The organism is Halobellus inordinatus, assembly GCF_024498335.1.
Taxonomy (GTDB): domain Archaea; phylum Halobacteriota; class Halobacteria; order Halobacteriales; family Haloferacaceae; genus Haloquadratum; species Haloquadratum inordinatus.
The window spans coordinates 448,277-671,005 of sequence record NZ_CP101825.1 but is presented as its reverse complement, the minus strand read 5'-3'; the positions used below and the strand labels follow the sequence as shown (position 1 = coordinate 671,005).

The 222,729-nt window shown below is 66.3% G+C and carries 232 protein-coding genes and 1 tRNA gene (1 of these 233 running past the window's edge); 111 read left to right on the top strand and 122 right to left on the bottom strand.

What is annotated here, in order from left to right; all coding sequences use genetic code 11:
- Positions 1-227: the 3' portion of a hypothetical protein gene (locus NO362_RS03455; RefSeq protein WP_256546132.1), read on the top strand. 382 nt of this gene lie to the left of the window's left edge; the window shows 227 of its 609 coding nt (coding positions 383-609); its start codon lies off the left edge, out of view; its stop codon occupies positions 225-227.
- Between the two features lie 20 nt (positions 228-247).
- Here the strand turns inward: NO362_RS03455 and NO362_RS03450 are convergent, their stop codons facing one another.
- Entirely contained in the window at positions 248-457 is a 210-nt protein-coding gene (locus tag NO362_RS03450) for a DUF7554 family protein (protein WP_256546131.1), read from the bottom strand.
- Between the two features lie 143 nt (positions 458-600).
- Here NO362_RS03450 and NO362_RS03445 point away from each other — a divergent pair, with 143 nt between their 5' ends.
- Together NO362_RS03445 and NO362_RS03440 are read left to right on the top strand one after the other, a co-directional pair.
- Positions 601-1,776, top strand: coding sequence for an SPFH domain-containing protein (locus NO362_RS03445; protein WP_256546130.1), 1,176 nt, complete (start codon positions 601-603; stop codon positions 1,774-1,776).
- Between the two features lie 325 nt (positions 1,777-2,101).
- Positions 2,102-2,254, top strand: a complete 153-nt coding sequence (locus tag NO362_RS03440; RefSeq protein ID WP_158547650.1) for a hypothetical protein — start codon at positions 2,102-2,104, stop codon at positions 2,252-2,254.
- A gap of 45 nt (positions 2,255-2,299) precedes the next feature.
- Here the strand turns inward: NO362_RS03440 and NO362_RS03435 are convergent, their stop codons facing one another.
- The 8 genes from NO362_RS03435 to NO362_RS03400 all read right to left on the bottom strand — a co-directional run bounded on the left by NO362_RS03435 (position 2,300) and on the right by NO362_RS03400 (position 11,222).
- The gene (locus tag NO362_RS03435; protein WP_256546129.1) at positions 2,300-2,743 is read right to left on the bottom strand and encodes a universal stress protein; all 444 of its coding nucleotides are present in this window, start codon (positions 2,741-2,743) and stop codon (positions 2,300-2,302) included.
- 1 nt (position 2,744) lies between these two features.
- Positions 2,745-3,857 (bottom strand): sulfite exporter TauE/SafE family protein, encoded by a 1,113-nt coding sequence (locus tag NO362_RS03430; protein ID WP_256546128.1) that lies wholly within the window; start codon positions 3,855-3,857, stop codon positions 2,745-2,747.
- Positions 3,858-4,203: 346 nt separating this feature from the next.
- Positions 4,204-6,378 (bottom strand): excinuclease ABC subunit UvrB, encoded by a 2,175-nt coding sequence (gene uvrB, locus NO362_RS03425; protein WP_256546127.1) that lies wholly within the window; start codon positions 6,376-6,378, stop codon positions 4,204-4,206.
- A gap of 101 nt (positions 6,379-6,479) precedes the next feature.
- A complete protein-coding gene (locus NO362_RS03420; protein WP_256546126.1) occupies positions 6,480-7,184 on the bottom strand; it encodes an ABC transporter ATP-binding protein in 705 nt (234 codons plus the stop codon).
- Complete coding sequence (locus NO362_RS03415; protein WP_256546125.1) at positions 7,177-7,941, bottom strand: ABC transporter ATP-binding protein; 765 nt, start codon at positions 7,939-7,941, stop codon at positions 7,177-7,179. Before NO362_RS03415 ends, NO362_RS03420 begins: the two co-directional genes overlap by 8 nt.
- A complete protein-coding gene (locus NO362_RS03410) occupies positions 7,934-8,962 on the bottom strand; it encodes a branched-chain amino acid ABC transporter permease (protein ID WP_256546124.1) in 1,029 nt (342 codons plus the stop codon). Before NO362_RS03410 ends, NO362_RS03415 begins: the two co-directional genes overlap by 8 nt.
- Before the next feature lies 1 nt (position 8,963).
- Entirely contained in the window at positions 8,964-9,860 is an 897-nt protein-coding gene (locus NO362_RS03405) for a branched-chain amino acid ABC transporter permease (protein ID WP_256546123.1), read from the bottom strand.
- Between the two features lie 24 nt (positions 9,861-9,884).
- Entirely contained in the window at positions 9,885-11,222 is a 1,338-nt protein-coding gene (locus NO362_RS03400) for a substrate-binding protein (RefSeq protein ID WP_256546122.1), read from the bottom strand.
- Between the two features lie 304 nt (positions 11,223-11,526).
- On the opposite strand from NO362_RS03400, the gene NO362_RS03395 reads away from it, so the two are divergent.
- The 3 genes from NO362_RS03395 (at position 11,527) to NO362_RS03385 (ending at position 14,137) form a co-directional block, all read left to right on the top strand.
- Entirely contained in the window at positions 11,527-12,573 is a 1,047-nt protein-coding gene (locus tag NO362_RS03395) for an aliphatic amidase (protein WP_256546121.1), read from the top strand.
- A gap of 492 nt (positions 12,574-13,065) precedes the next feature.
- Complete coding sequence (locus NO362_RS03390; protein WP_256546120.1) at positions 13,066-13,797, top strand: fumarylacetoacetate hydrolase family protein; 732 nt, start codon at positions 13,066-13,068, stop codon at positions 13,795-13,797.
- Between the two features lie 70 nt (positions 13,798-13,867).
- Positions 13,868-14,137: a DUF7553 family protein gene (locus NO362_RS03385; RefSeq protein WP_256546119.1), complete on the top strand. Its 270-nt coding sequence runs from the start codon at positions 13,868-13,870 to the stop codon at positions 14,135-14,137.
- A gap of 174 nt (positions 14,138-14,311) precedes the next feature.
- Here NO362_RS03385 and NO362_RS03380 read toward each other — a convergent pair whose 3' ends face one another.
- Entirely contained in the window at positions 14,312-14,932 is a 621-nt protein-coding gene (locus NO362_RS03380; protein ID WP_256546118.1) for a transcription antitermination protein, read from the bottom strand.
- Between the two features lie 116 nt (positions 14,933-15,048).
- Between NO362_RS03380 and NO362_RS03375 the strand changes: the two genes are divergently transcribed.
- A complete protein-coding gene (locus NO362_RS03375; RefSeq protein WP_256546117.1) occupies positions 15,049-16,656 on the top strand; it encodes a stage II sporulation protein M in 1,608 nt (535 codons plus the stop codon).
- 171 nt (positions 16,657-16,827) lie between these two features.
- Here NO362_RS03375 and NO362_RS03370 read toward each other — a convergent pair whose 3' ends face one another.
- Positions 16,828-17,694 (bottom strand): sulfurtransferase, encoded by an 867-nt coding sequence (locus NO362_RS03370; protein ID WP_256546116.1) that lies wholly within the window; start codon positions 17,692-17,694, stop codon positions 16,828-16,830.
- A 253-nt stretch (positions 17,695-17,947) separates the two neighbouring features.
- Here NO362_RS03370 and NO362_RS03365 point away from each other — a divergent pair, with 253 nt between their 5' ends.
- Positions 17,948-18,730 (top strand): sulfurtransferase, encoded by a 783-nt coding sequence (locus NO362_RS03365; RefSeq protein ID WP_256546115.1) that lies wholly within the window; start codon positions 17,948-17,950, stop codon positions 18,728-18,730.
- A 39-nt stretch (positions 18,731-18,769) separates the two neighbouring features.
- Positions 18,770-19,636, top strand: a complete 867-nt coding sequence (locus NO362_RS03360; protein WP_256546114.1) for a DUF8528 domain-containing protein — start codon at positions 18,770-18,772, stop codon at positions 19,634-19,636.
- A gap of 46 nt (positions 19,637-19,682) precedes the next feature.
- Here NO362_RS03360 and hisB read toward each other — a convergent pair whose 3' ends face one another.
- Positions 19,683-20,285, bottom strand: coding sequence for an imidazoleglycerol-phosphate dehydratase HisB (gene hisB / locus NO362_RS03355; protein ID WP_256546113.1), 603 nt, complete (start codon positions 20,283-20,285; stop codon positions 19,683-19,685).
- 128 nt (positions 20,286-20,413) lie between these two features.
- On the opposite strand from hisB, the gene hisG reads away from it, so the two are divergent.
- The gene (hisG, locus tag NO362_RS03350) at positions 20,414-21,259 is read left to right on the top strand and encodes an ATP phosphoribosyltransferase (RefSeq protein ID WP_256288554.1); all 846 of its coding nucleotides are present in this window, start codon (positions 20,414-20,416) and stop codon (positions 21,257-21,259) included.
- Between the two features lie 39 nt (positions 21,260-21,298).
- Here hisG and NO362_RS03345 read toward each other — a convergent pair whose 3' ends face one another.
- Positions 21,299-21,673 carry a DUF7473 family protein gene (locus NO362_RS03345; protein ID WP_256546112.1) on the bottom strand — a complete coding sequence of 125 codons (375 nt, stop codon included), beginning with the start codon at positions 21,671-21,673 and terminating at the stop codon, positions 21,299-21,301.
- A 33-nt stretch (positions 21,674-21,706) separates the two neighbouring features.
- Positions 21,707-22,270, bottom strand: a complete 564-nt coding sequence (locus tag NO362_RS03340; protein WP_121568755.1) for a TATA-box-binding protein — start codon at positions 22,268-22,270, stop codon at positions 21,707-21,709.
- Positions 22,271-22,446: 176 nt separating this feature from the next.
- Between NO362_RS03340 and NO362_RS03335 the strand changes: the two genes are divergently transcribed.
- Positions 22,447-23,436, top strand: coding sequence for a methyltransferase domain-containing protein (locus NO362_RS03335; protein WP_256546111.1), 990 nt, complete (start codon positions 22,447-22,449; stop codon positions 23,434-23,436).
- Between the two features lie 26 nt (positions 23,437-23,462).
- On the opposite strand, the gene NO362_RS03330 is transcribed toward NO362_RS03335, so the two are convergent.
- The 3 genes from NO362_RS03330 to NO362_RS03320 form a co-directional block, all read right to left on the bottom strand.
- On the bottom strand, positions 23,463-24,068 hold the full coding sequence (locus tag NO362_RS03330; RefSeq protein ID WP_256546110.1) for a protein sorting system archaetidylserine decarboxylase: 606 nt from the start codon (positions 24,066-24,068) through the stop codon (positions 23,463-23,465).
- A 3-nt stretch (positions 24,069-24,071) separates the two neighbouring features.
- The gene (locus NO362_RS03325; RefSeq protein ID WP_256546109.1) at positions 24,072-25,166 is read right to left on the bottom strand and encodes an AAA family ATPase; all 1,095 of its coding nucleotides are present in this window, start codon (positions 25,164-25,166) and stop codon (positions 24,072-24,074) included.
- 67 nt (positions 25,167-25,233) lie between these two features.
- On the bottom strand, positions 25,234-25,779 hold the full coding sequence (locus NO362_RS03320) for an SHOCT domain-containing protein (RefSeq protein WP_256546108.1): 546 nt from the start codon (positions 25,777-25,779) through the stop codon (positions 25,234-25,236).
- Between the two features lie 94 nt (positions 25,780-25,873).
- Here NO362_RS03320 and rnz point away from each other — a divergent pair, with 94 nt between their 5' ends.
- Positions 25,874-26,803: a ribonuclease Z gene (rnz, locus tag NO362_RS03315; protein ID WP_369335097.1), complete on the top strand. Its 930-nt coding sequence runs from the start codon at positions 25,874-25,876 to the stop codon at positions 26,801-26,803.
- 193 nt (positions 26,804-26,996) lie between these two features.
- The gene (locus tag NO362_RS03310) at positions 26,997-28,976 is read left to right on the top strand and encodes a DUF460 domain-containing protein (RefSeq protein WP_256546107.1); all 1,980 of its coding nucleotides are present in this window, start codon (positions 26,997-26,999) and stop codon (positions 28,974-28,976) included.
- Positions 28,977-28,990: 14 nt separating this feature from the next.
- Here the strand turns inward: NO362_RS03310 and NO362_RS03305 are convergent, their stop codons facing one another.
- Positions 28,991-29,308, bottom strand: coding sequence for a PLDc N-terminal domain-containing protein (locus NO362_RS03305; protein WP_256288561.1), 318 nt, complete (start codon positions 29,306-29,308; stop codon positions 28,991-28,993).
- Between the two features lie 128 nt (positions 29,309-29,436).
- Between NO362_RS03305 and NO362_RS03300 the strand changes: the two genes are divergently transcribed.
- The 3 genes from NO362_RS03300 (at position 29,437) to NO362_RS03290 (ending at position 31,692) form a co-directional block, all read left to right on the top strand.
- Positions 29,437-30,270, top strand: a complete 834-nt coding sequence (locus NO362_RS03300; protein WP_256546106.1) for an aldo/keto reductase — start codon at positions 29,437-29,439, stop codon at positions 30,268-30,270.
- Between the two features lie 84 nt (positions 30,271-30,354).
- Positions 30,355-31,350 (top strand): tyrosine--tRNA ligase, encoded by a 996-nt coding sequence (locus NO362_RS03295; protein WP_256546105.1) that lies wholly within the window; start codon positions 30,355-30,357, stop codon positions 31,348-31,350.
- Positions 31,351-31,539: 189 nt separating this feature from the next.
- Complete coding sequence (locus NO362_RS03290; RefSeq protein WP_158599317.1) at positions 31,540-31,692, top strand: hypothetical protein; 153 nt, start codon at positions 31,540-31,542, stop codon at positions 31,690-31,692.
- Between the two features lie 38 nt (positions 31,693-31,730).
- Here NO362_RS03290 and hisA read toward each other — a convergent pair whose 3' ends face one another.
- Complete coding sequence (gene hisA, locus NO362_RS03285) at positions 31,731-32,459, bottom strand: 1-(5-phosphoribosyl)-5-[(5-phosphoribosylamino)methylideneamino]imidazole-4-carboxamide isomerase (protein ID WP_121568746.1); 729 nt, start codon at positions 32,457-32,459, stop codon at positions 31,731-31,733.
- A gap of 167 nt (positions 32,460-32,626) precedes the next feature.
- Between hisA and NO362_RS03280 the strand changes: the two genes are divergently transcribed.
- Positions 32,627-32,887: a DUF8151 family protein gene (locus tag NO362_RS03280; protein WP_256546104.1), complete on the top strand. Its 261-nt coding sequence runs from the start codon at positions 32,627-32,629 to the stop codon at positions 32,885-32,887.
- Between the two features lie 126 nt (positions 32,888-33,013).
- Positions 33,014-34,375 carry a phosphoglucosamine mutase gene (gene glmM, locus NO362_RS03275; RefSeq protein WP_256546103.1) on the top strand — a complete coding sequence of 454 codons (1,362 nt, stop codon included), beginning with the start codon at positions 33,014-33,016 and terminating at the stop codon, positions 34,373-34,375.
- A gap of 73 nt (positions 34,376-34,448) precedes the next feature.
- Here glmM and NO362_RS03270 read toward each other — a convergent pair whose 3' ends face one another.
- Genes NO362_RS03270 through hisI form a run of 3 tightly spaced genes read right to left on the bottom strand, consistent with a single transcriptional unit; the run spans position 34,449 to position 36,325 of the window.
- Positions 34,449-34,766: a hypothetical protein gene (locus NO362_RS03270; RefSeq protein ID WP_256546102.1), complete on the bottom strand. Its 318-nt coding sequence runs from the start codon at positions 34,764-34,766 to the stop codon at positions 34,449-34,451.
- A complete protein-coding gene (locus NO362_RS03265) occupies positions 34,766-35,950 on the bottom strand; it encodes a DUF7118 family protein (protein ID WP_256546101.1) in 1,185 nt (394 codons plus the stop codon). The genes NO362_RS03270 and NO362_RS03265 overlap by 1 nt, the downstream gene beginning before the upstream one ends.
- 6 nt (positions 35,951-35,956) lie before the next feature.
- Positions 35,957-36,325, bottom strand: coding sequence for a phosphoribosyl-AMP cyclohydrolase (gene hisI, locus NO362_RS03260; RefSeq protein ID WP_256288570.1), 369 nt, complete (start codon positions 36,323-36,325; stop codon positions 35,957-35,959).
- Positions 36,326-36,459: 134 nt separating this feature from the next.
- Here hisI and NO362_RS03255 point away from each other — a divergent pair, with 134 nt between their 5' ends.
- A complete protein-coding gene (locus NO362_RS03255) occupies positions 36,460-36,729 on the top strand; it encodes a HalOD1 output domain-containing protein (protein ID WP_256288571.1) in 270 nt (89 codons plus the stop codon).
- Between the two features lie 12 nt (positions 36,730-36,741).
- On the opposite strand, the gene NO362_RS03250 is transcribed toward NO362_RS03255, so the two are convergent.
- From NO362_RS03250 to NO362_RS03230, 5 genes are all read right to left on the bottom strand, one after another.
- Positions 36,742-37,803, bottom strand: coding sequence for an A24 family peptidase (locus NO362_RS03250; RefSeq protein ID WP_256546100.1), 1,062 nt, complete (start codon positions 37,801-37,803; stop codon positions 36,742-36,744).
- A 122-nt stretch (positions 37,804-37,925) separates the two neighbouring features.
- Entirely contained in the window at positions 37,926-38,348 is a 423-nt protein-coding gene (locus NO362_RS03245; RefSeq protein ID WP_256546099.1) for an ester cyclase, read from the bottom strand.
- A 274-nt stretch (positions 38,349-38,622) separates the two neighbouring features.
- Positions 38,623-39,012, bottom strand: a complete 390-nt coding sequence (gene fer, locus NO362_RS03240) for a ferredoxin Fer (protein ID WP_256288574.1) — start codon at positions 39,010-39,012, stop codon at positions 38,623-38,625.
- 138 nt (positions 39,013-39,150) lie between these two features.
- Positions 39,151-40,308 (bottom strand): inorganic phosphate transporter, encoded by a 1,158-nt coding sequence (locus NO362_RS03235; protein WP_256546098.1) that lies wholly within the window; start codon positions 40,306-40,308, stop codon positions 39,151-39,153.
- 192 nt (positions 40,309-40,500) lie between these two features.
- Positions 40,501-41,802: an O-acetylhomoserine aminocarboxypropyltransferase/cysteine synthase family protein gene (locus tag NO362_RS03230; protein ID WP_256546097.1), complete on the bottom strand. Its 1,302-nt coding sequence runs from the start codon at positions 41,800-41,802 to the stop codon at positions 40,501-40,503.
- Between the two features lie 367 nt (positions 41,803-42,169).
- Between NO362_RS03230 and NO362_RS03225 the strand changes: the two genes are divergently transcribed.
- A complete protein-coding gene (locus tag NO362_RS03225) occupies positions 42,170-42,640 on the top strand; it encodes a carboxymuconolactone decarboxylase family protein (RefSeq protein WP_343218093.1) in 471 nt (156 codons plus the stop codon).
- A 28-nt stretch (positions 42,641-42,668) separates the two neighbouring features.
- Here NO362_RS03225 and NO362_RS03220 read toward each other — a convergent pair whose 3' ends face one another.
- The 3 genes from NO362_RS03220 to NO362_RS03210 form a co-directional block, all read right to left on the bottom strand.
- Complete coding sequence (locus NO362_RS03220) at positions 42,669-43,040, bottom strand: hypothetical protein (RefSeq protein WP_256546095.1); 372 nt, start codon at positions 43,038-43,040, stop codon at positions 42,669-42,671.
- A gap of 80 nt (positions 43,041-43,120) precedes the next feature.
- Complete coding sequence (metX, locus tag NO362_RS03215) at positions 43,121-44,326, bottom strand: homoserine O-acetyltransferase MetX (protein WP_256546094.1); 1,206 nt, start codon at positions 44,324-44,326, stop codon at positions 43,121-43,123.
- Positions 44,323-45,660, bottom strand: coding sequence for an O-acetylhomoserine aminocarboxypropyltransferase/cysteine synthase family protein (locus NO362_RS03210; RefSeq protein ID WP_256546093.1), 1,338 nt, complete (start codon positions 45,658-45,660; stop codon positions 44,323-44,325). Before NO362_RS03210 ends, metX begins: the two co-directional genes overlap by 4 nt.
- A gap of 121 nt (positions 45,661-45,781) precedes the next feature.
- Here NO362_RS03210 and ligA point away from each other — a divergent pair, with 121 nt between their 5' ends.
- Complete coding sequence (gene ligA / locus NO362_RS03205) at positions 45,782-47,914, top strand: NAD-dependent DNA ligase LigA (RefSeq protein ID WP_256546092.1); 2,133 nt, start codon at positions 45,782-45,784, stop codon at positions 47,912-47,914.
- A gap of 37 nt (positions 47,915-47,951) precedes the next feature.
- Here ligA and NO362_RS03200 read toward each other — a convergent pair whose 3' ends face one another.
- The 3 genes from NO362_RS03200 to NO362_RS03190 form a co-directional block, all read right to left on the bottom strand.
- Positions 47,952-48,869, bottom strand: coding sequence for an ABC transporter permease (locus NO362_RS03200; RefSeq protein WP_256546091.1), 918 nt, complete (start codon positions 48,867-48,869; stop codon positions 47,952-47,954).
- Positions 48,866-49,858: an ABC transporter ATP-binding protein gene (locus tag NO362_RS03195; RefSeq protein ID WP_256546090.1), complete on the bottom strand. Its 993-nt coding sequence runs from the start codon at positions 49,856-49,858 to the stop codon at positions 48,866-48,868. The genes NO362_RS03200 and NO362_RS03195 overlap by 4 nt, the downstream gene beginning before the upstream one ends.
- Positions 49,859-49,966: 108 nt before the next feature.
- Positions 49,967-50,257 carry a DUF7967 family protein gene (locus NO362_RS03190; RefSeq protein ID WP_256546089.1) on the bottom strand — a complete coding sequence of 97 codons (291 nt, stop codon included), beginning with the start codon at positions 50,255-50,257 and terminating at the stop codon, positions 49,967-49,969.
- Between the two features lie 98 nt (positions 50,258-50,355).
- Here NO362_RS03190 and NO362_RS03185 point away from each other — a divergent pair, with 98 nt between their 5' ends.
- From NO362_RS03185 to NO362_RS03170, 4 genes are all read left to right on the top strand, one after another.
- A complete protein-coding gene (locus NO362_RS03185) occupies positions 50,356-50,751 on the top strand; it encodes a hypothetical protein (protein WP_256546088.1) in 396 nt (131 codons plus the stop codon).
- 70 nt (positions 50,752-50,821) lie between these two features.
- Entirely contained in the window at positions 50,822-52,555 is a 1,734-nt protein-coding gene (locus NO362_RS03180) for an excinuclease ABC subunit C (protein WP_256546087.1), read from the top strand.
- A 262-nt stretch (positions 52,556-52,817) separates the two neighbouring features.
- Entirely contained in the window at positions 52,818-53,216 is a 399-nt protein-coding gene (locus NO362_RS03175) for a CBS domain-containing protein (RefSeq protein WP_121568726.1), read from the top strand.
- Between the two features lie 63 nt (positions 53,217-53,279).
- On the top strand, positions 53,280-54,548 hold the full coding sequence (locus NO362_RS03170) for a hypothetical protein (RefSeq protein WP_256546086.1): 1,269 nt from the start codon (positions 53,280-53,282) through the stop codon (positions 54,546-54,548).
- A 60-nt stretch (positions 54,549-54,608) separates the two neighbouring features.
- Here the strand turns inward: NO362_RS03170 and mdh are convergent, their stop codons facing one another.
- On the bottom strand, positions 54,609-55,523 hold the full coding sequence (gene mdh, locus NO362_RS03165; protein WP_256546085.1) for a malate dehydrogenase: 915 nt from the start codon (positions 55,521-55,523) through the stop codon (positions 54,609-54,611).
- A 312-nt stretch (positions 55,524-55,835) separates the two neighbouring features.
- Positions 55,836-55,909, bottom strand: a tRNA-Arg gene (locus tag NO362_RS03160).
- Between the two features lie 105 nt (positions 55,910-56,014).
- On the opposite strand from NO362_RS03160, the gene NO362_RS03155 reads away from it, so the two are divergent.
- The gene (locus NO362_RS03155; RefSeq protein WP_121568722.1) at positions 56,015-56,659 is read left to right on the top strand and encodes an AAA family ATPase; all 645 of its coding nucleotides are present in this window, start codon (positions 56,015-56,017) and stop codon (positions 56,657-56,659) included.
- Positions 56,656-57,075: an RNA-binding domain-containing protein gene (locus NO362_RS03150; protein ID WP_256546084.1), complete on the top strand. Its 420-nt coding sequence runs from the start codon at positions 56,656-56,658 to the stop codon at positions 57,073-57,075. Before NO362_RS03155 ends, NO362_RS03150 begins: the two co-directional genes overlap by 4 nt.
- Before the next feature lie 45 nt (positions 57,076-57,120).
- Here NO362_RS03150 and NO362_RS03145 read toward each other — a convergent pair whose 3' ends face one another.
- The 4 genes from NO362_RS03145 to NO362_RS03130 all read right to left on the bottom strand — a co-directional run bounded on the left by NO362_RS03145 (position 57,121) and on the right by NO362_RS03130 (position 60,891).
- Complete coding sequence (locus NO362_RS03145; RefSeq protein ID WP_256546083.1) at positions 57,121-58,164, bottom strand: nucleoside recognition protein; 1,044 nt, start codon at positions 58,162-58,164, stop codon at positions 57,121-57,123.
- Between the two features lie 94 nt (positions 58,165-58,258).
- A complete protein-coding gene (locus tag NO362_RS03140) occupies positions 58,259-58,816 on the bottom strand; it encodes a magnesium transporter (protein ID WP_256288592.1) in 558 nt (185 codons plus the stop codon).
- A complete protein-coding gene (locus NO362_RS03135; RefSeq protein ID WP_256546082.1) occupies positions 58,817-59,398 on the bottom strand; it encodes a magnesium transporter in 582 nt (193 codons plus the stop codon).
- A gap of 83 nt (positions 59,399-59,481) precedes the next feature.
- On the bottom strand, positions 59,482-60,891 hold the full coding sequence (locus tag NO362_RS03130) for a signal recognition particle protein Srp54 (protein WP_256288594.1): 1,410 nt from the start codon (positions 60,889-60,891) through the stop codon (positions 59,482-59,484).
- A 63-nt stretch (positions 60,892-60,954) separates the two neighbouring features.
- Here NO362_RS03130 and NO362_RS03125 point away from each other — a divergent pair, with 63 nt between their 5' ends.
- Positions 60,955-61,602, top strand: a complete 648-nt coding sequence (locus NO362_RS03125) for a LysE family translocator (protein WP_256546081.1) — start codon at positions 60,955-60,957, stop codon at positions 61,600-61,602.
- 125 nt (positions 61,603-61,727) lie between these two features.
- Positions 61,728-61,985 (top strand): DUF5789 family protein, encoded by a 258-nt coding sequence (locus NO362_RS03120; protein ID WP_256546080.1) that lies wholly within the window; start codon positions 61,728-61,730, stop codon positions 61,983-61,985.
- 50 nt (positions 61,986-62,035) lie between these two features.
- On the opposite strand, the gene ftsY is transcribed toward NO362_RS03120, so the two are convergent.
- The 6 genes from ftsY to NO362_RS03090 form a co-directional block, all read right to left on the bottom strand.
- Complete coding sequence (gene ftsY, locus NO362_RS03115) at positions 62,036-63,373, bottom strand: signal recognition particle-docking protein FtsY (protein ID WP_256546079.1); 1,338 nt, start codon at positions 63,371-63,373, stop codon at positions 62,036-62,038.
- Positions 63,374-63,458: 85 nt separating this feature from the next.
- Positions 63,459-63,923, bottom strand: coding sequence for a prefoldin subunit alpha (gene pfdA / locus NO362_RS03110; protein WP_256546078.1), 465 nt, complete (start codon positions 63,921-63,923; stop codon positions 63,459-63,461).
- Positions 63,920-64,105 carry a 50S ribosomal protein L18Ae gene (gene rpl18a / locus NO362_RS03105; RefSeq protein WP_256288599.1) on the bottom strand — a complete coding sequence of 62 codons (186 nt, stop codon included), beginning with the start codon at positions 64,103-64,105 and terminating at the stop codon, positions 63,920-63,922. Before rpl18a ends, pfdA begins: the two co-directional genes overlap by 4 nt.
- Positions 64,106-64,279: 174 nt before the next feature.
- Entirely contained in the window at positions 64,280-64,945 is a 666-nt protein-coding gene (locus NO362_RS03100; RefSeq protein WP_256546077.1) for a translation initiation factor IF-6, read from the bottom strand.
- 1 nt (position 64,946) lies between these two features.
- The gene (locus NO362_RS03095) at positions 64,947-65,225 is read right to left on the bottom strand and encodes a 50S ribosomal protein L31e (protein ID WP_121568711.1); all 279 of its coding nucleotides are present in this window, start codon (positions 65,223-65,225) and stop codon (positions 64,947-64,949) included.
- Positions 65,226-65,227: 2 nt separating this feature from the next.
- Positions 65,228-65,380, bottom strand: a complete 153-nt coding sequence (locus NO362_RS03090; RefSeq protein ID WP_049985609.1) for a 50S ribosomal protein L39e — start codon at positions 65,378-65,380, stop codon at positions 65,228-65,230.
- Between the two features lie 173 nt (positions 65,381-65,553).
- On the opposite strand from NO362_RS03090, the gene NO362_RS03085 reads away from it, so the two are divergent.
- Positions 65,554-66,489, top strand: a complete 936-nt coding sequence (locus NO362_RS03085; protein WP_256546076.1) for a DMT family transporter — start codon at positions 65,554-65,556, stop codon at positions 66,487-66,489.
- A 103-nt stretch (positions 66,490-66,592) separates the two neighbouring features.
- Here the strand turns inward: NO362_RS03085 and thpR are convergent, their stop codons facing one another.
- Positions 66,593-67,153, bottom strand: a complete 561-nt coding sequence (gene thpR, locus NO362_RS03080) for an RNA 2',3'-cyclic phosphodiesterase (protein ID WP_256288602.1) — start codon at positions 67,151-67,153, stop codon at positions 66,593-66,595.
- A gap of 162 nt (positions 67,154-67,315) precedes the next feature.
- On the opposite strand from thpR, the gene acs (NO362_RS03075) reads away from it, so the two are divergent.
- The 8 genes from acs (NO362_RS03075) to NO362_RS03040 all read left to right on the top strand — a co-directional run bounded on the left by acs (NO362_RS03075) (position 67,316) and on the right by NO362_RS03040 (position 76,950).
- A complete protein-coding gene (acs, locus tag NO362_RS03075; protein ID WP_256546075.1) occupies positions 67,316-69,244 on the top strand; it encodes an acetate--CoA ligase in 1,929 nt (642 codons plus the stop codon).
- A 150-nt stretch (positions 69,245-69,394) separates the two neighbouring features.
- Positions 69,395-71,062 carry a bacterio-opsin activator domain-containing protein gene (locus tag NO362_RS03070; RefSeq protein ID WP_256546074.1) on the top strand — a complete coding sequence of 556 codons (1,668 nt, stop codon included), beginning with the start codon at positions 69,395-69,397 and terminating at the stop codon, positions 71,060-71,062.
- A 99-nt stretch (positions 71,063-71,161) separates the two neighbouring features.
- Positions 71,162-73,156: an acetate--CoA ligase gene (acs, locus tag NO362_RS03065; RefSeq protein ID WP_256546073.1), complete on the top strand. Its 1,995-nt coding sequence runs from the start codon at positions 71,162-71,164 to the stop codon at positions 73,154-73,156.
- 34 nt (positions 73,157-73,190) lie between these two features.
- A complete protein-coding gene (locus tag NO362_RS03060; RefSeq protein WP_256546072.1) occupies positions 73,191-73,649 on the top strand; it encodes a DUF4212 domain-containing protein in 459 nt (152 codons plus the stop codon).
- The gene (locus NO362_RS03055) at positions 73,646-75,298 is read left to right on the top strand and encodes a VC_2705 family sodium/solute symporter (protein ID WP_121568704.1); all 1,653 of its coding nucleotides are present in this window, start codon (positions 73,646-73,648) and stop codon (positions 75,296-75,298) included. The genes NO362_RS03060 and NO362_RS03055 overlap by 4 nt, the downstream gene beginning before the upstream one ends.
- Positions 75,298-75,759: a universal stress protein gene (locus tag NO362_RS03050; protein ID WP_256288607.1), complete on the top strand. Its 462-nt coding sequence runs from the start codon at positions 75,298-75,300 to the stop codon at positions 75,757-75,759. The genes NO362_RS03055 and NO362_RS03050 overlap by 1 nt, the downstream gene beginning before the upstream one ends.
- Before the next feature lie 139 nt (positions 75,760-75,898).
- On the top strand, positions 75,899-76,651 hold the full coding sequence (locus NO362_RS03045; protein WP_256288608.1) for a tetratricopeptide repeat protein: 753 nt from the start codon (positions 75,899-75,901) through the stop codon (positions 76,649-76,651).
- Positions 76,651-76,950 carry a DUF424 domain-containing protein gene (locus tag NO362_RS03040; protein WP_256288609.1) on the top strand — a complete coding sequence of 100 codons (300 nt, stop codon included), beginning with the start codon at positions 76,651-76,653 and terminating at the stop codon, positions 76,948-76,950. Before NO362_RS03045 ends, NO362_RS03040 begins: the two co-directional genes overlap by 1 nt.
- A gap of 10 nt (positions 76,951-76,960) precedes the next feature.
- Here the strand turns inward: NO362_RS03040 and NO362_RS03035 are convergent, their stop codons facing one another.
- Positions 76,961-79,063 (bottom strand): PAS domain S-box protein, encoded by a 2,103-nt coding sequence (locus NO362_RS03035; protein WP_256546071.1) that lies wholly within the window; start codon positions 79,061-79,063, stop codon positions 76,961-76,963.
- A gap of 216 nt (positions 79,064-79,279) precedes the next feature.
- Between NO362_RS03035 and NO362_RS03030 the strand changes: the two genes are divergently transcribed.
- Positions 79,280-79,723 carry a universal stress protein gene (locus NO362_RS03030; protein ID WP_256546070.1) on the top strand — a complete coding sequence of 148 codons (444 nt, stop codon included), beginning with the start codon at positions 79,280-79,282 and terminating at the stop codon, positions 79,721-79,723.
- Between the two features lie 167 nt (positions 79,724-79,890).
- Here the strand turns inward: NO362_RS03030 and NO362_RS03025 are convergent, their stop codons facing one another.
- Positions 79,891-80,094 carry a hypothetical protein gene (locus NO362_RS03025; protein ID WP_256288612.1) on the bottom strand — a complete coding sequence of 68 codons (204 nt, stop codon included), beginning with the start codon at positions 80,092-80,094 and terminating at the stop codon, positions 79,891-79,893.
- A gap of 356 nt (positions 80,095-80,450) precedes the next feature.
- On the opposite strand from NO362_RS03025, the gene sufS reads away from it, so the two are divergent.
- The gene (sufS, locus tag NO362_RS03020) at positions 80,451-81,728 is read left to right on the top strand and encodes a bifunctional cysteine desulfurase/selenocysteine lyase SufS (RefSeq protein WP_256546069.1); all 1,278 of its coding nucleotides are present in this window, start codon (positions 80,451-80,453) and stop codon (positions 81,726-81,728) included.
- A 129-nt stretch (positions 81,729-81,857) separates the two neighbouring features.
- Positions 81,858-82,418 carry a mechanosensitive ion channel family protein gene (locus NO362_RS03015; RefSeq protein ID WP_256546068.1) on the top strand — a complete coding sequence of 187 codons (561 nt, stop codon included), beginning with the start codon at positions 81,858-81,860 and terminating at the stop codon, positions 82,416-82,418.
- A gap of 36 nt (positions 82,419-82,454) precedes the next feature.
- Here NO362_RS03015 and NO362_RS03010 read toward each other — a convergent pair whose 3' ends face one another.
- The 3 genes from NO362_RS03010 to NO362_RS03000 form a co-directional block, all read right to left on the bottom strand.
- Positions 82,455-82,760 (bottom strand): AzlD family protein, encoded by a 306-nt coding sequence (locus tag NO362_RS03010; protein WP_256546067.1) that lies wholly within the window; start codon positions 82,758-82,760, stop codon positions 82,455-82,457.
- Positions 82,753-83,478 carry an AzlC family ABC transporter permease gene (locus NO362_RS03005; protein WP_256546066.1) on the bottom strand — a complete coding sequence of 242 codons (726 nt, stop codon included), beginning with the start codon at positions 83,476-83,478 and terminating at the stop codon, positions 82,753-82,755. The genes NO362_RS03010 and NO362_RS03005 overlap by 8 nt, the downstream gene beginning before the upstream one ends.
- Positions 83,479-83,543: 65 nt before the next feature.
- Positions 83,544-83,873 (bottom strand): winged helix-turn-helix domain-containing protein, encoded by a 330-nt coding sequence (locus NO362_RS03000; RefSeq protein ID WP_256546065.1) that lies wholly within the window; start codon positions 83,871-83,873, stop codon positions 83,544-83,546.
- Between the two features lie 191 nt (positions 83,874-84,064).
- Here NO362_RS03000 and sufU point away from each other — a divergent pair, with 191 nt between their 5' ends.
- Complete coding sequence (sufU, locus tag NO362_RS02995) at positions 84,065-84,487, top strand: Fe-S cluster assembly sulfur transfer protein SufU (protein WP_256546666.1); 423 nt, start codon at positions 84,065-84,067, stop codon at positions 84,485-84,487.
- Between the two features lie 64 nt (positions 84,488-84,551).
- On the opposite strand, the gene radA is transcribed toward sufU, so the two are convergent.
- The 5 genes from radA to htpX all read right to left on the bottom strand — a co-directional run bounded on the left by radA (position 84,552) and on the right by htpX (position 89,350).
- Positions 84,552-85,583: a DNA repair and recombination protein RadA gene (gene radA / locus NO362_RS02990; RefSeq protein WP_256288619.1), complete on the bottom strand. Its 1,032-nt coding sequence runs from the start codon at positions 85,581-85,583 to the stop codon at positions 84,552-84,554.
- 174 nt (positions 85,584-85,757) lie between these two features.
- Complete coding sequence (locus tag NO362_RS02985) at positions 85,758-87,104, bottom strand: hypothetical protein (RefSeq protein WP_256546064.1); 1,347 nt, start codon at positions 87,102-87,104, stop codon at positions 85,758-85,760.
- Entirely contained in the window at positions 87,101-87,748 is a 648-nt protein-coding gene (locus tag NO362_RS02980; RefSeq protein ID WP_256546063.1) for a hypothetical protein, read from the bottom strand. Before NO362_RS02980 ends, NO362_RS02985 begins: the two co-directional genes overlap by 4 nt.
- A 63-nt stretch (positions 87,749-87,811) precedes the next feature.
- Positions 87,812-88,426: a PspA-associated protein PspAB gene (gene pspAB, locus NO362_RS02975; protein WP_256546062.1), complete on the bottom strand. Its 615-nt coding sequence runs from the start codon at positions 88,424-88,426 to the stop codon at positions 87,812-87,814.
- Between the two features lie 51 nt (positions 88,427-88,477).
- Positions 88,478-89,350: a zinc metalloprotease HtpX gene (gene htpX / locus NO362_RS02970; protein ID WP_256288623.1), complete on the bottom strand. Its 873-nt coding sequence runs from the start codon at positions 89,348-89,350 to the stop codon at positions 88,478-88,480.
- Positions 89,351-89,490: 140 nt separating this feature from the next.
- Between htpX and NO362_RS02965 the strand changes: the two genes are divergently transcribed.
- Positions 89,491-90,624, top strand: coding sequence for a 60S ribosomal export protein NMD3 (locus tag NO362_RS02965; protein ID WP_256546665.1), 1,134 nt, complete (start codon positions 89,491-89,493; stop codon positions 90,622-90,624).
- 291 nt (positions 90,625-90,915) lie between these two features.
- Here the strand turns inward: NO362_RS02965 and NO362_RS02960 are convergent, their stop codons facing one another.
- Both NO362_RS02960 and NO362_RS02955 read right to left on the bottom strand, forming a co-directional pair.
- On the bottom strand, positions 90,916-91,104 hold the full coding sequence (locus tag NO362_RS02960; RefSeq protein ID WP_121568688.1) for a DUF7317 family protein: 189 nt from the start codon (positions 91,102-91,104) through the stop codon (positions 90,916-90,918).
- 399 nt (positions 91,105-91,503) lie between these two features.
- A complete protein-coding gene (locus tag NO362_RS02955) occupies positions 91,504-93,354 on the bottom strand; it encodes an ATP-dependent DNA helicase (RefSeq protein ID WP_256546061.1) in 1,851 nt (616 codons plus the stop codon).
- A gap of 216 nt (positions 93,355-93,570) precedes the next feature.
- Here NO362_RS02955 and NO362_RS02950 point away from each other — a divergent pair, with 216 nt between their 5' ends.
- On the top strand, positions 93,571-93,993 hold the full coding sequence (locus tag NO362_RS02950; protein ID WP_256546060.1) for a CBS domain-containing protein: 423 nt from the start codon (positions 93,571-93,573) through the stop codon (positions 93,991-93,993).
- A gap of 129 nt (positions 93,994-94,122) precedes the next feature.
- On the opposite strand, the gene NO362_RS02945 is transcribed toward NO362_RS02950, so the two are convergent.
- The gene (locus tag NO362_RS02945) at positions 94,123-94,326 is read right to left on the bottom strand and encodes a DUF7561 family protein (RefSeq protein ID WP_121568685.1); all 204 of its coding nucleotides are present in this window, start codon (positions 94,324-94,326) and stop codon (positions 94,123-94,125) included.
- Positions 94,327-94,471: 145 nt separating this feature from the next.
- Between NO362_RS02945 and NO362_RS02940 the strand changes: the two genes are divergently transcribed.
- The 5 genes from NO362_RS02940 to NO362_RS02920 all read left to right on the top strand — a co-directional run bounded on the left by NO362_RS02940 (position 94,472) and on the right by NO362_RS02920 (position 99,495).
- Positions 94,472-95,908 carry an APC family permease gene (locus NO362_RS02940; protein WP_256546059.1) on the top strand — a complete coding sequence of 479 codons (1,437 nt, stop codon included), beginning with the start codon at positions 94,472-94,474 and terminating at the stop codon, positions 95,906-95,908.
- Positions 95,909-96,802, top strand: coding sequence for a universal stress protein (locus NO362_RS02935; protein WP_256546058.1), 894 nt, complete (start codon positions 95,909-95,911; stop codon positions 96,800-96,802).
- 6 nt (positions 96,803-96,808) lie between these two features.
- The gene (locus tag NO362_RS02930) at positions 96,809-97,690 is read left to right on the top strand and encodes a YkgJ family cysteine cluster protein (protein ID WP_256546057.1); all 882 of its coding nucleotides are present in this window, start codon (positions 96,809-96,811) and stop codon (positions 97,688-97,690) included.
- Positions 97,691-97,762: 72 nt separating this feature from the next.
- Positions 97,763-98,755 carry an NAD(P)H-binding protein gene (locus NO362_RS02925; RefSeq protein ID WP_256546056.1) on the top strand — a complete coding sequence of 331 codons (993 nt, stop codon included), beginning with the start codon at positions 97,763-97,765 and terminating at the stop codon, positions 98,753-98,755.
- Complete coding sequence (locus tag NO362_RS02920; RefSeq protein ID WP_256288630.1) at positions 98,755-99,495, top strand: DUF7530 family protein; 741 nt, start codon at positions 98,755-98,757, stop codon at positions 99,493-99,495. The genes NO362_RS02925 and NO362_RS02920 overlap by 1 nt, the downstream gene beginning before the upstream one ends.
- Before the next feature lie 64 nt (positions 99,496-99,559).
- Here NO362_RS02920 and NO362_RS02915 read toward each other — a convergent pair whose 3' ends face one another.
- Positions 99,560-99,733: a DUF5786 family protein gene (locus NO362_RS02915; protein ID WP_199723002.1), complete on the bottom strand. Its 174-nt coding sequence runs from the start codon at positions 99,731-99,733 to the stop codon at positions 99,560-99,562.
- Between the two features lie 137 nt (positions 99,734-99,870).
- Here NO362_RS02915 and NO362_RS02910 point away from each other — a divergent pair, with 137 nt between their 5' ends.
- The gene (locus NO362_RS02910; protein WP_256288632.1) at positions 99,871-100,860 is read left to right on the top strand and encodes a DUF5784 family protein; all 990 of its coding nucleotides are present in this window, start codon (positions 99,871-99,873) and stop codon (positions 100,858-100,860) included.
- A gap of 89 nt (positions 100,861-100,949) precedes the next feature.
- Here NO362_RS02910 and NO362_RS02905 read toward each other — a convergent pair whose 3' ends face one another.
- Positions 100,950-101,234: a DUF5789 family protein gene (locus tag NO362_RS02905; protein WP_121568678.1), complete on the bottom strand. Its 285-nt coding sequence runs from the start codon at positions 101,232-101,234 to the stop codon at positions 100,950-100,952.
- 186 nt (positions 101,235-101,420) lie between these two features.
- Here NO362_RS02905 and NO362_RS02900 point away from each other — a divergent pair, with 186 nt between their 5' ends.
- Complete coding sequence (locus NO362_RS02900; RefSeq protein WP_256546055.1) at positions 101,421-102,257, top strand: PHP domain-containing protein; 837 nt, start codon at positions 101,421-101,423, stop codon at positions 102,255-102,257.
- 65 nt (positions 102,258-102,322) lie between these two features.
- Complete coding sequence (locus NO362_RS02895; protein WP_175454563.1) at positions 102,323-102,487, top strand: DUF6757 family protein; 165 nt, start codon at positions 102,323-102,325, stop codon at positions 102,485-102,487.
- A gap of 295 nt (positions 102,488-102,782) precedes the next feature.
- On the opposite strand, the gene thsA is transcribed toward NO362_RS02895, so the two are convergent.
- Positions 102,783-104,432, bottom strand: a complete 1,650-nt coding sequence (gene thsA, locus NO362_RS02890; RefSeq protein WP_256546664.1) for a thermosome subunit alpha — start codon at positions 104,430-104,432, stop codon at positions 102,783-102,785.
- A gap of 204 nt (positions 104,433-104,636) precedes the next feature.
- On the opposite strand from thsA, the gene NO362_RS02885 reads away from it, so the two are divergent.
- Positions 104,637-105,410 carry a DICT sensory domain-containing protein gene (locus NO362_RS02885; protein ID WP_256546054.1) on the top strand — a complete coding sequence of 258 codons (774 nt, stop codon included), beginning with the start codon at positions 104,637-104,639 and terminating at the stop codon, positions 105,408-105,410.
- A gap of 144 nt (positions 105,411-105,554) precedes the next feature.
- Here the strand turns inward: NO362_RS02885 and NO362_RS02880 are convergent, their stop codons facing one another.
- The 3 genes from NO362_RS02880 to eif1A all read right to left on the bottom strand — a co-directional run bounded on the left by NO362_RS02880 (position 105,555) and on the right by eif1A (position 107,575).
- Positions 105,555-106,097 carry a KH domain-containing protein gene (locus tag NO362_RS02880; RefSeq protein WP_121568674.1) on the bottom strand — a complete coding sequence of 181 codons (543 nt, stop codon included), beginning with the start codon at positions 106,095-106,097 and terminating at the stop codon, positions 105,555-105,557.
- Between the two features lie 158 nt (positions 106,098-106,255).
- The gene (rio1, locus tag NO362_RS02875) at positions 106,256-107,164 is read right to left on the bottom strand and encodes a serine/threonine-protein kinase Rio1 (RefSeq protein ID WP_256546053.1); all 909 of its coding nucleotides are present in this window, start codon (positions 107,162-107,164) and stop codon (positions 106,256-106,258) included.
- A gap of 120 nt (positions 107,165-107,284) precedes the next feature.
- Positions 107,285-107,575 (bottom strand): translation initiation factor eIF-1A, encoded by a 291-nt coding sequence (gene eif1A, locus NO362_RS02870; protein WP_049985645.1) that lies wholly within the window; start codon positions 107,573-107,575, stop codon positions 107,285-107,287.
- 187 nt (positions 107,576-107,762) lie between these two features.
- On the opposite strand from eif1A, the gene NO362_RS02865 reads away from it, so the two are divergent.
- Complete coding sequence (locus NO362_RS02865) at positions 107,763-109,070, top strand: amidohydrolase (RefSeq protein ID WP_256546052.1); 1,308 nt, start codon at positions 107,763-107,765, stop codon at positions 109,068-109,070.
- Here the strand turns inward: NO362_RS02865 and NO362_RS02860 are convergent, their stop codons facing one another.
- Positions 109,071-109,406: a winged helix-turn-helix domain-containing protein gene (locus tag NO362_RS02860; protein ID WP_256288637.1), complete on the bottom strand. Its 336-nt coding sequence runs from the start codon at positions 109,404-109,406 to the stop codon at positions 109,071-109,073. It abuts the gene before it with no gap.
- A gap of 248 nt (positions 109,407-109,654) precedes the next feature.
- Here NO362_RS02860 and NO362_RS02855 point away from each other — a divergent pair, with 248 nt between their 5' ends.
- Positions 109,655-110,938: an adenosylhomocysteinase gene (locus tag NO362_RS02855; protein ID WP_256288638.1), complete on the top strand. Its 1,284-nt coding sequence runs from the start codon at positions 109,655-109,657 to the stop codon at positions 110,936-110,938.
- Between the two features lie 39 nt (positions 110,939-110,977).
- On the opposite strand, the gene NO362_RS02850 is transcribed toward NO362_RS02855, so the two are convergent.
- Both NO362_RS02850 and NO362_RS02845 read right to left on the bottom strand, forming a co-directional pair.
- A complete protein-coding gene (locus NO362_RS02850; protein WP_256288639.1) occupies positions 110,978-111,403 on the bottom strand; it encodes a GtrA family protein in 426 nt (141 codons plus the stop codon).
- A 1-nt stretch (position 111,404) separates the two neighbouring features.
- Complete coding sequence (locus NO362_RS02845; protein ID WP_256546051.1) at positions 111,405-112,877, bottom strand: sulfatase; 1,473 nt, start codon at positions 112,875-112,877, stop codon at positions 111,405-111,407.
- Positions 112,878-113,086: 209 nt separating this feature from the next.
- Between NO362_RS02845 and hjc the strand changes: the two genes are divergently transcribed.
- The gene (gene hjc, locus NO362_RS02840) at positions 113,087-113,560 is read left to right on the top strand and encodes a Holliday junction resolvase Hjc (protein ID WP_256546050.1); all 474 of its coding nucleotides are present in this window, start codon (positions 113,087-113,089) and stop codon (positions 113,558-113,560) included.
- A gap of 27 nt (positions 113,561-113,587) precedes the next feature.
- Here hjc and NO362_RS02835 read toward each other — a convergent pair whose 3' ends face one another.
- Positions 113,588-114,394: an SWIM zinc finger family protein gene (locus NO362_RS02835; RefSeq protein WP_256546049.1), complete on the bottom strand. Its 807-nt coding sequence runs from the start codon at positions 114,392-114,394 to the stop codon at positions 113,588-113,590.
- A 139-nt stretch (positions 114,395-114,533) separates the two neighbouring features.
- Between NO362_RS02835 and NO362_RS02830 the strand changes: the two genes are divergently transcribed.
- On the top strand, positions 114,534-114,728 hold the full coding sequence (locus NO362_RS02830) for a DUF7472 family protein (protein WP_121568666.1): 195 nt from the start codon (positions 114,534-114,536) through the stop codon (positions 114,726-114,728).
- A 155-nt stretch (positions 114,729-114,883) separates the two neighbouring features.
- On the opposite strand, the gene NO362_RS02825 is transcribed toward NO362_RS02830, so the two are convergent.
- Complete coding sequence (locus tag NO362_RS02825; RefSeq protein WP_256546663.1) at positions 114,884-116,038, bottom strand: DNA primase large subunit PriL; 1,155 nt, start codon at positions 116,036-116,038, stop codon at positions 114,884-114,886.
- A gap of 170 nt (positions 116,039-116,208) precedes the next feature.
- Here NO362_RS02825 and NO362_RS02820 point away from each other — a divergent pair, with 170 nt between their 5' ends.
- Entirely contained in the window at positions 116,209-116,799 is a 591-nt protein-coding gene (locus NO362_RS02820; protein ID WP_121568665.1) for a DUF7474 family protein, read from the top strand.
- Positions 116,800-116,844: 45 nt separating this feature from the next.
- Here NO362_RS02820 and NO362_RS02815 read toward each other — a convergent pair whose 3' ends face one another.
- The 4 genes from NO362_RS02815 to NO362_RS02800 all read right to left on the bottom strand — a co-directional run bounded on the left by NO362_RS02815 (position 116,845) and on the right by NO362_RS02800 (position 121,976).
- Positions 116,845-117,588 (bottom strand): DNA polymerase sliding clamp, encoded by a 744-nt coding sequence (locus NO362_RS02815; protein WP_121568664.1) that lies wholly within the window; start codon positions 117,586-117,588, stop codon positions 116,845-116,847.
- A 148-nt stretch (positions 117,589-117,736) separates the two neighbouring features.
- Complete coding sequence (locus NO362_RS02810; RefSeq protein WP_256546048.1) at positions 117,737-118,993, bottom strand: carboxypeptidase-like regulatory domain-containing protein; 1,257 nt, start codon at positions 118,991-118,993, stop codon at positions 117,737-117,739.
- Entirely contained in the window at positions 118,993-121,440 is a 2,448-nt protein-coding gene (gene ccsA / locus NO362_RS02805) for a cytochrome c biogenesis protein CcsA (RefSeq protein WP_256546047.1), read from the bottom strand. The genes NO362_RS02810 and ccsA (NO362_RS02805) overlap by 1 nt, the downstream gene beginning before the upstream one ends.
- Complete coding sequence (locus NO362_RS02800) at positions 121,437-121,976, bottom strand: thioredoxin family protein (RefSeq protein WP_256546046.1); 540 nt, start codon at positions 121,974-121,976, stop codon at positions 121,437-121,439. Before NO362_RS02800 ends, ccsA (NO362_RS02805) begins: the two co-directional genes overlap by 4 nt.
- Positions 121,977-122,217: 241 nt before the next feature.
- Between NO362_RS02800 and NO362_RS02795 the strand changes: the two genes are divergently transcribed.
- The 5 genes from NO362_RS02795 (at position 122,218) to NO362_RS02775 (ending at position 126,008) form a co-directional block, all read left to right on the top strand.
- Positions 122,218-123,582, top strand: coding sequence for a c-type cytochrome (locus NO362_RS02795; protein WP_256288648.1), 1,365 nt, complete (start codon positions 122,218-122,220; stop codon positions 123,580-123,582).
- Positions 123,583-123,606: 24 nt separating this feature from the next.
- Positions 123,607-124,299: a cytochrome c biogenesis CcdA family protein gene (locus NO362_RS02790; RefSeq protein WP_256546045.1), complete on the top strand. Its 693-nt coding sequence runs from the start codon at positions 123,607-123,609 to the stop codon at positions 124,297-124,299.
- A gap of 3 nt (positions 124,300-124,302) precedes the next feature.
- A complete protein-coding gene (ccsA, locus tag NO362_RS02785; protein ID WP_256546044.1) occupies positions 124,303-125,076 on the top strand; it encodes a cytochrome c biogenesis protein CcsA in 774 nt (257 codons plus the stop codon).
- Between the two features lie 2 nt (positions 125,077-125,078).
- A complete protein-coding gene (locus tag NO362_RS02780) occupies positions 125,079-125,198 on the top strand; it encodes a CcmD family protein (RefSeq protein WP_121568659.1) in 120 nt (39 codons plus the stop codon).
- A gap of 63 nt (positions 125,199-125,261) precedes the next feature.
- Positions 125,262-126,008 (top strand): halocyanin domain-containing protein, encoded by a 747-nt coding sequence (locus tag NO362_RS02775; protein ID WP_256546043.1) that lies wholly within the window; start codon positions 125,262-125,264, stop codon positions 126,006-126,008.
- 238 nt (positions 126,009-126,246) lie between these two features.
- On the opposite strand, the gene NO362_RS02770 is transcribed toward NO362_RS02775, so the two are convergent.
- Genes NO362_RS02770 through NO362_RS02760 form a run of 3 tightly spaced genes read right to left on the bottom strand, consistent with a single transcriptional unit; the run spans position 126,247 to position 128,062 of the window.
- Positions 126,247-126,921 (bottom strand): heme exporter protein CcmB, encoded by a 675-nt coding sequence (locus tag NO362_RS02770; RefSeq protein WP_256546042.1) that lies wholly within the window; start codon positions 126,919-126,921, stop codon positions 126,247-126,249.
- The gene (gene ccmA, locus NO362_RS02765; protein ID WP_256546041.1) at positions 126,918-127,685 is read right to left on the bottom strand and encodes a heme ABC exporter ATP-binding protein CcmA; all 768 of its coding nucleotides are present in this window, start codon (positions 127,683-127,685) and stop codon (positions 126,918-126,920) included. The genes NO362_RS02770 and ccmA overlap by 4 nt, the downstream gene beginning before the upstream one ends.
- Positions 127,682-128,062: a cytochrome c maturation protein CcmE domain-containing protein gene (locus NO362_RS02760; RefSeq protein WP_256546040.1), complete on the bottom strand. Its 381-nt coding sequence runs from the start codon at positions 128,060-128,062 to the stop codon at positions 127,682-127,684. Before NO362_RS02760 ends, ccmA begins: the two co-directional genes overlap by 4 nt.
- Before the next feature lie 309 nt (positions 128,063-128,371).
- On the opposite strand from NO362_RS02760, the gene NO362_RS02755 reads away from it, so the two are divergent.
- On the top strand, positions 128,372-129,145 hold the full coding sequence (locus NO362_RS02755) for a 23S rRNA (uridine(2552)-2'-O)-methyltransferase (protein ID WP_256546039.1): 774 nt from the start codon (positions 128,372-128,374) through the stop codon (positions 129,143-129,145).
- Between the two features lie 57 nt (positions 129,146-129,202).
- On the opposite strand, the gene NO362_RS02750 is transcribed toward NO362_RS02755, so the two are convergent.
- From NO362_RS02750 to tatC (NO362_RS02740), 3 genes are all read right to left on the bottom strand, one after another.
- Positions 129,203-129,916: a queuosine precursor transporter gene (locus NO362_RS02750; RefSeq protein ID WP_256546038.1), complete on the bottom strand. Its 714-nt coding sequence runs from the start codon at positions 129,914-129,916 to the stop codon at positions 129,203-129,205.
- Positions 129,909-130,082 (bottom strand): ribbon-helix-helix domain-containing protein, encoded by a 174-nt coding sequence (locus NO362_RS02745; RefSeq protein WP_121568652.1) that lies wholly within the window; start codon positions 130,080-130,082, stop codon positions 129,909-129,911. The genes NO362_RS02750 and NO362_RS02745 overlap by 8 nt, the downstream gene beginning before the upstream one ends.
- Before the next feature lie 103 nt (positions 130,083-130,185).
- Entirely contained in the window at positions 130,186-132,426 is a 2,241-nt protein-coding gene (tatC, locus tag NO362_RS02740; protein WP_256546037.1) for a twin-arginine translocase subunit TatC, read from the bottom strand.
- Between the two features lie 163 nt (positions 132,427-132,589).
- On the opposite strand from tatC (NO362_RS02740), the gene tatC (NO362_RS02735) reads away from it, so the two are divergent.
- Positions 132,590-134,599 (top strand): twin-arginine translocase subunit TatC, encoded by a 2,010-nt coding sequence (gene tatC / locus NO362_RS02735; protein ID WP_256546036.1) that lies wholly within the window; start codon positions 132,590-132,592, stop codon positions 134,597-134,599.
- A 74-nt stretch (positions 134,600-134,673) separates the two neighbouring features.
- Here tatC (NO362_RS02735) and larE read toward each other — a convergent pair whose 3' ends face one another.
- Complete coding sequence (larE, locus tag NO362_RS02730) at positions 134,674-135,648, bottom strand: ATP-dependent sacrificial sulfur transferase LarE (protein WP_256546035.1); 975 nt, start codon at positions 135,646-135,648, stop codon at positions 134,674-134,676.
- Between the two features lie 122 nt (positions 135,649-135,770).
- Here larE and NO362_RS02725 point away from each other — a divergent pair, with 122 nt between their 5' ends.
- From NO362_RS02725 to rpiA, 4 genes are all read left to right on the top strand, one after another.
- Complete coding sequence (locus NO362_RS02725; RefSeq protein ID WP_256546034.1) at positions 135,771-137,795, top strand: MutS-related protein; 2,025 nt, start codon at positions 135,771-135,773, stop codon at positions 137,793-137,795.
- 53 nt (positions 137,796-137,848) lie between these two features.
- Entirely contained in the window at positions 137,849-138,148 is a 300-nt protein-coding gene (locus NO362_RS02720; protein ID WP_256546033.1) for a hypothetical protein, read from the top strand.
- Between the two features lie 148 nt (positions 138,149-138,296).
- A complete protein-coding gene (locus NO362_RS02715) occupies positions 138,297-139,421 on the top strand; it encodes an ORC1-type DNA replication protein (RefSeq protein ID WP_256288662.1) in 1,125 nt (374 codons plus the stop codon).
- A 78-nt stretch (positions 139,422-139,499) separates the two neighbouring features.
- Positions 139,500-140,192 carry a ribose-5-phosphate isomerase RpiA gene (rpiA, locus tag NO362_RS02710; RefSeq protein WP_256546032.1) on the top strand — a complete coding sequence of 231 codons (693 nt, stop codon included), beginning with the start codon at positions 139,500-139,502 and terminating at the stop codon, positions 140,190-140,192.
- A gap of 144 nt (positions 140,193-140,336) precedes the next feature.
- On the opposite strand, the gene NO362_RS02705 is transcribed toward rpiA, so the two are convergent.
- A complete protein-coding gene (locus NO362_RS02705) occupies positions 140,337-140,504 on the bottom strand; it encodes a DUF1931 family protein (protein WP_121568646.1) in 168 nt (55 codons plus the stop codon).
- 341 nt (positions 140,505-140,845) lie between these two features.
- On the opposite strand from NO362_RS02705, the gene larB reads away from it, so the two are divergent.
- From larB to NO362_RS02690, 4 genes are all read left to right on the top strand, one after another.
- Positions 140,846-141,604 carry a nickel pincer cofactor biosynthesis protein LarB gene (larB, locus tag NO362_RS02700; protein WP_256546031.1) on the top strand — a complete coding sequence of 253 codons (759 nt, stop codon included), beginning with the start codon at positions 140,846-140,848 and terminating at the stop codon, positions 141,602-141,604.
- 185 nt (positions 141,605-141,789) lie between these two features.
- Positions 141,790-141,939, top strand: a complete 150-nt coding sequence (locus NO362_RS14635; protein WP_439331159.1) for a DUF7563 family protein — start codon at positions 141,790-141,792, stop codon at positions 141,937-141,939.
- A 160-nt stretch (positions 141,940-142,099) separates the two neighbouring features.
- Entirely contained in the window at positions 142,100-142,951 is an 852-nt protein-coding gene (gene surE, locus NO362_RS02695) for a 5'/3'-nucleotidase SurE (RefSeq protein ID WP_256288666.1), read from the top strand.
- A gap of 42 nt (positions 142,952-142,993) precedes the next feature.
- Positions 142,994-143,245: a GIY-YIG nuclease family protein gene (locus NO362_RS02690; RefSeq protein ID WP_256288667.1), complete on the top strand. Its 252-nt coding sequence runs from the start codon at positions 142,994-142,996 to the stop codon at positions 143,243-143,245.
- Between the two features lie 107 nt (positions 143,246-143,352).
- Here the strand turns inward: NO362_RS02690 and NO362_RS02685 are convergent, their stop codons facing one another.
- On the bottom strand, positions 143,353-143,919 hold the full coding sequence (locus NO362_RS02685; RefSeq protein ID WP_256546030.1) for an NADPH-dependent FMN reductase: 567 nt from the start codon (positions 143,917-143,919) through the stop codon (positions 143,353-143,355).
- A 132-nt stretch (positions 143,920-144,051) separates the two neighbouring features.
- Between NO362_RS02685 and NO362_RS02680 the strand changes: the two genes are divergently transcribed.
- Positions 144,052-145,425 carry a phosphoglucomutase/phosphomannomutase family protein gene (locus NO362_RS02680; RefSeq protein WP_256546029.1) on the top strand — a complete coding sequence of 458 codons (1,374 nt, stop codon included), beginning with the start codon at positions 144,052-144,054 and terminating at the stop codon, positions 145,423-145,425.
- Here the strand turns inward: NO362_RS02680 and NO362_RS02675 are convergent.
- Positions 145,418-146,074: a GNAT family N-acetyltransferase gene (locus NO362_RS02675; RefSeq protein WP_256546028.1), complete on the bottom strand. Its 657-nt coding sequence runs from the start codon at positions 146,072-146,074 to the stop codon at positions 145,418-145,420. The genes NO362_RS02680 and NO362_RS02675 overlap by 8 nt on opposite strands.
- A 66-nt stretch (positions 146,075-146,140) precedes the next feature.
- Entirely contained in the window at positions 146,141-146,341 is a 201-nt protein-coding gene (samp2, locus tag NO362_RS02670) for a ubiquitin-like small modifier protein SAMP2 (RefSeq protein WP_256546027.1), read from the bottom strand.
- A gap of 125 nt (positions 146,342-146,466) precedes the next feature.
- Here samp2 and NO362_RS02665 point away from each other — a divergent pair, with 125 nt between their 5' ends.
- The 5 genes from NO362_RS02665 to NO362_RS02645 all read left to right on the top strand — a co-directional run bounded on the left by NO362_RS02665 (position 146,467) and on the right by NO362_RS02645 (position 152,775).
- Positions 146,467-147,447 (top strand): replication factor C small subunit, encoded by a 981-nt coding sequence (locus NO362_RS02665; RefSeq protein WP_121568639.1) that lies wholly within the window; start codon positions 146,467-146,469, stop codon positions 147,445-147,447.
- Between the two features lie 103 nt (positions 147,448-147,550).
- A complete protein-coding gene (gene alaS, locus NO362_RS02660) occupies positions 147,551-150,319 on the top strand; it encodes an alanine--tRNA ligase (protein WP_256546026.1) in 2,769 nt (922 codons plus the stop codon).
- A gap of 102 nt (positions 150,320-150,421) precedes the next feature.
- A complete protein-coding gene (locus NO362_RS02655) occupies positions 150,422-151,009 on the top strand; it encodes a DUF7504 family protein (protein WP_256546025.1) in 588 nt (195 codons plus the stop codon).
- 89 nt (positions 151,010-151,098) lie between these two features.
- Positions 151,099-151,869, top strand: coding sequence for an alpha/beta fold hydrolase (locus tag NO362_RS02650; protein ID WP_256546024.1), 771 nt, complete (start codon positions 151,099-151,101; stop codon positions 151,867-151,869).
- A gap of 192 nt (positions 151,870-152,061) precedes the next feature.
- Positions 152,062-152,775: a type 1 glutamine amidotransferase gene (locus tag NO362_RS02645; RefSeq protein WP_256546023.1), complete on the top strand. Its 714-nt coding sequence runs from the start codon at positions 152,062-152,064 to the stop codon at positions 152,773-152,775.
- A gap of 5 nt (positions 152,776-152,780) precedes the next feature.
- Here the strand turns inward: NO362_RS02645 and NO362_RS02640 are convergent, their stop codons facing one another.
- Positions 152,781-153,266 carry a cupin domain-containing protein gene (locus NO362_RS02640; RefSeq protein WP_256546022.1) on the bottom strand — a complete coding sequence of 162 codons (486 nt, stop codon included), beginning with the start codon at positions 153,264-153,266 and terminating at the stop codon, positions 152,781-152,783.
- A gap of 96 nt (positions 153,267-153,362) precedes the next feature.
- On the opposite strand from NO362_RS02640, the gene NO362_RS02635 reads away from it, so the two are divergent.
- Positions 153,363-153,683, top strand: a complete 321-nt coding sequence (locus NO362_RS02635; protein WP_121568634.1) for a 4Fe-4S dicluster domain-containing protein — start codon at positions 153,363-153,365, stop codon at positions 153,681-153,683.
- 162 nt (positions 153,684-153,845) lie between these two features.
- Complete coding sequence (locus NO362_RS02630; RefSeq protein WP_121568633.1) at positions 153,846-154,298, top strand: ferritin-like domain-containing protein; 453 nt, start codon at positions 153,846-153,848, stop codon at positions 154,296-154,298.
- Positions 154,299-154,374: 76 nt separating this feature from the next.
- Here the strand turns inward: NO362_RS02630 and NO362_RS02625 are convergent, their stop codons facing one another.
- The 3 genes from NO362_RS02625 to NO362_RS02615 all read right to left on the bottom strand — a co-directional run bounded on the left by NO362_RS02625 (position 154,375) and on the right by NO362_RS02615 (position 156,508).
- Positions 154,375-155,091 carry an energy-coupling factor transporter transmembrane component T family protein gene (locus NO362_RS02625; RefSeq protein WP_256546021.1) on the bottom strand — a complete coding sequence of 239 codons (717 nt, stop codon included), beginning with the start codon at positions 155,089-155,091 and terminating at the stop codon, positions 154,375-154,377.
- On the bottom strand, positions 155,085-155,843 hold the full coding sequence (locus tag NO362_RS02620; RefSeq protein ID WP_256546020.1) for an energy-coupling factor ABC transporter ATP-binding protein: 759 nt from the start codon (positions 155,841-155,843) through the stop codon (positions 155,085-155,087). The genes NO362_RS02625 and NO362_RS02620 overlap by 7 nt, the downstream gene beginning before the upstream one ends.
- 83 nt (positions 155,844-155,926) lie before the next feature.
- Entirely contained in the window at positions 155,927-156,508 is a 582-nt protein-coding gene (locus tag NO362_RS02615; protein WP_256288681.1) for a biotin transporter BioY, read from the bottom strand.
- A gap of 85 nt (positions 156,509-156,593) precedes the next feature.
- Between NO362_RS02615 and NO362_RS02610 the strand changes: the two genes are divergently transcribed.
- From NO362_RS02610 to NO362_RS02580, 7 genes are all read left to right on the top strand, one after another.
- Positions 156,594-157,307, top strand: coding sequence for a conditioned medium-induced protein 4 (locus NO362_RS02610; protein WP_256546019.1), 714 nt, complete (start codon positions 156,594-156,596; stop codon positions 157,305-157,307).
- Positions 157,308-157,400: 93 nt separating this feature from the next.
- Positions 157,401-161,084 carry an LAGLIDADG family homing endonuclease gene (locus NO362_RS02605; RefSeq protein WP_256546018.1) on the top strand — a complete coding sequence of 1,228 codons (3,684 nt, stop codon included), beginning with the start codon at positions 157,401-157,403 and terminating at the stop codon, positions 161,082-161,084.
- Between the two features lies 1 nt (position 161,085).
- Positions 161,086-161,370, top strand: coding sequence for a DUF7854 family protein (locus NO362_RS02600; RefSeq protein ID WP_256546017.1), 285 nt, complete (start codon positions 161,086-161,088; stop codon positions 161,368-161,370).
- A 38-nt stretch (positions 161,371-161,408) separates the two neighbouring features.
- On the top strand, positions 161,409-161,747 hold the full coding sequence (locus tag NO362_RS02595) for a DUF7855 family protein (RefSeq protein ID WP_256288685.1): 339 nt from the start codon (positions 161,409-161,411) through the stop codon (positions 161,745-161,747).
- Positions 161,744-162,655, top strand: a complete 912-nt coding sequence (locus NO362_RS02590; RefSeq protein WP_256546016.1) for a DUF7856 family protein — start codon at positions 161,744-161,746, stop codon at positions 162,653-162,655. The genes NO362_RS02595 and NO362_RS02590 overlap by 4 nt, the downstream gene beginning before the upstream one ends.
- Before the next feature lie 57 nt (positions 162,656-162,712).
- Positions 162,713-163,588, top strand: a complete 876-nt coding sequence (locus NO362_RS02585; RefSeq protein ID WP_256546015.1) for a DUF7857 domain-containing protein — start codon at positions 162,713-162,715, stop codon at positions 163,586-163,588.
- Positions 163,585-164,253 (top strand): MinD/ParA family ATP-binding protein, encoded by a 669-nt coding sequence (locus tag NO362_RS02580; RefSeq protein WP_256546014.1) that lies wholly within the window; start codon positions 163,585-163,587, stop codon positions 164,251-164,253. Before NO362_RS02585 ends, NO362_RS02580 begins: the two co-directional genes overlap by 4 nt.
- A 92-nt stretch (positions 164,254-164,345) precedes the next feature.
- Here the strand turns inward: NO362_RS02580 and NO362_RS02575 are convergent, their stop codons facing one another.
- The gene (locus NO362_RS02575) at positions 164,346-165,236 is read right to left on the bottom strand and encodes a transcription initiation factor IIB (protein WP_121568623.1); all 891 of its coding nucleotides are present in this window, start codon (positions 165,234-165,236) and stop codon (positions 164,346-164,348) included.
- Between the two features lie 163 nt (positions 165,237-165,399).
- Here NO362_RS02575 and NO362_RS02570 point away from each other — a divergent pair, with 163 nt between their 5' ends.
- A complete protein-coding gene (locus NO362_RS02570; protein ID WP_121568622.1) occupies positions 165,400-165,921 on the top strand; it encodes a DUF7858 family protein in 522 nt (173 codons plus the stop codon).
- Positions 165,922-166,075: 154 nt separating this feature from the next.
- Here the strand turns inward: NO362_RS02570 and NO362_RS02565 are convergent, their stop codons facing one another.
- From NO362_RS02565 to NO362_RS02540, 6 genes are all read right to left on the bottom strand, one after another.
- A complete protein-coding gene (locus tag NO362_RS02565) occupies positions 166,076-166,837 on the bottom strand; it encodes an AAA family ATPase (protein WP_256546013.1) in 762 nt (253 codons plus the stop codon).
- A 78-nt stretch (positions 166,838-166,915) separates the two neighbouring features.
- On the bottom strand, positions 166,916-167,344 hold the full coding sequence (locus NO362_RS02560; protein ID WP_256546012.1) for an HIT family protein: 429 nt from the start codon (positions 167,342-167,344) through the stop codon (positions 166,916-166,918).
- A 49-nt stretch (positions 167,345-167,393) separates the two neighbouring features.
- Entirely contained in the window at positions 167,394-168,062 is a 669-nt protein-coding gene (locus tag NO362_RS02555; protein WP_256546011.1) for a uracil-DNA glycosylase, read from the bottom strand.
- A 6-nt stretch (positions 168,063-168,068) separates the two neighbouring features.
- Entirely contained in the window at positions 168,069-168,935 is an 867-nt protein-coding gene (locus NO362_RS02550) for a ribose-phosphate diphosphokinase (protein WP_256546010.1), read from the bottom strand.
- Positions 168,936-169,029: 94 nt separating this feature from the next.
- Positions 169,030-169,899, bottom strand: coding sequence for an HVO_0234 family beta-propeller protein (locus NO362_RS02545; RefSeq protein ID WP_256546009.1), 870 nt, complete (start codon positions 169,897-169,899; stop codon positions 169,030-169,032).
- Positions 169,900-169,954: 55 nt separating this feature from the next.
- Positions 169,955-170,320, bottom strand: coding sequence for a hypothetical protein (locus tag NO362_RS02540; RefSeq protein ID WP_369335107.1), 366 nt, complete (start codon positions 170,318-170,320; stop codon positions 169,955-169,957).
- A 317-nt stretch (positions 170,321-170,637) separates the two neighbouring features.
- Between NO362_RS02540 and NO362_RS02535 the strand changes: the two genes are divergently transcribed.
- The 3 genes from NO362_RS02535 (at position 170,638) to NO362_RS02525 (ending at position 174,332) form a co-directional block, all read left to right on the top strand.
- Positions 170,638-171,759 (top strand): tRNA (guanine(26)-N(2))-dimethyltransferase, encoded by a 1,122-nt coding sequence (locus tag NO362_RS02535; RefSeq protein WP_256546008.1) that lies wholly within the window; start codon positions 170,638-170,640, stop codon positions 171,757-171,759.
- Positions 171,760-171,876: 117 nt separating this feature from the next.
- Positions 171,877-173,256, top strand: coding sequence for a YihY/virulence factor BrkB family protein (locus NO362_RS02530; RefSeq protein WP_256546007.1), 1,380 nt, complete (start codon positions 171,877-171,879; stop codon positions 173,254-173,256).
- A 179-nt stretch (positions 173,257-173,435) separates the two neighbouring features.
- Positions 173,436-174,332, top strand: coding sequence for a phosphatase PAP2 family protein (locus NO362_RS02525; RefSeq protein WP_256546006.1), 897 nt, complete (start codon positions 173,436-173,438; stop codon positions 174,330-174,332).
- Positions 174,333-174,450: 118 nt separating this feature from the next.
- Here the strand turns inward: NO362_RS02525 and glnA are convergent, their stop codons facing one another.
- Positions 174,451-175,827, bottom strand: coding sequence for a type I glutamate--ammonia ligase (glnA, locus tag NO362_RS02520; RefSeq protein WP_121568614.1), 1,377 nt, complete (start codon positions 175,825-175,827; stop codon positions 174,451-174,453).
- Between the two features lie 126 nt (positions 175,828-175,953).
- Between glnA and lrp the strand changes: the two genes are divergently transcribed.
- A complete protein-coding gene (lrp, locus tag NO362_RS02515; protein WP_256288698.1) occupies positions 175,954-176,412 on the top strand; it encodes an HTH-type transcriptional regulator Lrp in 459 nt (152 codons plus the stop codon).
- A gap of 80 nt (positions 176,413-176,492) precedes the next feature.
- Here lrp and NO362_RS02510 read toward each other — a convergent pair whose 3' ends face one another.
- The 6 genes from NO362_RS02510 to NO362_RS02485 form a co-directional block, all read right to left on the bottom strand.
- On the bottom strand, positions 176,493-177,407 hold the full coding sequence (locus NO362_RS02510) for an HFX_2341 family transcriptional regulator (protein WP_121568612.1): 915 nt from the start codon (positions 177,405-177,407) through the stop codon (positions 176,493-176,495).
- Between the two features lie 37 nt (positions 177,408-177,444).
- Positions 177,445-177,846: a DUF7994 family protein gene (locus tag NO362_RS02505; RefSeq protein ID WP_256546005.1), complete on the bottom strand. Its 402-nt coding sequence runs from the start codon at positions 177,844-177,846 to the stop codon at positions 177,445-177,447.
- Between the two features lie 81 nt (positions 177,847-177,927).
- Complete coding sequence (locus NO362_RS02500) at positions 177,928-178,536, bottom strand: cysteine hydrolase family protein (protein WP_256546004.1); 609 nt, start codon at positions 178,534-178,536, stop codon at positions 177,928-177,930.
- A 9-nt stretch (positions 178,537-178,545) separates the two neighbouring features.
- Positions 178,546-179,358 (bottom strand): YqcI/YcgG family protein, encoded by an 813-nt coding sequence (locus NO362_RS02495; RefSeq protein WP_256546003.1) that lies wholly within the window; start codon positions 179,356-179,358, stop codon positions 178,546-178,548.
- 90 nt (positions 179,359-179,448) lie between these two features.
- A complete protein-coding gene (locus tag NO362_RS02490) occupies positions 179,449-180,951 on the bottom strand; it encodes a sodium:solute symporter family protein (protein WP_256546002.1) in 1,503 nt (500 codons plus the stop codon).
- The gene (locus NO362_RS02485; RefSeq protein WP_121568607.1) at positions 180,944-181,177 is read right to left on the bottom strand and encodes a DUF3311 domain-containing protein; all 234 of its coding nucleotides are present in this window, start codon (positions 181,175-181,177) and stop codon (positions 180,944-180,946) included. The genes NO362_RS02490 and NO362_RS02485 overlap by 8 nt, the downstream gene beginning before the upstream one ends.
- A 359-nt stretch (positions 181,178-181,536) precedes the next feature.
- Here NO362_RS02485 and dnaG point away from each other — a divergent pair, with 359 nt between their 5' ends.
- Positions 181,537-183,180, top strand: coding sequence for a DNA primase DnaG (gene dnaG / locus NO362_RS02480; protein WP_256546001.1), 1,644 nt, complete (start codon positions 181,537-181,539; stop codon positions 183,178-183,180).
- A 31-nt stretch (positions 183,181-183,211) separates the two neighbouring features.
- On the opposite strand, the gene NO362_RS02475 is transcribed toward dnaG, so the two are convergent.
- From NO362_RS02475 to NO362_RS02465, 3 genes are all read right to left on the bottom strand, one after another.
- A complete protein-coding gene (locus NO362_RS02475; protein WP_256546000.1) occupies positions 183,212-183,658 on the bottom strand; it encodes a GNAT family N-acetyltransferase in 447 nt (148 codons plus the stop codon).
- A gap of 3 nt (positions 183,659-183,661) precedes the next feature.
- Positions 183,662-184,918 carry a DUF92 domain-containing protein gene (locus NO362_RS02470; protein WP_256546661.1) on the bottom strand — a complete coding sequence of 419 codons (1,257 nt, stop codon included), beginning with the start codon at positions 184,916-184,918 and terminating at the stop codon, positions 183,662-183,664.
- 139 nt (positions 184,919-185,057) lie between these two features.
- Positions 185,058-185,801 (bottom strand): potassium channel family protein, encoded by a 744-nt coding sequence (locus tag NO362_RS02465; RefSeq protein WP_256288706.1) that lies wholly within the window; start codon positions 185,799-185,801, stop codon positions 185,058-185,060.
- Between the two features lie 208 nt (positions 185,802-186,009).
- Between NO362_RS02465 and NO362_RS02460 the strand changes: the two genes are divergently transcribed.
- Positions 186,010-186,618 carry an undecaprenyl diphosphate synthase family protein gene (locus NO362_RS02460; protein WP_256545999.1) on the top strand — a complete coding sequence of 203 codons (609 nt, stop codon included), beginning with the start codon at positions 186,010-186,012 and terminating at the stop codon, positions 186,616-186,618.
- Between the two features lie 37 nt (positions 186,619-186,655).
- Here NO362_RS02460 and uppS read toward each other — a convergent pair whose 3' ends face one another.
- Positions 186,656-187,597, bottom strand: a complete 942-nt coding sequence (gene uppS, locus NO362_RS02455; RefSeq protein WP_256545998.1) for a polyprenyl diphosphate synthase — start codon at positions 187,595-187,597, stop codon at positions 186,656-186,658.
- A 151-nt stretch (positions 187,598-187,748) separates the two neighbouring features.
- Between uppS and serS the strand changes: the two genes are divergently transcribed.
- The 3 genes from serS (at position 187,749) to NO362_RS02440 (ending at position 190,343) form a co-directional block, all read left to right on the top strand.
- Positions 187,749-189,131 (top strand): serine--tRNA ligase, encoded by a 1,383-nt coding sequence (gene serS, locus NO362_RS02450; protein ID WP_256545997.1) that lies wholly within the window; start codon positions 187,749-187,751, stop codon positions 189,129-189,131.
- Positions 189,132-189,355: 224 nt separating this feature from the next.
- The gene (locus NO362_RS02445; RefSeq protein ID WP_256545996.1) at positions 189,356-189,655 is read left to right on the top strand and encodes a HalOD1 output domain-containing protein; all 300 of its coding nucleotides are present in this window, start codon (positions 189,356-189,358) and stop codon (positions 189,653-189,655) included.
- Positions 189,656-189,842: 187 nt separating this feature from the next.
- Positions 189,843-190,343 carry a DUF367 family protein gene (locus NO362_RS02440; RefSeq protein ID WP_256546660.1) on the top strand — a complete coding sequence of 167 codons (501 nt, stop codon included), beginning with the start codon at positions 189,843-189,845 and terminating at the stop codon, positions 190,341-190,343.
- A 23-nt stretch (positions 190,344-190,366) separates the two neighbouring features.
- Here NO362_RS02440 and NO362_RS02435 read toward each other — a convergent pair whose 3' ends face one another.
- Complete coding sequence (locus NO362_RS02435; protein WP_256545995.1) at positions 190,367-190,729, bottom strand: DUF5518 domain-containing protein; 363 nt, start codon at positions 190,727-190,729, stop codon at positions 190,367-190,369.
- Positions 190,730-190,875: 146 nt separating this feature from the next.
- On the opposite strand from NO362_RS02435, the gene NO362_RS02430 reads away from it, so the two are divergent.
- Positions 190,876-191,850, top strand: a complete 975-nt coding sequence (locus NO362_RS02430; RefSeq protein WP_256545994.1) for an NOG1 family protein — start codon at positions 190,876-190,878, stop codon at positions 191,848-191,850.
- A 50-nt stretch (positions 191,851-191,900) separates the two neighbouring features.
- The gene (locus NO362_RS02425; protein WP_256545993.1) at positions 191,901-193,160 is read left to right on the top strand and encodes an MgtC/SapB family protein; all 1,260 of its coding nucleotides are present in this window, start codon (positions 191,901-191,903) and stop codon (positions 193,158-193,160) included.
- 12 nt (positions 193,161-193,172) lie between these two features.
- Here NO362_RS02425 and NO362_RS02420 read toward each other — a convergent pair whose 3' ends face one another.
- Both NO362_RS02420 and NO362_RS02415 read right to left on the bottom strand, forming a co-directional pair.
- A complete protein-coding gene (locus NO362_RS02420; protein WP_256545992.1) occupies positions 193,173-193,940 on the bottom strand; it encodes an SIMPL domain-containing protein in 768 nt (255 codons plus the stop codon).
- A 121-nt stretch (positions 193,941-194,061) separates the two neighbouring features.
- On the bottom strand, positions 194,062-195,381 hold the full coding sequence (locus tag NO362_RS02415; RefSeq protein WP_256545991.1) for a TIGR00341 family protein: 1,320 nt from the start codon (positions 195,379-195,381) through the stop codon (positions 194,062-194,064).
- Between the two features lie 291 nt (positions 195,382-195,672).
- Between NO362_RS02415 and NO362_RS02410 the strand changes: the two genes are divergently transcribed.
- The 3 genes from NO362_RS02410 (at position 195,673) to NO362_RS02400 (ending at position 198,834) form a co-directional block, all read left to right on the top strand.
- A complete protein-coding gene (locus NO362_RS02410) occupies positions 195,673-196,377 on the top strand; it encodes a rhomboid family intramembrane serine protease (protein ID WP_256545990.1) in 705 nt (234 codons plus the stop codon).
- Between the two features lie 40 nt (positions 196,378-196,417).
- Positions 196,418-198,484 carry an ATP-binding protein gene (locus NO362_RS02405; RefSeq protein ID WP_256545989.1) on the top strand — a complete coding sequence of 689 codons (2,067 nt, stop codon included), beginning with the start codon at positions 196,418-196,420 and terminating at the stop codon, positions 198,482-198,484.
- Between the two features lie 113 nt (positions 198,485-198,597).
- The gene (locus NO362_RS02400) at positions 198,598-198,834 is read left to right on the top strand and encodes a DUF7385 family protein (RefSeq protein WP_121568593.1); all 237 of its coding nucleotides are present in this window, start codon (positions 198,598-198,600) and stop codon (positions 198,832-198,834) included.
- 27 nt (positions 198,835-198,861) lie between these two features.
- Here the strand turns inward: NO362_RS02400 and NO362_RS02395 are convergent, their stop codons facing one another.
- Positions 198,862-200,199, bottom strand: coding sequence for a ribonuclease catalytic domain-containing protein (locus NO362_RS02395; RefSeq protein ID WP_256545988.1), 1,338 nt, complete (start codon positions 200,197-200,199; stop codon positions 198,862-198,864).
- Positions 200,200-200,360: 161 nt separating this feature from the next.
- Here NO362_RS02395 and NO362_RS02390 point away from each other — a divergent pair, with 161 nt between their 5' ends.
- The 4 genes from NO362_RS02390 (at position 200,361) to NO362_RS02375 (ending at position 205,540) form a co-directional block, all read left to right on the top strand.
- Complete coding sequence (locus NO362_RS02390; protein WP_256288906.1) at positions 200,361-201,071, top strand: AzlC family ABC transporter permease; 711 nt, start codon at positions 200,361-200,363, stop codon at positions 201,069-201,071.
- The gene (locus NO362_RS02385) at positions 201,071-201,406 is read left to right on the top strand and encodes an AzlD domain-containing protein (protein ID WP_256288719.1); all 336 of its coding nucleotides are present in this window, start codon (positions 201,071-201,073) and stop codon (positions 201,404-201,406) included. The genes NO362_RS02390 and NO362_RS02385 overlap by 1 nt, the downstream gene beginning before the upstream one ends.
- Positions 201,407-201,559: 153 nt before the next feature.
- The gene (locus tag NO362_RS02380; protein WP_256545987.1) at positions 201,560-203,542 is read left to right on the top strand and encodes an AMP-dependent synthetase/ligase; all 1,983 of its coding nucleotides are present in this window, start codon (positions 201,560-201,562) and stop codon (positions 203,540-203,542) included.
- A gap of 129 nt (positions 203,543-203,671) precedes the next feature.
- Positions 203,672-205,540, top strand: coding sequence for a cation:proton antiporter domain-containing protein (locus tag NO362_RS02375; RefSeq protein WP_256288722.1), 1,869 nt, complete (start codon positions 203,672-203,674; stop codon positions 205,538-205,540).
- Between the two features lie 33 nt (positions 205,541-205,573).
- Here the strand turns inward: NO362_RS02375 and NO362_RS02370 are convergent, their stop codons facing one another.
- Positions 205,574-206,707: a thiolase family protein gene (locus NO362_RS02370; protein ID WP_256545986.1), complete on the bottom strand. Its 1,134-nt coding sequence runs from the start codon at positions 206,705-206,707 to the stop codon at positions 205,574-205,576.
- A 202-nt stretch (positions 206,708-206,909) separates the two neighbouring features.
- Here NO362_RS02370 and NO362_RS02365 point away from each other — a divergent pair, with 202 nt between their 5' ends.
- The gene (locus NO362_RS02365; RefSeq protein ID WP_256288724.1) at positions 206,910-208,283 is read left to right on the top strand and encodes an ATP-binding protein; all 1,374 of its coding nucleotides are present in this window, start codon (positions 206,910-206,912) and stop codon (positions 208,281-208,283) included.
- Positions 208,284-208,314: 31 nt separating this feature from the next.
- Here NO362_RS02365 and NO362_RS02360 read toward each other — a convergent pair whose 3' ends face one another.
- Entirely contained in the window at positions 208,315-209,568 is a 1,254-nt protein-coding gene (locus tag NO362_RS02360; RefSeq protein ID WP_256545985.1) for an outer membrane protein assembly factor BamB family protein, read from the bottom strand.
- Positions 209,569-209,669: 101 nt separating this feature from the next.
- Between NO362_RS02360 and NO362_RS02355 the strand changes: the two genes are divergently transcribed.
- Positions 209,670-210,494: an MBL fold metallo-hydrolase gene (locus NO362_RS02355; RefSeq protein ID WP_256545984.1), complete on the top strand. Its 825-nt coding sequence runs from the start codon at positions 209,670-209,672 to the stop codon at positions 210,492-210,494.
- 49 nt (positions 210,495-210,543) lie between these two features.
- On the opposite strand, the gene NO362_RS02350 is transcribed toward NO362_RS02355, so the two are convergent.
- The 6 genes from NO362_RS02350 to NO362_RS02325 form a co-directional block, all read right to left on the bottom strand.
- Positions 210,544-211,068 (bottom strand): TQO small subunit DoxD, encoded by a 525-nt coding sequence (locus NO362_RS02350; protein WP_256545983.1) that lies wholly within the window; start codon positions 211,066-211,068, stop codon positions 210,544-210,546.
- Between the two features lie 98 nt (positions 211,069-211,166).
- The gene (locus NO362_RS02345; RefSeq protein WP_256545982.1) at positions 211,167-212,147 is read right to left on the bottom strand and encodes a DUF5787 family protein; all 981 of its coding nucleotides are present in this window, start codon (positions 212,145-212,147) and stop codon (positions 211,167-211,169) included.
- 179 nt (positions 212,148-212,326) lie between these two features.
- Complete coding sequence (locus tag NO362_RS02340; RefSeq protein WP_121568581.1) at positions 212,327-212,659, bottom strand: NifU family protein; 333 nt, start codon at positions 212,657-212,659, stop codon at positions 212,327-212,329.
- A 121-nt stretch (positions 212,660-212,780) separates the two neighbouring features.
- Positions 212,781-213,749: an ROK family protein gene (locus NO362_RS02335; RefSeq protein WP_256545981.1), complete on the bottom strand. Its 969-nt coding sequence runs from the start codon at positions 213,747-213,749 to the stop codon at positions 212,781-212,783.
- 120 nt (positions 213,750-213,869) lie between these two features.
- Positions 213,870-214,250, bottom strand: a complete 381-nt coding sequence (locus NO362_RS02330) for a DUF5611 family protein (protein WP_121568579.1) — start codon at positions 214,248-214,250, stop codon at positions 213,870-213,872.
- A 69-nt stretch (positions 214,251-214,319) separates the two neighbouring features.
- Entirely contained in the window at positions 214,320-215,546 is a 1,227-nt protein-coding gene (locus NO362_RS02325) for a DUF7093 family protein (protein ID WP_256545980.1), read from the bottom strand.
- 147 nt (positions 215,547-215,693) lie between these two features.
- Between NO362_RS02325 and NO362_RS02320 the strand changes: the two genes are divergently transcribed.
- Both NO362_RS02320 and ygfZ read left to right on the top strand, forming a co-directional pair.
- Entirely contained in the window at positions 215,694-215,996 is a 303-nt protein-coding gene (locus tag NO362_RS02320) for a DUF6432 family protein (protein ID WP_256288731.1), read from the top strand.
- A gap of 82 nt (positions 215,997-216,078) precedes the next feature.
- Entirely contained in the window at positions 216,079-217,203 is a 1,125-nt protein-coding gene (ygfZ, locus tag NO362_RS02315; RefSeq protein ID WP_256545979.1) for a CAF17-like 4Fe-4S cluster assembly/insertion protein YgfZ, read from the top strand.
- Between the two features lie 18 nt (positions 217,204-217,221).
- On the opposite strand, the gene NO362_RS02310 is transcribed toward ygfZ, so the two are convergent.
- The 3 genes from NO362_RS02310 to uvrA all read right to left on the bottom strand — a co-directional run bounded on the left by NO362_RS02310 (position 217,222) and on the right by uvrA (position 222,576).
- Positions 217,222-218,304: a geranylgeranyl reductase family protein gene (locus NO362_RS02310; RefSeq protein ID WP_256545978.1), complete on the bottom strand. Its 1,083-nt coding sequence runs from the start codon at positions 218,302-218,304 to the stop codon at positions 217,222-217,224.
- A 93-nt stretch (positions 218,305-218,397) separates the two neighbouring features.
- Positions 218,398-219,462: a WD40/YVTN/BNR-like repeat-containing protein gene (locus NO362_RS02305; RefSeq protein WP_256545977.1), complete on the bottom strand. Its 1,065-nt coding sequence runs from the start codon at positions 219,460-219,462 to the stop codon at positions 218,398-218,400.
- Positions 219,463-219,627: 165 nt separating this feature from the next.
- Positions 219,628-222,576, bottom strand: coding sequence for an excinuclease ABC subunit UvrA (uvrA, locus tag NO362_RS02300; RefSeq protein WP_256545976.1), 2,949 nt, complete (start codon positions 222,574-222,576; stop codon positions 219,628-219,630).
- Positions 222,577-222,729: the final 153 nt, after the last annotated feature.

The following is a 222,729-nucleotide window of genomic DNA, read 5'->3' as shown; positions in this document are numbered from 1 at the left end:
CGCGACTGGGCCGCCGGGAACTGCTCCACGCACACTCCCAGCAACCGTTCACGCGCTCTGAAACCATCGCAATCCCCGAGGACGTGACCTGCGTCGTCGTCCGCGGTCACGACCAGACGCACGGCTACGGCGGGCGAGTGCTGCTCGTGAATCTCGATACAGCGGCGACACGAACCATCGACCAGGGTCCCGACCGCCAGGGCGTCGACGAGGCCGATTGCCCGTGAGAGTGCGGTTCTCGAGCGTATTAGATCCGATCGAGCAGCCACAGCACGATCAGCACGACGATGGCGAGTCCCAGGAACGGTCGCAGCGGACCCAGAAGCTCAGCGAGAATCCCGAGGATGCCGCCGACGACTTCCAGCACGAGCCAGATCACGACGAGGACGAGCACGACCTTCAGCAGGTCTTCGACTTCTAATTCTCCGCGGTCGGTGCCGGGGCTCGGTAAGCGCATACTCTCCCTCTCTTGGCCATCCTGAAGTGCCTTCGGGCGCGGTGACGTCGCTTTCGACTTCCTCTCTCGACCGCGCTCTGTCGCTGCTGCTCCGTGCCCACTGTCCGGGACACCCTTAATGTGACTCCGTCACAATGTCTTCTATGGCGAACCTCTTCCGCGAACTCGGCCGGCTCTCCGCCCGCGGCCTTCCCGGCTGGGTGGTCCCCACTGTGGGCGTCGTCGCCGCCGTCCTCGTCGCCTTCGCCCTCTTCGGCGGGGATCCGGTGACGGTCGTCGGTCTCGTGGTCCTCGCGCTCGCGATCGCGACGGTGTACAGCACGGTCGAGATCGTCAACGCCTACGAGCGCCGCGTGCTGACGGTGTTCGGAGAGTACCGACGACTGCTCGACCCCGGACTCAACGTGATCCCGCCGTTCATCTCGAAGACGTACCCCTTCGACCTCCGGACGCAGACGTTCGACGTCCCCAAGCAAGAGGCGATCACGCGCGACAACTCGCCGGTGACCGCCGACGCCGTCGTCTACATCCGGGTGATGGACGCGAAACGGGCATTCCTGGAAGTCGACGACTACGAACGCGCGGTCTCGAACCTCGCGCAGACGACGTTGCGGGCGGTTCTGGGCGATATGGAACTCGACGAGACCCTCTCAGAAAGAGAGAAGATCAACCGTCGGATCAACGAGGAACTCGACGAACCGACCGACGAGTGGGGCATCCGCGTCGAGAGCGTCGAGGTGCGGACGGTCAAGCCGAGCGCGGACGTCGAGAACGCGATGGAACAGCAGACGTCCGCCGAGCGCCGCCGCCGCGCGATGATCCTGGAAGCGCAGGGCGAACGACGCTCCGCCATCGAGACGGCACAGGGTGCGAAGCAGGCGAACATCATCCGCGCCCAGGGTGAAAAACAGAGTCAGATCCTGGAAGCACAGGGTGACGCGGTCGCGACGGTCCTCCGAGCGCGGGCCGCCGAGTCGATGGGCGAGCGCGCGATTATCGACCGCGGGCTGGAGACGCTCACGAACATCGGCACGTCGCCGTCGACGACGTACGTCCTCCCGCAGGAACTCACGAGCCTCCTCGGCCGGTACGGGCGCGGCCTCACCGACTCCGATATGCAGGAGTCGGCCGCTCTGGAGAGTCTCGACTTCGACGCGGAGACCCGGGACCTCCTCGGCATCGACGACGTAGAAGAGATCGTCGCGGGCGTCTCCGACATCGAAGCCGTCGAATCGGTCGGCGAGCTCCCCGAGCGCGGCGACGGCGCGGCCGAGACCGAGGTCGACCTGAATCTCGACGGCGCGTACGAGAGCCAATAACGCAGACAGAGGTCTTCTCGGCCCCGTCGGGGTCGCGGTCGCGACTTCTCATCCAGACAACACGAACAATCGTTACAATTATCCGACGACCGAAAGTATGTGTTAGCATGAGCCACGAACGCGGTCCGGCAGTTCCCCGCGGCGAGGCAACGCCCCCGACGCCAGAGAACTCCCCTCTGAGTCGGCTGAAGCGGCATCTCCTCGAGTGGCCACGGCGCTATATCGAGATGCGCGTCGACGCCGTCGAACGATAGTTTCGCGTTCGCACTCGCGTGCTCTGCTCGAATAGAAGCAGTTAGGTGGCTTCTCCAGCCATATCCGTCCGATGGTAACTCCGCTACATCTGGGACTCGAACACCCCAGCGTACTGTGGCTGCTCGGCGCGGGCCTGCTCGCCTTCGTCGCAGGGCTCGTCGTCAATCTGTACCGCTCACGCCGCGCCGACACGTCCGCGAACGCTGTCGGCGAGCAGAAATAGCGTCCGACAGTATCAGCACCGCATCGACTGAGAGCTGTTTTCCGCTTACGCGTCCGGGTCGTCGTCCCGAACGGTCAGCACCGGCACCGACGCGTGACGCATCACTCGCTCGGTGACGCTGCCGACCAGGTAGCGGTCGATCCCCGACCGGCTGTGGGTCCCCATCACGACGACGTCGGCGTCCGCTCGCTGGATCTGATCGAGGATCTCGTCTTGCGGGATTCCCATCACGACCGACCGCTCGACGTCGACGTCGTCGGGGAGGTACTCGACGGTCTCGTCGATAGCTGCCTCGGCGCGGTCGCGCTCGGCTTCCTCCCACGCTTCGGGTGCGAGCCCGCTGCTCGGGCTCTCGAAGCGGTTTCGACTGTCGGCGACCGACACGACGCGGACAGTCGCCTCGTTGGTCTGTGCGAGCGATCCCGCGTGCGTCGCCGCCGCCAGCGACGCGTCGCTGCCGTCGGTCGGAAGCAGCACCGTCTCGTACATCTCAGGCCACCCCCGCCGCCATCAGGAACAGCGCAACCGAGATGATCGCGAACAGGCCGCCGACGAACGCCTTGATCGTCGACGTGCTGAGCGCGTTCGAGACGTAGGGCGCGATCTGGCCGCCGGTCACCGTCGCCGGGACGGTGAAGACGACCATATTCCACGGCGTCGAGGCGAGACTCAGGCTGTGCCCGCCGACGAGGCCGCCGCCGAACACGTGGACCAGCGAGGCCAGGATGGCCGTCAGCGCCACGACGATGTGGTTCGTCCCGATAGCGACGCGGACCGGGACCTTGGTGCCGAGCATCGAGATGATCCCGAGTTCGCCGACGCCGAAGCCGGCCAGCCCCTGGAACATACCCCCGATGCTGTAGTTAGCGAAGCGGCGGAGATAGCCGCCGCGCGTGTAGCGGTAGTCGTCGCCCTCGCGGTCGACGCGGGTCACGGTCCCTTCTTCGTCGGTGTGGACGCCGGCGGGGCCGAGCTTCCCGGCGTCGTCCGGCAGTTCGGCCTGGCCGCCGTCGGTCGCGGCGGCGTCGTCGTGGCCGGCGTCGGTGCTCTCGCCCTCGTGGTCGAGGTCGGCCTTGAACAGTAGATACGACGCTGCGAGCAGCGCGATTCCGAGCAGCCCGTGGAAGAGCGGTTCGGGGATGACGAACGACAGGAGCGCGCCGCCGACGACGAAGGGAATCGCGCCGCCGACGAGCGTAAGCGCCAGGCGTCGGTCGACGAGTCCGTACTGGATGAACGCGATGGCGGAACTCGACAGCCCGAACGCCTCGCTGATCAGCCCGACCTTTACGATCGTCTCCGGCTCCAGCGGGTTCGCGGCCAGCGGGAAGATGAAGATGAGGAACGGGACGAAAAGCGCCGACCCGCTGATGCCGACCGTGTTCACGATAGTGGCCCCCAGCAGGAACGCCGGGAACAGCCACCAGTACTCGAGCCAGTAGTCCATCCACGGGCCCTCGAACATATTTCCGATGCCGGTCTCGGCCGGCGTCGGCGCGCTGAGTAGGACCCCGACGATGAACGCGAGGGGCGCGAGGAACACGAAGATGTGCTGATAGCGCAGGAACGACCGCTGGACACGACTGTAGGACACTGATGTCATTGGTTTCGTTTGAAGATTAGTTGTCGACAGGAGATACGACCGGATCGACGGAAGAACGAGGGGCTACCGACCGGTGCGGTGCTGCGCTGACGGAGTCCGTGTGCTGACAGCGGTCGAACGTCGACTCGAGCGACGAACGGGCGAGCGCACGGGACATCTACGTGATGCCCCCTCGCGTATCGCGGCGGAAGTTGTGATCGATTCGGGCAACCGCGTCGTCGAACATCATCGTAGCCGCCGGATAGCGACGACCGAGGAATAAATCTTGAGGTTCGAACTCGCCGTGGGGACGTGTGGCGTGCGGCGCTTCGCCCATCCTTGCCCCGTCGTCGCGACCCGCGTCAGGTCAGCGATCGTCGGCCGACGGGTCGTCCTGGCGGTCTCCGATCGCGTCCTCGCCGGGTGGCACGCCACCGAGTGCATCGTCGCCCACTGGCACTCCGTCGAGCGGGTCGTCGCCGGGGTCGACACCCTCTTCGCGACCGTCGCGTTCGTCGTCCTCGGCGATCCCGAACTCCTGTCTAAGTGTCCGGATCCGATCGCGGATGTCGGCTGCGAGCTCGAATTCGAGGTTGTCTGCGGCCTCCTGCATCCGGTCTTCCAGGTAGGCGATCCGCTCGCGCGCTTCCGACTCGTCGGCCGGCTCGTCGCTCGTCGACTCGCCGCTGCTCCCGCCGCTCCCGGGGAGGTTCGTCTCGCCGATCGCTTTCTCGATCGTCTTCGGCTCGAAGCCGTGCTCCTCGTTGTACTCGCGCTGGATCTGCCGTCGGCGACGCGTCTCCTCGATCGCCGACTGCATCGAATCGGTCGTCTCGTCGGCGTAGAGGACGACTTCGCCCTCGACGTTTCGCGCGGCGCGTCCCATCGTCTGCACGAGCGTCGTCTCCGAGCGGAGGAATCCCTCCTGGTCGGCGTCGAGGATGGCGACGAGTGAGACCTCGGGGATGTCCAGGCCCTCCCGGAGGAGGTTGATCCCGACGAGTACGTCGATGTTCCCCAGTCTGAGGTCCCGAACCAGTTCGTGGCGCTCCAGCGTGTCGGTCTCGTCGTGCATATACGCCACGTCGACGCCGGACTCTTCGAGGAACTCGGTGAGGTCCTCGGCCATCCGCTTCGTGAGCGTCGTGACCAGCACGCGCTCGTCGTTCTCGATGCGCTCGTCGACCCGATCCAAGAGGTCGTCGACCTGCCCGGTCGCGTCCGCGACCTCGATTTCGGGGTCGACCAGGTGCGTCGGGCGCACGATCTGTTCGACGATCTGCTCGGAGTGCTCCCGCTCGTAGTCGCCGGGCGTCGCCGACACGTAGAGCGTCCGGTCGGTCTTCTCCTCGAACTCCTCGAACGTCAGCGGCCGGTTGTCGTACGCCGTCGGGAGCCGGAAACCGTTCTCGACGAGCGAGTCCTTTCGCGACTTGTCGCCGGCGAACTGCCCGCGGATCTGCGGGAGCGTCTGGTGGGACTCGTCGACGACGGTGAGAAAGTCGTCCGGGAAGTAATCGAGCAGCGTGTACGGCGGCTCTCCGGAGTCCCGATCGGACATATGCACCGAGTAGTTCTCGATGCCCGAGCAGTAGCCCGTCTCCTGCAGCATCTCGATGTCGAAGGTGGTGCGCTCCTCGATCCGCTGGGCGGCGACGAGGTCGCCCTGTCGCTCGAAGTACCGGACGCGCTCGTCCATCAGCTCCTCGATCTCCGCGATCGCCTCCGCTAACTTCTCCTCGGGGATCGAGTAGTGCTCTGCGGGGTGCACGAGGACGGCCGGCTCCTCGGAGACGACCTCGCCGGTCAGGGGATCCAGTTTCGTCAGGCGGTCGACCTCGTCGCCCCAGAACTCGATGCGGACGGCGTAGCGGCCGTACATCGGGTACACTTCGACGGTGTCGCCGCGGACGCGGAACGTCCCCTGCTGGAAGTCGACGTCGTTGCGCTCGTAGTTCAGGTCGACGAGGCGCGCCAGCAGGTCGTCGCGGTCGAGTCGGTCCCCGAGCTCGACCCGAAGCGCCATCTCGGTGTAGTTCGACGGGTCACCGAGGCCGTAGATCGCCGAGACGCTCGCGACGACGATGACGTCGTCGCGGGTAAGCAGCGACCGCGTCGCGGAGTGTCGGAGCCGGTCGATCTCCTCGTTGATCGACATATCCTTGTCGATGTAGGTGTCGGTCTGTTCGACGTAGGCCTCCGGCTGGTAGTAGTCGTAGTAGGAGACGAAGTACTCGACCGCGTTGTCCGGGAACAGATTGCGAAACTCCTCGTACAGTTGGGCGGCGAGCGTCTTGTTGTGGGCGATGACCAGCGTCGGCTGCTGGAGCTCCTCGATGGTCCACGAGACCGTGTTCGTCTTGCCCGAGCCAGTGACACCGAGCAGCGTCTGTTTGTCCATTCCGGACTCGAAGCCCGACGCCAGTTGCTCGATGGCTTCGGGCTGGTCGCCTGCGGGATCGAACGGGGCGTCGACCCTGAACTCCCGATCCGCCGCCGGTCTGTCGGGCGAGAGCGGACTCGACTCGGAGGTATCGCTCATTGGGGCGCTATTAGGGGTTGAGTCACTTGAGACGGTCGGTCGGCGCAGTTCGTCGCGATCGCGATTACACAAGAAACGAGGGTGCGCCGTTTTGCCCCGGCCTATACGGAAAGGTACTCTTCGACGGCACCGGAGGCTTCGATCTCCTCGGGCGTCCCCTGCTCGACGACTCGTCCCGTTTCGAGGACGTAACAGTAATCGGCGACCGCCAACGCGAGGTTCAGGTTCTGTTCGACGATGAGCACCGAGATGCCGCGGTTGTCGCGGATCCGCTTGAGCTGTTCGCCGATCTCGTGGACGATCGAGGGCTGGATCCCCTCCGATGGCTCGTCGAGCAACAGATGACTCGGATCGGCGTTGAGCGCCCGGGCGATCGCCAGTTGCTGTTTCTGTCCACCGCTCAGCGTGCCCCCCTTGGCGTCGGCCTTCTCTTTGAGTGCCGGGAAGTACTCGTAGATGTACTCCGGAACCTCTCCCTTCAGGAGCAACTGATCGCCGCTGGCACTCCCGAGCCGGATGTTGTTTTCCACGGAAATCGCCCCGAAGATGTCTCGGGATTGCGGGACGTATCCGACGCCTTTCGCCGCCATCTCGAACGGCTTCAGCGTCGAGATGTTCTCGCCGTCGAGGAACACGTGGCCGCCCTGGAGATCGTTCAGTCCCATTATTCCCCGAAGCAACGTCGTCTTTCCGACCCCGTTGCGACCGAGGACGGCGACGATCTGGTCGGTCTCGACCTTGACATCGACGTTCCAGACCACCGTACTCTCGCCGTAGCCGATCTGCACGTCCGAGGTCCTAAGCATCGGCCGCCTCCCCGAGGTAGATCTGCTGGACGGTCTCGTTTCTCTCGATCTCGTCGATCGTGCCGCTGGCGATGATTTCGCCGCGATCGAGGACGGTGATGCTCTCGGAAACTTTTCTGATGAAATCCATATCGTGTTCGATGACGACGATCGCGACGTTCTCCGTCTCCCTGATCTCCTTGATGAGGTCGACGGTGTCGTTCGTCTCGCCGACACTGATCCCGGACGTTGGCTCGTCGAGGAGCAGGAGTTCTGGCTCTGCGCCGACGGCCATAACGATCTCGAGCCACTGTTTCTCGCCGTGCGAGAGCGTTCCGACCATCGTGTCCTGTTTGTCGTTCAGGTTCGCGATCTCCAGCAGTTCCTCGATCCGATCGCGGATGTCGCTGTCGTCGTGCGTCCGCAGCAGCTTCCACGGCGACGATGCCCGCGATCGGAACGCCAGTCGCATATTCTCGATTACGGTCTCGTCCTCGTAGACGCTCGTGATCTGGTACTTGCGAATAATTCCGCGCTGGGCGCGCTCGTGCGGCGGCACGGACGTGACGTCTTCCCCGTCGAACGTGATTGTCCCCTCGGTTGCCGAGAGCTTCCCGGTCAGAAGGTTCTGGAAGGTCGTCTTACCGGCTCCATTGGGTCCGATCAGTGCCTTCGTCTCGTTCGGCTGGACAGTGAAGTCGACGTCGTTGACCGCGGTAAACTCGCCGAAGCGCTTCGTCAGTCCCTCGGCCTGTAACAGCGGTTCGATCTCAGTCATCGACCTCACCTCCCGCGCCGATCTCGTTTCTGCTCGTGGACACGAGGGTCGCCTGGACTCCCTCGACAATATCGGAGAGGAGCCCGACGATTCCACGAGGCGCACCGATCACGACGGCGATGAACAGCAGTGCGAGGCCCATCTCCCAGTAGTTGATCAGCACGTCGCTCAGCGTGGAGTTGAGGTACTGGATCAACAGCGCCCCGAATACCGCCCCGATGAGGGTGCCACGGCCGCCGACAGCGATCCAGATGACCACCTGCGTCGAGAGCACGAAGCCCAAGAGCGGCGGCGAGACGAAGCCGTCGATGGTCGCGTACATACTGCCTGCGACGCCAGCCATAACACCGCTCAGAGTGAATATGATGAGCCGGTACTGCTGTGTGTCGTAGCCGAAGAACTCGGTCCGTTCCTGATTCCCACGAATCCCGCGCAGGACGCGGCCGAACGCCGAATCTACGAGGGTATTGAGAAACAGGTACGACCCCACGAGGACGCCGAGTGCGAGGTAGTAACTCATCGTGGCGGTTAGCTCCACGCCGACGACCTGTATCGACGGAATCCCGTAGATCCCGTTGAAGCCGCCGAGGAAGCCCACGAACTCCCCGGCGATGCTCTCGAAGATTATCGAGACGATGAGGGTCGTGATCGCGAAGTACGACCCCTTCACGTCGGCGCTGAAGAGGAACCAGCCCAAAGCGAGCGTTAGCAGTGCCGCCACCACGGGGGCGACGATGAACACGACGGCGATGTCGGGGACCACGGGCACCTCTTTCAACAGTTTCGCGGTGACGTACGCGCCGACACCGAAGAACGCGGCGTGGCCGAGCGTCAACAGGCCGGTGTAGCCCCACACGAGGTCGATCGAGAGCGCGAGCAGGGCGAACGTGAGGTACGTCGACCACGTCGAAACCTGGTACTCCGAGACGAAAAGCGGGAGCGCGACGAGCGCGAGGAGTCCGACGATCTTCGCGACCGACGACGGCGTCTTCAGATGGACCGCAGCGTCTTTCGTCGCCATCTCACTCACCACCCCCCGTCGTGGGGACGAGCCCCTGCGGTCGGTAGCGGATGATGATCAATGCGACCAACAGCACGGCAGCTTGCGCGATCGAAGTGTACCCGGAGATGACTGTTCGGAACAGGTTGTCGAGTCCACCGAGGAGAACCCCGCCGGCGATGGTTCCTGTGAAGGTCCCGATCCCGCCGACGATAACGACGAGGAAGGAGTCGGCGAGCCAGGAAATTCCCATCGTCGAGCTGACACTCAGGAGTGGGGCCATAATCGCGCCGGACAGCCCCGCCAGCGCGGAGCCGAACGCGAACGTCGTCCGGTCAGAGACGCGCGTGTTGATGCCGACAGCCGCAGCCATCTCGCGGTCCTGAATCACGGCGAGCGCCATAATCCCGATGTCGGTGTAGGCGAACAGTCCGATCGTGATCGCCATCACCACGACGGCCACCACGATGATGAACGCCCAATGGATAGGGTAGGTCACGCCGAGCAGAGAGATCGAACCCTCCATCGGGGGCGCGACGCTCTTTTGTGACGTTCCGAACGCGATCGTCACGGCCTCCTGCAGCACGATCGCGACGCCCCACGTGGCCAAGAGGGTGTCGAGCGGCCGGTCGTAGAGTCGTCGGATGAGAGTGACCTCCATCGCGACGCCGACGAGCCCCACGACGAGGGGCGCGATCACGATGCTGAGCCACGGGGAGAAGCCGGCGCTCTGGACGGCGTATGCGGTGTACGCTCCAACCATCATCAGCGCGCCGTGTGCGAGGTTAAGCACCCCCATCAGGCCGAAGATGATCGTCAATCCGGAGGCGACGAGGATCAGCCCCGAGATCGACGTGAGCGATATCAGTACCCGATCGGCCAACTGTAACGGAATGGTTGTTGCTAATGTTGAGATCATGATGTGCCGAATGATGGGTGTGACTTAGACGTCCAGACAGCCCTCTGCGACTGTGATCCCGTACGGTTCGATCTGGCCGAATTCGGTCAGGACTTCGAACGCTCCGCTCTCGGCGTCGAACTCGCCAACGCGCGATTGCAGCGTCGCGTGGTGTGTTGCCGGATCCATCGAGACGGTTCCCTGCGGTGCGTCCATCGAAATAGGATTCTCCAGCGCGGCTTTGACCTCCGCGCCGGACGAGGCACTAGGTGCGTGTTCGGTCAACGCGTTGGCCATCAGGTGCGGCCCGAAGTACGACGCCTCCGCTACGAAATTCGGCGTCGTATCAGTGCCGTACGCCTCCTCGTAGCTCGAAATGTATTCGTCGTTGGCTTCCCCGTCGAGGCTCGTGAAGTACGGTGCGGAGGTCAGGACACCGTCGGCGGCATCGCCGGCGGCGATAGCCTCCTGTTCGCTCATAATGTTGCCGGCCCAGACCATCTCGTCTATCAGTCCGACCGAGCCGGCCTGATTCAGCATCTCGACCATACTCGTCCCGACCGTGGTGAAGTACACTGCGTCGGCGCCGGAGGACTGGATGTCGCTGAGCTTCGAGCCCCAGTCGGTGAAGCCGAGCGGTACGTAGTCCTCGGCGACGATCGAGCCGCCGTTCTCCTGAACAAAGTCGTCGACGACGGCGTTGGTTGTGTGCGGCCACACGTAATCGGAGCCGATCAGGTAGAACGAACTAATATCGTACTCCTCCATCAGCCACGGGATATAGGGCTGAATCTGCTGCTTCGGTACGGCACCGTTGAAGAAGACCCACTCGAGACTCTCTTCGGGGATGTTGATCTCGCCGCTGAACCCTTCCGCACCTTCGATCTCGCGACAGACACCGCCCTCGTAGAGCGTCGGGTAGAAGAGCGGGACTTCGTTCTCCACGTAGATGTCGGTGATGGCGTTCCGCATCGCACTGGTGTACGCCCCGAACACGATGCTGCAACCGTCGCGGTTGATGAGCTGTCTCGACTTCTCGATCCCCGTCTGTGGCGCCGACGCCGTATCGGCCTTGACGAGTTCGATCTCGCGGCCGTTGATGCCGCCCGCGTCGTTGATCTGCTGGATCGCCAGTTCCGTGGAGTTCATCATCGGCCGGCCGATGACCTCCGTACTCCCACTCAACGCGTACAGCGCGCCCACGGTCAGTGGTTCGTCGCTCGCGCCCGAGTCCCCGTTACTCCCGCTATCGGAACTGCCGCCCGCGGAGCTGCCACCGGAACACCCGGCGAGGCCGGTGATCCCGGCCAACCCTGCCATCTTGAGTGCATTACGGCGACTGAGTTTGCGTCCGTAGTCTTCGATTGAACTTTCGTAGTCCATACCTAACCGAGGCCGGGTGATAAGTAAACAGATGTGTATTAGCGCAGTATTTGCAAACAGATGATTAAAATAAGTTAGAGTTAGTAGACAATTTTCCACCTAATATAGTTATAGGCAATAGAATCCGTAGTAATTGGGGCCTAAAGCCAAACAGGGGGTGCTAGAGGACTGCATATTGGGGTCTGGAAGCACTGGATTTCCAAACAGTACCTAAAGGAGTGCATACCAGTTCAATTGCTGGAACAATATGGCTATAATTTAAGAAAGAGTTAATAAACAGTCTAAACTTTGGATGATTGTATCGATGAGACACGGTGACATTTCGTCGTCCGGAGACGCGGTCGGTGTAGCGGTCCATCAGACCTCGGCCCCGAGCCCGGAGTCGAAAGAAGAAGTGCTCGAACAGTGTGAGAACATCGCGAACAAGATCGAGGGGATCAAAACCGGCGCCCCGGGCGTCGATCTCGTCATCTTCCCGGAGTACTCGACGCAGGGGATCACCTACGACGAGGAGCTGATGAACGAGCTCGCGACGGAGGTTCCCGGCCCCGAGACGGAGATATTCTCGCGGGCGTGCAAGGAGAACGACGTCTGGGGCGTCTTCTCGATCACCGGCGAAAAACACGAGGACCACCCCGAGCGCAACCCGTACAACACGCTGCTGTTGATCGATAACGAAGGTGAGATTCAGCAGAAGTACCGCAAGGTCATCCCGTGGACCCCGATCGAGGGCTGGACGTGCGGCGATCAGACGTACGTGACCGAGGGCCCGAAGGGTCTGAAGATCAGCCTCATCATTTGCGACGACGGCAACTACCCCGAGATCTGGCGCGACTGCGCGTACAAGGGTGCAGAGCTGATCGTCCGCTGCCAGGGGTACATGTACCCGGCCAACGATCAACAGGAGATCGTCGCGCGACACGCCGCGTGGGCGAACAACGCCTACGTAGCCGTCGCGAATCTTGCTGGCAGCGACGAGGTGTACTCGTTCTTCGGCAACTCGAATATCGTCGGCTTCGATGGCCGCGTGCTCGGGCAGTGCGGAGGCGAGGAGGACGTCTGGCAGTACGCCGAACTCTCCGTTCCGGAGATTCGCGACGCACGCGCGAACTGGCAGAGCCAGAACCACCTGTACAAACTGCTACACCGTGGTTACACCTCGACGGAGGCCGCCGGCCTCGGCGACGGCGAAGCAGCGAACCCGTTCCAGTTCTACGACGACTGGGTGAACAACCCCGAAAAGGCCAAAGAACAGATGGAGGGCATCACGCGCTCGACCACAGGCACGCCCGATGCACCGATCGAAGGCCTGTCGATCCCCGAACCGGAGGACCTCACCGCCGACGACTGATCGGTCCGTCCGTCGACGTCCGTTGTCCCGTGCAACGCGCGTCTGCATCCCAGTATCGACGTCCGTCATTCCGCAGTTTTTCTATTCGAGTGAGGCCCTGCGGCAGGGTCGTTTCGTGGATGCGCCCCTTCTGGGGCCACCAGTCTGTCACTGCCCGCGAACGGCCGATCAACACCTGAGAGCGGAGCACCGACTCTACTCTCTCCTTGCGGTGGATCGGCCGAGTGAGAGCGGACGCCGTCCGAGAGGTCACTAGCTGCGGGTGTTCGACGGCGACCACACCCCTGTAGCAGGTTCCCGACCCGGCTGGAACCGGAGAACGAACTCACTGCCGATGAGCTGACGGTCGCCCCACTCGTGCTCGACAGACAGCACGTCTACGGGCGGCGCGAACGGCGACACCTCCCCGCGCCGCTGCTCCCAGGAGTCTCTGCTCGCAGTTCAACAGACCACAGACAGTAGACCTTTGCTCCCGGTCGTCGACGTCCGCGTATGCGACTCGCACGGCTGCAAACTCCGGACGGAATCGTTCGCGGACGGTACGACGACGGCGTCGTCGTCGCCGACGATGGCGAATACGTCGTCGGACGCGACGGATCCCTCGTCGCGCCCTGCACCCCGTCGGCGCTGTACTGCGTCGGCCGGAACTACGCGGAAACTCTCGATCAGATGGACTACGAACGGCCCGAGGAGCCGGATTTCTTCATCAAGCCGCCCGCGTCGCTGCTCGGTCACGAGAGGTCGATCAGATACCCCGCGTGGACGGACGAACTCACCTACGCGGGCGAACTCGCCGCGGTCGTCGGCCGGCGGTGTCGCGACGTCGCGCCCGAGGACGTTTCGGACGTCGTTCGCGGGTACACCATCCTGAACGACGTCGACGCCCTCGATCAGGCGGGCCGAACCGCGCGGAAGGCGTTCGACGGGTCGGGTCCGCTGGGGCCGTGGATCGAGACGGACCTCGACCCGAGTGCGATCGAGATGGAGACGCAGATCAACGGCGAGGTCCGGCAGGACGCGAACACGGAGTTGATGCTGTTCGGCCCCGACGAGATCGTCTCGTTCCTCTCCGAACGGTTCACGCTCCGCCCCGGCGACGTCGTCGCGTTCGGCAGCCCGGCAAATCCCGGCCTCATCGAACCGGGCGACCGAATCGAGATCACCTACGAGGGCGTCGGAACGCTCCGAAACGACGTGATCGCGCCCGACGACGCATCGCGGTAGGCGTCGGTACGCCAACAGCTCTCGTGACAAGGGCTCAAAAGTAATGTGTCTGTGGCCGGAACCGTACGGTATGTCACGCGAACTCCTCCAGGAAGCGAGCGAGCGGCTCCGTGCCGCCGCCGAAGCCGCCGACAGTGACGTCCAGCGACGTATCTACGACCAGTCCGACGCGCTCGCGACGCTCGCCGTGCGCGAGGAGCAACCGGACCACGGCCGACTCGCTCGGCATATGAACGAACTCGCGGAACTGGCCGACGCGACCGACGGCGACGCCCACGACGCTGTCGTCGACGCTCGCTCGAAAGTCTCGACGTTCCGTGAGGGCGTCGAAGGCGTCTGACGCGCGGCAGACGAACGCGCCTATTCTTGGCTGTCTCAGTCCCGAACCCCTCCGTTTCGGGTGGAGATTGACACCGAATCACAGGGTCAAGCTGGGACGTCCGCATCGGCGTCGGGACCAGCGGCTGCTGCGCGCTCCGCCACCGTGCGGTCGACCACAGACGCCATGATCGTCCTAGCAAACGTTCTTCGGCTTGATCCCCATCGATTCGAGCGTCTCGACGTAGTCGTCGTAGGCCGCGTCGATCACGGCGTCGCCGGCGTCGCGTGCGGCGTCCCAGTCGTCGTTGCTCTCACAGACGTCGTCGAGGGCGTCGGCGACGCGGTCGCGTTCGGCTTCGAGATCCGAACGAAGGCCGCGGAAGTCGTCGGCGGCCATCGGATCCGCGTCGCCGACGAAGAAGCCGACCATCTGGCCGACGTGTTCGAGCGTGACGAGGTAGCGACCGAGGAGGCCGCCGAGGCGATCAGGCGTGGATTCCAGTCGCGAAAGCGTCTCGTAGCGCTCCGGTAGGTCGTCGAGCGACGGGTCATCGACCACCGACGCGGCGTGCCCGCGAGCCGCGTCCGCGAGTTCGGAGTAAAGTGCGCCGATGTCGCCGTTTTCGGCCGTGCTCGCCGTCCATTCGTCGAGCACTGCCGCGAGTGCGAGCGCGTCGTCCGCGGCGGCCGCGCGGACCTGCTCGGCCTCCATCTCGCCGCCGGTGAGGGCGTACATCGCTTTCGAGGATCCCAGCCGGGAGAAGGCGGTCTCGTGGCCGTCGCGCAGTTCCGTCGCGAGGTCGCGTCCGTTCATACAGCACTGTTGGCCCGCAAATCGCTTGTAGCCATCGACACGTCGGGATAGCTGACACGTCTGCGCGCTGTCGGAGGCCCCGAACATCTATGTCTCGCGGCTGAGACGTTCGTGCCGTGAATCCCTCCTCAGCCCTCCGCACCGGCGGCCGGATGCTCTGGGAGCGTTCGGCGTCGGTCATCCCCGTGTACCTCCTGGTGAGCGGTCTGTACGGCGTCGCTCGCGTCCCGCTGCTCCTCGCTGCGCTTCTCGCTCTGTGGCTCGCCGCCAGCAGCGGACGGCTGCAGCCGTTCGTCGACGCGCTCCGCGACGCCGCCAGCGACTCGGCGCCGCCTGCGAGCGGTGACGGACCGGGGTCTGTCGACCTCGGCGCGGTCGATCCGGACCAACTCGGGCCGGATCTCGGCGACGCCGTCGCGAACCTCCTGACGCCCGATATCGTGGGGGTCGTCCTCCTCGGTGTGTTCCTCTCGATGCTCCTTTCGATCGCCGTTTCGGCTGTCGGCGGTGCGGCAGCGATCAGCACCGTCTTCGGCCTCCTGAAGGACGAGGACGGCGTCCTCGCCGCGGTCGAAGGCGCGGGGACGTACTGGCGCTCGTTCCTCGGCGTTCGTATGCTCTTTTTCGCGGCGCTCGCGATCGTTCTCGTCCCGATCGGAGCCGCAGTCGTGTGGGCCGTCGGCTCGGTCGTCGGAACCTCGACGGGCGGCGTCGCGGCTTCCACGTCCGCCTCGGCGGCCGCCGGTCCGTCTGCGGAGTCGTCGGTGCTCGCGCTCGCGGTCGTCGGGATCGGCTCGATCGTCGCGTTCGTCGCGGTTCTCGTCGTCTTCCTCCTCTTTGCGTTCGCCGAGCAGGCGGTCGTCGTCGACGACGTCGGCGCGGTCGCGGCCGTCCGACGCAGCGTTCGGTTCCCGTTCCGTCGCCCGACGGCGTTCCTCGGCTACGTCGTCGTCGCGTTCGGTGCCCTCGTTGTCACTGGTTCGGTCGCGGGCGTCGCGTCGGTCGCCGGTGCGACCCGCGTCACCGGTCTCGTGAGCGCCATCGTCGTCCCGCCGGTCCTCGACGGCTTCAAGACGTCGCTGTACGCGGAACGGCCGCTCCCGCCGACGCTAGAGGCGGCTCCTCCCGGCGACCGACTCCGATCGGCGTTCGTCGGCGGGCTCAGAGCTGTCGGGCGGTTCGTCGGCGACCACCCGCTCGCGAACGTCGCCTCGCTCGCCATCGTCCTCGCTGGCGGCGCGATCGGGTGGCGAGCGACGGCCTCCCTCGGCGTGTCGCTCCCCGTCGGCAGCGACGTGGGTAACGTCTTCGGCGCGTTCCCCGGCGGGACCTTCGTCAACCTGGCCGTGAACAACTGGCTGGTCGCCAGCGACGTGGCCTTCAGCGGCCTCGCAGCGGGCATTCCGGCGGTGGTGACGCTCGGGTTCAACGGACTCATCGTCGGCGCTGTCGGCGGCGTTTTCGATCCGATCGCCTTCCTCGCGCTGGTCGCGCCGCACGGGGTCGTCGAGATCCCCGCACTCGTCGTCGGCGGCGGTCTCGGCCTGTGGCTCGGCGGCGTCGGCCTCGGTGCTGCTCGGGGGCGACTCGTCGCCGACGAGGTCGCATCGGCCATCCGTCGGACCTATCGGGTCCTCCTCGGCCTCGTGCCGCTTTTCGTCCTCGCGGCGTTCATCGAGGCGTTTCTCACGCCCGCGATCGCCAGCCTCGTGCTGACTGGGTGAACGCCGCCGCCCGCCGTCGCTCACGGGCGAGAAAGCGACGGGTGACTTTGGAGAAGCCAAATCGGAGGGCCGCAGTCAGCGGACGAGAAGAGAAGGTGTCAGAGGCACCGGGTCGCGTCGGTCTGTCGAGCGCCACGTGCTGCCGCCCGTGACGCCCCGACCGCGACGCGATTATTGAGCGTCGCCGGTCTCGATCGGCGCGCCGACGAGGTTGCCCCACTCCGTCCAGGAGCCGTCGTAGTTGACGACGTCGTCGTAGCCGAGCAGTTCGTGGAGCGCGAACCACGCGATCGAGGAGCGCTCGCCGATCCGGCAGTAGGCGACGGTCGTCTTCGAGCCGTCGATGCCTTCCTCGGCGTAGAGTTCTCGGAGTTCCTCGGCGGACTTGAACGTCCCGTCGGAGTTGACGGTCGCCGCCCAGGAGATGTTGCTCGCGCCGGGGACGTGGCCGCCGCGCTGAGCCGTCTCCTGCAGTCCCGGCGGTGCGAGGATGTCGCCGCGGAACTCCTCGGGCGAGCGGACGTCGACCAGCGGAAGTCCCTCGTCGACGGCGTGCTGGACGTCGTCGCGGTACGCGCGGATGGACTCGAACGGTCCCTTCGCGGTGTACTCGACGGGGGAGAACTCGGGGACCTCGTCGGTGACCGGGTAGTCGTTGTCGATCCAGTAGTCGCGGCCACCGTTCAGGAGGCGAACGTCGTCGTGGCCGTAGTACTTGAACTGCCAGTAGGTGTAGGCGGCGAACCAATTGGAGTTGTCGCCGTACAGCACTACGGTGGAGTCCTCGGAGATACCGTGGCTGCCGAGGAGGTCGGCGAAGTCTTCCTTGTTGAGGATGTCGCGCGTGGTCTGATCCTGCAGTTGGCTCTCCCAGTTGAAGCCGATCGCACCGGGGGCGTGGCTGTCGTCGTACGCTTCCGTGTCCACGTCGACTTCCACCAGTCGATACGCGGGGTCGTCGCTCTGGAACTCGTCGAGGTACTCCTCTACCCACTCGGGGGAGACGAGCACGTCTTTGGCGTAACCGTCGTCTGTCATTGCGTCCTTCTATACACCCCCATCCGGTATAATCCTCACAGCTACGGCGTGTACTGCCCATCCTCGCATTATCCAGAGAATCTTGCCGCATTAATGGATCGTGACAGGATTCGGGGGCGCGACGGCGTCCACACGACGACCTCCCTCGTCTCGACGCCCGAATTAATAGGCAATATAGTCCTCTTTCTCTGACAGCGGGCGAACCACGCCAACATCGGCCACGTTGAAGGGCGCTGCGCCGGTACTGGTAGCTATGTACGAGAACGTCGTCGTCTCGGCCGACTGGCTGGCGTCGCGACTCGACGAGGTGCGGGTGATAGACGTTCGGGACGCGTGGGAGTACGACGGCATCGGCCACGTTCCGGGCGCGGTGAGCGTGCCGTTCGAGACGTTCCGCAGCGAGGCGGGCGACGAGGGGATGCTTCCCGGCGCGGAGACGTGGGAGTCGCTGCTGTCGGACGCCGGCGTCGGCCCGGACGACGACGTGGTCGCCTACGACGACACGCACGGCGTCTTCGCGGCGCGCTTTCTCGTGACTGCGGAACTGTACGGCCACCCGCCGGAGCGCCTCCACCTCCTCGACGGCGACTACAGCGCGTGGAACCGCGACCACGAGACGACCTCCGAGTCGCCGTCGCCGACGGCGACCTCGTATTCGGTTCGAGAACCCGAACACTCGCCGCTCGTCGACTACGAGACGGTTCGCGCGGCGCTCGACGAGCCGAATACCGTCGTCGTCGACACCCGCGACCCCGGGGAGTACGCCGAGGGCCACCTCCCCGGCGCGGTCAACCTCGACTGGCGCGAACTCGTCGACGACGAGACGCGCGGGCTCAGGCCCGAGTCGGAACTCACGGACACCCTCGCGGACGTCGGCGTGACGCCCGACGCGCGCGTGATCCTCTACTGTAACACGGCCCGGCGAATCAGCCACACCTACGTCGTGTTGCGCTCGCTCGGCTACGCCGACGTGGGGTTCTACGAGGGCAGCCTGACCGAGTGGACCGAGCGCGGCGGTCCGCTGGAAACCGCGTAGGTCGAATGGTTTTATGAGCGCGCCCCGGGAGCATCAGGTATGCCGATGCGTCAGCTTCGCACCTGTGACTTCTGCGGCGACGACGCGGCGGGCGTCTACGAGGTCCTCCCGCCGGAACTGTCGCCGACCGAGGCCGAACAGCGACGGGTCGTCCTCTGTGCCGACTGCTTAGAGACGCTCGAAGGCGTGCTCGATCCGCTCCTCGCGCGTCTCGGCGTCGGCCGAAGCGACGAGGACGGCCCCGACCGCTCCGTGACTCCCGCGGCGTCGAGCGGCGCGCCCAACTCTCCGGAGTCGGCTCCGGCCCCGGATTCGCAGTCCCCTGCCGACACCGCTGCTGCTGATACCGCCGCTGCCGACACTGCCGCTGCCGATTCGAGTGAGTCGACCGATACCGACGCAGCGCCCGAGACGGAGGCGGGCACGGACACAGAGGCGGAGGCGGACACGGATATAGAGACGGATATGGACAAAGAGACGGACACGGACACGGACGCGGACGCGGACACAGAATCAGCGACGGGGGCCGACCCCGATTCGGACGACGTTTCCTGGGAGGACGCCAGGTCGCCACCGCCGCTCGGCGAGAACGAGGAATCGGCGCCGTCGATGCCCGACGCCGCCAGCAACGGCACGGCAGAGGCTGACGCGTCATCCCCGCCGGAATCGTCGTCGGAGGCTCCCGAGCGCGCGTCGGAGTCGTCGACGACTGACGAGGAACCCGAGGAGTTCAGGACTGTGATGCGCCTGCTCGGCAATCGCGAGTTCCCGATCCCGCGGGCGGAGATCGTCGAACTGGCAGCGGGTGCGTACGATCTCGAGGAGTCGCACGTCGAACAAATTCTGGAGTACGCGGTCGACCGCGACCTCCTCGTGGACGACAGCGGGACGCTCCGGAAGGCCTGAAGACGAGCAGCGTCGGAACGTCCGAGAACGAGACGCTTCGGCCGGGCTAGAGTTCGCCTTTGGTGCTCGGGGTATCGCTCCGGCGCGGGTCGACCCGCGTGGCGTCGTCGAGCGAGCGCGCGAGCGCCTTGAACAGCGCTTCGACCTCGTGGTGAGCGTTGACGCCCTCGACCTCGGTGTGCAGCGTCAGTCCGGCGTTCATCGCCAGCGAGTACGCGAAGTGCCGCGCCATATCGCTCGTGAAGTCGCCGATCTGTGCCTGGGAGAAGTCCCCGTCGAAACCGAAGTGCGGCCGCCCGCTCACGTCGACGACGACGCCGGCGACTGCCTCGTCCAGCGGGACCCTCCGGTCGGCGTAGCGGACGATCCCGCGCTTGTCGCCGAGTGCCTCCGCGAAAGCCTCGCCGAGGACGATCGCGACGTCCTCGACGGTGTGGTGGTCGTCGATGTCGAGGTCGCCGTCGCAGTGGACGGTCAGATCGAACAGGCCGTGCTTCGCGAACGATTCGAGCATATGATCGAAGAAGCCGACGCCCGTGTCGACCGCGGCGTCGCCGTCGCCGTCGATCGTGAGCGTGAGGTCGATCGTCGTCTCCGAGGTCTCGCGGGAGACGGCCGCGGTGCGCTCCGTTCCGTCGTCGTCGCTCATACCGGCGAATCGACGCGCGCGCCTATCACCGTTGTGCCTCGCTCGCTCCCGTGTCGCGCCCGCCGGGGTGCCGACTCGCCCCCGACAACGAGCGAAAGTGGTACGTCCCGGGCGCGCGACGCTCCGGTATGCGCATCGCCGTGCCCAACAAGGGCCGCCTGCACGAACCGAGCGTCGACCTCCTCGAACGCGCCGGTCTCCACATCGAGAGCGCCGCCGACCGGAAACTCTACGCCGACACCGTCGATCCCGACGTGAGCGTCCTGTTCGCCCGCGCGGCCGACATCCCGGAGTACGTTTCAGACGGGGCCGCTGCGGTCGGCATCACCGGCCGCGATCAGGCCGTCGAATCCGGGTGTGACCTCGTGGAACTCCTCGATCTCGAGTTCGGCCGCTGCCGACTCGTCCTCGCGGCACCCGAGGACGGCGACATCTCCGATCCCGCCGACGTCGCGGGCAAGAGCGTCGCGACCGAGTTCCCGCGGATCACACAGCAGTACCTCGAGGAGGAGGGGATCGACGCCGACGTCGTCGAGGTGACGGGCGCGACGGAACTGACGCCACACGTCGAGATGGCCGACGCCATCGTCGATATCACCTCGACGGGGACGACGCTGCGGATGAACCGCCTCGCGGTCGTCGACGAGGTGCTCGAATCGTCGGTGCGGCTGTACGCTCACCCGGACTACGCCGACGACTCGAAGGTCGAACAGCTCGTGACGGCCTTCGAATCTGTGCTCGCCGCGGAAGACAAGCGCTACGTGATGATGAACGCGCCGCGGGATCGCCTCGACGACGTCCGCGAGGTCATCCCGGGTCTCGGCGGTCCGACGGTGATGGACGTCGCGGGCGACGACACCGTCGCGGTCCACGTCGTCGTCGAGGAACACGACGTCTTCGAGGTCGTCAACGACCTGAAGGCCGTCGGGGCCTCGGGAATCCTCGTCACCGAGATTGAGCGACTCGTCGAGTGAGTTGAGAGCGGCGCGCGAGCGGACGGAAGGTTACACCGGCTACCCCGGCGCGCTCGTCAGGAGCGCCAGCACGCCGAAGATGATGGTCCCGAGGATGACGCTGACGACGAAGTGGATGAGCGTGATGTACGCCGACAGCCGCCGCGTCTGCTCGTAGAGCAGCGCGATCGCGACCCCATCGAGGACGAGCGCAGCCACGAGCCCCACGAAAGGATTCACCCCGAACGTCGTGACGAGGATGGCGACGACGGCGGGAACGGGACCGACGACGAACGCGTTGCGGACGGGGACGTCTCCGAGGACGTTGCGGGCGGCGATGTGTGCGGTGATCGACAGGAAGATCGCGAACGAGGCGAACGTTCCGGCGATCGCGATCGGACTCCCGGCAGCGGTGGATTGGATGGGCAGCAACATACAGAACGAATCGAGAGCGTCGAGAGCGCGACCTCAGTCCTCTAGCAGGCCGAGTTCGCTCAGCCGAGAGACGATGACGTCGACGGCCTCGCGGGCGTCGTCGGGCTCTTTGCCGCCGGTTATGACGAGCTTCCCCGATCCGAACAGCAGCGCGACTACCGCAGGCTCGTCGAGCCGGTAGACGAGCCCCGGGAACTGCTCGGGCTCGTATTCGATGTTCTCCAGCCCGAGCCCGATAGCGATGGCGTTGAGGTTGAGATTGCGACCGAGATCCGCGGAGGTGACGATGTTCTGAACGGTGATCTCGGGGTCGTCGTCGACGGGGATCTGCAGATCACGGAGCTTCTCGAAGACGATGTGGAGGCTCTCGTGAACGTCGTCGGTCGACTTCGCGCCGGTACAGACGATCTTGCCGGAACGGAAGATGAGCGCCGCAGACTTTGGCTCCTGGGTTCGGTACACGAGACCGGGAAACTGCTCGGGGTCGTAATCAGCACCTTCGAGGTCCATCGCCACGCTCTGGAGGTCGAGCTCCTGACCGATCCCGGTGGAGGCGACGACGTTCTCGATGTTGATGGTGTCCTTGGGGTCGCTCATTGACGACTTAAACGACGTATTTAAGGTTTAAAAAGGTTGGTGCGGGTGCTGACAGGCCGCAAGCACCGGACGGCGCGGCGTCTGGGCGGCCGCGAACCGCCGGGACCGCGCTTTTGGAATTCCTGGATTCGACGTGCAATCGCTACTATCATTGGCGGGCAGAGCGAGGGACGAGCGTGTACTGTCTGGAACTCGCGGGCGAGGCGGACGACGAGGCGTTCGCCGCCCTGGAGGCCGACCGCGCCGCTGCGTCGGCCGTCACGCGCGTCGCCCCGGGACTCGCCACCGCCCGCGGCGTCCGTCTCGACCGCGTGCCGACGCTCGCGTACACGCGCCGCGTCTCCGAACTCCTCGGCCGGACCGACGCGTCGGTGTCGAGTGCGGTCGCACTCCTCGAAGCGGCCTCGATTGAGCGGCGCGGCAGCGTCGCCGTGCGGGCGCGGAACGTCCGCGCGACGGCCGAGGTGAGCACCGCGACGGCCGAGCGCGAACTCGGTGGGGTGCTCGTCGACCGCGGCTTCTCGGTCGACCTCGACGACCCCGATCACGAACTCCGCGTCTGTTTCGCCGACGACGTCTGTCTCGTCGGCTGGATCGCCGCCGAGCGCGACGCGGCCTTCGGTTCGCGCGCGCCGACGGATCGGCCGTTCTTCCAGCCAGGGAGTATGGCCCCGATGGACGCCCGCGCGTACGTCAACCTCGCGGCCGGCCCGGCGCTCCCGGATGCGACGGTGCTCGATCCGATGTGTGGCACTGGCGGCCTGCTCATCGAAGCGGGGCTCGTCGGCGCGCGCGCCGTCGGCTCGGACGCCCAGCCAAAGATGGCACACGGCGCGGCCGAGAACCTCGACCACTACCTCTCTGAGACCGACTGGGGCGTCGTCCGCGGTGACGCCACTGCACTCCCGTTCGCCGACGACGCGGTCGACGCCGTCGTCTTCGACGCGCCCTACGGTCGCCAGTCGAAGATCGCCGGGCACGAACTCGCGGACCTCGTCGGCGGCGCGCTCGCTGAAGCGGCGCGCGTGGCCCCCGCGTGCGTCCTCGTCGCCGACCGATCCTGGGACGACGAGGCCCGCGAGGCTGGTTGGACCGTCGATGCGCACTTCGAGCGCCGCGTCCACCGGTCGCTGGTCCGACACGTCCACGTGTTACAGCGTGTGTGATCCGCCGCCGTCGGAGTCCGACCCGTCTACCGTTCTCGTGCTGCCAGAATAGACTCGCCGGCGCGGACGCTGTCGCCCTCCTCGACAAATAGATCTTCCCGGTCATAGGCGGGCGGCAAGAGGACGTCCGCGCGCGATCCGAAGTCGATGTGGCCGATCCGCTGTGCGCGCTCGAGGTCGTCGCCGGCGGCGACGTACGGGTGGATGCGCCGCGCGAACGCACCGGCGATAAGCGAGAGTTCCGCAGGCCCCTCGTCGGTCGCGACGTCGACGTCGACGCGCTCGTTGCGCTCTGACTCCTTCGAGAACGCCGGTCGGTGTGCGCCCGGACGGTGGGTGACGCGCTCGACGTGCCCGTCGAACGGCGCGCGGTTCACGTGCACGTCGGTGACGTTCATAAACACGCCCACGCGGAGCTGATCGCCCTCCTCGCGCACGACCGAGACGTGGCCGTCGGCGGGCGAGACGACGCCCGGACCCGAGGGCTGGCGATCGGGATCACGGAAGAACCACGCGACGAAGCCGCCGGCGGCGAGCGCGACGACGGCCAGCGGGAACGCGAACGGCGCGAGTACTGCGGCTGCGGCGAACGCGGGAACTGCAAATCGACGAGCGCCCGGAGCGAAGCGCATCGCTCAGGCCAGCGCCTCCTCGTCGAGTTCCGACTGGCCGCCGGCCCACGCCGCCAGGAGATGGGTGATGTGGAGGCGGCCGTCGTTGCCCTCTGCGAGGTCGAGATCGACGCGTCCGGCGAGCCGGTGGAGTCGCACGAGGTTCGCCTCGCCGAACTCCTCGGGGTAGGTGTCGGCGACGCGAAGCAGTTCCGAGAGGAGTTCCTGGCCGCCGAAGCCCTCGTCGTCCAGCAGCGACGTCACTTGCTTGCGAGCGTCGGTGATCTCGCCCGTGGCTGCGGCGTCGAGGACGGCCTTCAGCGCGTCGTCGTGGCCGGCCTCCGAGAGCGCCGTCTGTGCCGCGTCGACGGTGATCTCGTCGTCGCCCTCGATCGCAGCGTGCTGGGCGGCGAGTACGGCGTAGCGGAGGTCGCCGTCGGCCTTCGAGGCGATGAGGTTCAGCGCCATCGGCTCGGCGCCGACCTCCTCGGCGTCGGCGATATCGACGAGTACGGCTTCGATCTCGTCGGTGGTCGGCGCGCGTACGGGAACGGGGAAACACCGCGAGCGGATCGGCGGGATGAGCTTCGAGGGCTGCCGCGTCGTGATCACGAACTGGGTGCTCTCGTGGTACTGCTCCATCACGCGGCGTAAGGCCTGCTGGAAGTCCTCGCGGATGGTCTCGGCGTTGTCGAGGAGCACTGTCTTGTACGTTCCCGAGGCGGGCTTGTACGACGCGAGCTCCTGCATCACGTGCGAGATCATATCGCGCTTGGACCACTCGCGTTTGTACTTGTTCCCCTTGCCGCCGCGCCGGTACTGTTTCGAGAACGCCGTCTGTCCCTGCAGGAAGCGTTCGAAGCGCGGATCTTCGCGGATCTCCTTTTTGCTTCGGCTGAAGAAGTCCGCGACGTTGATCTCGACGAGGTCGGCGTCGGGATCCTCGTGCGCCTCGCGGGCGAGCGCGCGGACGGCAGCGGTCTTCCCCACGCCCGGCGGGCCCTGCACGACGAGGTTCATCGGTTCGTCGACGGTGCGTGCGAGTCGCTCTCGGACCTCCTGCTGTGGCAGGTCCGAGAGCGAGGGCGCGTGCTTCTCCGTCCACAGGGGCGCGTCCATCGACGGCGAGTAGTCGGCGGGGGGCTAAGAAACTCTCCCTCCGCGGCCGCTACACGCTCGGTGGCCGTTACGGGGCGCGCTCGGTTTCGGGGTCGTTGCGTTCCCGTTCGCGAGTGTCGCCGCGCTGGCCCTCATCGTACTCCTGTCCCCGCTCTTGCGCTCTCTTCTGCTCGATGCGTTCGCGGGCATTCTCGGGAGTGTCCGTCTCCAAGAGGACTTCGAGCTTCCGCTCGAACTGGTCCTCGGAGAGGTCACCACGCGCGTAGCGGTCACGAAGCCGGTCGAGCGCGGCGTCGACGCCTCCGTCGGCGCCGTTCCACTGGTCACCTCCCACTGTACCGTCTGACCGTTCGACCCGAGGAGTACGCGCCGTCGACGAATCGGTCTCTGCTTCGGCGCGTTGTCTCCTGCGAGCGAGTGAGACCAGCGGAACGACGACCGCGTAGCCGACGACGAAGACGAGCCAGAAGTCGACCGCGGCGAGCAGCGGGACGCCGAAGAGCGATCCGAGCCCGGCTCCGAGGACCACGAGCGCGGTGGCGGCGACGACGGGGTCGTCCGAGTCGGCGGGATCGAAGCCCACTCGGTCCAGTCGGTCTCGGCGATCGTCCATACCCGTCGGTTCGGGAGGACGACCAAAAAGTTACGCCGCACCGATATGATCCGACACGGGTTTACCCCGTCGCCTCCCAGAACCGGATATATCGATGCGCGTGACATTTCTCGGGACGGGTGGGGCCGTACCGACGACCGAGCGGGGGCCGAGTGCGTTCCTCCTCGAACGGGAGGGGGAACGGCTCCTGTTCGACTGCGGGGAGGGCACCCAGCGGCAGATGATGCGGTTCGGGACCGGATTCTCGGTCTCGCACGTGTTCGTCACGCACCTCCACGGCGATCACGTCCTCGGCATTCCGGGGCTGATCCAGACGCTCGACTTCAACGACCGCGAGGAGCCGATCGCCATCCACGGCCCGCCGGGCTCGAAGGGCCACCTCGAACGCCTCGTCGAAGCCGGCGGCTATCGACCGAGTTTCCCCGTCACGGTCCACGAAACCCGTCCCGGCGGCGTCGCGCTCGACGCCGAGGACTACGAGGTTCGAACCTTCGCCACCGAACACCGGGGCGCGAGTTCGATCGGCTACGCGCTCGTCGAGGACGACCGTCGCGGTCGTTTCGACCGCGAGAAGGCCGAGGAACTGGGCGTTCCCGTCGGTCCGAAGTTCAGCCAACTCCACGACGGCGACTCCGTCGAACTCGACGACGGCACGGTTATTTCCCCCGAACAGGTCGTCGGCGACCCCCGCCCCGGGCGGCGCTTCGTCTACACGGGCGACACTCGCCCGGTCGACGCCACCGTCGAAGTCGTCGACGAGCCCGACCTGCTCGTCCACGACGCCACCTTCGCGACGGAGTGGGCCGACCGCGCGCGTCAGACGGGCCACTCGACCGCCCGCGAGGCCGCCGAGGTCGCCAACCGCGCCGGTGCGAAGCGGCTCGCGCTCACGCACATCTCCTCGCGGTACGCCGGCGACGCCTCGCCGATCGAACGCGAGGCGAAACAGACGTTCTCCGGCGAGCGAGCGTTCGTCCCCGACGACGGACAGAAAGTCGAGATTCCGTATCCGGACGACGAGTGAGCGACGGCTCGTCGTGATCGGATCTGGTTTGCGAACAGCCGGCCACGAGTGTTCCCGCGCGGGGAGGCCGGACAACCGCTGACCGGCGCGGGGTGAGCGTTACGTCACGGCGGCGATGGCCCCGGCCTCCGGTATAAACGCTCGTGATGCACTCCGGCGTGGCATATATATCCGCAGACACCCAAGCGACGGTGTGAACGACCGGACGAGCGCACTCGACACCCTCGTCTTCGGCGTGGACATCCAGAGTGGTGACGTCCGCGGGGACGCGCCCTCGTACGCCCTCGTCGCCTTCGATGGCGAGAACGTCGACCGCGACGTGGTCTCCCACCGAAAGCTCCGCCGCCTCCTCGACCGCGAGGAACCGGCGATGCTCGCGACCGACAATATGTACGAGCTGGCGGCCGACAAGGACGAACTCGTCCACTTTCTGCGAGCGCTTCCGGCGGAGACGAAACTCGTGCAGGTGACTGGCGCAGAGCGGCCGGAACCGCTCTCGCGCGTCGCCTCCAGACACGGCGTTCCCTACGGGAAGAAGCCGATGAAGGAGGCCGAAGCCGCGGCACGGCTCGCGGCGGCGAACGTCGGATACGAGGTGGCGGCGTTCGGCGACACCACGACGGTCAAGGTGTCTCGCGGGCGCTCGACCGGCAAGGGTGGGTGGAGCCAGGACCGCTACACGCGGCGGATTCACGGCTCCGTGAAGCGCCGCTCTCGTGAGGTCCAAGAGCGACTCCGACAGGCCGACCTCGAATTCGAAAAAGAAGTCACAGAGAAGTACGGCGGCTACGCGAACGCCGTGTTCACGGTCGAAGCGCCGCCGACTGACATTCCGGTCTCCCGCGGTCGCTCTGGCGACACACGAATCGAGATCGAACGTGAGCGCCACGACGGCATCGAGTTCGAGCCGTTAGTCAAGCGGCGCGACCACGTCGTCGTCGGGATCGACCCCGGAACGACGACGGCCGCGGCGGTCGTCGGCCTCGACGGATCCGTCCTCGACGTCTACTCGACGCGGACCGCCGATACGGCCGACGTGATCGAGTGGCTCATCGAGCGCGGGCGACCGATCGTCGTCGCGGCCGACGTCACGCCGATGCCCGAGACCGTCGAGAAGTTCCGGCGGAGCTTCGACGCCGCCGCGTGGACGCCGCATTCGGACCTCCCGGTCGACGAGAAGCTCCATCGCACGCGCGAGGCCGCCTACGAGAACGACCACCAGCGGGATGCCCTCGCCGCGGCGCTGTTCGCCCTCGACGACCACGAGGACCAGTTCGAGCGCATCTCACAGAAGGTGCCGCCGGACGTCGAGCGCGGTACGGTAATCTCCCGCGTCGTCGCGGGTGAGGAGTCCGTCGAGGCCGTCCTCCGTGACCTCCGGGACGACGAGGACGACGAGGAGTCCGAACCCGAACACGAGGAGCGCGAACTCACTGACGACGAAAAGGAGATTCGGCGGCTTCGCAAGCGCGTCGAACGCCTCGAATCGCACGTCGACGACCTCAACGAGACGATCGACGAGCGCGAGGCGACGATCGAGGAGTACAAAGAGAAACTCTCGGAGGCGAAGCGCGAGGAGCGCCGGAAGGCCAGAGAGCGCCGCGAGGTAAAACGTCTCGAACGCGAGAACGACCGGCTCGAACGGCGCGTCGAGACCTTAGAGGAGGAAAACGAGGAACTCGACGGGAAGTTAGAGCGACTGAAACGTCTCTGGAAGCTCGATCACTCGAACTTCGCCGACGTCGACACCGACGGCGACCTCGTCTCTGTGAAGGTGATCGAGCAGTTCACGCGGGACGCCATCGAGACGACAGACGAGCAGTACGGCCTCGCCGCGGGCGACGTCGTCTACCTTCGTGACGCCTCCGGGGCCGGGCGATCGACCGCCGAACGGCTGGCGGACGTCGATCCACGCGTCGTCCTCCGCTCGGGCGGCAACCTCTCGGAGATGGCTGACCAGATTCTCTTCGAGCACGATATCCCCGTCGCGCCCGCCGACGACGTCGCGATCCAGGAAGTCGACGAACTCGCGGTCGCCAGCGAGGCCGACGTCGAGGCCGCGATCGACGACTGGGAGCGTCGCGCGGAGGAACGCCGGAAAGAACGGAAGGCGTCGATGGTCGATCAGATCATCTCCGAGCACCGCGCGGAGACGCGCAGCGAGAGCCGATAACGGATTTTATCCTCTCACCGAGCGCGAGCGGTGGCATCGACTTCGTAGGGCGCGTCAGGCTGACCGAGGAAGTAGTACACGACGAAGCCCACGAACGGGAGGAAAAAGCACAGCGCCGTCCACGCTAGCACGGCATCGCTCCCGCGCCCCGTCGCGTCGAGGTAGACCCACCCTGGCAGCGCGACGTGGGCGACGAGGAAGTACAGCGCGAAGCCCGCGAAGTACGCAAACGTCCCCACGTCGGTGACGACGATCCACATCACGAGCAGCGGCAGGAACGCCACGGCGACCAACCCCCCGAGGACGATGAGCGGCGAACGGGTCGTTGCCATCGCCGATCCGTTGGGACCGCGTGCGTATGACGCTTTCCAGTGGGGTCGGCAGTCGCCCCGGTAGTCTCTACACGGACCGCGTCCGACCCACTTCTTTACAACGCCGCGCGAGGTATCTACGGCCGACTATGAGTTCGATGCCGAGCCGGACGCTTCCGAGTGGCGATGAACTCCCGATCGTTGGCTACGGGACGTGGGACAGTTCGGGCGAGGACCTCCGCGACGGCCTTCGAACCGCGCTCGATGCGGGCTACACCCACATCGACACCGCCGAGGGCTACCAGAACGAGGACACGATCGGTGAGGTCATCGCCGAGTACGACCGCGACGACCTCTTTTTGACGTCGAAGGTGCTCCCCTCGAACCTCCACTACGAGGACGTCCTGGAGTCGCTGTCGGCATCGCTCGACCGCCTCGGCACCGACTACCTCGACCTGTATCTGATCCACTGGCCGAACCCGACTATTTCGCTGCGCGAGACGTTCCAGGCGCTCGAACGCGCGTACAACGACGGCCTGATCCGCAACGTCGGCGTGAGCAACTTCACGCCCTATCAGCTCCGGTTCGCCCAGAAGGTCGCCGACGTACCGATCGCCGCGAACCAGATCGAGTTCCACCCCTGGTACTTCCAGGAGGACCACCTCGAATTCTGTGACGAACACGACATCGTCGTCGAAGCGTCGGCCCCGCTGGCCCGCGCGGAGTTCCTCGACGACCCGCTCGTGACCGAACCAGCCGACGCCTACGGCGTCTCGCCCGCCCAGATCGTCCTGAAGTGGGCGGTCGAGAAAGGCGTCGTCGTGCTCCCGAAGTCGTCGGACCCCGACCACATCGAGTCGAACATCGACCTCTTCGACTGGGACCTCGACGCGGACACGGTCGCCCGCCTCGACGGCGTCGACCGGATGGAGAACGTCTATATGATCGACCTCGACGACGAGATCTACGGGATTCCGTCGTAACCGCGTCGCGGTCGGCAGCGTCCCCGATCCTGTCCGCGAGGACATCCCAGAAGTCATATGCCGGAGTCGCGATTCTGCGCACGTATGGACGCCTACGAGCAGATCACCCGGAACGTCTCCGAGGTGGTCACAGAGGACGAAGTGCGCGCGCTAGCCGAATCCCCGGACGGAAAGCGGGCGTACGTCGGCTATGAGCCCTCCGGCGTCCTCCACATCGGTCACATGCTGACCGCGAACAAACTCATCGAACTCCAGGAGGCGGGCTTCGAGATCGTCGTGCTGTTGGCCGACGTCCACGCCTACCTCAACGACAAGGGGACGTTCGACGAGATTCGCGAGACGGCGACCCGAATGCAAGAGCAGTTCGTCGCCTACGGCCTCGAGGAGTCCCAAACCGAATTCGTCCTCGGCTCTGAGTTCCAACTCGACGAGGAGTACGTGCTCGACCTGCACGCGCTCGAACTCGAAACGTCGCTCTCGCGGGCCGAGCGCGCGATGGCGGAGATTCAGAGCGGCGACACCGCGACCGTCGCACAGGCGGTCTACCCGCTGATGCAGGCGCTCGACATCGTCTATCTCGACGTCGACCTCGCGATCGGCGGGATGGAACAGCGCAAGGTGCATATGCTCGCCCGCGACACGCTGCCGAGCATCGACGTCGACGCGCCGACGTGTCTTCACACGCCCTTGATCGCGGATCTGACGACCGGCATCGGCAAGATGTCGACTTCCTCGGGCGTCTCCATCTCGATGGAAGACTCCGCGTCGGACATCGAAGACAAGGTCAACAAGGCGTACTGCCCGCCGACCGCGGATCCAGAGCCGACAGACGAGGGACAAGAGCGGGAGAACCCCGTCCTCCAGATCTTCGAGTACCACATCTTCCCGCGCTTCGGCGAAGTCGTCGTCGAACGCCCCGAGCAGTACGGCGGCGATCTGACCTACGAGCGTTACCAGGACCTCGAAGACGACCTCGAATCCGGCGAACTCCACCCGGCGGACGCGAAGGGCGCGCTCACGACGTACCTGAACGACCTCATCGCGCCCGGTCGCGAGAAGATCCGCGAGCAGCGGGACTGATAGTGATTACTCTCACTGTGTACCGCCGAGCGCCACTCCCGGAGGCGATGGTCGGCGGTAAGAGACGAGAGTAATCATTATGAAGCTCCGCCGTCGGTCTCCCCCACCGACGTCGCCTCCTTGCCACTGCGGCCGTCTGACGCCCGTCTTGCTGAGATTGATATTCGTGAGCCGCTAATTTACCCGATTATGGGGATCAAGGGAGTAGTGCTCGGCGCGTATGCGCTCTGTCTCGGGGGGCTGCTGTTGTTCTCGGACTCGGGCGTCGCGACCGGGTTGGGGGTAACGCTCGTCGCACTCACGGGCGTCGCAGTCGTCGCTCAGTACGGGACTATACAGTAGCGTTTGCAAGCGTTCGCACGCTGACCGAGTTGCAAACGCTACTGTACAGCCATCGCGTCCGCGAGAGTGAACGTCCCTTCGTAGAGCGCGGTCCCGACGACGACGGCCGCCGCACCGGCGTCTTTCAGCGTTCGGACGTCGTCGAGCGACGCGACCCCGCCGGAGGCGACGACCGGGATGTCGACGGCGTCGACGACGCGGCGCGTCACGCCTGCCTGGACGCCCTCGTGTTGGCCTTCGACGTCGACATCGGTGAACAGAATCGCGCCCGCGCCGAGGTCCGCATAGCGCGCCGCGGCGTCTGCGGGATCGAGTCCGGTGCCCTCGGTCCACCCGGAGACGACGACCTCGCCGTCTTTGGCGTCGAGGCTCACCATCACGCGCCCGGGGTACTCCGCGGAGATTTCTTCGACCAGTTCGGGCTCTTCGACGGCCGCCGTCCCGAGAATGACGCGCTCGACGCCGCGGTCGAGCAGGTCGATCGCGTCCGCCGCAGTGCGAATCCCGCCGCCGAGTTGCACCGGCACGTCGACGGCGTCGACGACGGCCTCGACCGCGTCGGCGTTCTGTCTCTCGCCCTCGAACGCCCCGTCGAGATCGACGAGATGCAGGGTCTCGGCGCCGGCGTCGACCCAGCGCTCGGCAGCCGCGACCGGGTCGCCGTAGCGTTTCTCGGTGCCGCGTTCGCCCTGTACGAGCTGGACGACCTCGCCGTCCTGCATATCGACCGCGGGGACGACCTCGAAAGTGGGGAATGGATCGCTCACGCGCGAGTGTCGGCGGGGGAGCGGCCTAAAGTCTCCGGAGCGGCGTGCCGCCGCGCGGTCGGATCGGACGCAGCGGTGCGAGACCGCGCCCTTGCAGTCGCAGCGAGGGTGCGTGTCTGTGTCACTCGAACCGAAAGAGCCACAGCAGTGACTCCTCCATTGGAGGTATGACAAGCGCACCCCTCGAACTCGTTCCCGAACTGCTTGAGGTCCTGTTTTTCAGTCTGGGCTCCGTCGGCCTCTCGCTCGTCGGAGCGTCTCTCGAACGCTTCGCGCTCACGACCGCCCAGGGCGGCGAGGTGACGCTCGGCCTGTGGGCCGCGGTCATCGGCGCCGTCGCGCTGTACTTCGCGTACTACGTCGCCGTCGACAAGGCCCTGCCGACGATAACCGAGTTCAAGCGCGCTCTCGGCGACGCTGCCGAGTGACGCGTTGAACCAGTCGAGCCGGTGCCGGCGCGCGATTGCCCGTCCGGCTCACGGCAGGCGATTGGCGCTCTCTGACCGGCGATTCCTTCGCAACCGCTTTTACGGCGCGATGAGGAAGACGACGTAATGAAACTGTTCGGTTCGAGCGGCACTCGCGGCGTCGTCGGCGACGGCCTGACGCCCGAGTTCGTCCTCCGCGTCGCGAAGGCGGCGGGGACAGTGTGGGAGACGGACCGCGCCGTCGTCGCACGCGACACCCGAACCACCGGCGAGATGCTCGCGAATGCGGCCGTGAGCGGCTTAGAGAGCGTCGGCGTCGACGTCGACCGGCTCGGGACGACCCCGACGCCGAGCGCCGTCCGCTACGCCGGCGAGTACGAGCGTCCGGGGATCATCATCACGGCCTCGCACAACCCGCCGGAGTACAACGGCGTCAAACTCGTCGGCGCCGACGGCGTCGAACTCAGCGTTGCCGACCTCGAACGGATCGAAGAGCACGTTCTCAGTGAGGACTTCGGGACCGCCGCCTGGGACGAGGTCGGCGCCTCACGAACGATCGACGCAGTCAACCGCGAGTACGTCGAGGACCTCCTCGCATCGGTCGACTGCGAGACGATCGCCGACGCCGACCTCACCGTCGCGCTCGACCCGGGCCACGGCGCGGGCGCGCTCACGAGCCCCGAGTTCTACCGCAAACTCGGCTGTGAGGTCGTCACCGTCAACGCCAACCCCGACGGGCACTTCCCCGGCCGCGAGTCCGAGCCAGTCGAACCGAACCTCGCCGACCTCAAATCGCTCGTGAAGGCGGCCGACGCGGACGTCGGCATCGCCCACGACGGCGACGCCGATCGAGCCGTCTTCGTCGACGAGACCGGCGCGTTCGTCGCGGGTGAAGCGTCGCTCGCCGCGCTGGCCGCCGCCGAACTGGAGGCAGGCGACACGACTGTCGCTGCCGTCAACGTCTCGCAACGACTCGTCGACGTCTGTGAGGAGGTCGGCGCCACGCTCGAACTGACCCCGATCGGCTCGACGAACATCATCACCCGGATTCGGGAACTCCGCACGATGGATGCGCACGTCCCGATCGCCGGCGAGGGCAACGGCGGGATCTTCTTCCCCGAATACCGACTCGTCCGCGACGGCGCATACGTCGGCGCGAAGTTCCTCGAACTCGTCGCCGAGCGCCCCGTGACCGAGATCGTCGCCCCCTACACCGACTACGAGAACGTCCGAATCAACCTCGAATACGACACGGACGCGGAACTCGACGCGATGCTCGGCGCGGCCCGCGAGTTCGCCGAGTCCGCGGACGCCGACCCGAACACGATCGACGGGTACCGCCTCGATTACGGTGACGCCTGGGTGCTGGTCCGTCCCTCCGGCACCGAACCGAAAGTGCGCGTCTACGCCGAGGCGCGCTCGGAGTCACGTGCTCGCATTCTCGCCGAGGAGGCGGCCGACGCACTCCGCGCCGCGCTTGAAGAGTGAGGCTGTCGGCCGCGCAGTCCTGCGTTTTTGTACCGTCCAGTTTCGGTCGTTCTGCCGATCGAATCGACGCCGTTCACAGCGCGAAAAACCCGAATAGCAGACAGACCACGCCGAGCACCAAGAGGACGAAGCCGCGCTCGACGGAGACGTCGTCGCGGCGGTTCGTCGCCGACTCGGTCGTCGTCGGGGTCGAGTTGTCTGACGAGGACCGCTCGCTAGGTGGTTCGAGCCAATCTGTCGGGTGTGCGAGCCCCGTCTCGGTCCCCGCGTCGAGTCGCTCGTCGCCGTCGGCATCGAGTCGTTCGAGCGCGCGCTTCGTCCGCAGCGACCGCGCCCCGTAGTAGAGGCTGAGTGCCCCGGCTGCGAACGCCACCGCCGAGACGGCGACCATCAGCCCTGTTGCCTGCCGGTTTCGTTCGCGTCCTCCAGCGCCGCCGACAGGTGCTCGCGGGCGTCGCGGAGGCGTTCCAGTTCGGCCGCTGCGACGCCGGACTGAACGCGCTCGCGTTCGTCGGCGTCGAGTTCTTCGTGCGCGCGAGCGGCGAGCCTGAGATCCGCGTAGTCGTCGCGACGGGTCAGATCCCGCACCTCTCGAAGCCGTGCGACAGTCTCCTCGGAGGCGAACCGTCCGAGTAGCGATATCGCTTCGCCGGCGAAGCGGCGGAGCGTCCCCGCCGACGGCGGCGGGAGCGAGACGGTCAACGGCTCGGCCGAGAGCCGTTCGAGGTACGTTCGGTGGACGGCGACGCTCGTCTGGAGCGTTGCGGGGTCCTCGGCGTAGTGATCCAGTTTCGACCCGGAGTAATCGGCATACTCCAAGAGCGTCGGAATCGGTTCGTCGGCGTCGGGACTCTCCCGAACGAACTCGCGGAGGTCGCGCGGCGGCGACCGGAACGCGACGAGCGGGAACGACTCCGCCCGTTCGAGGAACTCGATCACGGCGGTCGCTGACGCCGACTCGTAGAACGACTGGAACTCGGCGCTGACGGCGTCGTTGTACGCCTCGATCGGGTCTCGGAGTTTCTCGACCGGCGCGCCGAGGTCGGCGTCGGCGAAGGCGAGCGTCTCCGCACGCGATTCGATCTCCTCGTCGAGGTTGCGGAGACAGAGCTTCGCGTCCCGGCGTGCCTCCGAGAGCGTCTCTTTCGTCTCTTCGCGCCGGTCGAGGAGGTCGACGTACTCCGCGGCGGGTTCGAGGTCCTCGCGCGCCGCGTCGAAGTGGTCCTCGCTGAGTCGCCGTCGGTCCATCCGCTCGGCGGCGGCCTCGAAGCCGCCGTGCGCCGGGATCGACTCTGGGAGGTCTTCGACGAGGCCGAGAAAGCGATCCTGGAACTCGACGTACGCCTGGAAATCCCCCGTCCCGGTGGCGGAGTCCTCGTAGTTCTCGAACAGCCGGATCGACTTCCGGTAGGCGTCCGCAGCGGCGACGACGGACTCCTCGCCCACGTCCTCGATCCGCGATTCCACCTTCTCGCGCCGCTCGCGCGCCGCCTGCAGGTCCTCGATCCGCGCGTCGACTTCGGCGAGCAGCGCATCCACGTCGGCGTCGTCAGCCGTCGATTCCGGTCCGGACATCGGTCCTTACTCGTACACCGCGTCGGGATCGAACACTTGCTCGCCGACGTTCTCGCCGTCGATCGTCCGGTAGAAACACGAGCGGTGGCCGGTGTGGCATGCACCGCCCGTCTGGTCGACGAGATACAGAAGCGTGTCGGCGTCGCAGTCGACGCGAATCTCCTGAACCTCCTGGGTGTGGCCGCTCGTCGCGCCCTTCTCCCAGAGTTCGTCGCGACTGCGGGAGTAGTAGTGTGCGCGCCCCGTCTCGCGCGTTCGCTCGAGCGCCGCCGGTGAGACGTACGCCAGCATCAACACCTCGCCGGAGTCGGCGTCCTGTGCGACGGCGGGGACGAGTCCGTCATCGCCGAAGTCCACCTCGACGTCGTCGGTCATTACCTCGACCGAGGAGTGTCCGTCCGATAGGTCTTTTGCCCCGTTCTGGACCCGGAATCGCGCTGTCATAAAAATATTTTGACAAAATAGTGAAACTCCAGAAAACCCAAAACTACGACCGCAGACTGATCGCAATGACTGACCCTCCAGATGGAGAAATCGTCCATCGGACTCTCGAGACGGATCGAGAACAGCCGGTCGTCCAGATTGCAGAGGTCGTCGCCGAACTCGAAGGAAAGAGCCACGAACAACTGACGACGACGTACGAGCACCTCGATCACGTTCTCGAATACATATTCACCACGCCGCCGGTCCCGGAAGCACAGGTCGAAATTACGTTCAGCTACGAAGGATACCGAATCACCGTCGAGCAGGACGGGAGTGCGCAGTTCGTCAAAACGTGACTCGGCCGGCGCTCACAGCACGCCGAGCGCCCCGAGGACGCCGAACACGACGTCGCCGTACGTGAACGCCAGCAGTGTCCCGACGAACATCGGGACGATGAACGGGATGCCCGGCGAGATCCACACGTCGTTCTGATCGGCGACGATCTCTAGGCCGCCGCGGAGTTTCTCCGGTGTCGTGCCGTAGGCCGTCCCGTCGATGCTGTCGAGGAACGCCTCCGCACCCCACTGGTCGTCGGCGCCGACGTCAGTGTCGCTTGCGGCGGCCGCTCTGCCGTTCGTATCGCTCGCGAGTGCCGTTCCCTCATCCGTTCCGCCGTCAGTGTCGATATCGGCCGCTCCTGTCTCGGGAACCGGTGAGTCGCTCTCGACGCCGACTGCGCCGTCTGTCGGCTCGTACGTCGCACCGATGCTCTCAGGGTCCCGGAACCCATCGGGGTCCGCCCGGAGGTCGGCGAGGTTCGCGCCGCGCCAGCGGAGGTACATCCGCAGTGCGTCGATGTCGAGGCCGTTCCGCGAGAAGCCGTCGGGCGTCTCGAACAGGCGGCCGTGCGCCGTCGAGAGCGCCGAGACGTCGATCCGCCGGCCGAGGAAGACGACCGGAAATCGGACGTCGCCGTCGAGCAGATTCCGTCCCGCGAGCGCGAGCGGATAGACGGCCGCGAGGACGACCGTGTTCGTCAGGACAGTCATCGAGAAGACGCCGAGCGTCGTCACAGTCGAGGGCAGCGTGAACCCCGCGAAGTAGTACGTCGGAAACGTCGGGAGGAGAATCGCGATCGTGATGAGCGCCTTCGCGTCTGCGCCCCCGAAGCCGCCGAGCAGCCAGAAGATGTAGGCGATCGGTGCGACGAGAAAGAGGCTGATCGCGACGCGCACGAAGAACAAGACGTCCGCAGACGTCGCCATCGACACGTGTCCGAGGGCGTCCCACACGAGCAAGAGGACGCCCAGCGCGACCAGCGGGTACCAGGTCCGACTCGGCACCCGTCGCGTCTCGACGTCCCGCCACGCCGCCCACCCGAGGACTGGGAGGACGGCCAACCGAAGCAGATCCGGTACGCTGGCGAACATACAGGGGAAGTGACCCCGGGGGAGTTGTAGTTTGCGTCTGCGTCGGCTCTACCTCGCACACCGCGTCGGCGCTCACACGTGACAACTACGACACTCACTGGCCCGTCGTCTTCCATCCAAGCTTACTCGCCGGGCGACTCGACGACGCCCAGTTGTTGGAGGAAGCTGAGGTTGTCGGGCAGCACCCACCATTCAGCGACCTTTCCGTCCTCCAACCGGAGGAAAGCCATCGTCTGATGCTCGAACTCGTTGCCGGTCGGTTCGATCCCCATCAACTCCCCGTCGTGGACGCCGCGCTCTGTCAACCTGGCAGCGACGGTATCTCCCTCCGCGATCATATCCTCGACGGTCACCGTGTAGTCCGAAAACGCGTCGAGCGTCTCCGCGAAGCTCTCTTTGATCTCTTCGTGGCCACGGAAATCACGCATTGGGCTGTGTTCCACCGCGTCCGCCGCATACAGCTCCTCGACTGCGTCGAGGTTTCTCTGTTCCAGTACGTCTCGCAGGATCCGATGGGCGATTTCTTTGTTTTCCTCACTCGACATCGGCGTCCCCTGTATGCTGGAGCCACGACTATTGTTAGCGAGTGCTGTATCGAACTATGACCGACGTAAACGAGGGAAAGGCCCGCCTATTTTCCGGTCGATCAGATCCGGGACGGCGATTGATCTGCAGCGGCGATCGAGGACGGTTCTCCCCGGCGTTGGCCGTCTGCGCTGCCGACGAGGTCGCGGGCGCAAAAAGCGCGAATGTTGGGATTTCGGTTCTCGGTGCGACCGAGAACGGGTGTTAGAGGAACCGTTCGTCGTACAGCCTTCGTTAGATGACGCGGTTCTGGAGGTAGTCGAGGTGCTTCGCGTTGTAGACGATCTTGACCTCGTCGGCTGCCGGCGAGCCGATACAGGTCAGGCGGACGTTCTTTTCGGAGACTTCCTCGTCGGAGAGGATCTGCTGCATATCCATATCGATCTCGCCCTCCTTGAGGATGGACGCGCAGTTCGCGCAGGCACCCGCGCGGCACGAGAAGGGCCAGTCGTAGCCCTGCGCCTCGGCGGCTTCGAGGATGTATTCGCCCTGGTTGACTTCGAGAGAGCCGTAGTCTTCGTCGTCCAGACCCGCGTCAGCGGCCTTCTCGAAGAGGTCGTCGTCGTCCATGTCCCAGCCCTGGTCGTCCAGCACTTCGTAGTTGAGGTATTCTACGGTAGGCATCAGCAAGCGGTTTGTATGCCACCCCATTAGACTTTGCTGTTCGATTCGTCGATTACGGGCGGTTGTTCGGGACGTATCACTGCTGTGTGCGGTGACAGTGGGCGTCACTCCGCCGGAGGCGCGGCCGACTGCGACGACTTACAGCGGGACGGCCGCGAAGAGCGCGTACGACGCCGCGGCCGAGAGACTCGGCGTGAGGAGCCAAAAGAAGATCACGCGACCGGTCGTCCCCGGGTCGAACAGATCGGTGCCGCCGAGATCGCGTGCGGACTCTTCGCCCACTGGCGGGACTTCGTCGCTCGTTTCGGTCGTCAGCGCGTCGACGGACATCTCCGGCGCGGTGCCCCCGAGCGCTTCGCCGAGGGTCACCGTCCGCGTGGCGCGACCCCAGCCGAGTCCGACGATGCACATCGTCGCCGAGACGGCGAGACTCGCCGGAATGCCGAGATACGACAGCATCGCGATCAGCGACGCCGACACCGTCTCGACGACGAGCGCGGCCAGGATCGGCAGTTCCGTGAGGTCGTTGCCGACGGTGTCGAGCGTCCGCCGTGCGATGGTGAACGCGCCGAGACCGATCGCGCCGGCCGCGAGGAAGATGCCCTGATTGATCGACACCGCGCCGTTGCCGACGAGCGGGGCGACGGCGTTGGCGGCGTTCGACGCGCCCGCCGAGTAGGCCATATAACAGGCGATGACGACGACGAGGCCGACGCTGCCGAGTTCTCGGGGCGTCGTGTTCGGCCCGAGTCGGGGCCGCGGAAACCCGTTCTCGCGGTCGAGGACGACGATCGGGCCGGGAGAGCGGTCGAGTTTCAGTTTCGCGTCGAGGTAGGGGTAGACGTACCGGCCGATGACCGCACAGATCCAGAAGGCGATCACCGGGGCGACGATCCACCACGAAATGATCTCGAGCATCACGGCTTCGTTCAGCGTCCCGGAGGCGACGCCGAGGCCGGCGATCGCGCCGACGGCCGTCATCGACGTCGACGCGGGGACGCCGAACGTGTTCGAGATAAGGAGCGCCAGGCCGACGAAAAAGAGGACGGCGACGCTGGCGGCGAGCGTGAACTCGCTTTGGGGGACGATGCGCCCGCCCATCGTCTCGATGACTTCGCGCCCGGCGGTCCACGCGCCGAGGAGCGCGAAGCCGGTCATCAGGATCGCCGCGCCCAGTTTCGAGACGAGGTCGCTCCCGACGGCGGGGCCGAACGCGACGCCCGTCGAGGAGCCGCCGATGTTGAATCCGACGAAGACAGCGACGAAGAGACCGACGGCGAGGAGTGTTTCGACCACGACGCGTGGTTCGCAGTACCGGCGGAAAAACGTCACCATCGACGCCGAGAACGCCCGGCACGCCGCAGTAAGATCGGTCAGGCCACTCGACTGCGTCCGGGCACGACGCTCATAATGATTACTCTCACTGTGTACCGGTGAGCGCCGGCAACTGAGGTGGCGCTCATCGGTAAGAGACGAGAGTAATCATTATCAGTTCGTCGCGGCGTCGATCGCCTGTTCGAGGTCGGCGATGATGTCGTCGACGTCCTCGATGCCGACCGAGAGGCGGACCATATCGGGCGTCACGCCCGCGGCGTTCTGTTCTTCTTCGGTGAGTTGTTGGTGCGTCGTCGAGGCGGGGTGGATCACGAGCGTCTTCGCGTCGCCGACGTTCGCGACCAGGGAGGCGAGTTCGACGTTGTCGACAGTGTCGCGGGCGGCCTCGTAGCCCGCTTCGAGGCCGAAGGTGATCATCCCGCCGTAGCCGCCCTCTAAGTACTCGGAGGCCTCCTCGTGCGTCTCGTGGCTCTCCAAGCCGGGGTAGTTGATCCACGAGACAGCGTCGTGGCCTTCTAAGAACTCCGCGACGGCCATCGCGTTCTCGCAGTGTCGCTCCATCCGCATCGGCAGCGACTCCAGCTTTTCGAGGGTGTTCCACGCGTCGAACGGCGACTGGGCGTTCCCGAGATCGCGCAGGCCGCGGGCGATGGCCGCGTACGTGAACGCGGCGTCGCCGAAGCGCTCGGCGAAGTTGACGCCGTGGTAGGCGGGGTTCGACGCGCCGATCTCGGGGTACTTCTCGGCGTGCTCGCTCCAGGGGAACGAGCCGCCGTCGACCAGAATCCCACCGATCGTCGTCCCTGCGCCGGTGAGCCACTTGGTCGTGGAGTTCCACACGAGGTCTGCGCCGTGTTCGATCGGGCGGCAGAGATACGGCGTCGCGAAGGTGTTGTCGACGAACAGCGGCACGTCGTGCTCGTGAGCGATGTCGGCGATGCGTTCGATGTCGGGCGTGACGAGCGCGGGGTTGCCGATCGTCTCTAAGTGGACGTACGCCGTGTCCTCGTCGATTGCCTCCTCGTACGCCTCATAATCGAGCGTGTCGACGAACTTCGTCGTGATCCCGCGGCGCTCGACGGTGTGCGTGAAGTAGGTGTAGGTGCCGCCGTACAGCGACGCCGCCGTGACGATGTTGTCGCCGGCGCTGGCGAGCAGGAAGGTCGCGAGGTCGAGTGCGGCCATCCCGGACGCCGTCGCCGCCGCACCGACGCCGCCTTCGAGCGAGGCGAGGCGCTCCTGCAACATTCCGACCGTCGGGTTCATCAGCCGGCTGTAAATGAAGCCCTCCTTCTCTAAGGCGAACTGGCCGGCAGCGTCTTCGGCGTCCTCGAAGACGTAGGAACTCGTCTGATAGATCGGCGGTGCGCGTGAGCCAGTCGTCGGGTCGGGCTTCTGTCCCGCGTGGAGGCTCCGCGTCCCGAATCCGAGTGGTGTGTCGTCGTCGTCAGCCATAGCGCACCCTTCTCGGAGCGGGGGCCTAACGGACGTGGCGCGTGCAATTTCCGCCGGTATCTGCGACGGGCGCTTCTGTCGCGCGGATCCATTTTGTCAGCTAATCGACTGACGATTGTGGAATATGGACCATTCTGGATGGCGACCTGTCGCTGGGCAAGTTACGGAATAGCGCCATCTTCGTGATTCGACCCGACATCCTATGGACGTCTGCGGTCATCGAAACGGTATTGTAACGGTGCAGAATATGAAGTTAGAGATGACAGACGAGACCGAAGATACGCCGGGAAGATTTACGAAAAAGCGATTCACGCCGCGTTCTCTCCTGACTGGTACTGCAAAATTCGTGCACAACCTTTCGGATCTGGTGCGCGCAAAACGAGCAGACAGAGTCAGCGACCAGTTCGCAGAGAAGATTATGCTCGCGGTCACTGCCGTCAACGAGTGCCAGTACTGCACTCGCTACCACACCGACCTCGCTCAGGAGACGGGCGTCGATCAAGCGACCATCGACCGAATCCTCGAAAACGACGTCGACGGGGCTGTCGACGACGAGGAACGGACCGCGCTCCTGTTCGCACAGGCGTACGCCGAGGCCGACGAGGATCCGAGTCCGGACGCCGTCGCCGAGTTACGCGAGACCTACGGACCCGAGACGGCCGCCGACGTGCTGGCGTTCGTTCGCGCGATCTACTTCGGCAATCTGCTCGGAAACTCCTACGACGCGCTCAAATTCGGCATCCGACGACGGACGCGTCGCGCTCGTCGCTGTCTCCGCCGCGGGGCCGAGAGCACACAGCGAGCGGTCGAGCGCCTGCGAGAGCGCTGTCCGGTCTGAATTGCAGGGGCACCCGCTCCGGATGGTCTCACGCCGCTGCATCACTTCCGACCGACGACCCCACGAGCAGGAGCACTAGCGCCACGAGGCCGACGCCGAGCACGCTCTGCGTCGAATTCGTCCCGACGGCGAGTAGGGCGACGGCAGCGACGAGGACGACTCCGCCGACGCTGACCGCGAGCGCACGGCCGCGATCGACGAGCACACCGAGTCCGGCGAGGACGAAGGCGACGCCGGCGACTCCCCCGGCGACGACGACGTTCAGGACCGCGCCGCGAGCGAGCAGCGCGATGCCGGGCGCGCCCGCGGTCGGCACGAAGAAGCCGCCCAGGACGAGGACGCCGCCGACAACGGCGACGAGGAGGCCAGCGAGGCGTGCGAGGAGATCTGCCGGAGACATACCGTCGGACACAGCGCGCAGCGAAAAGTGCGTTCGGGTTCAGCGGGACCGTTCGGTCGGCCCGCTGGGGCGGCGCGGACTCACCGACTAAACAGCGACGCGTGAACGGGCGCGAAGTCGCCGCCGGTGTTGGGTTCGGCTTCGACGGTGTCGTGGACGGAGCGCCCGTTGACGCCCGCCGCGAGGAAATCGCGGAGCGGTGGCCCGACCTTCTCGGGTTCGACGAGGAACGCGTCGTGGCCGTGGTCGGAGTCGATGACGTGGTGCGACACCGGCACGCCCGTCTCGCGGAACGCCTCGGCGACGGTCTCCGATTGCTCGGTGGTGAAGTGCCAATCGCCCGTGAACGAGAGCAACAGCGCCTCGCCCTCGAAGGCGGCAAGCGCGCGCGAGTCGTTCTCGTAGCCCTCCGAGAGGTCGTAGTCGTCCATCGCCCGCGTGAGATACAGATAGGAGTTGGCGTCGAAGCGGTCGACGAACTTCTCGGCCTGGTAGTCGAGGTAGGACTCCACGTCGCGGTAGGGGAAGAACGCCGCGGCGGGATCGGCGGGGAAGGAGTCCCGGCGCGCGTCGCGGCCGGCGGCGCGCCGCCCGAACTTCTGCTCCATCGACGACTTCGAGAGGTACATCACGTGTCCGATCTGGCGGGCGAGCGCGAGGCCGTCGGTCGGCTGTTCGTCGTTTCCGTAGTAGTCGCCGCCGTTCCAGTGCGGATCGGTCGTGATCGCCCGGCGCGCGATGGCGTCGAGCGCGAGACACTGCGCGTCGAGGCGTGCCGCTGCGGCGACGGAAACGACGTACCGAGCGTCGTCGGGGTAGCGCTTCGCCCAGTCGAGGGCGTTCATTCCGCCGACGCTCCCGCCGACGACCGCGTGCAGGCGGCCGACGCCGAGCTCGTCGAGCAGTAGGCGCTGCGAGCGCGTCCAGTCGCCGATCGTGACCGGCGGGAAGTCGGTGCCGTACACCTCGCCCTCGGGATCGGTCGATGCGGGGCCGGAGGTGCCGTAGCACGAGCCGGGGATGTTCGCCGAGACGACGTAGTACTCGTTGGTGTCGATCGCCTTGCCGGGGCCGACGATGTCGTTCCACCACGCGCGAGCCTGGCCCGCGGTCTCGGAGCCGTAGCCGGCGACGTTCTGGCTGCCGGTGAGGGCGTGACAGACGAGCACCGCGTTGTCACCGTCGAACTCGCCGTAGGTCTCGTAGGCGACTTCGAGGTTCTCGATCTCGTCGCCGGAGGCGAAGTCGAACCGCCCGAGGTCGACGGTTCCGCTGTCTGTTTTCATCGTGTTTCCTCCCCCTCGGAGTCCGAGGCCGAAACGCCTTGCGTTGCGGCGCGGATCGCCCGGTCCAGGTCGGCGATGACGTCGGCGGCGTCTTCGATGCCGACCGAGAGGCGGACCATCTCGGGGCTGAGCCCCGCCGCGCGCTGTTCTTCCTCACTCAACTGTGCGTGCGTCGTCGAGGCGGGGTGGATCACGAGCGTCTTCGCGTCACCGATGTTCGCGAGGAACGACGCGAGGTCGACCTCCTCGCAGGTCCGCTTGGCCGCCTCGAAGCCACTTTCGAGGCCGAAGGTGACCATTCCGCCGTACTCGGACTCGCCGTCGCCGTTCTCCTCGGAGCCCAGATACCGGGTCGCGTTCTCGTGGGTCGGGTGGTCCTCGAACCCCGGATACGACACCCACGCGACGTCCGCGTGTTCGCGGAGGAAGGTCGCGACCTCGCGGGCGTTCTCACAGTGGCGCTGCATTCGCAGCGGGAGCGTCTCCAGCCCCTGGATCGTCTGCCAGGCGTCGAAGGGCGACTGCTGATTTCCGAGCGTCCGGAGCGCCCGCTGGCGGGTGGCGTTGGCGAACGCGGCCTCGCCGTAGCGCTCGACGAAGTCGATGCCGAACGCCGGGTTGGGTCCAGAAAGCTCGTCGTAATCGGCGTGTTCCCACGGGAAGGTGCCGCCGTCGACGAGGACGCCGCCGACGGTCGTCCCCGAGCCGTGGAGCCACTTCGTCGTCGACTCCCAGACGATGTCCGCGCCGTGTTCGAGCGGCCGACAGAGATACGGCGTCGCGAAGGTGTTGTCGACGACGAGCGGCGCGGCCGCCTCGTGGGCAATGTCTGCGAGGCGCTCGAAGTCGGGCGTCTTCAGCGAGGGGTTCGCGATGGTCTCGACGTGGACGAACGCGGTATCCTCGTCGATCCGGTCTGCGAAGGCGTCGTAGTCGAGGGTGTCCACGACCCTGATGTCGACGCCGCGGCGCGTCGCCATCTTCGTCAGATAGGTCGCCGTCCCGCCGTACATATCCGCGCTCGCGACGACGTTGTCGCCGGCGTTGGCGAGCATACTGGTGATCGAATCGAGCGCAGCCATTCCCGAGGCGGTCGCGACCGCGGCGACACCGCCTTCGAGGGCAGCGAGTCGCTCTTCGAGGATCCGCGTCGTCGGATTCGAGATCCGCGAGTAGACGTCGCCGTCGACCGAAAGCGCGTAGAGGTCGGCGGCGTGGTCGGCGTCCTCGAAGGCGTAGGAGGTCGTCTGATAGAGCGGCGGTGCGCGAGCGCCCGTCGCCTCGTCCGGCTCCTGACCGGCGTGTAGACTCCGGGTGTGGAACCCATCGACCATACTATGTGTAGTATGCATATTCCCACACAAACTTATAACCAGCGGTTACGGGACACGGGTCACAGTTGCGGGGCCGGTGCGACGAAGCACCTAACTCGGGGCCGTCCGATCCGTCGATACGATGAGCGACGAGGCGTCGTCGGAGGAGGCCAGCGGCGACAGTGCGGGAGAGGCGTTCGAGCCGGCGTACGCCGATCCGGACAATCCGTACCTTCGCGATCCGGACACGGACTTCGCGCCGGTCGAGGAACTGACCCGCGAGGAGGCGCAGGCGCAGGCGGCGTTGCTGCGGGAGGCGATCCGCGAGCACGACCACCGCTACTACGTCGAGGCCGACCCACTCATCTCCGATCGCGCGTACGACGAGTTGTTCGCCCGGTTGCAGAGCCTCGAGGCCGAGTTCGACCTCGAACGCGAGACCAGTCCGACCCGCCGCGTCGGCGGCGAACCGTTGGAGGAACTCGAAACCGTCGCGCACGCCGCGCCGATGCTCTCGATCGAGCAGTCGACGGCGGCCGAGGAGGTCCGCGAGTTCGATCGCCGCGTCCGCGACGCCGTCGCCGACGTCGACTACGTCTGTGAACCCAAGTTCGACGGCCTCTCGGTCGAAGTCGTCTACGAGGACGGCGAGTACGTCCGCGCGGCGACGCGGGGCGACGGTCGGCGCGGCGACGACGTCACCCGACAGGTGCGGACGATCCGGTCGATCCCGCTCGAACTCGGCGGCGACGTGCCGGAGTTCCTCGCCGTCCGCGGCGAGGTGTTTATGCCGCGAGACGCGTTCCGCGAGCACAACCGCGAGCGCGTCGAGCGCGGCGACGACCCGTTCGCGAACCCCCGGAACGCCGCCGCCGGGACGCTCCGGCAACTCGACCCCTCGGTCGTCGCCGATCGGCCGCTCGATTGCTTCTTCTACGACGTGTTGGACGCGAGCGAGGTTCCGGACAGCCAGCGGGAGACGTTCGACGCCCTCCGTGAGTGGGGCTTCCACGTGAACGACCGCGTCGAGGCCGTCCCCTCGATCGACGAGGCGATCGACTACCGCGACGCCCTGCTCGACGCCCGCGAGGACCTGAACTACGAGATCGACGGCACCGTGATCAAGGTCGACGACCGCGAGGCCCGGGAAGCCTTGGGGGCGACGAGCCGAGCCGTCCGATGGGCCTTCGCCTACAAATTCCCGCCGCGCGCGGAGGTGACACACGTCACTGACATCGTCGTCCAGGTGGGCCGAACCGGTCGGCTCACGCCTGTTGCTCTTCTCGATCCAGTCGACGTCGGCGGCGTCACCGTCTCGCGAGCATCACTCCACAACCCTGAGGAGATCGAACGCCTCGGCGTCGACGTCGGCGACGAGGTGCGCGTCCGCCGCGCGGGCGACGTCATCCCGGAAGTCGCAGAGATGATCGAGAAGCGCGCTGCGGGCACCTACGACTTCCCCGAAACGTGCCCGGTCTGCGACAGCCCCGTCGAGCGCGACGGCCCGCTGGCGTTCTGTACCGGCGGTCTCACCTGCGACGCCCAGCTCGTGCGGACGATCGTCCACTACGGGAGCCGACAGGCGCTCGACATCGACGGCCTCGGCGAGGAGCGCGTCGAACAGCTCGTCGATACAGGCGTGCTGTCGACGCTACCGGACCTCTATCGGCTCTCTGTCGACGACATCGCCGATCTGGAGGGCTGGGGCGAAACGAGCGCGCAGAACCTCGTCGACGCCGTCGCGGCGACGACGTCGCCGCCGCTCTCTGACTTTCTCGTCGCGCTCGGGATCCCCGAGGTCGGCGAGAGCACGGCGCGAAACCTCGCCGCGACGTTCGGCGACCTCGACGCCGTGATGGACGCCTCCGAGGCGGACCTGCGAGCGGTCGACGATGTCGGTTCGACCGTCGCAGCGCGCATCCACGACTTCTTCGCGAACGAGCAGAACCGCGCGGTCGTCGCGGAACTGCGCGAACTGGGCGTCGAGCCCGAATCCGTCGAGTCGACAGGCGGCGACGAACTCGACGGGCTGACGTTCGTGTTCACGGGCTCGCTCTCGGTGACGCGCGCCGACGCCCAAGAGGTCGTCGAGCGTCACGGCGGCACGGCCACCGGGAGCGTCTCCGGGAATACGGATTACCTCGTCGTCGGCGAGAACCCGGGCCAGACGAAGCGCGACGACGCCGCGGACAACGACGTGCCGACGCTCGGCGAAGACGAATTCGCGGCGCTCCTCGAAGAGCACGGGATCGAGTATCCGCCGGAAACTGAGTGACCGACCGATCTGACTCGACGTGACCGAGCAGCGGTCCTCAGAGGTCCTCGCGCTCGAACGCCCAGTAGCCGACGGCGGCCGGCACGGCGATCCACGCGAGCAAGAGCAGAAAGAGGAACCAGTCTGTGAAGTAGAACGGCATCGACTCCTGCAGGGTCGATCCGAGGACCGCTCGCTCCCCGAACGTGGTGCTGAGAAGCCGCGCTCGCGCCGGCTCGTAGTACAGCCCGGCCGCGAGCGTCTCGTAGGCCTTCAGCGGGTTCACGTACTTCAGGAACACGCCAAGCTTGACGCGGGTAAGCTCTCCGACGCTCATCCCGACCTGCTCTGCAGTGTAGTTCAGGAGCTTCGGGATGCCCTCCGCGATCGATCCCCAGAGGACGGCGAAGACGAAGTACAGCCCCATCGTCGCGAGCGTCGCCTCGCGGTTCGAATCCGCGAGCGCGGAGAGGCTCAGTCCGATCGAGACGAAGGCGACGCCGAGAATCGCCGTGAGAGCGACCTGCGGCGCGAACGCGCCGAGCTGCAGTCGCGTCCCGGTCGCGACGAGGGCTACGAACGTCGCGAGGAACCCGACGAGCAGCGCGGCCACGATGACTGTCGACCGGCCGAGAAGCTTCCCGACGACGACGTCGAGACGCGAGTTCGGCAGCGACAGCAGGAGCTTGATCGATCCTGTCTCGCGTTCCTCGGTGATCGAGCCGTACGACGTCGAGAGCGCGATGAAGCCGAGCACGAGCGCGAGTAGCGCCGGGAACGAGAAGCTGAACACGCCGAGGTTCGCGAAGAACCCGAAGAGGTTCGATACCTGTCGGTTCGCCGGCGGGAGCAGGACACCGAAGAACAGTGCGCTGGCTCCGCCGAGGAACAGCGCGAAAAACAGCGTCGAGCCGTGGAGCCACCGCGAGCGGATCGCGTCGCGGAACTCCTTGCGGGCGACGGCCTGCCAGCTCATTGTCGCACCTCTACGTCGTCGGCGGCCGACTCGGGCGATCCACTGTCAGTCGTCTCGACGGCGTCGGCCTCGGCAACGCCCCCGCCCTCGGTGTACGCGAGGAACAGGTCTTCGAGGGACGCCTCCTCGGTCGTGAAGTCGGTGACGGCGACGCCGCGGTCTTCCAGTTCCGTGACGACTCGGGTCTTCGCGTCGCTGTCGCAGGCGACCCGAAGTGCACCGTCGCCGTCGCGGTCGACGCTCTGGACTCCGTCGAGGTTGCCGACGGCAGCCAGCACCTCGTCGCCGACCGGGTCGCCGACGGAGACAGAGAGCGTGGCGTCGGCGTCGGTCGCCTCCCGGAGGCCGTCGATGGAGTCGACGGCGACGAGTTCGCCGTCGCGGAGGATCCCGACCCGGTCACAGACGGCCTCGACCTGTTCGAGGATGTGGCTGGAGAAGAAGACGGTCGTGCCTCGTTCGGCCTCCTCGAGTACGATCTCGCGCATCTCCTTCGCGCCGGCCGGGTCGAGCCCCGAGGACGGTTCGTCGAGGACCAGGAGGTCGGGGTCGCCGACGAGCGCCATCGCGAGCGCGAGGCGCTGGCGCATCCCCTTCGAGTACCCACCGGCCTGTCTGTCCGCGGCGTCGGCGAGCCCGACGCGCTCTAATACGGCGTCGGGGTCGTCGTCGACCTCCTTGGAGTCGATCGCGAATTCGACGTGGGCACGGCCGGTCAGCCGATCGTAGACGTCGAATCCCTCCGGGAGGACGCCGGTTCGCTCGCGGACGGCGACGCTCTCCGCACGGGCGTCGTGACCGAGTACGGTCACAGCCCCCGTGGTGGGGCGGACGAAATCGAGGAGGACGTTGATCGTCGTCGACTTCCCCGCGCCGTTCGGGCCGAGAAAGCCGAACACCTCCCCCTCTTCGACAGTCAACGAGAGGTCCGAGACGGCGGTGACGTCCTCGAACCGCTTTGTCAACCCGTCGAGTTCGATGGCGGCCATAGGCGAGAGTTGTCAGGTCCGTGCATAAAGCGTTTGGTGGCAGAATCAGCTCTGAGATTCGTTCAGGACGAGGCTCGCCGTGTCTGCGTCGCATTCTCTTCGGATGGACTACACTTCGTCGTCGGGCTCGTACTGTTCACGCATCCGTTCGACTTCCGCAGCGTAGCGGTCTCGGACTTCGTCGTCGACCGGTTCGAGGTCGTCACGGTCGACGTCCACGGCGGCCGTCGTCCCGACCCCGCGCTGTCGCATAATCGTCGTCGACACCTGCTTTCGACGGAGCTGTGACCCGTCGGGCGTCGCATACACCATATCGACGAGTCCGCGGTCAGTGTACGTCCGTTCGACGAGCCAGCAGCGAACCGTGTTGTCGTCGGTGGAATCGTCGCCGTCGTCCATACTCCGAGGATCGGCGAGGAGCGGTTTGTAGCTACCGTCTCGGTGGCTCGACGGCTGCGCGGTCAACTTTCTTACTGTCGTCCGGCGTATCTCCCACTATGCCCTCCACACGATCCGCCGCCGTTTATCGGTGGCTCACCGCACAGCGACAGCTCACGATATTCACTGCGATCGCGATCGCGCTCCCCACGGCCTACGCGTTCCAGTCGCGCGTCGGAACGGATACAGGCGGCTTCCTGCTCTTGCTGCTCCTCGGTGTCGGCGTGCCGACGGCGTACGAGGAGTACTGGCCGCCCTACGATCGGGCGTGGCAGGCGGTCCTCTGGACCGTCCTCGTGGGAGCGGTGGCAGCAGCAGAGTTCACGGCGTTCTATCTCATCGGGACGGACGTTCTGGAGCTTGCTCCCCGTTCGAGCACCGCCGGCGCGTTCCTCCTCACGAGTCTCCAAAACCTCGCGTTCCTCACTGTCCGCCGCCGAGCAGCGCAGCCGTAACTGTCTCAGGTCACATCGCCACCCGCGGATCACGTCACTCTCAAGCCTATTCGCCCGCTACATCGACTCGATGGAGCGCAGCGAACTTCGCGACCGCGCCGCGGAGTTACCGACCGACCCCGGCGTCTATCAGTTTCTCGACGGCGAGGACGTCCTCTACGTCGGCAAGGCCGTCGACGTCCGAGATCGCGTCCGCTCGTACGCCGATCCGCGCGGCGAGCGCATCCGGCAGATGGTCGAGCGCGCTCGGTCTATCGACGTCGCCGTAACCGACACCGAGACGCAGGCGCTGCTTCTCGAAGCGAATCTGATAAAGCGCCATCAGCCGCGGTACAACGTCCGGTTGAAGGACGACAAGTCCTATCCATTGGTCCAGCTCACCGACCATCCAATCTCACGGATCGCGGTCACGAGAGATCCCGACCCCGGTGCGACCGTCTTCGGCCCGTTCACCGACAAGGGGCGAGTCGAGACCGTGGTGAAAGCGCTCAGAGAGACCTACGGCCTCCGTGGCTGCTCGGATCACAAGTACGCGAACCGCGACCGCCCGTGTCTCGACTACGAGATGGGCCTGTGTAGCGCGCCCTGTACCGACGAGATCGACGCCGACGCCTACCGGGAGGACGTCGCGTCGGTGGTCCGCTTCTTCGAGGGCGAGACCGGCGTCCTTGCCGACCCGCTCCGGCGCGCGATGGAGAACGCGGCGGAGGCCGAACAGTTCGAGCGCGCGGCGAACCTCCGCGACCGCCTCGATGCGGTCGAATCGTTCCACGGCGCGGGCGAGGAGGCCGTCTCAGCGCAGTCCGACGAACGAGCGGTCGACGTTCTCGGTGTATCGGTCGAAGGCGACACCGCAACCGTCGCGCGACTCCACAGCGAACGCGGCCAGCTAGTCGACCGCTCGCGGCACCGTCTCGACGCGCCCGAGGGCGGCGAGCGGTCCGCCGCCGTCCTCACGGCGTTCCTCACGCAGTACTACGCCGAGCGCGACTTCCCCGATGCGATCCTCTGTTCGGAGCGTCCGGACGACGACGACGTGACGGCGTGGCTCAACGCCGAGGGCGTCGACGTCCGCGTGCCTGGCGCGGGACGCGAGGCGAAGCTCGTCGACCTCGCGCTCAAGAACGCCCGGAGCGGGCCGGACCGCGGCGACGAACTCGGGGCGCTCGCGAACGCGCTGGGGCTGTCGACCGTCGACCGGATCGAGGGGTTCGACGTGAGCCACGCCGGCGGGAAAGCCGTCGTCGGCAGCGACGTCTGTTTCGTCGACGGCTCCGCCGAGAAATCCGACTACCGGCGGAAGCGACTCCCCGACGGCAACGACGACTACGCGAGTATGCGCGCACTCGTCCGCTGGCGGGCCGAACGGGCGATCGAGGGGCGAGACGATCGACCCGATCCCGACCTCCTGTTGATCGACGGCGGCGACGGCCAACTCGGGGCCGCGCAGGCCGCACTCTCCGAGACTGGCTGGGACGTGCCAGTCGTCGCGCTCGCGAAGGAAGACGAACTCGTCGTCACCCCTGATCGGGTTTACGACTGGGCGGACGACGACCCCGCGTTGCACGTCCTCCAGCGCGTCCGCGACGAGGCGCACCGCTTCGCGGTCCAGTACCACCAGACGCTCCGCGACGACGTCCGGACGGTGCTCGAAGACGTCCCGGGTGTCGGCGCCGAGACGCGGCGGGCGCTCCTCAGGCGGTTCGGGAGCGTCGAGAACGTCCGCGCGGCGTCGACTGCAGATCTGATCGACGTCCCGGGCGTCGGCGAGAAGACGGCGCAGTCGATACGCGAACGGCTGTGATGCGCTTTTGGGGTCCTGCGACCGCGCGAATATAGCCTGTTGGGGCGAACAGTCGACACACGTCCCTGCTCCCGCGCCGACGTGCCGAGCGACCGCTACCCGGCGCGGGACCTCGTTTAGGTCACGCCGGGCCTGGCCCCGGCATCGGATATAAACGCTCGGTCGGAGACCGATCGCGCCGCCGCTCTGCAATCCAGTTCGGAGTGTAGTTTGGTACCACTAGGCAGAATCCTTAATAGTCCTTCCTGCACCAGGTCGAGGTATGGACGACATCTTCGTCGCACGGGTAATGTCCTCGCCAGTACACACTGTCTCGCCGGACACGCTCGTCGAGGAGGCCGCACAGAAGATGCTGGACGCAGAGATCGGCTCGGTCGTCGTCGTCGACGACGGCCAACTCGTCGGGATCTTGACCAACACCGACTTCGTGAAGATCGTCGCCGAGCGGAAGCCGAAGGACCAGACGCCCGTCTCCGCGTACATGTCCGACGCCGACGTCACGACGACGGCGCAGGTCCCGATCGCCGACGTCGCCGACTCGATGATCGAACACGGCATCCACCACGTGCCCGTCGTCGACGCCGACGACGCGGTCATCGGGATGGTCACGACGACCGACCTGGCGTCGTACATCTCGCATCTCGAAGCCGCGAAGGCGTAGCCGGGCCGAACGACTGTCGCGCCGACGAAAAGACGTATTAGCGTCACTTTCGAAGCCCGTGGCGTGACTGGTCCCTCCCTCTCACGCCGTTCCCTCCTCCGCGGTGGCGCCGCCGCGGGCCTCGCCGCGCTCGCTGGCTGCGGCGCCGTGGCCGCCGCGGGGCCGTGGGCCGTCCCCGTGCCCGACGGGGTCTCACACCAGGACGTCGCCGTCGTGCGCCCGCCACACCGGGATGTCGCGATCGAGCACCTCCGCGACCTCCTCGAGCGTGCCGAACCGATCGTCGAACGCGCGCGCTCGGCTGGCGTCTTCGAGGGCGAACGGTTCCTCGGCTACGAAGGAAGCGTCGCGTCCGCGCGAGAGTTCCTCGACGGCTCGCACGCGGCCTCGTTCGATACGATCAGTGAAGCCCGGTACCACGTCCGGTACGTCGCCGAGACGTTCGGCGTTGCCGCCGCCGGCCTCGACGACGTGTCTATCGAGCCGTCCGGCGCGGCACAGACTGGCCCGGCCGCGGGCATCGAAGACTTGGTCGGGACGCTCAGTTACGAGAGCGACGCGCCCGCGGAGACGATGGTCTGGATCGACCTCGTGGAGTCGTGGCTCCACGCGGCGATGATCGCCGGCAAGAACGCCGAAGTCGACCGCGACGAACTCGCAGAGAAGCCCGAACGCGTCCGCAAGAAGGCGCTGGCTCGGGCCGTCCGAAACCACGAGCGCTCCGTCCGGTTTCTGAGTGACGCCCGCCAGTTCTATCGGACGTTCCGTGCTCGGCAGTCCGCTCCCGCGTCGATCGGACTCACGGCGGCCCGCGAGACGTACCGCGAGCGTGCACAGGAGTCGTCGCACGACAACGAGTGGTACCACGAGCGTCACACCGACGAGGAGACGCCGCGCGACACCGCGTGGAATCGACTCTTGACGCTCCACCCGGGTGAAAACAGCCTCGACGACGCCGAGTGGGCGCGTCGAGACGGGCTCTCCGGGCTCGAAACGGTCCAACTCGCGGAAGCGGCCGTCGAATTCCAGGGCTTTTCGACCGGCCGTGACGCCGTCGAGCGGTTGCGCGGTCGCCAGTCGATCCCGAAGCGACTGCTGCTCGACGCGAAACGGCGGGCCGTCGACGGCGCGTATCGGATTGCCGCCGCAGGCGACCCCTTCGAGAAATGGCTCCTGCGTCGGGCAGCGATGTACCTCTCGAAGGGAGACCGATTCCTCACCGACGGCGAGATCCTCGACAACTATCCGCGAGCGCACGCGCTGGCCTGCTACGGGGTTGCGGTCGGCGTCGTGGACGCGATCCCGTCGGTCGCGAGCGTCGTGACGGACTGAGTCCCGTTCGAGCGGCGAAAAAATCAGGTGTAGGGAAGGTTCCGGCTGCTCCGTTCGAGTCTACGCGATCTTCTCGTACTGCTCTGAGAGCTTCTCTGCGGCGTCGTCCATCAGGTCCGCCTCGTAGTCGTCGAGGTCCCACTCGACGACCTCCTCGACGCCGTCGGAGCCGAGTTTGACGGGGACGCCGAAGGCGGTGTCTTCGTAGCCGAATTCGCCGTCGAGCGCGATCGAACCCGGGAGAACCGCGCCGGTGTCGCGGAGGATGGCCTCGACCATGTGTGCGACGCCGGTCGCGGGCCCCCACTGAGTCGCGCCCTTCCGTTCGATAACGTCCATCGCGGACTCCTGAAGGTCGCCCAAGATCTCCTCGCGCTCGTCGGCGGAGAACTCGGGGTCCGTGCCGTCGACGCGGACCTTCGAGAAGACGGGGACTTGCGCGTCGCCGTGTTCGCCGAGGATCGTCGCCTCGACGTTCTTCACGGGCACGTCGAAGCGCTGGCTGAGCACGTAGCGGAAGCGCGCGGAGTCGAGGCGGCCGCCGAAGCCGATCACCTTGTGGCGGTCGCGGTCGCCGGACTCGTAGAGGTGGCGGTTCAGCAGGTCGACGGGATTCGAGGTCGTCACGGACACGAAGTCGTCGTTGTGCTCGGCGAGCGAGGAGCCGATATCGGCCATAATCGGCGCGTTGTCGCCCGCGAGGTCGATTCGCGTCTGTCCGGGCTGTCGGGGGATCCCGGCGGTGATGACGACGACGTCCGAACCGGCGGTGTCCTCGTAGGTGCCCTGTACGACTTCTGTGTTCGAGTCGTAGGCGATCCCGTGGTTCGTGTCCGCGGCCTGTCCGACCGTCTCGTCTTCCTTGTCGGGGATGTCGACGAAGACGAGTTCGTCTACGACGTCACGAAGCGCGAGGTTGTACCCGGCGGCGGCACCGACCGTACCGGCGGCACCGACTACGCTGACTTTCGTCATATCAGCCGAAACAGGGTTCGGAATTCGATTAAACGCTTCGGCTTCGCGGGTCGTCGGATCGCAGTGAAACAGGTAGACGGAACGGAACTCAATTACAGTTCGGACGGACCTCGAGCGCTGTGCCGACGCCGCGTGACTGCCAGACGAGGCTCGACGCACGGCGGTGTCGACAGTCACCGGCTTTCGTGGATCGAATCCCTTACGGTACAGTTCGACACGCCTCGCTACACTCGGCGGTCACAACGATCGCGACGGGACTCCCGAGAGGGAACCGATCGGGAGTACGTCGCGCGAGTGAAATCTCTGATTTCACGAGCGCGACGGGATTCGAACCCGCGACCATCGGATTAGAAGTCCGACGCTCTGTCCAACTGAGCTACGCGCCCTCGTGGGTAGGCACTCGGTGGGCAGTAAAAAGGGATGTGGCTTTCGTCGCCGGCGCGCCCGCGCGAGCGGAACTCGTAAGGTCGGGTGCCGTGAATCGACGCGTAATGAAGGTCATCGGTACCGTCGGACTGCCCGGAAGCGGCAAGGGCGAGGCCGCCGCGGTCGCCCGCGAGGCTGACGTTCCGGTCGTCACGATGGGCGACGTCATCCGTGAGGCCTGCCGCGAGCGCGGCTTCGACCCCGCAGAACACCACGGCGAGATGGCGCGAACGCTCCGCGAGGAGGACGGCCCCGCGGCGATCGCCGAACGCTCGCTGCCACTGATCGAAGCCGAACTGGAAACCCACGACACCGTCCTCGTCGACGGCCTGCGCTCGGAGGTCGAACTCGACCGCTTCCGCGAGGCGTTCGGCGAGGAGTTCCTGCTCGTGAGCATCGAAGCGCCGTTCGAGACCCGCGCCGAGCGACTGCTCGACCGCGCTCGCGACGACTCCGACATCGACAGAGAGGCGCTCCGCGACCGCGAGGAGCGCGAACTCGGATTCGGGATGGGCGAGGTGATGGACCGCGCCGACGTCGTCGTCGAGAATACCGACACCCTCGACGCGTTCCGCGAGCGCATCCGCGCGATCCTCGACCGCGACCTCGCGAGCGTCGACGACGACGAGTCCGTCCAGGTCGCGTCCGACGTCCTCGACCCGTCGGCATCGGACCCGACACCTGAAGCGAACGCGGGTGATCACCGATGATCTACCGCGTGAAGGCTCGGATCGTCGCACCGGTCCGCGATACAGAGGTGACCGCCCGCGTCGAAGACGCCGTCCGGAATCTCTTTCCGAACGTCGAGTTCGAGCACGAAACGGGCGAACTCGCCGGTGAGACGCACTCGCTGGAGCGATTCTCCGAACGACTCCACGAACAGGAGATCCTCGACACGGCCCGCCGAGAGTTCTTCAAGCGAGCGGACGAGGACGGCTTCTCCTTCGCGCTGAAGAAGCAGGCGGCGTTCAAAGGCGTCATCAACTTCGCCGTCGGCAACCCCGACGAACTCGGCGACATCCAGGTCCACGTCACCGTACACGAACCCGACGTCGAGGCGTACATCGACCACGTCGCGCCGCCGACCGAGGACGGCCGTCCGGTCGACGTCGACGACCGCGACTGAACTGCGGCCCCAGGTCGTCCGCGCGGACCGCGTCGGCTCCGACGGTCAGACCGGCGCGAGCAGTATCGCCAACGCGGCGGCGATGAAGACGACTTTCAGCGCCGTGTTGACGGCGATGACTTTCGAGCCGAAGCGCGGTCCCCAGATCCCGTACTGGAACGGGATCGAGCGCTTGAACGTCGAAACCGCGAAGGAGATGATCCCGCCCAGGAGCATCGTCGCCACCGCGGTCCGCGGCGTGAACGTCGATCCCACCATCGGCGCGATCGTCGCGGCTCCGGTCGTCGTGTCGAACGCGAAGACGCCAACCACCAGCAGCGACGCCGCCGGCAGTCCGAGCAGCGACGTCAGTGGCTCTGCGACGCTCGTGATTGACTGGACGTCTTGCGTTCGCACGAGCAGCGTCACGAGGACGTAGACGACCGCGAGCCGCGGGACGATCCGCCGGATCTTCGGCCAGGTCTTCTCGGCCGCGGTGTGGAGTACGTCGGGGACCGACTCCGACTCGTCGTCGGTGGCGTGGTCCGCCGTCGCCGCACGCCCGCCGTCGCCGACTGCGCTCTCTGCGCCGCCGTCGGTCGTCACCGAGTCGTCCTGTCGATCCACCTCTGTCCCTCCCCGCGGGAGCAACACCGCGCCGGCGAGGACGCCGGCGATCGTAATCCCGAGCGCGATCGCGGCGCGCGAACCGACGTAGAGCAGTCCGACTTCGAGACCGAGAATCGGGATCAACACCGGCGCGTAGAAGGTGAAGATGTGCTGGACGAAGCCGAAGAACGTGTTCATCGTGACCGCGATGAGCGTCTCGGCGTCGTCGAGCCGTCCCGATTCGCGGAAGTCCGCGAGCATTCCGTACCCCGCCGTCGTCGAGGCGGCGGTGGTGACGATCGCAGTTCCGACCTCGTCTGGGAGGTTCGCGGGTCGCGTGAGGTACTTCGAGAACGTGGCGATCTTCTCGACGAGGCCGAAGCCGACGGCGACGTTGGCCAGAAAGACGCCGCCGGCGATGAAGACCGCGATGCGGGCGACTCTCGGCGCTACCTCGACGAGCACGGGCCAGACGGTATCGACGGCCGCTCCCGGTTGCACGTCTCACCCTCGGAACCCGGCGGACTAATCGGCGTCGGTTCACGGAGTCGGGATGGCGGAGCAGCGCCGTCCTCGATCACAGGAGCAGTTTCGATCACAGGAGCAGTTGCACGGTCGCAAAGAGGACCACTACCCCGAGGACGTCACAGGTGTTGGTCACGATCGGGATCACGACGTCGTCGGGATCCAGCCGGAAGCGGTAGGCCACGTAGGTTACGGCGACGGTCACCGCGATCGCGAGAATCGCCAGCGCGATACCCGACGCGAGCGAGATTGCGACGACAGTCTGGGGTGCCAACTGCGCGCCGCTCACGAGCGCTGTGAGTCCCCACGCGCCGACGCCGACGACCGGGAAGATCGAGACCGCGAGCGCGAACGTCGCGAGCGCGTTGCCGGCGAGGTTCTCGTCGCGAGGGTCGAACGAGAGCGTCCCGAGGTGGAACGCCGTCGAGAGCCGAGCGGCGAGGATGCTTCCGAGGTTCCCAGCCGTCCCGATCGTCACGGGAACGAGCGCGAGCAGTGTCGGATACTGGAGCAACTGGGTCTCGAAGCGGCCGAGCACGAGACCGCTCCCGACCTCGACGAGCGTCAGGACGAGCAGGATCGGCAGCATCGCCCGCGTGATCGCCCGAACTGTCCACTCGGTCGACACTTAGATCACCTCTGCGAGCGCGAGGACGATCCTGACCGCCGCGAGCAGGAAGAACACGCCGAAGACGTCGCCGGTCGTCGTCACGAGCGGTCCGACGAGCGTGTCGGGGTCGCGACCGCGTCGGTAGCCGGCGAACACCGCGGTGACCACGACCGCAGAGAGCGCGACGCCGGAGAGCAGCCCCGCGAGCAGCGCGATCGCGACCAGTACGGGGAGCGGCGCGACCGAGCTTCCGAGCAGCGAGAGAACCGTGAAGACGGCGACGGCGGCGAACGCCGACGCCAGGAGGCCGTTCGCGAGCGCGGCCGCCACTGCTGACCGGAGTCGTTCGTCGCCGCCGCGGACCCGCGGTTCGACGAGCCCCTGGTGGAGCGCGGTCGAGATCCGTGCTCCGAGCGAGCCGTAGACGTTGCCGCGGGTCGCAAGTAGTGCAGGCACGAGCACGAGGAGTCCCGAGACGTCGCGCAGTTCCGCGCGCATCCCGCTGAGTACGACGCCGGCGATGAGGCCGCCGACGAGGCTCGCGGCGAGCGCCGGGAGCGCCTCGCGGTAAGCCTCGCGTGCGGCGTCCCGGACGGTCATACGGGAGTCGAGAACGCGGGGGGTAAAAAATCGGGCGTGTCCTGGATGCGGACGCCGCCACAGCCGCTACGTTCGAGTCGAAGTTATCCGAACGGTCCGAGACCGCCGCCACCGCCGCCGCCGAGGCCGCCCATTCCGCCGCCTCCGCCCTGATTCTGGAGCTTCTTCATCATCCGCTGCATATCGCCGTCGCCCATCCCTTGGAACTGCTGGATGGTCTGCTCCATCATCTTGTGCTGTTCGAGGAGTTCCTGGACCGTTTCCTCGTCCTTCCCGGAGCCGCGGGCGATCCGGCGGACGCGGGAGGCACCGATCGAACGCGGATTCTCCAGTTCGTTCTCGGTCATCGAGTCCATAATGACGTCGAACGAGTGCATCCGGTCCTGGGTGACGTCCATCGCGTCGTCGGGGAGTTGATCCTTGAAACCGCCGCCGAGGCCCGGGATCATATCGAGGACCTGATCGAGCGGGCCCATCCGGTTCATCGCCTCCATCTGCTTTTGCATATCCTTGAGGGTGAACGAGCCCTCCATGATGTCCTCGGGGTCCCAGTCGTCGTCTTCCTCCTGGGTCTCGGCCATCGCGCGCTCGACGCGCTCGGAGAGCTGTTTCAGGTCGCCCATCCCGAGCAGCCGGGAGATGAAGCCGTTGGGCTCGAAGCGCTCGATGTCTTGGACGGTCTCGCCCGTCCCGAGGAAGGCGATCGAGGAGCCGGTTTCGTTGACGGCCGTCAGCGCGCCGCCACCCTTCGCCGTCCCGTCGAGTTTGGTGACGACGACGCCGCCGATGCCGATGGCGTCGTCGAACTCGCGGGCCTGCTCTTTCGCGCCCTGCCCGATCGCAGCGTCCAGCACCAGGAGCGAGCGGTCCGGTTCGACGACGTCTTCGATCTCCTCGATCTCGGCGATGAGGTCGTCCTCGAGCGCGTGTCGCCCGGCGGTGTCGACGATGTGAACGTCGGCGTCTTCCGTCGCTTCGAGGCCCTCGCGGGCGATCTTGACGGGGTCGGACTCGTCGGGGTCGCCGTAGAACGACACCTCGGCGCGCTCGCACATCTGCTTGGCCTGGTCGTACGCGCCGGGGCGGAAGGTGTCCGTCTGGATGACGGCGGGACGGAGTCCCTTCTTCGAGAACCACCACGCCATCTTCGCAGCGCTCGTGGTCTTCCCCGACCCCTGGAGGCCAGCGAGGAGAATCGTCTGCGACTCCAGCGGTAGCTCGGTGGATTCGCCGACGAGGTCGACGAGTTCCTCGTAGACGATCTTGAGGACGTGATCCCGTGCGGAGGTGCCGGCGGGCGGTTCTTCTTCTGTCGCGCGTTCTTCGATGGACGAGGAGAGGTCCATCACGAGGCTGACGTCGACGTCTGCAGAGAGCAGCGAGCGCTGGATCTCCTTGACGATCTCCTCGACGTCCTCCTCGTCGAGGCGGGATTTCCCCTGCAGCTTATCCAGACTGCTGCGGAGGGAACTCCCGAGATTGTCGAGTACCATTACCACCTCCTACGCCGCCACGCGGGTAAAGGCTTTTTCTGCGCCGCGGACGACGCTGCGGTGATGGCGGTCCTTCCCGACCTCTCGACGTATCTCGCGTTCTGTGCGGCGGCAGTCGCGCTCATTCTCACGCCGGGACCGGACACGATGTACGTCCTCACGCGGGGGATCCAGAGCCGCGACGCCGGCGTGCGCTCCGCGCTCGGGATCGCGACGGGCGTGCTCTTTCACACCGCGGCGGCGTCGCTCGGCCTCGCCGCCCTCCTCCGCGCCGCGCCCGCGGCCTATCAGGTCGTGAAGTACGTCGGCGCGGCGTATCTGCTCTACCTCGGCGTGCAGGCGATCCGCAACGACGAGTTCGGGTCCGCAGCCGGAGCCGACTCGGGGACGGAACCGGACGGAGACGCAGCGGCTGCAACCGCGACTGGAAGTTTTCGCCGGGGCGTCCTCGTCAACGCGCTCAATCCGAAAGTCGCGCTGTTCTTTCTCGCCTTTCTCCCCGGGTTCGCCGGGTCGGGGCCGGACGCCGCGCCGCGGATGCTCCTCCTCGGAGCGACGTACGCCGCCTTGACGGCGGTGTACCTCGGCGGTATCGGCGTCGCGTCCGGGCGGGTCGGGCGGGCGCTGTCCTCGTCGGCGACGACCTCCCGGCTGAGTTGGCTCGGCGGCGGTGCGATGATCTCGCTCGGACTGGCGCTGGCGGTCGAATAGCTCTCCCGAGTGCGTCCCTGACCCGTTCGCACGGTGTTCGTCTCACGACGGCACACACTCCGATGAGGAGGGCCCCAGGAATATCATATACATTTATTATATTTCCGAACGTACTAGAGGTACGTATGACAGAATCGATCAGACTCAATAGAATCGGCACGGTCTTCTCTGGGCTCTCGTTCCCCGTGTCGCCGTCGCGCGTGACCAGCGAGTGCGGTGACCTGACAGTCCGACTGGCCGAGGGCTCGGTCACCGTGGGCGAGGTGATCCAGCAGTCTGACAGCGACCGCTTCACCTCGAGCGACGACCTCGAACTGGAGTTTCTGAACCTCCTGCCCAGATCGGCGGTCGGCGAGCCGTTCCAGTCCGACGGCGACGCGTAGGCGGCGGAGTTATCGAAAATCGAAACGCGGCTACGGCTATCGAAGAACGGCTACGATTCCTCGCCCACCAGACGTTCGACCATCCGCTCGGGGTCGAATCGCTCGATGTCGTCGTAGCCCTGTCCGACGCCGAGGAACAGGATCGGCTTGCCCGTGACGTACGCGATGGAGATGGCCGCGCCGCCGTTGGAGTCGGCGTCGGCCTTCGTGAGGATCGCGCCGTCGATCTCGGCGGCGTCGTTGAACGTCTTCGCGCGCTCGACGGCGTCTTGGCCCGCGACCGCCTCGTCGACGAACAGCGTCATATCGGGGTCGACGACGCGGTCGATCTTCTCCAGTTGGGACATCAGGTCGTTCGAGGTGTGGAGCCGACCTGCGGTGTCGCCGAGGACGACGTCGATGTCGTGTGCCTCGGCGTACTCGACGGCGTCGTAGAGCACGGCGGCGGGGTCGCCACCCTGCTCGTGGGCGATGAGTTTCGTGTCGAGGTTGTCCGCGTGCTTTTGGATCTGCTCGTTCGCGCCGGCGCGGTAGGTGTCGCCGTTCGCGAGGACGACCGAGAGCCCGCGGTTCTCGAAGTAGCGGGCCAACTTCGCGATGCTCGTCGTCTTCCCGACGCCGTTGACGCCGGTGAAGACGATCGTGACCGGCTTCTCCGCCGACTCGACGCGCGCGTCGAAGTCGAACTGCCCCACGCTGATGACTTCGTAGAGCGCGTCGTGGAGCGCGGTCTCGACGAGTTCGCCCGTGGTCTCGACCTGCGCGCGCGTCTCGCCGATCATCTTCTCGCGGACGGTGTCGAGGATCTCCTCGGCGACGTTCATCTCGACGTCGCTTTCGAGGAGCGCCATTTCGAGTTCCCAGAGAGGGTCTTCGAGGTCTTCTTCCTCGATGATCACTTTCCCCGTGGCGAACGCTGCGGCGCGCTTGAGCCGACCGGGACCGGAGTCGTCCTCCTCGTCTTCGTCCTGCAGCGCGGCTGCGGCCTCCTCGGAGGCGAGCGAGGCAGGCTGTTCGTCCGCAGCGTCTGCCTCGGTCGCTGCGGTCTCACCACCGGTTTCTGCTGCGGCTTCATCGCCGGTTGCCGCTGTCGTCTCGGACGTCTCGCGGTCTACCTCAGTGGTCGCAGTTTCCGCGCTCTCGTCGCCGGGTTCGGCCGTTTCCGCGGCGACAGTGTCTGGTTCGGTGACCTCGCCACCCTCTGGTGTCGTTTCGGTCCCCTCCTCGGCGGATGCCGCCGTTTCGACTCCGCCGGCGGCGTCCTCGATGTCCGCCGCCTCGGCCTCGGATTCGTCGAGTTCGGCCGCTGATTCCTCTGCTTTCTCTTCGGCCGTCTCCTCGACGTCTTCGCGGAAACTGTTGAGCTTCTTTTTCAGTCCGTCGAACATAGTTGTCTGCCGCTGTTACGTGGTCGTCTACCGTCTGGGTGCTGCTTCTACGGCGGCGAACCCGTAAATCGAGTCTGCGGTTGCGTTATTCGTCGTCGCCTTCCTGCATCTGCTGCATCTGCTGCATCTGCTGTTGCTGCATCTGCTGTTGCATCTGCTGGGCCTGCTGTTCGAGCTCGGAGCTCTCGTCTTCGAGTTCGTCGATGTCCTCGCGGACCTCGTCGATGCGGTCGTCGAGAGCGTCCTGCTTCGTCTGCAGCGCGCTGACGGCGTCGTCTGCGGGCTGTTCGGCCGCGAAGTCGCCGCCGAGGTCGACGATGACTTCGTCGATGTTCTGGATCTCCGCGCGGAGGTACGCGCCGCCGCCGAGGGGGACCTGCACGGTCGATCCCGTCTCGAGCGTCTCGATCGCTTCGATCGCTTCGTCGATCTCCGTCTGCTCGGACTGGAGATCGTCGACCTCGGATTCCAGCGTCTCGATTTCCTCGTCGATCGCCTGCAGTTCCTGGGAGAGCTGCTGGAGTTGCTGCTGACCGCCGCCGCCCATCATGCTGCGGCCTCCGTTGCGATTTCGTCGATCTCGATCTGAGTCCGCTTCAGACCGTGCTGACTCCCGACGTTCGCGTAGACGCGCTCGCGAGCGACGTTCTCGTTCGGAGCCTCGACGACTGTGTTGAACTCGCTGAATCCGTCGCGGCTCTGGAACCGGCCGCTCACTGCGAACTTACTCATACCGTTCGATTCCCGAGCGAGCGGGAAGTATCTTCCTACTCGGGCTCCCGAAAACGGGCGCGAGTCACGCCGTGAGAGCGGCTCTCAGAAACGCCGTTCGGAGCAAAAGTCGGAGGCGGCGATCGTACTGGACGCTCCTCTGCAGACGGTGATACCGACGGGGAGAACGCGAGGTTACTCGAGGTAGCCGAGGGCGTCCTCGATCCGGCTCAGTTCCGGGCCGGTGGTGTCCTCGCCGGCGACGTAGCTCGTCTCGTTGGCGACGAGCCCGGAGCCGACGAGCGGTGCGCCGTAGTTGACGGTCCCGATGTCCGCGCGAACGTCGAGGTGCGCTTCGAGCGCTTCGAGTTCGGGCTCGCGGGATTTCGGGTGACACAGCGCGCCCTCGTTGGTCGCGACGGCGGCCGTCCCGACGGTCTGGACGTCCGCGAGGTCGCCGCGCTCGGCGGGGACGCCGAGCGCGGATTCGACGGCGTCGACGGCCTCCTCGGTGAGGTCGGGGTGGACGTACGCCCCGTAATCGTTCGCGAGAACGACGTTCCCGGCGGCGTTGATGTGGCCGGGAAGTTCTGTGATGGGGACGTCCGCGGCGGATTCGATGGCCTCCTTCTCGCGCTCGGTCGCCTGGCTCGTCACCAGGATCCCGTTCTCGTTGCCGGTCGCGAGCGCGCCGACGGTTCCGGAGCCGCCGACGGTCGTCGTCACGGCCGGAACGTCGAGTTCGTCGGCCATCGCGTCGACGACGTCGTCTTCGGCGTCCGAGCGAACGATGAGTACGTCGTCCGTCGCACGGGCGAACACGCCGACGTAGGGCGACCCGGCGAAGGAGGCGCGGAGCACGTTATTCTGCCGGCTCCGCTTCGACGATGGACTCGCCGTCCTCGTCGAATCGGGCGGCGCGGACGCGGAGCTTGCTCGGGGGCTTCTGCTTGCCGCGTGCCCACACCGTCTCGTTGAGCGAGGGGTCCAGACGGACGTCGTCTTCCTCGACCGAGAAGTGCTTCGCGAGGTGCTCTCGGATCAGAGACATCGCTCGACCCGCGCGCTCGTGGGCGGGGACGACGCTGACGTCTCGGAGCGGTACCGTGATGACGCGCTCTTCGAAGTCGCTGGCGCTCATTCTTACTCGTCCGTGTCACTCCGCCGCCAGTTGCGACGCTTGGGGTTTCGCGTGACTTCCATGTCCGTCTTCATCATCACCCAGGCCGGAACGCGCGTGTTCTGGCGTTCCAGTTTGGCCAGACGCTTCTTCTTGGCCTTCGACTTCTTGCTCATAGTGCTCGTCTGTTTCCCCGGATCGCATAAAATCTTGTTCCTTCGACGCCGCTCGCGTGCGAGCGCCTCACAGCCCCGAACGATGCTGTTTCACTCTGATCTGCCCCGTGCCGAGCTGTCGCCGCCGCGCCGTTTCGAGATATTCAACACCGCCCGTGTCGTCTCTCACGTCAATGCGTAATCTGACTACCTTCGTCTTTCTGCTCGCGGCCGCCATCTGGGGCACCGCGTTTATGGTGACGAAGGCCGGCCTCGCGTGGATCCCGCCCGCTCTCTTTGCTGCGCTTCGCTTCGACCTGGCTGCGATCGTGCTCTTCGCGCTCGCGACGTGGCGCGGCGATCGGATCCGTCCCCACGGTGCGGAGTGGCGGCCGATTCTGACCGGCGGCGTTCTCCTCATCGGAATCCACCACGCGTTCTTGTTCTCCGGACAGGTGTACGTCACGAGCGCCGTCGCAGCCGTCCTGCTCGGTCTCATCCCCGTCATCACGCCGACGCTGACGCGACTGTCGTCGACGCGAGAGCGACTCACGCCGAGCGGCGTTGTCGGGGTCGCGCTCGGCTTCGTCGGCGTCGTCACCATCGCGAATCCGGATCCGGCCAACCTCGTCGGGGCGGACCTCCTCGGAGTGGCACTCGTGCTCGGTTCGGCGGTCACCTTCGCCGTCGGCGCGGTGCTCACGCACGACGCCGCCGACACGATGCCGATGCTGGCCGAACAGGCGTGGGTGATGTTCGTCGGCGCGGTCGTCCTCCACGTGACGAGCGTCGCGCTGCCGTGGGAGTCGGCGGCCGACGTCGTCTGGTCGCTCGAAGCGGTCGTCTCGCTCGGCTACCTCGCCGTCGTCGCGGGCGCGGGCGGATTCGGCCTGTACTTCTGGCTGCTTCGTCGCGTCGGCCCCGTGGAGGTCAGTCTCTTAGAGTACGTCATTCCGATCTTCGCCGCCATCTCGGGGTGGATCGCGCTCGAGGAGCGACTCGCGCCGACGACCGTGCTGGGCTTTGCGATCATCTTCGTCGGGTTCGTACTCGTCAAGCGGACGACGATCCGGAACGGACTCCGGCGGTGGCGAGACGGGTCGACGCCGCAGGCGCAGCAGGCCGATTGAGCGCCGGTGATCGCCCAGCCCAGCAGCCGTGATTGTCCAGCCCAGCAGCCGTGATTGTCCAGCCCAGCAGCCGGTGATCGCCCGGCTGCGCAACGCCTCTCCCTCACAACGGGAATGCTTCGACCGTCTCGTACACCGGACCGTCGGAGCGCAGCGTGCTCTCTTTCAATCTGATCTCGTCGACGCGGAACGAGCCGATGTCCGGGTCCGTCTCGCGGACGACCCGCTGCACGAGGTCTTTCCCGCGCGCGTCGTCCATCCGCGCGATGGTGATGTGCGGCGTGAAGTCGTGATCGTCGCCCTCGAACCCGAGCTCGGCCAGTTCGCGCTCGACGGCGCTCTGGAGTCGTCTCGTCTCCGCACCGCCGACACCCTCGCGGACGCCCGCCCAGACCACGCTGATATAACTCTGTGACGGAAAGACGCCGAAGCCGCCGACCCGAAACTCGAAGGGGTCGACGTCGGCGTCGGCGACCGCGCGCTCCAGTGCCGCTTCGATCTCCTCGATGCGATCCGGGTCCGTCTCGCCGAGGAACTGGAGCGTCAGGTGGGCCTGCTCGGGGTCGACGAAGCGGAGCCCCTCGGCGTCTGCGAACCGCTCTTGTGCGTCCGCGACGGCCGCCGCGAGCCGATCGGGAAGGTCGATGCTGACGAAGAGGCGCATACCTCGGCGTACGCGCTCGGCGATGAAAACGCTCCGCCCGCGAGTGAGATCACAGTGCTCCCGTTCGATTTTGTTCAGATCGCGGACCGGATCGCGAATTTCGCCCGCTTCGACCGCCGCGAGCGGGAAACTTATGCCCGTACCGCCATCGAGAGAGACACGATGACAGGCGAGGGCTCGGGACGGACCCGAACCGACCGGACGGCACTCGATCCACCGGCGTGGTTCCGCCAGCAGGCAGTCGTCTCTGATCCCGATATCTACGAGACCTTCGCCGACGAGTGGCCCGACTGCTGGCGTCGGGCGGGCGAGTTACTCGACTGGGACGATTTCCCCGAGACGGTCTTCCGCGGCGGGGAGACGCCTCCGTTCGAGTGGTTCCCCGGTGGGACGCTCAACGCCTCGGTCAACTGTGTCGACCGCCACCTTCCCGAGCGCAAGAATCAGCGCGCGCTCGTCTGGGAGGGCCACCTCGGCGACTCCCGGAGCTACACCTACCTCGAACTCCACCGCGAGGTCAACGCCGCGGCGGCGGCCCTGCGCGAACTGGGCGTCGAGGCCGGCGACGTCGTGACGCTGTATCTGCCGATGGTCCCCGAGCTTCCGGTGACAATGCTCGCGTGTGCGCGCCTCGGCGCGATTCACAACGTCGTCTTCGCCGGCTTCTCCGCCGACGCGCTCGCCGAGCGGATGGCCCGCTCTACGTCGGCGTACCTCGTCACCTGCGACGGCTACTACCGCCGCGGCGACGCCATCGCGCAGAAGAACAAAGCCGACAACGCCCGCCTCGCGCTCGATCACGACGTCGAAGTCGTGGTCCTCGATCACCTCGGCCAGGGCGTGCATCTCGGCCCGGGCTATCACGACTACGGTGAGCTGATCGACGCCCACCGCGGGGACGAGGTCGAGCCCGTCTCGCGGGCGGCCTCGGACCCGCTCTTTCAGATCTACACGTCGGGGACGACCGGCGAACCGCGCGGCGTCACGCACACGACCGGCGGCTATCTCGCGCACGTCGCCTGGACCGCGCGCTCCGTGCTCGACATCCGGCCGGAGGATACTCACTGGTGTTCGGCCGACATCGGCTGGATCACGGGCCACTCCTACATCGTCTACGGGCCGCTCGCGCTCGGCACCACGACGATGCTGTACGGCGGCACCGCCGACCACCCGGAGAAGGACCGCCTCTGGGAACTGGTCGACCGCCACGCAGTCGACGTGTTCTACACCGCGCCGACGGCGATTCGCGCGTTTATGAAGTGGGGCGCGGAGTACCCCGACCGCCACGACCTCTCCAGTCTCAGGCTTCTCGGCAGCGTGGGCGAACCCATCGACGAACCAACCTGGCGCTGGTACCACGAGCACATCGGCGGCGGCGAGTGCCCCGTCGTCGACACCTGGTGGCAGACCGAGACCGGCGCGATCCTCGTCTCGACGCTCCCTGGCGTCGACGCGATGAAACCCGGCGCGGCGGGCAAACCTCTCCCCGGCATCGACGCGGCGGTCGTCGACGGCCGCGGCGAACCAGTCGAACCCGACGAGTCGGGCGAACTCGCGATCACTCGCCCCTGGCCGGGGATGCCGCGCGCCCTCGCGACCGGCACTGACTGGGGGGCACACGACGGCGGCCCCTGGCGTTACTACCCGGAAGACGGCGCTCGCCAGGACGCGGACGGGTACATCACGTTCCTGGGACGCATCGACGAGGCGGTCAACGTCGCCGGCCGCCGGTTCAGCACGATGGAACTGGAGTCGACCATCGTCGGCGTCGCGGGCGTCGCCGAGGCAGCCGTCGTCGGGGCCGACCACGACACCACCGGGACGGCGATCTACGCCTACGTCGCGCCCGAACGCGACGCCGCCGAGTCCGACCTGCGCGGACGGATCCGGGCGGCGGTCGAAGACGCCATCGGCGGCGTCGCCACCCCCGAGGAGATCGTCTTCACGCCGGATCTCCCCAAGACACGTTCCGGAAAGGTGATGCGCCGACTCCTGCGGGCGGTCGCTAACGACGAGACGCTCGGCGACACCTCCGCGCTTCGCAACCCCGAGATTCTCGGTGAGATCCGGTCTCGAACGCGGGAGCGATGACGTTTCGCTTATTCGAATAAAAACGAAACCAGCTTTTCGACGCCATCTACCCAGCAGAGGCAGACAGATCATTTATCTCCCGCGACGTCCGAGGTTCTGCCTCGAAAATCCACATCTTTATTTCGCTTTCTTTGAATACGTCGAAACAGGATGTCGCCCCTCGACGCCCGCGAGTACGAGCGCCTCCGTCGGGCCACCCGAACGCATCGCGAGGATCTCGTGCTTCGACTCGGTGGCGAGGTCGGTCTCCGTCCAGCGGAGATGGCCCGCGTCCGCCTGGGAGACGTCGAATCGCAGGACGGCCACCACTTTCTCGCGGTGCGAAACGGGGACGGAATCACACGAGAGGCGTACCTCCCGACGGACGTCGAGCACGACCTCCGCAAGTACGCTGGCAGCGTCGGCGTCGGCGACGACGACCCCCTGCTGACGGTCTCGCCGCGGCGACTCCAGATGCTCGTCGGCGAAGTCTCCGCGCGCGTCGAAGGGGTCGACGTCTCCTCGCGGGACCTCCGCTGGCACTTCGCGGCCGACCTGCTCGACGCCGGCGTTCCACCGCACGTCGTCTGCGCAATCGGGGGCTGGGACCGCTTGGACAGCCTCGAACCGCTGCTCACCGACCCCGACCGCGAGGCCGTCGCGGCCGCGTTGGCCGACGACGACGGGTCCGACGTCTCGGCGGAACTCCGCCAGGATGTCGAACTCGCGGCCGACCTCGGAACCGCACTGGTCGGCGCCGCGACGGGGAGAGAAGTCGCCCAGACGGCGTGTGAGCGTCTGGCGGCGGCCGAGGGCATCCGATTCGCGTGGCTCGCCGAACGGACGGGAAACGGGTTCACGTTTCGCGGAGCCGGCGGCATCGACGAGGCCGCTGTCGAGCACGCGCTCGACGAGCACGAAGCGGCCGCCATCGACGCCGTCGAGACGCCGACAGTCGGGGTCGAACAGACCGCGGACGGGCCGCTCGCACTCGTTCCAGTCGTGCGCGAGGGGGCCGCGGCGGGTGTGCTCGCGGTCGGGACCACCGACGCGGTGCGCGAGGACCGTCGGGACGCGCTGGCAGTCCTCGGAACCCAGGTCGGCCACGCCCTCGCGGCCGTCGAGCGAAAGCGCCTCCTGCTCGCAGACACCGTCGTCGAACTCGATTTCCGGTGTCCGACCGAGTCGTCGTTCGTCGCCGACCTCTCGGGGACACTCGAGTGCCACGTGGAACTCTCCGGGATGGTCCCCGTCGGCGGCGGGTCGCTCCTGTACTACCTCGTCGTCGAGGGCGCGGGCGCTGATCCGGTGCTCTCGCACGCTTCGGCGGCCGACGCCGTCGCCGACGCGCGCCTCATCGAGGACTACGGCGACGGAGCCTCCGTCGAGGTCGTCGTGGACGCCTCACCCGCTCTCGCGGCCGTCGAGAGCGGGGCCCGCGTTCGATCGTTGCGCGCCGACGGCGGCGATGCGACGGTTACGGTCGAACTGCCCGGTGAGGCCGACGTCCGCGCGGTCGTCGACGCTGTCACCGACGCGCACCCCTCGGTGTCGCTGGCGGCGAAACACCAGGCCGACCGCTCTGTCGAGACCGACCAGGGATTCCGCGAGCGCCTGGCTGATCGGCTCTCGGATCGCCAGGCGACGGTTCTCCGGGCGGCGTACCACAGCGGCTACTTCGAGTGGCCTCGCGGCTCGACCGCCGAGGAACTGGCTGATTCGCTCGACGTCTCCTCACCGACGCTTCACAACCACCTCAGAAAGGCTCAGCAGAAGCTTTTGACGGCCTTCTTCGACGAGACGCCGGCCTCTCCGTCGACCGCCGACCGTCGCCGCTGAGTGACGTGTATTCGTGGCAGCAGACTGACTCTAACAGTAATAATTGGTATAATTAGAGCCTCCGCTTATGTAGGGGTGACCGATTGTGAGTGATAGACTATGGGAAATGATGACGTAGAACTCGAAGCGCGGCTGGCCGAACAGGACGTCTTCGAGCCACCGGCGGAGTTCACCGGCCAGGCCAACGTCTCCGACGAGGGCATCTACGAGGAGTTCGAGGAGAACTGGCCCGAGTGCTGGGAAACTGCGGCGGATCTGCTCGAGTGGGAGACCGAGTACGACACCGTCTTAGACGATTCGAACCCGCCGTTCTACGAGTGGTTCACCGGCGGCGAACTCAACGCCTCGGCGAACTGCCTCGATCGGCACCTCGCAGACCGCGGTGACGAGGCCGCCATCGAGTGGGTGGGCGAACCCGTCGACGAGGAGAATCGTACCTACACCTACGAGGAACTCCACCGGGAGGTCAACGAGTTCGCGGCTTCCCTCCGCGACCTCGGCGTCGGCGAGGACGACGTCGTCACGATGTATATGCCGATGGTGCCGGAGCTGCCGATCGCGATGCTGGCGTGTGCGCGGATCGGCGCGCCGCACTCGGTCGTCTTCGCCGGTTTCTCGGCGGACGCGCTCGCGACCCGGATGAACGCCGCGGACTCGGAGTACCTCGTCACCTGCGACGGCTACTACCGCCGCGGCGACCCCCTCGACCACCTCCAGAAAGCCAATCAGGGCCTCGGTTCGGTCGAACATCCGGTCTCGGACGTCGTGGTCGTCGACCGTCTCGGCCCGAACGGCGACGATTTCGGTCACGACCTCGCAGACAATCAGCACGACTACGACGACCTCGTCGCCGCCCACGAGGGGGCAGCGGTCGATCCCGTCGCCCGCGACGCCGAGGATATGCTGTTCCTGATGTACACCTCGGGAACGACCGGCCAGCCGAAAGGCGTCAAGCACACGACCGGCGGTTACCTCGCGTGGTCGGCCTGGACCTCGCAGGCCGTCCTCGACATCGAACCGGATGACACCTACTTCTGCTCGGCCGACATCGGCTGGATCACGGGCCACTCCTACATCGTCTACGGGCCGCTCGCGCTTGGCACCACGACGATGATGTACGAGGGGACGCCGGACCACCCCGAGCGCGACCGCCTGTGGCAGATCATCGAGGACTACGAGGCGACGCAACTGTACACTGCGCCGACGGCGATTCGCGCGTTTATGAAGTGGGGCACGGAGTACCCCGACCGCCACGACCTGTCGAGTCTGCGTCTCCTGGGGACGGTCGGCGAGCCGATCAACCCCCGCGCCTGGAAGTGGTACTACCAACATATCGGCGACGGCGAGTGCCCCGTCGTCGACACGTGGTGGCAGACCGAAACCGGCGGGATGATGGTCACGACCCTGCCCGGCATCAAGGATATGAAACCCGGTTCTGCGGGGCCGCCGCTGCCGGGACTCGACGTACAGATCGTCGATACCAACGGCGACGAGATCGACGCGGGCCGCGCGGGCTACCTGACGGTGCAGAAACCGTGGCCCGGGATGCTTCGGACCCTGTATAAGAACGACGAGCGATACATCGAGGAGTACTGGGCAGAGTACTCCGACACCGACAGCGACGACCCCGACGACTGGGTGTACTTCCCGGAGGACGGCGCGAAAATCGACGAGGACGGCTACATCACCGTTCTGGGCCGCGTCGACGACGTGATCAACGTCTCCGGCCATCGGCTCGGAACGATGGAGATCGAATCCGCCATCGTCGGCGTCGAGGGCGTCGCCGAGGCCGCGGTCGTCGGCGGCGACCACGAGGTGAAAGGCGAAGCCGTCTACGCCTACGTCATCACCGAGGAGAGCCACGAGGGCGATGCGGACCTGCGCGAGCGGATCATCGCTGGCGTCGAAGACGCAATCGGACCGATCGCGCGCCCCGAAGAAGTGATTTTCACGCCCGAACTCCCGAAGACCCGCTCGGGGAAGATTATGCGGCGACTGCTGGAAGACATCGCCAACGGTGAGGAACTCGGCGACACCTCGACCCTTCGGAACCCCGAGATCGTCGAGGAGATTCGCGCGAGCGTCCAGGACTGAGCACGATGAGCCACGATATATTTCGAAGCCAATTATGATAGATAATCCCGAACACGAACAGGACGAGACCCGATCCGACGACGCGGACGGACGCATCGCAACTGACGGCGGGGTCGACACCGACGCCGACGTCGACTATCTGGAGGCCGAAGTCAACCTCCTGAAGCCGAGCACGCCCTTTATGCGCGACCACCTCAAGCAGGTCTGGGCGGGCTTCATCGCCTGGGTGATCCTCACCTGGGGGCCGGTGACGGCGACGTATCTGGCGCCCGAAGTGATGACTCAGCCGATTCCGGTCCTCAACTTCCCGGCGCACTACTTCTCGGTGGCGTTCCTCGCGCCGACGAGTTCGCTGGTGCTCGCGTACCTCTACTCCCGGAGCCGGGACAAACTCGACGAGAAGTACGGTATCGACCACTCCACCGCGGCGGTCGAGTCACAGGACGACGTCGACGCCGACGCGGCGGCGACCGACGGAGGTGAACCCCGATGAGTTCGCTTCTAGGACTCGCGCTGCAGTCGGGCGATCTGCTTCCCGAGGCGCTCGACATCTCGTTCAAGCCGATTCCGGCCGTGATGGTCGTCGCGATGCTTGCGCTGTTCCTCGTGGTCGGCTACCTGTTCAAGGTCGCCGACACCGAGGGGATGTGGGTCGCCGGCCGCTCGATCGGGAACATCGAGAACGGGATGGCGATCGGCGCGAACTGGATGTCTGCGGCGTCGTTCCTCGGCTTAGCCGGGTTGGTGGCGCTGTCGGGCTTCTACGGCCTCGCGTTCATCATCGGCTGGACGGCGGGCTACTTCGTGCTCCTCATCTTCCTCGCGGCGCAGATGCGTCGCTTCGGGAAGTACACCGCGCCCGACTTCGTCGGCGACCGCTTCAACTCCGACACCGCACGCGCCCTCGGCGCGGCGACGACGATCCTCATCGGCTTCGTCTACTCGGTCGGTCAGGCGCGCGGGATGGGCCTCGTCGGCCTCTACGTCTTCGGGACCGACTACGTGACGATGGTCGTCGTGATGATGGGCATCACGGTCGCGTACCTGACCCTCTCGGGGATGATGGGCGCGACGAAGAATATGGCCGTCCAGTACGTCATCCTCATCGTCGCGTTCCTCGTGGCAGTCTACGTCGTCGGCATCGTCAACGGCTACTCGACGTTCCTGCCGCAGATCGAGTACGGGGCGCTCATCAACGACCTCAACACCGAGTTCTCCGAACCCTTCGTGAACGCCTCGTTCTTCCTGTGGATCGCGACCGCGTTCTCGCTGGTCTTCGGGACCTGCGGCTTGCCACACGTCCTCGTTCGCTTCTACACGGTCGAAAACGAGCGGACCGCTCGCCACTCCACCGTCTGGGGACTGTTCTTCATTATGCTGCTGTACTGGGGCGCGCCGGCGCTCGCGGCCTTCGGCGTCGATCTCTACGACGCCTCCCAGTACGGCCCGACGTACGCCGCTTCGGGCGGAATGTCCGGCGGCGAGGGTGACCTCATCGTCGTGCTCGCGGCGCAGCTCTCGAACCTCCCGACCTGGTTCGTCGGCCTCGTCGCCGCCGGCGGCATCGCCGCCGCGATCGCGACGACCGCCGGACTGTTCATCACGGCGTCCTCTGCGGTTTCACACGACATCTACACCAACATCATCAACCCCGACGCGACCCAGCGCGAGCAGGTGCTGGTCGGCCGCGGCACGATCGTGCTCCTCGGTATCATCGTCACGATCACGGCGCTTGACCCGCCGGCGCTCATCGGCCAGCTCGTCGCGCTGGCGTTCTCGCTCGCGGCGATCGTTCTCTTCCCGATGTTCTTCCTCGGGCTCTGGTGGGAGAACACCAACCGCGCGGGCGCGCTCGCCGGGATGAGCTTCGGCCTGCTACTGTGGATCGCGGCCGTCGTCAACGACCTCATCCTCCCCTTCAGCCAGGCCTTCGGCGACGTCGTCCCCGCGATCGGCGCGGCGCTGGTCGGCACGCCGCTGGTCTTCGCGATCACGATCGTGGTCTCGCTCCTCACCGAGGAGCCGCCGGAGTCCACGAAGCGGCTGGTCCGGCAGTGTCACAGCCCGAAACCGATGTCTCGCACCGAGAGCGCAGAAGACGTTGCGGCGACCGACGGGGGCCAGACCCCCGCTGATGACTGATGTACGACAACATTCTCGTTCCCACCGACGGAAGCGACACCTCCGAGGTCGCGGTCGCCCACGCGATCGACCTCGCTGAGAAGTACGACGCCACGCTGCACGCGCTCTACGTCATCGACGTCGACGCCACGAGCTACTCGCTGGGGACCGAACAGGTCGACCGGCTCCGCCAGGGCCACCTCGACGAGATGCCGGAAGTGAAAGCGAGCGCCGACGCCGCGACCGGCCACGTCGCTGAGATGGCCGCCGAACGCGGGCTCACCGTCGAGGAACACGTCCGGGCCGGCCAGCCCGCTCGGGCGATCCGAAAGTTCGTCGACGAGAACGAGATCGGCCTCGTCGTGATGGGCTCGCACGGCCGTTCGGGCCTCTCGCGGGCGCTGCTCGGTAGCGTCGCCGAGAAGGTCCTGCGTGAGACGCAGGTCCCCGTGTTAGTCGTCGACGAGCACGGCGAGGACTGAGCGGCAGCCTCACGCGCGACGCCGTTCTTCCTCGTTCGTCCACCTACTGTTCGTCCTCTCACTGACTCTGGGTGGGTATCGCTCCCCACCGCAACCCCGTGACGCAGTCCTTAACCGTCCTGACCGCAAATTAGGCGGTATGACAAACGGCGAGCGAGACGACCACGAGTTCTCCTCGGGCCAGGGGTTCGACGAGGACTACGAGGAGTTCACCCTCGACCCGCCGGAGCTGAAGGTCGATCCGACGAAGGTCGATCCCGTGGACAGCCGCGTCGTCACGGACGAACTCGACCGGCGAAACATCGCCTCAGATCAGGTCGACGTCGAACAGCTCGTCGACGTCGGGCTCTCGTATATGCAGATCAACCGCTTCGAGGAGGCGACCGAGACGTTCGAGCGCGCGGCGCGCTTCGCCGACGAGGACTCCCTCGAAGCCCAGGAGGCGTGGGTGAACAAGGGCGCAGCGCACGCCGAATTGGAGGAGTGGGACGAAGCCATCGGCTCCTACCGCGAGGCGCTCCGCATCGACGACGACTCCGAACACGCGGCCTCCGCCGAGACGAACCTCGCGTACGCGCTCTGGAACGCCGGCGAGATCGAAGAGGCACTGCGCCACGCCGAGCGCGCGGTCGAGATCGACCCGCGCTTCCCGCAGGCGTGGTACAACCGCGGCTTCTTCCTCCGCGAACGCGGCCTGAACGAGGAGGCTGTCAACGCCTTCGACAACGCGATCCGACTGGGAATGCGCACTGCCGACGTGCTCGAAGAGAAGGCGGCCGCGCTCGAAGAACTCGGGCAGGACGAAGAGGCCGAACAGGCCCAACAGCAGGCCGACGAACTGCGGCAGGAACGCGAACAAGAGATGCTGCAACAGCAACAACAGAACCGGTGATGCTCCTTCGCGAACGACAGACACCGGAAGGACTGCTCGTCTCCGTTTGCGACCCGGAGTGTCTGGGCGAGACCTACACCGAAGGCGACATCTCTCTGGAGGTAACGGAGGCGTTCTACGGCGGCGACGAGGCCGCCGAGGCCGACGAAGCCACTGTCGTCGATAGTCTCACGCGGGCCAGCGTGGCCAACATCGTCGGCGAGCGCGCGGTCTCCGTCGCTGTCGACGCCGGCATCGTCGACGAGGAGCGCGTACTCGACGTCGACGGGACGCTTCACGCGCAACTCCTCTGGATGTGACGCGGCGCGGCTAGCCCGCCGTTCCTGGCCGGGGGAACGCTATCGTGACGACGCTGCCTCTCGGCTCGTTCTCCTCGAAGCGGAGCGTTCCGTCGGCGCGCCCGACGATGAGTTTCACGAGCCACAGTCCGAGGCCGCTGCCGTGGAGCAGTGGTTCGATCTCCGACTCGCCGGTCAGGACCGCGCGCTCCATCTCCGGAATACCCGGGCCGTCGTCGGCCACTTGCACCTGAACCGTGTCCGGGAGGTTCCGGACCCGGACCTCGATAGCTGGCCGCTCCCGGTCGGAGTGGGTCACTGCGTTCTGTAATAGCTCTTTGAGCGCACGCCCCACCGCACCGACGACGACCTCCACGCGCTGTTCTGGTAACTCGGTCGTGATAGTTGCCGCCGGATGCGACTTCCGCACCGACGACGTGATCTGCTGTGCAACTGTGGCGAGGTCGACCGCTTCCATCGCGGGCGGGTCCGAAAGTACCTTGGTGATCGCCCGTTCTTTCGACGCCATCTGCGTCAACTGATCGCTGTTCGCGCGGATCTTGGCCGCCGACTCCTGGATAAAGGAATCTGTCGTCCGATCTTGGATCGACTCGGCGTACCCGCTGACAATGTTCATTTTGTTGTTGAGGTTGTGTCTGAGGACCCGATCGAGCACCTGTAACTGCTGTTCTCTATCTTTCAGTTCGCTTATGTCACGGATCAACGCGACGACGCCGATGACCGTTCCGTCGTCGTCTTCGAGCGGGAAGACGACGCTCCGAACCGGGCGTCGTTCCCCGTCGGAAGTCGTCTGATGCTCGAATTCGACTCGCTCGCCGGCGAGCGCTCGCTCCATCTGCGGGACGATTTCCGTCGCCACGGACTCCTCGAGCGCCTCCGAGAGCGGCGTTCCGCGTGCGTCGCCGTCGAGGCCGTGAAACGATCGAAACCCGCTGTTCGCGAAGAGGACTCGGTGGTCCGTGTCGACGGCGACGATCCAGTCCGTCGAACTCTCGACCGCGTATTCGTACTGCTTGAGCTTCCGGCGCCGCTCCTTGCGCTCGGTGATGTCGCGCATCGTCGCCACGATACCGACGACCTCGCCGTAGTCGGACCTGAGTGGGTAATACCGGATGTCGAAGTGGTGGTCGTCGCCATCGGGGTCCTGGCGGATCATCTCGTACTGGTGCGTCTCGCCCTCGAATACGGCGTCGAGTCGCGGTTCGATCTCCGCGAACTGTTCGGGTCCGAGAACTTCTTCCAGCGTGGTGGTGCCGATATCGTCGTCGCTGAGGCCGTGAAACTCGCGGTAGCGCTTGTTCGCGAAGAGGAGTCGGTGGTCTGTGTCCGCCGCGGCCAGGAGGTCCGTCGCCTGTTCGACGGCGCGCTCGTACTGTTTGAGCGTCCGCTCTCGCTCCTTGCGTTCGGTGATGTCACGCTGATTGACGATGATCCCCTCGACGTTGGGGTCGGCGAGGCGGTTCGTCCCATAGCTTTCGATCCATACCCACTCCCCGTCGGCGTCCCGTATCCGGAACTCGGCGCGTGGCCCTCTTCCCGTCGTCGTCAGTACCGTCTGGAGTTGATCGGCAACGCGTTCGCGGTCCCGCGGATGAATGTACTCGAGTGGATTTTCACCGATCAGTTCGTCCTGACTGTATCCGAGAATGTCTTCCACTGCCGGGCTGTTGTACTGGATCCGGCCGTTCTCGTCGAGGAGAGTGATGAGGTCAGAGGACTGCTCGGTGAACGCTTTGAACCGTTCGAGTTCTCGTTCGTACCGCTTCTTCTCGCTGACGTCTTGGACGTACGCGACGAACCGGTCGTCGCCGAGCGACATCGTATCGAGGAGGACGTCGATCCTCCGCCCGTCCGCGTGCACCAACTGATGCTCGCCCCGGGCGTGCCCCGTTTCTTTGACCTTCGCGAACGACGACGGGATCGCGGCCCCTTCGGGAAGGTCAGTAACGTCTTTGATCGATAATGAGAGCAGTTCTTCCCGTTCGCGTCCCACCATCTCGCAGGCCACTGGGTTGGCGTCGACGAACTCACCGGCGGCGTCGGTCACGAACACCCCGATCGGGGACTCCTCGAAGTAGGCTCGGTACGGCTCTCCCTCCCCGTCGGTGTTCATATCCCGTCTTTCATCTGTGCGTATAAATTAAATTGGCCCTGTTCCCCAGAAAATTACAGGTTCGCTCGATGGTGTGACCGAATGCAAGCCCTCCCGAAATCGCGTTCGACGTACCAACACGTCTTGTCGAGGGTACCATCCTTGTCGTGGGAGATTGGTCCCAGATCGTGATAGCCGAAGTATCAATTAATTAACCGTGATACCGTATCGGTTCGTATGAGCGAAACAACAGAAACCGAGGTTCACGACATTCTCGTCCCGACCGACGGGAGTAAGGCGGCGATGGAGGCCGCGAGGCAAGCGATCGACCTGGCGAAAAAGAACGACGCAGCGGTCCACGCGATGTACGTGATGGATATGGGCGACGCCGCCTTCGTGGCGGTCCCGAGCGACATCGCGCAGACGCGGAAGCGACTGGAAAAGAAGGGACGAGGATTCACGGACGACATCTCGGAGCTGGCCGCCGAGGCGGGCGTCGACTGCGTCACCGTCGTGAAGTCGGGCATTCCGGAAGACGAGATCATCGAGTACGCCGAAGACGAGGGCGTCGACCTCATCGTCATCGGAAAGCGCGGTCGCTCGGACCCGGACAAGCCCCTCGTCGGGTCGACGACGAACCGCGTTCTCGGCCGGACGGAGGTCCCCGTCCGCGTCGTCTAACCGAGCCGCGGGCAGCGAGCCGTCGACTCATTTATTTAAACACACAGAACCGCTACTTGCGTTCTCAACAAGGCCATTAGATTGGTTCTTCGTCCACTTCCGACGGTTGTAAGCCGGCTTACGACCCCGGCGGGCGGACATTCACGCTGGATGGCACCGACTCGGAGTCACTGGAGATAGCCGAGGTCGCTGAGCCGTTCTTCGAGGTCGTCGTCGCCCTCGGCGGCATCTTGCAGCTGATCGATGTCGTTCTTGTACACGTCGAGCAACTGTAGCGCCGTTCGGAGCTTGTAGTGCACTTCGGTGTCGTCAGTGTTCTCCAACGCTCCGCGGAGAAGCGTCCGGACGGTCTCGATCGTTTCGTCGGTCATCGTGCAGAACCGACGAACACACGATAATAAGTATTATCTTTTTGAGCTATTCGCCCGATGTCTAGACGCCCACGCACCGTAGTTTCTGGATACCCGACAGAGCAGAACGTAAACCTCCATTTTGTGGTCGAACGTTTATTCCAGTACACGTCCGAAAACGACTCTTCTGCCTCATCGTCCGCAACTATAGTAGCGTTTGCAACTGATTACACAGCCAATCGCACGACTGCGTGCGATTAGGTGCGTGAAGACTTGCAAACGCTACTATAGCGGAGCGAATCGTCTCCGAACGCATCTCGTGGCAGCGACCGCCCGGACCGAAGCCGTGTTAGTGCTGGGACGCTAACGGGTCTTCAATGGGAACGCAGGAAACGTATCCAGTCGACGTCGCGTCGATTCGCGAGGACTTCCCCATCCTCGACCGGAAGGTCGGCGGCGACATCGAGACGCCGGGTGAGGGCCCGGACGACACCCGTCCGCTCGTCTACCTCGACAACGCGGCGACGAGTCAGACGCCGAAATCCGTCGTCGAGAGTATCGTCGATTACTACTACGGCTACAACTCGAACGTCCACCGCGGGATTCACCACCTGAGTCAGGAGGCCTCGGTGGCCTACGAGAACGCCCACGACCGCGTCGCGGAGTTCATCGGCGCCGCGGGACGAGAAGAGATCGTTTTCACGAAGAACACCACCGAATCGATGAACCTCGTCGCCTACGCGTGGGGACTCGCCGAACTCGGGCCGGGCGACACGATCGTCCTGACCGAGATGGAACACCACGCCTCGCTCGTCACCTGGCAACAGATCGCCAAGAAGACGGGCGCGAGCGTCGAGTACATCCGCGTCGACGACGCCGGCCGATTGGATATGGACCACGCGGCCGAACTGATCGACGACTCGACCGCGATGGTCTCCGTCGTGCACGTCTCGAACACGCTCGGGACGGTCACGCCGGTCGCCGAACTGGCCGATCTGGCCCACGACCACGGCGCGTACATCTTCGTCGACGGCGCGCAGTCCGTCCCGACGCGACCAGTCGACGTCGGAGATATCGACGCCGACTTCTTCGCCTTCTCGGGGCACAAGATGCTCGGGCCGACAGGGATCGGCGTCCTATACGGGAAAGAACACATCCTCGAAGAGATGCAGCCGTACCTCTACGGCGGCGAGATGATCCGAAGCGTCACCTACGAGGACTCGACGTGGGAGGACCTCCCCTGGAAGTTCGAGGCGGGCACACCCGTCATCGCACAGGGCATCGGCCTCCACGCCGCGATCGACTACCTCGACGACATCGGAATGGAACGCGTCCAGGCCCACGAGGAACTGCTCGCGGAGTACGCCTACGACGAACTGTCGGCGTTCGACGACGTCGAGATATACGGCCCGCCGGGCGACGAGCGCGGTGGTCTCGTCGCGTTCAACCTCGAGAACGTCCACGCACACGACCTCTCCAGCATCCTCAACGACCACGGCGTCGCGATCCGCGCCGGCGACCACTGTACCCAGCCGCTGCACGACAAACTCGGCGTTCCGGCCTCGACCCGCGCGTCCTTCTACATCTACAACACGAAAGAAGAGATCGACGCGCTCGTCGACGCCGTCGACGACGCCCGACAGCTCTTCGCCTGACGTCGCGTTTCGTCTGCTCTCTCCCGGCTCGCTTCTCCCAGGCTCCGTATTCCGCTCGAGCTCGCTGTCTCAGCTCGAATCTACCTCTCCAGAAGCACTTTGTGACTGAGTATCAATGCACCGGCACCGATGTCCACAGTCGTCCGATTCCTCGTCGACACGATCCGGCAGACGCTCTTCGAGTTCGCCGACGGACTTCGGCAGGCCGCGTCGACGGTCCTGACGGGGCTCGTCTTCCTCGCGATCGCGTACGTCGGGATCCGGGTGCTCACGGGCGTGCTCCGTCGCACGCTCGACGCCGTCTATCCGGACGACCAGCGCCTCGTCGTCGACCTCGGCGTGACCATCGTGAGCGTGTTCCTGTGGTTCGGAGCGGCGCTGACGCTGCTGAAGATCTTCGGGATGGGCGAGATCGCCGCGAGTCTCGGCACTGCCGCCGGCTTCGTCGCGCTCGGCGTCTCCTACGCGCTCTCGGATATGATCGCCGACACCGTCGCGGGCGTCTATCTCCTCCGCGATCCGGATTTCAACCCCGGTGACGAAGTGAAGTCAGATCCCGTTACGGGGACGGTGGAAGCCATCGAACTGCGGAAGACCCGGTTCCGGAACGACGACGGTGACACCATCGTCGTGGCGAACCGGGACGTCGAAAAGAAGTGGACGCGCCTCATCGCTTCTGCGGACGAGTGATGCGCTCGCGACCGACTGCGGCTGCACGTCCTCGCGCTACAACAGCGCCCGCAACGCGACTACGGTGACCATTCCCACCCCGAGGGCCGCGAGTGTGCCGTCGTTTCGCCAGGCGACCACGAGGACTGCAGTGGCCGCGATCCAGCCTGCCGGACCGAGCTTCGTCAGCTCCGGCGCGAGGAGTGAGACGACGATCGCGCCCGGAAGCGCGTCGAGGCCCCGTTCGATGCGTGGCGACAGTTCGATTCGGCTGAGGAGCCAGAATCCGCCTGCCTTCGTCGCGTACGTCGTGACGCTCATCGCCAGGATGGTGACGACGACGACGGGATCGAGCTCAGCCATCGTACTGCCACACCTCCACGAGGCTCCCCGCGACGCCGCCACACACGAGATACCAGTATCCGGGCAGATAGCCGGCGGCGAGCACTGCCACGACCGCGGCGCTCACCCACGTACGGAGTCGCGAGGCCTCGTCCCACAGATCGACTGCGAGGATCAGGAAGACCGCCGTCAGGACGAAGTCTAATCCGACCTGCGCTGGTTCTTCGATCACGTCGCCGACGGTGACGCCGACGACCGTCGCGAGCACCCAGAACGCCCAGATGGCGAGCCCGCTCCCGAGGAGGAACGCGCCGCGGCGACTCCCCGAGCGCAGTTCGCCGATCGTGAGCGCCCAGTTCTCGTCGGCGGTGAAAAAGAGGCTCGCGTACGTCTGTCCCGGGGAGAGTTGCTCGAACCAGGGTCGGAGCGCCGCACCCATCAGGAGGTAGCGCAGATTCACCACGAGCGTCGTCGCGATTACCGCGGCGATTGGCACCGGCTCTCGCCAGAGTTCCATCACGATCAGCTGTGCGGCACCTGCGAGCACCGTCCCGCTCATCAGCGCGGCCTCTCCCACGCTCAACCCCGCCTGACCGGCGAGGACGCCGAACACGACGCCGTAGCCGCCGACGCCGACCGCGACCGGCATACACTGGAGGAAGCCCGCGCGAATCCCTTCCCGAGAGAACGAAATTGTCTCCGGCTGCACTGCCGCGTGCTCGTCGTGGTTCCGACGCATCGACACACGTCTTCGACGTGTTCGCCCCTAAGTTCTCGGAGAAGCGCGTTTCTCCTCGCAGCTGTCTAGGGGGACTCCCGAATCGCCTCGTCGGTCACCTGCTGGAGGAGGCGCTCGCCTCGCACGCTGAGCGCGTACTGCCCGTCCTCTCGCTCGATGAGGCCCTCGAGCTGCCGGAGGTGATAGTTGAGCTTCCCGTTGTCGCGAACCGAGATCTCGGCTCGCAGATCGGTGTACGACATCGGCGCCTCACCGCGACCGAGTGTCGCGAGGATTTCGAGCCGAAGTGGGTTCGATACGATCCCGAGTGTCTCCGAGACGTCCTGTATCTCCTCGTTCGTCAACGACGATCTGCCGAACGCTTCGCGATCGCTCACCCAAGTCGGAATCGCCATTGATCGCTCTTGAGGCCTCCAGATTTGTAGATGTATCCCAAAACGACAGACATATGCTCGTCGGCAACGCGATCGAATCGGCGTCCTACTTCCGAACGTGGGACACGAATATTGCGACGGCAGCGACGGGCGGCGAGACATTCGTCTCCGGCGGAACCCTTTTGCGCTGCACCACCCTACAGCCGCCAACAATGGGAATGGGCTCGGATATGTATCGGCAGCAGATTCTGGATCACTACAAGAATCCCCGGAACAAGGGCGAGATGTCCGATCCGGACTTCTCTCACACCGGAGAGAATCCCTCCTGCGGCGATACGATCACGATGAACGTCAGACTCGAAGACGACGGCGAGACCATCGAGTACGTGTCGTTCACCGGGAACGGCTGTGCGATCAGCCAGGCCTCCGCGAGTATGCTCTCGGAGAGGCTCCGCGGGATGACGCTCGAGGAACTCGAAGCGATGGGCACCGACGACGTCACCGATATGCTCGGCGTCGACATCTCGCCGATGCGGATCAAGTGCGCTGTCCTCGCGCGACAGGTGGCCCAAGACGGGGCTGCCATCCACGAAGGCGACGTCGACATCGAGGAGACGACGACCGAGGACGACTAACCACCTTTTTGCTGACTCGGGTGCGCAAAGCGCACCGCTTCGTTGTTAAAAGAGCCGGGTCGTTTTATTCGGGCTTGAGACCGCCGTCCTGGACGCGCATCACGGCCTCGCCGTCGGCGAGGTTCGGCGCGTCGACGAGGCGGACGATACGCTTGTCGCCCTTCGATTTCCGGAGGTAGATACGGAACGTCGAGGTGTGGCCGAGGATGTTGCCACCGATCGGCTGGGTCGGGTCGCCGAAGTACGAGTCGGGGTTCGAGGCGACCTGGTTCGTCACCAGCACGGACGTGTTGTAGAGGTCGCCGATGCGCATCAGGTCGTGCAGGTGCTTGTTGAGTTTCTGCTGTCGCTCGGCGAGTTCGCCACGACCGACGTACTCCGCGCGGAAGTGCGCGGTGAGCGAGTCGACACAGAGCAGGCGGACGGGGAACTCCGCTTCCTCGTTGTCGCGGGCGAGCTCCTTGGCTTTCTCCGCCAGGAGGATCTGGTGGTTGGAGTTGAACGCCTTCGCGACGTGGATGTGATCGAGGAAGCTATCGAGCAGGTCCGCCATCGTCTCGTCGTCGCCGGGCGAGCCCTCGATCTCGCGCCGTTCGAGGAGGTCGGCGATGATCTCGTCGTCGAGGCCGCGAACCATATCGTCGATCCGCTCGGGACGGAACGTGTCCTCGGAGTCGATGAATATGCACGACCCGCCGAGGCCGCCGTGCTCGGGCGGCAGTTGGACGTTGACGGCCATCTGGTGGGTCACCTGCGACTTCCCGGCCCCGAACTCGCCGTACACTTCTGTGATGGACTGCGTCTCGATCCCGCCGCCGAGGAGCTCGTCGACCTCGGGGATCCCCCACGAGAGCTTCCCGATCTGCTCGCGCCGTTCGAGCACAGCCGCTCCCGTCTCGAAGCCACCGATGTCGGCGGCCTCGCGGGCCGCGTTGATGATGTCGGCCGCGGTCGATTCGCCAACGTCGGCCGTGTTAGACATCTCGCCCGGACTCGCGACGGCGATCGCCTGATAGCTCTCGAATCCCGCTTCAGTCAGTTTGTCTGCCGTCGCCGGCCCCACTCCAGGAAGGCTCTCGAGATCGTCTTCTGGCATCGTATCCGGTTCTGGGTCCCACTTGCACATAAACCCTCGTTAACACCAAAGTGAAAGTAAAAACGCCGCACTGCAGCGACTCCCGGTGCTCGCGTGGGAGAGGATTCATACCGGATGAACGGGATTCGTGACGATTTGGGGCTCGTAACGAGTTCGGCTGTGTCGTCGCCCCGCCTACGACTCCCGAAGCACAGCCGCCACGTCAGCGCTCGCCGACGGCAGCGCGCGGCAGAGTTCGGCGACGACGACGTAGTCGACGGCGTCGTACGTCACCGACTCCGCAGAGACCGATCCAGAGAGGTCCGCAAACCGCTCGTCGGCCCAGCGGATCTCGTTGGCGAACCGCGGCAGTGTGGCGCGCACGAGCAACTGTCCCTGCTCGGCCTCGCGTGCCCCCTCGATGGCCGCGACGGCGTCCGAGCGAAGCGCCGTCACGTCTTCTGCGTCGTCGATCGCGACGTCGTCGCCGTTCTCGATCCGCTCGCGGAGGGACTGGTATGCCTCCAGGTGCGCGAGCGCACGCGACGCGAGCAGGAGTTCGATCGCGAGCCGTGGGCCGTCGTCACTGCCGTCCGTATCGTCGACACGTCTTCGCGCGTCCCGAGCGAGTTCCGCGAGCGCCCGGATGCCGGCCGTCTCGTCGACGTCGCGGTCGACGAACTCGGTCGGATCGTCGATGTCTTCGCGCGGGAGCGACCCGGCCTCCTGCTGGAGACGTTCTCGAAGTTTCCGTCGTGCACGCTCGAAGCGGGACTCCTGATCCACCTGCTCTCCGAGATCTCCCCGGAAACGATCGAAGAAGTACGACGCCACCGCGACGCTGACGCGGGCGTATTCGAGGTCGGACGCCATCTCGCCGAGTTCGAGCGACTGTCCGCTAGCGCTCGCGTACTCCTCCGGATGTATCGCCAGCCAGCGCCGGGATCCGCGGATCTCGCCTTCGATTTCAGCGTGGACGACCGCAGCGCGAACCGGGTCGTCGCCGACGTAGGACCATCCGGAGACGAACGCGTCGAGGTCGTCTTCGATCTGCGGTACCTCCGCTTCGAGATCCGACCGGGTCAGATCGGACTCGATGGCGCCCCAGGCGGCCTGGAGTTGACGGCTGGTCGCTCGCGCGCGAGTCGTGTGCTCGAGTCGAGAGTACGGCGTCTGCGCGGCGTCGGCTTGCTGGAGCGACTCTCTCGCGTAGTCGTAGTCGTCGTTGAGGCGCTCTCGGATCACGCCGTTCGGAATCTCTGTGTCGTCGAACGGCGCGGGGACGGAGTCGAGCTTCGACTGCGCCGCTGTGCGATGCTGTTCGGTGAAGGACGCCTCGATGTCGACAGGGAACGTCTCGGGAACTGTCGGCGGCTCCTCGTCGGCAATCGCGCTGAGGGCGTCGCCGTCGAGCATCTGTCGGCTGTCGCCGATGATCGGAATCCGATCCGTACACCCGGCGAGCAGCGCGAGACCAGTGGCACTCGAGGCCGCGAGAAAGCGCCGCCGGTCGAGGCGGCGTCCGCGTGAGGAACGGGTCATCGTTTCACCTCCCCGTCTGTGGGCGTCCGACAGGGGCCGCTCCCGCTTCCCGAACTGTAGCTGTTCACCTGCTCTGGGTCCAATGCGACTGGAATCCGGATCAGGTAGGTCACGACGTCTCGGGCGTCGGCTTCGCAGGCCACGTCGGCGTCGCGGAGGATCCGTGCGTAGTCGGTTTCGATTTCGTGCTCGGTCCAGCGGACCCAACAGAGCCGCCGCTCGTAACACTCGCCGATCGCGTGTCGTTCGACGTACACCGACTGCGACTCGAAATCTGTCTCTTCGAGGAGCGCTTTCGCTTCGTCGGCGCCGTCGACGTCGGCGAACGAGAGCGACGCTGCGGTTTCGGCGTCGCCGACGAGGGTGTGCCGCCAGTCGTCGATGGGCGTCTCGGACTGGTCGTCAGACTTCGTCGTTGTTTCCGTCCCGGTCGACACGACTGGTTTCAGCTCCGGGTTCCGAAGTTTCACGGCGGTCGGATCGACAAGCGCATCTGCGGGCGGTTCGGCGCCGGGGCCGCTGACGGTGCTTGAGCCGGACGCACCGGAGTGACCCCCGCATCCGGCGAGGGCACCCGCTCCGAGGAGGGCAGCCGTCGATCGAAGGAGGCGTCGCCTGGTCGGCGAACTCGTACTGGAGGGCATCGCGGTAGTACTACAGGAGACGGCGTCAAATAGCCCCGGGGAACGCCGCCAGCGTGCCCGATCTCACTCCCAGGGGTGGCCGCCGTCGCGGTCGGGCCACATCGGATACCAGTAGGACTCGTCGTCTTCGATCTCCAGTTCGCCGTCGAGGACCGAGTCCAGTTTGAACTCCAGGCGTTGCTCGCGTTCCTTTCCGCGGCGGGGGGCAAAGGGGTAGTACGACCCTCGCCGGAACGAGTAGATCCAGTAGGCGCGCTCGCCGCTCCCGCCGTCGCGTTCGAACCCGAAGACGGCGGCGAGGAGTCGCGAGCCGTAGCCGCGTTCGACGAACTCGTCGGCGGCGAAGTGGACGCTCGTTACGAGATCCTCGGGGTCGTCGTCGCGGAGGACGACCCACTCCCAGCCGTGGCTGTCCTCGCGGACATCGAAGGTCGTCCCGGTCTCTTCCTCGCCCGCGCGAAGGATCGCCTCGACCTCGTCGACCGCCGCCTCGAAGTCTGTGCTATCGACGCCGGAGAAACAGAGGGCGGCGGCACCGACCGAGCGGAAGCCGAGGTCGGCCTCCATCGTCACGTAGGCGGTGCTCATCCCGAAGAGGTCCTCGGGATCGGCGTCGCGGGTCGCGTCCGCCTCGGCGTTCGTCCCGAGCACCGTTCGGATCGTATCGAACAGGCCCATCAGCTGATCCCTCCGTTCTCCGCCCCACCGAGCCTCTCTGTCCGGGTCATCTTACCGCGTCTCCAGTTCGCGTTCGAGGTCGCGGAGGCGGTCGACGCGCTTCTCCGTCGCGGGGTGGGTGCTGAACAGTTTGCCGATGACGTCGCTCTTCAGCGGGACGATGAAGAACGCGTTCATCTCCGATTGCTCGCGGAGGTCCTCCTTCGGGACCTTGTCCATCCGACCGTCGATCTTCAGCAGCGCCGACGCGAGCGCCGAGGGCTTCCCGGTGATGAGCGCCCCGCCGCGGTCGGCGGCGAACTCGCGGTAGCGCGAGAGCGCGCGGATCAGGACGAACGAGACGATCCAGACGACGAGCGATGCGACGATCGCGACGAGGAAGCCGCCACCTCCGCCCTGGCGGTCCCGGCCGCCGCCGAACCAAAAGCCCATCCGGACGATCATAAACGCGACCGTCGAGAGGAACGACGCGATGGTCATCACCATCACGTCGCGGTTCTTCACGTGCGCGAGTTCGTGTGCGATCACGCCCTCCAGTTCGTCGCGGTCGAGCGTCCGGAGGAGCCCGGTCGTCACGCATACCGTCGATTTCTTCTGCGAGCGACCGGCGGCGAAGGCGTTCGGGACGCGCGAGTCGGCGACGGCGACTGCGGGTTTTGGGAGGTCAGCCTGCTGGCTGAGGCGTGAGACCGTCGCGTGCAGTTCGGGGTACTCCTCCTCTGAGACTTTCTTTGCGCCCATACTGTAGAGTGCGAGCTTGTCGCTGAAGAAGAACTGCGCGAGGACGAACGCGCCCATCAACGGGAGATAGAAGAACGAGTCCGTCCACCACAGCGCACCCACGAAGACGAGATAGAGGGCGAAGAGCAGGAACATCGTCAGGACCATACGGCCCCGGAGTCCCCAGTCGGGTTTCCAGTCCATACCCCGACTATGCCTTCAGCGTAATAAACGGTGTTGGGGGCTGGGTGGGTCCGACGCCCAGTGCGGTCGCCTCTCGCGCTCTCGCATCTTCGAACGCTCGCCTATTCGTCGCGCTTAACCGCCTCCGTCGTCTACGGTGGCTGATGAGTTCGGGAGACTTCTGCCCGCGGTGTGGGGACCCGGTATCGGAGCGATCAGAACCCCTACCCGGGGAACCCCGAGAGCGCGACGCCGTCCTCTGTGACGACTGTTACTTCGAGGACTTCGACCTCGTCGACGCCCCCGAGCGGATCGAGGTCCGCGTCTGCTCGCAGTGCGGCGCAGTCTACGAGGGGAACCGCTGGGTCGACGTCGGCGCGCGCGATTACACCGACGTGGCCGTCGAACAGGTCTCGGAGGCGCTCGGCGTCCACCTGAAGGCCGAAGACGTCCGCTGGGGCGTCGAACCCGAGCAGGTCGACGAGAACACGATCCGGATGCACTGCACCTTCAGCGGCATCGTCCGCGGCACCTACCGCGAGGAGAGCGTAACCGTGCCGGTCCTCATCTCGCGACAGACGTGTGACCGCTGCGGGCGGATCGCCGGCGGCTACTACGCCAGCATCGTACAGGTCAGAGCCGACGATCGGACGCCCACTGCCGAGGAGGAGGCACGGGCGGTCGAGATCGCCGAGTCGTACGTCCAAGAGCGCGAGGACACCGGCGACCGAAACGCGTTCATCTCGGAGACGAAAGAGACCGACGACGGCACCGACATCAAGATCTCGACGAATCAGTTGGGCGGCGGCGTCGCAAAGCGGATCGTCAGAGAACTCGGCGGGCACGTCAAGGAGTACCCGACGCTCGTGACCGAGGACAGCGACGGCAACGAGGTCTATCGGGTGACCTACGCCGTCCGCCTCCCGAAGTTCACGCCCGGCGACGTCCTCGACCCAAAAGACGACGACGGGCCGGTGCTGGTCCGGAGCGTCCGCGGGAACCTCAAGGGCGTTCGACTCACGACCGGCGACCAGTACGAGGCCTCCTTCGAGGAGGGCGAGACGCCCGACGCGCGACAACTCGGGACCGTCGACGACGCGGACGAGACGACCGTCGTCGCCGTCGAGGACGAGTACGCGATTCAGGTGCTCGATCCCGACACCTACGAGTCGAAGACGATCGCCCGCCCGTCGTACGTCGACGCCGACGCGGATGCCGTGCCGGTACTGAAAAGTCGCGCCGGACTGCACGTGCTCCCCGAGGACGCGGTCGACAGCGACGAACAACGTCGGTAGCGGCGACGCGGACGGTGGCGACGACAAATTCTGATACTGTTGGACAGAACTATATGAAAATCATCGGCACCCCGTAGGTGCCAACATGATTCACGAACTTCTGTCCGACAGTATGAACGGCGACAATACCGAGCGCCGGCGAAAATACCGACACTTCCGAGCGACTACGGAACGAGGAATCACGGGGACTTCTGAGTGACTACGACCCGGTCGACGGACTACGAGCAGGCCGACGTGCTGGAGACGGTGCTGCGGCTCTCACCCTCGCTAGATCAGTAGAAACTCTGTATGCTAGTCTGCGCTCGCAGACGCGTCCGCTGCTCCGGGCCGCGCCTGATTCTCCCGCACCGAGATGCCGTGCCGCACGAGTGCCGTCTCGAACGCGTCCTTCGAGCGGCCCGCCCGCGACGCCGCCTGCGACAGTGTCAGTGTTCCGTTCCGGTACAGGGTCATCGCCGTGTTCAGCCCGTGGGTATACATTGCCGGACAATTATCACCACGCTACTGAAGGTGTTAAGTATTCTGTGAGATACTGTCTCAAACAATCACAGAAGCGTGTTAATACAAAACAAATGTATTCTTCTTCGCTATATAGGAGTCCTATCTTAAACTCAAATTAACGTTCATTATGTATCCGTTTCGGTATCGCGTGGATTCTCTGTGTAGTCACACAATGTGCCGCGTCGATCTCCACTCTCTATGTATCCTGCCGCCGAGGCGAGCGACCGGACAGCGAAAGAATTGAATTAGATGCGAGCGTACTCCCACTATGGATCGACAGCAGGTGCTCGCGCTCATTCTCGTTCTCTTGATGGTCGGCTCGTCGTTCGCCTACGGGGCGTCCTTACTCCTCTAACGACCGTCAGATCACGCTGCCGACTACGTATCGCCCCACACGTCCGACAGCGGGTGGTCCGACTGTTCGTCGTCAGACTCGGACGTGCCCCGGTTACTCCCCGAGCGCGTGGTTCCGCTCGACTGATTCGACCCACCCGACGAGGAGCGACTCTCGGTGCGGGTCGCCGTCCGATCGCGCGCCGACGACCGACGCCCGCTCGACGTTCGTCGGGATCCTGACTGTCCGCCCGCCGTCACCTGATCGAACTCGGGGAGGTCCGGCGTCGACAACCGATCCACCTGGTCGCGGAACCACGAGGGCATATCGCTTCGCGTACGCTCGAACAGGTCTAGTAGCGACGAATCCGCGAGATACGTCGCGCCGTAGTCGTCGGGGGCGCGGACGACCCGCCCACAGGCCTGAATGACCGTTCGGAGTGCCGCCCGGCGGTACCACGACCACTGGCCGTCGTCGAGGCGGCGGGCGACGCGGGAGTCGTTCGTGTTGAGATACGGGGCCTTACAGACGACTTGCCAGCGGCACAGATCCCCGGAGAGATCGAGCGCCTCCTCCATCTTCACCGAGAGGAAGACGTCGGGATCGTCGGTCGCCTTCCACGACTCTAAGGCGGCGTCGCGGTCCTCCCGGTCGTGCGCCCGAACGCGACTCCCGAGCCCGAGCTGTGCGAGTCGGCGTCGGAGCTCCGACTGGATCGCATACGAGTGACAGTGCACGAGTCCCTTCTCGTCCCGGTGCTTCGCCATAATCCGCACGAGCGTCCGCGCCACTTTCGGGAGCGTCTCGTCACGCCGGTCGTAGGTCATCTTCCCCTGCGTGACGTCGTACAGCGGCCGGTTCTCCACCGGGAACGTGTGCTCGACGTCGACGAGCGCGACGTTCGAGGGATCGAGGCCGACTCCCCGACAGAACGCCGCCTTGTTCAGGATCGTCGCCGAGAGGAGCGCGAACTTGTTCCCCCGCTCCCAGACCGTGTGGTGCAGATACCTGGCGGGATCGAGCGGTTTGATCGTGACCGGACTCCCCTCGCCGTCGGGCTGGTCGACAACCCAGGTCGTCGGGCTCTCGGGATTTCGGTAGTCGTCGACGAACCAGGTGAGCTCCGATCGGAGCTCCTGGAGGCGGTCGCGCCGCGCCGCTTCCTCCGGCGTCAAATCGGGCTTCCGCAGCAACTCGTCTTTCGCGCGCTCGCAGACGCCCGCGAGCGTCTCAGCGAACCGCACGGTCCGCTCGACGGGGTCGCCGGCGGCCGTGACGTCGGGAATCCCGACGTCGTCCCAGACGGGGACCGTCCGGGGGTTCAGATCGACTGTCGCGTACATCTCCGCCCACTCGGCGAGTCCGTGCGCCTCGTCGATCACGACGACGTCGCGCTTGCGGAACACGTCCGAGCCCGCGGTCTGCATAAAGTACGCCAGCGTCATCGCCGCGATGCGACGGTTCGAGGCGATCGCCCGATCGGAGAAGTACGGACAGCGGTGTCGGACCGAGCAGTCGAAGCCCGCCTGTCGGACGCAGGGCGCGCGGTCGACCGGCGTGTCGGTTTCGCCGTTCAGAATACAGGTGTAGTTCGACTTGCCTCTGATTACGTTCAGGTCGTCCAACAGCGGATCCTCTGCGACGTCGTCGAGTTGGGACACCTGCGGCGTCGTGTAGTAGGCGTCAGTCGCCTCCGCGGGCGCGACTTCGTCGGTCGTCGCCGCCGCGCCCGCGATCGACCGCGCGAGGAGGGACTTGCCGCTGCCGGTCGGCGCGCGGACGAGGACGACGTCGTTGCCGGCCGCGAACGCGTCTCGGATGTCCGAGAGCGCCTGCTCTTGTGCGCCGCGGAAGCTCGGGGCCGGAAACGACGGGGGGATCCGATCGGGGTCCACACCCGACCCTGTGCCGCTCTCGGATAAAAACCTTCAGACGGGACCCGACACAGCCCACCTGTACTGGAGACGCCGTCCCGCATCGCGTCTGCTGTTCTGCACTCCCACTCTTCACTCCAACAGTATTGTACAAACAGCACAATAGTTTTCATTATTTGAGAATGACAGGTCCTTCTTTTCTGCTTCCCGAGTCGTGTATACGATGGTGTTCGACCGATGACCGTCTCCGACATAATGCGCCACGAAGTCGTAACCGCCTCCCTCGAAACACCCGTCCACGAAGTGGCGACCACGATGCGCGATGAGAACGTCGGCAGCGTCGTCGTCGTCGAGGGCGACGAGCCCGTCGGTCTCATCACCGACCGCGACATCGCGATCCGAATTGCAGCCGACCAGCTCGATGCCGAGGAGATGGACGCCGAGCGGATGATGAGCACGGACCCGGTGACCGTTCAGGCGGACACTGGCCTGTTCGAGCTTTCGACGCGACTGTGCAACGAGGGCGTCCGACGGATGCCCGTCGTCGACGAGGCCGGCGACCTCGCCGGCATCGTCACTCTCGACGATCTCGCGGTCCTCCTGACCGGCGAGCTCGGGAATCTCGCCGGCGTCATCGACGCGGAATCGCCGCCGTACTGATAGAGGGTATCGCAACCGTTCAGAGAGTCTCGCCGGACGATACGGCGAGACATCTATGAGGACGTACGATACCCCTATGAACGGACGAACCCCTCCGTTCTGCCGACCCGGCCGGCGAGGAGCCGTTTTTCAGAGGGATTCGACGTCCTCGCTCGTCACGACTCGGTCGTCAGGCAGGCGCGCGATGCAGTCGTGACACAGGAAGTACTCGCCGCCGTCGTCGAGTTCGAGGGTCATCCCGCCCGTCGACTCGGTCTCGAACGACCAGAAGTCGCCGATTCCGCCGGCGATCCGCACCGACCGACCGCACGCATCGCAAGGCTCGCTCGTCATAGGGGAGCGACGTGGCCGACGGCTATACGTCCTGCGGCGAGCGTGGCGTCGGGTCGACGCTCGCCGCGTGCCGTCTCCGGATTACAGTTACTAATGTGATATATCCGAGGCTTCTACTGTTCATCCGTCGAACAGTTGGTGTGAAATGAGCGATTACGACGGCGCGTCGGCCACCGCCAGCGACACGCACACCGGCGAGACGCCAGCGGTGATAACGCCGACAGCCGACGACGAGGAGGCGACTGTCACCGAAGCGGGGACGGAACTGGAGCGCACGATCGGGCTCTCGGGAGGGATCTCGATCGGGGTGGGAACGATGATCGGCGCGGGCATCTTCGTCTTCCCCGGACTCGCCGCCGGCGGTGCCGGTCCGGCCGCAGCGGCCTCCTTCGGTATCGGCGCGGTCATCGCGCTGTTCGTCGCGCTCCCGACTTCCGAACTGGCGACGGCGATGCCGAAATCCGGCGGCGGCTACTACTTCATCTCCCGGGCGCTCGGCGCGCTCCCCGGCGCCGTCGTCGGTCTCAGCATCTGGCTCGGACTCGTCTTCGCGACGGCGTTCTACCTCGTCGGTTTCGGGAGTTACGTCGCGGCGGTCCTCGCGGAGGCCGGCGTCGCCGTCGGCAACGTCCCGATCGTCATCCCGTTCGCGCTCCTGTTCGGCGTATTCTTGACTGCCTTGAACCTCTTTGGCACGGAGAACGCCGCTGCGCTGCAGAACTACGTCGTCGGGCTGCTGTTGACGATTCTGGTGTTCTTTCTGGGGTACGGTGGGCTGGACTCGCTCGGCGTGTTCGGGCGCGCGAGCACGCCGGAGACGTTCGCGCCGTTCGGCCCGCTGCCGGTGTTCACGACTGCGGCGCTCGTGTTCACCTCGTATCTCGGGTTCGCGCAGGTGGCCACCGTCGCGGGCGACATCAAGCGCCCGGGACGGAATCTCCCGCTGGCGATGGTCGCGTCGGTGGTGATCGTCGGCATCCTCTACGTCGCGACGATCTTCGTCGCCACCAGCGCGTTCGGGAGCGAGACGCTCGCCTCGTTCGGCGAGACCGCCATCGTCGAGGTCGCGCGCAGTTTCGTCGGCTCGACCGGTGCAATCGCGATCCTCATCGCGGGGCTGCTCGCGACGATTTCGAGTGCGAACGCCTCGATCCTCTCGACGTCGCGGGCGGTGTTCGCGGTGAGCAAAGACGAGATCATCCCCCGGTTCGCGAGTCGGATGAATCTCCGCTACGGGACGCCACACGTCGCGCTGACGATGGCCGGCGGACCAGTGCTGGTATTGGTCGCATTCGGCGAGGTGGAGGTGCTCGCCGAGGTCGCCTCGTTCCTCCACCTCGTGATGTACTGCCTGATGTGCGTCGCGCTCATCGTGATGCGCCGCGACGAGCCCGAGTGGTACGATCCGGCGTTCCGCGTGCCCGCCCACCGCGTCGTCGCGGGACTCGGCGCCGTCGCGAGCGCGGGGCTGATCCTGTTTATGCAGCCGACCTCACAGATCGTCGGCGTCGCAATTATGCTCGTATCCGCCGGATGGTACAAGTACTACGCCAGCGACGTCCAGCTCAAGGGGGTGCTGTAGATGTGGGGTGATCTTCCGGGTGAGAACCTGATCGACGCCGACCTCGTGATCCGTGAACCGCCGGTGATCCTCCTCCCGGTTGAGGTGTTGGAGGGACAGACGATCCCCGATACGGTCGTCGAATTCCTCGCGCCGGCAGACGTGATCGTCCTCGGCTACCACGTTCTGCCGGATCAGACGCCGACAGAGCAGGCGAGTATGCAGTTCGAAGACCGGGCGCAGGAGGCCGTCGACGACATCGCGCAGTCGTTCATCGACGCCGGCGGCGAACCGGAGACGCGCGTCGTGTTCACCCACGACCGCGAGCAGACGATCGACCGCGTCGCGACCGAAGTGGGCGCAACGGCGATCCTCTTACCGAACCCAGCCGGCGAAATCTCGGAGGTGCTCGTGCCGATCCGCGGCGCGATCGACGGCGGCCGGCTCGCAGATCTCGTCGCGACGCTGCTCGCCGGCGGTGCGGGCCACGTGACGCTCTGGGGAATCGCGGCAGGCGAGGGCTCGGAGTTCGACGCCGAGAGTGCCGTCGACACCGCAGCCGAGCGACTCCGCGGACGGGGCCTCCCGGCCGAGCAGATCACCACGGAGACGACGACCGCGATGCTGCAAATCCACGATATCGTCGATCGCTCGGACGAGGCCGATATCATCGTGATGGGCGAGGGCCGCGAGTCGCTTCTCGCCGTGCTGCTCGGTGAGGACGCCGAGCGCGTCGCCGAGGGGGCAGTCGCGCCCGTGCTCGTCGTCCGCGACCGCGACCCGGACGCAGAGGTCGCGGATTCGGACGGCGAAACTGCAGACGCGCAATCGGTGACCGACGAAGACGAGACCGCCGGGGGATCGGCCCCGGAGCCACAGCCCGATCAGGACCTCGACGCTGACGACCCGGAGTGATCGACGATGGAACTGGACTGTGAGAACTGCGCCGGCTGCTGTCTCGACTGGCGACCGATCGCCGACTCGCCGTCCGATCACGAGCGGCGCGGTCCCGGTGAACCGCTCGACGACGCGTACAACCTCGTACCCCTGACGCGCGACGAGGTCGCACGGTTCGTCGAGCGGGGACTCGGCGACGTTCTGACACCGCGGCTCTGGCGCGTCGACGAGGAGACGCCCGGCGTCGTCGTCGACGGCGTTCGGCTCGCCGCCATCGACGGACGTCCGGCGTTCTTCGTCGGCCTGCGGAAACCACCGAAGCCCGTCGCCCCGTTCGGGACCGAACCGCGGTGGCTGTCCGCCTGTGCGTTCTTAGACCCCGAGACGCTCCAGTGTCGAATCCACGAGGGCGACCTCTACCCCGAGGAGTGTTCGGCGTATCCGAGTCACAACCTCGACCTCGGCGTCGAGACCGAGTGCGAGCGCGTCGAAGCCGAGCACGACGGGAAACGGCTGCTCGACGACGCCCCTGGCGAGTACAGCGGCCTGCTGCTCGGGCCGCAGGCGATTGGCGCGAAGGTGTTCGGCTACCCCGACCCCGACGACCTCGACGGCGTCGTCGACCGGATGCAGCGGGGCGAACTCACCGACACGGACCGCGCGGCGTTCGTCGGGGCCGCCGCGGGGTCCCATCCCGGGTCGCTCTCTGTCGACGACGGGCGCGCCGCGGCCGCGACCGCGGACGTACTCGACGCCGACTCGTGGGCCGGACAAGCGATTCGTGAGTGGACGGAGGCCGCCGGAGCCCCCGGTGAACGGGCGAGTGACCCGCCGTCCGGCGACGACGTCGAGGTGTCACGCGGCGCGCCGCAGACGCCGGGCTGGGACGCAATCGACGACGCGTAGCCGTCTCTTGTTTTCCGCAGTCGTCCGACGAGCGGCGAGAACTGTTAACAAGCTACGGATCCATTCATCGGTATGAGAGTTCTCGTAACGGGTGCGACCGGGTTCGTCGGTGGCCGTCTCGTTCCCGCCCTTCTCAACGCCGGTCACGACGTGACGGTGCTCGTTCGGGACGCATCGCGGTACGACGCGCCGCCGGAGGTCCGGGTCGTCGAGGGCGACCTCCTCGAGCCCGGAAGCTTCGAGTCGGCGCTCGACGTCGACGCCGCCTACTACCTCGTCCACTCGATGCGCTCGGGCGCCGACTTCGAGGAACGCGACCGGCGGGCCGCGCGGAGTTTCGCCGACGCCGCCTCCGAACACGGCGTCGAGCGCGTCGTCTACCTCGGCGGCCTCGGCGAGGAACGGGACCGACTCTCCGAGCACCTCCGCTCGCGCCGGGAAGTCGAGAACATCCTCGGCGAGGGCGAGTACGCGCTCACGACGCTGCGGGCCGCGATCCTGATCGGCGCGGGCTCTGCGAGCTTCGATATGATCAAACAGTTGGCCTCGCGCCTCCCGGTGATGGTGACGCCGCGCTGGGTCGAGACGAAGTGTCAACCAATATTCGTCGACGACGCCATCGCGTACCTCGTGGGCGTTCTCGACGTGCCCGAGACAGCGGATGAAACCTACGAGATCGGCGGCCCGGACGTGTTGACCTACCGGGAGATCCTGATCCGGGTCGGTCGTCAGCGCGGGCGCGCCCCCACGATCGTTCCGGTGCCGATCCTCTCCCCGAAACTCTCTTCGCTGTGGATCGGGCTGGTCACGGACGTTCCGGCACCGGTCGCCCGTCCTCTGATCGAGGGGCTGAAGAACCCCGTCGTCGTGCGCGATCACCGGATCGAGTCGCTCGTCGACGTCGATCTGACACCGTTCGACGAAGCCATCAGGAAAGCGCTTCAGGCCGAAGCGACGACCCGTGAGGGACGTGGCGGCGCGGCGGTCGCCGGAGACGAGGGCGAAACGCCGACGGCCGACGGCGGGACCGTCTCCGACCCGACCGTTCGGCCGCTCGATCGGTGATGGCCCGGCCAAATCCGCGCTACGAGAGCGGCGTCGAGCGGTACGGCGACACCTGGGTCTACGAGAGCATCGTCGGTGCTGTCCCCGGGATCGACCTCTCGGACCTGCAAGCCATCGCGATCCAGTTGGCGATCTTTCAGACCGGCGTGCTCGTCCTCGCGTGGTACTACGACCTCTGGACGGCCGTCCTGCCGGGAACGGTCGCCGTCGCCGTCGCCGCGGTCGGCAGCGGCGTGATGCGGCAGTTCGGGCGACGGACGCGCCGCCTCGACCTCCCGGAACCGTATCGTCGTCTGCTGTTCGGGTCGAGCATCGAGGTCGTACTCGGGATTCTCGCGTTCGTCGCACTCGTGACGCATCTGTTCGTTTTCGACCCGCGGACCGCCGATCCGACGCTCTTCGAGTGGCTGTTCGGTCCCGACCCGCCGATCCCGGTCGTGTATCTCACGCTCTTGATCCTCTGGGACCTCTGTTACCGCATCGGCACCTCGTGGTGGGCCGCCGTCGTCGCGCTGTGGCGCTCGTGGCGCTACTCGTTCGACGCCGAGACGGCGCACCGACTCCGTCGTCTCGACGCGCTCAACGTCGTCTTCGGCCTGACGCAACTCGCGATGGTCCCGTTCGTCCTCGATAGGCCGGTGTTGCTACTGGCCGTCGGCGGCCACATCGTCGCAGTCACCGTCGTCTCTCTGGCGGCGATGGCGACGCTTCGCGTGACGGCCGCTCCGCTCGAAGGGTAATGTCAGCTCCTCTCGGCAGAACGGAGGAGTGGCGTCGGCGACGCTCACCCCGCGTCGCCCGGCCTCACTCGCCCTGCAACTGTTTGAACTGGTCGAGGAGCGCTTCTGTCGAGTCGCCGGAGTCGTACTCTACGGACCCTCGATACACTGTCCGGTCGTCGGAGAAATCCGTATCGACTGCACCGTTCTTCCGCTCACGACGCTCGTGTTCGTCGTCGTCGTATGCGCCCATCGACATGGTACATTATACCGTGAGAGTGTCACCCACATATATGTATCGCCGTCTGAGGGTTTCTCCTCGTGGTTTCGACGCCGTGACAACTCTCGGCCGCTCCGAGGCGACAGTATAAACCGATTGAACCGCTACCGTACAGTGTGGCACGCCCACTACGCTTTCGACACGCCCCCAGCCGCTGGACGGAGGGCCGGGTGGTCGGACAAATTTATCGCGATCTAGACCGGAATCTCGGTGCGACCCGTCGCAGTCCGTGGTTCAAACAGCCCGCCCGATATTCGGGCGAGCGATTCGAGATGGACAACGGCGACATCGCGCTGTTTCTGTGGAACGACGACGAGGCCTACTGGCTCGGGAATACCGAGACGCCGGAGGCGCTCTGGCGCACGGAGAAGTACAGTTTCGAGGCGATCCCCGACGACGTCTCACGGTGGGCCACGCGAGAACTCACCGCACAACTGCACGAGGAGAGCCCGTGGCTCGAACCGTACCCGCACCTCTCGTGGTTCTTCCTGCCGGTCTTCCTCTCGAAAGACGGCCGCGAGACGACCCGCGAGTTCTTCGACGAACACGCCGCTGGCTTCCCCGACGTCACTCGTGAGGAGGCCCTCGAATTCTACGAGTCGTTCCTCCGTACGCGCGTCTTAGACGACTGGCGGGAGGTGATGGCCGGCAAACTCGGCACCTCCGAGTACCTCGATCTCACGCGGATGACGGCCGCGATGGGGGAGTTCAACGCCGGTCACCTCCTCGTCGACGACGGCTACGACATCGAACCGGAGATCGAAGTGTCGACGGGGCACGCTATCGACTACCGGGCCGAAAGCGACGACGAGTCCGTTCTCGTCGAAGTGACGCGGCCGACGCCGACGGGACAGCGTCGCGCGGGCACGCCGATCGCGGCCGTCCGCGACACGGCAGCGACGAAGTCCGATGGGCAACTGGAAAAACACGGCGGCGGCGTCGTCCTCTTCGTCGACTGCTCGTCGTTCCCAGACGACGAGTGGCAGTCGATACTCGCCGAGCGGCCGGACGTGCACCACCGGCCGGCCGTGGTCTTCCGGCTCAGGCCGTCCGGTCGCGTCGAAGGCTACACGAAGGGGAACGTCCCGCTCGACGTGCCTGTGTGAACCGCCTCGGGGCTTGACCCCGAGGCATTCGGCCTGCTCAGCCTGTAGAATACCTCGAAAAAAGTCGTCTGTCGCGCTACGTCTCTATCTCAGAAGGACACCTGTTGAGGACCTTCCTCGCCCGTCGCGTAGGCGTCTCGATCGCTGTAGTACCGGCGACCGATGGCCTCGTGACCGAGGCCACAGAGGAGCGCCGAGTGGGCGTCGTCGGCGCTGGTGTAGGTCTCAGAGCCCGCACGAGCGAGTACGTCTCCGAGGCGCGCGGTCCCGTTGGGGAGTTCGATAGTCTGGTCGCCGTACGCCTCGATGAGGTCCTCGGTCGTGGCCGGGAACTCGTGACCGCCGATGAGATCGCCGGTGCGGTTCAAGCGCATTACACTCTACTCTGAGTGCTGGGTATTCTTAATGGTTTTCTATGATGGAATATGAGGTCTCTAAATTCCTTAATCATCTTTAATCGTGGATGGCTCTCACGGGGGCTCTTGTCACGGATAGTTTTATCGCGGGTACATTTCACACGGGGCGCAAGGGCTTTGAAACGGCACCGCCGACTCTCCGACGTGACACGGGAACGCGACGACGCGACCTCGGCGGCCGACATTTCACCGGCGGCGGACCTCCACGTTCACACCACTGCGTCCGATGGGACGCTAACGGTCCCCGAGCTCCCAGCGGTCGCCCGCGACGGCGGCGTCGACGTCGTCGCCGTGACGGACCACGACCGGATCCACCCGGAACTGGACGCACCAGTGACGACGCGCGACGGCGTCACCATCGTTCGCGGGATCGAACTCCGCGTCGACGCCGGCGACCAGCGGCTCGACCTCCTGGGGTACGGCGTCGAAGCAACCGAGTCGATCCTGTCGGTGACCAGACGCATCCAGGAGAACCGGAAGCGCCGCGGCGCGGAGATCGTCGCGCGCGCCGAGGAGCGTCTCGGCGTCGACCTCGACGTGGAACTGCGCGATGGCATCGGACGACCGAACATCGCCCGCGCGATCGACGAGAGCGACGCTCCCTACGACTACGACGGCGCGTTCGAACACCTGATCGGCAACGACGGTCCCTGCTACGTCGAGCGATACGTTCCCTCCTTCTCGGCGGGAGTCGACGCCCTGCGGGACTCCTGTGCGGTCGTCGGACTCGCACACCCGTTCCGCTATCCCGACCCCGAGAGTGCCTTAGCGCGCGCCCGCGAACTCGACGCCGTCGAGCGCTACTACCCCTACAGCGACTCTAGTGCCGACCGCGAAGACGGTGCGCTCGTCGACGAAATCGCCCAGGACGCAGCGCTCCTTCGACTCGGGGGCTCGGACGCCCACGACCGGACGCTGGGCGTGACCGGACCGCCACGGTCGGCGTTCGAGCCGTTCGCCGCCCGTCTGTCGGGCGTCTGACGCCGTTCTCGGTGTAGATAGCCGGGAGCATAGAGTTAAACCCCGAGCGGCACCAAAGAGGGTGTATGAAGTGCCACTACTGCGACCGGGACGCCGCGTACGCCGCGGAGAAGGACGGAATCAAGGTCGGGCTCTGTGAGCGGCACTTCCGGACGCAGGTCGAAGCGTTAGCCGACTCCGAAGAACTGGCCGCCATCCGCGAACAGATCGACATCGACCGGACCGAGTGAGGACCGACGCGGTCCGTCACGCCCTCCGGATCTCTATTCGCTGCCCGCACTCCGGACACTCCTCGTCGACGATCGTCACCTGCGCGTCGCACACTGGACACGCCGCTCTGTAGCAGGCCGGATCGCCCATCGGCCGATCATTCACGCTAGACCGACAAAGCCTTTCTGCGCCGCTATCGCAGCGTCGCTCGTCGTATCGCGGTCGCAATAAAAGAAGTCAGTGCCTGCGGACGTTCGGCGCGCGGTTCGGGCAGAGGGTCGTGGGTGTGGTGTAGGCGTTTTCCTGAGAGGACGCTTACATTGCGCCGCCCATACCGCCCATGCCGCCCATACCGCCCATGCCGCCGGCGCCGCCGGGTGCGCCGCCTTCGTCGCCGCCGTCGTCGCTGCCGCCGCCCTTGAGGTCGCCAGCGGCGATGACGTCGTCGATGCGGAGGATCATCACGGCCGCCTCGGTGGCGGACTCGATGGCCTGCGTCTTGACGCGGAGGGGCTCGACGACGCCGTCGTCCTCCATGTTGACGATGTCACCGGTGTAGGCGTCGAGACCGGCAGCGAAGTCGCCGTCGGAGTGCTCCTTGCGGAGGTTGACGAGCGACTCGATGGGGTCGAGGCCGGCGTTCTCAGCGAGGGTGCGCGGGATGACGTCCAGCGCTTCGGTGAAGGCCTCGATCGCGAGCTGCTCGCGGCCGCCGACGGAGCTGGCGAACTCGCCGAGCTCCATCGAGAGTTCGGTCTCGGAGGCGCCGCCGCCGGGCAGGACCTGGCCGTCTTCGAGCGTCGTCTTCACGACGCCGAGGGAGTCCTCGATGGCGCGCTCGAGTTCGTCGACGACGTGCTCGGTGCCGCCGCGGAGGATGAGCGTGACGGACTTGGCGTCCTCGACGTCTTCGACGAAGATGCGCTCGTCGCCGCCGATGTCCTTCTGGGCGACGGAGCCGGCGAAGCCGAGGTCGTCGGCTTCGATGTCGTCGAGCGAGCCGACGACGTTGCCGCCGGTCGCGCGGGCCAGCCGCTTCAGGTCGGAGGACTTCGCGCGGCGGACCGCGAGGATGCCCTCCTTCGCGAGGTAGTGCTGGGCCATATCGTCGATGCCGTCGCCGACGAAGACCACGTCAGCGCCGACGTCGACGAGCTGATCGACCATCTCTTTCAGCTGTTCTTCTTCCTGGTCGAGGAACTGCTGAAGCTGGTCGGGGTCGGTGACGTTGACTTCGGCGTCGATCTCGGTCTCGCGAACTTCGAGGGCACCGTCGAACAGCGCGACGTCGGCGTCCTCGACGCCGTACGGCATGTTCTCGTGGACGCGCTCTTTGTCCACGATGACGCCCTCGACGAGCTCGGAGTTGTCGATCGAGCCGCCGACGACCTTCTCGACGGAGACGTTGTCCGTGTCGATGCTCTCCTCGTCGGCGACCGCGAGCACGGCGTCGACGACGAGTTCGGCCAGCAGGTCCTTCGAGGATTCGGCGCCCTTGCCGGTCATCGCCGTCTCGGCGATCTTGACGAGGGTGTCGCGGTCCTCCTCGGAGACCTCGATGGCGTTCTCCTCGAGGATCTCCTTGGCCTTCTCTGCGGCCTGGCGGTACCCCTGTGCGATGGTGGTGGCGTGGACGTCCTGCTCGATGAGCTCCTCGGCCTGATCGAGGAGTTCACCAGCGACGACGACAGCCGTCGTGGTCCCGTCGCCGACCTCGTCTTCCTGGGTCTCGGAGACCTCGACGATCATATTCGCCGCGGGGTGGTCGATGTCCATCTCCTTGAGGATCGTTACGCCGTCGTTCGTGACGACGACAGATCCGCCGGAGTCGACGAGCATCTTGTCCATCCCTTTCGGACCCAGCGTGGTCCGGACGGACTCGGCGACCGCCTTCCCTGCCGAGATGTTCATCGACTGCGCGTCCTTCCCCTGTGTGCGCTGGGAGTCTTCGCCCAGGATGATCATGGGCTGACCCTGCTGCATTCGCTGAGACATAATCAACCGTTGATTGTTTGTGATTCTATAAAAAAGTAACGCTACCGGCTCCAGAAACCCCGACTGCGGACGACGAAAGCCGTGGTAAAAGTTGACATAATGACGTTTTTATATCCTCACTTCAGTCACGCCTATGCAAAGCCCTATTATCCGAACTCGCCTTACGAACGTTCGATGACGCTCCGGGAGTTCATCGACGAATTTGCGGACGACGGCCACACCGCGTCCCTCTCTATAGTCAACAGCGACCAGCCGCCGATGGTCGCACAAATGCTGGAGTCGCTCTTCGATGAGCAGCCCGTTTCCGTCTCGGAGGTCAGCCGCGTTCTGTCCGATTCGAACGTCGTCCAGTTGCGCCGCGACGGCAGCGTCGTCGCAGAATCGGCGTTCAGCGACGTTCGCGACTCGATTCTGGCGGTCAACTCGGACATCTACATCACGGGTACGCGTCCGCTCTCGGAAGTCGAGACTCCCGAAGTCGTCCGCAACCTGGAAGGCACCCGCTTCCGCGTTCGCGGCTACCCGGCCGGCACGAAAGGCAAACTGCTCCTCATCGAAATCTCCCGGTACATCGAGGCGATGGCGCTGCAGCACGGGGTGGGCGAACTTCACACTGGCTTTCAGCGACTCTCGCGGATCACCGACGAGCGGGGCACCGCACGTGCGTACGAACAGCTATCGCAGACCGATCTCGACCTGCACGTCTACGGAATCGGCGATCCGCGTCCGTTCGATACGTGGTCTGTGGCCGTCCACAACGACGACGTCCCGGAGATCCGAAACGGCTGGTTCGTCGTCTTCGCACCGCCTCCGGATAGCGACGCCGAGGGCGCTGCGCTCGTCGCCATCACCGAAGACGACGAGGTGTGGGACGGCGTCTGGGTACTCGACGCCGACGCCGCGCGGCAAGTCGCGTCGTATCTCTGCGACGAACACGGCGCGGCGTAGCACCGACCTTCTGCGCGGCTATCCCTTTGATATCACGACGGATACTGCCGCTTGCCGTTCCGCCGTCGCAGACGCGGCCGCGTCGCTGGATCGAAAATAGCCTGATAGTCGAAAAACGAGCGCCTCGCCGGTCCAGAGACCGACTCAGCCCGACTGTCGGACGTCGAATCCCTGCGTCAGTTCGTTGTGTTTCCGTTCGAGGAACGAGTAGACCGCACCGTGGGGAGCCCCGTCGAGGATCATCCCGACGGCGCGGCGGACGGCGTCGACTTCTTCGGGCTGACCGATAACGCCCAGGGTCGTACCCTTGATGACGACTTCGGCACCGGTGAGTTCCTCCATCAGTTCCCGAGTCCGGCCGTTCTCGCCGATGAGGCGGCCTTTCTGTCGCTGGAGGTCGTTCTTGTTTCGCGTGTGCGATTCGAGGTCGACGAGTTCGAACGTCCGGAGTTCGTCGTCGAGGATCGACAGCGCCGCCTCGGGCGTGAATCCGCGCCCGATCGCCCGAACCACGTCGGGGGCGAGCATTCCGCTCACGGGATCGCCGACGTCGTCGATGGCGACCGCCCCGCTCTCGGAGTCGATGTCGAGACGTACTTCGGCCCGGCGTTCGATCTCGCGCATCGTCTCACCACCCTCGCCGATGAGGACGCCGATGCGGTCCTGCGGGACCTTTACGTGTTTCATACACCCCGCTACCCGGCGGAACGGTTTAAGAGTTTGTTCGAGAATGTACCGCGGTCACACGCCCTATAGTAGCGTTTGCACCTGATTCCACAGCCGATCGCACGGCTGCGTGCGAGTCGGTGCGTGAAGACGTGCAAACGCTACTGTAGCAACCCCATTCAGGAGCCAGCGTCGTCCGGGTCCTCGGGTGTCCCGGACGGCTCCGGCTCGACTTCGGTGACGAAGTCGTAGAGGTCCGTCCCGCTCACCTCGATGCCCTGTCGACTGAAGAACGCGGCCACGTTGCGGCAGTCCCGGCGGAGGAACTCGTCGGCGTTCGGGTGATGGATCGTCACCGCCTGTCCGAGGTCGATCACGACGAGTTCGCCGTCGTGGATGATCATATTGTACTCCGAGAGGTCGCCGTGGACGAGCCCCGCCGAGTAGAGCCGCCGCATATACTCGCGCACGACCTCGTAGGCCGTCTCGGGGTTCTCCACGTCGACTTCGGCCAGTCGCCGGGCGCGGTCTTCGACGAGCCCGACGAGCTCCATCACGAGGACGTTGCGTTCGACGGCGATCGGTTCGGGGACGCGAACGCCTGCTTCTCGCGCCCGTTTGAGATTCGCGAACTCCTTGCGGGTCCACGCGAGCACGATCTGCTTTTTATCGTTGCCGAGCCCCTCGAACCGGGGATCTCCCTCCAGGTACTCGCGCATCTGCCGGAAGTTCGAGGCGTTGATGCGGTAGATCTTGACGGCGACGTCGCGCTCCTCGCCGTCTTTACTCCCGAGCGCTTCGTAGACGTTCGCCTCCTTGCCGGTCGAGATCGGTCCGCCGAAGGCGTCGACGTAGCCGTCCTGGACGAGCTTGTAGATCGCCGCGAACGTGGCGTCGTCGAAGACCGACTGCTCGACTTTGAACTGATCGGCGTCCTTCAGGCGCTTGCGGAACTCGTCGAACTCGCGGTCCCGACGCCGGGCGATCCGATCGGCCTCGGTGTCGGTGACGTCGATCTCTTCCCACTCGTCGCCCACACCCTCGGCCTCCTCGGGCTCCAGAAATCCGTACTCGTCTGGATCACTCATTGGTGTGGGTTGGGAGCTCGGTCTGAATCGCTGTACGAAAAGACGGCGTCGGCGTCGATCCCGGCCACGGACTCCACTCCGTCGAGAACGCCCCGCGTCGGGTCCACGCCGACACTCGGATCACTGGATGTGTCCTTCCTCGCGGAGCTGGTCGGCCTCGGACTTCTCGTAGCGCCAGGTGATGTCCCCTTTCTCGTCCTGCCAGTCCCACGGTTCGACGAGGACGACGTCGTCCTCGCGGATCCAGATGCGCTTTTGCATCCGGCCGGGGATTCGTGCGGTGCGCTCGACGCCGTCGGCACACCGGACTTTCACGCGGTTCGCCCCGAGCATATTCGTGACGACGGCGAACACCTCGTCGTCGTCGGGCATTCGGAGGTCACGTCGCCCCCCGTTCTCGTCGTCGCTCATACGCGGGCGTTCGTCGCGCCCCGGTTTAAGTTCTGCGAGAGGCGTCGTAACCGACGCTCCAGAACGATTTCGTCTATGCGCTCCTGGCCAGCCGTGTCCCCGAACGGTCTCAGGCGACGGCTGGCCAGCCGTTTCCGAACGAAACCCAGACGACAGTGTCATACGCGCGCCGTCGGTACCGGCGTGTATGGATTCCGATACGCTTCTCGTCGCCGGCGGCCGGGTGCTCCGCCCCGACGGCGACGTCGTGGACGCAGACGTGCTGATCGACCGCACGGCCGGCCGGATCGAGGCCGTCGGCTCGGAGCTGGCGACCGAACACGACGCCGACGAGACGCTCGACGCCTCGGGCGGACTCGTGATGCCCGGGTTAGTCAACGCACACACCCACGTCGCGATGACGCTTCTCCGGGGCTACGCCGACGACAAGCCGCTCGACGCGTGGCTCCGCGAGGACATCTGGCCCGCAGAGGCAGCGCTCACTGCCGAGGACGTCCGCGCCGGCACCGAACTCGGCCTCGTCGAGATGATTCGCTCGGGGACGACGACGTTCGCGGATATGTACTTCCACGTCCCCGAGATCGTCGAGGCCGTCGACGAGGCGGGAATGCGCGCCCGCGTCGGTCACGGCGTCGTTACCGTCGGAAAGGACGAGGCGGAGGCCCGCGCAGACGTTCAGGAGAGCCTCGACGTCGCTCGCGAGTACGACGGCGCCGCCGACGGTCGGATCCGAACGGCCGTGATGCCGCACTCGCTGACGACCGTCGACGAGGATCTCCTACGGGAGGCCGTCACCGACGCGCACGACGCCGGCATCCCGATCCACACACACGCCAACGAGACTCGGGACGAAGTCGAGCCGATCGTCGCCGAGCGCGACGAGCGTCCCCTCGCGTACGCCGACGACGTCGGCCTCCTCTCGGAGTCGGACTTCCTCGCGCACGGCGTCCACGTCGACGAGAGCGAGATCGACTTGCTGGCCGAGCGCGGCACGGCGGTCGTCCACTGCCCGGCGTCGAATATGAAACTCGCCTCCGGGATTGCACCGGTGCAGAAACTGCTCGACGCGGGCGTGACGGTCGGTCTCGGCACCGACGGCGCCGCCTCGAACAACGACCTCGACCTCTTCGACGAACTCCGCGACGCCGCGATGATCGGCAAACTCGGGGCCGACGATGCCTCGGCCGTCCCCGCGGAAGCGGCCGTACAGATGGCGACGCAGGGCGGCGCCGAGGCGCTTTCGCTCCCTGGTGGCCGCGTGGAGGCCGGCGCCGCCGCGGATCTCGCGATTATCGACCTCGACGCGCCGCACCTCGCGCCCGCGCACGATCTCGTGAGCCATCTGGCGTACGCCGTCCGCGGATCAGACGTCCGCCATACGGTCTGTGACGGACAGATTCTAATGCAGGATCGCGAACTCACGACCCTCGACGAAAAGCAGGTCGTCGAGACGGCGCGACGACGCGCGGTCGACCTCGTCGCGCGCGCGGAGTGATCACTCGGAGACGACGTCGACGCCGTCGTCCGTGACCGAGACGGTCAGCGATTCGATCGACCGCTCGTAGACGCTCGCGTGCCGCCCGTTCTCGACGTCTACGCGGACGGTCTCTTCCAGTAACCCCGCGTCGACGAGTTTGCTGGTCTCCCGATACACCGTCGACAGCGGTACGCCGGACCGATCGCTGAGTTCGCAGGCCGTGGCTGGCCGCCCTGCCGCTCGGAGGAGCGCGACGCCGGTATCGCTCGCCAAAAGCGTGAGCGCCTTCGACCGCGGTAGCGTGGTTTCAGCGCCGCCCTCGCCACGACGCTGCTCACCATCAGGTGCAGACATCTACAACGACTATTGTGGGCCACGAGTCTTGAAAGATTCTGCCGCGCGCTGTCGAATCGACTGCTGATATCGTGGCATTTGCAAGTCTTCACGCACCCGAGCAGACGCTGTCGTGCGCTCGGGTGCGCAATCAGTTGCAAATGCGACTGTAGGTCCGGTTTTGGCCGGCGTTCGTCGTGGCCGACCGCTTCCACGCAACAAAATAGGGGTTCGGTAGCGTTTTGCCGCACCTGACCGAACGCCGGGGTATGAGTACGTACCCGCCTATCGGAGAGCAACTCGACGACTTCGAGTCCGCTCGCGAAGAGGGCCGTCGGAAGATGGACTGGGCGCTCCAGCATATGCCCATCCTCCGGGAGCTGCGCGAGCAGTTCCGAGAGTCGAAACCGCTCGCCGGGCAGACGATCGGGATGGCGATGCACGTCGAGGCCAAAACCGCGAACCTCGTCGAACTCCTCGCGCTCGGCGGCGCCGAGGTCGCCATCACCGGCTGTAATCCCCTCTCGACGCACGACGACGTGAGCGCGGCGCTCGACGCCAACGACGACATCACCTCCTACGCCAAGCGCGGCGTCGGCGAGGACGACTATTACGCCGCCATCGAGTCGGTCGTCGACCACGAGCCGACGATCACCGTCGACGACGGGATGGATATGGTCTACGCCATCCACGAGGACTACCCCGAACTCATCGACACGATCGTCGGCGGGGCCGAGGAGACGACGACCGGCGTCCACCGACTGCGCGCGATGGACGACGACGGCGAACTCCGCTATCCGGTCTTCGCCGTCAACGACACGCCGATGAAGCGCCTCTTCGACAACGTCCACGGCACCGGCGAGTCCTCGCTCGCGACGATCGCGATGACGACGAACCTCTCCTACGCCGGCAAGAACGTCGTCGTCGCCGGCTACGGCTACTGCGGGAAGGGCGTCGCGAAGAAGGCCGCCGGCCAGAACGCGAACGTCATCGTCACCGAGGTCGAACCGCGCCGCGCGCTGGAAGCGCATATGGAAGGCTACGACGTGATGCCGATGAACGAGGCCGCCGAGATCGGCGACGTGTTCGTCACGACGACCGGCAACCGCGACGTCATCACTCGCGAAGACTTCGAGGTGATGGACGACGGCGTCCTGCTCGCGAACGCCGGCCACTTCGACGTCGAGATCGACCTCGACGCGCTCTCGGACCTCGCGGTCGACGAGTACGAGGCTCGCGACGGCGTCCGCGCCTACGAGATGGCCGACGGCCGCCGTCTCAACGTCATCGCCGAGGGCCGTCTGGTCAACCTCGCCTCTCCGATCGCGCTCGGCCATCCCGTGGAGGTGATGGACCAGTCGTTCGGTATTCAGGCGGTCTGTGTCCGCGAACTCGTCGAACACGGCGAGGAGTACGACGCCGGCGTCCACGACGTCCCCGACGACCTCGACCGGGAGGTCGCAGAGATCAAACTCGACGCCGAGGGCGTCGACATCGACTCGCTGACGGAGACGCAGGCGGAGTATATGGATAGCTGGAGTCACGGCACATAGCCGTCTCGCCGACCGCGCGGGCTGCCCCGCACTCGATTGCTACTGACCCCACGTCCACTTCGCGTCGAGAACGTAGCGATAGATCCCGCTCATCAGGATCGCGGCGCCGTTCGCGACCAGATACGGGATGGCTCGCCACTCGACGAGCAGATACAGCACCGCGAGTTGGATCGGAATCGCCGTCCCGCGGACGACGTTCGTCTTGAGGAGTCCGAACAGATACTCCGCAGTCCCGGTGTTCTGGGTCGCCTGAAACGTCCAGGCGTTGTTGAGGACGTACGAGAGCACGATCGTGATCTCGATCGCGATCACCGCGCCGACGAGGTAGTACAGGCCGACAGTGTCGACGAACAGCCACAGCAGCAGCATCTGAATCCCGGCGGTGACGGCTCCGACGATGACGAATCGCCGGAGCTGCAGCGCGAGCGGACCGCTATGGAGATTGCGTAAGAAGCTCCGGATCATCTTATCGGTAGCCGAGCGCCTCCAATCGGGCTTCTAGGTTTTCGTCGACCGCGTCGGTCTCTTCGCCGGTTGCGTTCGCCTCGCCCTCGCGGAGCAGTTCGACGTGGGCGTCGACGAGCGGTCGGAAGCGGTCGACGACGCGCCGTGCCTGGCTCCCGTCGACAGCGTCGTCGTCACCCGCGTCGTCATCGGTGCCGGCCGCGAGGTCCGTCTGCTGATCGGGATCGTCGGGGCGGTAGTACAGCTCGTGGGTGTCCGCGTCGACGTTTCGGATGTAGGTCCACTCCCGGTCGCGGACGCTCACCAGCAGATCACCGTCCGCGAGCGATCGCGGGATCGGCTGGGCCGTCACCTCCTCGTCGCGAACGGTGACCGAGACGACCGGCTCGTCTGCCGGCGGGTCGCCGTCGAGTACAGACGAGGTGAGTGACGTGCCGCTCCAGCTGTCGGGGGCGTCGACGCCCAACAACTCCGTCACGGTCGGCGGGATGGCGTCGAGACCGACCTGACGGTCGATCCGTCGCCCCGCTGCGCCCGGCACGTCGACGATGAGCGGGACGTTGATCAATTCGTCGTACAGCTTCGGGTAGTGCGCGAGGTGGCCGTGTTCCTGGAACTCCTCGCCGTGGTCGCCCGCGACGATGATCGCCGTCTCGTCGTCGAGACCGTTCGCGGCGAGTTCGTCCAGCAGTCGCCCGACGCTGGCGTCGACCTGCCGCGCGGCCGCCTGATAGAGCGTCCGCAGTTCGGCGAGGGTTCGTTCCCCGACCTCCCAGCCGAGGCCGGTCCGCGTGTGTGCGTGTAGCATTCGATGGGTGCCGAGCAGGCCCGAGGAGACCTCTCGGATGTACCGCGGCGCCGGGACGTACGGCGTGTGGGTGTCCATATAGTGGATCCAGAGGAAGAACGGCTCGGAGGCGTCTTCGAGAAAGTCGCTCGCGGCGTGTTCGACGTCGAACATCCGCGAGGTGTCGAGGAAGGGTCGGTCGTCGACGTTGCCGGCGAGTCGCGATTTGATCCGTCTGATCGGTGAGGCGGCGAACTGGAGCCACGCTTCGACCGTCGGATGTGTGGCGAGATACCGACTGTAGAGGCTGGACCCGACGCTCGCGACGAACGGCTCGAACTCGTCGAATCCCTCGTCGTAGCCCCAAAACGACGTGAGAAAGCCGTTGGCGGCGTTGAAACCGCCGGTCGCGACACCCGAATCAGACAGCGCCCGTGCGAGCGTCGGCACGTCTTCGACGCCGATATCGCCCGAATCGGCGAACACCGGACGAGACGCCAGAATCGACGGAAAGGAGAACGGCGTCCAGTTCCCGGTCGCGAAAGCCCGCTCGAAGACCGTGCCGCGTTCGGCGAGGCCGTCGATCACCGGCGTGTGTCGGCTCGAATCGTACGTCCCGAGAGCGTCCGCTCGGAGCGAATCGACGGTGACGAGTACGACGTTCGAGACCGAAGTGTCTGCGTCCATATGTGAGTCGGTGATGGTACTCCGACGGCTCGATCGCCCGCCGACGGATACGCGTATTAGTGGATTGATGGTATGTTAAACATATATACCCGCGGATTTCTCGCGGCGGTGCTCGAAGGAGTCGCCCGTATCTCGGACGTTCCCGACGAATCCGCAGCGGGGCGGTCCGGTGTCGTCCGGTTTAAGGCCCTCTCTCCCCGAGTGAGCGTATGTCTTCGAACCGGAAGGGCGACCGCCGCGAACGCGAACTCGTCAACCGTCTCGACGAGGCCGGCTTCGCGGTGATGCGCGCCCCCGCCTCGGGATCGGCGACCGACCGGGAACTCCCGGACGTACTCGCCGGCGACGGCGACGTCTTCTACGCCATCGAGGCCAAATCCAGTTCCGGCCGTCCGATCTACCTCTCAGGCGAGGAGGTCGAAGCCCTCATCTACTTCGCCCAAAACTTCGGTGCGAAAGCGCGGATCGGCGTTCGATTCGACCGCGAATCGTGGTACTTCTTCCACCCCGGTGATCTCCACGTGACCGACGGCGGTAACTACCGCGTCAAGAAAGAGACCGCGCTCGCAGAGGGCGAATCGTTCGAGTCGTTCGTCGGCGGTCCGGCGCAGGCGCGGCTGACAGACGTCGAGGAATCGACAGCGGACGCGACGGCGGACGGCGGCGACAGCGACGACGCCTGAGAGCGCGATAAGCGCCCTAGCGACGCTTCACGCCCGCTGTGTCTCGGCTCCAGTCGTCCCCGACGTTCGCCCGGAGTACGGACCTGCGTCCGCTTCTCCCGACTTACCACCCTCCTCGTCGCCTGCCCGGAGTTCGACGCGCGTGAGTCGCGAGGCCGGAAACAGGTACCGTCGGCTGTCTCTGAGTGCGTCGACCCACGTTCCGAAGTCGTCGACGGCGTCGCCCGCCGGCAGCGACTCGACGTACACGACCGCGAACACCGGTTCGTGGTCGCCGTACGCCGCGTTCGTCTCGTACTCTGAGACGAGGCGCCCCTCGCCGGTTCGGACTTCGTCGGCGCGGTCGCCGATCCGGTCGACGACGACGAGCAGTGCGCCAGTCTCGCGGTCGCGGACGAGGTCGCCGGGGTCGTGGTCGTGGCGGTCACACAGCGCGGGGCCGTCCTGGTCGACCGGCGCGAACGTCAGGCCGCCGCAGACGGCACAGACGCGCTCGCGTTCGTCGGGGGCCGGAACGAGGCCCGACTCGATTTCGATTGCGACGCGCCGGATGTGCTTGCAGCGCGCCCCGCGGATGGCGCTGTCCGGGCACGTGCAGGTCTCGCGTTCGGCGTCGACGACGTACGTCCCGCCCTCGCTCTCGACGACGTAGCGGCCGTCGCGGAGGGGCCGCACGGTCATCGGCTCGGCGCGGGCGCGGTAGGCGCGTCCCTCGTACCCTTCCGCGGGAAAGGTTCGCTGTCGACGGACGCGGGGCTGTCGGAGGTGGGGACGTCCGGCCCTCGTGTCCGCTGGGGGGGCTTCTGACGCGGGTGTGTTTCGTGTGTGCGTCATCTCTGATGCTCCCGAGAGATCTGCTCTCTCGCTAGTTACACGTACGTTCCGGACGAACCTAAACCCTCGTTTCAAGTGGAGCTCACCGCCGGAAAACCGCATCGAAGCCCTTTTAGAATGGCCACCGGAAGGCGGACGTATGGATATCGATGCGGAGATGCGCCGGAAGATCGTCGTCTCTATCGTCTCTGTCGGCGCTTTCTTCGCCCTCTTCGTCGGGATCGGCGTCACGTACGGCCCCGACCTCGGCGACACGGGCGGACTCGCTCTCGTCGGCGCGATCGCGCTGTTCGTCCTCGTGATGGCCGGCGTCGGCGTGTATCTGCAGGACTGATACTGTCGGACAGCAGTTCGTGAATCATGTTGGTACCCACGGGTGCCGATGATTTTCACATCGTTCTGTCCGACAGTATGACTCGCCGGTAGGACTCCCTTACCGACTCACCGGCGACGACGGTTCGTCACGCGCAGCACACGACGGCTGTTCTGTTACTCACCGGTCGTGGTTTCCCGCCAGTCGCGAACGTCGCCAGCGTCCCGTACCGCGTCCGTGTAGTACGACAGTGGATGTGAAATCGTCTCACAGCGCTCGTCGGGGTCGACGCAGTCGCCGTAGGACTGCATCGTCGTACACGACGGCGGGGGATACTGTGTCCCGTCGGCGTTCGCCAGGTACTCGACGCGCGTCTCGATGCGCCCCGCCGTGTCGCCGTCGACGTCGAGAAGCGTCGTCACGTCGGCGGCGTCCATCCCGAACGCGACGAGGAACGAGACGAGTGAGAACTCCGCGTGCCCGGGGAGTGCCTCGTCGCCGCGGGCACGGCGGACCAGCGCTTTCATACACGGTGGGAACAGCGCGGGGACGACGGCGTCGACCGTCGTTCGCCCCGCGTCGTGGTCGTTCAGCAGGGAACGGAGGTCGGCGACGGCTGTCGAGACCGCCTCCGCGATCGCGTCGCCGCCGTCGGTGCCGCGCACCTCGAACGGGAGTCCGGTCGCGACGCGGCGCTCGACGGCCGCTTCGAGTATCCGAGACAGTTCCTCGGCCGCGACACGGACCTCGCCGGCGGCGACCTCGCGGTTGACGAGTCGCCACCGACTGCCCCACTCGGCGTCCGCGAGGTCGAGGTACGATCCCAGTTCGACCCAGTAGTGCGACGGGGCCCGGCCGCCGGCGCTTGCCCCACCGCCTCGGCGGGCGCCGGGGCGGGCCGCGCTTCCAGGCCCGCCCGCCTGCTCGGGGCGCACGGCGTCTGCGAGATCGAACTCTCGGAGCACCTCCTCCAGCGACGCACGGGTGCGGCCACCGCTCTGGAGGTCGTCGTCGGCCGCGAAGTCCGTTTGAAACCGCTCGCGCGCGGTCGCCGCCTCGGCTTTGGCGTACTTCTCGACGGCTGCGGGCGTCTCGATCAGCGAGACGAGGATCCGCGCGATCGGATACGAGAGTAATTCCTCTCTGGTGTCCCACCGACGCGGGTCCTCGGCGGCGACGTTGCCCTCCATCAGGGCGCGCTCGACCCGCTCTTTGCCCCGCTCGACGGCGGGTGCGTCCTCGGCGATGAGCGCCGCCGGCGAGATTTCGGCCTCGCGGACGGCCTCGCGGGCCCCCTCGAAGAAGGGATAGCGCGCGTAGAGCGGGTCCATCGGCATCGCACGAGCGTTGCGCCCGCCGCCGAATAAACACGACGATCGGTGGAGACCCGATCTGGCAGAACCGACGATCGACCGCATCGACGACTGACGGCGCGTCCCGAACGCCACGGTCGGCGATCCACACCGTATCATCTAAGACGACACGTGCCCACTCTCTCTGCGTGCCGCAGTTCGACTACCCGTGTCCCGACTGCCGGGCCACGAACAGCCTTCACGACGCCGACTGTGAGTTCGAGGGAACGCCCTGGCCCGACGTCGAGAAGGCCTACATCGACATCGTCTCGCGTCTCACGGCCGCGCCGACCGAGGAGGCGGACCTGTATGACGCGGTCGACGGCGAGTGGGACGGCCTCCACCGCGCCGCGCTCGAACGCCTGAAGCGCGACGAGCGCGTCACGGAGGGTAACGACGTCCTGAGACTCCTCACCGCCGCGGAGTTCCGCGAGCAGGTGTCCGAGCCGACGCGCGAGCCGATGCGGACGCTCTACCGCCACGGGAGCGTTCCCGGCTGTCACGACAACGCCGTGTTCGCGATGATCGCGTGGTACGAGATGGTCGGGCTCTCGTGGTCGGAGACCCGCGAGAACGTCGTCGAATGGCTGCGAGAGAGCGGTGCGTGGGCTCGCGGGGGATTCGAGGAACCCTCGCCCGAAGCGTTGGTCGACTCCAAGCGCCACGTCTACGAGGCGGGGTACGGCTGGAAGGAGAAGGCCCAGGCGGCAAAGCGCGTCATCGATCGCCACCGCGGGTGATTTTCCGCCCGTTCGACGGCCTCGTTTGGCCGCAGCCCCGCGTCTTCAGTCGCTCTGGATGCGCGGCGCGAGCATATACGTAACGTTGCCCTGTCCTTCGGCGACCGCGTAGTGGATCTTCACCGGGAACTCCTCGCCGAGTTCGACGGTGACCTCCGCGTCCTTCGGGATCGCCTTGTTCATATCCTTCAGGTAGTCCAGCGAGAACAGCGAGTCGGCCGAGCCGGCCGTGAGCGCGATGAGGTCTCCGGTGTCGAGTTCGAAGTCGACGTCGTCGGTGTCGCCCTCGGCTTCGATGTGGAACGCCTCGTCGGTCGCGTCGACGCGGAGCCGCACGTGATCGGAGACCATATCGGCGGCCTTGATCCCGCGGTCGAGCTGTGCGCCCTCGAGTACGATCTCCGCGGCGAGATCCAGGTCGGGGATGTCGGGCTCCTGGCGGATCGAGTCGGGGTCGATGAGCGCGAGCGTCGAGGAGAGGCCGTCCATCCGAATGTTGAGCTTCCGGGTCTCCTCGTCGAGTTCGAGTTCGACGAGCTGATCGCCGCTCGCCATCCCGACGAAGTCTTCGAGCTTCGCGAGGTTGACGCCGATGACGCCTCCGTCGGCCTCGTAGGACTCGAAAGCGGCGGCGTCGAGCGAGAGATCCACCATTCCGACGTTCGCGGGATCGACGGCGCGAATCGACAACTCGTCTTCGTTCAGCCGGATCTTGCACTCGTCCACCAACACGCTCACCGAGTCGAGCGCATCCTGGAGCGTAGACGCGCTCACGATGGCCTTGAACATATGAGCGGGGCTACGACAGCGGGCTTAAAAATACTCCTGATTTTTGTTCGCGCGCGCGACGACGAACAGGTGCTGTCAGTCGTGGACGGCAGCCGTCAGTCGTAGATGCCGCCGTCCGTCGTCGCTCTCGCAGAGCCTACGTGCTGGATCAGTCTTCGCCGGTATTTGACAGCCCAGCGTCGGCGACGCGGTACGCGCCGAGTCCGACGATCACTGTCCCGAAGATCCCGCCGAGGATCGGTACGCCGGGGAACGACGGGATCGATCCGCTCTCCGAAGAGGACGTCTCGACTTCCGAGGACGACGCGCCGGCGCTGGATCCGGAGTCGGACGTGGCGCCCGCTCCCGCCGCCTCCATCTGCGCTCCCGAGACGTCGACGCTTATCGTCTCACCCGCGTCGAGCGACCCGGTCGTCGTGAGAAGCGAAATCGGCGAGGAGCCGACCCGGAGGTTCTCCGAGTGGCTCACCTTCGAGGTGTTGTAGCCCTGCAGGACGACCGCGAGCGACGACGTGTTGCGGACGACCTGCTTTTCGAACTGCCGTCCGGTGAGGTCGTAGGCCGCGCCGATCTGCGTGGTGCCGTTCGCCGGCACGCTGACGTTCAACTGGACGCCGGTATCGGTGCGTCTGTACTGCGCCTGCTCGCCGCCGACCATCGCGGCGTACGGCGACGCGTCGGCCGGGAGCCCGATGGTCACCGTGCCGACGAACGGCCGGTCGGTCGGATTCTCGAAGGCGACCGTCTCCACGACGCTCGGGTTCGTCGAGGCGTTCTGCGCCGGAAGCATCTGCACGACGTGGCCCGTCGGCGAGCGGTTCGCGACGTTCAATATCGAGGTGTCGCTCGTCGGCGGCTGCGCCGTGATCGCCACGCTGTCGGTCGTCGACGGGTCCACCGTGCGTCGGTACTCGGCATCGCCGACGGCCGCCCGAATCTCGTAGGTCTCGTCCGATTCGAGCGGTCCGAACGCGAACGAACCGGTCGCGTTCGTCCGGTAGGTGTCGACGACGAACTCGTCTTCGTCGACGACTTCGATGACCGCTCCCTCGGTGCCGCTTCCGTCAGGATTGCGGATCGTTCCAGACACGCCCTCTGTGAGGTCCATCGACACCTGCGTCTGATTCTGTAGTATCTCGTAGTGCGTCGCGCCGCCGTAGCTGACGCGAACGGCGTAACTCGGCGCGTCCGGTGCGTCGACACTGAACGACGAGCCGTCGATGGTCGTCGTGACCGAGCCGTCGGCGCGTTGTTGCTGCTGCGTGAGCGGGACGACTTCGACGCGAGCGCCGTCCGTATTTCCGTCCTCGGCGGTGACCGTTCCGCTGACCGTCGTCGTCGCGGAGGCCACGGGAACGAACGCCAGACAACTGACGACGACGAGGAGCGCGATGAGACGCCGCATCAGTCGCTCACCTCCTGGACGGCACCGGCGTCACTGCTCGTCTGCTGCGTCGATCTCCGATCGCTCGTTCCTGCGCTCGCACTCGTCCGCACGCCGTGTCGCGGATCGAAGAACAACACGAGTAACATTCCGACGAGCAGCGCGAGGATGCTCACGCGCATCAGCGTGACGAACGGCACGCGCTTGACCGAGATCGAGGCGGTTCCGTCGCTGACGCCCGCGATGACGTAGGTGTCGACGAGCGGTCCGCGGTCGATCAGCACGTCTCTGACCTGGAGGCCGCCCTGCTCGGGGTACTCGCGCTGTCCGGCGACGCCGGAGACGACGATGCCGTCCTCGTCGTAGACGGCGAGTGAGACGCCGTTGGCGACGACGCGCGTCGGGACAACCGACTCCGGCGGGTCGTCGGCCGGACCGATCGTCTGCGGGCCGGCGAGGACGATCGCGTCGGCGGTCGGGACGAACTCCCACATCACCTGGCCGCGCGCGACGACCTCCTGGCCGGTTTCGATGCCGACGGACCCGTTCCCGGCGACGCCGACCCAGACCTGGGAGTTGTCGAGTTGCACCACCGTCGCCTGTGGTCCCTCACGTATCGCCGTCACCGTCCCGTGGACGGCCTGTACCGAGGTGTTCAACGACTGCCCGCGGGTGAGGACCTGCGAGGACGACAGCGCGTACGTCTCGGGTTCGGGGTTGTTGGGGAACTCGTTCTGTTCGTAGCCCAGCACGCGGACGTCGTAGGGGGAGTCCCCGACGTCGCGCTGGGAAGTGTCGACCGCACCGCTGGCGACGCCCGTGGCCATCACCGATGCCTGACCGGCGAACAGGTACATAAACGGCAGCGAGAGCACGAGAAGCGCGGCGCCGACGTGAATGAGCGTGATCCCGCTTTCTTTCAGTTTCGCGTCTCGGCTCGTCGTCGCCGCGATCCGACTGCCCGTGCGCTTCACGGTCCCGAAGATGGCGTACGCCACCGGCGGCAGCACCGACAGCGCGCTCGCGTTGCCGACGAGCTGGTAGACGAAGGCGTCGCTCGGGCGAACGGACGCCAGCCGCCAGGTCTCGGAGGGCGCGACGGCAGCTCCGACGACCGTCGCGAGGCCGAACACGCCGAGGCTGATGAGACTCCGGCGCAGGCCGTCCCGCTCGTAGTCCATATAGAAGCCCAAGAGGAGAAGCACCGCGAGCACGAGCGGGAAACTCCAGAGGTTGTAGTAGCGCGACTCGACGGACACTTCGAGCCCGGTCATCGCGCTCCGCAGGACGGGGAAGGAGAGACCCCACAACGAGACGAACGTGAGGAGGCCGAACAGCAGGACGGCGAGGTGCAGCAGATTCGAGCGGTTGATCCAGCCAGCGAGGCCGGATTCGCCCGCCGCCGCTTCGGCGTCGTCGTCAGAGTCGTCGTTCTGCAACAGCCAGTAGGCGAACGGAGCGACCACGCCCAGTAGGGTCGTGATGCCCATCAGTATGAGGAAGGACGCGCCGATGCCGCCGTCGGCGAAGGAGTGGATGCTCCTGAAGACGCCGCTCCGAACGACCGAGGTCGTGTACACGGCGAGCGCGAAGACGCTCGCGGTCATCGCCGGCGCGAGGATCCGATAGCGGCCGCCGGGCCGGTAGTTCGTGACGGCGTGTAGCGTCGCCGTCAGGAACAGCCACGGGACCAAGATTGCCGTCTCGACGGGGTCCCACGCCCAGATGCCACCCCAGCCGAGGACCGTGTACGACCAGAGGCCGCCGAGCGCGACGGCGGCGGTGAGGAAGAGCCAGCTAAGCCGGAGCCAGCGCGTGACGCTCCCGGTCCACGCCGAAAAGAGGCCGTCGTCGCCGCGGAACAGCGCGATGAAGTGCGCCGCTCCGATGGCGAACGGCATCGTCAGCAAGGCGTAGGAGATGAACATCACCGGCGGGTGGATCGCCATATACGGATCGACGAGGAGCGGGTTCAGGCCCTGCCCGCTCGTCGGTACGAACCCGGGCGGCGCGTTGGGGAACTCCGTTCGCACCGAGGCGAACGGGCTCTGCAGCAGCAACATCGCCGTGAAGTAGGTCACGAGACCGACGGTGAACGCGTGGATGAGCTTCCCGCGCCGGGTCGGGAACCCGCGTGAGAGGCTCGCGACCAGCGCGACGACGGCGACGATCGCCGCCCACAGGAGCACCGACCCCTCGTTGGCAGCGTACACGCCGGTCACCCGGTAGAGAAGCGAGAGGTACGAGGCCGTGTTCTCCCACACGTACGCGTTCGTGTAGTCCTGGCTGATGAACTGGTACGTGAGGTGTGCGAGTGCGGCAACTAGAAGCACCGCCGTCCCCGCGGTCAGTTTCGGGACGTACGAGAGGTACGCGTCGTCGTCGCGGAGGTACGACCGCGCGAGAATCGCCGTCCCCGACAGTCCCGAGAGGAACGCCAGCGCGAGCAGGATCGTTCCCGGATTCATACTGCGGCCTCCGTCAACCGGCCGGCCGTGTTCTCTGTGCTCTGCGACGTTCCGTTTGCTGTCTGTCCGGCCTGGTAGCGCTGCTTGGCCGTCTCCAGATACGACAGGAAGTCATCTTTCGCCGCGTAGCCAGGAATTCGGGTGAGTACCTCGCCCTCAGGCGTCACGATGACGTGCTGGGGCGGGTAGTTGATATTGTACCGTTGTTGTAGCCGGGTCGCGCTCTCGGAGTCGCTGTCGAGGTTCACTGCGACTTTGGTGAACTCGTCGAGCTCCGATTGCACTGTCGGGTCGCTGTAGACGTTCCGGTTGTAGTCCTCGCAGTAGGTACACCAGGTCGTCCAGTAGTAGATCACGACCGGCTCGTCTTCCGCGGCGGCCGTCTCCACCGCGCTCGAATAGTTCGTCTGCCATTTGACCTCGCCGTGATACGAGTAGCCCTCGTCTGACAGGACCGGAGCTGCGTTCATAGAGAGGTACCCGATCCCGAGCAAGAGGGCGAAGAAGGCGATCGTCATCGCCTTTCGTGGGTTCATCGGTGTAGCCGCTTGTAGATTCCCGCAGTAAAATGTACCGTCGTAGACTTCTCTAGTCTAGCTGGGAAGTGGCAATATTCCGCACGTTTATGTCTTCTCAGTAACTCGATTTTCGCTGAGAGCCGGCGAGAAGTTGTGCAGAAGGGAATCTTTATTACTCGGCTATATTCATACGCAGATACCGTCGTAACTGAGGAATATACGAAATGATTGTAGAAAGTACGGTCACGGTGACCGAGCGATGAGTCAAGGAGATTCCACCCTCCTGCTCAAACCCGTCCTGCTCGTCTTCGGGACGGTTCTCGCGGCGATCCTCGTCGTGTTCGCCGTCAACGGCGCTATCGCCTTTATGGGTGGTCCGTCGGACGCGCCGGCGGCCGCCAGCGGTGGCGGCGGCGAGGTGCGAGAACTCCCCGGGACGTGGAACGGGAGCAAGTGGTACAGCGAGGAGCTTCGCGAACAGGAGTTCCAGTACAAGAACGCAACGGCGGGCGAAGAAGTGAACTTCGTCCCCAAGGAGATGAACAACTCGACGCTTCCGGAGAACGAAAACCGGCGCGAACTCATCCGTGAGGGTCGTGCCATCTTCGCGAACACGTCGAACGAGATGCCCGAACACGTCGGGAACGACCTCTCCTGTGCGAACTGTCACGGCGGAGGCGACCTCCCGACGACGACCGGAATGGTCGGGCAGGACATCGATATGATTCCGCTCGTCGGGACCGCGGCCGGCTACCCCGAGTGGACCGGCCGGACCCAGCGGATGCGAGATATGCGGCAGCGCATTATGGGCTGCTTCCTCCGCAGTATGAACGCGCCGGGCTCCGAAGAGGGCGTCCCGGCCTACGACAGCCGTGAGATCCAGGCGATGGAGTCCTACATGGTCTGGCTCAACAAGGGGACGCCGAGCGAAACCGTCCCGTACTGGCGGCACATCGAGAAGCCGGAGGGCGACGAGAAGGTGCCCGTCTCCGAGGTCAACCCGGTCCGTGGGGCCGAGCTGTACCTCGAAAACTGCGCATCCTGTCACGGTGCTGACGGACAGGGCGTCGAAGGTCAGTACCCGCCGCTGTGGGGTGAAGACTCCTTCAACGACGGTGCCGGAATGGGTCGTATCTACACCTCCGCAGGGTTCATCCGCGAATCGATGCCCTACGGCGCTGGCCACACGTTCTCCAACTGGGAGGACGTCCAGGACGTCGCCGGATATATGAACGCGCACAAGCGGCCGCACCTCCCGCGACAGCCCAAAGACTGGGCGGTCGCCGGTGCGCCCGACGAAGCGGTCTACTACAACCGCACGCAGCAGCGCTTGGGCTACGATATGAATCCGATGACGAAGAAGCTCATGCTCGCGGGGATCCCGGTCGACGACACCCCGCTCGAGGAGGGTATGATCCCGGACGACGTCGAGCGGTACGAACAGCCGCTCAAGAACGAGTCGGTCGACGGCTCGTGGGAGACGACGTGGATCCGGACCTACGAGGACGTCGGTAACTCGACGGCCGACAACTCCACAGAGCAGTCGTCGATGTCGGCGCAAGACGCAGTCACGACCGCCTTCGAGGGCGAATCGTCCGCAGCGTCCGGCGAGACGGCGAGCTAACGGATTCATCACGACTAGCATCGAATGATGGACAATCCGACGACCGCCGCGGTGTTTTTCGCGGGGGTTTTGACCATCCTGACGCCGTGCTGTCTCCCGATGATCCCCGTGTTAGTCGTCGGAGCGAACGGACACGTGCTGCGACCGATCGTCATCGTGATCGGGAGCACACTGACGTTCACCGCACTCGGGGTCGCGACCGGGATGATCGGTTCGGTGACCCCCGACTCAGTCCGCGCGCCGTTCGCGGTGCTGATGCTCGGTTTCGGGATCGTGATGGCCGACGACGACGTGAACGACCTGTACTCGCGGTACGCCTCACGGCTCGCGGGACGGGCGTCGCGGCTCACGGGCCGGGTCGACGAGCGCGAGCACCCGCTCGCGAACGCCTTCGTGGTCGGGTTGCTGCTGGGCGTCATCTGGCTCCCCTGCGTCGGCCCGGTGCTCGGCGGCGTCTTAGCGTACGTCGGGACGACCTCGGACGTGGTCGGCAGCGCCCGTCTCCTGGCGATCTACGGGACGGGCTTTTCGATCCCGCTTCTCGGGGTCGCCTACGTCGGGCAGGCCGGGAGCCGACGGCTCCTCGATTCGGTCACGAACGGCGAATCGACCGAGCTGTTCCGGACAGCGACCGGATACGCGCTCATCGCGCTCGGAATCGCTGTCCTCTTTGGGCTCGACAAACTTGCTCTTGCATCGGTAACGAACTGGCTATAACGTATGATCGGTAGTTCATCCACGGACGACGACGGCACGCGCAACCGCACGAGCATTCGGTTCGCCCGTATTTTGGGCACCGTCACGGCGTTTCTCCACCGCCTGACGCGGAGCCGGCTCGTCTCGTGGGGGGCGTTCGGATTCGGCCTCCTGTCGATGGTGCTGGTCTTCGGCTACGCCTCGGATACGATGTACGGCATCGAACACGGGGCGAATCTACTCGCGTACTGGCACATCTCGCTCGCGTGGGTCGCCGCGGCCGCGCTCGGCTCGACGTTCATCGGGAGCGCGCTGTATCTGCGCTACCGCGGCCCCTTCTGGAGCCGGCTGGCCCACAGTTCCGGCGAACTCGGATTCCTCTTCGCGACGCTGACGCTGTTGCTCGGTAGCGCGTGGGGGCGAGTCATCTGGAACTCCTGGTGGGAGTGGACCGACGTCAGGCTCGTGACGTTCCTGATCGTGTGGTTCATCTACGCCGGCTACCTGGTCGTTCACTCGGCCACGGAGGACCAGACGGGCGATCGATACGCGGCCGTCTACGGGGTCGTCGGATTCGTGACGGTCCCGCTGTCGTACGCGTCGACGCGGCTTTGGACGCCGACGTTCCACGAGACGACGATCGGTAACAGCGGCGTCAGCGCGAACATCGATCCGCTCACGCTCGTCGTGACGCTCGTCGCGGCGACGTTCCTGTATCTCTATCTCCTCGGGATCCGGATCCACCTTCACGAACTCGAACAGCAAGTACGCAGACTGCACTCAGCACGGAGGCGATAACCATGGAACCACTACTCTTGGCCGGATACACCGCGCTCTTCGTCGCGTTCTTCGGATACGTGACGTACTTACAGCGCCGGATGTCGCGGCTGGAACGACGACTCGAAGACGCACAGACGTAACGACGCGTAGTATTGGACAGCAAACCAGAACGCACACAAAACCTCAACAACGATTCAACGACAATGGACGACACGACTGACACATCGACTGATCGACGAGCGTTCCTGCGCCGCACGGCGACGGGCGTCGGCGCAGCAGCGACCTTCGCACTCTCGGCGGACACCGCGGCCGCCCAGTCGGAACCCGACTACGGCGGCTGGTTCGACGGTGTGGGTAACTTCGAGGGCACGTACGACTTCACCGGCCAGTCCGAAGTGACGATTTCGGTCGGATCTGAGGCAAACGGCGGCTACTACGGCTTCAACCCCGCGGCGATCCGCGTCGACCCCGGCACGACCGTCATCTGGCAGTGGACCGGGAAAGGCAACAGCCACAACGTCATCGCCGAGGACGGCACCTTCGAGAGCGAGATGTACTCCGCTGCCGGCGAGACGTTCGAGTACACCTTCGAGAGCGAAGGAACGTACAAGTACTTCTGTCAGCCCCACCGCGCGCTCGGAATGCTCGGCGCGGTCGTCGTCGGCGGCAGCGGCGGGATGGACTCGAGTCAGGTCTCCCAGCCGCTGCTCGAATCCGGCGGCGGCGGTGGCGGTGGCGGCGGTAGTGGCGGCGAAAGCGGTGGCAGTGGCGGCGGCGAAAGCGGCGGCGAAGGCAGCGGTCTCTCCGGTGCCTCCGGGCCGATCTCCTTCGAGGGTGCGACGTTCGTCACGACGCTCGTGCTCGGCCTGCTCTCGCCGATCTTCTTCGCCGTCTTCCTGCTGCTCAAGCAGAGCGACGAAAGCGGCGGCCCGCCGGCGAACACTAACTGAGGATTCGCGCCGCTGGCGACTGTTTTTGTACTGCCGACGCGACCGTAGCCGACGGTTCTGACCCGTCGAAACTGTAGAGGCTGCTTCTAGCACGTCGACTGATAATGATTACTCTCGTCTCTTACCGCCGATCATCGCCACCGGGAGTGGCGCTCGGCGGTACACAGTGAGAGTAAATGAGAGTCGTTCACGACACCGTTGAGCTCCTGCGACGGCGTTTCATCGAGTCGCCGCTCTCTCACTCCTCGACGACGTACTCGAACGTCGCGATGCCGGCGAGCAGCACGATGCCGGTGTACAGCGTGAGGAGGCGGAGCCAGCCACCGAGGGGCGCACCGCTTTCGAGCGCGGTCGTGAGTTCGACCCCCGCGAGCAAGAGCGGGACGACGAGCGGCACCAGAAGGACGGGTAAGGCGAGTTCGTCCAGCCCCGAGCGGAACGTCAGGATCGAGACCACGACGCCGATGGCGGAGAAACCGACGGCCGACACGAGGAGGACGCCGACGATCGCGGCCGCGGTCGACATCGAGGGACTGTAGCCGAGGAAGACCGACGTCGCGCCCAGCGTCAACAGGCTCACCGCGAAGATGAACACGGTGGTGCTGAGGACCTTCCCGAGGTAGATCGCCGAGCGGTCGATCGGGGCGATGAGCAGGCCGTCGAGCGCGCCGTTCCGATCTTCCAGTTCGATCGTCTTCGTGACGCCGAACGTGCCGGCGAACACGAACGCGACCCACAGCGCGCCGCGTCCGAGCAGCGCGGCGCTCTGGAGCGTCTGGACGAAACTGAACGCGAACGTGAGCACGACGAGCAGCGCGAAGACCGCAACCGTGGTCGTCACCTGCTTCGTCCGGCGCTCGATCTGGAGGTCCTTCTTGAGCACCCGATAGATGGCGCCGAGGAACGAACTCATCGCACTGCTTCGCTCGTCTCTGGTTCGTCGACACCGATCGCCTGCCGATACGTCGATTCGAACGACGCCGCGCCCGATTCGTCGAGGTCGGCGTCGGCTTCGATCCGTCCGCGGTCGACGACGAGCGCACGCGAGCACCGCTCGACGCCTCGTTCGAGGTCGTGCGTCGTCAACACCACCGTCCGGTCGTCGAAGCCGTCGAGGACGGTTTCGAGGTCGGCGACCGACCGCTGATCGAGTCCGGTGTATGGCTCGTCGAGGAGCAACACTTCGGGGTCGTGCAACAGCGCCCGCGCGAGTGAGAGCCGCTTTCGGAGGCCGTGGGAGAACTCGCCCGGGCGGTCGCTACCGCGGTGACTCAGGCCGACGGTTTCGAGCACCGACTCACACCGCGCCGCCGGGTCGTCGACGCCGTGGAGGCCGGCGTGAAACCGGAGGTTCTCCCGTGCGGTGAGTTCGTCGTACACCATCGTCTCGTGGGTGACGACGCCAACAGTTCGATAGGTAGTGTAATCGTCCGGTGCTAACGCGACGCCGTCGACCGAGATCGTCCCCTCAGTCGGCCGCGTGAGTCCGGCGAGCATTCGGAGGAGCGTCGTCTTTCCGGCTCCGTTCGGGCCGAACAACCCGAGCGTCGATCCGCGTTCGACCGTGAACGACAGCCGTTCGACGGCCGTGAAGTGTCCGTAGGATTTCGTCACGTCCGCGACCTCGATTGCAGGCGGGACCGCGTCAGCTTTGACCGGATCGTCTCCCGACCTCATCGAGCGCTTTCGGGCCGTTCTTCGCCCTCGTGTGCACGAACCGAGAGCTTGTTCGCGACGAGTTCGCCGCCGTCGTATCGCCCTTTCGCGACGACGACACGGCCGTCCTGAAGCGTATCGGGAACAGTCCCTTCGTAGACGACCGGGACGGTGTGGTTACCGTCCGTCACTGCGAAGGTGATCGTCTGGCCCTCGGTGTCGAGGTCCGTCGCGACTCCTTCCAGATTCACCCAGTCGTCCTGATACGTTCCCTCGTTCTCGGAGATCTGCGTCGGCGAAACGAACGCGGCCGAGGCGTTCATACTCGTCACGCCGAGCGTGGCGAGTAGCACGAGAATCCCGACCGTCGTGACGAGGAGTTTGTTCTTCCGGCGCACTACCGGAGGGAGTGGCTGGGCACTCTTGATTGTACCGAATCACCACGACTTGGGCCGCTTCTGCCTATGCCTCCCTCCTCGATAGACAACCTCGATAGTAGTTCCGCGGTCGTCTGTGGCCCCTGCCGCGTCGACGTCGCCGCCCCGACTATTCGCGGGTGGTGTTGGCGTGCCAACTCGTCCGTGTCAGTTTCTCGGGGCTCGCTCCGACGAACCTTTCCCCGCTGACCGTCTCTTAGGTCGTATGCAACCGACGCGTTCGCCCCGCGACGATCGGGCGAGAGTATCTCACGGAGGTGGGTGGTACCGATGACTGGGAAAGACCACTACTACAACAAGGCAAAGCAGGAGGGCTACCGCGCCCGCTCGGCGTACAAACTGAAGCAACTCGACGAGGAGGCGGGCCTGTTCGGTCCCGGAAACACCGTCGTCGACCTCGGTGCGGCACCCGGCGGGTGGCTCCAAGTCGCTGCCGAGGCCGTCGGCGACCGCGGCACCGTCGTCGGCGTCGACTTCCAGCGCATCCGCGACCTCGATCACGACAACGTCGAGACGGTCCGCGGCGATATGACCGACGAGGAGACGAAAGACGAACTCCGCGAGCGGATCGGCGACGACGGCGCAGACGTCGTCATCTCCGATATGGCGCCGAATATGACCGGCGAGTACTCGGTCGATCACGCGCGTTCGGTCCACCTCGCACGGCAGGCGTTCGAGGTCGCACTCGACCTGCTGCCCGCCGGCGGCGACTTCGCCGCGAAGGTGTTCGACGGCCAGGACCTCGCCGACCTGCGCGCGGAGATCGACGAGGAGTTCGAGTACGTTCGCTCGATCCGCCCGGACGCCTCTCGGGACTCCTCGTCGGAACTGTATCTCGTCGGCAAACACCGGATCACGGCGCCCGTCGAAGAAGGCGAAGAACTGGACGTCGTCGTCGACGACGTCGGCAGCGAGGGCGACGGCGTCGTCAAGATCGACGGCTACACGCTCTTCGTCGCCGGCACGGAAACGGGCGATTCAGTCCGTGTCCGCGTCACCGACCTGAAGCCGAACTTCGGCTTCGCCGAAGTCGTCGAAGAATAGCGGTCGACTCTTTCAGCGAGCGTCTTCTGAGGCGCTGATTCGCGGCGTACGAGCCGATCACTCGGCGGCCCAGGCCTCGTCCTGCGTGTCGATGTTCGACCCACCGAAGAAGCCGACCACGACGTAGACGAACGGCGTGTCGACGAGCGCGATGAGCAGTTTCAGCACGTACTGGCCGACGATCAGCGAGAGGATCACCGGAATCTCGAACTGGGTGCCGAAGCCGAGGACCTGCGGCGCGACGTAGAACGCGATCGCGACGAACAGCACCGTGTCGATGGCCTGGCTGGTCGCCGTCGAGGCGATGTTCCGAAGCCAGAGCATCGACTCGCCGGTGGCCTCGCGGATGCGATGGAAGACGAGGACGTCCCAGTTCTGGCTGACGAGGTACGCCAGCAGGCTCCCGAGGACGATGTTCGTCCCGGGCGCGAGCACCGCGCGATACTGCGCAGCCGACTCTGGGTTCACCGCTGGTGCGAGGATCGTGCTCCAGACGAGTCCGAGGAGAATGAAGTTCATCGCGAAGCCGACGTTGACCATCACCTGCGCCGCGTGGCGGCCGTACAGTTCGGAGTAACAGTCCGACGCGAAGAACGTCAGCGCGTACGCCAGCGCTGCGCCGGGCAGGATGATGCTCGAGCCCGTCACAGGCAGTTCGACCGGGAGCCCGAACGCGAGCAGTTTCGAGGCGGTCAACTGGGCTGTCGCGAGCGCCGTCACGAACAGCGCGACGAGCGCGATCCGCCCGGTCTGTGCGCGCGTCTCACTCATCGTCGATTCGTCCGTGCCGTGCGTCGATCTCGTCTAATCTATCCAGCGTCTTGCGGATCGACGCGCGAACCGCGTCGCTCCGGTTGACGAACTTCCCGTCGTCGCCGACGTGTTCGTCGAGGTCCGCGAGCAGTTCGTCGGGAATCTCTACGCTTATCTTGGCCATATCACGGGATTCTCTCGCGAATATTTAGGGCGTTCGCTCTCGACTCCGTCGATCACGAAATCCGCTGTGTGTCGGCAGTTAACGCCGAGTGTGTCGGTTCGAGTCAGATCTCGGCGCTGCGAGACGGCGCGAGATCACGCCGTCCGCCGAGCGTGATCACGAACAGGACGCCCAGTCCGATGCCGTACGCGACCATCAGCGGGATGGTCACGAGGAACATCGTGAGCACGTCTGCGGGGGTGAAAAGCGCCGCGAAGGCGAGGATGCCGACGGTCACCTCGCGCCAGCGCCCCCGCATCGTCTCGTACCCGACGCCCGCGCTGTTGAGCAGGATCATCAGGATCGGGACGTCCGCGAGGAGGCCGATGCCGGCGGTCGTGAAGAAGATGAGCCAGAAGAAGTTGGTGATGCGGTAGGCGATCACCATATTCGCCTGGACCGCGTCGTTGACAAGCCAGGAGATGACCGAGGGCGCGATCGTCGTGTACCCGAGGACGAAGCCGCCGATCAGCCCCACCGTGAGCGCGCCCGTCCACACGAAGATCGCACGACGGCGCTGTCTGACGATGTTGCGCTCTCTGAGCGCCGGCCACGCGTAGTACGCGAGCAGCGGGGCCGTCACGAGCGCGGCGACGATCGTCGAGAACTTCACCTCGAACACGAGCGCCTCCATCGGGTGCAGCGCGACGACGTTGAGCACCTCTTCGGGCCGGACCTGCGCGGGCAGGCGGCGCAGGAAATCCTCGTAGACGCGCTTGATCCCGCCAGTGTAGAGCCAGCCGAACGTGACCGCCAGCACGGTCATAAACACCCCGACGATGCGGAACGCGTTCGAGGTGACGGAGTCGAGGATGAACGCGAGGTCGGTGTAGTACCCCTCGAAGTCGTCGTCTTCGGCGTCGCTCTCGTCTGCGTCCGCCTCCGACTCTGTGGCGTCCTCCTCGTCGCCGCCGGTGAACTCCTCGAAGAAGGCGCTGCCGGCGCGGGTGGCCCGGTCACTGATCGAGGAACCGCCGCTCTTCGCGGCCGCTCCGGACGCCGCTGCTGCGTCCCCGTCGGCCGCCTCGGCGTCCGCGTCCGCATCCGCACCGCCGTCCTGGTCGAAGCGGTCGACGATGGCCCGCGCTTTCGCCTTGTCGCCGGCGTCGAGCGCGTCGCCCGCGGCCGCCATCGCCTCGTCTTCGTCCATCGCGGCGAACACTTCCGGCGGAGCCGAGCGAACGCCCTGAACGTCGAGGTCAGCGAGGTCGATGGCGGTCGGATCGCCGATGCCGGCTTCCACGACCGCGAGGTCGTCGATGTCCTGATAGACGAAGTAGCCGACGGCGACGGCGGCAGCCAGGATCGCCGCGACGAGTACGTAGAGTCCGAGCAGTGCTAGCGAGGCCGGCGCGAAGACGACGTAGTCGCTCCCGATGGCCGCCAAGCCCTGATTAAGGTAGTCGACGCCGCCGCGCTCGAAGAAGGCGTAGACGAGGAGTCCGCCGACGACGCCGACGCCCGCGATCGAGTTCCAGTGGGCGCTGACCGTCCCCGCGACGTCCATCTGCTCGCTGCCGCGGCGGGCGGTGGTAACGATCTTCGCGAGATAGAGGCTGACGGCGTAGAGCGTCAGGACGGGGATCGCCCACATAATCTGCGTGAACGGGTCCGGCGGCGTGAACATCGCGCCGGCGGCGAAGACACCGACGGCGGCGTGGCGCCACTTGTCGCGGAAGGTCTCGTAGGGGACAATCTCGGCGTACGAGAGCCCGGTCATCGCGAGCGGGAGTTGACTCGCGAGACCGAACGAGACGGTGAGCAGGAAGATGAACTGCGCCCACTTGACGATGGAATACGTCGGCGTGAAGCCGGCGGCGATGGCGTTCTGCGCGAGGAAGGAGAACGTGAACGGGAAGAAGACGTAGTAGCCGTAGGCCACGCCGAGCACGAATAGGCCGACCATCCCGGAGAGAACGAGCACGAGCTGCCAGACGGGGACCGGCGAGGAGGGCCAGAACCCGCGCACTTTCAGCGCGTCTCTGGCGAAGTAGACGAATGCGGGTGCGGCGAGGATGATCCCGACGGCGAGACCGATCTTCGCCTGCAAGAGGATGACGTCGAACGGCGTCTGTGCGATGATCGAGACCTCGCCGCTCACCTGTGCGGACATCTGGGCTCTCGTGACCCGTTTGAAGAAGTCCCACACGAAGAGCCGGAGCGCGTAGAACGTGCCGAGAAAGCCGATCAGGAAGAAGATGAAGACTTTCTGGAGGTCCTTCTGCGCGGCTCGAAGCATCGCGCCGGCGGTCTCCCGCCCGGCGTCGAGTGTCTCTCTCGTGTCGTCGTCGAGCGCGCTAGACATACGTGAAGTGAGCCCGCTCGCAGTTATCAATCTTTTCGACCGCCGCGCCGGCGCGTCCGGGCCGCGGCGGCCGGCCGTCGTCGTCTCAGCGGGGGACAGCGTTCACATAGCAGCGCGCCGATGCGGAAAGGCCTATAAGATCCGGGCGGCGAAACTCTGGTGAATGGCCGACGATTCGGAGCACGCGGACCAGACGCCCGACGCCGACGCATCTACGGCCGATGCAGACTCGTCAGACGCTGCCGCGGATTCATCTCGCGCCGGCTCGTCCCCGGACGACGCGGCGCAGTCCGACACCGACGGAGCGCCGTCTGCGGCCGACGACGTGCCCGAATCGTCTGTTCACGACTCAGCCTCGGACGCAGAATCAGGCGACGACTCCGAAACCGCGTCCGGCGACGACTCCGAACCGGGACCTGGTGCGTCCACCGACGCCGATAGCGATTCTGACTCGTCTCCTGACGCCGATAGCGACTCCGACTCGTCCACCGACGTCGAATCACCCACCGAAGTCGATGCGGCGGCGACGGTCGACGAACTGACGGCCGACGCTGACGCCGCTGACTCCGAAGACGGCGAGTCCGAAGACGGCGATTTCGACGGTTCGCCCACCGATGACGGAGACGCCGACGACGCGGCGCCGGCTGACGACGCCGACTCCGAAACGGCGGACTCCGACTCCGCGACTTCGGACCCTGACGTCGACGCGGATACGACCGACTCGGACGTCGATACCGATGATCCGGCCCCTGCGACTTTCGATCCCGACGCCGCCGCCCCCGAAGCGGCCGTCGGCGACGATCCAGCCGTTGGCGACGACCCAGCCGTCGCCGGCACGGACGGCGGCGCCCCGGCGAACGCAGAGGCCGGTCCCGGCCCCGGGGCCGCGGAGATTTCAGAGCCAGGCGTCGACGAGGGATTCGTCTCCGAAGGCCCCGAGAGCGACGAGGAGATGCCGCTTGCGGCACACATCGAGGAGATGATGCGCCGGCTGGCGGTCGTTCTCGGGATCGGCGGCATCGTCACGCTCCTGCTGTATCCCGGTGCCGACCTCGTCAACTCGGCGCTCGGTCTGAACCTCGTCAGTTCCACCGAGGTCATCGACTTCCTCTGGAACAAGCACATCCCCGGCGCGCCGGAGATGGTCGACCGCCGACCGCGCGTGTACGGCCCGCTCGAACTCCTCTTGACCGAACTGAAGGTCGCCGCACTCGGTGGTCTCGTGGTCGGCTTACCGGCGTTCGTCTACGAGACGTATCTGTTTATGCGACCGGGACTGTACCCCAAAGAACGGCGATACTACCTCGCTGCGGTCCCGACGAGCCTGATTCTCGCGTTCGTCGGCATCTCTTTCGCGCACTTTCTCGTCCTTCCCGCGATCTTCGCGTACTTCACCTCTTACACCACCGGGACAGCGCTCGTGGCGTTCGGTCTCAAGGAGACGTTCAACCTCATCCTCATCCTGATGGGGTACAACGCCATCATCTTCCAGATCCCGCTGTTCGTGATGCTGGCGATTATGATGAACCTCGTCACGCGGCGGTGGCTCGAAGACCGCCGCCTCCTCTTTTGGGGGACGTTCCTCGGCCTCGCGTTCCTCGTCAGCCCCGACCCGACCGGGATGGCTCCGATCATCATCGGCGCGACGATGATCACGCTGTTCGAGGGGACGCTGTTCGTGCTGCGGTGGACCGGGAGAGGGTCGCTGGCTCCCACCGCCGAGGGGCTGGCGGCCCGCCGCCCCTATGCTGCCGTGCTCGCGGCGCTCGTCGGGTACCTCCTCAGTCCCCTGCCGGCCCCGACGGGCTATTACGACCTTCTCCCCTCGGTGGTCGTCGAGACGCTCACGGCCAACGGCCTCGCGGTGTACACGCCTCTGATCATCGCGGGCGCCCTCGTCGGGGTGTTCGAACTCGTGTCGCTCCTCCTGCGCCGCTACGGCCGCTCGCGGCGGATGCTGCGGGCCCGTCTCGCGGTCGACACTGTCCGCCGTCCGGTGTGGCTGCTCGCCGTCGTCGTGGGGTATCTCGGTAGCCCCGATCCGGCCGTCCTCCGGTGGGTCACCGAGCTGAATCTTCGCCCGGCGCTGGCCGGCGGGATCGCGGTCGGGTTGGTGCTCGGCTACGAGGTGCTTCGTCTGCTGCTTGCGTCCCGCGAAGATCGTGCGGCCTGAGCTATCGGCTCTCTGTGCCCTTCCGGACAGCCAGAATCAGGGTCACAACGCTCCGACCATCCGCTGCCGCGGCTTCACTCGCTGGCGGTCGGGTACTCGGCCCCGAACACGTCTTCGACGAGCGGTTCGTCGCCCGACTCGTCGCTGTCGGCGCCGTCCTGCTCGTCCTCGCCCGCTGGACTGACACTGCCCGTCTGATACCCGTGGAGATCGAGCGTCACGTGCTCGAAGCCGAGATCCGTGAGGTGCTCGCGCGCGGCGACGACGAAGTCGTGATTGAGCGCCGCCTCCAGTTCGTCGGCGGCGATCTCGATCCGCGCGAGACCGTCGTGGTCGCGGACGCGGAACTGCGAGAAGCCCCACTCCCGGAGCACGCGCTCGGCCTTCTCGACGCGCGTGAGCCGCTCGGTCGTCACTTCGAGCCCCGTGGGAATCCGCGAGGAGAGACACGCCATCGAGGGCTTGTCCGCGACCGAGAGTCCGTACTCGTCGGCGATCGCGCGGACTTCGTCTTTCTCGATACCGGCCTCCAAGAGCGGTGAGCGTACGTCGAGTTCGTCGACGGCGCGGAGCCCCGGTCGGTGTCCCTCGCCCGGATCGGAAGCGTTGGTCCCGTCACAGACTGTCCCGATTCCGAGGTCGCGGGCCGCCTCGTACATCCGGCCCAGTCGCATCGTCCGGCAGTGATAACACCGGTCGCCGTCGTTGACGACGAAGTCGGGGTTGTCGAGTTCGGAGAACTCGACGATCTCGTGGCGGATGCCGATCTCGTCGGCGACGCGGCGGGCGTCGTCGAGTTCGGCCGCTGGGAGGGTCTCCGACTTGGCCGTGCACGCCACCGCATCGTCGCCGAGCGCGTCGTGTGCCAAGGCGGCGACCACCGCGGAGTCGACGCCGCCGGAGAACGCGATCAGGACGCCGTCGCGTTCGCCGAGCGACTCGCGGACCGCCGCTGCTTTCTCCGTCACCGACTGTGCGTCGGCGTCCTCGCCCCCAGCCGTCTCGGCAGCGGCGTCGACGTCGGCGTCCGCACCCGTCTCGGTTCGCATACCCGCACTACCGGGTGCAGTCCCAAAAGCACGTTGTCGTAGACGCCGAGGCGGATCGAGCCCTGTCGCCCGAGCGTCACACCCGTAACGTTTTGTCCGATCGCGAGCGAAGGCATCCTCGAATGGAGTTCGAGGCCATCCCGGGCGTCGGCGAGAAGACGGCAGCGGCGCTGTCGGAACTCGACGACGCCGAACGGGCACTCAGCGAGGGCGACGTGGCGACGCTGGCTCGCGCACCAGGACTCTCGGAAGGACGGGCGGCCGCCGTCGCCCGCGGGGCGATCCGCCGCCGACACGACGACGACGGCGGCTTTCTTGCGACCGACCGGGCCCGAGAGATCTACGACGACGTCCTCGGTCTCCTCCGTGAGCGAACCGTCACCGACTACGCCGCAAAGCGCGTCGCGACGCTCTACCCGACGCAGTCGGCCTCGCGGATCGCGGAGGTCCGGGAGTTCGTCGACCGTGCGACCGAGCGCGACCCCGACCCCGCGGCTCTCGACGCGCTCGACGGCGTCGAACCGCTCGCGCCGCCGTCGCCTCGTCGCGTCCGCGATCGCTGTCTCGCCACGGCCGACGCCGAGCGCTTCGCGGCGGCCGAGGAGGCGTTCCCCGAACTCTCCGTCGAAGTCGTCGAGGACACCCGCGGACTCGCCGAACTCGCCCGCTCGTACTCGACTGTCGTGGCCCTCGACGAGCAGTTCGCCGGCGTCGACGTCGAGGGCGACGTCCGCGTGCGCCCCGACGCGCTCGAACACCCCGACGAGATCGTCCCCGAGCGCGTTCTGGCGTTCTTCGCGGAGAACCGCTCGCGGATCCTCGCGGCCGCGGAAGTGCACGAGGCGGCCGGTATGGACGCACCGTGCGATATCGACGCCCTCCGCGACGCGCTCGCTCGGCTCGACGACGACGGGACGATCGTCGGGGACGCGGAACTGGACCGCCTCACCACCGCGGTCGACGACCTCGACGCGACGGTCGCCACCGCGGAATCGGTCGCCAACGACCGCCTCCGCGACGCGATCCGCGAGCGTGACGTCACCATCGAGGGAACGGACTTCCTCTCGCTGGTCGAACAGGGTGCGCGCGTCGACTCGCTCTTGGATCGCGAACTCGACGACGAGTACGACGACGCCGTCGCGGCCGCACGTGAGCACCTCGTCGACGCGCTCGACCTCCGTCCCGAGGAGGCGGATTTCGCCGAGCGGGCCTTCCCGAACGACCCCGCGTTTCCCGTCGAACACGAGTCGTCGGTCGTCTCGCGGCTCCGCACGGAACTCAAAGCGGGCCGCGACCGCCGGGCCGCCCGCCTCAAGCGCGAACTCGCGGCGGATCTCTCGGCGCTTCGCGACCCCGTCGAGGCGCTCGTCCGCGACGCGCTCGAAGTCGACGTCGAATATGCGGTCGCCCGATTCGCTGACGACTTCGACTGCACGCTCCCCGAGTTCGTGGACGGACTGGACACCGACGCGAGCGGTACGCGAGAGGGCGGGGCTGCGAGCGACGCCCACGGCTTCCTCATCGAGGGGGGCCGCTCGCCGCTCTTGGACGTCGCCTTCGGCGAGGTCGACCCCGTCGATTACGGCGTCTCGGGGGCGACGTTGCTGTCGGGCGTCAACTCCGGCGGGAAGACGTCGACGCTCGACCTCGTCGCGCTCGTCGTCGTTCTCGCGCAGATGGGATTGCCCGTACCCGCCGAGCGCGTCGAACTCGAACGCTTCTCGGAGTTGCACTACTACGCGAAGACGCAGGGGACACTCGACGCTGGGGCATTCGAGAGCACGCTGCGGGACTTCCGAAGCCTGGCCGACGGCGCGACGAACCGGCTCGTCCTCGTCGACGAACTGGAGAGCATCACCGAACCCGGCGCGTCCGCGAAGATCGTCGCCGGCATCCTGGAGGCGCTCGACGAACAGGCCGCGACGGCCGTCTTCGTCTCTCACCTGGCGGGCGAGATCCGCGACGCCGCAGACTTCGACGTCGCCGTCGACGGAATCCAGGCGCTGGGCCTCGAAGACGGCGAACTCGTGGTGAACCGCTCGCCGGTCAAAGACCACCTCGCGCGCTCGACGCCCGAGCTCATCGTCGAGAAACTGGCCGACGGCGACGAATCGGGCTTCTACGACCGATTGCTGCGGAAGTTCTGATTCGACCCACTTCCGAGCGGAGATTTTTCATTCAGTTCGGCGAACGAACACGTATGGCCCCCGAAACGTCCGCCGACGAGGAGAGCCGTGACGCGCCGCTCGCGCCCGACAGCGACGCCACCTACGATCTCGTCTACCGCGCTACCCGCGACGCGATCTGGGACGTACTAGGGGCGGCAACGCTCATCCTGTTTTACCTCGCGCTCGCGGCGATCAGCCTCTCGATCGCGTTTGCAGGCCTCGGCCCGTATCTCCGCGGCTCGGCGTCGTACACCGCGCTCGCGGTCGGTCTCGTTGCCCTCGGCGTCGGCTTTTTCGCCGTCTACCGCGTGTTCCGACTCGTCACCGAGTGAGCAGGTCACATCGGCCGGCGGCACTATAGTAGCACTTGCGCGTCTCCACGCACGCGGTCGTGCGATCGATTGCGCAATGAGTTGTAAACGCTACTATGTTCGTCCCCCTGGGGAACCGTTAAGTAGACTCCTCGACGTGGTTGAATCGATGAGGGACGACCCCGACGAGGGGATGCTGTCGTGGGACGAGTCCGTCTTCCGCGACGAACACGTCTTCGAGATCGACTACGTCCCCGAGACGTTCGAGCACCGCGAGAGCCAACTGGAGAGTCTGAAGTACGCACTCAGACCGGCTGTCCGTGGCTCGCGCCCCCTGAACACGATGGTTCGGGGCCCACCGGGAACGGGCAAGACGACCGCGGTGCAGAAACTCTTCGGCGAACTCGGCGCGCAGGGCGGCGTCGAGACCGTTCGTGTCAACTGTCAGGTCGACTCGACGCGCTATGCCGTCTTCTCGCGTATCTTCGAGCACATCTTCGAGTACGAACCGCCCTCTTCGGGCATCTCGTTCAAGAAACTGTTCGGACAGATCACCGACCGACTGGTCGAGGAAGACGAGGTGCTCGCGGTCGCGCTCGACGACGTGAACTATCTGTTCTACGAGAACGAGGCCTCAGATACGCTCTACTCGCTCCTGCGGGCTCACGAGGCGCACTCGGGAGCCAGGATCGGCGTCGTCGTCATCTCCTCGGACCTCTCGCTCGACGTGATCGACGAACTCGACGGGCGCGTCCAGAGCGTCTTCCGGCCAGAGGAGGTGTACTTCCCCGTCTACGACGTCGACGAGATCGTCGACATCCTCCGCGAGCGCGCCCGTCGCGGTTTCCACGAAGGCGTCGTGGGCGCGCCCGAACTCGATCGCGTCGCCGAACTCACCGCCGAGAGCGGCGATCTCCGAGTCGGGATCGACCTCCTGCGCCGCGCCGGACTCCACGCGGAGATGCGCGCCAGTCGCACCGTCGCCGTCGAAGACGTCGAGGCCGCCTACGAGAAGTCGAAGTACGTCCACCTCTCGCGGAGCCTCCGCGGCCTCTCGGATCGCGAGCGCGACCTCGTCCGCGTCGTCGCCGAACACGACGGCAGTCAGGCCGGAGAGGTGTACGAAGCCTTCCGCGAGGAGACCGGCCTCGGCTACACCCGCTACTCCGAGATCGTCAACAAACTGGACCGCCTCGGGGTCGTCGACGCCGACTACGCCGACATCGACGGTCGCGGCCGGTCGCGGTCGCTGTCGTTGGCGTACGACGCCGACGCCGTCGTAGAGCGTCTGTAGCGCCGAACCTGCGTCGCTGTCGAATGCCACCGATCGCGGAGCGGAAGCTTTGTGCCGCACGTCGCCGAGACGACGCGTATGAAGACGACCGGCGGAACCGACGATCAGAAGCGACGCGCGGCCGAACGCGCGGCCGAACTCGTCTCCGACGGCGACGTCGTCGGCCTCGGTACCGGCAGCACGGCCGCCCACGCGATCCGCGCGATCGGCCGGATGGTCGCGGACGGACTCGACGTCCGCGGCGTCCCGACATCGTTCGACTCCCGTGCGCTCGCCCGCGAAGCGGGGATTCCGCTCCGCTCGCTCGATGAGATCGACGGCGTCGACGTCGCGATCGACGGCGCGGACCAACTCGATCGAAACCTGGCGGCGATCAAAGGCGGCGGCGCGGCCCACGCCCGCGAGAAGGTCGTCGACGCGGCGGCCGACCGCTTCGTCGTCGTCGCCGACCCCACAAAAGTCGTCGAGACGCTCTCGCGCTCGGTGCCGGTCGAAGTGCTCCCAGACGCCCGGGCGGCCGTCGAACGCGACGTCGCGGATCTCGGCGGGGACGTGACGCTCCGACGGGCCGAGCGCAAGGACGGGCCGGTCGTCACCGACAACGGGAATCTGGTCCTCGACTGCGAGTTCGGCACGGTCGACGATCCTGATGGACTCGCACAGGACCTCTCCCGGCTCCCGGGCGTCGTCGAACACGGTCTCTTCGTTGACCTCGTCGACGAGGCGTACGTGGGGACGGACGACGGCGTCGACGTCCGTACTCGGGAGTAGTCGGCCTCACGACCGTCTATTGACCGCTGTTCGAGCAATCGGCGGCGCTATTGCCGGTCGCTGTCGGGATCGGGACCGCTACGATCGGCGGCGCTATCGCTGGTCGGCGTCGTGGCCACAAAAAATCGGGATCGAATCGCCGGTTTACAGGTCGCGGGGCTGGACCGTTTTGCGGTCGTTCTCTTCCGCGCGACGGGCGGCGTCTTCGAGCAGTTCGTTCACTTCTGCGTCGAGTGCATCGTAGAAGTCAGAAGCGACGTTCTTGTCCTGGAGCGCTTCCTTGACGGCTGCCTTGACAATGAGGTCTGCCATACACGTCCCCCTATATCGGCACTATATAAAAATATTTTCCAAAACGCCGGCGTCTCCGTCCATACGGGTCGTCTATGGGGTTTCCTATGGGAATAATTTATATACCCAGGGGGCACATTAACCCTTCCTTTCGATATTGGGCGATACGGGCCACAAGCGGGCCCACATCGGGTGGCCGACCGCTCGATCCGGCCGTCGTCGAGTCGCCCGCGGTGAGACGCGCTGGGACTGTCGGACGTCTGTAGCGAAGTTCGTCACTCGGGTGATGACTATCCCGAAAACAGCTCTATCCGACAGTGTGAAGCGACAGGTACGTGACGCTCACTCCCGGAGTAGTTCGTATGCGCGAAGTACTGGAAGCCGTCGCGGCGGGCGACCTCTCGCCGACGGAGGCCGAGGCGCGGTTGGCGGGGTACGTCACCACCGATGCGGGTCGATTCGACGCCGCTCGTGAGCAGCGACGCGGCGCGCCCGAGGGCATCCTCGCCGAGGGGAAGACACCGGCGGAGGTTGCCGTGCTCGCGGCTGCCGCCCTCGATTCGACCGGCCGGGCGCTCATCACCCGTGTCTCCGAGGACCACGTCGTCGCCGTCGCCGAGGAGGTCGACGCTTCGATCGACCTGTCGCACGACGAGCGCGCGCGAACGCTGGTCGCACAACGACCCGACTTCGACCCCCCGACGCTCGATGCGACGGTCGGGCTCGTCACCGGCGGGACGGCGGACGCGGCGGTGGCCGGCGAAGCGGCGACCGTCCTCGACGCGATGGGTGCAACCGTCGAACGCGTCGACGACGTCGGCGTGGCGCACCTCGGCCGTATCCTCGATCACCTCGACGTGCTCCGCGCGGCCGACGTCCTCGTCGTCGCCGCCGGACGCGAAGGCGCACTTCCGACCGTCGTGGCGGGACTCGTCGACACGCCGGTCATCGGACTCCCCGTCTCGACCGGCTACGGCCACGGTGGCGACGGAGGCGCGGCGCTCTCGGGGATGCTCCAGTCCTGTACGGTCCTCTCGGTCGTGAACGTCGACGCCGGCTTCGTCGCCGGGACGCAGGCGGGCCTCGTCGCTCGCGCCGTCAGCGACGCCCGCTCGCAGTGAAGCCCAGTACGGCGACGTCTTCGACCGCGAGCCCGCTTCCGATCTGTGTCACAAACCCCCAAACAAACGGTCGATTTTGTGGTCCATTTCTGGACGTTCTGCACTCTCGCGCGCGTGCGCGGGAAGCCATATATGCCGTGCGCTCGTAGCGCAGGTACCGGCAATGGTGGCTGCCGGACACACGCATGCCAAGTTGTGACCACTGCGGGTCACACGTCTCCGATCGCTTCGCACGCGTGTTCGCCGACGAGCACGGGCGACTCCTCGCCTGTCCAAACTGCTCGGCGAACGCGGGTATTGCGGAGGTCGCGCGACGTCGAACCCGCACAGCGTGACCACTGAAGCGGAAATAGACCACCACGCGAAGCCGTACTCCGTATCTATCGGACGGCTGAACCCCCGTCCGATCACAATTCCCACGTTCCCGAGAGCGACAGCGTTCGCTCGACGGCGGGACCGGAAGGGCTACTTGACTCTCCACGAACGTTCTCTGCAATGAGTGAGGGCCCCGAGATCCTGTTGACGAACGACGACGGCATCGACGCGCCGGGCATTGCCACGCTCCGAACCGAACTCACCGCGCTCGGCGACGTCACCGTCGTCGCTCCGGACGGCAACCAGAGCGGTGTCGGACGTACGCGGAGCCACACCGCAGTCATCCGCGATCACCCGTGGGGCTACGCGCTCTCGGGTACGCCGGCAGACTGCGTCGCCTACGGCCTTCGCGGGCTGGAGACGGACTTCGACGTCGTCGTCTCCGGCGTCAACAACGGCCCGAACGCCGGCAACTACGTCGTCGGTCGCTCCGGGACGGTCGGCGCGGGTATCGAAGCGGCGTTCCTCGGCACCCCCGCGCTCGCCATCTCGGCGTATCACTCGACGGACTTCTTCCTCTCGCCGCCCGAGGAGTACGACTTCGCGCGCCCGGCACGGATCGCGCGGCGACTCGTCGCCCGGGCGCTCGAATCCGGCGTCTACGACGACGTCGACCTGCTGAACGTCAACGCCCCGGTGGACGCCTCCTCGCCGCCGGTCATCCTCACAGAGCCGCACCACGACTACGAGCAGGAGGTCGAACCGGCCGACCCGGTTGACGTCGACGACCACGAGGGCCAACTGACCGAGGACGAACGCCTCGTCCGCCTTCACGACCGGACGTGGCCCGGCGTCGTCGGCTGGGAGAGCCCGTTTCCGCCGACCGACGAGCACCGACAGCGCTACCCCGTCGGCAGCGACCGGCGCGCACTCGTCGACGCCGCGGTCAGCGTCTCGCCGCTCGCAGTGAGTCACGCTTCGCCCGACAGCGCCGCGCTCGCGGACGTCGTCGAGACGATCGACGTCGAGTGACCTCGCACCCGCCGCTCTCGCCACCCACGAGTGATGTCGACGATGACTGACGACCACTACGTCTACGTCTTGGAGTGTGCCGACGGCTCGCTGTACACGGGCTACACGACCGACGTCGAGCGCCGCGTCGCCGAACACGACGCCGGCGAGGGCGCGAAGTACACACGGGGACGGACACCGGTCGACCTCGTCCACGTCGAGTCCTTCGACTCGAAGTCGGCCGCGATGTCTCGCGAGTACGAGATCAAACAGCTCTCTCGCGCCCAGAAGGAGCGGCTGGTCGGGTTGGACTAATCGACGACGGCGTCGGGGTGGACTAATCGACGACGGCGCCAGGTCGGACTACTCTTAGGGATTATCGTAACTGTTCGAGATTCTCGCCGTATCGTCCGGCGAGAAATCTATGAGGACTTACGATAATCCCTATCTGAGACGGCCTCGGGATGGAGTCGCCGCGCCTCGGCGACGACGGCCACGCCCAGTTCTTCCAGTCGGCGGGCGACGTCGACGTCGGTGAGCGTGTCGCCATCGTACTTCTCGGAAGCGCGTCGAATCCCCACTTGTTCGGGCACCGTGTGACCGTAGACGCCGCGGATCGTGCTCCGCATATGTTCGAGCGTCGCACCGTAGGAGCCGCCACCCGCGGTCGCGACGAGGCCGACGGCGGTGTCCCGGTACTCGTCTTTCGAACAGTAATCGTGGAAGTTGCGGAACGCCGAGGAGTACGAGCCGTGATAGACGGGTGAGCCGACCACGACAGCCTCGGCGTCGCGGACGATCCGCGTCAGGCGCGCGGAGTCGCCCTGCTCGTCGACGTCGGGATGATACAGCGGAAGGTCGACCGCCCCGAGGTCGATCAGTTCCGTCTCTACACCCTCCTGGCGGGCGGCTTCGAGCACCAATTCGAGCGACTTTCTGGTGTAACTCATCCTGCGCCGACTGCCGCAGACTGCGACGACCGAGATCATTGTACTCACTCCGGGACCGAGGGCGAAAAGCGCGGCGGGTGTCAGATGCGAGCCGGTCCGTTGGTCGGCCGTTCCGTCGTCCAAGTGGCCGCTTCGCCGCACCTTTTTGGTCGCTGACGAGGACGGACCGATATGGACGCGATCTCCTTCGGCACGGACGGGTGGCGCGCGACCCTCGACACGTTCACCGACGAGCGCGTGCGGATCGTCGGGCAGGCGGTCGCAGACTACCTCTCGGACGAGGGCTACGACGACCCCGTCTTCGTGGGCTACGACGCCAGAGCGACCTCGAAGGGGTTCGCCGATTCGCTCGCGGCGGTGCTTGCGGGCAACGGCTTCGACGTGCTCTTACCGGAGCGCGACCGGCCGACGCCGCTCGTCGCCTACGCGATCGTCGACCGCGGGCTCTCGGGCGCGCTGATGGTGACGGCGTCGCACAATCCGCCGGAGTACAACGGCGTGAAGTTCATCCCCGACGACGGCGCGCCCGCGCTCCCCGAGGTGACCGACGCGGTCGCCGCGCGCCTCGCCGAACCGGACCTCCTCCCGGAATCCGAACACGGCACGATCGAGACGGTCGACGTCGTGACGCCGCACGCCGAACACGCCCGCGAACTCGTCGGCGCCGACCTCTCGGGGATCACGGTCGTCCACGACGCGATGCACGGCTCTGGCCGCGGCGTCACCGACGAACTCCTCCGATCGGCGGGAGCCGAGGTCGTCAGCATCCGCGACGACCGTGATCCCGACTTCGGCGGAACGCCGCCGGAACCGAGCGCAGAGAACCTCGAACCGCTCGTCGAGGCGGTCGACGCCCACGACGCGGACCTCGGCATCGCGAACGACGGCGACGCCGACCGCGTCGCGTTCGTGACGCCCGAGCGCGGCCACCTCGACGAGAATCTCTTTTACGCCGCCGCCTACGACTACCTCCTCGAATCGGACGCCGGCCCGGCGATCCGGACCGTCTCGACGACGTTCCTGATCGACCGGATCGCCGAGGCGCACGGTCAGGACGTGTTCGAGACCGCCGTCGGCTTCAAGTGGGTCGCGCGGGCGATGGCCGAGCACGACGCCCTCATCGGCGGCGAGGAGTCCGGCGGCTTCTCGATCCGCGGACACATCCGCGAGAAAGACGGCGTCTTGATGAGCCTGCTCGGAGCCGCTGCCGCGAGCGAGGAGGCGATGGACGCCCGCGTCGACCGCCTGCTCACAGCCCACGGCGACATCGTCGCGGACAAGATCAGCCTCGACTGTCCCGACGCCGAGAAGCAGCGCGTCATCGACGACCTCGACGACGCCCTGCCCGAGCGGGTCGCCGACCGCGACATCGCCGACGTCGTGACGCTCGACGGCTTCAAACTCCTCCTGGAGGACGGGTCGTGGCTCCTCGTTCGGCCGTCCGGAACCGAGCCGAAGATGCGAATCTACGCCGAAGCGCAGAGCCGAGAACGCGCCGACGCGTTGCTGTCTGCGGGTCGGGAACTCGTCGCGCCGCTCATTTGAGGACCCCGCACAGGCGGTCGTTGCGGCGGTCCTCCGCTCGGTCTGTTCCCTCGTCGTCGGTTCCCGCATCGGATTCTCCGCCACTTCTTTCCGCATCGGTCTCTCCGCCACTTCTTTCCGATTCGATTTCTCTATCACTTTCCCCGCCCTCGACGATCTCGAACCCGAGCGCGTCGTAAAACGGACGCACCTGCTCGTGGAAGTGTGCCACGAGCGGCCCGTCTGCTCGCTCGGCGGCGGCGTCGACGAGGCGGCTCCCGATTCCGCGACCGCGGCGCGACCGGTGGACGGCGATCTGTTCGATCTCGGTCGGATCGGGGTCGTCCGCAGCGAGTGTTCGACTACACTTGCCTGCATCGTCCGCACCGTCGACGCGAGCGAGCACGCAGACGCCGACGACCCGGTCCTCCGGTGCGTCAGTCCCGTCTTTCACGGCGGTGTCGGCACTGTCGTCGACTCGGTCTGTGTCGGCCGCTTCGGCCCGCTCTCGATCCTCAGCCCCGTATTCGGTCACAGTGGCGACGAGGACGTCGCCCGCGGCGATTCGACGGCGCACCCGCTCGGGATCGATTTCGAGCATCGCGGCGTCGAGCAGGCGGACGACGTCGTCGGCGTCCACCGGCGTCGCCTCGCGGACGGCGTGTGTCACGTCGGAGAATAGGCGGCGGGGGTTAAGATTGCGTTCGAACGAGGCGAGCATCCGGCCCCAGTCGGTTCACCCGCCTTTGATCAGTCGCAGGACCCGCACGTGGGCGGATTCGACCGGTTGATCCTCCGGGACGGGAGTGCCGTCGACGATGACGGAGACCTCGTGGGGCGAGTAGCCGACCGCCCGGACGACGTCGGCGTACGTTTCGTCGTCGTCGACGTCGACTGCTTTCTCGCCCTCGCCGACGACTTCGACTGTCACGCGCATACGTCCCGTTCGGCGCTCGCGGGCTTGCCGGTTTCGTTCCGCGCGGTCGAAGCGCCCGGTGATGGACCGGGTGGACCGCGACGGAACGCGGGTGGTTTATGAGTCGGCGGGTCCCTCTCACGCGTATGAGTGAGGCCGACTCGTCCGAGGACGTTCCGGCGGGGCGTGAGATCTGGATCGAAAAGTACCGGCCCGAGACTCTCGAGGATATTTACGGCCAAGAGGAGATCGTCGAACGGCTGCAGTCTTACGTCGCGCAGGACGACCTCCCGCACCTGCTCTTTGCGGGTCCTGCGGGCATCGGCAAGACCACCTCGGCCACCGCGATCGCCCGCGCGATCTACGGCGACGACTGGCGGAACAACTTCCTCGAACTGAACGCCTCTGACGAGCGTGGGATCGACGTCGTCAGAGACCGCATCAAGAACTTCGCGCGCTCTTCTTTCGGCGGCTACGACTACCGGATTATCTTCCTCGACGAGGCCGACTCGCTGACCGACGACGCCCAGTCGGCCCTGCGCCGGACGATGGAGCAGTTCTCCGACAACACGCGCTTTATTCTCTCGTGTAACTACTCCTCGAAGATCATCGACCCGATCCAGTCGCGGTGTGCCGTCTTCCGGTTCTCGCCGCTCTCTGACGACGCCATCCGGCAGCAGGTCGAAGACATCGCCGAGACGGAGGGCATCGAGGTGACCGAGGACGGCCTCGACGCGCTCGTGTACGCCGCGGGCGGCGATATGCGCCGCGCGATCAACTCCCTGCAGGCGGCGGCGACGACGGGCGAGGTGGTCGACGAGGAGGCCGTCTATCTGATCACCTCGACCGCGCGTCCGGAGGACATCGAGGAGATGGTACAGGCCGCTATCGACGGCGACTTCGCGACCGCGCGCGGCCGCCTGGAGACGCTGCTCGTCGACACCGGGATGGCCGGAGGCGACATCATCGACCAGCTCCACCGCTCGGCGTGGGACTTCGACCTCGACGAGCGGACGACCATCCGCCTGATGGAACGGATCGGCGAGGCCGACTACCGAATCACTGCGGGCGCGAACGAACGGGTCCAACTGGAAGCGCTCTTGGCGTCGCTGGCAGCCGAAGAGTAGCCGCCTCGATTCCGCAGTTTTTCACCCGAAACCCCCCGTAGCCGTCCGCTCTGTCTCCTGCACCCGGAACTGTTTTACCCGGCCGTGGGTCAACTGACGGGTAATGAGTGAACTCGAAGCGGAGTATCGCCTCGATTACTTCGAGGAGGAGGGCTTCCACCGGAAGCAGTGTCCGGTGACGGGCGTCCACTTCTGGACGCGCGACCCCGACCGCGAGACGTGCGGTGAGCCGCCCGCGGACGACTACTCCTTCATCGACAACCCCGGATTCGACGAGGAGTACTCTCTCGAAGAGATGCGCGAGAAGTTCCTCTCGTTCTTCGAGGAGCACGGCCACGAGCGTATCGAGCCGTACCCGGTCGCGGCCAACCGCTGGCGCGACGACGTGCTTCTCACCCAGGCGTCGATCTACGACTTCCAGCCGCTCGTCACGAGCGGGCAGACCCCGCCCCCGGCGAATCCGCTGTGTATCTCCCAGCCCTGCATCCGGATGCAGGACATCGACAACGTCGGCAAGACGGGCCGTCACACGATGGCGTTCGAGATGATGGCCCACCACGCTTTCAACGCCCGCGAGGAGGCCGGCGACGAGTACGCCTACTCCGGCGAGGTCTACTGGAAGGACGAGACCGTCGAACTCTGCGATCAGTTCTTCGAGCATATGGGCGCCGACCTCGAAGAGATCACCTACATCGAAGACCCGTGGGTCGGCGGCGGCAACGCCGGGCCGGCGTTCGAGGTCCTCTACCGCGGCGCGGAACTGGCCACGCTCGTCTTTATGTCGATGGAACAGGACGACGATGGCGAATACGAGATGAAAGACGGCAACCGGTACTCGCCGATGGACACCTACATCGTCGACACCGGCTACGGCCTCGAACGCTGGACGTGGGTCTCACAGGGGACGCCAACGGTCTACGAGGCCGTCTACCCCGACACCATCGACTTCCTCAAGGAGAACGCCGGGGTCTCGCTGACCGACGAGGAGGAGGAACTCGTCCACCGGGCGGCGAAGCTCTCGGGCTATCTCGACATCGACGAGGTCGACGACCTGACTGCGGCGCGCGCCGACGTCGCCGACGAACTCGACGTCGACGCCGACGAACTGACCGAACTGCTCGAACCGCTGGAGACGATCTACGCGATCGCCGATCACTGCCGGACGCTGGCGTATATGTTCGGCGACGAGATCGTCCCCTCGAACGTGGGAACGGGCTATCTCGCTCGGATGGTCCTGCGTCGGACGAAGCGGCTCGTCGACGACGTCGGCGTCGACGCGCCGCTCGACGAACTCGTCGATATGCAGGCCGAACGCCTCGGCTATGAGAACCGCGACACGATCCGCGACATCGTCCGCACCGAGGAACGGAAGTACCGGGAGACGCTCGAACGCGGCCGTCGCAAGGTCGAGACGCTGGCGGCGGAGTACGCCGAGAAGGACGAGGCGATCCCCGTCGGGGAACTAATCGAACTGTACGACTCCCACGGGATCCAACCCGAGATGGTCGAGGAGATCGCGGCCGACCACGGCGCGTCCGTCGACGTCCCCGACGACTTCTACTCGCTGGTCGCCGACCGACACGAGGGCGAGGGCGCATCCCGCGCGGCCGCCGAACGCAGTGACCGGCTCGCGGACCTGCCCGAGACGGAGAAACTCTACTACGACGACCAAGAGCGCACGGAGTTCGAGGCGGTCGTCCTCGACGTCATCGAGCGCGAGGAGGGCTACGACGTCGTCCTCGATCAGACGATGTTCTACCCCGAAGGCGGCGGTCAGCCTGCCGACCACGGGACGATCTCGACCGACGACACCACCGTGCAGGTGACGGACGTTCAGATCCGCGACGGCGTCGTCCTCCACCGGGCCGACGGCAACCCCGGCAAAGGCGAGTTCGTCCGCGGGCAACTCGACGTCGAGCGTCGCCGTCGGCTGATGCGGCACCACACCGCGACGCACGTCATCGGGTACGCTGCCCGACAGGTGCTCGGCGAGCACGTCCGACAGGCCGGCGCACAGAAGGGAACCGACCGCGCCCGGCTCGACGTCGCCCACTACGAGCGGATCACCCGCGAGGAGGTAAAGCAGATCGAGGCGGTCGCCAACGACGTCGTGATGCGAAATCTCTCGGTGAAACAGGACTGGCCCGACCGCCACGAGGCCGAAGAGGAGTACGGTTTCGACCTCTATCAGGGCGGGATCCCGCCGGGACAGAACATCCGCACGGTCACCGTCGGCGACGACGTGCAGGCCTGTGGCGGGACGCACGTCGGCCGGACCGGCGACATCGGCGCGATCAAGATCCTCACCACCGAACCGGTTCAGGATGGCGTCGAACGCATCGTCTTCGCTGCCGGCGACGCCGCGATCGACGCCACTCAGCGCACCGAAGACGCGCTTTACGAGGCCGCCGACGTGCTGGACGTGACGCCCGAAGACGTCCCCGAGACGGCCGAGCGCTTCTTCACCGAGTGGAAGGAGCGCGGCAAGACGATCGACCGCCTGAAGACCGAACTCGCGGAGGCGCGCGCCGCCGCGGACGAGGGCGAGATCGAGATCGACGAGACGCCCGCCGTCGTCCAACGTCTCGACGGCGACGCCGACGAACTGCGCGCGACGGCGAACGCCCTCGTCGAGGAGGGGAAGATCGCCGTGCTCGGCTCCGGGGCTGGCGGTAGCGCCCAGTTCGTCGTCGGCGTTCCGGACGACGTCGGCATCAACGCCGGGGAAGTCGTCGGCCGACTCGCAGCCGAAGTCGGCGGTGGCGGCGGCGGCCCGCCGGACTTCGCGCAGGGCGGCGGCCCGGACGTCGACGCCCTCGACGACGTGCTCGAACAGGCCCCCGAAATCCTCCGCGCCGTGCAGCGCGCGTAACTCGACTGTTTCCCCTGCCCGGCCGCTCTTTCGCCGACCGGACTTCCGGCAACGCCCTCGTTCGACGGAAGACTTATCGATATATGTCGGTTAAGTAACATTGTGTCCTCGATAGAGGGTGCTGTATCCCAGATCGACGCCGCCCAAGCGGTCTTAGTACTGCGACCGCAGACGGCCGCCAGCGAGGACCTCACCTGCAAGCGCGCGCTCGTCGACGACCCCAGCGAGGTCGAACTCCTCGGTGTCTCGTTCTCCCAGCGACCCGCCCGGTGGTACGACGAGTGGTGTGATGCGCTCGGCGCGGACCCAACCGCGGCCACAGTGATCACCACGCCCGAATTGGGTGACGACGATCTCGACGATCGCGACCTCGGCGTCGAGACGGTCGCGACCCCGTCGAATCTCACCGGCGTCGGTGTCAAAACGACCCCATATCTGAACGAGTGGTCCGACGCCGTCGTGGCTGTGGAGTCGCTGACGGTACTCCTCCAGTACACGAGCCCACAGGTCGTCTATCGGTTCCTCCACGTACTCACGACGCGGATACAGACGACCGGTTCGGCGGGACAGTTCTATCTCGACCCGACGATCCAGGACGACCAGACCGTCGACCTGCTCACAACGCTCTTCGATGTCGTCGTCGAGTGCGACGGCGGCGAGGACGACTGGACCGTTCGTCGCCGCGAGTAGCGACGCTGGGCGGACCATCGATCGCCCAGATCGCGGACCCGGCCACACTGCTCCGAGACGCATAAACCGCGCCTCGCCGATTCTCGGGTATGCCCACGACCTCGAACGGCGGCGTCGACCTGTACTACGAGACGGCTGGCACGGGCGACACCGTCGCGTTCGTCGGCGACGTCGGCTACGGCGCGTGGCAGTGGGGCTGGCAACACGCGGCCGTCGCCGGTCCCTACGAGAGCCTCGTCGCGGACCTCCGCGGTGCCGGCCGCTCGGATGCGCCGTCTGGTCCGTACACCGTCGAAGACCTCAGCGACGACCTCACGACGATCCTCTCGGACGCAGGCGTCCGCTCCGCGCACGTCGTCGGCGCGGGCCTCGGCGGGATGGTCGCGCTCTACACGGCCCTGGACACTGCGCGGGTAGATAGCCTCACCCTCGTCGGCACCGCCGCTCGCGGCGACGGCCTCGATCTCGAACCGCTGTGGGGCGCACCCGACGACGAGGCGGACCTCGAACGCTCGCTCGCCGCCGGACTCTCCGAGCAGTTCGTCGACGCCCACCCCGACGCTGTCGAGCAGATAGTCGGCTGGCGCGCCGCGGAAGACGCGAGCCGCAGTGCCTGGGAGGCGCAGGCGGCCGCCGTTGCCGACTTCGACGTCTCGGATCAGCTCTACGAGATCACCGTCCCGTCGCTCGTCGTCCACGGGAGCGCAGACGCGGTCTGGCCGCCTGCCCGGGCCGAGGCGCTCGCGACGGGGCTCCCGCGCGGTACGTACCGCGAGATCGACGGGGCGGGGCATCTCGTTCACGTCGAGGCGTCTCGCCGCGCCAACGACGACCTACTCGGCTTCCTCGCCGACGTCTGATACTGTCGGACAGAAGTCCGTGAATCGTTTTGGCCCCCTTGGGGTGCCGATACGCTTCACATAGTTCTGTCCGACAGTATGAGCCGCTTTTTCGCCGCTGGAAGGTTCTCCACAGCGACTCGCCGTCCGCGAGACCGGCAGGACCCACCACGGGCGCAAGGCCTTTTTCGCCCCGTTGCCTTCGAGATGACGATGAGAGAGGGGAGCGACCGACTTCGATTTGCCCTGCTGGACGCGTCTCACGGCGACGAGCACACGCCGCGGAACTTCCGCCGCGAACTCGACGCCGACCTCGTCGAGTTCGACGTGACGCAACACGAGCGGCCGGCGCACTTCGACTTCGACGCCGTCGTCGTCACCGGGTCGCGCTCGTCGGTCTACTGGGACCGCGACTGGATCCGGCCGCTGATCGAGTACGTCGCGGCGGCCGACGAGCACGGCGTGCCGATCCTCGGCGTCTGTTACGGCCACCAGGTCCTCGCGTCGGCGCTGGGCGGCCGCGTCGAGGATATGGGCGAGTACGAGATCGGCTACCGCGAGATCCGACAGACGAGCGACGACGACCTGTTCGAGAGCGTCCCCGAGTCGTTCACCGCGTTCACGTCCCACTCGGACGCCGTCACGGAACTCCCGCCGGGTGCGGACCTGCTCGCCGAGAACGACTACGGAGTGCACGCCTTCCGCCGCGGCGACGCTTGGGGCGTCCAGTTCCACCCGGAGTACGACCCCGAGACGGCGACCGCCATCACGAAAGAGAAGGACCTCTCCGAAGAGCGCCTGCAGGCGGTTCTGGGCGGCATCACCGCCGAGAACTACGACGCGGCCTGCCAGACGAAGCGGCTCTTCGAGAACTTCACCGCGTACGTCCGTCGCGCGCGCCGGCCCCGCGAACCGGCCACACAGTAATCAGGCTAGGATTCGCCCTCCCAGTAGTCGACGTCGTCCTCGCGGCGGAAGTACCCCGAGACGACGCGTGCGTCTTTGTCGCCGCCGGGCGGCGCGCCGGCGTACACGCCGATCTTCTCCGAATCCGGATAGACCGTCACGTCCGGATCCTGCATCGTCGACACCGCGAGAAAGCGGAGCGGCTCCGTCCCGTCGTTGTAGAAGCGGTGCGCGCCGTCGGGGTCGGCCGCGAACGCACAGTAGTCTCCCGGTTCGACGCGCGTCTCTCCGTCGGGCGTCCTGAGGAGTCCCGTCCCCGACAACACGTACACGGCCTCCGCGTTCCCGGTGTGGAAGTGATACGGCCACGAGGCGGCCTCCGGCGGGAGTTCGTAGAGACTCGCCCCGATGTCGTCGACGTCGGTTTCGGCGCCGAGGGTCTTCCGCCGGAAGTGCGTCTCCCCGCGCTCGACGTCGGTCCACTCGAGTTCTCGCTCGTTGACGTGTCCCATAGCGGGGTTCGTGCGGCGTGGATCTTAACATCCTGGTTCGACCCCGCTGTCGGCTTACCGACGGTGTTTTTGTTCTCTCGCAAGTAGTCAACCCTAATGGGAATCGATCCGAACTTCGACAGCAACCGCGAGAAGGTCGGCGAGGAGAACGGCGTCGACGTGTGGGGACCGGTCGATCCGCCGGAGAAACTGGGGATCCACGGGATGCACGTCGCGGTCGATTACGACCTCTGTGTCGCCGACGGCGCGTGTCTGGAGAACTGTCCGGTCGACGTGTTCACGTGGGTCGACACGCCCGGCCATCCCGAGTCCGAGCAGAAAGTCGAACCGACGCGCGAGGATCAGTGCATCGACTGTATGCTCTGTGTCGACATCTGCCCGGTCGACGCCATCGACGTCGACGGCTCGCGCGTCTGATAGGGATTGTCGTACGTCTCCATAGATTTCTCGCCGGACGATACGGCGAGAATCTCCGAACAGTTACGATACTCCCGATGATCTGCGTCGTCGCACACCCGACCCGTCTCACCTCTCCTCGCCGACAGTATCTTGTCGCCGGCCGTCGAACGTCCGGACGTTATGTCAGACGAGGTTACCCGGCTGTTGAAGAAGGCCTATCAGGACGAGATCGAGACCGTGATGAACTATCTGTCGAACTCGATCGTCCTCGACGGCGTCCGCGCAGAGGAGATCAAAGAGTCACTCCAGCAAGACATCCAGGAGGAGCTCACTCACGCCGAGCAACTGGGGAACCGGCTCAAGCAACTCGACGAGCAGCCGCCGGGATCCGCCGAGTTCGAGGCGAACCAGATGAGCCTCCAGCCGCCCCAGGACAGCACCGACGTCCTCTCGGTCGTCGAGGGCGTTCTCGACGCCGAAGAGGATGCCATCGAGACTTACCGCGCCCTCATCGATGCCGCCGAGGAAGCCAACGACCCCGTGACAGAGGACCTCGCGGTGACGCTGCTCGCCGACGAAGAGGCCCACCGCACGGAGTTCCGCGGCTTCGAGAAGGAGTATCTGCAGGCGTAACTGCCCGATCGAGTCGGCAGGTCCGAACACGTCCCTGTTTTTGCAGCGGTGTCTCTCTCATCCGACACACGACCGATCACAGCAGCGCCGCCCCGACGAGTGCGGCGACGACGACGAATCCGAGCGCGTCGGCCCGTCCGAATCGGAGTTCCGGAAGCGTCGGGTTCCACGCGAAACAGCGCGCCCGAAGCGCGAGCGCGAGTCGGTCGGCGCGGGCGAACGCTCGGCGGATGCCGGCAGCCCCGACGAGTCGCATCCGGTCACGCAACGGACGCTCGTCGCCCAACCGCGCCGTCGAGGCCTCGCGGACGCGCCGAAGGTCCGCACGCAAGAGCGGGAAGAACCGGAATACGAGCGCGACGCCGACACCCAGGAGGCGGCCGACGCGACCCGGCACGAGCCGCTGGATCGCCGCACGCGAGTCCCGAACGGGCGTCGTGTGGAGGTACACGGCCGAGACGAATAGGATGAGGAGCACTCGATAGCTCGCTAGCAACGGGTCGACCGCCGCGTTCGCCTCGATCCCAGCAGAGAGCGCACTGACGTCGATATTCACCGCGGCGATCAGCGGCCCCGCAGCCAGAAACGGGAGCGCGGGGAGGTAGCCGCGGATGGCGCGCGCAGGCGACAGTCTCCCGGCCGCGAGAAACGCGGCTGTGAGGACGGTGAGAACGGCGAGCCCCCGCGGCGCCGTGTGCGCGAACGCCGCGGCCGCGAACGCCGCCTGCGCGAGCAGTTTCGTCCGCGGATCGAGTCGATGAGCGAGCGAGTCGCCGGGGTGGTAGGTCAGCATCGGCGCTGGGGGGCCTGGTGGCCGGCGCTCCGCCGCTCGGCGTCGACTGCGCTGTCGGGCACGCGGACGTCGTGCTCGGGTAGCGACGCGAGGGCGTCAGCGGGGACGGCGTCGACGACGGCGCGACCGTCAGCCATCGCGACCACGCGGTCCGCCAGCCCGAGGACGTCGCGGAGGTCGTGAGTGACGATCACCACGCCCGTTCCCGAGTCGGCGAGTGTCCGCAGTCGGTCGAGCACGGACTCGCGAGCCGGTGCATCGAGGCCGGTGAACGGTTCGTCGAGGACGAGGTGGTCCGGCTCCATCGCGAGTGCGCCGGCGATGGCGACGCGCTCGCGCTCGCCGCCGGAGAGTTCGCCGACGCGCTCGTCCTCGCGGCCCTGCAGATTCACGGCCGCCAGCGCGTCCTCGACGCGGCGATCGATCTCCGCGCGCGAGAGGCCGAGGTTCTCCGGTCCGAAGGCGACGTCCGCGCCGATCGTGGCCGCGACGAGTTGATCTCGGGGGTCCTGAAACACCATCCCGATCGCGGTCCGGGCGGCGACGAGGTCGTCGCTCACTGGACGGCCGTTCACTTCCACGGTCCCCTCGTCCGGTTCCAGCAGGCCGTTGAAGTGGCGGACCAGCGTCGTCTTTCCGGACCCGTTCGCGCCCGCCAGCACGACGCACTCGCCGTCCGGAATCGTGATCGAGACGTCGTCGACGGCGACGACGTCCCCGTAGCGGTGGCGGAGTCCGTCCGTGTGGATCATCGTTTGTTGGGGGTCATCGTTTGCTCCGAATCATCGTTTGCTGCGGGTCGTTGCCGCCGAGACTCGACATCTTCCATCGCGACTCAGGCCGCTGCGGCGGCGTCACTGCGGACGACGCCGACGGCCGCGGCGATCTTCACGGCCTCGAAGGGGACGAACGCGAGCGCGCTCACGGTGAACGCCTCCACGAGACCGACGTTCTGGACGACAGCGAAGCCGACGGTCCCGAGCGCGTAGATGACGACCGTCCCCGCCAGCATTCCAGCGACGAGACGGGTCGTGGCGACCACTTCGGGGTCGTCGAGGCCGTCGAATCCGTGGACGACGGCGCCAACGAGCGCCGCGGCGATCGGGTACGACCAGAGGTAGCCCGCGGTGTAGCCAACCAAGGGGCCGATTCCGGCCGACCCGCCGGCGAAGATCGGCGCGCCGGCGGCCCCGGCGGCGAGATAGAACACGATCGATACGCCGCCCCAGACCGGTCCGAGGAAAATCCCGGCGAGGAAGACGCCGAGGACCTGGAGACTCACCGGGACGGGCGAGATCGGATTCGGAAACGATACGTACGCGAACGCGCCGGTGAGCGCCGCGAACAACGCCGCCCGCGCGACGTTGCCGACGACGTCCTCGCCGACGAGTTCGACTGATTCCGTCTCTGCTGCCATACCCGCCACTGTCTCGTAAACCTGTATGAAAGATTCGGTTTACGACGCCACGCTTTAGTACGCCGGACGCTCTTAGGAACGCCTGATGGACGATAAGACGGCCGAACTCCGGGACATCTTCGTGGAGACGACTGGCGAGGAGAGCGTGACCGAGTCGCAGTCGGATTCACGGGGCTCCCTCTCGTCGACGACCGACGACGCGACCGTCGAGGAGCGACTCGCGGAGTTGGTCACGACGATGCGCGAGCGCTACGACTTCGCGTCGTCGCTGTCGGACGCGGACCTCCGCCGCGTCGTTCGTGGCTTCTTCGACCCCGACGCGGTGGGTGCAGACGCCGACTCGTGGTCGTCGGCCGCTGACGCCGCGCTCGCGGAGTCGCTGTCGGCGGACGTCGACGCCGACGAGGTGTTCCGCGCGCGGATGGACCTCCACCTCGTCGCCGACGCGGACCGCGCCGCGCCGTTTTCGTTCGATCGGTTGCGGAGCCTCCTCCAGCAGCGCTCCGCCGAGGCCGTCGACGACGACGCGGTGGCCGCCGAACTCGCGTCGGGGGCAGACGCCAAATCAGACGCTGACGCTGCGGCGGACGCGGATACCGACCTCGACGCCGAAACGGTCCGCCGCTACCGCCGCGTCGCCGAGTCCGACCTCGCTTCTCGGCAGGTGAATCACCGCTTCCGCGACGCGTTCTCCGATCTGCTTACCGACGCCGACCTCTCGGCGCGACTCGCCGAAGACGCCCGTCGCGACGGCCTCGAAGAGGCGACCGAGGACATCGAAACCGACGTTTCGCTGTAGACTCTTCTTCCTGCGGGCCGTCGTCTTGGAATCCGATCACTTTCGCTCCGGGTGGCGAAGACTCTTACCCGATGAGAACCCTACTCCGGTGCGATGGCGCAGGCCCCCCAGGACTCACGCGACCTCACCGACCGGTTCATCCAGTTCTACCGCAAGTACTACCGCGACGAGATCGGCAAGCTCGCCCAGCAGTACCCGAACGAACAGCGGTCGCTGTACATCGAATACGAGGACCTCTACAAGTTCGATACGGAACTGGCCGAAGACTACAAGAAGAAACCCGACCAGATCCGCGAGTACGCCGAGGAGGCGCTCCGCCTCTACGACCTCCCGGCGGACGTCAAACTCGGCCGCGCGCACGTCCGGCTCACGCACCTCCCGGAAACGGTCGACATCCGCAGCATTCGCGTTCACGACGATCACATCGGGCGGATGATCGCGGTCCAGGGGATCGTCCGCAAGGCGACCGACGTCCGACCGAAGATCACCGAGGCCGCTTTCGAGTGCCAGCGCTGCGGGACGATGACGTACATCCCGCAGTCCGACAGTGGCTTTCAGGAACCGCACGAGTGCCAGGGCTGTGAGCGCCAGGGACCGTTCCACGTCGACTTCGACCAGTCCGAGTTCATTGACGCACAGAAGGTTCGCGTCCAGGAGAGCCCCGAGGGCCTGCGGGGCGGCGAGACGCCACAGAGCATCGATATCGACCTCGAAGACGACATCACCGGCGAAGTCACGGCCGGCGACCACGTCACTGTGACGGGCGTCCTCCACATCGAACAGCAGACCTCCGGCAACGAGAAGACCCCTATCTTCGACCTCTATATGGACGGCGTCGCGGTCGAAATCGAGGACGAGGAGTTCGAGGATATGGACATCACCGAGGAGGATGTCGCAGAGATCGTCGACCTCTCGAACGACCCCGAAATCTACGAGAAGATGGTCGGCTCGGTCGCGCCCTCGATCTACGGCTACGAGCAGGAGAAACTCGCGATGATCCTCCAGCTCTTTTCGGGCGTCACCAAACACCTCCCGGACGGCTCGCGGATCCGCGGCGACCTCCATATGCTCTTGATCGGGGACCCTGGTACGGGTAAGTCCGCGATGCTCCAGTACATCCGGAACATCGCGCCCCGATCGGTGTACACCTCCGGGAAAGGAAGTTCGTCCGCCGGCCTCACGGCGGCCGCCGTCCGCGACGACTTCGGCGACGGCCAGCAGTGGACGCTCGAAGCCGGCGCGCTCGTGCTGGCAGACAAAGGAATCGCGGCTGTCGACGAGCTAGATAAGATGCGATCGGAGGACCGGAGTGCAATGCACGAAGCGCTGGAACAACAGTCATACCATCCGAACTCGGAGGTTTTACTCTCAGACGGCCGTCGCGTCGAGATCGGTCCGTTCGTGGACTCGATGATGGACGAGCGCGAGGGGGACGTCGTCGACGGCGTCGACTGCGAGATCCTCCCGGTCGAGGATGTCGGCGTCCACACTGTCGATCTCGACACGAACGACACCGAGAAGACCTCGGTCGATCGCGTGAGCAGGCACGAAGCCCCAGAGGAGTTCGTTCGGGTGTCCTTCTCGAACGGTCGCTCGGTTCTCGTCACTCCCGAACATCCGATGTTCGTCGACGACGACGGAGCGGTCGGAACGGTCGATGCCGCGGCGATGTCTGTGGGCGATTTCGTCCCTGCGCCGCGAAAACTCCCGAACTCTGCAGCCCCACGGCCGCTCACTGACGAGGAGCACCGCGGCAAAGAGCGCGATGTCGACCTCCCGGACGAGATGTCGCCTGACCTCGCGGAGATGCTGGGGCTCTTGACAGCCGAAGGACACTCGTACTCCGGCGGTCGCACGCACGAAATCGGGTTCTCGAACCAAGACGACAGGCTCCTCGATCGGGCAGCGCAGTTGATGGCCGACATCTTCGGTCTCGAAAGCACGGACGCGGTGAACGGTGCTGGGACCACGACGAAGCGATGGGTATCGACGAAACTGTACCGGTGGTTCGAGTCCAACTTCCCGGGCGTGATGCGGAAATCGAGGGACAAACGGATGCCGGACGCCGTCCTCGGTGCCTCCGAAGAAGAGATTCGCCGGTTCCTCGTCGGTGCGTTTGCGGGCGATGGCGGCGTCGAGAGTGAAGCGATGCCGTTTTCGACCGCTTCCGAAGGTCTCGCAGCGGATTACGCCGATGCGCTCGCGAAGCTTGGTATCGGGTCGCGAATTCACTATGATTCGGCCGAAGACGCCTGGAAGACGTACGTGATGGGCGACTCCACCGAACGGTTCGTGTCGGCGGTCGTCGATCCTGCCGACGACCGTCACGAGAAGGCCCAAGCGTTCGCCGAGCGGAGCAACGAGACCGAACGGCACCACGACGTTCTGCCGACGAGCGCAGCGCGAGAGATCAGATCGCTCAAACGACTGCTCGGTGTCCCCCTCGACGGTCGATTCCGCCCCGCACTCGACGAGGGCTACGGCGTCCAAATTAGCACTGTTCAGGCAGAAGTCAAGTCGCTCCGAGATCGCATCGAAACAATCCGAAACGAGCTCGATTCGGCAGCGACGCTCGCAGAAGCCAGAGATCTTATCGGCTGGTCCGGCAGACAGCTCGCCGAGCAGCTCCCGGACGCGACGACGAGCGCGGTTCACTACGCTGAAGACGGCGGCTACACCGCTGCGAGACGGGCATCGCTCCGCACAGGTGCCCTGGACGCGATCGCGGAGGCGCTCGACGAAGCGGACGAGCGGCTCGATGCCCTCGAATCGCGATGCGACCTCCGATACTACCGCGTGACCGACGTCGAGACTGTCCCGAACGAGGGGGAACACGCCTGTGAGTGGGTCTACGACGTGACTGTCGAACCGACGAACACGTTCGTGAGCAAGGGCGTCGTTCTCCACAACTCTATTTCGGTATCCAAGGCCGGAATCAACGCGACCCTGAAATCCCGGTGTTCGCTGCTCGGCGCGGCAAACCCGAAGTACGGCCGCTTCGACCAGTACGAGCCGATCGGCGAGCAGATCGACCTCGAACCCGCGCTCATCTCGCGGTTCGACCTGATCTTCACGGTGACGGACAACCCCGACCCCGAGAGCGACGCCGAACTCGCAGAGCACATCATCAACACGAACTACGCGGGCGAACTCCACACCCAGAAGTCGAAGGTGCCGAGTTCGGAGTTCACCGATGGCGAAGTCGAGGACGCGACCGAGGAAGTCACGCCCGTCATCGACGCCACACTCCTGCGGAAGTACATCGCCTACGCGAAGCGCAACTGCTACCCGACGATGACCGACGAGGCGAAAGCGGTCATCCGCGACTTCTACGTCGACTTCCGCGCGAAGGGGGCCGACGACGACGCGCCGGTGCCGGTCACGGCCCGGAAGCTCGAAGCGCTCGTCAGGCTCTCGGAGGCGTCGGCGCGGCTCAGACTCTCCGACACCGTCGAGCGAGAAGACGCGGTCCGCGTCACCGAGATCGTCGAGTCCTGCCTCCGCGACATCGGGATGGACCCCGAGACCGGCGAGTTCGACGCCGACATCGTCGAGACCGGGACCTCGAAGAATCAGCGCGACCGCATCAAGGACATCAAGCACCTCATCGAGGAACTCGAAGACGAGTACGAGGAGGGCGCGCCGGTCGACGAGGTCATCGAACGGGCAGGCGGTGATCTCGGACTCGAAGAGTCGAAGGCCGAAGACGAGATCGAGAATCTCAAACGAAAGGGAGAGCTCTACGAACCGCGGCAGAACTACCTGCGGACGACGTAGAATGGACCGCATCTCTGCCCTCCGGAACGTCGAGGAGGCCCTCAGCGACTTCGAGGCCGGCGAATCTGACCTCGCAGCGACCGAACAGCGCGTCGTGACCGTCCTGCGGACGTACGCCACCGACTTCGAGGGCGAAGGTGGGCTCCGTGCGTATCAGGCGACCGGCTCGGGCCGTGCGCACGGGCTCGTCGTCGTCGCCGAGAGCGAGAGCGATGCGCGCGAGCGGATCGCCGACCTCCTCGACGAACGACCGGACCACATCGACGCCGACATCTCGCCGGTGTAAGTGGGTTTTTATCGCCGCCCGGAAATTGAGGCGTAGTCGTGTTGTTGGTAGTGACGTATTCGCGTCGGGCACGCGAGACGCTGCGAAACGCCTGTCGAGCACACGAAGAGACCGTCGTCCGGAAATTCGGTCGCGCCGCGCTCCTGCGGGAAACGGAGTACGGCGCCTTCTTGGCCTGTCGGCTTCGCGAGCGACACGCCGCCGACGTGCAAGTCGAACGCACGGAACCGTTCAACGAGTTCGCCGACGCGCCCGACGCGGTGCGAGAAGCCGCTGCCGCATACGAAAACCGGGAGTCGCCGAGCACGCCGTACGACCGATTTGCCGCCGGCACCGACCATCCGGAGTCGGACGCGATGCGCGAGCGGGAACTGTGAGCGGCCGGTTCGATGCCGTCGCCGACACCGCTGTCCGTCTTCCCGACGGTTCGACGCGCGACGGGCCGATCGTCGACCTTCGCGACGTTGAACTCGGTCCCTCACGCGGTGCGCTCGACCGCGTGGTCTGCGCTGGCTGCCCGACGACGAGCGGCACGCTGGCCGTTCACTCGCCGCCTCCGCAGTCGGTCCACCGGCACGTGTCGCCACTCACGCCCGCAACGACGCTCGATCGTCGCGCTGCGCTGGCGGCGCTCGCCGCGGCGCGCGGCGTCGAGACGCCCTACGACGACGATCTCCGAACTGCGAGACGATCGCTTCGCTCCGCGGCGCCCGCGGCGGTCGGCGTCGCAGAACTGCGTACCGCCCGTCGCCGCGCCGCAGAGGCCGGTGCCGAAACCGAACGGCTTCGGGAACGGGTCGCGACTATCCGCGGCCGGGTGAACGCGCTTCGCGACGCGGATCACGGGACGAGTGACGACGGACTCGCAGAAGCCGAAGCGTCGCTCTCGGAGACGACCCGGCGGCTCTCCGAGGTCGCGACCGAGCGCGTCGCCGCCGCCCAGCGGCTGGAACTTCTCGAACGCACCGCACGGTCCGCACGCGACACCCGAGACGCACGACTGCGACTCGAAGACCGCGTCGGAAACCTCGAACGAGCCGTTCGTGACGCTCGTATCGTGGCCGTCGAGGACGACTTTCGAGCCGCGCGCCGAACGGTTGCCGCTCGACTCTCGCGGACCCGACCCCCTGACGCCGCCGTCTCGACCGGCGTCTGCGACGCCCTCGCGGTGGCCCGGGGCGCGCCGATCCGCGCACCGGTGGTCGTCGCGCCGGACCTCGTCGGCGCACTCGGCGGACCGACGTCGACACACGACGTCCTCGACGCGCCCATCCTGATCTGCTGACGAGTCGGACCCATTCTGAGACGACAGTTTATGTACCTGCCCGCGGCCAGACCGCGCGTGCAGACCGACGCTCACGCCGCACCCGCCGATACGCCGCCAGTTCGAACGACGACCACCACCTCTCGCGTCGCGGGCGTGACGCTCGTGCGCGTCGAACTTCGTAGCGACCTCGCCGTCGAGATGCGCGTACGCGTCTCGAACGAACTCGATGGGCCCGTTCTCCCGCCGCGTCGTGCGGGCGTCCCGTCTGCCGGCTGGGATGCGGACGGATTCTCGGGGACGATCCCCGCCTCGGGACGACTCGGCATCGGATACGCCTGTCCGGCGGTGAACGATCCGGATCGCTCGCCGGCTGCATCTGCAGACGACCCGGGAGAATCCTCGGACGAATCCCCGGGCGTATCCTCGGATAATCCGGACGCGTCTGTCGTCTCCGTCGACCTCCTCGGCCCCGCGGACGCCGACACCGACGAGCGTGACCTAGTCAGTTCGGCCGTCCGGACGCTCGGGCGTGCGACTCCGCCCGCCGACGCCGTGCCGACTGAGACGGCCGCTGCGTCGCATCCGGAGCATTCGAACAGTGAACCGGATGATGATGGCGGGGCTGACGCTCCGCTTCCCGACCCCCTCGACGCGTGGCTCGACGCGGTCGAAACGCGCGTAGAACACGCCGAGCGACTGACCGACGCGTCTGTTTCCGAGGCGACTGCGGTGCTCGACGCCTGCGGCGGCATCGATCCGGTTTCAGAGCTCCCCGACTCGCTCGCTGCCGATAGAAGAGCACTCCGGACCGTCGCGGCGCGGATCGACGACCTCGCCGCTCGTGCGGCTGTTGCTGACCCCGACCCAGTCGTCTCGGCGCTGGCAGAGGCTGCCGAGGGGCCAGCGGTGCGAGAGACCCCGACGGCGTCGCCGTCCACGGAGGACCGATGATCCTCGCCGTCACCGGCGGCAAAGGCGGCGTCGGCAAGTCGACGCTCTCGGTCGAATGCGGTGCGGCGCTCGACGCGACGGTCGTCGACGCCGACCTCGGGATGGCCGATCTCCCGACCGGTCCCGGCCCGGACCTCCACGACGTGCTGGCCGGCCGTGCCGATCCCCTCGAAGCGGTTCGTGAGGGGCGCGGTCCGGTACGCTTGCTCCCTTGCGGACGGTCACTCGCGGGCGCTCGGGCGGCGGACGTCACGGCTCTCGACGAGACGCTTCGCGCCGTCGAGCGTGCGTACGGCGACGTCGTCGTCGACTGCCCGGCGGGAATGAAAGCCGACGCGGGCGTTCCCCTGGCGGTCGCAGACGCCTGCGTCGTCGTGGCGTCACCGCAGTCGTACGCGCTCGCCGACGCCGTTCGCTCGCGGGAGCTCGCCCGCGAACTCGACGCGGGACTCGTCGCCGTCGTGATCAACCGTGCCGTCGACGACCCACCGGAGCGAGCCTTCGAGGAAGTGCTCGGCGCCCCCGCGGTCACCGTGCCCGCCGATCCACGCGTCGGAGAGACGATCGAGTCGTTCCGTCCAGTCGTGCGGTCCGCGCCGTCGACACGAGCGGCTCGCGCGGTGGTGACGATCGCCGACGCGGTCCAGCGGGCCAAGCGAGTCTGATTGGTCGCTGAGCCGCGTCGCCTGGTGCTCCACACCGACAGCGTCGTAGAATCAGTCGAGCGTTCGTCGTCCCATTCGTCCGCCAGACTTCACTACTCGTCGTCTCGGAGCTTCTGGTACGTCGACCGCAGCGTGACCGGCGTGACGCCGGCGGCGTCGGCGGCCTCCCGCTGGGTCAGGTCTGCGTCGCTGTCACGGGCAGCCGTATAGAGACACGCGGCGGCGACGCCGCTTGGGTTGCGGCCGACCGCGAGACCGGCGTCGACCGCTTCGGCGACGTACTCTCGTGCCCGCCGTTCGACGTCGCCGGCGAGGTCCAGTTGCGAGGCGAATCGAGGGACGTACTCCGCGGGATCGATCGGACCGACCGGCAGTCCGAGTTCGCGGTTGATCGCGTCGTAGGCGGCGGTCTGTTCGGCTTCGGTCGCTTTCGCCGCGTCCGCGACCTCGTCGACCGTCCGCGAGACGCGGGCGACACGACAAGCCGCATAGACACAGGCTGCCGCGAATCCCTCGAGGGATCGTCCGCGGAGGAGATCCTCCGACTGCGCGGAGTCGAACAGCGAGCAGGCGTGATCGCGGATCCGTTCCGGCAACGAGAGCGCGCTGGTGAGCCGGCGTATCTCGGTGAACGCGTACACCTGATTCCGCTCGCGCTTCGTCGAGATACGGGCGCGGTTGTGCTGGCGGCGCATCCGAGCGAGCCGGCGCCGCTTCCGTCCTTTCACGCGCGTCGAGCGGCCGATTTCGGTCGAGAGGCCGCGGTCGTGTCGCGAGCGCGTCAGCGGCGCGCCCGTCCGTTTCGGGTCCGTGTCGTCGTCGGCGAACGAGCGCCACTCGGGCCCGTGGTCGATCCGGTACTCCGAGAGCACGAGTCCGCAGTCGCCACACACCGTCTCCCCGCGCGTCGTCTCGGGGCGACCCTCGCATTCGGGGCAGGCGTTCGTCGTCGTGCTGGCGTCGGCGGTGGGTGCTTCACTCATCACAATTGAAACTCGGTCGCGAAGGCATATTTAAAGGCGGGAGAATGCGGGGTTTTGAGCCCGCCGACGCCGCATAGTACCTACCGGTAAACGATAGGTAGTAGTATCGAATCTGATATTTAGGTCGAAACCTCTTATTCGGACTGGCGGAAACGACTCGACGATGGGTTTGTCGGAGATCGCAGCGGGGTTGGAACTGACGACGAAGCAGACCGAGCGCGGCGTCGCGACTGTCGACGACACCGACGTCGATCTCGACGCGCGGCTCAGAACGTTCGAAGACGACCTCCCGTGTACGGCCGCGGCGGCGTCGACCGTCCTCGATCGCTACGACGCGGGCGTGAGCGTCGGCGACGCCGGAGAGGCTGCCGCGCTCGCACCGGTCACGGCCGCGAAGCTCCTCCACCGCTGCGGCGTCGAGGGCGTGACACCGATTTCGCCCACGGCGCGCCGCGTGCTCCGGGACTGGCTCGACGGTCGGATCGCGCGTGCGGACGCACTCGAACTGACGAACGCTGAGGAGTCGGAGTTCGCACTCGCGGCGTACGTCGAAACGCACGAACCGATTCCCGAACTGGCCGAGGCCGTTCGACGCGACGCGTCGGCACCGATCGCTGGCGACGCGCTGGTCTCGAAGCGCGACGCGCTCGCCGAGACGATGAGCGCCGGCGCCGACTTCCAGTAGTCGTTCCGGTCGCCGCGCAGGGCCTCCCTTTCGTTTTGCGGCTCTCGGAGTGGCGCTATAGTAGCATTTGCAAGTCTTCACTCATCGGATCGTCCGCTGTCGTGCGATCGGATGAGCAATCAGTTGCAAATGCTACTATAGGCGTGTCTCCGCTCTACCGACCGACGTACTCGCCGACGGTACCGAGGAGCCCGCTCTGTTCGGTGTCGGTGCCCGTAATTTCACGCCCCGTCACCGCGGCCGCGACGCGCTCGATCGCCGCGGCGAATGCGCTGTCCTCGTTCGGTACCCGTGGTTCCGTCTGTACGTCGAGCGACCCCGCGTCGGGGATCGAGACGTCGGCCGTTTCGAGTTCGCCGCGCGTAGACACGACGAGCGACGCTTCCGCGCCGACGTCGGCGAGGCGCTCGTGGGTCCGCTGGATCGCGGTCGCGCCGCGGTCGCTCGCCGGTGCGACGACGGCGATGCGGTCTGCGACATTCACCGCGGCGACGGCCTGGTTCGCCGCGATCGGCGGGACGTCGAGGAGGACGTGGTCGAACCGCGACGCCGCAGTCGTGATGCGGGATTCTAACGCCTGTACGGCGTCCACGCGCTTTGCGCGAGCCAGGCGCTCGAAAGGCGCGTGCGCTGGACAGACGGCGATGCGACCGGCGACGTCGCGGCCGACGTCGAGTTCGGAGAGGCCGGTCGAGAGATCGGCGCCCTCCTCGTCGGTCACGAGCGCCGTCACGTCGGGATCGATTCGCCCCGTGAGGTAGTCGCTGAGTCCTTGCGTTCCGAACGCGGCGTCGACGACGGCGACCGTCCGGCCGTCGGCCGCGAGCGCGGCGGCCACCTCGACGACCGTTCGGGTCGTTCCCGCGCCGCCCGTCGCGCCGACGAACGCCGCAACGCCTGGCGATTGTGCAGACATACGCCACGTGGCCGCGCACTCGGATTTAACTGGTCCGGTCCCGCAGTCGTGCGGTTCGACCGCTGTGTGGGACGCCCGCTACTCGCCGGACTCGATGGAGTCGGCGATGTCGTCGAGTTCGTCCTCAGAGAGGTCCGGTCGGTCGCCCGCGACGGCGTGGATCGGGCCGCCGCCGTCGCCCTCGAACCGCGGCACAACGTGGACGTGGACGTGTGGGACTTCCTGACCGGCCGCTTCGCCGTTGTTCACGCCGACCGTCGTCGCGTCGGCATCGACGGCCGCTTCGATGCGAGGAGTCAGCTCCTGCACCGCGGCCCACAGGTCGGCGGCGACGTCTCCGGGCATCTCGTCGAGCCGCTCGTAGGGCTCTTTCGGCACGACGAGCGTGTGACCGGGCGCGAGCGGGTTCGCGTCGAGGAAGGCCGCGACGGTCTCCGTCTCGTAGACGATGCGCGCCGGGATGTCGCCGGCGATGATCTGCTCGAAGATGGTCGGGTCTCCGCTCATAGGCGTCACGTCGGACGGATCGCCGAAGTAGGTTCGGGTCTCTGAAAAATCAGTCGTCGCCGACAGCCTCGTCGATCGCGGTACAGACCGCTGCCCGGTACTCGCCGTCGTCGTAGCCGAGGCGGGCGCGCCAGACGTCTTGGTACGACGGATGGAGAATCGGGAGCAACGTCGCGTTCACCCGCTCCAGTTCGGTGGGCTCCAGCACCCGATCGACAAAGCCGTCCAGTTCCCGCCCGTCGAGTGCGAGCGCGCTCGCAGTGGCGTGTTTGCCCGTCGCGACGATTACGGCGGGATCGACGGTGTCGATCTCCGTCCAGAGGTGGTCGCGGCAGTTTGCGCGCTCGTCCGGCGTCGGTTCCCGGTTCGATCCCGCGCCATCGCAGGGGAAGCACTTCACGGCGTTCGTGACGTAGGCGTCGGGATGACCGGCGTCGGCGAGCAGTTTCCGAACGCGACGCCCCGAATGCCGCGTCGTGTACGCTCGCCCCGTCCAGTTGCCGCCGCGCCACGTCTCCGCGTCTGGTTCGCCCGCGCCGGGGGCTTCGCCGACGACCAGTACTGCTGCGTCGCGGTCGCCGGTGCCCCACGAGATTCGCTCGCGACACGCGACGAGCGCGGGACAGCGCGAACAGTCGGCTTCCAGCACGTGCCGGTCGTCGGGGTAGTACTGGTCGGCGTCGGCCGTTCCGCTGGACGAAGGCTCCGGGTCGGTCATCCGGCGTTACGCGGCTTCGACGGCGTCGACGGCGGCGGCGACGAGCGGCGCGACCGAGACGACGCTCACGTCGCGCTCGATGGTGTCGGTACCGATCACGCGCTCGATGCCGGCGCGTTCGAGTTTCGTCCGGGCGTTCTGTGCGAGTAGCGGATGGACGCACGCCGCGAAGACGCGGGCTGCCCCGTCGTCGTCCAGATGCGACACGGCTTCGCTCATCGTCGTCCCGGTCGCGACGATGTCGTCGACGATGACGACGTCCCGGCCCTCCGTGTCGGCATCGCTCGGCGCGATTTCGACCTCTGTCCCGGAGTGGCGCGTCTTCTCGAAGTAGTCGGTTTCGCCGCTCCCGTAGGCTTCACACGCCGCTTCGGCGAGTTCGGTTGCACCGGCGTCCGGCGACAGAAAGAGCGGGTCGGTCAGGTCCTCTGGAAGCGGCGCGGCGAGTCGGCCGGCGGCGTCACAGATCGTCACGTGTGCGTCGAAAAAGTCGGAGATCGACTCCTCGTGAGGGTTCACGAGCACCACGCGATCCGCGCCGGTCGAGACGGCGCGAGCCATCGCGCGTGCGGAGACGGGTTCGCCCGCCTCGAAGGCGCGGTCCTGTCGCGCGTAGCCCATATACGGGATCACGGTGACGACCTCGGACGCACCGGCCTCGCGAACGGCGTCCTGTAACTGCAGCAGTTCGACCCATGCGTCGTTCGAGTCCGTCGTCGCGACCACGACCGCGCGCTCGGCGTCGAACTCGGGGACGGCGGCGAGCGTCTCGCCGTCCGGGAAGCGATTGTACTCTACGGCCGCCAGCGGTTCACCCAGTTCCGCCGCGAGCGCGGCCGCGAGCGCCTGTGAGGATGCGCCGGGTACGATCATACTGGTGTTCTCACGATCCGCGCTAAAACCCCTTTCCGTCTTCGCGCCGCGTGCGAGTGGGGCGCACTGCTCTGCAAGCAGCCGCGATGGTCCGTCAGACCGCGGCCGCTGCGACGTCTCTAACTCCGAGTCCGCGGTGCCGCCACTCGTCGCCTTCCAGCCGCACGGCGAGCGTCCCGTCTGCCGTGACCGCGTACGAGGACTCCGCGCCGTGGGTCACGGCCACGACGTCGCCGTCGACCGGCAGGGCTTCCTCGTGCCAGGCACCCTCGTCGGTGTCGGTATCGGGTTCCCGCGCGTACAACGTCCCCTCGCTCACGGCGTGCGCTCGGGAGTCGACGGCGTCGACGGCGTCGACCGGGTCGGAAAGCACGTCCATCCAGCCGTTCCCGAGTTTGAACAGTCCGGAGCCGGTCGCCACGAGCGGTTCGGCGTCGACGTCGCGGGCGTCGTCGAGGCCGGCGTGCGTCGCGCCCGAGTCGTCGACGCGATAGACGCCGTCGGCGGCGGCGACGAGGCCGCCGTCGATCGCGCGCACCGCGCCCGCGGATCCGACTTCCGTCCAGGTCGCGTCCGCGTCGCTGGCGGCGTCATCCGGGCCCGCACACCGACCGATCCGTCCCTCCTCGTCGCCAGCGAGAAGCGCGCCCGCGTCGAATCCGACAGCGGTCGCGGGTCCGAAGCCGGTCGCGGCGAAATCGAGCGCGTCGGACGGGCCGGCGGTGGAGGCCGCGTCGCCGTCCGCTGCGCTCCGATCAGCCACCAGGACGTCCTCGTCGGTCGCGACCGCGACGAGCGGGCCCGCCGTCGCGACATCGCGGGCGTGGCACCGCTCTGCGACGCCGAACTCCCCGATCAGGTCGTCGGAGACGGAGACGGCGACGACGCCGAGCCCCGTCGCGAGATAGACCGTCTCGGTCCCGGAGTTGTCGGTGTACACTCGCTTCTCGTCGATCGTTGGCATACCCGAAATTCGCCGAGACGTGGTAAAAACGGTGCGGAGCGCGTCTCGACGGGGTCTATATGAACTCCCGAACCTCGGAGTACCACATCTCGTGGTAGTCGACTTCGCCGATGCGTTCGGCGATGGCGACCGCGAGCACGTGCCAACAGCGCTCGTGGGGGTCCTCGGGATCGAGGTTGTACGCGCTGTCCTTACAGGTGCACCCGCCGTCCTCGACGACGTACTCGTCTTCGTGGCCGACGACGACGGTGAAGTCGCGGTAGCGCTTGATGCGACCCTCCGAGACGGCTTCGATGGCGCGCGCGCCGCGGCCGTCGTGGAGTTTGACCAGCGTGTCGACCGCGTTCGGCGTGAGTTCGCCCGCCTCCGCCAGTTCGCGCCGCCAGGCGGTTTCGGCGTCGCTGTCCGTCTCGGTCGGCACGGCGTAGCCGTCGTGGGCGTTCTCACCAGGGTCGGCGTTCTCACCAGGGTCGGTGGTGGAGGCGCTGTCGGTGTCGTCGGTGGCGTCGCCCGCTGTGTCGCTGCCCGCGTCGCTGGCGACCACGTCGAACCCGTCGGTGTCGTCCGTCGACCCGCGCTCGTCGGTCGGGCCGCCGTCGCCGTCACTCACGCCCGTCGCTTGCTCGGGGGCGGACAAAACGCCACCGGTGCCCACTTCGGCCGTCGGCCGCTTCTCCCGAGAGGTTCTCCGGACCGTGCATCGCATCGCTTTTCGCTGCGGGGCGTCCGAACCGAGGTATGGACGTTCGTGAGGGCGATGTCGAGCTTTCGGTCCCCGACGCCCGCGACGGCGCGTCGGAGGGTGCGGGCGACGGCGTGTTCTACAACCCGACGCAGGAACTCAACCGCGACGTGACGGTGGCGACGCTGCGGGCGTACCGCGAGCGCGAACCGCGTCTCACCTCGTATCTCGACGCGATGGCGGCCAGCGGGGTCCGGGGCGTCCGCGCCGCCGCCGAGGGTCTCGACGTCACGTGCGTCGACGTCGACGCCGACGCGGTCGAACTCGCACGCGAGAACCTCGCGCGCAACGACCTCGACGGCGACGTGGTCGAACGCGACGTCAACGCGCTCCTCCACGAATCCGTGTTCGACGTCGTCGATCTCGATCCGTTCGGCACGCCGATCCCCTTCGTCGACGCCGCGTTCGCGAACACGCGCAACCTGGTCTGCGTCACCGCCACGGACACCGCGCCGCTGTGCGGCGCCCACCAGCGCTCTGGCATCCGCAAGTACGCGACGCTCCCGCAGAACACCGACTACCACCCCGAGATGGGGCTTCGCGTCCTCCTCTCGGCGCTCGTCCGCACCGCCGCGCGGTACGACAAGGCCGCGGTGCCGATCCTCTCGCACGTCACGCGCCACTACGCCCGCGTGTACCTCGAACTCGACGCCCGCGCCACGCAGGCCGACGCACTCATCGACCAACTGGGCTACGTCCACCACTGCGAGGACTGCCTCCACCGAACTCACGAGTTCGGCCTGATCGCGCACCCGCCCGAGACCTGTGCCGCCTGCGGTGGCGACCGCCTGCTCACCGCCGGGCCGCTCTACCTCGGGCCGATCTGCGAACCCGACTTCGTCCGTGCGGTCCGCGAGCACGTGACCGAGGAGATGGGCGAGGCGGCGCGCGCTCGGCGGATGTTAGACACCGTCGCGGGTGAACTCGACACGCCGACGCACTACGACCAGCACCGCCTCTGCAAGCAGTGGAGCCGCTCTGCACCGGCGATGGACGACTTCCTCGCGGACCTCCGGGACGCCGGATTCGAGGCGACGCCCGCCCACTACTCGGGCACGTCGTTCAAGACCGATGCGACGGTCGAAGAGATTCGCGACGCGACGGTCGACGCCGAGTAGTCGCCGCTCGAACGCACCGCTCGGGACGCTCCGGTCCGCACACCGGGCCCGATGACCTCCGCGACGCACGCCGATCTACCACCTACACTCTTGTGTCAGTCCGGCGAACAGACTCCTGTGAGCGTTCGGACTCGTGACCCACTCGTCGCAACGCGTGCGATCGTCGATACCGTCCGCGAGCGGGAGGTGACGTTCCTTGCGGCGAGCATCTCCTATTACGTTCTCGTTTCGCTCGTCCCGCTTCTCACGCTCGCTGTCGTCCTCGCGACCGTCATCGGCGGGGCGGAACTCGCAGACCAGATCCGGACGATCGCCCAGCAGTATCTGCTCCCGTCGGGGGCCGACCTCGTGGAGAACGCGCTCGCAGACCGTACCGGACAGGGCACCCTCTCGATCGTGAGCCTCCTCGTTACGGTCTGGGGCGCGCTGAAACTGTTCCGCGGCATCGACGTCGCGTTCTCTCGGGTCTACGGCTACCCGACCAGTTCGATCGTCGACCAGATTCGCGATGGCCTCTTGACCCTCCTCTCGCTCGGCGGGGCGACCATCGGCGTCGCCGTCGCTGCGACCGTCATCGCCATCGTCGACGTGCCGTTCGTCGGGATCGTGAGCCCGCTCGTCCTCCTGGCGTTTCTCGTCGTGGCGTTCGTCCCGCTGTACGCGCTCATCCCCGACGTCCCGATCACGCTCGGACAGGCACTCCCGGGAGCGCTGTTCGCAGGCGTCGGCTGGGCGATTCTCGGCGTCGTCTTCGGCTTTTACGCGCAACTGTCAAGCGGGGTCGCGGGCGCGCTCGGAGCGCTGTTGTTACTCGTCACCTGGTTTTACTTCTCGGGCATTCTCGTGCTCACCGGTGCGGTGGTCAACGCCGTCCTCGCAGGGGAGGTCGACGCCGCAGACCGAGAGACTGCGGAGTCGGACGGCGACGCCGACGAGCGAGACCGGCAGGTACAACACCCGCGGGGCCGACGTGACGAGCGGACGATGAGTGCGGACGACGCGACGACACCCGACGACGACGCCGCGGAGGATGCGACGACGCCCGAGGAGGACGTGGAGGGCGCCGCGAGCGCCGGCAGCGGACCACGTGGGGGCGACGACACCGACGTCGAACCCCGCGGCGCGCCCGACATCGAGGACCTCGATCGCCGCATCGAGGAACTGCGCGCCGACCTCGACACGTTCGAGGAGGACGTCCAGTCGCGCACGGTCGAGCGCCCCGACGTCGAATCCGAGATGCGCCGCTACGTTCGCGGGCGACTCCGCCGGGGGAAAGCCCGCGGCTGGGGGCCGTATCTCGTCTTGCTGTACGGGACGGCGGCGACGATCGGTGCGTTCTATCTGCTCGACGACGACCTGCTCGCGGTGGTCGCGATGCTCGTCATCTACCTCTCGACGCTGGGACTCTACGCCCTCTTCGTGATCTTCGGCGTCGGACTGAACGCGCTCGGCGTGCCCGGTCGGCTCGTCGACTGGGTTCGCGATCGGCGCTCCTGAACGGGCCAGTCCGCGATTATCCCGCGACGTGCGCCGTCCGCGCTCACTTCACACTCGCCACGTTCGATCCCGCCGCGTTCGATCGCTGCGTCCCGCTTTTCTGCCCTGCTGTTCCCTCGAAAGCGGTGACAGCGACGAACCCGACGATATTTGTCGTTCGCGCAGTGAGAGACGCACCGATGACCCCGACCACGACGCCGCTCGCCACGCGCGGTATCGGCGAAGTCGCGTTCGCCGAGTCGCTCCCGGACGCCATCGTCGCGGTGTTCTGGGCGCTCACGCACCTCGGAAATCCCTATCTCCTGCTCGCGTGCGTCGCCCTCGCGTACCTCCTCGGCGACCGCGTCGGCATCCCGCGCCGCGGGGCCGCGTTCGCTCTCGCGCTTGGCCTCTGTGCGATCGGTCTCACGATCGGACTGAAACACTTCTTCGGGCTCCCGCGCCCGCCGATCTCGTATCGCGACGGACTCGGCTTTCCCAGCGGGCACGCGCTCGGCTCGACGATGTTCTGGGGCGGCGTCGCCGTGCTCGCGACGTGGGGGCGCTGGCGACAGCGACTCACCGTCGCGGGGGTCGTCGTCGGCGCCGTCGCCCTCTCGCGCGTGCTGATCGGCGTCCACTACCTCGCGGACGTCGTCGCCGGCGTCGCCATCGGGGTAGCGTTCCTCGCAGCGGCGTTTGCGCTCGGACCCGGATTCTCGCCGAAGTCACCGAGCGGTGCGCTCGCGACGCCCGAGCACCGCCACGTCACCGCGCTGTTCGTCCTCGCGGTCGCACTCGGACTCGCGGGGCTCCTCGTCGCTCCCGGGGAGAGTGAACTGTTCTTGGGCATCGGCACGGCCGCTGGCGGGGTACTGGCGTGGCGGCGCTTCGGCCGCCGCGCGGCCGCGGTGACTGTCGAACTGTCGACCCGGACGTTCGCCCTCGGCGGCGGCGGACTCCTCGTCGCGCTCGGCGTGATGAGCGGCACCGCGAAACTGATCGAGAACGGCCCGCTCATCGCCGTCGCCGGGGCGGTCGGCGCCGTCGGACTGCTCGCGCTGCCGCTCGTCGTCGACGCTCGCGACGTGGCTTGAGTCGACATTCGGCCACGAACGGCGCCCGCTCCGCTACGGCGTCGGAGAACGGAAGACGAAAGAACCGAAGAAGGGAAGAACGAAAACGGAAGAAACCGCAGTCAGGCGTCGGCGTCGCTCAGTACTTTTCGAGGTAGCGGTCGAGTTCCCACTGGGAGACGTCGATGCGGAACTCGTCGTACTCCTGGGTCTTCGCCTCGATGAACTTCTCGGAGACGTGCTCGCCGAGGGCCTCCTTGATGACCTCGTCGTCTTCGAATTCGGCGACGGCCTGACCGAGGTTCGCCGGCAGCGTGTCGATGCCGTACTCCTCGCGCTTGGCCTCGTCGAACTCGTAGATGTTCTCCCGGACCGGGTCGGGGGCTTCAAGGCCCTTCTCGATGCCTTCGAGACCGGCGTGGATGATCGCCGCGAAGGCGAGGTAGGGGTTACACGACGGGTCGGGTGAACGCAGTTCGATGCGCGAGGCCGCCGGCACGCGTGCGGCCGGCTTGCGGATGAGCGCCGAGCGGTTGCGGTCGGACCACGCGACGTACACCGGCGCTTCGTAGCCGGGGACGAGGCGCTTGTAGCTGTTCACCGTCGGGTCGGCGACGGCCGTGATCGCCGGGGCGTGTTCGAGGACGCCGGCGAGGAAGGCGTGGGCGGTCTCCGAGAGGTTGAACTCGTCGTCGTCGTCGTGGAAGGCATTGTTGCCGTCCTCGTCGAACAGCGAGACGTGGGTGTGCATCCCCGAGCCGTTGATCTTCGGGATCGGCTTGGGCATAAACGTCGCGTGGAGGTCGTGCTGGGCCGCGATGGCGCGGACGACCGTCCGGAACGTTCCGACGTTGTCGGCGGTGGTGAGGGCGTCGTCGTACTCGAAGTTGATCTCGTGTTGGCCCTCGGCGACCTCGTGGTGACTGGCTTCGATCTCGAAGCCCATCTGTTCGAGGCCGTAGATGATGTCTCGGCGGACGTCGGAGGCGAGGTCCTTCGGCGCGAGGTCGAAGTAGCCGCCGGCGTCGTTGGTCTTCGTCGTCGCGCGGCCTTCTTCGTCTTCCTCGAAGAGGAAGAACTCCGGCTCGGGGGCGACGTTGACGGTGTAGCCCATCTCCTCGGCGCGTTCGAGCGTGCGCTTCAGGACGCTCCGCGGGTCGCCCTCGAAGGGCTCGCCCGTCGTGGTATTGATGACGTCACAGATGAGACGCGCCGAGCGGCCGTCGCGCCACGGGAGGATCGCGAACGTCTCGGGGTCGGGTTTGAGCCGCATGTCGGACTCCTGAATGCGGACGAATCCCTCGATGCTCGACCCGTCGAAGTAGATCCCGTCAGTGAAGGCCTTCTCGGCCTGCGTCGCGGGTACGGCGACGTTCTTTACGGTGCCGAGGATGTCGGTGAACTGCAGGCGGAGGAAGTCGACGTCTTTCTCCTCGATCTCGTCGATGACGTGCTGTGCTTCGGCGGAGAGGCCACCGTCTGCGACGGCGGCACCGGATTCATTTTGGTCCGTCATGTCCTGGACAATCGAATCCGAACACTCCCAGTATAAAGACGTTATCGCTTAGTGCAAATGCCCGCAGTCGCTATCCTAATTGGATATTCGTAAAATTCTAATGTACCCAGACGCATCGTGAGTGTAATGACGTACGAAAACCTGGATGCAAAACTGATCAACGCATTACTTGGCGACGGACGCGCGAGTCTTCGGAGCCTCGCCGAGGAACTCGACGTCTCGGTCACGACAGTGTCGAACCACCTCCGCGACCTCGAAGATCAGGGCGTGATCGAGGGCTACACCCCCCGTGTCAACTACGACGCACTCGGCTACGACGTCACGGCGATCATCCAACTGAAGGTCGAAGGGAGCGCGCTCCCCGAGATCACGGATCGACTCCGCGGCCACAAACAGATGACCACCGTCTACGAGGTGACGGGCGATTACGACGTCATCGCGGTCGGCAAATTCGAGGACACAGACGGGATGAACGCACAGATCAAAGAACTCCTCACCGACGCGGACATCCGCGAGTCGAACACGAGCGTCGTCCTCAACGCCGTCGTCGAAAACGAGCAGTTCGACCTCGACGTCGACGAGTAATCTCGGATTCCGGAGTCGCGACGATCGGACGTTCAGCTGGTCGATCCTGTTCCGCTCGCCCTCCCCTCTGAGGGCGGCGGTCAGTCGTCCGCAAGTACGTCGTCTTCGGCGTGAGCGCGCACCCAGAGTTGCCCGATGCGCGAGAGCCGCGTCCGGTAGGACTTCCCGTGTTCTTCCTGTTCGATGTAGCCCTTCCCGCCCGGCCCCAGCCGGTCGACGTTGTAGATGACTTTCGAGCGGAAGGAGTCGGTGTACTCCTCGTTCATATCGCGCGCCAGCGTCTCTGCGAGTTCCGATACGGAGTCGAACTCGCCGTACTCGCCGAGTTCGAAGAGGATGACCTCCTCGAACGGTTTGACGTTCCGGAACGAGGCGACCGGGAGTTCGACGATGTGGCTGTCGCCGATGCGCTTCGCGCCGATGGTCGTCCCGCGCTCGTCGAACTCGTCGAGGATGTCGGTCGCCGACTCGTAGCGCTCGCGGACCCGGTCGTCGTCGACGTCGGCCCCTGCGAGGACCTCGCCCAGCAGGTCTTTCGCCGCGCGGACCTCCTCGGCCAGTTCGGTTTCGAGGTACTTCTCCGGGGCCGTGTAGTAGGTGTGAATCCGCTCGCGGTCCTCCTGGCGCTCGACCATAATCGAGTGGGCGGCGGTGGCGAACGCGAACGAGACGGGGCGGGGCATCGCCGAGACGTTCACCCACACCTCCGAGTCGTCGGCGGCGTCGAGTTCGGCGTTGATGAGATCGTAGGCCTGCTCGAACGCGGCGTCGTAGTCGTAGACGTCGGCGACGACGACGCGCTCCGTATCGGCGCCCAGGAGGTTCTGGAAGTCCTTCTCTAACTTCCCCGAGAGGTTCCGAGAGTACTCGACGTTCGACTCGCTGCCGACTGCGCCCTCCAGAAGAATCACCCGGTCGACGTCCTGCTGGTCCCGGATGAGCGGGGCGATCAGCCGGTCGTAGTCGAAGCCGACCGGCACGATGTGGGTCTGCATACGCCGTCGTAGGAGCGACCGGATGTTAAACCGCCCGTCACCTGTTCGGGTCGCAGTCGAGACGTTCGACCCCGTGAACGTAGCTGAGCCCGACGGACGCCAGGGCGAGCGTCCCGACGCCTTCGCCGACCGAGATCGAGCCGAAGACGACGCCGACCTGCGGGCCCGAGACACCGAGCAGACCGGGGAGCGCCACTGCGAGCGCGCCGATGGCGAGCGCGAGATCGCCGGCCCCGGCGAAGACGTACCAGGGGACCGACCACGACCCGATCCGGACCCGCTCGCAACGCCCCGCGACGACGAACGCGACGCCGGCACAGGCGGTGCAGGCGACGAAGACGACCATCGGCACGTCGATAGCCGGGCCGCCGACGACGAGCACACCGCCGACGACGAGGACCAACCCGGTGCCGAGGAGGGTCAACAGGGCGCGGGGCATACGTAGTCCATCTCACGCGGCACAAAAATGCGTATCGGCGGTAGAGAGGCTCTAATATCCCGTTACTGCCGTAATGCGTGACTACCGGCGTGTGCGTCTCACGGCCGCGAGCACATCGTCGGTGCTCGCCACGTCGGCGAACTCACGGTACAGATGCGTCAGCGCCGTGCGGTGGATCTCCGCGGCAGCGTAGTGCGTCCCGTCGGGTGCCTCGCGCTCGAACGTCGCCGTCGCGTCCGAGACGACGATGGGGTCGAATCCGAGGTTCTCGGCCAGCCGCGTCGTCGTCGAGACGCAGTGGTCGGTCGTGAGCCCGACGACGACGACCGTCTCACAGCCGCGTTCGCGGAGCCACTCCTCCAGGTCGGTCCCGACGAACGCGGCGTTCACGCGCTTTGTCATCACGGTTTCACCGCTCTCGGGCGCAGTTTCGGGCTTCCACGCGAAGCCGGGAGCGTCGCCGCGAAGTGGCGATTCGGACTCCGTGGAGTCGTGCCGGACGTGGACTACTGGCAGGTCCGCGGCGCGCCAGGCGTCGAGAAGCGTCGCAGCGTTCGCCTCGGCGTCGGGGTTGTTGCGGTCGCCCCACACCGGGTCGTCGAAGCCGGTCTGGAGGTCGACGAGGAGCAGTGCAGGCCGGTCACCGAGCGCGAGCGCGTCGGCAGTCTCCGCTGGTGTGTCGGTCGTCATCGACGGATTTCAGTCGTCCGCCGGTGTCGGCCGCGACCGGGGGTCGGCGGCCTTCGGGTGTTCGCGCGTCACTTCGATCGGGCACTCGTCGGGCGACTGCTCGGGATCCTCTCGGAACAGATACTGGGTCCACTCGCGGTCGCCCTCGACGCCCCAGTCGCCGAGGTCCGCGTGGGGGCAGACGCCGTCGTACTCCTCCAGGCGACCCTGGATCTGCTCGCGAGCGCGCTGGCCCGCCTCGGTGTCGTGCGTGATCCCCTCGAAGAGCGTCCGCGGCTGGAAGGTGATCTCCAGTCCGATCGGGCAGTACCGGCTCTTGCGGTCGTCGTAGAAGGGGGCGCGACAGGTCGGGAACATCGCCTCGCCGCCGAAGGAGAACTCCCAGCGGGGGTCGTCGGGGTCAGTCGGAATGTCCTCGGGCCACGGTTCCGGATCGTGGACGTGGAGGAACTGGAGGAGATGCCACAGCGTCTCGTGGTAGTCCGCTTCGGTGAACTCCCGCTCGGGTGGTTTGAAGAACGTCACGAACGACGCCTGTCCCGGCGCGTCGCGATAGGTGTCGAGGTATTCGAGCAGGGTATCTCGGAACGACAAGAGCGCGTCGGGATCAGTCATCGACGGGACCGCGGTGTAGAGCGGTTCGCCGTCGCGCACCGACTGCGCGCCGAAGTGACACGGGAACGACGTCCCGTTCCGCTCGCCGAGGAGTGCCTCGGTGAACGTCTCGAAGTGGCGCCGAACCCACTCGGGGGTGTCCCCGGATTCGACGCGGGCCGCCAGCGTCTCTTGATCCATCAGCGACTGGATGCCCGGCTCGTTCATACTTCAGACTTGGATCGATCGACCAAGAGCGCTTCGCTCCGCGTCAGTTCCCGAGAACGGGCCGACACAGCGTGACGCTGTCCGATTGCGTCAGTCCGCGCGCGAGCCCACAGTGAACGTGTCGGCGCGCTCGTCGGCGTCGGCGGTCGTCAGGAGCGATCCGCCGACGGTGAGGACGAGCGAGAGAGCCATCCCGTAGAGCGCGAAGTCCCAGGTGAAGTACGTCGCGCCGAAGAGCGTCACGCCGCCGAGCGTGATCGACGGGATGAACACGTGCGCGACGTAGTAGAGTTGGGACCCGGCGATCCCGGCGAGCATCCCCTGTCGCGTCGTCTTCGGCCAGTAGAGCGCGACCATCACCGGCAGCGCGAGTTGTGCGAAGCCGCCGAAAGCAGTGTCGCCGACGGTGATGAGCGTCCCGGGGCGGAACAGGCTGACGACGAACGTCCCGATCGCGAAGGCGGCGACGCCGAGGCGGGCGACCCACGCCTCGCGCTCTTCGCTCGCGTCCGGATTCACGAACGGGCGGTAGAGATCGCGCGTGAGGTACGACGATCCCGAGAGCAGCATCGAGTCCGAGGAGGACATCATCGCCGCCATCGCGCCGGCGACGACGAGCGCCGCGAACCACCCGGGCGTGTACGCGTTCAACAACACCGGAACGACGTTCGAACCCTCCGGTACCGACACGCCGAGGCCCGCCGCCCAAGTCCCGAGCAGGAACGCCGGCACGAACAGCAGCACGACGAGGATCGGCCACAGCGCGAACGAGCGCTTCAGGACGCGGGCGTCCTTCGCGACGAAGAAGCGCTGGTTGATCTGCGGGAACATCGTCACCCCGAACGCGATGGTCACGGCGGTCGAGATCATCCACTGCGGCGAGTAGAGCCCGCCGCCGAGCGCGAGGAACTCGGGCTTCGTGTCCGCTAGCGACGTGGAGACGGTGTCCAGCCCGCCCGCGTTCGTGAGCACCCAGACGACGGCGATCCAGACGACGGAGAGCATAAACAGCCCCTGGATCGTGTCGGTCCACGCGACGCCGCGGAGTCCGGCGAGGACGACGTAGACGATCATAAACAGGGTGATGAGCGCCGCGCCGACCCAGTAGGGGATCGCACCGTTCGTGAGGCCGACGATCGCCTCGCCCGCGCCCATCTGCTGGAGCATCACGTAGGGAAACAGCCAGAACAGCGAGACGCCGGCGACGAGCGCGCGGAGACGCGTCGATCCGAACCGGTCACCGAGCATCTCGCCGAGCGTGACGTACCCCTGGACCTTCCCGATCAGCCACTGTCGGTAGCCGATCACGTACCACAGGATCGCAAACAGGATGCCGTCCATCAGCCCCATCACGAGGATCCACTCGGGGCCCGCCCCGTACGCGAGGTTCGGGCCGCCGAAGAAGGTGAACGCCGACAGCAGCGTCGCGAACGTCGTAAACAGGAGGACGACCGTTCCGATCGAACGGCTCGCGAGGTAGTAGTCCTCGGCGTCACGACCGGTCAGTCGGTACGCGAAGACGCCGACCGCGAGCGCGACGAGGAGGTACGCGCCGACGACACCGAGTTGGACGAGCAGTTCCGACTCAGCCATCGAAACCCACCTCCTCGGGATCGACGTTCATTCCGCGGTCCCACGCACCGCGCGCGAAGAGCGCGAATGCGAGCGACGCCAGTCCCATCCAACCGACGTGCCACCAGAGCCACACCGGCAGTCCGAGCCACGTGCTCGCGTCCCGCCAGAGGAACCACGGGATTGCGAACGTAACGAGGACTGCGAAGACCCCAATCCACAGGTAATCTGTCTTCTGTTGCGTCATCGAATCTCACTCATCACTCAGTATATGTAAATATTGCTCTCCCAGATTCGATCTGGACTTGTGAAGAACTTTTTTCTTCGTTGTCGGGGGACGGTGGATTTCTAACGCCAAGGACGCTCTCTCTCGCTCCACTGTCACTCGATAGCCGGTGCTCGCGGCCGAGAGAGGGGCCTACCGAGCAAAAAGAGACGCTACGGCCGCCGAAACGGTTCTTCCGGACTCCTGTGAAAGGACAGAAAGGCGGCGTTATTCTCGGGTACGATAGATATTTGCCGAGAGCAGCCCATATATAAGCACGTCATCGGGTTTCCCATGACACGCACATCACCATCACCCCTCCATACCGGGGGAATCCACCAATGGAAGACACGGAAAAATATCTCATCCACGCAGCGATCACCGCAGACGGCGTCGTGGAGCGCTCCGACGTCGTCGGGGCCATCTTCGGGCAGACCGAAGGGCTCCTCGGCGACGACCTGGACCTCCGCGACCTCCAGCAGTCGTCGAAAGTCGGCCGCATCGACGTCGAAATCGACTCGCAGAACGGTCAGTCGTTCGGGACCGTCACCATCGCGAGCAGCCTCGATCGGGTCAAGACGGCCATCCTCGCCGCCTCCCTCGAAACGATCACTCGCGTCGGTCCCTGCCGGGCCACCGTCGAGGTAACCGACATCGAAGACGTCCGGGAAGCAAAGCGCCGCGAAGTCGTCGAGCGCGCGAAGGAACTCCTCTCGGAGTCGTTCGACGAGAGCGTGATGTCCTCGACGGAGATCCTCGACGAGGTCAAAGAGAGCGTCCGCATCGAGGACATCAGCGAGTACGAGGGCCTTCCCGCCGGTCCGCACGTCGCCGACTCGGACGCCGTCATCGTCGTCGAGGGGCGCGCAGACGTGCTCACGCTTCTCGGATACGGCATCAAGAACGCCATCGCAGTCGAGGGCACAAACGTCCCGGACGCCGTCGCCGACCTCACTAACCGGCGGAACACCACCGCCTTCTTCGACGGCGACCGCGGCGGGAAACTCATCCTCCGCGAACTCGCGCAGGTGGGCAACGTCGACCACGTCGCGTTCGCGCCCGAGGGCCGCTCCGTCGAGGATCTCAAGCGCCACGAGGTGTTCGCGGCTCTCCGCGATAAGGCCCCGATCGAATCCGTCGAACTAGAGGAGACATTCGAGTCGACGACTTCCGACGCAGCCGAGGCCGAGGCGAGCGCGGGCGGTGAGCGAACGGACCCTCGCGAGGGGTCGCCGACGACTGAGTCGGTGACCCCCGGCCCGGGAGCCCTGGACGCGGTGTCCGAGACGAAATACGACACCGCCGAAAGCTCGGGGGCCGACGTCGATCTATCCGACGCCTCGGCCGGTGACGTCGTCGCCGACGGAACCGCAGCTGACGGCGCGTCGCTCGAAAACGACCGCCCGAGACGGTGTACGCCGAGCGGTCCGATCGGTGAGCCGACAGCGTCCTCGACGAGCGATTCCGTCGCGGACGAGACCGCCGAAGGGGTCGAGACTGCCGAAACGACCGAGACTGCCGAAACGACCGAGACCGCCGAAACGACCGAGACTGCTGACGCAGCGGTCGAGGAAGCCGAAGACATCGACGCGGAGCCGGACGCCGAGACGGAGACCGAACCGGACGCCGAGGCTGCTGACGCAACCGCCGAAGAAGCCGACGACGAGGCCGCTCGTCCCCAGTCGCTCAAAGATCACGTCCGCGAGGTCATCGACGCCCAGAGCGGCACGATCCGCCTCCTCGACGACGACCTCGTCACTGTGACCGAGCAACCGGTCGACGACGCGTTCGACGTCATCGCCGACGCCGACCCCGCACCGTACGCGGCGGTCGTCGACGGGGAGTTCACGCAGCGCCTCCTCGACGTGGCGGCCCAGCGCGGCGTCGATCACGCCGTGGCCGCCTCGACCGGCGAGTTCGTCAAGAAACCGGTCGGCGTGCGACTGCTGACGGCCGATCAACTGGCCAACTCGGTCAGGAGCTGAACGGTCACGAGTTCACCGAACGCAGGCGAGGTCACGGCTCGGCACCGTTACGACCGACGTCGTAGGCGTAGACGACGGCGTCGGTCGCTTCACCGTTTTCTGCCTCGTAGAACTCCGGTCGGTGCTCGATTTCTCGAAAGCCGAGCGATTCGTACAGCGACCGCGCCGGATCGTTGCCGGCGGCGACGACGAGGGTCACTCGCGTGCCCGGTGCCGAGCGCCCGATCGCCGCTTCGAGCAGTGCCCGCGCGTGTCCCTCGCGTCGATGCTCGGGATGGACGACCAGTTCCGCGATGTGGGCGTCCTCTCCGTCGATGACGAGCAGGTAGCCGACGGGCCGGTCGTCGCTCTCGTCGACGGCGACGAGACACGTCCCGACGGCGGCGAACGAGGCGAGCAGTTCGGGTGCGGGCGCGTCGAGATACGACTGAAGCGTCGCGAGCGCCTGCGCGTCAGAGGGGCGCGCGGGACGGATCACGGCTCAGAACAGGACGAACGCGGCGAGGGTGCTGACGACCGCGCCGACGAGCGTCGCGACGAAGTTGACCGCCTCGTTGCCGAACTGCGGCCCTTCGACGGTCGCTCCCAGGACGCTGTCGGCGGTCATCCCGAGGAAGCCGCCGACCGTGACGACGGCAGCGCCAAGCAGCGTCACCTCCGGGAGGAGCGCGAGCGCGACGCCGCCGACGATGCCCGCGCCGAGGAGTCCGAACACCTCGCCCTGCCAGGTCACGCCGCCGTCGGTTCCCGGGGAGACGGGTTCGAGCGTCGTGATGAGCCGCGGGTCGTCGTAGAGGCCGCCGATCTCCGAGGAGAGCGTGTCGCTCAGTGCGGCCGCCATCGACCCGGCGAAGGCGAACTGAAAGAGCGTGCCGTCCACCGGCAGCGAGTGGCTGGCGGCGAAGCCGATCACGCAGACGAGCGCGACCGTGGCGTTTCCGAGGACGTTGCCGGTGCCGCGCGCGCCTTCGTTCTCCTCGGCGACGCCGCGGCGCTTCTTCTCCTCGTATTTAAATTTCGTCGAGAGCGCGCCGATGCCGAAGAAACTGATGAGCACGGCGAACCAGCCGAGGCCGCCGAAGACGATGACGAGGAGACCCAGCAGGACGCCCGAGAGCATCCCGGCGACCGAGGCGGCCCCGAGCGCGTAGGAGGCGTACCCGAGGAGGATCGTGACGCCGAGTGCGGCCGCCACGTCCACCGTCCCGACCGAGACCGCGAGCGCGTCGAACAGCCACAGCAGCAGGCCCGTCGAGAACATCACCAGCGGATCGTCGCGCTCGAAGAGCATCTCACGGAAGAGCGCGGCGACCAGCGATCCGGCGACGGCGAGGAAGGCGAACCGCGGGGCGACGATCGGCGCGGCCGTCAGCGAGGCGACCGCGGCCTGTCCGGCGACGCCGGCGACGCTTCCGCCGATCACGAACCCGGCAGCTCCGAGGAACGGCTCGTCGGAGGTTTCGGCGACGAGTCGCTTGCCGAGGTTTCCGTACGCGAGGACTAACACGGCGGCGACGAACAGCGGGACCGGGAGTCCGATTTCGGTCGCGAGAATTGCGAGTCCGGCGGCCGCCAGCGCGAAGCCGGCGAGCCCGTTCAGCCGCCCCTCCCGTCTGTCGCTGGGGCGGGCGAACAACTCGAACAGCGGGCCGTCCGTGATCACGAACGCCGCAAAGAGCGCGACGGCGGCGAACGGGACGAACGCCGCCCGGCCGAGCACCGGCGCGGCAACCGCCATCGTCCCCACCAGGGCGAACCCGCTCGCCCGCCGGAGCGTCGATTGCACACCCCCGGATACCCCCGACGCGCACTTAACCCTCCCGACATCGGGTGTGGTACTGCGTCGACGTCGCGGTCGTACCCCCGGCTTGAACCCGTTAGAGTGTCGTCGTCACCTGTTCGGCGCTCGCGATCTCCGGGATGATCACCTCGTCGGCTCCGGCGCGGCGAGCGAGCGGTTCGTACATCTCGTCGCCGACCCGAACGACCAGTCGCACGGTCGGCGCGATCTGGCTCGCGGCCATCGCGATCTGGATGTTCGCGTTCGAGTCGTCGATCGCGCCGACGACGGTCGAGGCCTGCTTGACGCCGGCATCAGTCAGGGTCTCCTCGCGCCGCGCGTCGCCCTGGATCGCGAGGATCTCGTCGTCGAGCGCGCGCTGGAACGGGGCGTTCTCCTGCTCGATCACGACGACGTCCGTTTCGGCGTCCTGCATCGATTGAGCGACCGTCTTCCCGAACGTGCCGTATCCGCAAATGATGATGTGTCCGTGCAACTCGTCGACCGTCCGTTCGATTTGCATCTCTTTCAGCTCCGTCTGAATCTGTCCGCCGAACGCGGCCGAGAAGACCGTCTCGCCGATCCACAATCCGGCGACGACGAGTCCCGACAGCACGACGACCGCGTATCCTTTCACCAGCGTCTCCGGCCCCTCGTGCGCCTGAAAGTGGAGTTCGATGCTCGTCGGGTCCAGCAACCAAAAGAGCGCGTCGACGATGCCGATGCCGCCGAGCGAACTGAACCCGGCGACGCCGACCGCGACGACGCCTCCAAAAGCCGCTACCGGACGCAGCAGATACCGCAACAGCGGTCGCTGCAGCACCTCCCCGAGTGGGTTCATCGGGCGTGGATCCCCCGAACTGCTATTCGAGTAAATTCAGATTGATTCACTATCGTTCGCATTCCTATTTGCTTCCGCGATTTATCCGCAAATCACCGTGCATACTTAAACATAATAGGGCTTACTCAAACATCATTAATTGCTATACTTCAATCCGCGTTGCGGGCGAACCCGGAGGCATATATCGCTCCGGGGCGCACGCTCTCGCGTGGGACTGTACGATCGCTATCTCGCCCTCCGCCACCGACTCCACGACGCCGACCCGCCCGCACACGTCGCCGTCGTGATCACCGAGCGCGACCTCTTAGAGCAAGGCGCCTACGAGACGCTCTCGGAGTTTCTCGGGTGGGCCTTCGAGTACGGCGCCGAGCGCGTCACGATTTCGGTGAGCGTCCTCGACGAGGCCGTCGTGCCGACGCTGGAACGCGAACTGCGGACCGTCGACGGCCCCCGCCCGGTCGCCGTCCGCGGGCCGGGCGACACCGAACGCGCCGACGCACCGATCCGGATCAACATCGGCCTGGGAGGAAAGCGCGAGTTCGCCGCCGCCGTGCAGGGCATCGCCGAATCGGTCGACGCGGGCGACCTCGGTCCCGAGTCGGTCGACGCCGAACAGATCGAGGACCGACTCGTCTTCGACGACGAACCCGACCTCCTCATCAAGACCGGCGCCGAGCGGCTCTCGGACTTTCTCATCTGGCAGTCCGTCTACTCGGAACTGTACTTCACCGACGTGAACTGGCGTGATTTCCGCCGCCGGGACTACCTCAGGGCCGTCCTCGACTACCAGAATCGGCAGCGACGGTTCGGTCGCTGACTGCGCGCCGACCGCTGATCGTGCGTCGATTCGGCCGTCAATCGGCGCGCTCGACCGGCTCGGACCCACGCTGGCGCTCCAGTTCGGCAGACACCTCTCGCGCGCCTGCGGAGGGGAGTTGGCCTCGGAGCCGCGTGGCGACGGCCTTCGCGTCGGCGAGTTCGGTCTCGGTGACGGCGCGGAGGAGCGCGACCGCGCGTTCCGTTCGCGACTGCCGCCAGGACTGCTCGCGCGACTCGTACGTGCGGAGGCCGCGCAGGAAGTCGACCTTCGAGAACTCCGGCCAGTAGGGCGCACAGAAGTAGACGGCGGCCTCGTTGCCGTTGGCGTGCCACGGCAGGAAGTTCGAGGTCCGCTCGTCGCCGCCGGTCCGGATGATCAGGTCGACGTCCCGCGTGGTGTGCTTCGCGAGCCGCCGCTCGACGGCGTCGACGTCGACGTCCTCGGGGTCGAGGTCGCCGGCGGCGACCTCGCGGGCGACCTCTCTGGCCGCGCCGAGCAGTTCCGAGCGGCCGCCGTACGCGAGCGCGATGTTGAGTCGAAGCTGGTCGTAGTCGGCCGTTCGCGACTCTGCGTAGTCGACGGCGTCGCGGACGCGCTCGGGGAGTTCCTCGACGTCGCCGATCGCGCCGATCCGAACGCCGTTCTCGTGGACGCGGTCGGAGTCGGCGAACTCGTAGAGCTTCGACTCCAGCAGATCGAAGAGCGGCTCCAACTCCTCGTCGGGCCGCTCGAAGTTCTCCGTCGAGAAGGCATACAGCGTCAGCTCCTCGATCCCGAGGTCGTCACACCACTCCAGAACGCGCTCGGTCGTCTTCGCCCCCTCGCGGTGCCCGTCGGGGGCGTCGTCGCCGCGTTCACGGGCGTACCGGCGGTTGCCGTCCTGGATGATCGCGACGTGGGTGGGCGCGACGTCGAGTTGTCGCCGGAGCATTCGCTCGTACGCGTCGGTGAACCGTCGACGGAGCCAATTCGACATATCTGGGTTCACTCCGTCCTCGGGTATGTGTCTTTTCGTTGTACATCCCAGGTAGCGATCCGCCCATCCGGCAGATTCACAGATCGAACCCCCGCTCGACGCCGCTCGCGGATGCGACACGGTTTTGCCGGGTCCCGAAGAAGCGACTGGTATGATCGGGAGACAGTTCCTCCGCGAGAACCCCGAAGCGGTTCGCGCGGCCCTGGAACAGAAAGGCGTCGAGGACGTCGATCTCGACTCCGTCCTCGCAATCGACGAGGAGTGGCGGGAGCTCAAACAGCGCGGCGACGACCTGCGACACGAACGCAACCAGATCTCCTCGAAGATCGGCGATCTGAAGGCCGAAGGCGAGGAGGAGGAGGCCCAGGAAGCCATCGAGCGCTCACAGGAGCTGAAAGCGGAACTCGAAGAGATCGAGGACCGCGCCGACGAACTCGAAGCCGAACTCGAAGCGGCGCTCCTGGAGATTCCACAGATCCCCGACGACGACGTCCCGATCGGCGACGACGAGTCCGAGAACGTCGAACGCCGCCGCGAGGGCTTCGACGACCTGCGGCACCTCCCCGAGGAGGTCGTCCCCCACTACGACCTCGGCGAGGAACTGGAGATCCTCGACTTCCAGCGCGGCGCGAAAGTGACTGGTGGCGGCTTCTACTTCACGAAGGGCGACGGCGCGCGACTCGAACACGCCCTGGTCCAGTTTATGCTCGACGTCCACCGCGAGCAGGGCTACACCGACGTCTTCCCGCCGATCCCGGTCAACTCCCGGTCGATGATCGGCACCGGCCAGTTCCCGAAGTTCACCGAGGACGCCTACCGCATCGGCGGGGCGAACGAGGAACCGTGGGACGACGACGACCTCTGGCTCTGCCCGACCGCGGAGGTCCCGGTGACGAATATGTACCGCGACGAGATCCTCCTCGACGACGACCTCCCGCTGAAAGTGCAGGCGTACACGCCGAACTTCCGGCGCGAGGCGGGCGAACACGGCACCGAAACCCGCGGTATCGTTCGCGTCCACCAGTTCAACAAGGTCGAGATGGTGAACTTCGTCCGACCCGACGAGAGCGAGGAGCGCTTCGAGGGCCTCGTCGACGAGGCCGAGGAGGTCCTCCGCCGACTCGAACTCCCGTACCGCATCCTGGAGATGTGTACGGGCGACCTCGGCTTCACTCAGCGGAAGAAGTACGACCTCGAAGTGTGGGCACCCGGCGACGATATGGAAGACGGCCCCGCAGAGGGCGGCCGCTGGCTCGAAGTCTCCTCGGTCTCGAACTTCGGCGCGTTCCAGGCGCGCCGGGCCGGCCTGCGCTACCGTCCCGAACGCCACGAATCGGCCGACTACCTCCACACGCTGAACGGTTCGGGGCTCGCAATCCCCCGCGTGATGGTCGCCATCCTCGAGTACTATCAGAACGACGACGGCACCGTGACCGTCCCCGAGCCGCTCCGTCCGTATATGGGCGGTACTGAGGTTATCGAGGGTCACGAACCGGTCGGCGAGTCGGCCGTCGGCGCTGGCAAGCGCGAGTGACCGGCCATCTGCGACCGAACTATAGTAGCGTTTGCAAGTCTTCACGCACTGAATCGCACGCAGTCGTGCGATTGGCTGTGTAATCCGTTGCAAACGCTACTATAGCCTCGATTGCCCGTTCTTGGCGTCATAACGTCTCGTTAACGTCGACACCCGGCTGAACTGGGCTAAATCCGGACGCACCGTCGCGCCGTTTCTTGGGATCGACAGCGGTAGTCCCTGCTATGACCGATCGATCCGGACACAGACGGGGCGCGACCGACTGGGAGTTGATCGCCCGTCACGACTTCGGGGGCACGCAGGAACTCGATGCGACGATTGTCGGCGCGCTCGGTGAGGACGGCTGCTGGGACGGAGAGCCGCTCTACACCGCCGCCGACACCGAACGCGCCGAGCAGTTCCTCGCGTCCGTCGACGGCGACGACGCGCGCGTCGTCTTCACTGTCGCGGGCCACACCGTCCGCGTGTCGGCAGACGGCACCGTCGAGGTGCAGGCGACAAACGGTGGACCACGAGAGGCCTGATACTGTCGGACAGAAGTTCGTGAATCATTTTGACACCCACGGGGTGCCGAAAATTTTCACATAGTTCTGTCCGACAGTATGACCCCCGCGACGTCGGGGCCGTGACGAACGCCTTTTCTCCGCTGCGCTCGTCATATCGGACGTGACTGTCGACGCTGCGGACGCTGCACCGGACGACGATGCCGAGGTGCTTCACGTGCGCTACGAGGGCGACGACGACCCCGACAAGTGCACGGCCCGAAAGCTCGCGCGCTTCGATCTCGTGGAACTCCACCGCTCCGACCGAGCGACGCCGTACGGCGTCGTCTTGAACCCCCACGCCGAGCGTGCGCTCTCGCCTGCAGACGCCGACGCGGCCCCGCTCGTCGCGCTCGACTGCTCGTGGGAATCTGCGGGGGAGGCCCGCTTCTCACTCCCCGGCGAACACCGCGCGCTCCCGTACCTCGTGGCCGCGAACCCGGTCAACTTCGGGCGGCCGATGCAACTGACGACCGTCGAGGCGCTCGCCGCCGGACTCGTGATCTTCGGCCGCCGCGAGCGAGCCGAGCAGTTGCTCTCGAAGTTCACGTGGGGCCACACCTTCCTGGAGCTGAACGAGGAACCGCTCCGGCGGTACGCCGACTGCGAGGACTCCTCGGAGGTCGTCGCCGTCCAGCAGGAGTATCTCGACCGGGGCGAAGGCGAGTAGATCGGGATTCAGAGACCGTCTAACTACCCGCTGATCAGGCCACCGATCGCCCCGCCGATCGCGCTGTCGATGGCAAACAACACCGTGAGGACGACCCCGACGATGAAGACGCCCGCACCGCCGAGGAATCCGCCCAGCGGACCGCCGGCGAGGCCGAGCAGGCCGCCGATCGTCGCGGCGAGCACAGAGAGCACGATGCCGGAGATCGAGCCAGCGATTAGCCCGTTCCACGCGCCGTTCCCGACGCCGCCAGCCAGATAGCCCGCGACGAACCCGCCGATGAGGCCCGCACCGACCTGGCCGACGAACGGAAGCGAGAGGCCGACCGCGCCGACGACGAGCATCACGAGGAAGCCGATGCCGACGGCACGCCAGTCTGTGTTCATACTCGTGTCCACGCTTCCGAGCGGCAAAACGTCGGCGGGTGTCCGACGGATCGCTCTCAGGGCCGCGTTTCCGACAACGTCGCCGCACGGCCTGTGACAGGGTCGAACGGACGCGCTTTTACGGTTCGGCCGAGTACGGACCGCATATGATTTTCGAGTCCCTTCCGACGACGCCCCGGTCGGAGGAACTTCTCGACAAGGCGTTCTCGCGGGCGGCCCGCGCGGGGCGCGCGAAGTCCGGTCTCGAGGCCCAGCAGTCGATGCTGCAGACGGCCTCGTCGATCCTCTCGGACAACCTCGAGAACGTCGTCACGCAGTGGCCCGACTTCGGCACGGTCGATCCCTTCTACTACGAACTCGCGGACGCGATCGTCGATGTCGACGAACTCCGTCAGAGCCTCTCGGAGGTGACGTGGGCGAGTCGGCAGATCGCCGAACTCCGCCGTGAGTACCAGCCGAAGCTCCGCAAGACCGATCCCGAGACGGCACGCAAACACCGCAAACAGGCGTTCGCGCGGATGGCGGACGTCGTCGAGGAAGTCGCAGACGACCTCGAACGGATCGGTGAGGCCCGCGACGCGCTGAAGACGCTCCCCGACATCCGACCGGACGAACCGGCGATCGTCGTCGCCGGCTATCCCAACGTCGGCAAATCGTCGTTCGTCAACGGCGTCACCCGCGCGAAGAACGAGATCGCCCGCTATCCGTTCACGACCAAAGGCGTCCACGTCGGACACTTCGAGCGCGATCGGGTCCGCTATCAGATCATCGATACGCCGGGCCTGCTCGATAGACCCGAAGACGAGCGCAACGACATCGAGCGGCAGGCCGTGAGCGCGATCGAGCACCTCGCGGACGCGGTCGTTTTCGTCCTCGACGCCAGCGGGGCGTGCGGCTACCCGCTGGACGCGCAGTTGGAACTCCGCGACGCTGTCGCCGAGCGGTTCCGCGAACGCGACGTCCCCGTCCTCACTGTCAACAACAAGTGTGACCGCTCGCGGGACGTCGAGGCGGACCTCCAGATGAGCGTCGAAACCGGCGAAGGAGTCGACGAGGTGCTCGACTCGGCGGTCGAGGCGGTCGGTTGGGAGCCCGACATCCCGCCGTCGCGACAGGAGTAGTCCCGAATTACTTTCCTCACTGGGACTGACAGGTCGAGTACGTGTGACTGATGTTTGACCCGCTTACTGCTCCCTTTGTCGACGTCCTCTGGCGTCTCTTGGTCGCGCTCGGTCTCGGCGCACTCGTCGGCCTCGAACGCGAACAGAGTGAATCCGGCGGCAAGTTCGCGGGGAGTCGAACGTTCCCGTTGTTTGCACTCTATGGGGCGCTCGTCTTCACTTTCTTCCGCAGCACCTTCCCGGTCGCACTCGGTCTCCTCATCGTCCCGCTCACCGTTGCATACGGCGCGAAGGTCTGGTACGAGGGAGACATCGGGCTGACAACCCTCGTTGCGGCGTTGCTCACGACGCTTCTAGGCGCGATGACGATGCACTCCGATCGCGGTGCGACGCTCGCGGTCGTCGTTGGCGGGGTCGTCACGATCCTCCTCTCGGTGAAAGAGCCAATCCACACGTTCGCCGACCAGATCGAGGAACACGAACGGCGAGCGTCAGCGAAGTTCATCCTCGTCGCGTTAGTCGTTCTCCCGGCGCTCCCCGACCGATCGATGGACGTACTCTACGGCCTCAATCCGCGGTTCGTCTGGCTGATGGTCGTCTTCGTCAGCGGCCTCGGGTTCGCCGCGTACCTGCTCGGTCGCTTCTTGGGGCCGGAGCGTGGCATCGCACTCACCGGCGTCATCGGCGGATTCGTCTCCTCGACGGCGACGACGGTCTCGATGGCGGGCAAGACGGCCGAAAACGAGACGCTGTACCGCATCTGTGGCTTTGCGGTCGTCACCGCGTCGGTCGTGATGTTCCCCCGCGCTCTCGTCGAGGTGTCCGTCGTCAACCCCCAATTGCTCCCGAGCGTCGCGCTACCCCTGGGAGTGATGACGGCCGTCGGGGCCGTCTCGGCAGCGTTCCTCTACTGGTGGACGGCCACCACCGAGACCGTCGAGGTCGACGAACTCAAGAATCCGTTTCGACTGCAACCGGCGCTCGTTTTCGGCGCCGTCTTCGCGATCGTGCTTCTCGTTTCTGAGTCCGCCAACGAGTGGCTGGGCGCGTCTGGCGTGTACGCGACGGCGTTTTTCTCCGGGCTCGCCGACGTCGACGCAATGACGATCACCCTGAGTCGACTCGCTGCCAAAGGCACCGTATCGACCGAGGTCGCGACGACGGGAATCGTCATTGCGGCGACCGCCAACACGTTCGTCAAGGCGGTGCTCGCGCTGTTTCTCGGCACGTACCGATTGGGGCGACTCGTCGCGGTCGTTCTCGGTGTCGTCGTTCTCAGCGGCGTGGCGGTTCTCTTTCTGATCGTCTGACCTCGGCGTGACTTACGCGGCGGCGTACGTCACGTCGACTCGCGCCGTGACAGTGACCGATCCGGCGTCGAACTGTGTCGGCGCGCCACCTGCGTCGGCCGCGGTCTCACGGACTGCGTAGACGGGGCCGTAGTCACCGCCGGTCGACGCGGACTGGACGCCCGTCACGGTGAGATTGGCTGCGGCGGCAATCGCGTCGGCGTCGGTCCGAGCGGCGTTCATCGCCCGTTCGAGTGCTCGCTCGCGGAGCTCGGCGCGTGTCTCCGCACTGAGCGTGAACTGCACGCCGTAGACCTCGCTGGCGCCGTTGCCGATGGCGGTATCGACGACAGTCCCGGCGGCGTCGGGTGTCGTTTCGATCCGGTACGCGTGGACAGCCTCATAGCCGGCGACGTCTCTCTCACTGGTCTTGCGGTCGACGTCCGCGTAGTAGGGCTGGAGTCGGTAGGACGCGGTCGTCACCGACTCGTCGTCGACCCCGGCGTCACGGAGCGCGTCGCGCATCTGCGTCGCGTTCTCGGCGACTGCGCTACGGGCCGCCTCGGCCGTGTCGGCGCGAGCGGTGACCGCGACTGTCACCACTGCTCGATCGGCGTCTGCCGACACCTCGCCGGTGCCGGTCGTCGAGATCGTTCGTGTCACGTCTCCGGCCGCTGTGCCGTCGGCTGCGCCTCCGGTCGGTGCCGCGTCGGTCGTCGTGGACTGGAGCGGTCCGCTACATCCGGCGAGGAGGACGAGCGCTGCAACGAGGACTGCTGTAAACCCGATTCGACGGTTCATACACACCCGTTCGTTCGCTCGGCTATTGAACGCGCGCTTGGCGCAAGGAACTCTTTGAGCCTTTAACGCTGAATTTGGCGCATCTTACTCCGGTGGCATCCGGGTTCCGTGGCCGAATTGGCTACGCCGTCGAGCGGTCGACGCCGACGTAGCGGATCTCGACGCGGATCTCCTCGTGGCCGAACGGTCCGATCGGATCCGGGGCGAGCGCCGAAACGCGGTCGCGTATTGCCGTGGCGACCGGCGGCGGCGACGACGACGGTGGGTGGCCGACGGTCACGACGATCGTCTGCGGCGTCTGGAGCGGAAAGCCCTCGTAGGTCACTTCGAGATCTAACAGCATCGCTTCCGGCGGCAGTTCGGCTTCGATCGCCGCTGTCGCGTCTTTCTCGAAGTCGTTCGTCCGATAGGAGCTGTAAGTGAACGCGCCGAGCATCCCTGTGAGAAGTAGGAGGGCTATCGCCAGCACCGCGATCCGCTGTATCGTCGTCGAGCGAGCCTCCTCCTCGCGGAACCAGAGCTTCGGGCGGTAGCCCAACCGCCAGAGCACGACGAGCGCGACGAGGTTGATCGCGAGGATGTTCACGAGCACGAGCACCGCAGACCCGACGACTGACTGTGGCTCGCCCCACGCGATGCCGATGCCGACGACCGCGGTCGGTGGGACGAGGGCGGCGGCGATCATCACGCCGACGAGCGCCGAGGAGACGCCCGAGGCGAGCGAGACCGCACCCGCAGCGCCCGCGCCGAGCGCGATCACGAGCGAGAGGACGTCGGGCGCGAGACGCTCTCTGATCTCACCGATCGCGAACACCTCGGCGGCCGTGAGCGGCACCACGTTCGTCACCCGCAACAACACGGCGAAGAGCGCCGCGGCGGCGATCGCGAGGCCGCCGCCGAGTGCCTGTAGCTTGACGCCGCGGATCGCGAGGTCGCGGTCGTCGACGACGGTCCCGACACTCGCGGCCATCGCTGGGCCGATCAGCGGCGCGATGACCATCGACCCGACGACGACGGCGGGCGAGTCGAGCAGTAAGCCGGCCGTCGCGACGACGGCGCTGACGGCGGTCATCAGCACGTACGGTCGGACCGTAGGCGCCATCTCGTCCGCTCGCGCGACGAGTTCCTCGCGGGCGATCCGGTCGCCGTTGCCGTTCTCTTCTTCTTCTGCCTCGTAGCGTTCTTCGAGCGCCTCGAACCGATCGGACACGACGGTCTCGGCCTGGATGACGACAGTGTAGGCGTCCCGCTCGATACCGACGCCCCGCAGTTGGTCCAACACTGGTTCGACGGCCGCCGTCGGGAGCGGGAACGTGACGACGGCGGTGTAATCGCGGCCGCTGGTCTCGTCGGAAACGGCGTAATCGACGTCCTCCTCGTCGAGAACGCCGAGTACGGCCTCTCGCTTCCCGGTCGGGACCATCACCTGGACGAGTCGCACGTCCGAGCCTCACGCTGGGACGACAAGAATCCGACGGGTCGACTGGTGAGTGCAGACGACCGTACACTGGGGCGAACAGCCGACACGCCGGTCCTCGACCGGATTCGGTGGGGGTAGGTTGCGCTACCGCCGGCCGACCGCTCCCGCGCCGGTGTGCCGGACGACCGCGACTCGGCGCGGGGCGAACACTACGTCACGGCGTGGCTGGCCGTGCCCTCGTATAAAAACCCACGCGAGCAGCCTGAGCGCTCGCCCAAGCACTCATAGCGGTTCGGGTTCGACGTACAGACGATGCGGCGCGTCTCGGTGACGAATCTGCTCACCCCCTTCGCCAACGGGGTGCGGCCGGTCCTCGCCCAACACCGTTCGCTGTCCGCTCCGATCACGGACTTCCTCACGGTGGCGGTGTGCGCAGTCTATGCGCTCCAGGCCTTCCAGACCGTCCTGTGGGACGCGCCGTCGGTGTTCGTCACCACAAACTACGTGTACCTCCGCGCGCCGTGGCTCGCCTGGCCGCTGTCGCCGTTACTCCACGGTGGATTGGCCCACGTCGTCCCCAACGTCCTCACGCTGTTCGTGTTCGGGCGGATCGCGGAGGCACACCTCTCGAAGATCCGATTCGCCGCGATGGCGGTTCTGGCGGCGGCTGGCTCGATTGCGGCGCTGGCCGGCTGGGGAATCGCTTTCGGGTCGGATCCGAACGTCGCCGTCTACGGTATCAGCGGCGTCGTCTTCGCTGCCGCCGGGTTCGCCCTAGTGCACGTGCCGCAGCACGGGCGGGTGACCGACCTCGAACTCCTGGCGCTTTTGTTCGGCGTCTGTGCCGCCGGACTCGTCGGCATCGAGGTTTTCACAGCCGTACTCCTCCGATCTCCTGCGAGCATCAACGTCGGCCACGCAGCAGGCCTCCTCGTCGGCGTCGGGACGGCCGGCGTCACCCGGGGTTGTGGAGACGCCCGCCAGCGCCCTTCGACCGCCGAAACCCGTCAGCGGTGAATCAGTACATTCAATTCTCCGGATCCAATGCTGGGAGGTAGTGAAGATCAAGCGTGCGTTCTTGCTCTCGATACTGATCGTCGCGATCATCCTCTCGGGAGCCGTCTTTGTCGGGTTTCAGCAGTACAAAGACACGCTGTACGCGCACGAGGAGATGGAGGTCCAGCGGTCGGCCGAACACGTCAGCTCGGAGCTCCAAAAGCAGTTCACGGCGCTGGAACGGACTGTCTCTGTCGCGGCCGCCAATTCGGCTATCGGAGACCACGGGAGCACCGCACAACAGCAGGCCTTAGCGAGGTTCGTGAATCGGTCGGGCTTCTCGGGCGCGTCAGTCATCGCAGCCAACGGGACGATGACGAACATCGTCTCCGACGTCTCTCCGGAGACGCGTCGGGAACTCGTCGGATCGGAGTTCGGCGACCGCGAGTACTTCCAGCGCGCGATGAACGGAACGACGTACGTCAGCGACCCAGTCGAAGCCGAATCCGGCAACCACATCATCACGGTCAGTGCGCCGATCTACCGTGACGGCCGCGTCGTCGGCACGCTGAACGCCGTGTTTCACCTCTCGGAAGACGAGTTCTTCTCCCGGTTCGCGTCGACGCTCGACGGTGAGGAGTGCTTGCGTCTCTACTCGCGGGACGGGACGCGAATCTTTGCCAGCGGCTCGCCGACGAGCACTGACTTCGTTCACAACGTAACCGTCTCGGAGACGGGTTGGACGGTCAGCGTGCGCGAGGACCGCTCGGAAGTGGAATCGACGATCCAGATGGTGACGTTCGTGCAGATCGGGTCGCTCCTGGCGGTTCTCAGCATCCTCTTCGGGTTCGGGTGGTGGATCTACCGGCAGAGTATCCAGCAACTCACGCGCCTGCTGGGCGGCTTTCAGGCCCTCGAAGACGAGCAGTACGGCACCACGGTCGACCTCGACGACACCGACGAGTGGCAGCACGTCGAGCACGGATTCAACCAACTCAGCAACGCGCTCGCCCAGTCGCGCGCCGAGCGGCGGGAGCGCGAGCGCGAACTCAGACGCGAACGCGACCGTTTCGAGGCGCTGTTCGAAGGCGTCCCGGAGCCGATCGTCACCGTCGAACTCACCGACGGCGGAGCGGTCCTCTGCGACGTCAACGAGGCGTTCGAGACGACGTTCGGCTACGACGCCGAGGCGGCGATCGGCGAAGACATCAACGACCTCATCGTCCCACCCCATCAGGAGGCCGCAACGGAGGCCGAACTGCTCGACGAGAAGGCAGCCGACGGCCAGCGCTTGACGCGCGAAGTGCGGCGTAGGGCCCGCGACGGCGTCCGGGACTTTCTCTTCCGGTCGGCCCCGATCGAACACGACGGCGACGTCACGCACCAGTTCGGCGTGTACATCGACATCACCGACCGCAACGAGTACGAACAGCGCCTGCGCGAGCAACGCGACAACCTCGACACCCTGAATCAGGTGGTCCGCCACGACATCCGAAACGACCTCCAGTTGGTGACCGCCTACGCGGACTTGCTCTTGGAACTCCGCGAAGCGGAACTCGACGACGCGGAGACGAACGAAGAGCGCGAGTACATCCAGAAGATCCGCGAAAGTTCCGCCCACGCGGTCGAACTCACCCAGACCGCGCGGGATATGGCGGAGGTGATGCTCACAGACGAGAGCGAGCGTCGGCCGGTGAGCCTCCGCGCCGCACTCGAAAGCGAACTCAGCAATCTCACATCCGAGACCGACGCCGTCGTCGCCACTCAGGGGCCGATTCCGGAGGAGAAAGTGCTGGCAAATGGCATTCTCGGCTCGGTTTTCAGGAACCTCCTGACGAACGCCGTTCAGCACAACGACAAGGAGGTGCCCGAGGTGACCGTCTCGGCGACCGTCGACGACGACGCCGAGGTGGTGCAGGTCCGCGTCGCGGACAACGGGCGGGGCGTGCCCGAATCCCAGAAGGAAGCCATCTTCGGCAAGGGCGAGAAAGGCCTCGAGAGCAGCGGTACGGGCCTCGGTCTGTATCTCGTCCAGACGCTGGTCGACACCTACGGCGGCGACGTCTGGGTCGAAGACAACGACCCGGAGGGTGCGGTCTTCGTCGTCGAACTGCCGATCGCCGAGTAACGAGGTCGGTCTCGAAGCCGTCTCACTACGGGTCGCCCGCGTCGCGGAGTTTTTGCCTCTCGGCCCCGCCGCGAGGAGTAGAATTATGAAGGATCACCTCGTTCGTGGGGACGATGGAGGACAGCGAGTACGACGACCTCACTTCGTCGCTGACGCCGCACGAGTCGGCGGGCGGGGTGACGACGTATCGGAACACTGTGAGTATCGCCTGTCCCGCGTGCGGTGACCCGTTCGACGATCTGGTCATCTGCGAGGACGAGTACAACAGCCTCGAACTCAGTATGCTGCTCGATCTCTGCGTAACGACACACGAGGACGAGGTACTTCTCTTTACGCACAAAAAGCAGTAAGCGGCCCGGCCGCGCGGTCGGAGACGCTTACTCGTCCCGCAGATCGATCCGCTCGGGCGGAAGCCCTTCTTCGTTGACCAAGTTCCCGTCGTCGTCGACAGTGACCACGCCGCGGTTGTTGACGGCGTGTGGGTCCAGATGCACCTCTTCGAGGAACTGTTTGTAGAGCCGTTCGGCCGTCTCGCCGTCCTTCTGGCGTTCGGACGCGCGGTCGCACAGTTCGACTAAGTCCTCGGGGACGTCGTTCTCGTGGACGATCCAGTGGTTGATGAGGTCCGACAGTCGCCGGATGGGCGAGGTGAAGTGCCCGTAGATGTCGAAGTTGAGCGCGTAGTGACCGCCGAAGGGATCGTTCATATACTTCGCGCGCGGCATCACCTTCAGCACCGCCCGCTGGATCTTGTTGAGCGCTCGCGAATCGGAGTTCTCTAAGGCGTCGTTGACGGCTTTTCGGGGGTCGTCCCAGGAGGCACCGGAGATGTTCACGCCGTCGAGTTCGGTGATTTCGCGGAGCGCCTCGTCCCACTGATCCGGGGTCGGCTGGGGGTGGACGCGGTACATCGCCTCGACGCCGCGGTTCCACATCAGTTCGTGCGTGACGGCCTTGTTGGCCTTCAGCATACACTCCTCGATGATCGTGTGGGCGCGGTCGCGGCTCGGGTTCAAGACGAGCGAGCCGTCCTCCTTTCGCTGTTCGTGGAGCTGATCGGCGAGTTCGTAGACGAGCGCGTTCTCCTCGTGGAGCGGCGCCTCGGGGTCGTCGAGGCGGTTCTCACACTGCGTGTAGGTCAGCCGCTCGTTGGAGTGGATGACGGACTTGTAGATGTCGACCTCCTCGAATGAGAGCGTCTCTTTGTTGATCTCCATCTCGACTGTGTGTGCGAGACGGTCTTCCTCGGGGACCAGAGAACAGACCGTCTCCGCGAGGACCGGCGGGAGCATATGGATCGTGTAGCCGGGGAGATAGACCGTGTTCCCACGCTCGACGGCTTCGTTCCACATCTCGGACTCCGGGTGGACGTAGTGGGTCACGTCGGCGATGTGGACCCACAGCGTGTACGTCTCCTCGTTCTCGCGGATGCTGAGGGCGTCGTCGAAGTCCTGAGCGTCGATGGGGTCCGTCGTCCAGGTCGTCAGATCGCGGAGGTCCTTGCGCTCGTCGAGTTCGTCTTCGATCTCGTCTTGGATGCCTTCGGTGCGCGAGCGCGCCTCCGAGAGCACCGGCGACGGGAACTGATCGCGGATTCCGAACTCCTCGAAGAGTTCCGCTCGCTTTTCTTCCAACTGCCGGGCGACGTCGATAGAGATTTCGACGGGGCCTTGCCCCTCGGCCGTCCCGGCCTGCGACTGCGCGTCGTTCGACATACCGCTTCTTACTGGGGAGAGGTAGTTAGTGGTGTCGCACGTGAGTCCCCAGCGAGTCGAGGACGGCGAGCGCCGGGATCGCCCGGAGCGGCGAAACGGTACCGGTTTAATTGCCCCGCTCGGAGCACTCTGTCGTGTCCCGCGTACCGCTCCCCGCAGAGATGCGCCGCGGCGTCCGCGATGCAGCGCCGATTCTGATCGGGATCGCCCCGTTCGGGCTCGTCGCGGGCGCGGCCGCCATCGACGCCGGACTGACGCCGCTGCAGGCCGTCGGGCTGTCGGTCGTCGTCTTCGCGGGGGCCTCACAACTGGCCGCTATCGACTTGCTGGGGAGCAACGCCGAACTGCTGGTCGTCCTCGTCACAGGGCTCGTGATCAATCTCCGGATGGTGATGTACTCCGCGTCGATCGCGCCGCACTTCCGGCCGCTCCGCACCTGGTGGAAGTCGCTCTGTTCGTACGTGCTCACCGATCAGGCGTACGCGCTCTCGATCGCGCGCTATACGGACCGCGACCTCGACTCCACCGAGCGGCGAGACTACTACCTCGGCGTCGCGGTGTCGCTGTGGGTCGTCTGGCAGTGTTGTACCGTCCTGGGGATCGTCGTCGGCGCGCGCGTCCCCGACTCGTGGGGGCTGGAGTTCGCCGTCCCGCTGGTGTTCTTGAGCCTCCTCGTCCCCGCTGTCACCACGCGGCCGAAACTCGTCGCGGCGGTCGTCGGCGGCAGCGTCGCCGTCGCCGGCGACGTCTTCGGCGTGCCGTTCAACCTCGGCCTCATCGCCGGTGGCCTGGCGGGCGTCGTCGCCGGCGTGATCGCGGACGAGCGACTGGCGACGGCGAGCCGTGACACCGACGACGGAGGTGCTCACTGATGCCGACCGACTACGGCCCGCTCTCGGTCTGGGGCGTCGTCGTCGCGCTCGGCCTCGCCACGTTCGGCATCCGCGCGTCGTTCATCTACCTGTTCGGTCGGATCGACGACGTCCCCGAGCGAGTGACCGGTGCGCTTCGCTTCGTTCCGCCGGCGGTGTTCGCCGCACTCGCCGTTCCATCGTTCGTCGCGCCCGGTGGCGCGGTCGCGGTCGTCGGCAACGAGCGACTGTTCGCGGGCATCGTCGCGGGTGCGGTCGCGTGGTACGTCGACGACGTCTTCGCGACGATATTCGCCGGGATGGCGGCGCTGTGGCTGCTCCGGTTCGGTCTTTGAGTCGCGGACGGGATCCGTTCCTCGTATAACCGCACCATAGGGAACCGGCTCCGACGCGTAAACGCGAGACCCGCCTGTGGACGTTCAACCACGAACAACGGACTGCGTCCGGAACGGCTGTACCTTTAATTCGCCCGGGTGTGTCGTACCGCTATGAATTGGCGGGAGGCGGAAGCGTCGTTCGACGACGACGTCCTCGGCGAGACGACGCTGGCACGGATGTTCGACGAGAGCGCGGCCCGGAACGCGGACGCCGTCGCCCAACGGTACAAAGGCGGCGTCTACGACCGCTCGCTCGTCGCAAGCGGCGTCGTATCCGCTGCGCCAGAGGGTGACTACGCCGGAGTGACGTACGCGGAGATGCGCGAGATCGTCCGCGCACTCGCCGCCGGCTTTCGCTCGCTCGGCGTCGACGCCGGGGACCGCGTCGGTATCTTCTCGGGCACGCGGATGGAGTGGGCACAGACTGACTTCGCACTGCTCTCGGCGGGCGCCGTCGTCACGACCGTCTACACTTCCTCCTCGCAGTCGCAGGTAGAGTATCTCCTCTCCGATCCCGGCGCGAGCGGCGTCGTCGTCGAGAACGCCGAGTTGCTCTCGCGCGTGCTCGCCGTCGAAGACGACCTCGATCTGGGGTTCGTCGTCGTCGTCGACGAGATCCCGGACGGAAGCGGGATGGGCGGCGCCGTCCGCGACCGCGACGACATCTACACGCTCGCAGAGGTCTACGACCGCGGAACCGAGGCCTTCGACGAGACCGCCTACGAGTCGTGGCTGGACGAACGCGACCCCGAAGACCTCGCCTCGCTGATCTATACGTCGGGGACGACCGGCCAGCCGAAAGGCGTCGAACTCACACACCACAATTTCCGGTCGAACGTCAATCAGTGCTACCGGCGGTTCGGCCCGCGACCGGACAAGACAGGCGGCGTGATCTCTGCGGGATCGACGACGCTCTCGTTTCTCCCGCTCGCGCACGTCTTCGAGCGTCTCGCCGGGCACTTCCTGATGTTCGCCGCGGGCGCGACCGTCGCCTACGCCGAGAGCCCCGACACGCTCCGGGAGGACTTCCAACTGGTCCGGCCGACGGTCGGCACGAGTGTCCCGCGGGTCTACGAGAAGCTCTACGACGCGATCCGCTCGCAGGCGGCCGAGTCACCAGTCAAACGCCGGATCTTCGAGTGGGCGGTCGACGTAGGGCAGGCGTACCACGCGGCCGACGATCCGGGGGCGGTGCTGTCGGCCAAACACCGCCTCGCGGACCGCCTCGTCTTCGAGCAGGTTCGCGAGGCGCTCGGCGGGCGCGTCGACTTCTTCATCAGCGGCGGCGGGAGCCTCTCACCGGAGCTGTGTCGGCTGTATCACGCGATGGGCCTGCCGATCCTCGAAGGCTACGGCCTCACCGAGACCGCCCCCGTCGTCGCCGTCAACCCACCTGAAGAGCCGAAAGTGGGAACGATCGGCCCGCCGCTTCCGGACGTCGAGGTCGACCTCGATCAGAGCATCGTCGGCGACCAGTCCGGCGCCGCCGGCGGCGACGTGGGTGAACTGCTCGTCCGGGGGCCGAACGTTTCCGACGGCTACTGGAACCGCCCTGACGACACTGCGGCGGCGTTCTCCGACGACGGGTGGTTCCGCACTGGCGACATCGTCGAACTGCGGCCGGACGGGTACATCACCTTCCGCGAGCGAGCGAAGCAGATCCTCGTGCTCTCGACGGGCAAGAACGTCGCCCCGGGACCGATCGAAGACGCCTTCGCCGCGAGCCCCGTCGTCGAACAGTGTCTCGTCGTCGGCGACGGCCGGAAGTTCGTCTCCGCGCTCGTCGTTCCCAACTTCGAGGGCATCCGAGAGTGGGCCGACAGCGAGGGCGTCGACCTTCCTGGAGACCGAGCCGAGATCGCACGTGACGACCGCGTCCGCGAGCGGATCCAACGCGAGATCGACGCCGCCAACGAGAACTTCGAGTCCTACGAGCAGATCAAGCGTTTCCGCATCCTCTCCGAGGAGTTCTCCGAGGAGAACGACCTGTTGACGCCGACGATGAAGAAAAAGCGCCGGAACATCCTGGCTCAGTACGGCGATCAGGTCGAGATGCTCTACGACCCCGACGCGGACGCGACGATATCGCAGTAGAACCGGACATTCGTCCACCAATTATACGAGCAAATTTCGTATTCACCACCTATTGTCGGTCGAAAACCGGCCGGAATGTGTGGATTTATACCCTTCGGGGGATCAAAACGGAGGTATGGAGGTGTCCTAGTGGCGACCGCAGGCGGGGCGAATCTCATCCCCATCGTAGCCGCGATCATCGGGATCGGCGTCATTTCACAGATCCTCTCGGATCGCTTTCGCATCCCGAGCGTCGTCTTTCTGATCGCGTCCGGAATCCTCCTCGGCCCGGAGGTGCTCGGCGTCGTCGGACCGGACTCCTTCGGCAACGCGCTGAGTGCGATCGTCGGCCTCTCGGTCGCGATCATCGTCTTCGAGGGTGCGTTTCACCTCCGCATCCAGAAGCTCCGGGAGGCCCCGGCGGCGACACTCAAGCTGATCACGCTCGGGGCCGCCATCGCGCTCGTCGGGACTGCCGTCGCCGTCCACGTCCTGCTCGCCGCCTCGTGGTCCCTCTCGTTCCTGATCGGAGCCCTGCTCGTCGCGACCGGGCCGACGGTCATCACGCCGATTCTGGAAGTCGTCCCCGCACGCGACCGCGTCGAGGCCGCCTTAGAGACCGAGGGGATCGTCAACGACGTGACCGCGGCGATCCTCGCGGTCGTCATCTTCGAGGCGATCATCTCCGGCGTCACGGAACCGATGGCGCTGCTGACGCTCTTCGCCGAGCGCCTGGGCGTCGGCGTCGTCATCGGCGGAATCGTCGCGGCCGTGCTTCTCTATGCGCTCCGGTACGTCGACCTCTCGCCGGGGAACGCACCGCAGAACGCCCGCCTGCTCACTCTCGCCGGCGCGCTCGTCGCCTACGGAGCCGCAGACACAATCGCGACGGAGGCGGGGATCGCCGCCGTCGCCACCGCGGGCATTCTGATGGGCAACGCCGACATCCCGTACGAAGAGGAGATTTCGGCGTTCAAAGGCGACGTGACGCTGCTCGTCCTCTCGTTCGTCTTCATCGCGCTGGCGGCGCTGTTGCAGTTCGACATCCTGCGGACGATCGGCCCCCCCGGACTCCTCGTCGCCGCCGTCGTCGCACTCGTGTTGCGCCCGGCGCTCGTGTTCCTCTCGGCGCGCGGCGATCGCTTCAGCACCGGCGAGAAGTGGTTTATGAGCCTCGTCGGTCCTCGGGGGATCATTCCGGCCTCGGTCGCGACGCTTTTCGCGATCGAACTCCGGAACGCCGGCCTCGACGAGGCGGCGAACACGCTCGTCGGCACGGTCTTTCTCGTCATCCTCGTCACCGTCGTTCTCGAAGGCGGATTCGCCCGACAGATAGCCGAATACCTCGACATCATCCCAATGCGCGTACTCATCATCGGAGGCGGGAAGGTGGGCCGAACGCTCGCCGAACGCCTCGAAGGCCGCGGAGAGAACGTAGTGCTCATCGAACAGGACCAAGAGACGGTCGAAACCGCGCGGAACGCCGGCTTCACCGTCCACCACGGCGACGGCACCGACACGGACGTCCTCCGGTCGGCCGGCGCGGAGAACGCGCGGATCGTCGTCGGCGCGACCGGCAACGACGACGTGAACCTGCTCGTCTCACAGCTCGCCAGCTCGAAGTTCGGCCCCGAGACGATCCTCGCGCGGGTGAACAACCCCGACAACGCCGAAGCGTTCGAGGAACTCGGCGTCCGCACGATCTCGGCGACGCTGGCGACGGCGCAGGCGATGGACAACTACATCGAGCGGCCGTCGATGATGGACTGGATGGGCGAGATCGGTCGCTCCGGCGACGTCCAGGAGATCGAAGTCACGTCCGAGGAGATCGTCGGCCGCACGATCCGCGAGGTCGGCCCCGAACTCCCGGACGACTCGCTCATCGTCCTCGTCCAGCGCGAGGGCGAGACCCACGTCCCCGACGCGGACTTGACGCTCCAGCAAGGCGACCGGATCACGATCATCGGTGGGCGCGAGGAGGTCCGCGAGGCGATCCAGTACGTCCACCCCGACAAGTAGCGCGCGCCGCGCTCCTCGTTCGCGTCCGGACGACTACCGCAGGAACTCGATCGCTTCGCCCTGTCCGAACCCGACGCAGAGCGTCGCGAGCCCGCGGTCGACGTCTCGCTTTTGCATCTCGTGAATGAGTGTCACGGGTAGTCGCGCGCCGGATGCGCCGAGCGGGTGACCGATCGCGATCGCGCCGCCGTTGACGTTGTACCGCTCGCTCTCGACGCCGAGTTCTCGCCGGGCGTAGACGCACTGGCTGGCGAACGCCTCGTTGAGTTCGACGAGACCGTAGTCGTCGATGTCGGTGCCGGCGCGTTCGAGCAGCGCGCGCGTCGCCGGCACCGGGCCGATTCCCATCACTGTCGGATCGACGCCGGCAACGGCGTTGGTGCCGACCTCTGCGAGGACGTCGAGGCCGTGTTCCTCGGCGAATGATTCGGAGGTGACGAGCACGGCGGCCGCACCGTCTGTCACCTGCGAGGAGTTGCCGGCGGTGACGGTGCCGTCACCGGTGAACGCCGGCGAGAGCTCCGAGAGCACCTCAAGGGAGGTGTCGGGGCGGATACCCTCGTCTTCGGTGACGGTCCCGTCGTCGGTCTCGACGGGGACGATTTCGTCGTCGAAGCGCCCCGATTCGGTCGCGTCGGCGGCCCGCTGGTGTGAGCGGAGGGCGTACTCGTCTTGCGCCTCGCGGGAGACCTCGTACTCGTCTGCGACCTTCTCGGCGGTCATTCCCATCTGGAGCTGGAAGACGTTGTACTCCTCCGTGAGATCGGGGTGGAGATGCTGATAGGAGTCGCCGTCCATCGGCACGCGGCTCATATTCTCGACGCCGCCCGCGACGATGCACTCGCGGTTGCCCGCGGCGATGGCGTCGGAGGCGGAGACGATCGCCTGCATCGAGGAGGCGCACCAGCGGTTGATCGACGTCGCGGGCACGTTCTCTCCCAACTCCGAGAGGAGCGCAATGACGCGGGCGAGGTTGTTGTCCTGCTCGCCGCGCTGCTGGGCGACGCCCCACATCAGGTCGTCGACGTCGTCGCTTTCCACTCCGGTCTCCGCTAAGATGTGGTCGATCAGCGTGACCGAGAGGTCCTCACTGCGGACGTCCGCGAAGACGCCACCGGCCTTTCCGAACGGCGTGCGGTACGCAGCGGCGATGACTGGCGTTGGCATAGCATACGATGACACCCCCGTCGGGATAAAAGGGTACGAACGCGCAGGACTGCACACAGAGTTGTACGGGCGTGCAGTTCTTCGACGGGCGTACAATCTTCTCTGTACGCAGCGCCGCGATCACGCTGTCGCGCCCGTTGTCGATTCTTCTCCCACCGTCGTTTCGACGCGCTTATGCGCGTGAGTGGGTAACGTCTTCGGGATGAGTAACCGGGCTCTCGAAGTGGTCGAGTTCCTCCTCACGGCACATCTCTACACCGAAGACCGTGACCTCGACGAGAACGATCTCCCGCCGCGGTACCGCCGAGTTTTCTGGACGGATCCGTCCGACGAGGACGGCGATGACGACGACGAAGAATCGAACGTCGTCGGCATCGAGCGGCCGCTCGTCGTCACCAACAGCGTCGCGCGAAAGGCGACCGGGGTCGAACACCCCTGGGAAGCGGTCTCGGATCTGCTCTTCACCCAGCGCGAGGAGTTCTCCGGCCGCATCTCGCTGACGCAACCCGAGATGGCGATCGAGTGGTTCCTCGACCGGGCCGACCGCGAGCGACTGGCGACGAATCCGACGATCGCGGCCGCCGTCGAGGACCACGACGGCGTGGACGTGACCCACGCGGAAGCGCGCGAGCAGACCCGTCCGATCCAGGCCGACCGCGTCTGGATCGACAGCCTCCTCGACGAGTATTTCGACGAGGAGGAAGACGCCGAGATGCTCGATCTCGTGCACGTCCGCGCGCCCGAGGAGATCGAGATGACGCTCGACGACCTCGTGTTGACCACCGACCAGGAGGGCGAGATCCAGAAGCTGATGCAGGCGATCGAACACCGCGAGTACCTCGCCGAAATCGGTCTCCGCGAGATCGGGAAGATCCTCTTCGTCGGGCCGCCGGGAACGGGAAAAACGACCGTCTCACGCGCCCTCGCGCACGAACTCGGCCTGCCGTTCGTCGAGGTCAAACTCTCGATGATCACGAGTCAGTACCTCGGCGAGACGGCGAAGAACGTCGAGAAGACCTTCGAGGTCGCAAAGCGGCTCTCGCCGTGTATCCTCTTTATCGACGAGTTCGACTCCGTCGCGAAGACGCGCCGCTCCGACGAGCACGCGGCGCTGAAGCGCGCGGTCAACACCCTCCTGAAAAGCATCGACGACATCTCGCTGATCCGCGACGAGGTGATCCTCATCGGCGCGACCAACCACCCCGACCAGCTCGACGCGGCGGCGTGGCGGCGCTTCGACGAGATTGTCAACTTCCCGAAACCCGACAGCGGGATGCGGGCGGACATCCTCCGCATCATCACAAAGCGGATGGACATCGCCGAGTTTGACCCCGAGGCGGTGGCCGAGCGAACTGAAGGGCTCACCGGATCTGACCTCCGGATGGTGCTTCGGGAGGCCGTCCTGGAGGCGCTGACCGAGGAACGGACGACGCTCACCCAGGAAGATATCGTCGAAGCCGTCGAGGACTTCGAGGAGCGGGACAACCTGAAGAATATGGATATGATGTCGGACGGCGAACAGCTCGTCGCGGGCGACGGCGACGGGCACTCACACGACCACGCGCACGATCACTGATCGACGGCGTCGGTCGATTCGTTTTCACCAGTCACCTGTCGTCTGTTTCTAGAACGAGCAGCCCGAACGGTCCCGCGACGAACGCGCGGCCGGCCGCGACCACGGGCGAGGCGTACGCGGTCGCGTGGACTGAATCCTCACGCCACCGGAGACGCTCCGGACCGAGCAACCCACCGGCGTCCCGCCGGAACGCGCGGACGCCGCTCCCTGCGACGAGGACGTCCTCGTCGGTCACGACGGGCGCGGCCGTCCCTTCGCTCGGCACGTGTGCCTGCCAGTTCGTGTCACCTGTCTCTCCGTCGAGTTCGTGGAGGTCGCCGGCGACGACGTAGACGTCGCTCCCGTCGACCGCAACTGGGGCGCGGCTCTGGAGGTCGCGTCGCCAGCGCACCTCGCCCGCGCGGTCGACCGCGACCGTCTCCTGCCACCCGGTCTGGATCACGCCGGACCCGTCCGCGACGGCGGCGGCGTACGGCGTATCGACCGGCACGCGGAAGCGCTCCTCGCCGCCCTCGCGGTCGAGTTTCACGAGCGCGTTTCGATCCGGGACGTAGACGCTGTCGTCGGTCACGGCGGGCGGGATCTGCGTCGCGGTCGAGTCGCCGAGGTTGTACTCGTCGTAGACGAGTCGATCAAGCGAGCGCCGCCAGCGCTCGGTGCCGTCGGGGGCGAGCCTGACGCACGCGGTTGCGCTCCGGACGTAGACGTCCCCGTCGGCGGCGGTGACGCCGTACGTCCGCTCGTCGCCGACGCGGTGGGAGTCGAGGACGTCGCCCTCAGCCGTCGAGAGGACCGTGACCGACGCTCGTTCCGGTCCGGTTTCGCCTCCCCCGGCGTCGTCTGCCCGCCCCACTTCTCGTGTCGGGACGTACAGCCGTCCGCGCTCGGGGTCGAGAGCGGGCGCGCCGGACACCTCGCGGTCGAGGTCTCGCGTCCACTCGTCTCGCCCGTCGATTCCGATCGCGACGACGCGCCGCTCCGCGGCGAAGTACACGATCCCGTCGTGAACGACCGGCGGCGCGTACGGCCAGTCGGCCGGAACTAACGGCGCGTGCTCGTCAGGCGCCGGCGCGGCGCCCGCGACGCGGTTTGCGTTGCCGGGGCCGTTCCCGTACACGAGCCAGTCGCCGTCGTGAAACCCCGTCCGCTCGCCGCCGCCGGTCAGCGCGCTGCAACCGGCCAGAGACGTTACAGAGGCGGTTCCCGCGAGTGCGAGAAACCGTCGGCGGGAGGTCACAGAGTGCGAGCGGGCCGCTTCGCTGTGAGGCGCATCCGTGGGGACCATACTGCCCCGATTCAGTCACCGGCGAAAAGTGCTTTCCGCTCCCGCGACTCCGCCGTGGTGGGCCAACAATATATCACTCACCGGTCCCCTACCTCCGAGCGATGCGGGTCACTCTCCTCGGGACGGGCGATACGACCGGGACGCCGACAGTCGACTGCGAGTGCGACACCTGCGCGGAGGCGCGCCGCCGCGGCGTCGAGCGCACGCGCTTCTCTGTGCACGTCGAAAACGAGCGCACCGGCGCGTCGCTGCTCGTGGACTTCAGCCCCGACTTCCGCCATCAGTTCTTAACCCAGGGTGTCTCGCTGCCGGACGCGGGGATCGTCACCCACATCCACTTCGATCATCTCGACGGCCTCGGCAACGCCTACCGCCTGTTCGACGATCTCCCCGTCTACGCTGCCGACGAGACCGATCCCGCAACGGGCGAGAGCGTCGCAGAGACCGTGAGCAGCAAGTACGACTACCTGGACCGGGTGACCGTCCACTCGCAGACGCCGCTGGAACCGTTCGAGGTCTGCGGGCTGGAGGTGACGCTCGTCCCCGTCGAACACCCGCCGCTTTTGTGCTACGGGCTGGCGATCGAGGACCCCGAGACGGGAGCGAAACTGTCGCTGTCGGGCGATACGAACTACGCCGTCCCCGAGAAATCCCGCGAGGTGCTCGACGATCCCGATCTGTTCCTCGCCGACGCGATCGTCCCGGCGTCGCTGTGCAAGCATCACCCGCTCGGGGGCGACCACCACGACGCCGCCGGCGTCCCGCGGACCTTTGGCTCGAAGCACATGACCCGAGAGGGCGCGCTGGACCTCGCTGCCGACCTGTCGGCGACGGAGACCCGCCTCGTCCACACGGCGCACTTTTATCCCGTCGAGGAGGCGTTCGAGGAACCGCTCGCTGTTGACGGCGAGATATACGACCTCTGAATCTCACACCAAAAGGAGCGTGTGGTGGCTGCCGCGACGTGCCACGTCGCTACCCGAGCAGGTACTTCGCCGCCCGGGTGTTTCCGAGGTCGGCCTTCTCGATGACCGCGTCGAGGCCGAGGACCCGTCCAGCGCCGAGGACGCCCAGCGTGGCGAACAGCAGCAGGCCCATCAGGTCGCCGTTGACCAGGCCGTGGCTCCAGGCGGCGTTCCCGAGGTAGAAGAACACCATCAGGAAGGCCCCGAAGAAGCTCGCCAGTCTGACGAACGCGCCGACGACGAGGCCGAGTCCGATGAGCGTCTCACCCAGCGGGATCATCAGGTTCGTGAACTCCAGCAGCCACGGCGTCTGGCCGACCCAGACGAGAAAGCCCTGGATCGGGCTTCCGCCGGTCGCGTTGAGGAGCCACCCCTGCGCGTCGAATGGCTCGGCGGCGAGGTACTTGGTCACCCCCGCGTGGAGGAACCAGTACCCGGTCACCACGCGCAGCACGGCGACCCAGTAGCCTGCGAGCGTCCCCTGCAGGTCGAAGTCGACGACGTTTCCAACGGTCGTCTGAATGGATGTGGCCATCGTCCGTCACCTCACATCTGCACCTTTTGCCGGCAAGATTGTATAAATAGAAGCCGATTCCCAGTATCTAAAAAACAAATCACCCGAAACCGAGTCAGTTATTTGAACCGGTCGAGCCCGGATTGGCGGCGACGGACGCCGGGCGGGTTCCCCTCCCAGGGCGTGCGCGCGTCTCGGAGTGCGTCGGCGTCAACCTCGGGAGCGACGGCGGGGTCGTGGGCGCCGCAGTCGGCGCCACACGATCGACTCGGATCGACGACGCGACCGAACTGCGTACAATAGGGGCGGCCGTCGTCGGTCACTTCGGCGTGGGCACACGCCGGGGCGTCGTAGGTGCGCCACCCCTTCCCGTAGACCCGCTCGGCCACGCGCCGCCGGCTACGGGCCTTCGCGTCGCCGTCGACGACCTCGATCTCGGTTTCGAGCGGGCGTTCCTCGACGAGTTCGACGCCGGGCGCGTCCGTCGATAGCGACGTGGGCTCGCGGATCACGTCTCGGCTCTGCGTCTCCGGATCGAAGCGCCAGACGCCCACTTCGGTCGGGATCCGGTTCAGGTGCGCCCGCGTGACGTGGCTCTCGGTCGCCAGGATCACCGAATCGAACAGCCCGAGCGAGACGTCGGTGCGGAGCTGTCGGTCGAGCGCTCCCGGGTCGCCGAGGTCGGGTTTGTTCTCGATGCCGACGAGGCGGTCGAACCAGTCGTCGGGATACCGGGTCGTCTGCCGGACGTACTCGCGGGTCTTGCGCCGCTCCGTCTCGAAGAACCCGACCTCTACGGCAGCGTCGACAGCGGCGTCGTGGAGACGATCAGACTCGCGGACGGCGCGGTGTCGGGCGACCCCCTCGCCGACGCCGACGTCGCTCTCGACGGCGCGGACCGGGACCGTCTCCGCCGTGATTCGCGCCCGGTCGTCGAACGCCGGTCCGGGAACGACGCCGACGACGTCCATAATTCGCCGGCCCGAACGCTCGACGGCCGCGCCGAGTTGCCGGCCCAGCACCCACTCGGTCGCCGCTTCGAGATGTGCACAGAGTGCGAGTTCGAAAGCGAACTCCTGGGGCGCGTCGGCGTCGTACACGCCCGTACGTTGGACTCGGCGGACAAAAGCACCTCGTCGGGTGCCGAGTCACGTCTCGGTCCGACCGCCGCTGCGACCGATTGTACAGCCGGCAGTCTCATACTGTCGGACAGAACTGTGTGAAGAGTATCGGCATCCCGCGGGCGCCAACATAGTTCACGAACTTCTGTCCGACAGTCTCAGAAGTGCCCCGGATCTTCGGTGCCGTACTGCAGTTCGCCGCCGCGGCCGCCCTCGACCGTGCTGCTGCCGTGATCGCCGGCGCTCGGAACCTTCACTCGCACGTCCTGGACTTCCTCGAAGTCCATTATCAGGTCTGCTTTGATGTTGTCGGCGGTGATGTTCGAGATGCCGCAGCCGGCGCACGCGCCGCCCAACTCGACGACGACCTCGCCGGTGTCGGGATCGGCTTTCCGAACCACGCTCTCGCCGCCGTGCATCTGGATGATCGGCATCTGTCCGGCCATCCAGGTCTCGATGCGCCGCCGGAGAGAGTCCTCTGTGTCGCTCATTACCACCCGTTGGCGCTCGATGCTTTGGTAGCTTGCGGTTGCGCTCGCGCTCTTCTGGCGTCGAGAAAAGTGTGTCACGGTCTTCCACGACCGATCGGGAGGCAAAACGGAAAACGGAGCGCTACAGCCGAGCGCGATCGCCCGTTCCGTCGGTCATCGCGCTCGCCACTGCGCCCATCACGACGACCTCGTCGCCGAGCGTCGTCAGTTCGATCTCCGGGACGTTCGACATCACCATCTCGTCCATCCGCTCGCGGATCGGATCCAGCGTCAGTTCCGGGTTGTTGAGCGCGACGGCGCCGCCGACGTAAATGATGAGCGGGGCGTACGCGTGGACGATGTTCGCGACGCCCATCGCGTTCCAGTGGGCCAGTTGGTCGACGACGTACGTGGCGAACTCGTCGTTGCCGGCGTGTTCGAAGACGTCGACCGCCGAGAAGTCGGGATCTTCGACCGGCAGTGTCGTCTCGACGTCGTCTTCCCTGTAGAGAAACTCGGCGTAGCGCGGAATGTTGTTCCCCGAGCAGTACGCCTCCCAGTGGCCGTCGTGCCCGCAGCCACAGGTGAGGTGTCCCTGCGGGTCGAGCGTCATGTGGCCGACCTCGCCCGCGTTCCCGTCCCATCCCGAGAGGACGTTGCCGTCGACGCAGACGCCCGCGCCGATCCCCGAGGAGATGGTGAGATACACCATATCGTCGGGATTTCGCTCGGAGTGGAAGCGCTCGCCGATGACGCCGGCGTTCGTGTCGTTGTGGAGGTACACTCGCTCGGTGTCCAAAAGCACGGAGAGCGGCCCAGTGAGGGGGATTCGATCGATGGTGTCCGGCAGGTTCGCCGGGTTCTCGACGGCACCCTCGGCGAGGTCGAGCGGGCCGATCGCGCCGATGCCCGCCGCCGCCGCCTCCTCGGGATCGATTCCGGCGTCGTCGCACGCCTCTCGAACGACCCGAAGTACGGCTTCGGTGACGATGATCCCAGTCGGCGCGTGCGGCGTGTTGTCGTCGCTGTTTCCGATGACCGTGCCGTCGTCGTCGGCGACGACCGCACGGACGTTGGTCGCCCCGAGGTCGACGCCCACGTAGTAGGCCATTGTGGTGATACGGGTGAGCCCCGCACTTAACTCAGCGGGTTCACCGCCCCGGTGACGACCGTTCACCAGTCGCTCTCGGCGTCAGTGAGGCCCCGAAATCGAGGAGAATACGTCTGTCGGTCAGTAGTCGGGGGCGTCGTCTTCGACGGCGCGCTTCATCGAGTCGCGGCGCGACTTCGCGTCCCGACCGGTGGCTTCCAGCAGGAAGTCGTTCTTCGCGTCGACGGCGTCGCCGGCGGCTTCCAGATCGTCGGGCGATAGTTCGGCGGGGTCACGCTCTTCGAATTCGACGCCGAGGCGATCCTTCTTCCCGCTGTAGGATACAGCACCGGCGACAATGCGTTTGAAGACCGGATTATCGGGCTCCTCGACGACGTAGAGGTCGCTGCCCTTGTACTCCATCGTGTCCGTGATCGGACCGAAGTACTCCTCGACAGTCGTCTCCATATCCGGGATGCGTTCCTCCAGCGTCTCCCCGCGACGCATCTTGTACTCCTTCATAGACCGTGCTTCGGCAGGTGGTGGTTTACCTGTTTCGTCCCCGCGCCGTGACGGTCGGTCGAAACGACCTTACCGCTCGCGCTCGGCGATGTAGCCCTTCTTGCACTCGGGGCAGATGTCCCCCGCGCGCATCGAGGACGCGCCCGCGGTTCGAGAGTGTCCGCAGTTCGGGCAGTAGAATTCGACCTGTTCGTCCGGGACGTCGGATTCGAGCGTCGTCGACTCCCGCGCGCGAGTGAAGCCGTCCTCGCCGGGATCGGCGCTCGCGGGCTCTGTGCGCTGTTGCTGGCTCGCGACGGCCCCGTGTCCCTCTTCGGCGGCGATCCCGTCGATCGTCTCTGCACCGTCGCTTTCTGCGGCCGCCGCGTGTCCGTTCACCTCTGGCGTCAGTCCATTTCCGCCGAGGTCGACGTCGGCGTCGTTCCCGGTGGTCGCCGCGTAGCCCTCGTCGTCGCCCTCGTGTTCGGGCCAGGCGTCGGCGCCGTCGTCGCGTTCGGGCCACTCGCCGTGGCCGCGTTCGTCGCTGTCCGCTGGCTCGCTCTGCTCTGCGTCGCCGTCGATGATCTCCGCATCGTTCGTCACCTCCTCTTCCTCGACGGGGTCGTCCTCGACCGGTTCGCCCTGCTCGGCGGCCGCAGACTGCTGTGCGGCCCGACTCGGATCCGTCTCCGTCTCCTCGGGCCACTGCGTGTCGTCGCGCTCGGTCTCCGCGTCGTCGAGAATGACCGCGTCGTCGGCGTCGGGGTCGGCCTCGACGTCGTCCCACTCGTCGCTGCCGGTCTCCCAGCCGTCGGAGGTGCCGTCTGTCTCGGCTGCGTTCCCGCCTTCGGCGACGGCGTCAGCCTCGCTCTCGACGCCGCTTCCGTGAGCGTCCGCCTCGGCCTCGTCGATCTGATTCATCGGACTGCCGGCGTCCTGGTCGGCGGACGCGGCGGCCGTCTCTCCGGGCTGGTCCGCGTCGGCCCCGTCGACGGGAGACGTCGCGGCCGCCGTCGACGGCGCCGTCTCGCCCGTCGCTGGCGCGTCCGTCCCGGATGCGTCCGCTGCCGACGCGCCCGTACTGCCGGTCGACGCCTGCTCGCTCTCTGTGGGCTCCGGCTCGTCGAGGCCGACGTCCTCGGGCGAGCGGATCGCCGTCACCTCCTTGTTCTGACTGACGACCTGTTCGTCTCCACACCGCTCACAGACCTGCACCTCGCGGATCGTGACGACGACCTCGTCCCCCTGTTCCTCCCGATCGCGTTCGACCTCGGGTTCCCCGTACGCGTGCCCGAGAAGACGGCACTTGAGTCCCATTACCCGCCTTTCCGGCATTGAGCGTCAAAAGTGTACCTCCTGCGTCAGACGGACGGCAGACGGAACGCGGGCGACCGGTGTCCGAGACCACGTCTGGACGGTCGCGACGGCGGTAAGCGTATACCCGACCGGGGCGAATCACCACCTATGAGAGCGCGGCGCGAGTTCCGAGACAGACGTGACACCGAAGTAGCGGTTCTCGACGCCCTCGTCGATCGCGCGGAGGAGGGAATGACCGTCTTCGAGGTGCGCGCCGCTGTCGACGCCGACATCGACGAAATCGAAGCGGCGCTCGCGGCACTGAAAGAAGACGACCTCATCTCCGTCCAGAACGGCGACGACGACCGCGTCGTCATCCTCGTGGACGACCGAGCCGTCCCCGATCCCGAGGAGGAGCGTCCCGACGAACGCGGCTTCGTCGACGCGCTCCGGGATCGACTGGGGCTGTGAACGACGGCCGACCGACGGCGCCCGCCGTCGGCGCCGCCACAGGACGCTGCGGTTTTCACCCCTGAACGCGGACAGACGTACGATGACGGTCGTCACGGAACTGCACGAGGCGCACGGTGCGACGTTCGAAGAGCGCGGCGGCCGCCGGATCGTCCGCGAGTACGGCCGTCCGGAGCGGACCCACCGGGCAGTCCGCAACGGCGCGGGCGTGATCGAGATGGGCTACGGCGTCGTCGTGGTCGAGGGCGACGATCGCATCGCGTTCGTCGACGACACCGTCTCGAACCGCGTCCCGCGCGCGGACGGCGAGGGCGTCTACGCGCTGCTTTTGGACCCCCAGGGCCGGATCAAGACTGATCTGTACGTCTACAACGCCGGTGAGCGACTCCTCTGTTTCACACCGCCAGCGCGCGCGGGACCGCTCGCCGAGGAGTGGTCCGAGAAGGTGTTCATCCAGGATGTCGAGATCACCGAGGCGTCCTCTGAGTTCGCCGTCTTCGGCGTTCACGGCCCACAATCGACCGAGAAGGTCGCGAGCGTGCTCAACGGTGCGGGCGCGCCCGAACCCGAACTGTCGTTCGTCCGCGGGTCGATGGGCGATGAGGGCGTGACCGTGATCGCCGGCGACGGCCTCGCCGGCGAGGAGGGCTACGAGGTCGTCTGCACCGCCGACGCGGCCGAACGGGTCTTCGAGACGCTCCTGATGTTCGGGCTGAACGCCGTCCCGTTCGGCTACGCGACCTGGGAGACGCTCACGGCGGAGGCGGGGACACCGCTTTTCGACACCGAACTACAGGGTCGGATCCCGAACGTCCTCGGCCTCCGCAACGCGCTCGACTTCGAGAAGGGCTGTTACGTCGGCCAGGAGGTCGTCTCGAAGGTCGAGAACCGCGGGCAGCCGAGCCAGCGACTCGTCGGCCTCCGGATCGAGACGGGCGGCGAGGCCGACCCGGACGCGGAGGCGGCGGCGCTCCCGCCGGCCGAGACTCCAGTCTTCGACGGCGACGAGCGCGTGGGGGCCGTGACGCGCGCCGTCACGAGCCCGTCGCTGGAGACGCCCATCGCACTGGCGCTCGTGGATTTCGATCTCGACGCGACGTCGCTGTCGATCCGTGACGACGCCGACGTCGCGGCCGAGCGCATCGCGCTCCCGTTCGTCGAGGGTAGCGCCGCGTCGGCACGGCTCCCGACCTACGCTGCGGACTGATTTTCTCGTCTCCGCCGGCTATCGTCCGAGTAACTTCCCGAGGTGCTCCCGCGAGAAGAACGACGTCGGGCGGTCCATATGGACGCCGATCTCACCGGAGAGCGCACGGAGGCCGAGCCGCTGCACCGGCTCCGGGAGCGAGTACGCGCGGCGGAGCCAGTGGCCGAACGCGATCTCCCGGGAGAGTTCCGAGCGCCACGCGGACTCGTAGTCCCGGAGCGTCGCCGGATCGTCGGGCTCTACGGCGTCGGCGGCGCAGTCTGCCGCGGTCATCCCGTAGAGGATGCCGCCGCCGGTGAACGGTTTGGTCTGTGCGGCGGCGTCCCCGATCAAAAAGACGCGACGGCTGTGTACTCGCTCGGGCGGACCGATCGGAATCGCGCCCGAGCAGAAGTGTTCGGTCTCGACGTCGTAGGCGTCGGTCAGGCGGTCGAAGAGGTCGTTCACCGATTCGCCCGGCGGCGCAGCGAGGCCGTACTCGACGCCCGCGTCGCCGCGCGGGATGCGCCAGGCGAAGAACCGGGGTGCGGTGAGGTGGACGTCGACGAAGTCGCCGTCGTCGGAGTCGGGATCGAACGCGAGCACGCCGTGCAGCAGTTCCCCCGGTTCGGGTAGGCCGACCTGCCGCCGGACGCGCGAAGTCGGGCCGTCGCAGCCGGCGACCATTTTCGCCTCCACAGTCTCGGTGCCGTCGGCGTTCGAGACGGTGAGTTCGACGGCGTCGTGGCGCTCGTCGACGTCGACGACGGTGTGGTGTTCGCGAACGTCCGCGCCCGCGTCGCGAGCGCAGTCTGCGAGCGTCCGGTCGAGTTCGACGCGATCGATGACGTTCGAGATCTCCTCGCGCTTGTAGAACGGATACGACGAGGAGTCGGGACCGCCGACGTGGAAGCGCGCGCCGTAGACGCGATTCTGGAGGAGTTTCTGCTTCGCGTCGTCGGGGACGTACGCCCAGATGTCGGTGCTGACGTGGCCCGAACAGGCCAGCGGCGTCCCGACGGTCCCCTGCTCGAAGGCGACGACGTCGTAGCCTGCTGCCGCCGCGCGCCGGGCGAAGCGCGCGCCGGCCGGGCCGACGCCGACGACCGCGAAATCGTACATCACGCTCCCGTAGCGGACGCGGCGGCAAATACCTTCCCGGTGGACGCGACCGTCCCTGGCGACGCGCGCTTCCGCTCTACTCGTGACGCCCGCTTACGCCCCGCTCGTGACGACTGCGAGCCCACGCGTCGTCGTCTCCCGGAACGCCTCCGGCCACGCCACGTCGACGCGCGTGAAGGAGTCGCCGCCGTCCTGAGTTCGGTACAGGCCGCGGTCGGTGAGCGCGAACAGTTCACCGTCCGCGACGCCGGGCGCGAGCGTCGCCCGGAGAACGCCGGTCCCGGTCGGCACGTCGACGTCGTCGAGGCGGTCCCATCTCGTCGACCCGCGCTCTGCTTCCGCGTCCTCCCGTCGGTACAGATACGAGGCCGCCGACTCCGGGGTGTGTGCCCGGCGCGCCCCCGCGGCCGCCGAGAGGAGGACGCGCCCCGGTTCACCGGGGTCGATAGCGACGCTCCAGCAGTAGCGGTGTTTCAGTCCGTCCTGTGGGAACTGCCACGTCCCGCCGCCGTCGTCGCTCTCGGCGTAGCCGTCGCCCGCGGCGACCCGCACGCGGTCGGGTTCGTCGGGGTGGATCGCCATCGTGTGCGTGTCGCGGCGGGTCGACGGCGCGCGTTCCTCCCAGGTCTCGCCGCCGTCGTGGGTCTGGATCAGCGCGCCGGCCTCGACGGCGACGTAGAGGTGCTCGGGGTCCGCGGGGTCGACTTCGATCCAGCGGACGTGGTGCGTGTCGGGACGCGGCGGGAACGACCACTGCGGCGCCGACGGCAGATCGGTCAGCCCCGACAGTTCCGTCCACGTGTCGCCGCCGTCGCTCGTGCGGTACACGCCGCTGGGCTCGGTGCCGGCGTAGACCACGTCGGGATCGTGCGGCGAGACGGTCACGCTCGTCACCGATTTCGGGAGTACGTCGCTGCCGACTCGTTCCCACGTCTGCCCGGCGTCGACCGAGCGGAACAGCCCGGCGTCGAACGTCCCACAGAAGACGCGCTCTGGGGCGTCGCTCGCGGCGTCCAGGCACTCGACCCGATGGCCGTCGAGCGTGTGCTCGGCGGACGGACCGCGGAACGGCTCAGTGTCGGGACCGCCTTCGGTACTGGTCTCCACGTCCCGAATGACGAGGACGCCCTCGCGGGAGGCGGCGTAGCAGGTGACCATACCCGATGTATGCGACCCAGTCACTTGGCCTCGCCGACGAAGGGAACCGCGGCCGGCGCGGGAGAAACGGCTTCGGTGAGCCTCTCATAGGGATTATCGTAACTGTTCGGAGATTCTCGCCGTACCGTCCGGCGAGACATCTATGCAGACTTACGATACTCCCTATCAGTCGTCGTCGGCAGGTTTGGCGGGCTTGCGGCGGTCCGCGCGCGGGCCGTCGACGTCGACGTCGGGCAGGAGATCGCGGAGGTAGCGACCGGTGTGGGACGCCTCCGTGCGCGCGACGTCTTCCGGCGTGCCCGTCGCGACGACCTGGCCGCCGTTCTCGCCGCCCTCGGGACCGAGGTCGACGATGTTGTCGGCGTTCTTCACCAGGTCGAGTTCGTGCTCGACGACGACGACGGTGTTGCCGTTGTCGGTGAGTCGCTGGAGGACCTCGATCAGCTTCCGTTCGTCCTCCTTGTGGAGGCCGGTCGTCGGCTCGTCGAGCAGGTACAGCGTCTCGCCGGTCTGCTTCTTCCCGAGTTCCTCGGCGAGCTTGACGCGCTGGGCTTCCCCGCCCGAGAGCGTCGTCGAGGGCTGCCCGAGCGTCATATAGCCGAGACCGACGTCTTCGAGCAACTGGAGGCGACGCCGGAGCTGTGAGTTGGCCTCGAAGAACTCCAGCGCCTCCGAGACCTCCATATCGAGAACGTCTGCGATCGTCTTTCCTTTATACGTGACGTCGAGCGTCTCGTCGTTGTAGCGCGCGCCGTCACACTCCTCGCAGGGCACGTAGACGTCCGAGAGGAAGTTCATCTCGATCTTCACTGTCCCCTGCCCGCCGCAGGCCTCACACCGCCCGCCCTTGACGTTGAACGAGAAGCGGCCTTTCTCGTAGCCGCGCTGCTTCGAGAGCTTCGTCTCGGCGAACAGTTCTCGAACGTAGTCGAAGACGCCGGTGTACGTCGCGGGATTCGATCTCGGCGTGCGGCCGATCGGCGACTGGTCGATGAGCCGCACCGTCTCGATCTCGTCGAGCCCCTCGATTGCGTCGTGGTCGCCCGGATCGACGGACGTGTTGTCGTTCATTTCGCGCGCCAGGCCCTTATAGAGGATCTCGTGCATCAGCGTCGACTTCCCCGACCCGGAGACGCCAGTAATCGCAGTGAACTGGCCGATCGGGAGCGACACGTCGAGGTCCTTCAGGTTGTGCTGGCGCGCGCCGCGGATCAGCAACTCCGCCTCGGAGTCGCGGCGCTCCTCGGGCACCGGGATCTCTTTCCGACCGGCGAGGTAGTCGCCGGTGACCGAGTCCTCGGCCGCGACGATGTCGTCGAAGTCGCCCTGGACGACGACCTCGCCGCCGCGCTTGCCTGGGCCGGGACCCATATCGATGACGTTGTCGGCGCGACGCATCGTCTCCTCGTCGTGCTCGACGACGAGGAGAGTGTTCCCGAGGTCGCGCAGCCCTTCGAGCGTGTCCAGCAGGCGGTCGTTGTCGCGCTGGTGGAGTCCGATCGAGGGCTCGTCGAGGACGTAGAGGACGCCGACGAGGCCGGAACCGACCTGCGTCGCGAGCCGGATGCGCTGGCTCTCTCCACCAGAGAGGGTCGACGCCTCGCGGTCCAGCGTGAGGTATTCGAGGCCGACTTCCTCCATAAACCCGAGGCGGTCGCGGATCTCTTTGAGGATCTCCTCGGCGATCGTTCGCTCGCGCGCCGTGAGTTCCGCTTCGAGCCCCTCGAAGTGGTCGAGCGCGTCGCCGATGCTCATCCGGTTGACTTCGGTGATCGAGGTACCGGCGACGTAGACGTGCCGGGACTGCTCTTTCAGCCGCGTCCCCTCGCAGGCGGGGCAGGTGGTGACGGCCATATAGTCCTCGATGTGCTCGCGCGTCGACTCGGAGTCGGTCTCGACGTGGCGGCGTTCGAGGTTCGGAATGACGCCCTCGAAGCGCTTCGTCTTCCGGCGCGTGCCGTTTCTCGTCTGTCGCTGGAAGACGACCTCCTCGTCGGTGCCGTAGAGGAACTGCCGCTGAATCTCCGGATCGAGTTCCTCGAAGGGCGTGTCGACGCTCACGCCGAAGTGCTCGGCGACCGAATCCAGCCGCGTCCGGTAGTACGAGCGGTTGTACGACCACGCCTCGAAGACGTGCTTGATCGGTTTCGAGCGGTCGCGGACGACGAGATCCTCGTCGACCTCCTTGGTCTGACCGAGGCCCTCACACTCGGGACAGGCCCCGTGCGGGCTGTTGAACGAGAACGAGCGCGTCTCGATCTCGGAGAACTGGAAGTCCGAGTTGGGGTTGCCCAGTTCCTCGGAGAACTCGACGACGAGGCGGTCGTCACCCTCACCGGCGAGCGCCCCCGTCGACCGCGTGTTCGATGCGAATGGGACGTCCTCGGGTGGGTCGGGGACGATCACCTTCAGCACGCCGTCGGCCTCTTCGAGCGCGGTCTCGACGGAGTCGGCGATCCGGGAGCGATCCTCGGGGCGGATCTTCACCCGGTCGACGATCACGTCGATCGTGTGATCGTAGTTCTTGTCTAACTCCGGCTGATCGAGCGTCAGGTCGTAGGACTCGCCGTCGACCTCGACGCGGGCGTACCCCTCGCTGACGAGGTCCTCGAAGAGGTCCTCGAACGCGCCCTTCTGGTCGCGGGCGACGGGCGCGGCGATCTTCGCCCGCGTGCCCGCCGGCAGTTCGAGTAGTTGGTTCACCATCTCCTGGGCGGACTGCTCGCCGACCTCCTCGCCCGTCACGGGGTCGTACTGCGTCCCGACACGGGCGTAGAGCAGTCGGAGGTAGTCGTGGAGTTCGGTCACCGTGCCCACCGTCGAGCGGGGGTTGTTGGCGGCGTTCTTCTGATCGATGGAGATCGCGGGCGAGAGCCCCTCGACGGCTTCGACCTGCGGTTTGTCCATCTGCCCGAGGAAGTTGCGAGCGTACGCCGACAGCGACTCGATGTACCGGCGCTGCCCTTCGGCGTAGACCGTCTCGAAGGCGAGCGACGATTTCCCCGACCCCGAGAGCCCGGTGACGACGGTGAACGTCTCGCGCGGAATCCGGACGTCGAGGTCCTTGAGGTTGTGTTCTTCGGCACCTCGAACCTCGATGAAGTCCTTGCTCATCTACGACCCGATATGGAGAGCGGAGAGGAAAGTTCGTCGGTTCCGGCGGTCACGCCGGCGTCGAAATGGCTCTCATAGGGATTATCGTAACTATTCGGAGATTCTCGCCGTACCGTCCGGCGAGACATCTATGAGGACTTACGATAATCCCTA

Coding starts and splice junctions, on each gene's coding strand:
- NO362_RS03450 (WP_256546131.1), bottom strand. CDS start 457: ATGCGCTTACCGAGCCCCGGCACCGACCGCGGAGAATTAGAAGTCGAA.
- NO362_RS03445 (WP_256546130.1), top strand. CDS start 601: ATGGCGAACCTCTTCCGCGAACTCGGCCGGCTCTCCGCCCGCGGCCTT.
- NO362_RS03440 (WP_158547650.1), top strand. CDS start 2,102: ATGGTAACTCCGCTACATCTGGGACTCGAACACCCCAGCGTACTGTGG.
- NO362_RS03435 (WP_256546129.1), bottom strand. CDS start 2,743: ATGTACGAGACGGTGCTGCTTCCGACCGACGGCAGCGACGCGTCGCTG.
- NO362_RS03430 (WP_256546128.1), bottom strand. CDS start 3,857: ATGACATCAGTGTCCTACAGTCGTGTCCAGCGGTCGTTCCTGCGCTAT.
- uvrB (WP_256546127.1), bottom strand. CDS start 6,378: ATGAGCGATACCTCCGAGTCGAGTCCGCTCTCGCCCGACAGACCGGCG.
- NO362_RS03420 (WP_256546126.1), bottom strand. CDS start 7,184: ATGCTTAGGACCTCGGACGTGCAGATCGGCTACGGCGAGAGTACGGTG.
- NO362_RS03415 (WP_256546125.1), bottom strand. CDS start 7,941: ATGACTGAGATCGAACCGCTGTTACAGGCCGAGGGACTGACGAAGCGC.
- NO362_RS03410 (WP_256546124.1), bottom strand. CDS start 8,962: ATGGCGACGAAAGACGCTGCGGTCCATCTGAAGACGCCGTCGTCGGTC.
- NO362_RS03405 (WP_256546123.1), bottom strand. CDS start 9,860: ATGATCTCAACATTAGCAACAACCATTCCGTTACAGTTGGCCGATCGG.
- NO362_RS03400 (WP_256546122.1), bottom strand. CDS start 11,222: ATGGACTACGAAAGTTCAATCGAAGACTACGGACGCAAACTCAGTCGC.
- NO362_RS03395 (WP_256546121.1), top strand. CDS start 11,527: ATGAGACACGGTGACATTTCGTCGTCCGGAGACGCGGTCGGTGTAGCG.
- NO362_RS03390 (WP_256546120.1), top strand. CDS start 13,066: ATGCGACTCGCACGGCTGCAAACTCCGGACGGAATCGTTCGCGGACGG.
- NO362_RS03385 (WP_256546119.1), top strand. CDS start 13,868: ATGTCACGCGAACTCCTCCAGGAAGCGAGCGAGCGGCTCCGTGCCGCC.
- NO362_RS03380 (WP_256546118.1), bottom strand. CDS start 14,932: ATGAACGGACGCGACCTCGCGACGGAACTGCGCGACGGCCACGAGACC.
- NO362_RS03370 (WP_256546116.1), bottom strand. CDS start 17,694: ATGACAGACGACGGTTACGCCAAAGACGTGCTCGTCTCCCCCGAGTGG.
- NO362_RS03365 (WP_256546115.1), top strand. CDS start 17,948: ATGTACGAGAACGTCGTCGTCTCGGCCGACTGGCTGGCGTCGCGACTC.
- NO362_RS03360 (WP_256546114.1), top strand. CDS start 18,770: ATGCCGATGCGTCAGCTTCGCACCTGTGACTTCTGCGGCGACGACGCG.
- hisB (WP_256546113.1), bottom strand. CDS start 20,285: ATGAGCGACGACGACGGAACGGAGCGCACCGCGGCCGTCTCCCGCGAG.
- hisG (WP_256288554.1), top strand. CDS start 20,414: ATGCGCATCGCCGTGCCCAACAAGGGCCGCCTGCACGAACCGAGCGTC.
- NO362_RS03345 (WP_256546112.1), bottom strand. CDS start 21,673: ATGTTGCTGCCCATCCAATCCACCGCTGCCGGGAGTCCGATCGCGATC.
- NO362_RS03340 (WP_121568755.1), bottom strand. CDS start 22,270: ATGAGCGACCCCAAGGACACCATCAACATCGAGAACGTCGTCGCCTCC.
- NO362_RS03330 (WP_256546110.1), bottom strand. CDS start 24,068: ATGCGCTTCGCTCCGGGCGCTCGTCGATTTGCAGTTCCCGCGTTCGCC.
- NO362_RS03325 (WP_256546109.1), bottom strand. CDS start 25,166: ATGGACGCGCCCCTGTGGACGGAGAAGCACGCGCCCTCGCTCTCGGAC.
- NO362_RS03320 (WP_256546108.1), bottom strand. CDS start 25,779: ATGGACGATCGCCGAGACCGACTGGACCGAGTGGGCTTCGATCCCGCC.
- rnz (WP_369335097.1), top strand. CDS start 25,874: ATGCGCGTGACATTTCTCGGGACGGGTGGGGCCGTACCGACGACCGAG.
- NO362_RS03305 (WP_256288561.1), bottom strand. CDS start 29,308: ATGGCAACGACCCGTTCGCCGCTCATCGTCCTCGGGGGGTTGGTCGCC.
- NO362_RS03300 (WP_256546106.1), top strand. CDS start 29,437: ATGAGTTCGATGCCGAGCCGGACGCTTCCGAGTGGCGATGAACTCCCG.
- NO362_RS03295 (WP_256546105.1), top strand. CDS start 30,355: ATGGACGCCTACGAGCAGATCACCCGGAACGTCTCCGAGGTGGTCACA.
- NO362_RS03290 (WP_158599317.1), top strand. CDS start 31,540: ATGGGGATCAAGGGAGTAGTGCTCGGCGCGTATGCGCTCTGTCTCGGG.
- NO362_RS03280 (WP_256546104.1), top strand. CDS start 32,627: ATGACAAGCGCACCCCTCGAACTCGTTCCCGAACTGCTTGAGGTCCTG.
- glmM (WP_256546103.1), top strand. CDS start 33,014: ATGAAACTGTTCGGTTCGAGCGGCACTCGCGGCGTCGTCGGCGACGGC.
- NO362_RS03270 (WP_256546102.1), bottom strand. CDS start 34,766: ATGGTCGCCGTCTCGGCGGTGGCGTTCGCAGCCGGGGCACTCAGCCTC.
- NO362_RS03265 (WP_256546101.1), bottom strand. CDS start 35,950: ATGTCCGGACCGGAATCGACGGCTGACGACGCCGACGTGGATGCGCTG.
- hisI (WP_256288570.1), bottom strand. CDS start 36,325: ATGACCGACGACGTCGAGGTGGACTTCGGCGATGACGGACTCGTCCCC.
- NO362_RS03255 (WP_256288571.1), top strand. CDS start 36,460: ATGACTGACCCTCCAGATGGAGAAATCGTCCATCGGACTCTCGAGACG.
- NO362_RS03250 (WP_256546100.1), bottom strand. CDS start 37,803: ATGTTCGCCAGCGTACCGGATCTGCTTCGGTTGGCCGTCCTCCCAGTC.
- NO362_RS03245 (WP_256546099.1), bottom strand. CDS start 38,348: ATGTCGAGTGAGGAAAACAAAGAAATCGCCCATCGGATCCTGCGAGAC.
- fer (WP_256288574.1), bottom strand. CDS start 39,012: ATGCCTACCGTAGAATACCTCAACTACGAAGTGCTGGACGACCAGGGC.
- NO362_RS03230 (WP_256546097.1), bottom strand. CDS start 41,802: ATGGCTGACGACGACGACACACCACTCGGATTCGGGACGCGGAGCCTC.
- NO362_RS03220 (WP_256546095.1), bottom strand. CDS start 43,040: ATGTCTCCGGCAGATCTCCTCGCACGCCTCGCTGGCCTCCTCGTCGCC.
- metX (WP_256546094.1), bottom strand. CDS start 44,326: ATGAAAACAGACAGCGGAACCGTCGACCTCGGGCGGTTCGACTTCGCC.
- NO362_RS03210 (WP_256546093.1), bottom strand. CDS start 45,660: ATGGTCGATGGGTTCCACACCCGGAGTCTACACGCCGGTCAGGAGCCG.
- ligA (WP_256546092.1), top strand. CDS start 45,782: ATGAGCGACGAGGCGTCGTCGGAGGAGGCCAGCGGCGACAGTGCGGGA.
- NO362_RS03200 (WP_256546091.1), bottom strand. CDS start 48,869: ATGAGCTGGCAGGCCGTCGCCCGCAAGGAGTTCCGCGACGCGATCCGC.
- NO362_RS03195 (WP_256546090.1), bottom strand. CDS start 49,858: ATGGCCGCCATCGAACTCGACGGGTTGACAAAGCGGTTCGAGGACGTC.
- NO362_RS03190 (WP_256546089.1), bottom strand. CDS start 50,257: ATGGACGACGGCGACGATTCCACCGACGACAACACGGTTCGCTGCTGG.
- NO362_RS03185 (WP_256546088.1), top strand. CDS start 50,356: ATGCCCTCCACACGATCCGCCGCCGTTTATCGGTGGCTCACCGCACAG.
- NO362_RS03180 (WP_256546087.1), top strand. CDS start 50,822: ATGGAGCGCAGCGAACTTCGCGACCGCGCCGCGGAGTTACCGACCGAC.
- NO362_RS03175 (WP_121568726.1), top strand. CDS start 52,818: ATGGACGACATCTTCGTCGCACGGGTAATGTCCTCGCCAGTACACACT.
- mdh (WP_256546085.1), bottom strand. CDS start 55,523: ATGACGAAAGTCAGCGTAGTCGGTGCCGCCGGTACGGTCGGTGCCGCC.
- NO362_RS03155 (WP_121568722.1), top strand. CDS start 56,015: ATGAAGGTCATCGGTACCGTCGGACTGCCCGGAAGCGGCAAGGGCGAG.
- NO362_RS03150 (WP_256546084.1), top strand. CDS start 56,656: ATGATCTACCGCGTGAAGGCTCGGATCGTCGCACCGGTCCGCGATACA.
- NO362_RS03135 (WP_256546082.1), bottom strand. CDS start 59,398: ATGACCGTCCGGGACGCCGCACGCGAGGCTTACCGCGAGGCGCTCCCG.
- NO362_RS03130 (WP_256288594.1), bottom strand. CDS start 60,891: ATGGTACTCGACAATCTCGGGAGTTCCCTCCGCAGCAGTCTGGATAAG.
- NO362_RS03125 (WP_256546081.1), top strand. CDS start 60,955: ATGGCGGTCCTTCCCGACCTCTCGACGTATCTCGCGTTCTGTGCGGCG.
- NO362_RS03120 (WP_256546080.1), top strand. CDS start 61,728: ATGACAGAATCGATCAGACTCAATAGAATCGGCACGGTCTTCTCTGGG.
- ftsY (WP_256546079.1), bottom strand. CDS start 63,373: ATGTTCGACGGACTGAAAAAGAAGCTCAACAGTTTCCGCGAAGACGTC.
- pfdA (WP_256546078.1), bottom strand. CDS start 63,923: ATGATGGGCGGCGGCGGTCAGCAGCAACTCCAGCAGCTCTCCCAGGAA.
- rpl18a (WP_256288599.1), bottom strand. CDS start 64,105: ATGAGTAAGTTCGCAGTGAGCGGCCGGTTCCAGAGCCGCGACGGATTC.
- NO362_RS03095 (WP_121568711.1), bottom strand. CDS start 65,225: ATGAGCGCCAGCGACTTCGAAGAGCGCGTCATCACGGTACCGCTCCGA.
- NO362_RS03090 (WP_049985609.1), bottom strand. CDS start 65,380: ATGAGCAAGAAGTCGAAGGCCAAGAAGAAGCGTCTGGCCAAACTGGAA.
- NO362_RS03085 (WP_256546076.1), top strand. CDS start 65,554: ATGCGTAATCTGACTACCTTCGTCTTTCTGCTCGCGGCCGCCATCTGG.
- thpR (WP_256288602.1), bottom strand. CDS start 67,153: ATGCGCCTCTTCGTCAGCATCGACCTTCCCGATCGGCTCGCGGCGGCC.
- acs (WP_256546075.1), top strand. CDS start 67,316: ATGACAGGCGAGGGCTCGGGACGGACCCGAACCGACCGGACGGCACTC.
- NO362_RS03070 (WP_256546074.1), top strand. CDS start 69,395: ATGTCGCCCCTCGACGCCCGCGAGTACGAGCGCCTCCGTCGGGCCACC.
- acs (WP_256546073.1), top strand. CDS start 71,162: ATGGGAAATGATGACGTAGAACTCGAAGCGCGGCTGGCCGAACAGGAC.
- NO362_RS03060 (WP_256546072.1), top strand. CDS start 73,191: ATGATAGATAATCCCGAACACGAACAGGACGAGACCCGATCCGACGAC.
- NO362_RS03055 (WP_121568704.1), top strand. CDS start 73,646: ATGAGTTCGCTTCTAGGACTCGCGCTGCAGTCGGGCGATCTGCTTCCC.
- NO362_RS03050 (WP_256288607.1), top strand. CDS start 75,298: ATGTACGACAACATTCTCGTTCCCACCGACGGAAGCGACACCTCCGAG.
- NO362_RS03045 (WP_256288608.1), top strand. CDS start 75,899: ATGACAAACGGCGAGCGAGACGACCACGAGTTCTCCTCGGGCCAGGGG.
- NO362_RS03040 (WP_256288609.1), top strand. CDS start 76,651: ATGCTCCTTCGCGAACGACAGACACCGGAAGGACTGCTCGTCTCCGTT.
- NO362_RS03035 (WP_256546071.1), bottom strand. CDS start 79,063: ATGAACACCGACGGGGAGGGAGAGCCGTACCGAGCCTACTTCGAGGAG.
- NO362_RS03030 (WP_256546070.1), top strand. CDS start 79,280: ATGAGCGAAACAACAGAAACCGAGGTTCACGACATTCTCGTCCCGACC.
- NO362_RS03025 (WP_256288612.1), bottom strand. CDS start 80,094: ATGACCGACGAAACGATCGAGACCGTCCGGACGCTTCTCCGCGGAGCG.
- sufS (WP_256546069.1), top strand. CDS start 80,451: ATGGGAACGCAGGAAACGTATCCAGTCGACGTCGCGTCGATTCGCGAG.
- NO362_RS03015 (WP_256546068.1), top strand. CDS start 81,858: ATGTCCACAGTCGTCCGATTCCTCGTCGACACGATCCGGCAGACGCTC.
- NO362_RS03010 (WP_256546067.1), bottom strand. CDS start 82,760: ATGGCTGAGCTCGATCCCGTCGTCGTCGTCACCATCCTGGCGATGAGC.
- NO362_RS03005 (WP_256546066.1), bottom strand. CDS start 83,478: ATGCGTCGGAACCACGACGAGCACGCGGCAGTGCAGCCGGAGACAATT.
- NO362_RS03000 (WP_256546065.1), bottom strand. CDS start 83,873: ATGGCGATTCCGACTTGGGTGAGCGATCGCGAAGCGTTCGGCAGATCG.
- sufU (WP_256546666.1), top strand. CDS start 84,065: ATGGGAATGGGCTCGGATATGTATCGGCAGCAGATTCTGGATCACTAC.
- radA (WP_256288619.1), bottom strand. CDS start 85,583: ATGCCAGAAGACGATCTCGAGAGCCTTCCTGGAGTGGGGCCGGCGACG.
- NO362_RS02985 (WP_256546064.1), bottom strand. CDS start 87,104: ATGACCCGTTCCTCACGCGGACGCCGCCTCGACCGGCGGCGCTTTCTC.
- NO362_RS02980 (WP_256546063.1), bottom strand. CDS start 87,748: ATGCCCTCCAGTACGAGTTCGCCGACCAGGCGACGCCTCCTTCGATCG.
- pspAB (WP_256546062.1), bottom strand. CDS start 88,426: ATGGGCCTGTTCGATACGATCCGAACGGTGCTCGGGACGAACGCCGAG.
- htpX (WP_256288623.1), bottom strand. CDS start 89,350: ATGGACTGGAAACCCGACTGGGGACTCCGGGGCCGTATGGTCCTGACG.
- NO362_RS02960 (WP_121568688.1), bottom strand. CDS start 91,104: ATGTATACCCACGGGCTGAACACGGCGATGACCCTGTACCGGAACGGA.
- NO362_RS02950 (WP_256546060.1), top strand. CDS start 93,571: ATGACCGTCTCCGACATAATGCGCCACGAAGTCGTAACCGCCTCCCTC.
- NO362_RS02945 (WP_121568685.1), bottom strand. CDS start 94,326: ATGACGAGCGAGCCTTGCGATGCGTGCGGTCGGTCGGTGCGGATCGCC.
- NO362_RS02940 (WP_256546059.1), top strand. CDS start 94,472: ATGAGCGATTACGACGGCGCGTCGGCCACCGCCAGCGACACGCACACC.
- NO362_RS02935 (WP_256546058.1), top strand. CDS start 95,909: ATGTGGGGTGATCTTCCGGGTGAGAACCTGATCGACGCCGACCTCGTG.
- NO362_RS02930 (WP_256546057.1), top strand. CDS start 96,809: ATGGAACTGGACTGTGAGAACTGCGCCGGCTGCTGTCTCGACTGGCGA.
- NO362_RS02925 (WP_256546056.1), top strand. CDS start 97,763: ATGAGAGTTCTCGTAACGGGTGCGACCGGGTTCGTCGGTGGCCGTCTC.
- NO362_RS02920 (WP_256288630.1), top strand. CDS start 98,755: ATGGCCCGGCCAAATCCGCGCTACGAGAGCGGCGTCGAGCGGTACGGC.
- NO362_RS02915 (WP_199723002.1), bottom strand. CDS start 99,733: ATGTCGATGGGCGCATACGACGACGACGAACACGAGCGTCGTGAGCGG.
- NO362_RS02905 (WP_121568678.1), bottom strand. CDS start 101,234: ATGCGCTTGAACCGCACCGGCGATCTCATCGGCGGTCACGAGTTCCCG.
- NO362_RS02895 (WP_175454563.1), top strand. CDS start 102,323: ATGAAGTGCCACTACTGCGACCGGGACGCCGCGTACGCCGCGGAGAAG.
- thsA (WP_256546664.1), bottom strand. CDS start 104,432: ATGATCATCCTGGGCGAAGACTCCCAGCGCACACAGGGGAAGGACGCG.
- NO362_RS02885 (WP_256546054.1), top strand. CDS start 104,637: ATGACGCTCCGGGAGTTCATCGACGAATTTGCGGACGACGGCCACACC.
- NO362_RS02880 (WP_121568674.1), bottom strand. CDS start 106,097: ATGAAACACGTAAAGGTCCCGCAGGACCGCATCGGCGTCCTCATCGGC.
- rio1 (WP_256546053.1), bottom strand. CDS start 107,164: ATGAGTGATCCAGACGAGTACGGATTTCTGGAGCCCGAGGAGGCCGAG.
- eif1A (WP_049985645.1), bottom strand. CDS start 107,575: ATGAGCGACGACGAGAACGGGGGGCGACGTGACCTCCGAATGCCCGAC.
- NO362_RS02865 (WP_256546052.1), top strand. CDS start 107,763: ATGGATTCCGATACGCTTCTCGTCGCCGGCGGCCGGGTGCTCCGCCCC.
- NO362_RS02860 (WP_256288637.1), bottom strand. CDS start 109,406: ATGTCTGCACCTGATGGTGAGCAGCGTCGTGGCGAGGGCGGCGCTGAA.
- NO362_RS02855 (WP_256288638.1), top strand. CDS start 109,655: ATGAGTACGTACCCGCCTATCGGAGAGCAACTCGACGACTTCGAGTCC.
- NO362_RS02850 (WP_256288639.1), bottom strand. CDS start 111,403: ATGATCCGGAGCTTCTTACGCAATCTCCATAGCGGTCCGCTCGCGCTG.
- NO362_RS02845 (WP_256546051.1), bottom strand. CDS start 112,877: ATGGACGCAGACACTTCGGTCTCGAACGTCGTACTCGTCACCGTCGAT.
- hjc (WP_256546050.1), top strand. CDS start 113,087: ATGTCTTCGAACCGGAAGGGCGACCGCCGCGAACGCGAACTCGTCAAC.
- NO362_RS02835 (WP_256546049.1), bottom strand. CDS start 114,394: ATGACGCACACACGAAACACACCCGCGTCAGAAGCCCCCCCAGCGGAC.
- NO362_RS02830 (WP_121568666.1), top strand. CDS start 114,534: ATGGATATCGATGCGGAGATGCGCCGGAAGATCGTCGTCTCTATCGTC.
- NO362_RS02825 (WP_256546663.1), bottom strand. CDS start 116,038: ATGGACCCGCTCTACGCGCGCTATCCCTTCTTCGAGGGGGCCCGCGAG.
- NO362_RS02815 (WP_121568664.1), bottom strand. CDS start 117,588: ATGTTCAAGGCCATCGTGAGCGCGTCTACGCTCCAGGATGCGCTCGAC.
- NO362_RS02810 (WP_256546048.1), bottom strand. CDS start 118,993: ATGCGGCGTCTCATCGCGCTCCTCGTCGTCGTCAGTTGTCTGGCGTTC.
- ccsA (WP_256546047.1), bottom strand. CDS start 121,440: ATGAATCCGGGAACGATCCTGCTCGCGCTGGCGTTCCTCTCGGGACTG.
- NO362_RS02800 (WP_256546046.1), bottom strand. CDS start 121,976: ATGAACCCACGAAAGGCGATGACGATCGCCTTCTTCGCCCTCTTGCTC.
- NO362_RS02795 (WP_256288648.1), top strand. CDS start 122,218: ATGAGTCAAGGAGATTCCACCCTCCTGCTCAAACCCGTCCTGCTCGTC.
- NO362_RS02790 (WP_256546045.1), top strand. CDS start 123,607: ATGATGGACAATCCGACGACCGCCGCGGTGTTTTTCGCGGGGGTTTTG.
- ccsA (WP_256546044.1), top strand. CDS start 124,303: ATGATCGGTAGTTCATCCACGGACGACGACGGCACGCGCAACCGCACG.
- NO362_RS02780 (WP_121568659.1), top strand. CDS start 125,079: ATGGAACCACTACTCTTGGCCGGATACACCGCGCTCTTCGTCGCGTTC.
- NO362_RS02775 (WP_256546043.1), top strand. CDS start 125,262: ATGGACGACACGACTGACACATCGACTGATCGACGAGCGTTCCTGCGC.
- NO362_RS02770 (WP_256546042.1), bottom strand. CDS start 126,921: ATGAGTTCGTTCCTCGGCGCCATCTATCGGGTGCTCAAGAAGGACCTC.
- ccmA (WP_256546041.1), bottom strand. CDS start 127,685: ATGAGGTCGGGAGACGATCCGGTCAAAGCTGACGCGGTCCCGCCTGCA.
- NO362_RS02755 (WP_256546039.1), top strand. CDS start 128,372: ATGACTGGGAAAGACCACTACTACAACAAGGCAAAGCAGGAGGGCTAC.
- NO362_RS02750 (WP_256546038.1), bottom strand. CDS start 129,916: ATGAGTGAGACGCGCGCACAGACCGGGCGGATCGCGCTCGTCGCGCTG.
- NO362_RS02745 (WP_121568652.1), bottom strand. CDS start 130,082: ATGGCCAAGATAAGCGTAGAGATTCCCGACGAACTGCTCGCGGACCTC.
- tatC (WP_256546037.1), bottom strand. CDS start 132,426: ATGTCTAGCGCGCTCGACGACGACACGAGAGAGACACTCGACGCCGGG.
- tatC (WP_256546036.1), top strand. CDS start 132,590: ATGGCCGACGATTCGGAGCACGCGGACCAGACGCCCGACGCCGACGCA.
- larE (WP_256546035.1), bottom strand. CDS start 135,648: ATGCGAACCGAGACGGGTGCGGACGCCGACGTCGACGCCGCTGCCGAG.
- NO362_RS02725 (WP_256546034.1), top strand. CDS start 135,771: ATGGAGTTCGAGGCCATCCCGGGCGTCGGCGAGAAGACGGCAGCGGCG.
- NO362_RS02720 (WP_256546033.1), top strand. CDS start 137,849: ATGGCCCCCGAAACGTCCGCCGACGAGGAGAGCCGTGACGCGCCGCTC.
- NO362_RS02715 (WP_256288662.1), top strand. CDS start 138,297: ATGAGGGACGACCCCGACGAGGGGATGCTGTCGTGGGACGAGTCCGTC.
- rpiA (WP_256546032.1), top strand. CDS start 139,500: ATGAAGACGACCGGCGGAACCGACGATCAGAAGCGACGCGCGGCCGAA.
- NO362_RS02705 (WP_121568646.1), bottom strand. CDS start 140,504: ATGGCAGACCTCATTGTCAAGGCAGCCGTCAAGGAAGCGCTCCAGGAC.
- larB (WP_256546031.1), top strand. CDS start 140,846: ATGCGCGAAGTACTGGAAGCCGTCGCGGCGGGCGACCTCTCGCCGACG.
- NO362_RS14635 (WP_439331159.1), top strand. CDS start 141,790: ATGCCAAGTTGTGACCACTGCGGGTCACACGTCTCCGATCGCTTCGCA.
- surE (WP_256288666.1), top strand. CDS start 142,100: ATGAGTGAGGGCCCCGAGATCCTGTTGACGAACGACGACGGCATCGAC.
- NO362_RS02690 (WP_256288667.1), top strand. CDS start 142,994: ATGACTGACGACCACTACGTCTACGTCTTGGAGTGTGCCGACGGCTCG.
- NO362_RS02685 (WP_256546030.1), bottom strand. CDS start 143,919: ATGATCTCGGTCGTCGCAGTCTGCGGCAGTCGGCGCAGGATGAGTTAC.
- NO362_RS02680 (WP_256546029.1), top strand. CDS start 144,052: ATGGACGCGATCTCCTTCGGCACGGACGGGTGGCGCGCGACCCTCGAC.
- samp2 (WP_256546027.1), bottom strand. CDS start 146,341: ATGCGCGTGACAGTCGAAGTCGTCGGCGAGGGCGAGAAAGCAGTCGAC.
- NO362_RS02665 (WP_121568639.1), top strand. CDS start 146,467: ATGAGTGAGGCCGACTCGTCCGAGGACGTTCCGGCGGGGCGTGAGATC.
- alaS (WP_256546026.1), top strand. CDS start 147,551: ATGAGTGAACTCGAAGCGGAGTATCGCCTCGATTACTTCGAGGAGGAG.
- NO362_RS02650 (WP_256546024.1), top strand. CDS start 151,099: ATGCCCACGACCTCGAACGGCGGCGTCGACCTGTACTACGAGACGGCT.
- NO362_RS02645 (WP_256546023.1), top strand. CDS start 152,062: ATGAGAGAGGGGAGCGACCGACTTCGATTTGCCCTGCTGGACGCGTCT.
- NO362_RS02640 (WP_256546022.1), bottom strand. CDS start 153,266: ATGGGACACGTCAACGAGCGAGAACTCGAGTGGACCGACGTCGAGCGC.
- NO362_RS02635 (WP_121568634.1), top strand. CDS start 153,363: ATGGGAATCGATCCGAACTTCGACAGCAACCGCGAGAAGGTCGGCGAG.
- NO362_RS02630 (WP_121568633.1), top strand. CDS start 153,846: ATGTCAGACGAGGTTACCCGGCTGTTGAAGAAGGCCTATCAGGACGAG.
- NO362_RS02625 (WP_256546021.1), bottom strand. CDS start 155,091: ATGCTGACCTACCACCCCGGCGACTCGCTCGCTCATCGACTCGATCCG.
- NO362_RS02620 (WP_256546020.1), bottom strand. CDS start 155,843: ATGATCCACACGGACGGACTCCGCCACCGCTACGGGGACGTCGTCGCC.
- NO362_RS02615 (WP_256288681.1), bottom strand. CDS start 156,508: ATGGCAGCAGAGACGGAATCAGTCGAACTCGTCGGCGAGGACGTCGTC.
- NO362_RS02610 (WP_256546019.1), top strand. CDS start 156,594: ATGGACGATAAGACGGCCGAACTCCGGGACATCTTCGTGGAGACGACT.
- NO362_RS02605 (WP_256546018.1), top strand. CDS start 157,401: ATGGCGCAGGCCCCCCAGGACTCACGCGACCTCACCGACCGGTTCATC.
- NO362_RS02600 (WP_256546017.1), top strand. CDS start 161,086: ATGGACCGCATCTCTGCCCTCCGGAACGTCGAGGAGGCCCTCAGCGAC.
- NO362_RS02580 (WP_256546014.1), top strand. CDS start 163,585: ATGATCCTCGCCGTCACCGGCGGCAAAGGCGGCGTCGGCAAGTCGACG.
- NO362_RS02575 (WP_121568623.1), bottom strand. CDS start 165,236: ATGAGTGAAGCACCCACCGCCGACGCCAGCACGACGACGAACGCCTGC.
- NO362_RS02570 (WP_121568622.1), top strand. CDS start 165,400: ATGGGTTTGTCGGAGATCGCAGCGGGGTTGGAACTGACGACGAAGCAG.
- NO362_RS02565 (WP_256546013.1), bottom strand. CDS start 166,837: ATGTCTGCACAATCGCCAGGCGTTGCGGCGTTCGTCGGCGCGACGGGC.
- NO362_RS02560 (WP_256546012.1), bottom strand. CDS start 167,344: ATGAGCGGAGACCCGACCATCTTCGAGCAGATCATCGCCGGCGACATC.
- NO362_RS02555 (WP_256546011.1), bottom strand. CDS start 168,062: ATGACCGACCCGGAGCCTTCGTCCAGCGGAACGGCCGACGCCGACCAG.
- NO362_RS02550 (WP_256546010.1), bottom strand. CDS start 168,935: ATGATCGTACCCGGCGCATCCTCACAGGCGCTCGCGGCCGCGCTCGCG.
- NO362_RS02545 (WP_256546009.1), bottom strand. CDS start 169,899: ATGCCAACGATCGACGAGAAGCGAGTGTACACCGACAACTCCGGGACC.
- NO362_RS02535 (WP_256546008.1), top strand. CDS start 170,638: ATGGACGTTCGTGAGGGCGATGTCGAGCTTTCGGTCCCCGACGCCCGC.
- NO362_RS02525 (WP_256546006.1), top strand. CDS start 173,436: ATGACCCCGACCACGACGCCGCTCGCCACGCGCGGTATCGGCGAAGTC.
- glnA (WP_121568614.1), bottom strand. CDS start 175,827: ATGACGGACCAAAATGAATCCGGTGCCGCCGTCGCAGACGGTGGCCTC.
- lrp (WP_256288698.1), top strand. CDS start 175,954: ATGACGTACGAAAACCTGGATGCAAAACTGATCAACGCATTACTTGGC.
- NO362_RS02510 (WP_121568612.1), bottom strand. CDS start 177,407: ATGCAGACCCACATCGTGCCGGTCGGCTTCGACTACGACCGGCTGATC.
- NO362_RS02505 (WP_256546005.1), bottom strand. CDS start 177,846: ATGCCCCGCGCCCTGTTGACCCTCCTCGGCACCGGGTTGGTCCTCGTC.
- NO362_RS02500 (WP_256546004.1), bottom strand. CDS start 178,536: ATGACGACCGACACACCAGCGGAGACTGCCGACGCGCTCGCGCTCGGT.
- NO362_RS02495 (WP_256546003.1), bottom strand. CDS start 179,358: ATGAACGAGCCGGGCATCCAGTCGCTGATGGATCAAGAGACGCTGGCG.
- NO362_RS02490 (WP_256546002.1), bottom strand. CDS start 180,951: ATGGCTGAGTCGGAACTGCTCGTCCAACTCGGTGTCGTCGGCGCGTAC.
- NO362_RS02485 (WP_121568607.1), bottom strand. CDS start 181,177: ATGACGCAACAGAAGACAGATTACCTGTGGATTGGGGTCTTCGCAGTC.
- dnaG (WP_256546001.1), top strand. CDS start 181,537: ATGGAAGACACGGAAAAATATCTCATCCACGCAGCGATCACCGCAGAC.
- NO362_RS02470 (WP_256546661.1), bottom strand. CDS start 184,918: ATGGCGGTTGCCGCGCCGGTGCTCGGCCGGGCGGCGTTCGTCCCGTTC.
- NO362_RS02465 (WP_256288706.1), bottom strand. CDS start 185,801: ATGAACCCACTCGGGGAGGTGCTGCAGCGACCGCTGTTGCGGTATCTG.
- uppS (WP_256545998.1), bottom strand. CDS start 187,597: ATGTCGAATTGGCTCCGTCGACGGTTCACCGACGCGTACGAGCGAATG.
- serS (WP_256545997.1), top strand. CDS start 187,749: ATGATCGGGAGACAGTTCCTCCGCGAGAACCCCGAAGCGGTTCGCGCG.
- NO362_RS02445 (WP_256545996.1), top strand. CDS start 189,356: ATGACCGATCGATCCGGACACAGACGGGGCGCGACCGACTGGGAGTTG.
- NO362_RS02435 (WP_256545995.1), bottom strand. CDS start 190,729: ATGAACACAGACTGGCGTGCCGTCGGCATCGGCTTCCTCGTGATGCTC.
- NO362_RS02430 (WP_256545994.1), top strand. CDS start 190,876: ATGATTTTCGAGTCCCTTCCGACGACGCCCCGGTCGGAGGAACTTCTC.
- NO362_RS02425 (WP_256545993.1), top strand. CDS start 191,901: ATGTTTGACCCGCTTACTGCTCCCTTTGTCGACGTCCTCTGGCGTCTC.
- NO362_RS02420 (WP_256545992.1), bottom strand. CDS start 193,940: ATGAACCGTCGAATCGGGTTTACAGCAGTCCTCGTTGCAGCGCTCGTC.
- NO362_RS02410 (WP_256545990.1), top strand. CDS start 195,673: ATGCGGCGCGTCTCGGTGACGAATCTGCTCACCCCCTTCGCCAACGGG.
- NO362_RS02400 (WP_121568593.1), top strand. CDS start 198,598: ATGGAGGACAGCGAGTACGACGACCTCACTTCGTCGCTGACGCCGCAC.
- NO362_RS02395 (WP_256545988.1), bottom strand. CDS start 200,199: ATGTCGAACGACGCGCAGTCGCAGGCCGGGACGGCCGAGGGGCAAGGC.
- NO362_RS02390 (WP_256288906.1), top strand. CDS start 200,361: ATGCGCCGCGGCGTCCGCGATGCAGCGCCGATTCTGATCGGGATCGCC.
- NO362_RS02385 (WP_256288719.1), top strand. CDS start 201,071: ATGCCGACCGACTACGGCCCGCTCTCGGTCTGGGGCGTCGTCGTCGCG.
- NO362_RS02380 (WP_256545987.1), top strand. CDS start 201,560: ATGAATTGGCGGGAGGCGGAAGCGTCGTTCGACGACGACGTCCTCGGC.
- NO362_RS02370 (WP_256545986.1), bottom strand. CDS start 206,707: ATGCCAACGCCAGTCATCGCCGCTGCGTACCGCACGCCGTTCGGAAAG.
- NO362_RS02365 (WP_256288724.1), top strand. CDS start 206,910: ATGAGTAACCGGGCTCTCGAAGTGGTCGAGTTCCTCCTCACGGCACAT.
- NO362_RS02360 (WP_256545985.1), bottom strand. CDS start 209,568: ATGGTCCCCACGGATGCGCCTCACAGCGAAGCGGCCCGCTCGCACTCT.
- NO362_RS02355 (WP_256545984.1), top strand. CDS start 209,670: ATGCGGGTCACTCTCCTCGGGACGGGCGATACGACCGGGACGCCGACA.
- NO362_RS02350 (WP_256545983.1), bottom strand. CDS start 211,068: ATGGCCACATCCATTCAGACGACCGTTGGAAACGTCGTCGACTTCGAC.
- NO362_RS02340 (WP_121568581.1), bottom strand. CDS start 212,659: ATGAGCGACACAGAGGACTCTCTCCGGCGGCGCATCGAGACCTGGATG.
- NO362_RS02335 (WP_256545981.1), bottom strand. CDS start 213,749: ATGGCCTACTACGTGGGCGTCGACCTCGGGGCGACCAACGTCCGTGCG.
- NO362_RS02330 (WP_121568579.1), bottom strand. CDS start 214,250: ATGAAGGAGTACAAGATGCGTCGCGGGGAGACGCTGGAGGAACGCATC.
- NO362_RS02325 (WP_256545980.1), bottom strand. CDS start 215,546: ATGGGACTCAAGTGCCGTCTTCTCGGGCACGCGTACGGGGAACCCGAG.
- NO362_RS02320 (WP_256288731.1), top strand. CDS start 215,694: ATGAGAGCGCGGCGCGAGTTCCGAGACAGACGTGACACCGAAGTAGCG.
- ygfZ (WP_256545979.1), top strand. CDS start 216,079: ATGACGGTCGTCACGGAACTGCACGAGGCGCACGGTGCGACGTTCGAA.
- NO362_RS02310 (WP_256545978.1), bottom strand. CDS start 218,304: ATGTACGATTTCGCGGTCGTCGGCGTCGGCCCGGCCGGCGCGCGCTTC.
- NO362_RS02305 (WP_256545977.1), bottom strand. CDS start 219,462: ATGGTCACCTGCTACGCCGCCTCCCGCGAGGGCGTCCTCGTCATTCGG.
- uvrA (WP_256545976.1), bottom strand. CDS start 222,576: ATGAGCAAGGACTTCATCGAGGTTCGAGGTGCCGAAGAACACAACCTC.